This window comes from Streptomyces sp. NPDC016562 (assembly GCF_043076955.1).
Taxonomy (GTDB): domain Bacteria; phylum Actinomycetota; class Actinomycetes; order Streptomycetales; family Streptomycetaceae; genus Streptomyces.
This window is the reverse complement of record NZ_JBIBRZ010000006.1, coordinates 1-230,686: the sequence shown is the minus strand read 5'-3', so window position 1 is coordinate 230,686 and position 230,686 is coordinate 1. Positions and strand designations below refer to the sequence as shown.

The window sequence follows — 230,686 nt, the reverse complement described above, 5'->3', positions numbered from 1 at the left end:
CACGTACGACTTCCTGGGGCGTCAGACGTCGGCCTCCGACCCTGACACGGGTACGAGCCGCACCGCGTACGACGTGAACTCGCGCATCACCTCCACCGTGGACGCGAGGGGCAACACGCTCGCGTACTCCTACGACGTGCTGGGCCGCAAGACCGGTCTCTTCACAGGCAGCGTGGCGCCCGCGAACCAGCTCGCGGGCTGGACGTACGACACGGTCCCGAACGGCAAGGGCCGACCCGCCACCTCTACCCGCTACACCGGAGGCGCCGGGGGTGACGCCTACACGCAAGCCGTCACCGGATACGACGCGATGTACCGGATCCTGGGCACCAAGGTGACCATTCCGGCCAAGGAGGGTGCGCTCGCCGGTACCTACGAGACGAGCAACGTCTACACGCCGGTGCTCGGCTCGCTGGACCACACCGTCCTGCCGGCGATGGGCGGCCTTCCGGCCGAGGAGGTGTACTACCTCTACGGCAACACCGGTCTGCTGCTCGCCTCCAGCGGCAACAGCTCGCTGGTGACGGACGTCCAGTACGACGCCATGGGACGACCCACCCGTACGACGGTGGGCGACTGGGGTACCCAGGTCGTCTCGACCCAGCAGTACGACTGGGCCACCGGACGGCTGGTCAACTCCTTCCTGGACCGGCAGAGCGGCACCACGTCGCTCGACCAGACCGCCTACACCTACAACCCGGCCGGTCAGATCACCTCGGTGAAGGACGTGCAGAACGGTTCCGCGACCGACCTGCAGTGCTTCACCTACGACTACCTCGGCCGGCTCACCAACGCCTGGACCGACACCGCCGGCACCAAGACCAACGCCGCGCCGTCGGTTCCCGGGATCGGTGGCTGCAACAACGCGGGCGGCCCGGCCTGGACGGGCACTCCGGCCAAGCCGACCGTGGGCGGCCCTGCGCCGTACTGGCAGAGCTACGGCTACGACGCTACGGGCAACAGGACCTCACTGGTCCAGCACAACGCCACCGGCGTGACGGCCAACGACATCACGACGACCCAGACCTTCGGCGCGCCGAAGGCGCTCAACACCCCGACCAACGCACCGAACACGGGCGGCGGCACGGGCGGTCCGCACGGCCTGCTGTCCACCTCGACGAAGTCGGCGAGCGGGACCGTCGCGTCCACTTACCAGTACGACGCACAGGGCAACACCACCAGCATCACCGACACGAGCGGCACGACCACACTCACCTGGAACGGCGAGGACAAGCTCGCCTCGGTCTCCAAGACCGGCCAGGCCCAGGCGACCTCGTACCTGTACGACGCCGACGGAAACCAGCTGATCCGTCGCAACCCGGGCAAGACCACGCTCAACCTCGGCAACGACGAGCTCACCCTCGACACCGCCTCGGCCTCGATGACCGACGTGCGCTACTACGGCTCGTCCGGTGGCATCACCATCACCCGGGTCACGGCGCCCACAGGCGGGGGCAAGCTCGTCTACCAGGCGGCCGACCCGCACGGCACGGGCAGCGTCCAGATCGACACCGACGCCGCCCAGACCGTCACCCGGCGCCCGACGGACCCGTTCGGCAACCCGCGCGGCACCCAGCCGGCGCCGGGCAGCTGGGCAGGCGACAAGGGGTTCGTCGGTGGCACGCTGGATCCGGCCACCGGCCTGACCAACCTCGGCGCCCGCGAGTACGACCCCGTCCACGGCAGGTTCCTCAACCCCGACCCGATCATCGCGCCGGGCAACCCCCAGCAGTGGAACGGCTACGCCTACAGCAACAACGACCCTGTCAACAGCAGTGACCCGAGTGGCATGTTCTGTGACAGCTGCTCGATGGACCCGAATTCGGCCTGGGCCGACATGCACCCCGGGTGCGCCGGCCTGACCTGTTACAACAACGACGGTTCCGTCGCCTACACGATCACGCCGAGCAACGGCAACGGGCGTACCAGCACGACGCGCCAGAAGACGGTCGTGGACACGATCCTGGAGTCGGTGCCCAAGGAGCGCCTGGCGCAGTTCAAAGCCAGGTTCGAGCACATCAAGGAGCAGTCGCCGGACTGGAACGTGGAAGGCTCGCACGCCTACAACGCGATCCTGCATTACGCGAAGATCGCGATCTACGGACCGGCGACCCTCAAGGACCTGTGGGACGCCTCCAAGGGGCACCTCGCAGGACTCCTCGTGGGACTCGTGGGTGCGGCGTTGTGCCCGGAGACGGGTGTCACGTGTGCGGTGGCAGTGGGGGCGCTGGCCGGACTCGCCTCGCAATGCGTGACCGACTGCAAGGACGCGGGTGCGATGGCTCTGGCTGCGGCAGTCGGTGCAGCCACCTCGTACGCCGGGATGAAGATGGGCGGACTGGGAGTTGGCTGCAGCTTCTCCGCGGACACCCTGGTCCTGCTCGAAGACGGTGAGTCGAAGCCCATCGGTGAGATCGCCGTCGGCGATCAGGTCCAAGCAGCGGATCCCGCGACCGGTGAGCACATCGGGGGTCGCGACGTCACGGCACTTCACGTCAACCGCGACGACGATCTGATCGACCTCACAGTCACCACCCCGGACGGGAGATCCACCGTCGTGCACACGACGGCGAAGCACCCCTTCTGGGACGACAACCGCAAGGCGTGGGTACCCGCCGGTCAGCTACGCACCGGCGATGCGCTCGCGACCGCAGCGAACACCCGTGCATACGTCTCGGACGTCACGGTCGTGCCGGGAGCGGCCGACATGCTCAACCTCACCGTTGACCGGCTCCACACGTATTACGTGCTGGCAGGGGCCACGCCCGTACTCGTGCACAACACCTGCAACGACCCGATCGCCTTGGGTTTGACGAGGACCGATCGGAACGACTATGCATTGCACGAATTCGCCGAGCTACATGGTGCCAAGTACTACGAGCACTGGGATGACTTCGAGACCGTCGTCAGGAACGCTCTGAAGCCGGAAAGCACCCAAACGATCTACTTCAATCTCGAAGGGATCGATAATCCGGCCCAGTGGGCGAGCACCGCGAACGTGGCCAACCCCTACATGTCCGAGTTGACTGCATGGGAGCTCGCCATGATCAGGGACGCGCCCCCGGAGGTGCAGGCCCGTGTCCAGTGGGTCAATGGCGACAACCCGTTCAAGAAGTGAGCCGGTGAAAGAGAGAAGGACCCCTACATGGCAGAAGAAGAGCAACCGCTACCCTTCCACTCAGATCATCCCTTCCAGTTGTGGTCCTACAGCAAGTCGCATGCGACCCTCGTGCTTCGTGGACGCCCAGGTGAGACGTACGACCGCTACGTGGACCTCGTCTTCACCGAAGTGCTGGGAATGAAGGTCACGACCGGATACCGCGGTCTTTCGGTCGTCAGCGCGGCCGACACATCCGAAATGGACGACTTCTTGCAGAAGCCGGGCCGCTACGAACGCGGCTTTCTGAATCTCGATGTCTCAGACGGCATCCACAAGGGGTTCGTGGTGTGCAAGCGCGTCCGGGTACGGCGCGGGACCGGTTGGCAGGATCCGGCGTAAATAGGGTTGTAGAAGCCGACAGGGGCTGTTGAGATTCCTCAACAGCCCCTGTGGTGTCACTGCCCCGGCGTACCGGTCAGGAATTCGGGGTCAGCCCCCAGTACTGGTTGGTGGGGCTGCCGTTGCAGTCCCACAGCACCACTTGGGTGCCGTTGGTGGTGTTCCCGTTCGGGATGTCCACGCAGCGGCGGGAGACCGGGTTGTAGAGGCTCCCGTCGGCGCGTGGCAGGAACTGCTGGGCGGGGTTGGTCTGGGCGGTGCCCCAGCAGGTGTTCCACTGGATGGGCGTGCCGTTGTCACGGCCCGAGTTGGTGGCGTCCATGCAGCCGCCGAAGGGAAGGCCGACGGTGCCGTCGGCCCTGAAGGTCCACTTCTGGGCAGTGGAGCCGTTGCAGTCCCAGACCTGGACCTTTGCGCCGGGCGTCGCGGCGCCGCCGGACTCGTCGAGGCACTTGGTGGGGCTCATGCCGGAGACGAGCTGCCCCGCGGTGCTGCCCGGCACGGTCGCGAACGGGTAGACCGCGACGTCGGCGACGGCGCCCTTGAACGGGTTGCTGCCCTTGCCGCCGTTGAAGTACCGGCCGACCACCAGCGAGCCCGTCGGTGCCATCGCGGTGGTGTGCACACCGGTCGAGGCCAGCGCCCCGTTCACGTACAGGGCCATCTGCCCGGTGGTCGCGTCGAAGCTGGCGGTCAGTTTCGTCCAGGCGCCCTGCTGCACGCGGGCGGCCGCGTTGGCCTTGCCCTCCACGTTGCCGACCGGGTTGGTGTGGTCGTACTCCCAGCCGGAGTCCGTCCTGGACATGGCGAAGGTCCAGTTGGTGACCCCGGGCGAGAACGTGGCCGGCCAGATCATGAAGTTGCTGGTCGACGTGCCGTCCTGGCTGAGGACCACGCCGTCGGTCAGCTGGTCGGCCCTGGCCCAGGCGCTGACGGTGAACGACTTGCCGGTGTCCACCCTCAGACCGGAGCCGACCTCGCCGTTGTTCTGGGTGCCCGCGGCGGCGTTGAAGACGGCCGCGCTGGTGGCGGCGCCGCCCAGGGAGGCCGGGGCGAAGGTCACGTCGCCCTTGATCGTGGCCGGGTTGCGGCCCGTCAGGTCGGGCGTGTGCGTGGTGTCGGTGGTGCTGGTGGGCCCGGCCAGCGGGAACCGGCCGAGGGGACCTCGCGGATCGCCCACGGTGGTGGAGGCCGCGAGGGCGGTCACCACACCCGGACGGTTCGCCGGGTCGCCGGTGACGCCCGGCTTGACGACGATCCGGCCGTCCGCGGTCTGCGCGTACAGGTCGGCGACGCCGTCGCCGTCGAAATCGCCTACGGATCCGACCACGGGGTACGTCGCCGTGTCGACGCCGGTGGCGAGGACGGCGCCCTTGGTCGGGTCGGCGAGGGCGGTGTAGTCGGTGGCGCCGGTGGTGGCGTTCTTGGTGATCGGGTAGGCCAGGATCTGGCCGGTCTTGCGGTTACGGGCCCACAGGGTCGCCTGCTTGGCCGTGTAGCCGGTCCCGTTCAGGGTCCAGGCACTGGTCCCGTTGGCCGGACCGGGTCCGATCAGGTCGTAGCCGTCCGTGTTGTTCGAGCCGTCCCAGGGGAGGGAGGAGATCTGGGTCTCGGTCTTCTTGAGCAGGACCGCGGCCCCGCTACCCGGCGGGATCAACCACAGCGCGCCGTTGATCACGACCGCGAGCGACGTCTTGCTGAGGGGAGAGGTCGTCTCGCCGTCGGGGGTGCCGATCGCGAGGACCTGGCTCACCTGGGACCAGTCCCATCCCACGCCGGCGGGGCAACTGCCCGGCTGTCCCGCCGCCACCGGCTGTCCGGCGGTGTCGACACAGGTGACCTGCGCCTGCGTGGTGCCGTTCGGGTAGAACGGGGTTCGCTGCGTGTAGTTGCCGCGTCCGTCGTTGGTGTACAGCAGCATCTGCGGGCTGCCGGGTTCGTGCACGATCAGATCGTCGACCGGGACCTGGCCGCGCAGCGAGGCGCGGTGGGTGATCTGCAGGCCGTTCCAGGTGCCGGTGGGCGAGGTGGCGGCGGGGCCGCCGATCCAGCCCGCGTTGGCCGGGTCGCCGGTGTTCTGGACCACGCGCAGGTTGCCGGTGCCGTCCGGGACCGTGATGTCGGGCTTGCCGTCGCCGGTCACGTCGCCGAACATCGGGCTGCTCGCCGGGTTCCAGGGCGCGTAGAAGTTGTACGCGTAGGGCTGGCTGTAGTTGCCGGCGTTGTCCTGGGCCTGCACGTAGAGCGTGTTCGTGCCCCAGGTGCCGGGCGTGTACTTGTACGTGCCCACGCCCGTGGCGGCGTCGGGCAGCACGACCCCCGCGTCGTTACAGCCCCATCCGGTGACCGGGGTCGAGCTGGTGCTGACCTTGAAGCAAGCGAGACCGGAGGCCGCGCCGCCGGCGGGCACGGGGTCGGCGCCGCCGAGGGTGAAGGTGCCCTGCTGGTTGGCATACACCACGGGGGTGGGAGCGGGCGAGCCGGACGGCGGGAACTGGGCGGAGCTGACGCTCACCGTCGGAGCGGTCCGGTCGACACGGAAGTAGCACCAGGAGGAGTCGACGGAGCCGAGTCCGTTCGCGACGGGGTCCGCGTCATAGGCGTTGGCAGTCCAGCCGAACTGGTGGCCGTCCTTGAGCACGGAGGCGGGTACGGCGACCTGGGCGGTGTTGTAGTTCCCCTGCCACGCAGTCCTGCCCGACCAGCCGTTGGCGGACTCGTTGTCGTCCCACATCCGGAAGTTGGTCCACAGGTTCATCCCGGCCGGGGACCAGTTGTTGGCGCTCAGTACGACGTTCTGGTTGGCGCCGATCCAACCCGGGTTGGTCCACGGCTGCGCGCCGCCGCTGGTGCAGTCGTAACTCGCCCGGTTGCCCTTGGTGTCGGCGTTCGCGAAGCCGGAAGCGGGGCTCGTCCGCGGATACCAGATGCTGGGCTGCAAGTCGTAGTTGGTGGTGATGTGCGGGTTGTTGTGGATGTGGTGGCGGTAATACTTGTTGTTCTCGTCGTCGGGTGCGATACCGACGGTCCAGTTGGCCCACTTCTGGGAGGCCGCCTGCTTCATCTGGGCGCTGACGTCAAAGGCGATGGGGCCGATGCCGCTGATCCAGGCCGAGCCGCCCACCTTGCTGCACCCGCCGAAGGTGCCGCCGCCGTTGCAGGGCTGGGTGTACCAGGTGACACCGTTGGAGATCGGGCCGGACCAGTACAGGCCGAGCGGCGTGTTCGTCCCGCTGGACGCGCCGTCCACGCTCGCGTAGAGCGTCGAGCCGTAGACGGTCGGCGGGGCCGGGGCGCCGCTGGGCTGGGTGTAGATCGCCGGGTTGATGTTGATGGTGAAGTACGCGCGCTCGCGGCCGTAGCCGGTGCAGTCGCTGTACCCGCAGTACCCCGTGCCCAGGGAGCTGATCGCGTCGTAGTACGAGGTATTGGGGTGGTACTCCTGCACCTGCGCGGAGTGCGAGGCGCCGCTGTCGGCGCTGATGCTGGGGTCGATGTACCAGGGGCCGGTGCCCTTGCCGAGGACGGCGAGGTCGGGCGTCAGATCGATGCCGTGCTCGTCGGCGCGGACCGCGATCCGCGATTCCTTCGCCCCGGGACCCGGCCGGTCGGCGGTGGAGCCTTCGAGGGCGGGGTCCGGCGCGGTGACGCCGGGTGCGGCGGCCGGAGAAACGCCGCGGGTGAACGTCGATCCGGTCTTGGGCGTGGGGGCCGCCGGCGTCGAGTCCCACTGGAGCGGAGTGGGGGCGTGCATACGGACCTTGCCGTCGGCGTCCTTGAGGCTGATGTTGCCCGCGGAGTCGGTGGAGACGGTGAGCCCGTCGGCCGCGATGGGGAAGTGGAGCGTCCTCAGCCGGGGGTCCGTCGCCGCCTCGGCCGTCTTGACGACGATCACGTCGCGCCATCCGCCGGTCGCCAGCGCGGTGACCTTCAGGTCCACGTCGGGCAGCACGTTCGGGTAGGTGGCGCTCGCGCCGTCCAGAACGGGGGCGGGGAGGGCGAACGGCGCGGAGACGGCGAGCTTCTTGCCGTCCGCCGTAGTGATCGTCGCCATCGGGCCGGAGCCGCCGCCGGAGATCGTGAGCCCGACGGCGCCGACGGCCGGGCTCAGCGTGCCGTCGGAGTTCTTGCGGAGCGTGGCGTCGAGCTGTGCCCAGGCCTTGCCGCGTTTGGTGCGCACCGCGTGGGTGTTGTCGGTGGTGCTGGCCGTGCCGTCCGGGTTGATGACGGTCAGCGAGGTCTCGGTGGTCATGGCATCGACCACCACCGGCTTGCCGGTGGACTTGGCCTTGGCCCGGGCGTCGACGATGCCCTGTTGCAGGGCCGTCAGGGCCGGCTTCACGCCGGCGGGTGACGCGGACGAGGGAGATGAAGGTCCCTGGGCGGCGTGGGAAAGGGGGGCGCTGAGCATTCCGAGGCCCAGCGCGCTGGTGGCGACCAGAGCCGCCAGAGGGACCACACGCCCTCTACCGGCCGACTTCGGCCGTGCGTTGGCCGAAATAGGTCTGAATCTGAACATTGAGGGGCTACTCATCCTCCCGCTGTGTCCGCTGGTCGCGCGGACGTTCGACGGGAACGATGAGGGGGTGGGGGCGGCCAGTCAAGTGCGGATCAGTCCGTGGGAAGATCGCCGGATTCATGGCCCAGGGGAATCCGTAGGTCCTGCACCTTAACGGCCTTTTGCGGCAATGCCGGAGGGTTGCGGCCTTCCCGATCGTTCGCGCCCGCGGGGACGTGACGGCCCCTCCGCGAGCCCCCGGGGGCGGCCCGTGTGGCCGTCCCCGGGGGCGGGCGGTCAGAGCTCGTCGTAGACGCCGAACATGTCGATCACCAGGTCGGTGGGCTGCCAGCTGCGGTTCCAGAAGTCGATGACGCCGTTCTTGCCGGTGCTCGCCTGGACCAGGTTCGGGACGGTCGCGCCCTTCGTCCAGTTCAGGTTCGAGGAGTTCGGCGGGGTCGGCCGGACGGCGGTGCCCTTGTCGTACTGGGACGCGGTGTTGGGGTCCGGGGAGACCGTGAGGTGGCCGTCGCCCTCGGTGTTGGTGACCGTCGTGTTCAGGACGTAGCCCTTGATCGAGAGGTCGCGCGCACCGAGCCCGAGGTGCTCGTAGTCCTGGCCGGGGAGCGCGAGGCCCCAGTCGCGCGTGTCGTACAGGCGCGTCGGCGTCACGGGCAGGTACGCGGCCTTGCTGCCGGGGCTGTAGTAGCCGACGACGTCCACGACCACGTCGGCCCCGCTCCAGGAGCCGTTACGGATGTTGATCTTCCCGTCCGGACCGACCGGCACGATGACCGAGTTGGCGACCGTCTGGCCGGCGGTGAAGTTCACGTTCGACGTGGAGGGGGCCTGCTGTCCGCCCGGGAAGACGGTCAGATGGCCCGAGTTCGACGGGTTGGTGACCGTGACGTTGAGGGCCACTGCGGTGACGCCCTGGTACGGCACCCCGGCGTGGCCGGCGATCGGGACGGCGAACGTGCTCTGGCCCGGGACCTGGCCCGCGGCGGTGCCGAGGCCCTCGCGGCTGTCGACGACGCGGTACGGGTCCAGCGAGGTGTAGCCGCTGGCGACGGCGCGGGTGAAGTACCCCGTGACGTCCGCGATCAGGTCCACGGTCCCCGAGCTGCGGTTGGCCAGCTCGACGTAGCCGTCCGCTCCGACCGGCACGATCGTCATGTTCGGGACGGTCTGCCCCGCGACGAAGTTGACGTTCGAGGTGATCGGCCGGTCCGTGCCCGCCGGGTAGGCCGTGATGTGCCCGCCCGCGGCGGTGTTGGTGGCGGTGAGGTTGAGGGCCACGGCGGTCACGCCGGCCGGTATGCCGCTGTTGCCGCCGACCTTCACGCGGGTCGTGCCGTACGGGGCGACGGCCCCGGCGCCCGCGGCGCCGGTTCCGTCGCGGGTGTCCAGCAGCCGGGTCGGGGCGTGCGGGGTGAACTTCGTGCCGACGGTCGTGACCTCCAAGGTGTTGGTGGCCGTGACGTTGTTGACCAGGTCCTTCACGGTGACCGTGACCGTGCGGGTGCCGAGCTCGCTGTAGACGTGCGTCGTCTCGACGAAGTCGCTGTCGGTGACCAGGTCCGAATCGGTCTTGCCGTCACCCCAGTTGATGTCCACGGTGATCGGAGTGGCGACGCTGGTGTAGACGTAGGACGTCAGCTTGATGCCGTACGTGCTGACGCCCCGGGCGGAGAGGTCGACTCCCAGGCCCGGGTTGTCCGAGACGCTCGCCGCCGCCTGCGGAGTCTTCGCGGACGTGCGGACGGAACGATTCGCCGGGCTGTGGAAGGTGGCGCCCTGCTCCGCCGCGGCCTTGGCGGCGGCCTCGGCCTTCTTCGAGCCGTCCGCCGAGCTGCCCTTCGAGCCGGCGGTACCAGCGCTTACGCCGCGGGCGTGGCCGGCGGGCGCTTCGGCGGCCAGCGCCGCGCTCGGGACGAAACCCATCGCTGCCGCGACGACGGCAGCGGAAATCATGATGCGGTGACGGTGCACCGGCCCCCCCGGGTGATGGAACGTGTCAAGAAACGTGGTCAGGAACGTGGTCGAGATCGCGGTCGAGATCGTGGTCGGACCACACCCCCGTGCGACGCCCGAGACGATCAAGAAGGTTGCGAGCCAGATCGGAGCTGGCTGAAATACGCCAGTGCTGGCTGGATCTAATCCCTTCTCGCCCTCGCGAGGGCGTGTTTCGGCCGGTCGGGGTCATGGTCACGTCAGCTCCGCCGCCCCCTGCCTAGGCTGACCGCGTGATATCAGCGAACTCCCCTTCCACCGCCACCTGGTGGCCGTCGCTGCGCGGCAAGCCGGCAGCCGCGGTCGCCGGCGCACCCCGGGTGCGTCTCCTGGTCTTCCCACACTCCGGGGCCGGCCCCAACATCCTGCTCCCCCTCGTCGAGGCGCTGCCCGCGCACGTGGAGGTGCTCGGGCTGTCGCTGCCCGGCCGGGAACGCCGCTTCGGCGAGACTCCCGGCTGCCGGCTCGACCAGGTGCTGGAGTCCGTCTCCGACGAGGTCCTCGTACGGGACCCGCTCCCCACGGTGGTCTTCGGCCACAGCCTCGGCGCGCTCCTCGCCACCCACGCCGCGCGCCTCCTCGGCCCCCAGTGCCGCGCGGCCGTCGTCAGCGGCCAGATGCCCGGGCGGTCCCGGCGCCTCGCCCACGCGACCACCACCGACGAGGACGCGGTCCGGCTGCTGCGGGACAACGGCGGTACGCCGGACTGGGTCATGCAGGATCCGGCCATGCTGGAGCGCGTCACCCAGGTCCTGCGGGCGGACATCGCCCTCAGCCGCGAAGCCGCCGTCGGGTTCGAGGACGTACGGATCGACGCGCCCCTCCACGTCCTGGGCGGAACGCGCGACCCCCTGGTCCCGCACGAGCCGCTGGACGGCTGGGCGGGTCACACCACCGGCGCGTGCCGGGTGCGCCGTTTCGACGGGGACCACTTCTTCCTCCTGGCCCCCGAACACCGCTCCGAGGTCACGGACGTCCTGCGCCGCGCCCTCGCGGAGGAAGGCTGAGACCCCTATCCACCAGCCGTCCGGCCCCCCAGCCGCCCTCGCCGCCGATCCGGCTCACGGCCTGGTGATCCGGACCTGGAAGCTCCCGTTGCGCAGCTCACCCACCACCGAGACGCTGATCCCCGACTTCTCGTCGGTGAAGGTCTCGCCCGGCCGGAACGGCGCGTCCGACAGCTCGGCGTGCACGTTCGGCCGCCGGGTGCAGCCGCCGCTCGCGTCCGCGCTGTCCGACACCGTCACCGGGCCGTGCCCGGTGTCCACGTCGGAGTCCACCTTGTAGATGAGGACGCCCGGTTTGCAGACGGCCTCGTCGTTCCCCGCCCGGGTCCGCACCTCCACCGCGAACCCGGCGCTCTCCGACAGCGGTACGAAGGCCAGCTTGGTGCCACCCCGCACCGACAGCGGGGACAGGACGTGGTCGCTCGTGCCCGACTTCGACGCGCAGCTGATCTGCGTGCTGTCCAGCCAGCCCAGCTTCCACTTGTGCCAGCCCATCAGGTCGTTGTTGGCGCCCCAGTCCTCGCTCATGATGTCCCAGTGCCCGACCGTGCTCCCGCCGTCGGCGGTGTAGAGGTCGGGCAGTCCGAAGACGTGCCCGTTCTCGTGGGGCAGGACCCGGTAGCCGGTCTCCCGGTAGGTGCCGGAGCCGTCGTCCTGACGGCTGAAGACGAAGGACGTGTTGGCGAGCGGCACCCCGTCGGCCACCGGCGCGTCGGCGTTGCCCGAGAAGGTCACCGACAGGACGGTGTCCAGGGCGGACGGCCCGGCGTTCGGCGTGACCAGGATGTTGATCAGGTCGTACCGGCTGAAGTCCACCTCGGGGTCGGCGGCCTTCGCGATGTGCTCGACGAGCTGCTTGTACCCGGGGTCGTACGGGGACCCGCGGTCGATCCCGTACGCCGCGAACGGCATCGGCATCCGCAGCCACGCCCTTATCGGCGCCTCGGCGCGGTAGGTGAGCCGCCCGTAGGAGCTGGTGCGGAACCAGTCGGCGGTCTGCGGGAAGAACTCCGCCAGCCGGTCCAGCGCCGTGCCCTCGCCCTTGGCGTCGGGGAAGTCGATCATCAGGTTCAGCGCCCGGACCTCGCCGGTCGAGCGCGAGTACCCGGGCGGCGTCGGCAGGCCCTCGGACATCTGGACGCCCATCGTGCCGGCGATCCGGCAGGGCGCGAGCGCCGATTCGACGGGCGTGGCCGCAGGTCCCGCCGCCGAATGCCCGCGGCTGGATATCCCGTCGCTCGCGGTCGCCGTGACGCCGAGGGCCAGCGCGGTGAGCGCGATGAACGCGCTGGTGCGGCGTGGTCTGCGTATCCGGTGGCGGGTCTGCGGCATGGAGATCGCCTTCGGGTCCGCGGCAGCCGGCCCTGCCCGGTCTGCGCTCTGTTCGTCACCCTCCGACGGGCGCGGCGCGGCCGCGCGCCGGGAGAGGCCGAACGGGAACGGGGCGGTGACTCAGGTCACACGGGCGAGTGAAATAACCGGGGACGGGATCCCCGTTTGGATGAGAGTCGCCGCAAGCGGGGACCGGCTCCCCGCTTCGGGCGGCCGTACGGATCTCGGCGCCAGGGAGGCCCCGGAATGAAGCGCCCCACCACCGCTCCGGCGCCGCCGACCGCCCGCGGGGCGGCCGGGGGCCGGACGCGGACGCCCGCGACGACGGCCGGGGCCGCCACCGCGGCCACCGCCACCGCCGCGCCGGGCTCGGGCGCGCCCGGGGCAGCCGCCACCCGCGCCACCGCCACCACCGCCCGCCCTCCGCGCGGCAGCGGGCTCCCGCGCCCGCGCGCCGACGCGGTCCGCAACCGCGAGCGGATCCTGGCGGCGGCCCGCGAGGCCTTCGTCGAATTCGGCTCCACGGCCCCCTTCGACGAGGTCGCCCGCCGGGCCGGCATCGGCAACGCCACGCTCTACCGGCACTTCCCCGACCGCCCCACCCTCGTCCGCCACGTCGTGCTCTTCGTGATGGACCGGGTCACGGCCTCGGCCGAGGCCTCCCTCGCCGAGGAGCCCGACGCCTTCGCCGCGCTGTGCCGCTTCACGCACACCGCGATCGACGAGCGGATCGGCGCCCTGTGCCCCATGCTCTCCGACGGCTTCGACCGTGATCACCCCGAACTCCTCGCGGCGAGCACCGCGTTGGAGTCGGCCGTCGAAACCATGCTGGCCGCCGGGCAGGACTCCGGACTGATCCGCACGGACATCGGGGCCGGCGACCTGATGGTCGCCCTGTCCCAGCTCAGCCGTCCCCTCCCGGGCACCGCCTGCCCCGAGGTCGACCGCTTCGCCCACCGTCACCTTCAGCTCTTCCTCGACGGTCTGCGGGCCCCGGCCCGCTCCGAACTGCCGGGCTCAGCAGCGACGTTGGACGACCTGAGGCGGAAAACCATGTGACCCGACCCATGCGCCCCTCATAGTCTTTTTCAGGATTTTTCACTCCTTCCGCACTCAGCCATTCCGCTTAGCCATTCCGCTCAGTCATTCCGCACAGTGAAGTGGGTACCCCCATGTCAAAAACAGCCGCGATACCGCCGCTGTCCGCCGATCCCAGCCGATGGAAGGCGCTCGTCTTCATCGCCCTGGCGCAGCTGATGGTCGTCCTCGACGCCACCATCGTGAACATCGCCCTGCCCTCCGCCCAGACCGACCTCGGCATCTCGGACGGAAACCGCCAGTGGGTCATCACCGCGTACGCGCTGGCCTTCGGCGGACTCCTCCTCTTCGGCGGCCGCATCGCCGACAAGTGGGGCCGTAAGAACGCCTTCATCGTCGGCCTCATCGGCTTCGCCCTGGCCTCCGCCCTGGGCGGCGCCGCGAACGGCGAGGCCATGATGCTCGGCGCCCGCGCGCTCCAGGGTGCCTTCGGCGCCCTGCTGGCCCCGGCGGCCCTGTCGCTGCTTGCGGTCATGTTCACCGACGCCACCGAGCGCGCCAAGGCCTTCGGCATCTACGGCGCGATCGCGGGCGGCGGCGGCGCCGTCGGTCTGATCCTCGGCGGCTTCCTCACCGAGTACCTCAACTGGCGCTGGACCTTCTTCGTGAACATCCCGTTCGCGATCGTCGCGGCCGTGGGTGCCTGGCTGGTCATCCGCGAGCCCGCCGGCTCCCGCAACCGCGCTCCGCTCGACATCCCCGGCGTGATCCTGTCCACCCTCGGCCTCGTCGCCCTGGTGTACGGCTTCACCCGCGCCGAGTCGGCCGGCTGGTCCGACGAGGTGACGGTCACCATGTTCGTCGCCTCGGTGGCCCTGCTCGCGGCCTTCGTCTTCGTCGAGTCCAAGGTGAAGTCCCCGCTGCTGCCGCTTCGTGTCCTGCTGGAGCGCAACCGCGGCGGTGTCTACCTCTCGCTCGGCCTGGCGATCATCGCCATGTTCGGCCTGTTCCTCTTCCTCACCTACTACCTCCAGGTCGTGAAGGGCTTCTCGCCCGTCAAGACCGGCTTCGCCTTCCTGCCGATGATCGCGGGCATGATCGTGGGCTCCACGCAGATCGGCGCCCGCCTGATGACCCGCGTCCCGCCGCGCCTGCTGATGGGCCCTGGCTTCCTGGTCGCCGCCACCGGCATGCTGATGCTGACCCAGATGGAGGTCGGCTCCTCCTACCCGGCGCTGATCATGCCGGCGCAGCTGCTGCTGGGCCTCGGCATGGGTACGGCGTTCATGCCGGCCATGTCCCTGTCCACGCACGGCGTGAACCCGGCCGACGCCGGCGTCGCCTCCGCCATGGTCAACACCTCGCAGCAGGTCGGCGGCGCCATCGGCACCGCCCTGCTGAACACGATCGCCGCCTCGGCGACCACCGCGTACCTGCGCGACCACGCGGCCGAGGCCGCGGCGGGCGGCCCGGCGGGCCAGCTCGTCCAGGCGCAGGCCATGGTCGAGGGCTACGCCTCCGCCATCTGGTGGGCGGTCGGCATCCTGGTCGCCGCCGCGGCCATCGCCGTGACGCTGATCAACACCGGCCGTCCGAACATGGGCGGTCCGGCGGCCGCCGGCGAGGGCGTCGACGCCGAGCTGAAGGTCCCGGTGATCGCCCACTGATCGCCCGCTGATCGCCCGCTGAGGGCGGTCCCCGCACGGGAATGACTGACCACCCCGCTTGGTTCAAATTTGAACCAAGCGGGGTTAGTCTGTGAGTGGCGACCCCGTCCCGACGACCGAGGAGCGCCCCATGACCCAGGCCCCCGCCCCCGCACCCCTGACCCCCGCGGGCCCCGGCCCGCAGGGCGCCCGCATGCCGGCGCTCTACCTCAGCCACGGGGCCCCGCCGCTCGCCGACGACCCGGTCTGGCCCGGCGAGCTGGCCGCCTGGTCCGCGGACCTGCCCCGCCCCTCGGCGATCCTGATGGTCTCCGCCCACTGGGAGGAGGCCCCGCTCGCCCTCGGCGCCACCGAACGGACGCCGCTGGTCTACGACTTCTGGGGCTTCCCCGAGCACTACTACCGGGTGCGCTACGAGGCCCCCGGCGCCCCGCAGCTGGCCGCCTCGGTCCGAAAACTGCTCCAGGGCCCCGGCACCCCGGTCCAGGACATACCGGACCGCGGCCTGGACCACGGCGCGTACGTCCCCCTCGTCGAGATGTTCCCGCAGGCCGACGTCCCGGTCCTGCAGATCTCCATGCCCACCCTCGATCCGCGCCGCCTGATGGACATCGGCCGCAAGCTCGCGCCGCTGCGCGACGAGGGCGTCCTGATCGTCGGCAGCGGCTTCTTCACCCACAACCTCGCCGCGCTGCGGCACGCGGGCGTGCCCGTCTGGTCGGCGGAGTTCGACGCCTGGGGCCACGAGGCCCTCGCCTCCGGCGACCTGGACTCCCTGCTCGACTTCGAGGCCAAGTCCCCCTCGGGCCGCCTGGCCCACCCCCGTACGGAACACTTCGCGCCGCTCTTCGTCACCCTCGGCGCGGCCGAGGCCTCCGGCGACCTCACGGCCCGCCGCGACCCGGTCACCGGCTTCTGGATGGGCCTGTCCAAGCGCTCCCTCCAGTTCGGCTAGGGAGGTCCCCAGGCAACCAGAAGGCGGCGGGGGCCGTCTTCCGGGGTGGGAGCGCGGCCCCGGCGGCGCTGTTCCGGAGGGGGTCTGACCTGCCTTTCTTCGGGTTCCTGCGGTCCAGGTCCCGCTCGTGGCGGGGCAGGGTACTGCAAGATCTCGAAAAATGGACAACGGTGTGGGAATTCTGTCCCGATTCCAGTCGTTGTTTCCTTCAGAAGCGGGCACTCGGGAGAGTGTCCCGGGACGCACCACCGAGCCACACCGCGACCGAACTCATCGCAAGGGAGCACGCATGGCAACCCGCGCCGTCGCCCGTCGTCAATCCACGAGCAGCGCCCGCGCTGCGGGCGGAGAGATCGCAGACCGCGACCTGGTCGGCATGTACCTGGACGAGATCGCGCGCACGCCGCTGCTCGACGCCGCCAAGGAAGTGGAGCTCTCCCAGATCATAGAGGCGGGGGTCTACGCCCAGCAGATCCTCGACGGTGCGATAGAGCGGGACGGGGACAGCCTGCCGCGCGCGGAGCTGGAGGCGCTGGCCGCCGAGGGCGAGCGCGCCAAGGAGGTCTTCATCCGCTCCAACCTCCGCCTCGTCGTGGCCGTCGCCCGCCGCTACCCGCGCAGCGGTCTGCCCCTCCTCGACCTGATCCAGGAGGGCAACGCCGGCCTGGTCCGCGCGGTGGAGAAGTTCGACTACGCCAAGGGCTTCAAGTTCTCCACGTACGCCACGTGGTGGATCCGCCAGGCGATCACCCGCTCCATCGCGGACCAGTCCCGCACCATCCGCCTGCCCGTCCACCTGGTCGAGGAGCTCGGCCGGATCCGCCGCGTCCAGCGCGAGTTCAACCGCGAGAACGGCCGCGACCCGGAGCACGCCGAGATCGCCGCCGAGCTGGACACGACGGAGAAGCGCGTCGGCGACGTACTGGACTGGGCCCGCGACCCGGTCAGCCTCAACATGTCGGTCGACGACGAGGGTGACACGCAGTTCGGCGACCTGCTGGAGGACACCTCCGCGATCTCCCCGGAGCAGTCCGTCCTCTCCCTGCTGCGCAGCGAGGAGCTGGAGGACCTGCTGGGCAAGCTCGACCAGCGCACCGCGTCGATCATCAAGATGCGGTACGGGATCGAGGACGGCCGCGAGCGGACCCTGACGGAGGTCGGCAAGCAGCACGGTCTGACCCGCGAGCGGATCCGCCAGATCGAGAAGCACGCCCTGCTGGAGCTCAAGCGGATGGCCCGCGACACGGGCTTCGACGCGGTGGCCTGACCAGGCCCGAGCACAGCCCCCAGACGAGCCCCGGTGCCTATCCCCCCAGGCGCCGGGGCTCCCCGCGCGTCCCGGGGGCCGGGGTGTCCGGCGGCTCAGGCCCGCGCCGGCCCCGCGGCCCGCGCCAGCCTCGCGCCCAGCGCCTGCGCCGCCGCGCGCAGCTCCGCCGGCTCCCGCACCGTGAAGGGGACGCCGATCAGCGCCAGCCGCGCCGCCGTCCACTCCGGCGCGTCCCCGCTCTCGAAGCGGACCACCGTCTGCGGCCCCTCACCCGGCAGGGCCGCAGCCCGGAGCCACTGCGGCAGCTCCTCGGCCCCCGCGGTGAAGGCGACCTCCACCACGTACCGCTCCGCGCCCCGCGCGTCGAGCCCCCGCCGCACGAACTCCTGCGCGTCCACCGGCAGTTCGCGCGGCGTGAACCGGGCCCCCGTGGCGAACGGCTCCGTCACCCGGTCCACCCGGAAGGTGCGCCAGTCCTCGCGCTCCAGGTCGTAGGCGACCAGGTACCACCGGCTCCCCGTGCTCACCAGCCGGTACGGCTCCACCAGCCGCCGCGACGGCGCCCCGTCCGCCGCCCGGTACGCGAACCGCAGCCGCTCCGGCCCCGCCACCGCCGACGCCATCGTCGTCAGCGTCTGCGGGTCCACGCGCGCCCCGTCCCCCCGCGTCAGCGCGGTCGTCGCCGACTGCAGCGCGCTCACCCGGTGCCGCAGCCGCGAGGGCAGGACCTGCTCCAGTTTCGCGAGGGCCCGTACGGAGGCCTCCTCCACCCCCTCGATGGCGTGCCCGGCCCCGGCCCGCAGCCCCACCGCGATCGCCACCGCCTCCTCGTCGTCGAGGAGCAGCGGCGGCATCGCCGCCCCCGCGACCAGCCGGTATCCGCCCTCCGCGCCCAGGGTGGCCTCCACCGGGTAGCCGAGGTCCCGCAGTCGTTCGATGTCACGCCGGATGGTCCGCGGGCTCACCCGCAGCCGCTGCGCCAGCTCGCTCCCGGGCCATTCGCGCGGGGTCTGGAGGAGGGACAGCAGGGAGAGCAGCCGTGCCGGGGTATCGGTCATGCGATCCAGGTTGCCAGCGAAAGCGGACACGCCCTGACCTATATCCCGTCTAGGTTTCTCCTCATGAGCACCGAGACGTCGTCCATGACATCGCCCGAAAGAGAGAACGGGCCCGTACACGGCGGGCCCGCCTCGCCCACCGACCGCCGCCGCTGGCTGGCGCTCGCCATCGTGATGACCGCCGCCTTCATGGACCTGGTCGACGTCACGATCGTCAACATAGCCATCCCCAGCATGCGCGAGAACCTCGGCGCCTCCACCAGCGCGATCCAGTGGATCACCGCCGGCTACGCCCTCGCCTTCGCCGCCGGCCTGATCACCGGCGGCCGTCTCGGTGACATCTACGGCCGCAAGCGCCTGTTCCTCGTCGGCATCGCGGGCTTCACGGCCGCCTCGCTGCTCTGCGGCATCGCCGCCAATCCGGGCATGCTCGTCGCCTCCCGCATCCTCCAGGGCGCGATGGCGGCCATGATGGTCCCGCAGGTCCTGGCGATCATCCACGTGACCTTCCCGCCGCACGAGCGCGGCAAGGTCTTCGGCATGTTCGGCGCCATCGTCGGCCTCGGCGCCGTCTCCGGCCCGATGCTCGGCGCGCTGCTCACCGAGTGGAACCTCTTCGGTCTCGAATGGCGCCCGATCTTCCTGATCAACCTGCCGGTCGGCATCGCCGGCGTCATCCTCGGCCGCAAGTTCATCACCGAGTCCAAGGCCCCCAAGGCCCTGCGCCTCGACCTCGTCGGCGTCGTCCTGGCGACCCTCGCCCTAGTCATGCTGATCTTCCCGCTGACCCAGGGCCGCGAGAACGACTGGCCGCTGTGGGGCTTCGTCTGCATGGGCCTGTCGCCGTTCGTCTTCGCCGCGTTCCTCGCCTACGAGCAGTACAAGATCAAGAAGGACGGCTCCCCGCTCGTCGAGCTCTCCCTCTTCAAGGTCAAAAGCTTCGCCGGAGGCATCGCCGTCCAGCTCACCTTCGGCATCGCGACCGGCATCTTCTTCCTGGTCTGGACGCTGTACATGCAGATGGGCCTCGGCTGGAGCGCCCTGCGGGCCGGCTCCACCGGCATCCCCTTCTCGATCGCCGTCTCGGTCGCCGCCGGCCTGTCGGTCCAGAAGCTCGTACCGCGCTTCGGCCGCAAGGTGCTCCAGGCCGGCGCCCTCACCATGGCCGCGGGCCTGCTCCTCTACATCTGGGAGTCGCAGCACTACGGCATGGCGATCGCCTCCTGGCAGATGGCGGCCCCGCTCGTCGTCATGGGCGTCGGCATGGGCCTGATCGTGGCCCCGCTCAACGACACCACGCTGTCGGAGGTGCCGCGCGAGCACGCGGGCTCCGCGTCCGGCCTGATCAACACCACCGGCCAGATGGGCAACGCGCTGGGTCTCGCCCTGACCTCCGTGGTCTTCTTCGGGCTGATCGACGACGACCTGGTCTTCGGCCCGCCGTACGTCGAGGCGTTCCGCGGCGCGCTGTGGTGGGTCGTGGCCGTCCTGGTCGTGATCTTCGCGGTGATGTTCATGCTGCCGCGCAAGGCCATCCCCATGGAGCAGCGCGAGGGCGGCTCCGAGCACGCCGGCTCGGCCGAGCCCACCGCCGAAAAGGTCCCGGTCGGCTAGTCCCGGCCGGCTGGACCCCAGCTGACGGCCATGCCCGCCCTCCATGGGCGGGCATGGCCGTTTTCCACGTCCCGCGCGCTGCCCGGGGCGTCACCTCACCCGGGCGCGCAGCTCCATGGCCTCGCGCGCGGCGCACTCGCTCTCGTACACCTCGCACATGTGCCGCCCGTCGGGCGTCACCGTGTGCTCGACCTCCCACAGGCTGAGCTCGCTGCCGTCCAGCAGGACGAAGGCGTGCTCGTACAGGCTGAAACCGGCGTCCCGGCCGTCGGACAGGCTCTGCCGCCCGCCGAACGCCTGGGTGATCTGGTGCGCGTACGCCGACCGCAGCCGTGTCGCCACCGGCTCACCGGGCCGGTCCGCGTTCTCCGCGCGGCGCAGCACGCGCCGGGCGTGGTCGGCGGACTGCTCCACCGCGTAGTCCCGGTGCCGCTGCACCGGCGCCGAGCCCGCGAACAGCACGCTCAGCGCCGTCATGTCGCTCTCCGGCTCCTCCTCGCCGGGCAGCAGCACCGGATCGGCGGCCGCGCCCACGGTGGCCTCGCCGAAGAGCCGCGCCACGGCCAGGCAGGTCTCCGCCTTGCTCACGAAGACCTCGTGCCGGACCGCCCGGTCGCCCTCCAGCCGGTACGCCAGCTCCCACAGCGAGACCGAACCGCCGTCGGTCAGCAGGTAGGTGTGCCGGTGGGTCTCCCGCCAGATCCCCGTCGCCGGGCTGTGGTGGGTCGTATAGAGCGACGAGCTGTGGGCGAGCGCCGTACCGAGGCGCTCGACCAGCCGGTCCGGCAGGTCGTAGGAGTTGAGGGCGCGGCCGAGGAGTCGGTCGAGGTGCGCCTCGGTTGTCTCGTACGGATCGCTCAAGGTGGGTCTCCAGGCCGTCGCAGCTTGTCACTTCGCGGAAGCTCAACGTAACCCCTGGATCTGACATCACGTCCGGGGTTCGGTAAAACGTCCGGGAAGCATCGGAGGTTCCCGCCACCCCTTCAGGTCAACTTGCGTACGGATGCGCATGGTTCGGCCTGCTCTGTGGTGGAGCGCGGGACTATGGGCCACATGGCAACGAATACAGTGGGCGTCCCCCGGCAACAGGGACGGCCCGGCAGTCGACACGAGGGCGAACCGGCCCCGGCCCCAAGGGGGTTGGCCTGGCTCCTGGTGCTCACCGGGGCGGCCGGGCTCCTGGCCTCCTGGGTGATCACCCTCGACAAGTTCCTCCTGCTGGAGGACCCGAACTTCAAGCCGGCCTGCAGCCTCAACCCGGTCGTCTCCTGCGGCAGCGTCATGAAGAGCGACCAGGCGGCGGTCTTCGGCTTCCCCAACCCCATGCTCGGGCTGGCCGCGTACGCCGTCGTCGTCTGCGTCGGCGCGGGCATCCTGGCCGGTGCCCGCTACCGCGGCTGGTTCTGGCTGGGTCTGAACGCGGGCACGCTGTTCGGCACCGGTTTCTGCGCCTGGCTGATGGTCCAGTCGCTCTACGAGATCAACGCGCTCTGCCTGTGGTGCTGCCTGGCCTGGGTGGCGACCCTGCTGATGTTCTGGGCGGTCACCGCGCACAACGTCCGTACGGGCGCGCTCCCCGCCCCCGGCCCGCTGCGGGGCTTCTTCACCGAGTTCGGCTGGGCCCCGCCCGCCCTGCACATCGGGGTGATCGCCATGCTCGTCCTCACTCGGTGGTGGGACTTCTGGACCTCCTGACGGCCGCACGCACGAGGGCCCCGGCAGCTGGACGCTGCCGGGGCCCTCGTCACATCACCACGGCGTTCGACGCCGGGGAGGAGATCAGCTGCCGGCCGAGAGGTTGCCCGAGAGGACCGGGATGTTGTCCAGGATGTGGGAGAGCGGCTCGTCGCCCTTGGCCTGGGTGGAGTTCTCGGTGCACTGCTGGTTCTGCGGGTTGGAGAGGACGTTGACGTCCTGGACGCCGACGTTGATCAGGCCGACCAGCGACTGGACGTTGACCTTGGAGGGCAGGGCGATGCAGGGCTTGTTCAGGGTGCCCTGGACCAGGCTCAGCTGCGGGCTCATGTCGCCGTGGGTCTTCTGGTTGCCGTAGATCTGCTGGGAACCGTTGCCGTTGACGGTGTTGACGCCGTTGTCGTTGCCGATGGCCATCGCCGGGGCCGCGGCAGCGGCGCCCGCGCCGACCGCAACGGCGGAAACCGCGGCGGCGGTCATGAACTTCTTGAACATCTTGATCCTTTTGTCGCACGAGTGCCCGCTGATGGAGCGCCCTGGTCAACTGCGCCGACACGGGGTTGGTTCCGGTGCTTCACTCAAACGGCCTGTGCGGGGCGAGGTTTTCCCCGGCCCGGGTGAGCGGCCTGCGGACGCGTGCGCGAAGCCCGTACGCAGCCCCCAGCCGCTCACGTCCGGTTGCGGTCCGTGTGAGGTGTTCGCACGGTGGGTGAGGAAGCGGATCGTTCGGGTCCGTTCGCGTGTCCCCATCAGTTCGCGTGTCCCCACCCAAAAGGAAATCTCCATGCACCGCACGAAGCCCTCCCGCGCCCGCCTCCTCGTCCCGTCGGCCCTCGCAGTCGTCATACTGTCCGGCGCGGCCGCCCCCGCGGTCGCCGCGGACGGTGCGGGTGCCGGTGCCGTCAACGACCGCGTGGCGTCCGTCCAGCGGCAGGTCGACAAGATCGAGAAGCGCGCCGCGGCCGCCGGCCCGATCGACGACCTCCTCGCGGGCCTCAGCAAAACGCTCCAGGGCCTCCTCGCGACGGTGGGCGGCCTGCTGCCCGACGGGGTGACGCTGCCACCGATCGAGCTGCCGAAACTCCCGGAGCTGCCCGGCCTGCCCGACCTCTCCGACCTCATCCCCCAGCTGCCGGAGCTCCCGCCGGTCGACGGGGTGGTTCCGGAGCTTCCCGCGACCCCCCTCGTGCCGCCGGTGGACGCCGTGCCCGAGATCCCGGAGATCCCGGACGTCGAGATCCCCGAGATCCCGGACCTTCCCCAGGGCTCCGGGCGGGTGGAACACGCCAAGGGGTGACGCGGATTGGTCCGAATAGGTCTCATCTCGCGGGGACCCGTGTCGTCGTGGGAGGCTGAACCGTTCTGCTCGGTGTGAGCCCCGGATTCGGGGCAGAACGTCGAACAGAAGGTGCACTTCCCATGAACTCTGCCAAGAAGGCAGCCCTGGTCCTGGCCACCGCTGGTATCGCTGCGGCCGGTGCCGCCGGCTCCGCCGCCGCCGACGCGTCGGCCGAGGGCGCGGCCGTGGGTTCCCCCGGCGTCCTCTCCGGCAACCTGCTCCAGGTTCCGGTGCACATCCCGGTCAACGTCTGCGGTAACTCCGTGAACATCGTCGGTCTGCTGAACCCCGCGTTCGGCAACGTCTGCGTCAACGACTGACGTCGACCGCACCACCCAACTGTGGGCGCCCCGGCCTCGCCGGTGGCGCCCACAGTCGTGTGCGGTGCGTGATCAGCTGGGGCGGTCTCAGCCCTGGCCGCCGTTGAGCTTCACGCCGCCGAGCATCGGGGACGCCTGGGTGGCGCCGTTCGCGAGGCCGAGCACCGTGCCGGGCACGTCGTTGCGGATCTTGTTCACCTTCTGGGCCGTGCCCACGACCTTGTTGACGGTCTCGCCCTGCTCGGCCAGCCCGTTGCCGACCGTCTGGGGGAGCGACTCGGTGACGGGTGCGACGGCGTTCAGCGTCTCCGTCACCCCGCCGGTCAGGCTCATGGGCGGCATCGCGGCCTGGGGCTCGGCCGCGAAGGCGGAGGAGGAGGCGCCGAGGGCGGCGACGGAGCCGACGACGACAGCGGCGACCTTCGTGAGCTTCATTATCGAAATCCTTTTCCCGTGGCGACCGTCGCGCCACTTTCGCCCTGGGTAACGATTCCCCACCGCTACGGAAACGCGGACGCACGCACCTGAGGAGCGCGGGCATGACAGCGGCCGGAGAATCCGACGAGGGATTCTCCGGCCGATATTTCTTCTGATTACCGGTATTGCCGGTCAGGCGATACGTGACCGCCGGTACAAAATGGCGCCGCCCAGGATCAGGGCGGTGGCGAGGGCCGCCGCGGCCGCGGACTGGCCCGCTCCGGTCTCGGCCAGCACGGGCGCGCTCACGTGCGCCGGAGCGGGCGCCGGAGCGGGCATCGGCGCAGGCGCCGCGGAGGGGGCCGGGGCCGGTGCCGGGGGCAGGTGGACGGGGACGTCACCGGCCGGTGCGGCCGGCGGCTGGTCGCCCGGACGTACGACCTCGGGCGCCGGGGCCGGGTGCTCCACGGGCTGGCTCCCGTGCGGGGGCCGGGGCGCGGGCGCCTCTTCGACCGGGGCCGGGGCCGGGGCGGGGAGCGGGACGGGAGCCTCCTCGACCGGAGCCTCGGGCGCGGGTGCCTCGTGGACCGGAGCCTCGGGCCCGGGCGCCGGCGCGGGCAGCGGGGCGGGGTGCTCCTCCACCGGCTGCGGCATCGGGTGCGGCCGGTCGGGGGCGGGCGGGGCGTGGTGCTCCGGCGGGGGCGGCGCGGATCCGGGGTGGTCGTCGCACTCCTCCTCCGGGCGCTCCTCCCCGCCGGGGCCGCCGTAGCCGCCCTCGTGGCGCTCCTCCTCGACGCGCGGCTTGGCGTGCCGCGGCCCGTCGCGCCGGGGCTCCTCCTGCCGCTGCTCTTCGAGGCCCGGCGACCCGTGGCGCTGCTCGGGCACCGCGTGCCGCGGCCCCGGACGCTCCTGCGGCTCCTGCTCCTCCTGGCGCTCCTCGTGCTCGTCGAGGTAGCGCTTCAGGGCTTCGGCGTTCTCGGGGCTGAGGTAGCGCTCGTACGCGTGGTCCCCGTCGCCGTGGGTGCCGGTCGTGGTGACGCACGTGTTGCCCATCGTGGGGTTGAGCGCCGCACCGCCGTCCACGCTGTTGCCGCACACGTTCGGGGCGAGGGTGACCGGTACCGAGACGCTGTTACCGGCCAGCACACCCGGTGAGTGCGAGGCCTCCGCGCTCGCTCCGGGGTGCGCGTAGGCCGCGCCGGCCGCGATCGACAGCAGACTCGACGCGGCCGCAGCCGTGAGCATGCCCTTGCCCAGAACCTGTCGGCTCAGTACCTGTCGCATGGATCCTTCCCTGTCTACCGGCGCTCCCGCCGGTGTCGAATCGGAGGCGGCCCCGGAGTGCACCGCCGTGCACTCCGAGGCCACCCCGAGGAGGTGCGCCCGTGGGGGCGCAACCGCTTCGTCAGTCGTTGACGCAGACGTTGCCGAACGCGGGGTTGAGCAGCGCGATGATGTTCACGGTGTTGCCGCAGACGTTGACCGGGATGTGGAGCGGCACCTGGACCACGTTCCCGGAGAGGACGCCCGGGGAGCCCACGGCGGTGCCCGCGGCCTCGGAGTCCGCGAGGGCGGGGGTGGCAGCGCCGGCCGCCATCAGAACCCCGGCGGTCAGCGCCACTGCCTTCTTGTGCATCATTTCTTTTTTCTTCCCTTCATGCAGAGGCGTATCCACTGCGCAATGAACAACGAGTGGTCCGGATAAAAGAAACCGCCACTTTTCCGGCAGTGATCCGGGAATTCGCCACCGCGCGGGTCGAATCGCGGATCGAATTCGGGGACGGGTTTTGGGGCGCTCTTTCCGCGGTGCCGGGGAAGCGCCCCAATGCGGCGAGGCCGCCGCGACCCGAAGGTGCGGCGGCCTCGCGGGCAGGCCTTCGGTCAGCTGCCGCTGGACACGTTGCCGGAGAGGATCGGGATGTTGCTGAGGATGTGCGACAGGGCCTCGTCACCCTTGGCCTGGGTGGAGTTCTCGGTGCACTGCTGGTTCTGCGGGCTGGACAGGAGGTTGAGGTCCTGGACGCCGATGTTGAGGGCGCCGACCAGCGACTGGATGTTGGCCTTGGCCGGCAGGGCGATGCAGGGCTTGTTGAAGGAGCCCTGGATCAGTGCCATCTGCGGGCTCATGTTGCCGTACGTGGCCTGGTTGCCGTAGATCTGCGCGGCGTTGTTGCCGTTGACGGTGTTGATGCCGTTGTCGTTCCCGATGGCCATTGCCTGCGGGGCCATGGCGGCACCCATGCCCACGACGGAGGTCGCAACCGCTGCCGTGGCCATCATCTTCTTGATCATTGTCGTCCCTTTTTTGCAGGATTGCCTGGTACCGGAGCGCCTGGATCAACGGCGCCCCCCCGCCCCGGGTTGCGTGGGTTCACCCGGATGCAGGCGTTTCGGGCATCTGGTTGACGCTCAGGCGTTCACGCCGGTGTGCCGGACACTCCGCATTTCCATTCGGTCGAACAATGGTGCACGTGATAACGACCCGCCCGTTGCCGGGGTGTGTGCCATCGCCCAAAAGGCCGTACGAGCGAGTCCGACGTGATTTCCAGCCCGATTTCTGACAAAGTTCACTCCTGTTTTGTTCCCCTGATCGAAAATGGAGACAGGGTCATGGGTTCCTCCCGAAGAATCCTCGGCACGCTCGGTCTGCTGTCCTGCCTCACGCTTTCCGCCCACGCCCCCGCGGCGTGGGGGGCGGCTCCCGCACCCAGGGAGCTGCCCCGGGTTCCCTTCACCCAGCGTTACCAGGCCGTGCAGCACGGCGGGCTGGTACGGGCCTCCAACTCCGGCATCAGCTGCCGCCGGGAGGAGTCCCCGCAGGCCGAGCCGTGCGCCGAGGTCAAGAAGGGCGCGGCGGGGGTCAACAGCGACTTCGAGATGTTCTACAGCGAGGTCGACAAAGATCCGGACACCTACAACTCCACCCGGGCCGAGCTCAAGGTCCCGCAGGGTGCGAAGGTCTCGTACGCCCGCCTGTACTGGGGCGGGAACCTGCGGGTGGGCGAGCAGAAGCCGCCGGAGGACAACGGCAGGGTGCTGGTCGCCGAGCCGGGCGGCTCGTACAAGGAGGTCCTCGCCGACACGGTCATGGGCCACCGCACCGACGCGGGCAGCGACGCCTACCAGGCGTCCGCCGACGTGACCCCGCTGGTGCGCAAGGGCGGCGCCGGGATGTGGACGGTCGCCCAGCTCAACATCGCCATGGGGCACTCGGACGTCGGCGCCTGGGGCGGCTGGACGCTGGTCGTCGCCTACGAGCACCCGCAGGAGCCGGTGCGCCGGATCTCGCTGTGGGACGGCTTCGAGGGGCTCGCCGCCCGGTCCGGTGACGGGACGGTCCGTATCGAGGGCCTGGACGCGCCGGCCGGGTCCGCGGGCCGGGTCGGGGTGGTCGCGTACGACGGGGACCGGGGCACCCTCGGTGACTCACTCACCGTGACGGCCGACAGCGGTCGCCGGGTGAACCTCAGCGACGGAGAAAATCCTTTTAATGATGTTATGAATTCCACGATCACGGAATTCGGAAATCAGTCGTTCGTGCGACAGCCCGAACACGTGAACAATCTCGGATATGACGCGGACGTCTTCGACCTGAGTCCCGCCCTGTCCGGTGGCGCCCGCAGCCTGGAGTTCAGGTTCACGGGCGAAAGTCAGGGTCATTTCCTCGGCGTGCTCTTCGTTCAGACAGACGCACGCCGCTGAACGTAGGAGACCACTCCACGTGCCCACACATTCTCGGGCAGCACAGCCCACGACCGTCCTGCACCTCGTCCAACCCGTCGACGGCGGCGTGGCCAGGGTCGTCACCGACCTCGTCCGCGCCCAGACCGTCGAGGGCTTCCGCACCGTCGTCGGCTGCCCGAAGGGCGGCACCCTCGCCGACTCCGCACGGGCGGCCGGGGCCGAGGTGCTCACCTGGCGGGCCGGCCGCTCCCCGGGACCCGGGCTGCCCGCCGAGGTCCTCGGCGCCCGCTCGCTGCTGCGCCGGGTCCGGCCCGACCTCCTGCACGCCCACAGCGCCAAGGCCGGACTGGCCGGGCGGCTCGCCGCGCGCGGCGCCGTACCCACCGTCTTCCAGCCCCACGCCTGGTCCTTCGACGCCGTCGACGGGGCCACCGGCGCGCTCGCCCTGCGCTGGGAGCGGTACGGGGCCCGCTGGGCCGACCGGGTGCTCTGCGTCAGCGAGGCCGAACGCCGCGCGGGCGAGAGCGAGGGGATCACCGCCCGCTGGTCGGTGATCCGCAACGGCGTGGACCTGGACCACTTCCGCCCCGGCGCGCCCGACTCCGACCACGACAAGGTCCGGGCCCGCGCCGAACTGTCGCTGCCCGCCGCCTTCCGGGGCACCCCGGCGGACGGCGGACTGCTCGCCGTGTGCGTGGGCCGGATCTGCCAGCAGAAGGGGCAGGACGTCCTGCTGCGGGCCTGGCCCGAGCTGCAGGCCACCGTGCCCGGAGCCCGCCTCGCCCTCGTCGGCGACGGCCCCGACGCCGAGCGGCTGCGCCGCACGGCACCGCCCGGAGTGTTCTTCGCGGGGGCCGCCGCCGACATCCGACCGTGGCTTCGGGCCGCCGATCTCGTTGTACTGCCGTCGCGGTGGGAAGGCATGGCGCTCGCCCCGCTGGAAGCAATGGCCTGTGGCCGCCCGGTCCTGGTCTCCGACGTCAGCGGTGCCCGCGAGAGCCTGCCACCCGGCCAGGGACGCCTGTGCCTGGTGCCGCCGGAGGATCCGACGGCGCTGGCCAAGGCGCTGGGCCGGCTGCTCGCCGAACCGCGGCTCCTCGCCGAACTCGGGGAGCAGGCCCGGCAGCACGCCCGGACCGACTTCGACGTGCGGCGGACCACGGACGCGGTCACCGGCCTGTACCACGAACTGCTGGGCAGGCCCCGGCCCTTGAACCAGGAGCGCATCAGCCGATGACGATGGACAGCGCACCCGCCCGGCACACCGGGCAGGGCGGCACGGGGCCCGCCGGCGGCAGCGCCTTCGCCCCCGCGCCCCACGCGGGGGCCCGCCGCTCCGCGACCGCCATCCACCCCCCGCGCAGGCCCCGGGCGGACCAGGCACGGTCCGCCGTCCGCCCCAAGCGGACGCGTCGCCGCAGCCGGGTGCTCCCGCTGCTCACCGCCGACGCGCTGGCCACCGCCCTCACGGTGGCGACCCTGCCCGCACCGGCGCTGCCCGCCGCGGCGGCGCTGCCGGCCGCCGCCCTGCTCCCCGTCCTGCTCGGCGCGCTGCACGCGCAGGCCGGGCTGTACCGGCCGCGGCTCGCCCCCTCCGCGCTCCTCGAACTGCCCGTACTCGCCGGGCGGTCCGCCGTCCTGTGGTGCACGGCGGCCGCCGTGGTGGCCGCCGTGGACCGGCCCCACGCCCTGGGCTGGAGCGCGCTGCTCACCGCCGTCTGCCTCCAGACCGTACTGGCGTGCGCGGGACGCGGTCTCGCCAACCAGCTCCACCGCCGCGCGGCCGTGCGCAGGCCCGCCTCCACGCTCGTCGTCGGCCCCGGCGCCGGGGCGAGCGCGGTGGCCGCCGCCCTGCACGGCCGCCCCGAGTTCGGGCTGCGGCCCGTCGGGGTCGCCGACCCCGTCAGTGACCGCACCCTCCCGGGCGAAGGGGACACCGGCGCCCTGCCGTTCCTCACCACCCACGAGGACGTCCGGCGCGCGGTCATCCAGAACTCCGTCCGGCACGCGGTCTTCACGCGCCCCCCGGAGGCCGACGAGCGCACCGCCGCCCTGGTCCGGCTCTTCCACGACCACGGCTGCCGGCTGTGGCTCGCCGACCCCGCCGGCACCGCCAAGATCACCGGCATGCGCCTCGCGAACCCGGGCGACCAGCTGTGGGGGTACGCCGTACAGCCCCTGCTGCCCCGTCCGGCGCGGCCGCTGGAGCGCTGGGTCAAGCGGGTCGTCGACGCCGCGCTCGCGCTGCTCGCGCTGATCGCCGCCGCGCCCGTGATGGCCGCCTGCGCGCTGGCCGTGCGGATCGGGGACGGGCCGGGGGTGATCTTCCGGCAGGAGCGGGTCGGGCTCTACGGGCGCCCCTTCACCCTGCTGAAGTTCCGTACCCTGCGCGCCGACGAGCACGAGGCCGCCACCCGCTGGACGGTCGCGGGGGACCGGCGGATGAGCCCGGTCGGCTCCTTCCTGCGCAAGTCCTCGCTGGACGAGCTGCCGCAGCTGTGGAACGTCGTACGCGGTGACATGAGCCTGGTCGGGCCCCGCCCCGAACGGCCGTTCTTCGTGGCCAAGTTCGCCACCGTCCACCCCGGCTACGAGGCCCGCCACCGGATGCCCGTCGGCATCACCGGCCTCGCCCAGATCAACGGCCTGCGCGGGGACACCTCCATCGAGGACCGGGCCCGCTTCGACAACCACTACATCGACACCTGGTCGCTGTGGCAGGACCTGTGGATCCTCGCCCGCACCGCGGCCTCCTTCTTCCGCTTCCGGCTGGGGGGCAGCTGATGAGCCTCGCCGTCACCGGCTACCGGGCCCGGCCCGGCCTCGGCCTGCCGGGGCTGGTGCGCCGGCACTGGCCGCTGCTGCCGCTCGCCGCGACCGTGCTGCTCCTGCTCGCCCCGCTCCCCGCGGGCGACGCGACCACCTCCGGGAAGGTCGGCCCGGCCGACGCCGCCTCGCTGCTGCTGGCGCTCGTCTGCGCGGTGCAGGCGCTGCGCGGCCGGGTGCGGGAACTGACCCCGCTGGGCGTGCTCGTCCTCGGGGCGCCGGGCGTCGGCCTCGCGGTCGCGACGATGACCGCCGGGGACCCGTACGCGGCCCTGCCCGGCTTCGTGCGCTACCTCCAGGTCTTCGTGCTGGTTCCGGCGGCGGTGGTGCTGCTGGTGCGCGACGCCGCGGAATTCCGGCTGGCCGCCGGGTGCTTCGTGGTCCTGGCGCTGGTGCAGGGCGCGGTGGGCGTGGTGCAGTACGCCACCCACACCGGGGCCTCGTACCAGGGCGAGGACGTCCGGGCCGTCGGCACCTTCGGCCCCGGCGACGTCATGGGCATGGCCACGGTGGTGGCCTACGGGCTGGTGGTGGCGACCGCCGCCGCGCTGGCGCCCGGGCTGCCGCAGCGGGTCCGGCGGATCGCCGGGGGCTGCGCGCTGGTGCTGGTGGTGCCGCTGGTGCTGTCGTTCAGCCGGGGCGCGTGGATCGCGACGGTGGGCGCGGCGGTGCTGGTGATGGTGCTGGCCGGGATCCGACGGGCGCTGACGGTGCTCGCCGCGCTGGCCGCCGCCGGGGTGGTGCTGGTGGGCGGGCTCGGGGTCGGCTCCGAGATGGTCGCGGAACGGCTGACCTCGATCACCCAGGTGTCCAGTGCGCCCGACCAGTCGGTGACCGACCGCTACACGATGTGGGCCGCCGCCGAGTCGATGTGGCGGGAGCGGCCCGCGGTGGGGGTGGGGCTCAAGGGCTTCCCCGCGCACCGTGACGGGCACGCCTCGCTGGGGCTCTCCTCCGGCAGCGACACCGCGGGCGCGGGCCAGGCGTACGTCCGCCAGCCGCTGCTCTCCCCGCACAACATGTACCTGCTGATCCTGAGCGAGCAGGGGCTGATCGGGCTGACCGCGCTGGCGGGGGGCTGGGCGGCGCTGCTCGTGGCGGGTCTGCGGCGGCTCGCCTCCGGCGCGGCGGACGTGCGGGACTGCGGGCTGATCGCGACCGGCCTGTTCGTGTGGCAGCTGACGGACTTCCTCTACGCGGACATCGGGGGCCCGTCCACGGTCCTCACCGGGGTGATCATCGGCTTGGCGGCCTGGTGGGCGCTGCCGTCCCGGGGGGCCTTGGGTTCCGGTTCCGGTCCGGCCCTCGGTGGGGGTGCGGGTGTGGGCGCACCGCGCCGGGTCCCGGACCCGGCTGTCGCCTCCGGTGCGGGTTCACGGGGTAGGGCCCCCGGGGTTGCGGCTCGCCCGTGACGGACACCACGCCCTGGCGGCCCGCCGCCGGCCCTCCGGCCGGGGCGGGCCCCGCCCGCGTCCCGGGCGCCCCGGATCCGGGCCCCTCGCGTTTCCCCGGCGCCCCGGAGCACGGTGTCGCCGCACGTGCCCTGGGCGGCGCCCTGCCCGGGCGCGGCGGCCGGGGCGCGGACCTGCCCGGGGGCCGCGCCGTCCCCGGCGTCCCGGCCGCGGCGGATCCCGGGTTCGTCGCCGGGGCGCTGCCCGGGCGGGGCGGGGCCGCGGCGGAGTCACGCCAGGACGGTGCGCCCGCCGTACGGCAGGCCGTCTTCGGCTCGGCCGGGTATCCCGGCCGGGCCTCCGGGAAGCGCAGTGTGCGGCTGGCGGCGCGGGCCGCGAGCCCCTGCGCCGACCAGCTCCGTCCCGCGCGCCGCGCAGGCGGGACCGCCGGCCCCGGCAGCCGGCCCGGCTCCGGTGGAGGCCCGCCGCTGGGGCGGTTCCTGGCGAAGGCCGCCGCCGTCACCGCCGGACTGACCGCCGCCGGGGCGGTGTTCGGGCTGGTGCGCGACCAGACCATCGCGCACCTCTTCGGCGCCGGGCACGACAGCGACGCCTTCCTCATCTCCTGGACCGTTCCCGAGATGGCCTCGACGCTGCTGATCGAGGACGCCATGGCGCTGCTGATGGTGCCCGCCTTCAGCTACGCCCTGACCCGGCGGGCCGCCAGCCGCGCCGGGCTCACCCGCAGCCAGGCCCGCGCGCAGGACCCCGTACGGCTGCTCGTCGGGGCGACCCTGCCGCGGCTCGTCGTGTTCCTGGCCGCCGTCGCCTCCGTGCTGGTCGTGGCCGCGCCGGCCGTCGTCGCGGTGCTCGCGCCCGGCCTGCCCGATCCGGCCCTGGCCGTCGAGTGCACCCGTATGACCGCCCTGACCGTGCTCTCCTTCGGAGTCGCCGGCTACTTCAGCGCGGCGCTGCGGGCCCACCGGTCCTTCGTGCCGCCCGCCGCGATCTACGTCTCGTACAACGTCGGCATCATCGGGACCATGCTGGCCCTGCACCAGCTGTGGGGGGTGCGGGCCGCCGCCGCGGGCGTCGCCGTCGGCGGGCTGCTGATGGTGCTCGTCCAACTGCCCGCCTTCATCCGGAACGTGGGCTTCGGTGCGCGCCGCGCCAAGCGGACCGCCCCGCGCAGCCAGCGCGACCGCGACCGCCCCACCCTCATCGCCTTCGGGGTCATCGCCCCCGTGATCTTCTTCGCCGTCTTCCGCCAGTCACAGGTGCTGGTCGAGCGGTTCCTGGCCGCCTCCCTCCCGCCCGGCGCGATCTCGCACCTGAACTACGCGCAGAAGGTCGCGCAGATGCCGATGGTGCTCTCCCTGATGATCTGCACCGTCACCTTCCCCGTCGTCGCACAGGCCATGGCCGGCGGCGAACGCGAGAAGGCCCGGCGGCGCGTCGAGCAGGACCTCGCGCTGGCCTCGCTCGCCGTGCTCATGGGGACCGCGCTCGTCATCGGGTACGCGCCCCAGATCATCCAGGTCCTCTTCGAGCGCGGCGCCTTCACCCGCCAGGACACCCTCGCCACCGCCTCCGTCATGCGGGTCTACGGGCTCGGACTGCTCGGCCACTGCCTCGTCGGGGCGCTGTCCCGGCCCTTCTTCTCGACCGCCCGGCCCACCTGGTTCCCGGCGCTCGCGATGGGCGCCGGACTCCTCGTCAACATCGTGGCCGGAGCCCTCGCCGTCGGCTGGTGGGGCACCTACGGGATCGCCGCCGCCAACGCCGCGGGCATCACCACGACCGCCGCCCTGCTGCTCACCGGCCTCGGCTCCCGGATCATCGCCATCCAGGTCCGCCAGGTCGCCGTCAGCATCGGACGGCTCGCCGTGGCCGCCGTCGCCGCCTGCGCGACCGGCTGGATCGCCGGGCCGAAGATCCCCGACCCGATGCTCAGCGCCGCCCTGGGCTGCCTGCTGGTCCCCGCCATGTTCGCGGCCACCGGCACGGCCATACGCGCCCTCGAAGTCACCGCCCTGCCCGGTCAGATCTCCCAGCTCACGCAGAGGTTCCGCAATGTCCGCTGACACCGACACGGCCCCCGCCGCCGTGGTGGTCCCACCCCGCCGGAGCGCTTCGCCGTGGGTCCTGATGTACCACTCGGTCGCCGAGTTCACCGAGCCCGACGAGGACCCGTACGGGATCACCGTCACCCCACGCGCCCTGGAGACCCAGCTGCGCTGGCTGCGCTCCCGCGGCCTGCGCGGGGTGTCGGTCGGTGAACTGCTCCGGGCCCGCGCGGCCGGGCGGGGCGCCGGGCTGGTCGGGCTGACCTTCGACGACGGCTACACCGACTTCCTGGAGGCGGCGCTTCCGCTGCTGCGCCGCTACGACTGCACCTCCACCCTCTTCGTCCTGCCCGGGCGGCTCGGCGTGGACAACGTGTGGGACCCGCTGGGGCCCCGCAAGTCCCTGCTCACCGCCGAGGGCATCCGCGAGGTCGCCGCCGCCGGACAGGAGATCGGCTCGCACGGGCTGCTCCACCAGGACCTCACCGCGGCCGCCGACGACGTGCTCCAGCAGGAACTGCGGGGCAGCCGCGACCTGCTGCGCGAGCTCACCGGAACCCTGCCCGAGGGGTTCTGCTACCCGTACGGGCACCTCGACGCCCGCGTCGTCGACGCCACCCGGGCCGCCGGATACGGCTACGCCTGCGCCATCGACCCCGGACGGCTCGCGGGCCCGCACGCGCTGGCGCGTACGCACGTCAGCCAGGCCGACGGCGGCGCGCGGCTGCGGGTCAAGCAGCTGCGCCACCGCGTGCGCGAGCTGCGGCGGGCGGTGCACCGGTGAAGACGGTCAAGGCCCTGCACGTCATCACCGGGCTCGGTGTCGGCGGCGCGGAACAGCAACTGCGGCTGCTGCTGCGGCACCTGCCGATGCGGTGCGACGTCCTCACGCTGACCAACCCCGGGCCGGTGGCCGAGGGGCTGCGCGCCGACGGGGTGCGGGTCGTGCACCTGGGCATGCGCGGCAACCGGGACCTGGGGGCGCTGCCGCGCCTGGTGCGCTTCATCCGGCGCGGGCAGTACGACCTCGTGCACACGCACCTGTACCGGGCCTGCGTGTACGGGCGCCTCGCGGCCCGGATCGCGGGCACCCGGGCGACCGTGGCCACCGAGCACTCCCTCGGCGAGGGCGAGATCGAGGGCCGTCCGCTGTCGGGCGGGGTGCGGGCGCTGTACCTCGCCAGCGAGCGGCTGGGCGCGGCGACCGTGGCCGTGTCGGACACCGTCGCCGCCCGGCTGGAGGGGTGGGGGGTGCCGGCCGCGCGGATCCACGTCGTACCCAACGGGATCGAGGCCGTCCGCTTCCGCTTCGACGAAGGGGTCCGGCGGGCCACCCGGGCCCGGACCGGACTGCCCGAACGGGCCTTCGTGGTCGGCGGGGTCGGGCGGCTGGTCCCGGGCAAGCGCTTCGACGTCCTCGTACGGGCCGTGGCCGCGCTGCCGGGGGCCCACCTGGTGATCGCCGGGGACGGGCCGGAGCGGGCGGGGCTGCGCCGGCTGGCCGCCGAGCTCGGTGCGCAGAGCCGGATCCACCTGCTGGGGGAGCGGGACCCGCTGGGCGACAGCGCGGACGGCCGCACCCCCGGGATCCCGGCGCTGCTGGCCGCCATGGACGTCTTCGTCTCCCCGTCGCGCGAGGAGGCCTTCGGGCTCGCCGTCGTGGAGGCGCTGGCCGCCGGACTGCCCGTCCTGCACGTCACCTGCCCCGCCATCGACGACCTGCCCGCCTCCCAGGCCCCCGGCGCCCGGCGCATCGGCACCGGCACGGAGGAACTGGTCGCGGCGCTGCGCGGCCACATGGAGGCCGGTGCGCGCCGGCTGCCGCCGCCGCCGGTGGTCCGCCGCTACGACATCGCCCGCAGCGCCCGGCACCTGCTGGACATCTACGACCTGGCCCTCTCGGCCGCGCCGGGCCCGGCCGGTCCGCGGGCGGGCGCCGCGCCGCTGCCGGGGGCGCTGCCCGGGGGCCGCCGCACCGGGGCGGCCGGGCTGGAAGTGCCGGGCGCCGGTGGCTGATCCGCATCGCAGAAGGGGTCCCGCCCGGGACCCGAACCCCCTCCCCTCCCTCCAGGAAGCGAGCACGCTCATGGCCGATACCGCCGACCAGCAGAAGCCCGAGGCGAAGTCCCCGGCGAAGTCCACGCCGAAGTCCGGCGCGAAGACCGCGGCGAAGAACGCGGCGAAGACCGAGAGGAAGCCGGACCACCGCTCGGAGAGGAAGCAGCGACGACGGTCGCTCTCGCTGCCCGTGTGGTGGCCGCTGCCCGCCTGCGCCCTGCTGGGGCTGGCCGCGGGCGGGGCGTACGGGGTGCTCAAGGCCCCCGAGTACGCCGCCACCAGCTACGTCGTCGCCGTGCCCGACGACACCACCGAGCCGGCCACCGCCCTCGGCTTCGCGCAGGCGTACGCCCGCATCGCCACCAGCAGCTCCACCCTCGCCTACGCCCAGCCCCGCGCGGGCATCGACGCCCGCACGCTGCGCACCCAGGTGCGGGCCGAGACCTCGCCCGAGTCCCCGATGATCGCCATCACGGGTACCTCGAAGAGCCCCGCCGAGGCCGCCGACATCGCGAACGCGGTCGCCGACGCCCTGTCCCTGAGCAGCAACCAGGCCGCCAAGAACACCGGCGTCCAACTGCTCCTCTTCAACCAGGCCGTGGCCCCCACCGACCCCGCCTCCCCGTCCGCGGCGATCAGCGGAGCCGTCGGGATGTGCGCCGGCGGGCTGCTGGGCGGCCTGTGGCTGCTCGCCCGGCCGGGCCGCGCGCGGCGCCGCGAGGCGGAGGGCGTCGCCGTGACCGACACGACGGCTACGGCCGGGCCGGTCGCCGAACCCGCGGTCGAGGAGTACGCCTCGCTCCCCGCCCAGGGTGAGCACACCGAGACCAAGGAGAAGGAGTCCGTGCGATGAGTCAGGGCTCCGCCGGGGCCCTGTCGGTGACGCTGTGCCGTGACCCCCGGCAGTTCGCCGCGCTGGAGGAGCCGTGGAACCGGCTCGTCCGCGCCTGTCCCACCGCCACCCCCTTCCAGAGCCACGCCTGGCTGCACTCCTGGTGGCTGTCGTACGGGAAGGACGGCCGGCTGCGGATCGTCCTCGTCCGGCGCGGCGAGGAGCTCGTCGGCGCGGCCGCGCTGATGCTCGTACACCGGCCGATGCCGCTGCTGGTGCCGCTCGGCGGCCCGATCACCGACTACTTCGACGTGCTCGTGGCCGCGGAGCACGCCGAGCAGGCCCTCCCGGCACTGGCCCGCGGGCTGCACAAGGCCGCCCGCGGCGCGGTCGTCGACCTGCGGGAGGTCCGCCCCGGGGCCGCCGTCGAACGGCTGGCCGAGCACTGGCCCGGGGCCGGCGCCCGGCTCGCGGACTCCACCTGCATGGAGCTGCCGACGCTGCCGTTCGACGAGCTGGTCAAGCGGATGCCGGCCTCCGGGGCGCAGCGCGTGCGCGCCAAGCTGCGCAAGACCGACGCGGCCGGGATCGAGGAGCACGAGGTCACCGAGCACGAGGTGCCGCGCGCCGTACGGAACCTGCTGCGGCTCCACGAGAAGCAGTGGCGCGGCCGCGGGGTGACCCCCGAGCACCTCAAGCCGCGCTTCGCCGAGCACCTGACCCGGGCCACCCGGCGGATGGTGCGGGCGGGGGAGGGCCGGCTGACGGAGTTCCGGCTGGACGGGAAGGTCGTGGCGGCCAACCTCACCCTGCTGTCGGCGGCGCTCAGCGGCGGCTACCTGTACGGGGCCGACCCGGACCTGCGGGCGCGCAAGGTGGACGTGGCGACGCTGCTGCTGCGCTACGAGGCGGGGCGGGCGCTCGCCGAGGGCCGCCCGGTGGTGAGCTTCCTGCGCGGCAACGAGCCGTACAAGAACCACTGGCGGCCCGAGACGGTCGTCAACCAGCGCTTCCTGCTGTCCACCGGCGCGCTCGCGCCCCTGCTGCGACTGCACGAGTCGCAGCTGACGGGGCGCGAGCGGGCGGTGGACGCGCTGCGGGAGGCGCTGCCGGCCGCCAGGGACTGGCGGGCGCGGCTCAACGAACTGCGGGTTCGATGACCCGTCTAGAAGGGCCAGTAGCCGGAGTCCTTGCTCCAGTCGAGCTTGAGGCAGACCGACTGCTTGCCGACCAGGCCGGAGAGCCACTCGCCGAAGTTGAGCGGCACGCACCACTGCTTGGGGTTGGTGGCCGGAGGCTGCTGCGGCTGCGGCAGGGGCTTCGGCGGGGTGGGCTGGGGCGTCGGGACGACCGGGCTGGGAGTGGCCGGCGCCGGGATCTCCGGGCTCGGGGTGACCGGGCTCGGAGTGACCGGTGCCGGGCTGACCGGTGTCGGGACCAGCGGGCTCGGGGTCGGGAGCGGGACCTCGGGGCTCGGCGGCACGGGCGAGGGCTTCGGGATCTCCGGGCTCGGCGATGCCGGGGAGGGCTTGGGGATCTCGGGCGTCGGGACCTGAGGTGTCGGGACCTGGGGCGTCGGGACCGGGACGTCCGGCGTCGGGGCCACCGGAGTGGGAACGGCCGGCGTGGGCACCACGGGGGTCGGGACCACGGGCGTCGGGACGACCGGCGTGGGCACCACCGGCGTCGGGACCACCGGGCCGGGCACCTCCGGCCGCAGCGCGTCGCGGAAGACCTTCGTGGACCGCGGGTTCTCCTTGCACTGCCACACGCCGTGCGGGCAGTAGTCGGTGATGGTGTGGTAGAGCGGTTTCTGCTGCTCGATCCACTTCAGCATGCGCCGGACGTACTCCGGGTTGTCCCCGCGCCGGAACAGCCCCCACTCCGGGTACGAGATCTGCTTGCCGTGTGCCCTCGCGAAGTCGACGTGCTGCTGGAGCCCGTACGGCTGCTCGATCTGATCGTCGAAGTCCCGGCCGGGTCCCTGGTCGTAGGAGTCCATGCCGATGATGTCCACCACGTCGTCGCCGGGGTAGCACTCGGTCCAGCCGATCGCGTCCTTGCCCCGGTTCGGGGCGAAGTCGAACTTGAACTCCTGCCCGGGCACCGCGCGCATCGCCCTCACGACGCGCTTCCAGTACCTCTTCCAGTTCTCCGGGTCCGGTCCGCAGCGGTGGGTGTAGGTGATGCCGTTCATCTCCCAGCCGAGGACGATCACCGTGTCCGGGACGCCCAGCGACACCAGCCGCTCGGCGAGCCTCGTGAAGTGCCGGTCGTAGTAGCCCCGGGCGCCCGCCCTGATCAGCCGGGCCACCTGGTGGTCGGGCACGCGGCCTTCGTTGCGTTCCTGCATGGGCACGTTGAGGACGAAGATCCGGTCGTCGTCGGCCCGGCGCCATGCGGCCCAGCTCTCCAGGAAGGAGACCTTGCCCTCGATGCCGGCCCACTGGTCGCCGGGGAGGTAGGTGTGGCCGACCCGGATCTCCCTGCCGCCCAGCCAGCGCGACAGGTACGGGATCCGTCCCACCCCGCGCGGCCCGTAGTCGAGATAGGCGCCCATGGCGGTGTCGGAGGCGGTGGAGCCCTCCGACCGGTCCTCCGCGGGCGCCGCGAGGGCGACTCCGGTCGCGAGCAGTCCGGCGGTGACCGTACCGACGCAGGTGCTCGCCAGTCGGCGACGTGGTCTGGGCATGGCGTCTCCCGAGCTTTCCTGAATCGGTGTGCTGTCCAAAGACGTTAGGCATCAGATCTGACGAATGGCCTGTCCGGTGACTGACGCGTAGGCCATTAGCAGGTGCACACCACCCCCGCTTGGTCCGACTAGGTGAAAGACACCGTTGCCATGTACGCGCATACCAGCCACGTGCCCGCCGTTGTGCTCAGACTCGACCGCAATCCGTTCCACCACGGAACCCTCGGCGCCGTCAGATCCCTTGGCCGCAAGGGCGTGGAGGTCCATGCCGTCGTCGAAGCTGGGGGAGGTCCCATGGGGCGTTCGCGGTATCTGCGCGCCGTACACCCCGGGCCGGCCGGCGGGCTGGACCCGGAGGCGCCCGAGGCGTTGCTGGAGTGCCTGACCGGGGTGTCGGAGCGGATCGGCCGCCCGGCCGTGCTCCTGGCGATGGACGATCTGAGCGCCATCGCCGTGTCCCGGGTCGCGCCGATGCTCCACGAACGTTTCCGGATTCCCCGTCAGCCCGACGACCTGCCCGCCCGGGTGGCCGACAAGGCCGAGCTGGCCGGGCTCTGCGCGCGCTGGGACGTACCGCACCCGGAGACCGTGATCCCGGCAAGCGCGGCCGAGGCGGCGGAGGCGGCCCGGCGGCTCGGGCTGCCGGTGGTCGCCAAGTGGAGCCGGCCCTGGCTGCTGCCCGCCGGGGCCGACGGACTGCGGAGCACCACGCTGCTCTACACCGCCGCCGACGCGCGCCGGCTCTACGAGCGCTCCGCCGAGGCCGGGAGCCCGCTGCTGCTCCAGCGGTTCCTGCCGGCCGGGCCCGACACCGACTGGTTCTTCCACGGCGCCTTCGCGCGGGGCGGTCGTCCGCTGCTCGCGGGGTCGGGCCGCAAGGAGCTCTCCTGGCCCGTGCGGACGGGCCTGACGGCGGTGGGGCGCTGGCTGCCGGATCCGGCGGTGGAGGAGGCGGGGCTGCGGCTCGCCGAACGGCTCGGCTACCACGGGATCCTGGACCTGGACTTCCGCCGGGACGAGCAGGGCGTCTTCCGGCTGGTGGACTTCAACCCGCGCCCCGGGGCGCAGTTCCGGCTCTTCACGGACGCGGCCGGGATGGACGTGGTCCAGGCGTTGTACCTGGATCTGACGGGCCAACGGGTCCCGGAGCCCGTCGGCGGCCCGGGGCGGGTGTTCCTCGCGGAGAACTACGCGCTGCTGGCGGCGGTCCGGGGCGGCCGGCTGCCGCGCCGCCGCGCGGGGGACCGGACGCCGGTCCCCACCGGCCCGGCGGTCACCGCCCGGGCCGACGCCGCCGCGGACCCGGCCCCGCCGACGGGCGCCGTGCAGGGGCCCGGCCCCGGCCCGGCGCCGGCGGGTCCGGCGCGTGCGGGTGCGGCGGCGACGGGTTCGGCCGCTACGGCTCCGGCCGCAACGGGCCCGGCCGCGGCGGGTCCCGCGTCGAGCGGCCGGGCCGTGCGGTCGCCGGCGCCGAGGGACCGCGGGCAGGTCGAGCTGGCCTGGTTCGCCGCGGACGACCCGCTGCCGTTCCTGGCGATGCTCGGTGCCCTGCTCGGGCGCGGCTTCGGCAAGGGCGCGCGGGTCCTGCGGGGCGTGCCCGCCCAGGGCCGTCGCACCGCGCTCGCGGCCGTCCGGGCCCCCCGCCAGCGGGGGCGCGACGAGCCGCAGCCGGCCGCGCTCTCCCGCCGGGTCCCGCCGGAGGCTCCGGCCGAGCCGGACGAGCTGGTGACCCGTTGACCCCGCCCGGCGGGGCGGACCTCGCCGGGCCGGCGACCATCGAGCTGGAGGAGCGGCCGTGACGCGGATCGAGGACCTGGTGGTGATCGGGGCGGGCCCGTACGGGCTGTCGGTCGCCGCCCACGCGGCGGGCGCGGGGCTCGACGTACGGCTGCTCGGGCGGCCGATGGCCTCCTGGCGCGACCACATGCCCGAGGGCATGTACCTGAAGTCGGAGCCCTGGTCCTCCAACCTGTCGGCCCCGGACGGGCGCCACACGCTCGCCGAGTACTGCGCCACCCTCGGGCAGGTCGCGGAACACGGCACTCCGCTGCCGATCGACACGTTCAGTGCGTACGGGATGTGGTTCGCCCGGCACGCCGCGCCGGAGGTGGAGGAGGTGACCGTCACGGAGGTGACCCCCGAGGGTGACGGCTTCCGCGTCCACACCGCCGAGGGACCGCCCCTGCTCGCCCGTACGGTCGCGCTCGCGGTGGGGGTGATGCCGTTCGTCCACCAGCCCGACGTCCTGCGGGACCTGCCGCCCGGCCACTGCTCGCACAGCAGCGGCCACCGCGACCTGAGCCGCTTCGCCGGCCGCGAGGTCGCCGTGCTCGGGGCCGGGCAGGCGGCCCTGGAGACCGCCGCCCTGCTGGCCGAGCAGGGCGCCCGGCCGGTCCTGGTCGCCCGTCGCTCCCGGCTGAACTGGAACACGCTCCCGCAGCCCCTGGAGCGCCCCGCGCTGCGGGCCCTGCGCGAGCCCCACAGCGGCCTCGGCACCGGCTGGCGCAGCTGGGTGTGGTCCGAGCTGCCCTGGGCGGTGCGCCGGCTGCCCGCGACCACCCGGGAGCGGATCTCGGCGACCGCGCTGGGCCCGGCCGGCGCCTGGTGGCTGCGGGACCGCTTCGAGGGGCGCGTCCCCGTCCTGCTCGGGCACCGGCTGCACCGGGCGGCGGCGGTCGGCGAGCGGACCCGGCTGGAGCTGAGCACCCGGTCGGGGGAGTCCGTGGTCCTGGACGTCGCGCACGTCATCGCGGCCACCGGCTTCGCCGCGGACCTCGACCGGCTGGAGCTGCTCGACGCGGGCGTGCGGGCCGCGCTGGAGACCGTGGCGGAGGGCAGGGCGCCGGAGCTGAGCGCCGGCTTCGAGTCCTCGTGGCCGGGGCTGTTCTTCGCGGGGCTGCTGACGGCTCCCTCATTCGGCCCTTCCATGCGATTCGTGCACGGTGCGGGCTTCACGGCGGGGAGACTGGTGAGAGGAGTCCTGCGGCGCCTCGGTTCCCGGGGTCCGCGGCCGGGCTCCACCGGTCTCGCCCGGCGCGACCGGGCTGCTTCCCCCGGACATTGTCCGGGGGTACCCCCAGGGCATCCGAAGACGTATCTGCGGTGAGATCCGCGGTGAGAGGGGTCCGTGATGAGCGCGGAGCGAGCAGAGGGCCGCGGCTGGGTGCGCATTCCGGCCAGCCGCACGGAACAGTCCCCGCCGCCCAGGACCGCCGGGTACGACCGCGCCCCGTACCGGGGCGGGTATCCGGGTCCCTACGCCGGCCCGTACGCCGGTCCGCATCCGGGCCCCTACGCGACGGCCTCCGCCGCCGACCACCCCACGATCTACCTCGCCGTCGTCGAGCGCTGGCGGGAGGCCGGACGCACCCTTCCGGGGCATCCTGACGAGGAGTGGGAGCGGCTGATCTCCCAGCCCTGCTGGCCCGGCCGTTAGGGGGAGTGCACGTGGCAGCGGCGGAGCGCGACGGACCCGAGCCCGGCCGGCGGTCCCCCCTGACCGGGCCGGGGGAGCGGCTCGCGCTGAACGGCATGGGCAGTTTCGAGTGGGACCTGGAGACCGGCGCGCTGGCACTGGACGACGCCGGGATGGACGTCCTCGACCTGGGGTCCGGCGAGTTCGACGGCACCCGCGAAGGGGTCGGGCTGCGCATCCGGTCCGAGGACCGGGTCCGGCTGGCCGAGACCATCAGCGGGGTGCTGGAGGCGGGCGGGGACACGTACGGCTCGTACTTCACGGTGCAGCGGCGCGACGGCCGCGAGCAGTGGACGCACACCTCCGGCCGGGTGCTGCGCGACGGTGCGGGGGTCGCGCAGCGGGTCGTCGGGATCGTCCGGGACGCCACGGCGGAGCTCGCGCACGCGACCCTGCTGCGCAAGCTGGAGGCGGCGCGCGCCCAGCAGACGACGATCGTGCAGCGGACCACGGAGGCCCTGTCGCGGGCGGTGACCGTCGACGACGTCACGGCCGCGCTGACCGGGCCGGGCGCGCTGGAGCGGCTCGGCGCGGACGGACTGGCCCTGGGGCTGGTCGAGGGCGGCACCATCAAGATCATCGCGCTGAGCGGGGAGTCACTGGAGATCCTGAGCGAGCGCCAGTTCACCCGGCTGGACGGTTCGCTGCCGCTGTCGCACGCGGTCCTGACCCGCCAGCCGCGTTTCGTCACCTCGCTCGCCGAGCTCGGCGGCGAGTTCCCGCTCCTCGCGGAGTACCTGAACCGGATCCAGTTCGACGCGGCGGCCTACCTGCCGCTGATCGCCCAGGCCAAGGCCATCGGCGGGCTGGTCCTCTTCTACCGGCGGCGCACCGAGTTCAGCCCCGAGGAGAAGAACCTCTGCCTGGGCCTGGCGGGCATCGTGGCCCAGTCGCTCCAGCGCGCGCTCCTCTTCGACCAGGAGCGGGAGTTCGCGACGGGCCTGCAGGCCGCCATGCTGCCGCGCCGGATCCCGGAGATCACGGGCGGGGAGATCGCGGTCCGCTACCACGCCGCCTGGAGCGGGCGGGAGGTCGGCGGGGACTGGTACGACGTGATCTCGCTGCCCCGCGACCGCGTCGGCATCGTCGTGGGCGACGTCCAGGGCCACGACACGCACGCCGCCGCCATCATGGGCCAGTTGCGCATCGCACTGCGCGCGTACGCGGGGGAGGGCCATCCGCCGTCCACCGTCCTGGCCCGGGCCTCGCGCTTCCTCGCCGAGCTGGACACCGAACGCTTCGCCACCTGCATGTACGCGCAGGTGGACCTGGAGACGGGCGGCGTACGGGCGGTCCGCGCGGGCCACCTCGGGCCGCTGATCCGGCACACGGACGGACGTACGGGCTGGCCCAACGTGCGCGGCGGCCTGCCGCTGGGGCTGGCCTCGCTCTTCGAGCAGGAGGAGTTCCCCGAGACCCGGCTCGACCTGGTCCCCGGCGAGACCCTGGTGCTGTGCACGGACGGCCTGGTGGAGCAGCCCGGGACGGCCATCACCGTCGGCATGGACGCGCTCGCCCAGGCGGTGCGCAGCGGCCCGCAGGGCGCCGGGGAGCTCGCCGACCACCTCTCCGACCGGCTGTGGGAACGCTGGGGCTCCGGGGACGACGTGGCCCTGCTGGTGCTGCGCCGGGCCCCCGACCCGGGCACCCGCCGGGCGCCGCGCATCCACCAGTACGTGCACCAGGCCGACCCGGAGGGGCTGTCGGAGGCGCGCTTCGCCCTGCGTCAGGCCCTGCGCGACTGGGGCGTGCCGGAGCTCGCCGACGACGTGGAGCTGGCGGCCGGCGAACTGCTGGTCAACGCCCTGCTGCACACCGACGGCGGGGCGGTGCTGACCATGGAGGTGCTGCCCGAGCCGGTCCGGCGGATCCGGCTGTGGGTCAAGGACCGCTCCAGCGTGTGGCCGCGGCGGCGCACGCCCGGTGAGGCGGCCACGACGGGGCGCGGGCTGCTGCTGGTGGACGCGCTGGCCACGCACTGGGGGGTGGAGTCCCGGGGCGAGGGCAAGGCGGTGTGGTGCGAGTTCGACGTCGGCGGCGGCCCCCGGAGCGCGGGGTGAGCGGCTGCTCACGCCGAGTTGTGGGCGCGGGTGGCCGGGGCGATGATGCGGTTCATGGAACGGACCACGCGATGAGGGGCCTGAGCAAAGGCGCCGTGACGGGCCTCTTGGCCCTGCTCCTGCTGGCGGCCGGGGTGCCGACCGTCGTGGACTGGACGACGGGGCGGCCGCACGCGGACCCCGGGTGCCAGTCGACGGCCTTCATGTCGATGACGGACGTCGCCCCCGAGTGCAGGTGAGCCGAGTGGCGCTGAGCCGACTGCGGTGAAGCCGGACCGCGGGGTCTTCCGGCCGGCCGGTCGGCGGCCGGTGGGAAGACCCCGTGACGGCCCCCGGTCAGCGGGACTCGATCAGCTCGATCTCCTGGGTGTCCTGCGCGACCGTGTCGACGGACCGCGGCAGCAGCCCCGCGAAGTGGACCTCGTTGAGCTGGACCTCGGCCAGCGCCGGGCCGGCGTGGACGCCCGGGGTGAAGCGGAGCGATCCGGTGGCCTCCCATGCGTGCTCCTCCCCGTCGCAGTCCGCCTCCCCGCCGCCGAAGCCGATGCGGGTGCCGTCCTGGACGACGGCCGCCGCGATCTGGAGCTTCGCCCGCATGGGTGACGGGGACGTGCAGTGGTAGGTGCCGAAAAGGGTGACCTTTCCGTCCTCGGCGATATGACCGTACGGCTGTACGGAAATTCCCTGGTCGAAAACAGTGGCGTCGGCGGGCGCGGTGAATACCGCCGTCGCGGCCAGTGCCGAGAGTGCCGCCAGGGCCATGCGGGAGCTGTGAATACCCATCGTTCCTCCGGGTGGTTGCAGGTGGCGGGAATCCCGCCGGAACGAATTGTGCTGGCAGGCGGGCGTACACCGTCGCTCCGTGGACTCGTGTCGGTGTGTGCAATTGCCTGCTCGGGCGCGTGAGACTGACCGAAATACGTCCCCGAAGGGATTTCGCATGCGCCAGTCCGCCGCCGCCCGCCCCGCTCCCCGCCCCGTGTCCCGCCGCGCTCCCCGCCCCGTGCCCGGCCTCGCCCAGGGCCTCGCCGCCGCCCTCCTCCCGCTCCTCCTGTTCGGTGCCACGGCCTGCCAGAGCGCCCCCGAGGGCGCCGCGCTCGCCCCGGCCGCCGCCCCCGCCGTCCCGGTGGACGACGGGGCGCCGGGCGCCGAGGCGGCCCCCGAGCAGGCCCCCGCACGGGCCGCGGGGAAGGCCGCCCATGTGGGTGAGCCCGTACGGGTTCACGGCCGACAGGTCGGCCGCCACCTGCAGATCGTGCTGGCCGCGTACGTGGACCCGGCGGTCAGCGTCGCGAAGAACTTCGCCCCGTCGGCCGGCAAGCGCTGGGTGGCCGCCTCGATGTCCTTCGTCAACGTGGGCGGGGCCTCGTACGGGGCGCTCGGGCGCATGTGGGCGTACGACGGCGCGGGACAGCGCCACCCGGTGGTACCGAGCGGCGAACTGACCACCGGCAAACCGCTCGTCTTCGATTCCCTGGAGGTCGGTGAGCGGGCCGAGGGATGGGTCGTGTTCGAAGTCCCGGAAAACGCCCGCATTACGAGGCTCCAGTACCAGGATGCGAACGTGCAGGCGAATTCCGGAGAGGGATTCTGGGTGGTCTAGCCCGCCCGGGTGACGGGCCGTGAAAGGCTCGGGGGAGAGAGCACTAGGGTGCGCGCATGACTTCTACTCAAGCCGAAATCGACCGGTCCCAGCTCGGCACCCTTTCCGTGCTCGCGTGGATCGGCGACCCCTCCGAGGCGCACGACATTCCGTACCTCCTCGCCTACAGCCTCGGTGACGGCCCGCAGGGCCGGGAGGCCGGTGAGGCGGCGGCCCGCGGGCTGCTGGAGGAGATCGGCCTGCCCATCGGCGACGTCGTCATGGACGGCACCCGCAACCCGGCCAACTTCCCCGTGCAGATCCTGCTCCAGGGCAACCAGATCGCGCTCACCCTGCCCGGGATGAACGCGCAGTGCACCGCCCCCGACGAGTGGGTCGCCGCGGCGGACGAGAGCGGCCAGGCGTACTTCCTCTTCGCCACGCGCGCCTGGCCGGAGGCGGTGCCGGGTCAGCCGGTCTCCCCGGAGACCCTGCAGGCCTTCGCGGGCGACGAGTCGGTGCTCACGGGCAGCGCCCACTGCGTCCTCGCCGTGCGGCGCCTGCAGAAGTAGCGGCGCCGCCCCACGTGTTCCGGCCGCCGGGCTCCCAGCCTGCCCGGTGGCCGGTCCTTTTACCCGACAGTCCTAGGGCCGCTCGAACGCGAACCTGAGCGAGCGGACCCGGTTGTCGAAGTTCGACCCCGCCAGGTCCGGCAGTCCCACCGCGCGCAGCCCGACCGGCCGGGTGAGCAGCTCGCGGAAGAGGGCCTTCATCTCGACCCGGGCCAGGTGCGCGCCCAGACAGAAGTGCGGACCGCCGCCGCCGAACCCGAGGTGCGGATTGGGCGAGCGGGTGATGAGGAAGGCGTCGGGGTCGGGGAAGACCGCCTCGTCGCGGTTGGCGGAGGCGTAGTACAGGACCACCTTGTCGCCCGGGCGGAACACGTGCCCGTCCATGGTGTGTTCGGCGGCCACCGTGCGGCGGAACTGGATGATCGGCGTCGAGTGGCGGATCATCTCGTCCACCGCGCCGTCCGCGTACTTCTCGAAGTCCGAGAGCAGCAGGTCCCGCTGGTCCGGGTGGTCGGTCAGCAGGGTCAGGCCGTGCGTGATCGCGTTGCGGGTGGTCTCCACCCCGGCGACCATCAAGAGCGAGAAGAAGGCGCCGAGTTGGCGTGCCCCCAGCGCCTGTCCGTCGACGTTCGCGCAGACCAGAGCCGAGATCAGGTCGTCGGTGGGGTTCTTGCGCCGCTCCCGCCCGATGCCCGCCACCATCCGCTGCATGCGGGCGAGGGCGCGCAGTCCGCGGCCCGGCATCCGCAGCCGGGAGGCCAGGCCCCGCTGCACGCCGATGTTCTCGGAGGCGTGGTTGACGCGGTCGGCGATCTCGGCGCGGTAGTGCTCCGGGATGCCCATCATGTTGCAGATGACCTCCAGGGGGAGCCGGGAGGCCACCGCGGAGACGAACTCGTCGGGCCGCCCGTCCAGTACGTCGTCCACGATGCGGGTGGCCACGGCGTGGATGTCGGCCTCGGCGGCGGCCAGCAGGCGGGGTGTGAAGGCCCGCTGCACGATCTTGCGCAGCTGGGCGTGGTCGGGCCCGTCGAGATTGACCATCGAGTCCCCGAACAGTGCGCGGACCCAGCGGGCCGGCTCGGGGGTGGTCACGCCGGGCGCGCTGGCGAAGACCTTGGGGAGCCGACTGGCCTCCTGCACCTGGGCGTGGCGTACGAGGGCCCAGTGGCCGGCCCCCTCGGGGACGAAGACCGGGGCCGGGGCCTCGCGGAGGCGGGCGAAGGCGGCGAGGCGGTGGGCGGGGGGCGCCTGCCAGAAACCGGGCTCGGCCAGTTCCCTGCCGAGGTCTTCGCCGGGGCGTTGTGCGGGGAGCGTCATGGCCTGGAAACGGTGCCGGGGGCGCGGGAGTGACGGCTCGCCGCGGCGTCGTTGCCGGGGCCCCGGCGCGGAGCGGCGCCCCACGCGCCGCCGGGGCGCCGTGCGCGGCGCGGGCCGTCACATCCGGGTGGTGCGCAGGGCCAGGGTGAGCCCGACGGCGACCGTGGCCGCGCAGACGAGCCCCGCCCACAGCACCGCGTACGCGCCCGCCCACGTGCACGCCAGCACGGCCAGGGCCGAGACCGGCAGGGTCAGCTGCTGGGCCGGACCGCGCTTGAAGTGGCGCGCGTGCAGGAGCCAGACCATCAGGAGGAACAGCGCGGCCGGGACGGTCACGGCCGCGTTGGCCGCGAGCTGGGAGATGTGCGCCTTGCCCACCGCGTGCTCGACCGCCACCTCGATGCCCGCGCCGATCGCCGCGCCCGAGGCGAAGATCAGCAGGTGGCCGTACCCCCACGGGATCGCCTCGCGGTTCGAGGTCAGGTGTTCGTGCATCGGCGCCGCGAAGTAGATCCACCAGGCGGCGAAGACGATCAGCAGCCCGCCCGCGGCGATGGGCAGCAGCAGGCCGAGCGCCTCGTGTTCGTCGATCGCCGACTTGACCGCCACCGTGGCCGCCGCGATCGTCTCGCCCAGCACGATGATGGTGAACAGGCCGTACCGCTCCACGATGTGGTGGGCGTGCCAGGGCGTCTCGTACCCGCGCTCGGCGAGTGCCGGGACGAGCAGCTCCGCCGCGGCCACCACGAGGAACAGCCACCGCTTGGCGTCGTCCGGGGCGAACAGCAGGGCCACCCAGCCGGCCTGGCAGATGACCAGCCCGACCGCGTACTTCAGCGCCGCCGCACGGGCCGCGCCCTCCTCTCCGGCGGCGGCCCGAAGCCATTGCGCCGTGAGGGCGATGCGCATGATCACATAGCCGATGACCCCGACGGTCCAGTCGTTCTCGTCGAAGGCGCGGCTGACCCCCGCCGCGTAGACGAGCACGCCGACGATCTGCACCAGGGTCGCGATCCGGTACGGCACGTCGTCCACGTCGTAGGCGGAGGCGAACCACGTGAAGTTCATCCACGCCCACCACACGCCGAAGAAGACGAAGAAGTAGCCGACCACACCGGCGGCCGGATGGCCCTCCGCCAGCGCGTGCACGAGCCGGGCACCGGCCTGGGCGATCGCGACGACGAAGCAGAGGTCGAAGAACAGCTCCAGCGGGGTGGCCGCGCGGTGTTCCTCGTCGCGGCTGCGGGCGGTCATCGGGGTGTAGGCCATACCGGCCAGGAGACCAGAGCGAGCGAGATCCCGCAGGTCGGACGCGCTGCCGACGGCGGCGCCGCGGCGGTCGGGCGCGGGGCTTCCGCGAGCGCCGCCCACCGGCCACGACGGGGCCGGAGCCGGGTCCGCCGTACCCTGGGGGCATGAGCAGCGCCCCCGCCCCCGATCCGCAGTCCCCGCAGCCCGCGCCCGGGGCGCACAAGCCCCGGCCCAAGCCCCGGCTGGTCTTCGACGACCCGCTGGACCAGCAGTCCTCGGACGACACCGACCGCGGCTGGGGCGAGCGGCCGCCCGCCGGGGGAAGCGCGGCCGACCTGGCCCGCTTCCTCGACGAGAAGCCCCCGCACCACATCTGACCGGCCGGGGCGGCCGGGGTGACGGCCCCGGCGGCTAGAACGCGTCGCGCGTCGTCGTGGGCGCGACACCGTTGCTGTGGGTGCGCTGGGAGACCAGGGTGTCCCGGATCTCCTTGAGGACCTCCAGCTCGGTGATCTCCATGGTCTCCTGGACGCCCTCGCGGGCCTTGCGGCGCGCCTCCTGCTTGGCCAGGTACTTCGCCATCGGCAGCACCATCAGGAAGTACACGACCGCGGCGGTGATCACGAAGGTCAGCGTGGCGTTCAGCACCGAGCCCCAGAGGATCTCGACACCCGTCGGCTGGCCGTTCGCGCCGATGCCGCACGGGTTCTTGATGCACGTCTTGTAGCCGTCCAGGCTCTGCGTGCCGATCGTGCCCACCACCGGGCTGATGATGCCCTTGACGACCGAGTTCACGATGTTCGTGAACGCGGCGCCGATGACCACGGCCACCGCCAGGTCGACCACGTTGCCGCGCATCAGGAAGGCCTTGAAGCCTGCCAGCACGCTCTCGTTCTTCTTCTCGCTCACCACTGAGCCTTTCTTCACATGTGCCAAACACGGAGCCAACGGTTCCGAAAGCTACGGCAGTCCGGGGCCGGTGTGTCCAATCGGTGCCCAACCCCCAGTGACGCGACCGCTCGTCCGTGCGAATCGGCCGCGTGCGAATCGGCCGCGTGCGCATCGGCTCCGTACGCGTCAGCACAGCGTCACCGCCAGTCGCGTCACGGCGCCCGCCCCCACCAGGGCCCGCGCGGTGTCCCGGGGTACGGACAGGACCACCAACGCCCCGCCGTCCCCGACGTCGGGCTCCCCACGGGGCACTTCGGCGACGCGGGCCCCCGCCGCCACCACCCTCGGCGGGCCGGCGCGCTCCGCCGCGACCACGTCGACCCGGTCCCCGGGCCGCAGCAGCCGCACCGTCGCCGCGTCCGCGATGCGCACCGGGGCCGACACCATGCGCACCGCCGCCGGGGGCGCCGCGGTCCGCGAGGGCCTCGGTCCCGGTGGGGCGAGGCCCCGCGAGGCCTGCGCCTCCGTGCCGCCGACCGCCAGCGCCGCCGCCACGACGGCCAGCGCGGCCGAGGCCGCCCGCCGACGGCGCCGCACGGTCCGGCGCAGCCGGTCCCCGCCCCGCCCCACGCGCAACGGCGGGAACGGCGGGACCGGGCGCGCGGGCGGACAGGCGGAACGGGACGACGAGGAACAGGGCACCGGTGCAACGGACATGACGACCACCACCAAGCGGAGTGAGTGTGTGCCCGGACCCCGCGCCCGGACCCATCCCACGATCCGGCGTCCCGAGGAATCCCGCTCCGGCCTGTGGACGAACCCCCGCCTGTGGATAATCCCGTCACCCCCACGAGTGAGGGTTCCGGATTTCCGGCGCCTACGGCAGCTCGATGCCCAGGTCCCAGCCGTCGTGCGCGTGCGTGCACAGGCAGGCGCGGGACTCCGTGGACGGCAGGGCCGTCACCGCGTCGAAGAGGACCTCGCGCAGCCGGCCGACGTTCTCGCCGAACACCCTCAGGACCTCCGTGTGGGACACGCCCTCGCCGGTCTCGGCGCCCGCGTCCAGGTCCGTGACCAGGGCCATCGAGGTGTAGCAGAGCCCCAGCTCACGGGCGAGCACCGCCTCCGGGTGGCCCGTCATGCCCACGACCGACCAGCCCGCCGCCGCGTGCCAGCGCGACTCGGCGCGCGTCGAGAACCGCGGCCCCTCGACGACGACCATGGTGCCGCCGTCCACCGGCTCCCAGTTCCGCCCCCGGGCCGCGGCCAGCGCCACCTGGCGCCCCACCGGGCAGTACGGGTCCGCGAAGGTGGTGTGCACGACGTTCGGGACGCTCCCGTCAGCCAGCGGCTCCCCGTCGAAGTAGGTCTGGGCCCGGGCCTTGGTGCGGTCCACCAGCTGGTCGGGAACGAGCAGTGTGCCCGGCCCGTACTCGGCCCGCAGCCCGCCGACCGCGCACGGGCCGAGGACCTGGCGGACGCCGACGGAGCGCAGGGCCCAGAGGTTCGCCCGGTAGTTGATCTTGTGAGGCGGGACCGTGTGGCTGCGCCCGTGCCGGGGCAGGAAGGCCACCTGGCGGCCGGCCAGCTCACCCACGTACAGGCTGTCGCTCGGGGGCCCGTACGGGGTCTCCACCTCGATCTCGGAGACGTCCTCAAGGAAGGAGTAGAAGCCCGAGCCGCCGATGACACCGATCTCTGCGTTCACCATGCGGCCACCCTAACGGGGCATGCCGAAGGCCCCGCTGCCCGGTCGGGCGGGCGGGGCCTCGGGGTGCCTCAGGCCGTCTCCGGGGTGGAGGCGGGGCCGGGGCGGAGCGGTCAGGCGGCCGACGTCGAGCTGCTGCTCGTGCTCGACGACGTCGAGGCGGACGAGGCGGCGGGAGCGGCGGCAGGGGTCGACGTCGAGGACGACGAGGAGCCCGAGGACGGCTTCGAGGCAGGGGTGCTGCTCGACGACGCGCCACGGCTGTCGTTCCGGTAGAAACCGGAGCCCTTGAAGACGATGCCGACCGCGGAGAACACCTTCTTCAGGCGTCCGTCGCAGCTCGGGCACACGGTCAGTGCGTCATCGGTGAACTTCTGCACGGCCTCAAGGCCCTCACCGCACTCGGTGCACTGGTACTGGTAGGTCGGCACGAATTTCCTCCTGGCACTCTCACTCAATGAGTGCTAACGACGCTCCATGGTGACGTATTCCGGCGGATCAGTCCACCGTCACCGGCACGCGGTGACCCATCCCACGCTCGTTCACCCGGTTACGGGCACCCGCCGAGGGGACGGCCGGAGCCGCGGCCGGGGCTGCGGCCGGGGCTGCGGGGGCGGCCGAAGGGGCGGCCGAAGGGGCGGCCGAAGGGGCGGCCGAAGGCGCGGACGAGCTGATGATCCGGCTCGCGGCCTTCGAGGCCTTCGGGGCCAGCTTCGCACGCAGCGCCAGCAGGGTGGCCAGCGCCAGCGCGGTGGCCGCCATGGGCACCAGGAAGCCGTACGAGGACCCGTGCGCGTCCGTCAGGCGGCCGGCCAGGATCACGGCGAGGGCCTGCCCGAAGGCGATCGAACCGGTCAGCCAGGTGAAGGCCTCGGTCCGGGCGTTGGCGGGGACCAGCTGCTCGACCATCGTGTAGCCCGTGATCAGCGCCGGGGCGATGAACAGGCCGACGACCAGGCCGAGCGCACCCAGCAGGATCATCGAGTGGGCGGCCCACAGGACGGACGCGGCGGCGGTGAGGCCGATGTAGCCCAGGATCAGCCGGCGGCGCGGGCCGATCTTCCAGGCGACGGCGCCCATGGCGATGCCGGAGACCATGTTGCCCGCGGCGAAGACGCCGTAGAGCAGGCCGTTGGCGCCGGGGTTGCCGATCTCGCTGGAGAAGGCGGCGAGCGAGACCTGCATGCCGCCGAAGACGGCGCCGATCCCGAGGAAGGCGAAGACCAGCACGCGCAGGCCCGGGTAGGACAGGGCGAAGGCGCGCTTCTCACCGGTGGCCGACACGGCGTGCGGCTTGGGCTGGGTGCCCCGCCGGGCCGCGAAGAGCAGGCCGCCGAGCAGGGTCAGCGTGGCCTCGGTGACCAGACCGGCCGCCGGGTGGACGCCGGTGCACAGGGCGGTCGCCAGGACCGGGCCGACGACGAAGGTGAACTCGTCGGTGACGGACTCGAAGGCGGCGGCCGTCGACAGCAGCGGCGAGCCCTCCAGCTTGGCGGCCCAGCGCGCGCGGACCATCGGTCCGACCTGCGGCACCGAGGCGCCCGCGGGCACGGCGGCCAGGGCCAGCGCCCAGACGGGCGCGCCGAGCAGGGCGAGCGCCGCGAGGCCGGTGACGGCGGCGGAGTGTGCGAGGACGACGGGGATGAGGACGGCGCGCTGGCCGAAGCGGTCGGTGAAGATGCCCATCAGCGGCGCGGACAGCGCCATGGAGATGCCGGTGACGGCGGCGACGATGCCGGCGCTGCCGTAGGAACCGGTGGTGTGCTGGACCAGGAGCAGGATGCTGATGGTCAGCATGCCGAAGGGGAGTCGTGCTGCGAAGCCGGGGAGTACGAAGCCGAGGGCGCCGGGTGTGCGCAGGAGCTTTCCGTAGCCGGGGCGGGCGGACGTGTCGGTCGTGACCGCGGATGTCACGGCCTTGCCTTTCCGCTGCCTGGTAGAGCGTCCCCGTCTGCGGACGGTGCTTCGCCTTGTGAGCGGCCGCACCCGTACATGTGGGAGCCCCGAGAGCTGTCCTCTTGCGCAGAACCGAGTGATACCTGGGCGCCCACATCGGGAGTGCCACGGCCGCTTTGCGGTCGCGCCAGCTCTGCGTCAGGCAGAGTTGGTTCGATCTGTTGTGCCTTCATCGTACAGGGGATCCCTTTAACACGCCCTGTGATTACGGTGACAAGCCGTGGGTTCACCTGCGATTAACTGGAATTTCGCATTCCAGGGGCGCGCGAAAGGGGGTCAATCCGCCAGAAGTCCGTCGAAACCGCGTTTTAGAGCGTCGCTCTAAGGCCTTTCGGACCCGGACCCGCGCCCGTGCCGATGCCCGCCGCCGTTCCCGTTGCCCGTGCCCAGCCACCCCGCCAGCTTGCCGCCCCGCGCCACCGCCCGCAGCCGTGCCTCGGCCGCGTCCCGTACCGGGTCCGTGGCCACCACCAGCAGCTCGTCCCCGCGCCGCAGCACGGTCGACGGCGACGGTACGAAGCTCTTCGCGTCCCGGACCACCAGCGTGACCGAGGCCCCCGGCGGCAGCCGCAGCTCGCTCACCTCCACCCCGTGCATCCGAGAGGCGGGCGGGATCGAGAAGGAGAGCAGGTGGCCGCGCAGCTTCTCCAGCGGCGCCGACTCGATGCCGAGGTCGGACGCGGACTCCTGCGTGTCCCCGAGCTTCAGCTTGCGCGCCACCCAGGGCAGGGTCGGCCCCTGCACCAGGGTGTAGACGACGACCAGGACGAAGACGATGTTGAAGACGCGGTCGCTGCCCTCGATCCCGGACACCATCGGGATGGTGGCGAGGATGATGGGCACGGCGCCGCGCAGGCCCGCCCACGACATCAGGGCCTGCTCCTGCCACGGGACGCGGAAGGGCAGCAGGCTGACGAGGACCTCCAGCGGCCGGGCCACCATGGTGAGCACCAGCCCGATGACCACGGCGGGCCAGAAGTCACGGACCAGCTCGTGCGGGGTCACCAGCAGACCCAGCAGCACGAACATGCCGATCTGGGCGATCCAGCCGAGCCCGTCCGCGAAGCCCCGGGTGGCGGGCCAGTGCGGCAGCTTCGCGTTGCCGAGCACCATGGCCGCCAGGTAGACGGCGAGGAAGCCGGAGCCATGCGCCATCGCGCCGGCCGCGTACGCCACGATCGCGATGGCCATCACGGCGATCGGGTAGAGGCCGGAGGCGGGCAGGGCCACGTGCCGCAGGCCGTACGCGCCCAGGAAGCCCACCGTCAGGCCGATCGCGACGCCGATCGCCAGCTCCAACGCGATCTTTCCGAGCAGCACGTACCAGTCGTCGACCGGGCCCACGGTCGCGAAGGCCACCACCAGGATGACCACGGGTGCGTCGTTGAAACCCGACTCGGCTTCCAGGACGCCCGTGATCCTGGAGGGCAGCGGGACCTTGCGCAGCACCGAGAAGACGGCGGCCGCGTCGGTCGAGGAGACGACCGCGCCGATCAGCAGCGACTGGCGCCACTCCAGGCCGACCAGATAGTGCGCCCCCGCCGCCGTGACACCGACGCTGACCGCCACGCCCACCAGTGAGAGCACGATCGCCGCCGGCAGGGCCGGCTTGATCTCTTTCCACTTGGTGCCCAGACCACCCTCGGCGAGGATCACGACGAGCGCCGCATAACCGATGACCTGGGTCAGCTCGGCATTGTCGAAGACGACGTTGCCTATGCCGTCCTGGCCTATCGCGATGCCTATGCCGAGGTAGATGAGCAGACTGGGAAGGCCGCTGCGCGAGGAGAGGCGTACCGCCGCGACCGCGACGAGCAGCACGAGCGAGCAGACCAGCAGAAGCTCATTGAGCGTGTGGACAGTCAGCGGGCGGCCCTCCTCAGTGCGCCCGGCGGAATCGGTCCTCCAGGCGACAAGTTCGGCAAGTAGTTCGTTACTTTACCTAATCTTTGACGCGCCCTTTACGCGATAACCACATTGTGAAACGCCTCTTGCCGCCTGTCCTCAGCACCTGCGGGCCCTGGCGGATCAACGAAGGACGTCCTGCGCCTATGGTTGCTCCCAGTACACCCAGGACCACCCTGCCCCTCTAAGGACAGCGATGCCCGCCAACGAAACCGCTCCTCCCGTCAAGAAGAAGGGGCGACGTGCCCGTCTGATCGTGCTCGTCCTGGTCCTGGCGCTCGTCGCGGGCCTCGGCTACGGGGCGTACTGGAGCGTGGACAGCGTGCGCGCGTCCTTCCCCCAGACGACCGGCTCCCTCAAGGTGCCCGGCCTGACCGGGACCGTCGACGTCAAGCGCGACGAGCACGGCATCCCGCAGCTCTACGCCGACAACGACGCCGACCTCTTCCGCGCGCAGGGCTTCGTCCACGCCCAGGACCGCTTCTGGGAGATGGACGTGCGCCGGCACATGACCTCCGGGCGGCTCTCGGAGATGTTCGGCTCCGGCCAGGTCGAGACCGACGCCTTCCTGCGCACGCTGGGCTGGCGCCAGGTCGCGCAGGCCGAATACGACACCAAGCTGTCGGAGGAGACCAAGAAGTACCTCCAGGCCTACGCCGACGGGGTCAACGCGTACCTGAAGGGGAAGTCCGGCAAGGACCTCTCCGTGGAGCACGCCGCCCTCAAGCTCAGTGACGGCTACCGGCCCGAGCAGTGGTCGCCGGTGGACTCGGTGGCCTGGCTCAAGGCGATGGCCTGGGACCTGCGCGGCAACATGCAGGACGAGATCGACCGGGCGCTGATGGCGAGCAAGCTCTCGCCGGCGCAGATCGACGAGCTCTACCCGCCGTACCCCTTCGACCGGAACAAGCCGATCGTCGAGGGCGGCAAGGTCGAGGGGGGCAAGTACGCACCCCAGGGCTTCAGCGGCGGCTCCGGTTCGGGCGGCGGCAGCGGCTCCGGCTCCGGCAGCGCCGTGGGCTCCCAGCCCTCCACGGCCATGGGCGGCGCCTCCGCCACCGGCCTCGCCGACAACGCCACGGCCCAGGGCGCGGCCGTGGGCCTGCGCACGCAGCTCGGCGCCCTCGCCGACACCCTGGACGAGATCCCCGCGATCCTCGGCCCCAACGGCAGCGGCATCGGCTCGAACTCCTGGGTCATCTCGGGCAAGTACACGACCACCGGCAAGCCGCTGCTCGCGAACGACCCGCACCTGGCCCCGCAGCTGCCCTCGGTCTGGTACCAGATGGGCCTGCACTGCCGTGCGGCCTCGCCCCAGTGCCAGTACGACGTGGCCGGCTACACCTTCTCCGGCATGCCGGGCGTGGTCATCGGCCACAACACCGACATCGCCTGGGGCATGACCAACCTCGGCGCCGACGTCACCGACCTCTACCTGGAGCAGGTCAAGCCCGAGGGCTACGTCTACGACAACAAGGTGCTCCCCTTCACCACCCGTGAAGAGGTCATCAAGGTCGCGGGCGGCGACAGCAAGAAGATCACCGTCCGCACCACCAACAACGGCCCGCTCGTCTCCGACCGCAGCGACGAGCTCGCCACGGTCGGCGCCCGCGCCCCCGTCGCCAGCTCCGCGCCCGACCGCGGCGACGGGTACGCCGTCGCCCTGCGCTGGACCGCGCTGGAGCCGGGCAAGTCGATGGACGCCGTGTTCAAGCTCAACCGCGCCAAGGACTTCGCGGCCTTCCGGGCCGCCGCGGCCGACTTCGAGGTCCCCTCCCAGAACCTGATCTACGCCGACAACAAGGGCGCCAGCGGCAACATCGGCTACCAGGCCCCGGGCCGGATCCCCGTCCGCGGCCAGGGCGACGGCCGGATGCCCGCCCCGGGCTGGGACTCCAAGTACGCCTGGAAGGGCGGCAAGGACGGCGCCGCCGGCTCCATCCCGCAGAGCGAGATGCCCTGGGACCAGAACCCGGCCCGCGGCTACATCGTCACCGCCAACCAGGCGGTCGTGGAGGGCGGGAACGGCGCGGGCAAGTACCCGTACCTGCTGACCACCGACTGGGGTTACGGCGCCCGCAGCCAGCGGATCAACGACCTCATCGAGGCGAAGATCAAGGACGGCGGGAAGATCTCGACCGACGACATGCGCACCATGCAGATGGACAACAGCAGCGAGATCGCCGCGCTGCTGACCCCGATGCTGGCGAAGATCGAGGTGTCGGACCCGGGCGTGCGCGCCGCGCAGAAGCTGCTGGACGGCTGGAACTACACGCAGGAGCCCGACTCGGCGGCCGCGGCCTACTTCAACGCGGTCTGGCGCAACATCCTCAAGCTGTCCTTCGGCGACAAGATGCCCAAGGAGCTGCGGATCGAGGGCAGCTGCATGAACGTCCTCGGCAACGGCACCGGCCCCGCCGACGACCTCGCCAAGACGGTCCGCGAATGCGGCACCCGCGACTCCGACTCCGCGCAGCCGGACGGCGGCGACCGCTGGTTCGAGGTGGTCCGCCGCCTGGTCAAGGACGAGAAGTCGCAGTGGTGGAGCGCGCCCAGGACCCTGACCCAGCCGGCGACCACCACCCGCGACGAGCTCTTCGCCCGGGCCATGACGGACGCCCGCTGGGAGCTGACCGCCAAGCTCGGCAAGGACCAGTCCACCTGGAGCTGGGGCCGGCTGCACCGGCTGACGCTGAAGAACCAGACGATCGGCACCGAGGGCCCCGGCTTCATGCAGTGGCTCCTCAACCGCGGCCCGTGGAACCTGGGCGGCGGCGAGGCCACGGTCAACGCGACCGGTTGGAACGCCTCCAGCGGGTACGGGGTCACCTGGGTGCCGTCCATGCGGATGGTCGTGAACCTCAACGACCTCGACAAGTCCCGCTGGATCAACCTGACGGGCGCCTCGGGGCACGCGTACAGCTCGCACTACACGGACCAGACGACGCTGTGGGCCAAGGGCGAGCTGCTGGACTGGGCCTTCAGCAAGGACGCCGTCGACAAGTCCACGGTGGACACCCTGACGCTCAAGCCCGAGGGCTCATAGGCGGCCGGGCGTCACGAGCCGAAGCGGCGCACCCCTGACGGGGTCGCCACCGCCTGCACGGGGTGGTCGTGCGGTTCCTCCGGGACCCGCGCGACCACCTCGTCGTCGTAGAGGAGCACGACCAGCGCGGGATGGGCCCCGGCGCGCTCCAGCCGCTCCAGCACCCGGTCGTACGAGCCCCCGCCGCGGCCCAGGCGCATGCCGCGCCGGTCCACGGCCAGCCCGGGCAGCAGCACCGCGTCGGCCCCGGTCACCGCGTCGGGGCCGAGCGGCGGGCCGGTCGGCTCCAGCAGGCGCATCTTGCCCGCGTGCGCGGTCTCGGCGAGGCTGCGCGGGCCCTCGTACACCGCCCAGTCGAGGTCGTTGTCGGGCAGCAGCAGGGGGAGCAGTACGCGCTTGCCGGCCGCGCGCAGGGCGTCGAGGAGCTCGCGGGTGCCGGGTTCAGTGCCGACGGAGACGTACGCCGCGACCGTGCGGGCACCGGCCAGTTCGGGCAGTTCGAGGGCCCTGGCGGCGAGTGCGGTGGCCGCCGTGCGGCAGGCGTCCGGGGACAAGGCGCGGCGGGCGGCGAGGAGTTCCCGGCGCAGCGCGGCCTTGGCGGAAACGGGGAGCGGGTTCTTGGCCACGGCGGAATCAAATACCCTTGCGAATCGGGACATAAGCGGATCTACGTACTGCGGTCTGGTCGGGCGTTCGTGGGCACCCACTATCGTTCGGGGCATGACTATGTTGCACCCCGTGATCAAGAAGGCCGTGATTCCGGCCGCTGGCCTCGGTACTCGGTTCCTTCCGGCGACCAAGGCGACCCCCAAGGAAATGCTCCCGGTTGTGGACAAGCCGGCCATCCAGTACGTGGTGGAGGAGGCGGTCGCGGCCGGGCTCGACGATGTACTCATGATCACTGGGCGTAACAAGCGTGCTCTGGAAGACCACTTCGACCGGAACTACGAGCTGGAGTCGGCCCTCATCGCCAAGGGCGACGACGACCGGCTGAAGAAGGTCCAGGAGTCCAGCGACCTCGCCACCATGCACTACGTCCGCCAGGGCGACCCGCGGGGCCTGGGCCACGCCGTGCTCTGCGCCGAGCCGCACGTCGGCCGCGAGCCCTTCGCCGTCCTGCTCGGCGACGACCTCATCGACCCGCGCGACCCGCTGCTGCGTCAGATGGCCGAGATCTACGCCCGCACCGGCGGCACCGTCATCGCCCTCATGGAGGTCGACCCGGCCAGCGTCCACCTCTACGGCTGCGCCGCCGTCGAGCCGACGGACGAGGAGGGCGTGGTCCGCGTCACCGGCCTCGTCGAGAAGCCGGAGCCCGCGGACGCGCCCAGCAACTACGCGGTCATCGGACGCTACGTCCTCAACCCCGCGATCTTCGACATACTGCGGGAGACCGAGCCGGGCCGCGGTGGGGAGATCCAGCTCACCGACGCCCTGCAGAAGCTGGCCGCCGACGAGAGCGTCGGCGGTCCGGTGCACGGCGTGGTCTTCCGAGGCCGCCGCTACGACACCGGGGACCGCGGGGACTACCTGAGGGCCATCGTCCGCCTCGCGTGCGAGCGCGAGGACCTGGGCCCGGAGTTCCGCACCTGGCTTCACCGTTACGTCACGGAGGAGATGTAGCACCTTGAGCAGTTCCGCACCGCAGGACACTGGCCACCGTCTGTGGTCCGTGGACGAGCACCTCGCGGACGTCCTCGCGGCCGTCCGGCCGCTGGAGCCGATCGAGCTCCAGCTGCTGGACGCCCAGGGCTGTGTCCTGGTCGAAGACGTCACCGTGCCCGTCGCGCTCCCTCCCTTCGACAACAGCTCGATGGACGGCTACGCCGTCCGCACGGCCGACGTCCAGGGCGCGAGCGAGGAGTTCCCCGCGGTGCTGACGGTCATCGGGGACGTCGCGGCGGGCAGCGGTGAGCTGCCCACCGTCGGCCCCGGCGAGGCCGCCCGGATCATGACCGGCGCGCCGCTGCCGCCCGGCGCGGAAGCCGTCGTACCGGTGGAGTGGACCGACGGCGGCGCGGGCGGCGGTGCGGCCGCAGGGATGACCCCGGCCAGCGCCGCCCCGGAGCGGGCGGGCGGCGAGGTACGGGTGCACCGCGCCGCCGAGGCGCGGGCGCACGTCCGCGCGCGCGGAAGCGACGTCCAGGCCGGTGACCTGGCCCTGGCGGCCGGTACGGTCCTGGGCCCGCCGCAGATCGCCCTGCTGGCCGCCATCGGACGCGGCACCGTCCGGGTCCGGCCCCGCCCGCGCGTGGTGGTCCTGTCCACGGGCAGCGAGCTGGTCCAGCCCGGCGAGCCGCTGACCAACGGGACGATCTACGACTCCAACAGCTTCGCGCTGGCGGCGGCCGCGCGGGACGCGGGGGCCATCGCCTACCGGGTCGGTGCCGTCGCGGACGACGCCGACACCCTGCGCGCCACCATCGAGGACCAGCTGATCCGGGCCGACCTGCTGGTCACCACGGGCGGGGTCAGCGTCGGCGCGTACGACGTGGTCAAGGAGGCGCTGTCCGGCGTCGGCGCGGGCGAGGACGGCGTGGAGGGCGGCGGCATCGACTTCCGCAAGATCGCCATGCAGCCCGGCAAGCCGCAGGGCTTCGGCTCCATCGGCCCCGACCACACCCCGCTGCTGGCGCTGCCCGGCAACCCGGTGTCCTCCTACGTCTCCTTCGAGCTGTTCGTGCGCCCCGCGATCCGCGCCCTCATGGGGCTGCCGGAGGCGCAGGTCCGCCGGCCCAGCGTGCGGGCGGTCCTGCGGGCCGACAAGGCGCTGGGCTCGCCGGCCGGCCGCCGCCAGTTCCTGCGCGGGACGTACGACGCCGAGAGCGGGACGGTGAGCCCGGTCGGCGGATCGGGCTCCCACCTGATCGCCGCGCTGGCGCACGCCGACTCCCTGATCGTCGTACCGGAGGACGTCACCTCGGTGGAGCCGGGGGCCGAGCTCGAAGTGGTCCTGCTCGGCTGAAGGCGGGCCGGTGCGGGTAGCGTGTGTCGCACCACACAGGCCCTTCGGGGGCCCAGAGCGGAGCGGCACAGCAATGAGTACCCAGAGCAGGCTGACCCACATCGACGAGGCCGGCGCGGCCCGGATGGTCGACGTCTCCGAGAAGGACGTCACCACCCGGACGGCCCGCGCCAGCGGACGGGTCCTCGTCTCCCCCCGGGTGATCGAGCTGCTGCGCGGCGAGGGCGTGCCCAAGGGCGACGCCCTCGCGACCGCGCGGATCGCCGGGATCATGGGGGCGAAGAAGACCCCCGACCTGATCCCGCTGTGCCATCCGCTGGCCGTCTCCGGCGTGAAGGTCGACCTGTTGGTCGCCGACGACGCCGTCGAGATCCTCGCCACCGTGAAGACGACCGACCGCACGGGCGTCGAGATGGAGGCGCTGACCGCCGTCGCGGTCGCCGGGCTCACCGTGATCGACATGGTGAAGGCCGTCGACAAGGGCGCGGTCATCACGGACGTCCGGGTGGAGGAGAAGACCGGCGGCAAGTCCGGCGACTGGGCGCGGTCGTGAACGCCCCGCGCGGCGGCGAGGTCCACAGCCACCTGCCGGTCCCGGAGGCGGGCGCGGCCGGAACCGGAGCGCCCGTACCCGCTTCCAAGGGCAGGGCCCTGGTCGTCACGGCCTCGAACCGGGCCTCCCAGGGCGTGTACGCCGACAAGGGCGGCCCGCTGCTGGCCGAGGCGCTGGAGCGGCTCGGCTTCGCCGTGGACGGCCCCCGGGTGGTCCCCGACGGCGATCCCGTCGAGAAGGCGCTGCGCGAGGGCGTGGCCGCCGGGTACGACGTCATCCTGACCACCGGCGGTACCGGCATCTCGCCCACCGACCGCACCCCGGACGCCACCGCGCGGGTGCTGGACTACGAGGTCCCCGGCATCCCGCAGGCCATCCGCGCCGAAGGCCTGGCGAAGGTGCCGACCGCGGCCCTGTCCCGGGGCCTGGCGGGCGTGGCCGGGCACACCCTCATCGTCAACCTGCCGGGCTCCACCGGAGGGGTGCGCGACGGCCTCGCCGTCCTGTCCCGGATCCTGCCGCACGCGGTGGACCAGATCCGGGGCGGAGACCACCCCAGACCGGCGGACACCTCCGGGAGCGCGAGCTGAACAGCCCCACCTGGCCGGTGGTCCTGCGGGACGGCGACGTCACGCTCCGGCCGATAAAGCTGCGGGACCAGAAGGCCTGGCGCGAGGTCAACCGGCGCAACCGCGACTGGCTGCGGCCGTGGGAGGCGACGATCCCGCCGCCCGCGCCGTGGGGGCCGGTGGTCCAGCGGCCCACGTACCGGCAGATGGTGCGCCACCTGCGGGCGGAGGCGAGCGCGGGCCGAATGCTGCCGTTCGTGATCGAGTACCGGGGACGGCTGGTGGGCCAGCTGACGGTCGCCGGGATCACCTGGGGCTCCATGTGCGCGGCCCACGTCGGCTACTGGGTGGACCGCGAGGTCGCCGGCCGCGGCGTGATGCCGACGGCGGTCGCCCTGGCGGTGGACCACTGCTTCGGGAAGGTGGGACTGCACCGGATCGAGGTCTGCATCCGCCCCGAGAACGGGCCGAGCCGGCGCGTCGTGGAGAAGCTGGGGCTGCGCGAGGAGGGGCTGCGGCCGCGCTACCTGCACATCGACGGGGCCTGGCGCGACCACCTGGTGTACGCGGTCACGGTGGAGGAGGTGCCGGAGGGGCTGCTGCGCCGCTGGCACCGGGCGCGGCAGTCGCAAGCCCCGCAGTCTCCGCAGTCTCCGCCGACGCCGCCGAAATAGCGTAAACGAATATCTGTTCGAATTAATCCGCGGTCTGAACCGATTCGCCCATAACCTGATCCGAAGAATCACAAAAAAAGTCCGTGATATCAGCGAGATCGCGCGACACACCGGCCCAATTGGCCGATCCCCTCGCCCGCACCCCTCTACGGTGTGGGGTGTGAGCAGCAGCGGCCTCATCTACGCAGTCATTGTCGGGGCCTGGGCCGCCTACTTGGTGCCCATGTGGCTCCGGAGGCAGGACGAGCTGAACGAAGCCCGTCCGACGGAACGCTTCTCCACCGCCATTCGGCTGCTTTCCGGCCGGGCGGGAATGGAGCGCCGTTACGCCAAGGGGCTGCGTGAGCGCGGTGGCGAGGAGGCGGGGCCCCAGCCCCACGCGGACCCGGACGCCGCGACGGAAACGGTGAATTCCGTTGACGCCGACGCCCGGGCCGTCGTCGTGCCCCCGACCAGGGCGGAGCCGAGACCGGCCACCGCCGAGCGGGAGCAGCGGGCGGAGCGGGCCCGGCGCGAACAGCGCCTCCAGGTCCTCGCCCGCCGTCGGCGCACCACCGCGCTCCTCTTCCTGGTCTTCACCCTCGGCGCGGTCGTCGCCGCGGTCGGCGGCCTGCGCTTCCTGTGGGCCCCCGCCGTGCCCGCCCTCCTGCTCAGCGCGTACATCGTGCACCTGCGGGTCCAGGAGCGGCGGCGCTACGAGTTCACGATGGACCGCAGGCGCGCCGAGGCGGCCGCGCGGCAGCTGCGGGAGAACCGCCCGCGCCGCCGGCCCGCCGAAGGCGCGGCCGAGACCGGCGTCGCCGAGCCCGACCCCGCGCCGCCCGTCTCGCCGCAGGAGGCGGGGCGGCGGGCGCTGGTCGAGCAGACCGACCACGCCGAGTGGGTCGACCAGCAGCGCGAGCGTGAACGCGGCCCCGCACGCGGCGACAGCTGGGAGCCGGTCCCGGTCCCGCTGCCGACGTACGTGACGGCCCCGGTCGCCCCCCGCGCCACCGGCCCCGCGACCCCGGACGCCTGGAGCGCGACCCGCTCCAGCACCGCCGAGCCGACGGAACCGCGCCTGCGCGCCCAGCCCGAGCCCGCCAAGCCGGACCCGAAGCAGCCGACCACCCCGCGCCCCCGCAGCCAGGGCCGCGGCCGCACGCCGCTGTTCGACCAGTACGAGAGCGACGAGCGCCCCCGCGCCGCGAACGAGTGATCGCTGACCTGCGTGGACGCTCCCCGGTTACCGGTTTTGGAGCACCCGCGCGGGGATGCTAATGTTTCACACGTCGCAAGGGCCTGTGGCGCAGTCTGGTAGCGCACCTCGTTCGCATCGAGGGGGTCTGGGGTTCAAATCCCCACAGGTCCACAGACGACAGTTCGCGGGTTGCTCCCGGGAACGTCAAGAGATCCCGTCCGGTCGTCAGACCGGACGGGATCTTTGTTTGTGCCGGACGCCCCGGACGCCCTCTAGAGGCCGAGGACGGCGGGGTGTTCCGCCAGGGCGCGCAGGTGGCCGCCGGGGTCGGGGACCAGGCTGCGGGCGGACAGGTCCAGGAGTCCCAGCGTGCCCGTCACTTCCGCCGCGAGGGTCCCGTCGGCCTTGCGGATGTCCTGGCGGAGCCGGAAGGTCTTGCCCTCTCCCCAGGTGAAGAGACAGAAGACGTCGACCTCCTCCCCGCCCTGGAGCTCCCGCTTGAACTTCAGCGTGCATTCGAGCTGGGCCGGTCCGACCCCGCTCGCCAGCAGTTTGTCCCCGGGCACCCCCGCGGCCCGGAGAACCTCCCACAGGGCGTGCTCGCAGTACTGGAGGTAGACCGCCTGGTTGAGGTGGCCGCGGGTGTCGAGCTCGTACTCGCGGACACCGATACGGACGCTGAACGGCTGGGGCACGTCGGTGGATCCCTTTCTGGTCGCAGTGCTTCGCAGTACTTCGCCGTGCTGTCGTGCGGGGCCGGAGTCCCGGTCAGGCCGTCCGGTGCGGGCTGTACGGGGACCAGCTCCACTGGCGCCAGTACCCCTCCGAGACACCGAGCCAGGTGCGCAGGGAGTCCGGGCCGTCGAGGAACTCGTGCATGCTCATCAACAGCCAACTGTGCACCGCCTGGCTGTCGCGGCAGTCCCCGCAGTGGCCGGAAGTACAGCAGAACTGCACCGTCTCCAGGTCGGCGCCCCACGCGTTGAACCCCGGCAGCACCGGATTGCCGTTGGCCATCCGCTGCTCGTGCGCCTTGTGGTCGACGCTGATGCTGGGGCAGACGTCGTAACCGAAGCTCTGGCCGTGCGAACGGCCCGTGATCAGGGCCTCGATGTAGTACGGGTCGTTGACCACCGCGTCGGGGAACAGCTGTTGCACCCGCAGGGCCTCGTTGAGGAGTCTGCGGCCCTCCGGCTCCCTCAGGGGATGCTCGCCGCCGTACTCGCTGTAGAAGTTGAAGCTGACCAGATTGCCGTTCTCCGCCATCTTGCGGACGGTCTCCTCGATGTAGCCGGAGCCCTGTTCGGTCAGCGCGTAGACGAAAGTGGCCCGCGGGTCACCGCGGTAGTTCTCCAGCGCCGTGTCGATGAGGCCGGAGAAGCGCCGGCCGTTGGGGTGGATCGCGCGCAGCTGGTCGTCCAGCGGGCCGCCGCCGAAGACGGACACCGCTATCGCCACCTCCTCGAAGCCCTCCATCGGCAGCGCGAGCAGACCGTTGGTGGAGATGGTGACGAAGTCCAGCAGGTCGACGAACGGCCGGATCCGGTCGGGGACGAGCGTCGGCTCCCCGCCGATCAGCAGGGCCGAGGTGACCCCGTCGGCCTTGATGCGCTCCACGAAGGCCCGGACCTTCGTCAGGTCGCGCTCGTCGCGCACCGCCGAGTCGAAGTCGTGGGCGAAGAACCAGCACCCGTCGCACCGGATGTTGCAGGCACCCGTCAGGTGCACCTCCGTGTTGCGGACCTTGCGGCTGAACGAGCGCAACGCGTCGAGCCGGACGCCGAGTTCCGGCTCCTGGCGGACGATGTCGGCGACCCGCTCGCGGATCTCCTCCCGGGAGCGGGGCCGACGGGTGAGGTTGAGCGGTACGGATGACATGGGCGGGCTCCTCTGCCAACAGGTGTTCCGGGCCGGCCGTGCGGGGTCATGACGGGACGCTCAGGCCGAGCTTGCGCACCTTCGCGCCGCCGCGGACCTCCCAGTCATGGCGGGCCTCGGCGTTCGTGCGCGTGCGCAGGCCCCAGCGGACGGCTATCTCCGCCTTCTTGGCCTCGGGGTTGCCGAACACCGCGAGGGAGTGCGGCCACAGCCGGTCCACGGCGGCCTGGACCTGCTTCTTGCCGTCCGGGTCCTTCACCAGGCCGCGGACGATCCGCGCGCCGTGCGCGATGTGGACCCGCTCGTCCTGGATCACGGTCCGGAAGGAGTCCGCCCAGGGGCGGTAGCTGCTGACGGCCATCTCCTTGAGCAGCTCCATGACGGCGTCCTCGATGAGCCAGGACACGACACCGCGCTCGGCCCACGTGGTGCTGTTGTGGAAGTCGGCGGACAGGAAGAGCTTGCGCCGCTCCTCCAGCGACTGGGTCCCCATGTACGCGGTGTCCACCCCGAGGTCCGCGAGGACCGCGCTGGCGACCTTGAAGTGGTTGAACTCCTCGGCGGCCCGTTCGCAGCAGACCTGGCGCTCCTCCGCGTTCGGCGCGAGCGGGTAGAACACCCGGATGTAGTCGTCGGCGCCGGACAGCTCGCCCTCGGTGTGGATGAGCATCTGGCGTTTGGCCATGTCCTGGTACTCGTCGGGCATGTCGAGGAACTCGGCAGGGGTACGCACTACGGTCACTTCGTCGTCCAGCGGCACCTTGGTCACCTTTTCTCTGGTCAGGCGAGGTCTCAGGGCGGCATCACCCTGACACGGGCGCTGTGGGGTGTCTTGTAGAAACCGGCCCTGACGCCCGGCGGCCGGCGGGCGCCCCGGATCAGGCGGTGAGCGCGACGCCGGTGGGCTCCCCGGGTATCCGGTCCAGCGGCTGCGGCCCGGCGGCTCCCCACCTACGGCGGACCAGGAAATCGGCCGGGGTCAGACTGGTCATCGCCTTGAACTCGTGGTGGAAGTGGGCCTGGTCGTGGAATCCGCAGGCCGAAGCCGTCGCGGCGGCCGACTGGCCGCCGGTGAGCATGCGCAGCGCGGAGCGCAGCCGGGCCACCCGCGCGGCCGGTTTCGGCGAGAGGCCGATCTGCTCCTCGAAACGCCGTCTCAGCTGCCGTTCGCTCCAGCCGACCTGCGCGGCCAGCACGCCGAGGTCCGGCGGCCGCGGCCCGGCGGACAGCAGCTGCCAGGCCCGCGCCACCTGCGGGGCGGCCGGGGGCCCCTTCTCCAGGGCGCGGATCAGGACCGAGTCGAGGAGGCCGAAGCGGCCGGCCCAGCCCGGGACGGAGGCGAGCACGGCGGGAAGGGTCCGGCCCCGGACGCCGAGTACGTCCTCCAGCGCGACGACGGTGTTGGCCAGGCCGTGCAGGCCCGTCCCGAGGAGGGTGAAGGCGGTCCACGGGGCGAGCATGATCTGGAGGCCGCTGACGGGACCGTCGTGCTCGACGAGCACCGCGTGCGTGTGCAGACCGGACGCCAGGGAGACGTGGGAGGCGGCCGGACCCGGCGGGTCGCCGTGCAGGTCCGTGACCGTGGCCGGGCCGCCGAATCCGGCGACCAGGGTCACCATTCCGTCGGGGAGCTCCAGCCGCCGGCGCACTCCGGCCGGATCGAGGCGAAAGCCCCGGTAGCCGCAGACCCCCGGGCGTAAGCGCGGGTGCGGCAGGGTCCAGGCGTACTCCCACGTTCCGGACGGGCAGGACCAGACCCTCATGGCAGCTCCTCGTCGTGGCATGACCGGCAGGGCCACGGCGGTCCCGATGGTCGCTTTTGGCAACGTAAGGCGCCGAACCGGTCAGGCGTGAGACCAAGGATCGTCAGTTCTGCCCTTTTTGAGACGGGCTGGATGACGGGCTGTGGGACGGGCTGTCTGACGGGCGGGGAGGGAGGGCGTGCGTCAGCCGTTCAGCGGCTTCGCCATGCAGCGGCTGGAGTCGTAGAAGCGGTAGTAGCCGAACTTGGCGGAGTGGGTGTAGCCGCAGGAGAGGTAGAGGGCGATCGCCTCCGGCTGCCGGTCGCCCGTTTCGAGGACCATGCGCCGGCGGCCCGCCGCACGGGCGTCCTCTTCCAGGGCCGTCAGGATCCGGCGGGCCAGACCCAGGCCGCGGGCCTCGGGGACGACGTACATGCGCTTGAGCTCGGCGTCACCGTCCGAGTACCCCTCGTCGTTCTTCTCCTGCCTGCGCCAGCCACCGCTCGCGACCGGGGCGTCCGTGGCGTCGTACGCCAGGAGGTACAGGCCCTGCGGCGGGGCGAACATCGCCGGGTCCAGGAAGGTGGCGTCGCCCTCGCCGTCGTACCGCTCCTGGTATTCGAGCTGGACCCGGTCGTTGAGCTTGACCGCGTCCGGGTGGTCGTACGGAACGGTGCGCAGCTGTATGCGGTGAGACATCCGAACATCGTACGGAACCGTCCCGCTAAGGTGCTGGGATGCTCACCGTGACCTCCGTGAATGTGAATGGGATCCGCGCCGCCGCCAAGAAGGGCTTCGGGGCGTGGCTCGAGGGATCCGACGCCGATGTGGTCTGCCTTCAGGAGGTACGGGCCGAGGAGGGGCAGATTCCGCAGGAGGTGCGCAGCCCGGAGGGGTGGCACACCGTGTTCGCTCCGGCGGCCGCCAAGGGACGGGCCGGGGTCGCGCTGTACACGCGCCGCGCGCCCGAGCGGGTGCAGGTCGGCTTCGGGAGCGAGGAGTTCGACGCCGGCGGGCGGTACCTGGAGATCGATCTGCCCGGTGTGACCGTGGCCAGCCTCTACCTGCCCTCCGGGGAGGCGGGGACCGAGCGCCAGGAGGAGAAGTACCGGTTCATGGCGGAGTTCCTGATGTACCTGCGCGAGCTGAAGGTGCGGGCGGCCGCCGGCGGGCGGGAGGTCGTCGTGTGCGGTGACTGGAACATCTGCCACCGGGAGGCCGACCTCAAGAACTGGAAGACGAACCGCAAGAACGCCGGCTTCCTGCCCGAGGAGCGGGAGTGGCTGGGCAAGGTGTACGCCGAGGCCGGGTACGTGGACGTCGTGCGCGAGCTGCACCCGGACACCGAGGGGCCGTACTCCTGGTGGTCCTACCGCGGGCGGGCCTTCGACAACGACGCCGGCTGGCGCATCGACCTCCAGGTGGCGACCCCGGGCCTGGCCGCGAGGGCGGTCAAGGGCTTCGTGGAGCGGGCCGAGACGCACCCCGAGCGCTGGTCCGACCACGCGCCGGTGACCGTGGTCTACGAACTGGGCGCCTGATCCGAGGCCGGGGCTGCGGCTACGTCCGCGGCCGGCGCCTGGGTTCCGGCCGCCAGGCGGTCCATCGCCATCGTCAGCTCCGCCTCGACGACGCTCTTGGCCAGCGGGCGCAGGCGCGGCAGGGCCTCGGGCGGCAGGTGCGCGGCGATCAGCTCGGTGAACAGGAGCGCCATCGCGTCGGCGTGCTCGCGCACGCGCCGGCCCGCCTCCAGCACCGCTGACAGCGGGACGCCCTCGCGGACCAGGGCCGAGGAGGCGTCCAGCAGGCGGCGGCTGACGTGCACGATCGTGTCCCCGTCGACGGCCAGGTAGCCCAGGCCCAGGGAGGCCGCCAGGTTCTCCGGGGTGACCTCGCCCTCGAAGTAGTCGGCCAGGGCCTCCGGCGTGAGCCGGACCGGGGTCTCCTCGGACCCGGCCATGCCGAGGAGTTCGCCGAGCTGGCCGACGTCGCGGCCGGACTCGAAGGCGGCGGTCAGCTCGGCGATGCCGCCGAGGGTGTGGCCGCGCTCCAGCAGGGCGGCGATGGTGCGCAGCCGCGCCAGGTGGTGGTCGTCGTACCAGGCGATGCGGCCCTCGCGGCGCGGTGGCGGGAGCAGTTTGCGCTCGCGGTAGAAGCGCAGGGTACGGACCGGGATGCCGGCCGCCTCGGCCAGTTCCTCCGTGCGGTACTCGCGCACCGTCTTCGCTCGCGTCTCTTCCTTCGCCACAGACGCACCTTATGGCGTACCGGCGGTAACTTTCCGGGCGTGACCCCTACCCATGAGTACGGAGCTGCTCTACCCTCCCGATTGTGCCAGTGATTGCTGGCAGTGTTTCGATGGTGTGCGGCGTTGCGTGGCTGGGACTGCGGATGAAGCGGAAGGCGGCGGACATGGGCGGCATGGGTGGCACGGGCACGGCCGGCACGGGCGGCAGGCGCGTCACGGGCGGGCGTGAACACGTGCGGGTGGCGGTGATCGGGTCCGGATTCAGCGGACTGGGCGCCGCGGTACGGCTGCGGCGCGAGGGGATCACCGACTTCGTCGTCCTGGAGCGGGGTGACGCGGTCGGCGGGACCTGGCGCGACAACAGCTATCCGGGGTGCGCCTGCGACGTGCCCTCACACCTCTACTCGTTCTCCTTCGCGCCGCATCCGGACTGGCCCCGGACCTTCTCCGGGCAGCCGGCCATCCGCGCCTACCTGGAGCACGTCGCCGACACCTTCGGCCTGCGGCCCCACATCCGGCTCGCGTCCGAGGTCCGGATGATGCGCTGGGACGCCGAGGAGCTGCACTGGGAGATCGAGACCGCGCGGGGCGAGCTGACGGCCGACGTGGTGGTCTCGGCGACCGGTCCGCTCTCCGAGCCCAAGACGCCCGAGATCCCGGGGCTCGCCCAGTTCCCCGGCAAGGTCTTCCACTCCGCGCGCTGGGACCACGACTACGACCTCACCGGCAAGCGCGTCGCCGTGGTCGGTACGGGCGCCTCCGCCATCCAGATCGTGCCCGCCATCGCCCCCGACGTGCAGCGCCTGACGCTGTTCCAGCGCACCCCGCCGTGGGTCATGCCGCGCACCGACCGGGCCATCACCGCCGTGGAGCGCTGGCTGCACCGCCAGCTGCCCTTCACGCAGGCGGCGCGCCGCGGCCTGCAGTGGGGAATCCGCGACCTCCAGGTCAGCGCCTTCACCAAGCGGCCGAACCAGCTCGGGCTGGTCGAAGCGCTCGCCAAGGCCAACATGGCCCGCTCGATCAAGGACCCAGCGCTGCGCGCCAAGCTGACGCCCTCCTACCGGATCGGCTGCAAGCGGATCCTGCTCTCCAGCACGTACTACCCGGCCCTGGCCCGGCCCAACGTGGACCTGGTCGCCTCCGGGCTGAAGGAGATCCGGGGCTCGGTCCTGGTCGCCGCCGACGGGACGTGCACCGAGGTCGACGCGATCATCTTCGGGACCGGCTTCCACGTGACGGAGCTGCCGATCGCCGAGCGGGTGGTCGGTGCGGAGGGCAAGACCCTCGCGGCCCAGTGGAAGGACGGGATGGCCTCGCTGCGCGGAGCGAGCGCGGCCGGCTTCCCCAACTGGATGACGATCATCGGCCCGAACACCGGGCTCGGGAACAGCTCGATGATCCTGATGATCGAGTCGCAGCTCAACTACATGGCCGACTACCTGCGCCAGCTCGCCGTCCTCGGCGGGAGCAGCCTGGGCGGCAAGGTCGCGCTGTCCGCGCGGCCCTCCGCCGTCAACAAGTGGAACCGGCACGTGCAGGACCGGATGAAGCGGACGGTGTGGAGCACCGGCGGCTGCACCAGCTGGTACCTGGACGCGCAGGGCCGCAACACGACGGTCTGGCCGGGCACGACGGGCGAGTTCCGCCGCGAGACCCGGACCGTGGACCTCGCCGAGTACGAGGTCGTACGGGTCCGCGGCCGGGAGCGCGAGCGGGTCCCCGTGTCCACGGGACCCGAAGCGGAGCCGCAGCCCCAGCCAGGCGCCCCGGCCGCGGAGCTCGCGGAGGGCGCCGCGTGAGCCGGCTGACGCACGTCACCTCCGGGCCGTTCGCGCCGCCCGCCGCGCGGCGCGAGCTCGTCGCCGTCTCGGCCGACGGGGCCCGGCTGCACGTGGAGGTGCACGGGGAGGAAGGGGCGCCGGCCGTGGTGCTCGCGCACGGCTGGACCTGTTCCACCGCGTTCTGGGCCGCGCAGATACGGGAGCTGGCCACGGACCACCGGGTCATCGCCTACGACCAGCGGGGCCACGGCCGCAGCCCCGCCGCCGCGGCGCACAGCACCACCGCCCTGGCGGACGACCTCGTGGCGGTGCTCGGCGCCGCCCTCGCCCCCGGGGAGCGCGCGGTCGTCGCCGGGCACTCCATGGGCGGCATGACGATCATGGCGGCCGCGGGCCGGCCCGAGTTCACCGAGCACGTCGCGGCCGCGGTGCTGTGCAGTACCGGCAGCTCGCGGCTGATCGCGGAGGCGCGGGTGGTGCCGCTGGCCGCCGGGCGGGTACGGGCCCTCATCACCGGCGCCGTCCTCGGGTCCCGCGCCCCGCTCGGGCCGGTCACGCCCGTGGCCCGCACGGTCCTCAAGTACGCCACCATGGCCCCCGGTTCCGCGCCCGACCGGGTCGAGGCGTGCGCCCGTATCGTCCACGCGTGCCCCACGGCGGTGCGCCACGCCTGGTCCCAGGTGCTGGCGGGGCTGGACCTCGACGCGGGCGTGGCCCGGCTCGCCGTGCCGACCGCCGTCGTCGCGGGCACCGCCGACCGGCTCACGCCCGTCGTGCACGCGCGCCGGCTCGCGGCCGCGTTGCCGGACTGCGTGGGCCTCACCGAGCTCCCCGGCATGGGGCACATGACCCCGATCGAGGCCCCCGAGGCCGTCAGCGCCGTCATACGGGGCCTCGTCCGGTCCGCGAACGGCACGAGCGACGCGAGCGATGCGAACGACGCGAGCGACACGAACGACACGAAGGAGACGACGCGATGAGTCCGCGCAGGAGTCTGGAAGGCCAGGTCGCCGTCGTCACGGGCGCCGCCCGCGGGGTCGGTGAGCTGCTCGCGCGCAAGCTCTCCGCCCGCGGCGCGAAGGTCGCCCTCGTCGGTCTGGAGCCGGCGGCGCTCAAGGAGGTGTCCGAGCGGCTGCACACCGACAGCGACCACTGGTACGCCGACGTCACCGACCACGAGGCCATGGCCCGCGTCGCGCGGGAGGTCAAGCAGCGCTTCGGGAAGGTCGACATCGTGGTCGCCAACGCGGGCGTGGCCGCCGGCGGCCCGTTCGCCGAGTCGGACCCCGACGCCTGGCGGCGGGTGATCGAGGTCAACCTCATCGGCGGCGCCGTCACCGCCCGGGCGTTCCTGCCCGTACTCATGGAGAGCCGCGGCTACTTCCTGCAGATCGCCTCGCTCGCCGCGCTCACCCCGGCGCCCATGATGACCGCCTACTGCGCCTCCAAGTCCGGCGTCGAGGCCTTCGCCCACTGCCTGCGCGCCGAGGTCGGCTACAAGGGCGTCAAGGTCGGCGTCGGCTACCTCTCCTGGACCGACACCGACATGGTGCGCGGCGCCGACGAGAACGACGTCATGCGGGAGCTGCGCCAGCGCCTGCCGTGGCCGTCCAACCGCACGTACCCGCTCGGGCCCGCGGTCGACCGCATCGTCGCGGGCATCGAGCGGCGCTCGCCGCACGTGTACGCGCAGTGGTGGCTGCGCGGGATGCAGGGGATGCGCGGCTACCTGCCCGGGATGATCGCGGTGGCCGGACAGCGGGAGATGAAGCGGTTCGAGCCCCGACTGGGCAGCGTGTCCAAGGGGCTTGTGGGGGCCGGCGGAGCCGCCGACGAACAGGAGCGCGCCCAGCACCGCTGATCGAAATGCGAGGTTTGTCCTCCCATGTCACCCTGATCGAGCCCGACCACCACCACCCCTCAGGGAGTGAAAGCATGGGTATCAGGGAGCAGTTCGAGGCCAAGGCGCAGCAGCTCAGGGAGCGGGCCCAGCGGGCCGCGGAGGGCGCCCGCGCCGAGGCGCCGGAGCGCGTCAGCGAGGCCGAGGGCGCGCCGAGGCGCAGGTTCGACGGCATACGCGACGAGGTCGACGACCGGGCCTGAACGCGCGGGAGCACCCGCGGACAGCGCCGAAAGCACCACCGCAGCACAGCGCCGAGGGGCGCGGTCCCGCCGTTCGGGGACCGCGCCCCTCCTGCGTGCCTCACTGCCTGGGCGGCAGCTTGGGCCGGCGCCGGTCCGGTACGTCCGTGTAGCCGGGCGGTACCGCGGCCGGGTCCTGTTCCAGCAGCTCCAGCGCCAGGTGCACGGCGTCGTCCAGCTGCGCGTGCCGCCCCTCCGCCCAGTCCAGCGGGGTGCGCTGGATCTCCAGGTCCGGTTCCACGCCGTGGTTCTCCACCGACCACCCGTACTCGGGGAACCAGGCGGCGTTCATCGGCACCGTGATCACCGTGCCGTCGCCGAGGGTGTGCCGGCCGGTCATGCCGACGACCCCGCCCCAGGTGCGCTGGCCCACCACCGGGCCGAGGCCCAGCAGCTTGAAGGCCGCGGTGATCATGTCCCCGTCCGAGGAGGTCGCCTCGTCGGCCAGCGCCACGATGGGACCGCGGGGCGCGTTGGAGGCGTACGAGACCGGCTGGGCGTCGCGGGTCAGGTCCCAGCCGAGGATGGAGCGGGTCAGCTTCTCCACCACGAGCTCGCTGATGTGCCCGCCCGCGTTGCCGCGCACGTCCACGATCAGCGCGGGCCGCGACATCTCCATCCGCAGGTCGCGGTTGAACTGCGCCCAGCCCGAGCCGCCCATGTCGGGGATGTGTAGGTAGCCGCACCGGCCGCCGCTGATCTCCCGGACCACCGCGCGCCGCTTGGACACCCAGTCCTGGTAGCGCAGCGGCCGCTCGTCGATCAGCGGCACGACGGCGACCCGGCGGGCCCGGCCCTCGCCCTCCGCGGGCTCGAAGGTCAGCTCCACCGTCGTCCCGCCCGCCGCCGCGAGCAGCGGGTAGGGCCCGGTCACCGGGTCCACGGGCCGCCCGTCCACGTGCGTGAGCACCGCGCCCTCCCGGATGCCGGTGCCGGCCAGCGGGGAGCGGGCCTTGGAGTCCGAGGACTCGCCGGGCAGGATCCGCCGGACCACCCATGCCCCGTCCCGGGGGACGAGGTTGGCGCCGAGCAGGCCGATCGCCCGCTGGTAGTGCGGGGGGCCCTCGTTGCGGCGGGCGGGGGAGACGTAGGCGTGCGAGGTGCCGAGCTCGCCGAGGACCTCCCGCAGCAGGTCGGCGAACTCGTCCGGGGAGGCGACCCGTTCGACGAGGGGGCGGTACTGGCTCAGCACCCCGTCCCAGTCGATGCCGCACATCTTGGGTTCCCAGAAGTACGCGCGGATGATCCGCCCGGCCTCCTCGAAGGCCTGGCGCCACTCGGCCGCCGGGTCCACCTCGTGCAGGATGCGCCGCAGGTCCAGGTAGACGGTGGAGTCGCTGTCGCCCGACTCGGTCGCCGGGACCGCGCGCAGCTCCCCGTCGTCGTTGATCACGAGCCGGGTGCCGTCCCCGCTGACCGCGAACCAGTCCAGTCCCGAGGCCAGTTCGGTCTTACGGGCCTTGGTGAGGTCGAAGTGCTCCAGCGTCGGCTTGCCGCTGATGTCGGCCGGGTTGGCGAAGGTCTCGCCGAGCGCGCCCGAGATCGGCCAGCGCAGCCACACCAGGCCGCCGCCGCTGACCGGGTACAGGGCCGAGTACTTGGACGCGGTCACCGGGAAGGGGGTGACCCTGCTCTCCAGCCCCTCCACCTCCACGGTCACGGTGCCGTCGCCCGTGTCGCCCTCGACCGGGTCCAGGCCGCCCGCCGCGGGCCGCCCCTCGGCGGAGAGCGCGAAGGGGGAGGGGGTCGCGGAGGACAGCGGCACCAGGTACGGGCGGCAGCCCAGCGGGAAGGACAGGTCGCCGGTGTGCACGTCGTACACCGGGTCGAAACCGCGCCACGACAGGAAGGCCAGGTAGCGGCCGTCCCGGGTGAAGACCGGGTTTTCGTCCTCGAAGCGGCCGTTGGTGACGTCGACGATCGTGTGCGCGCCGGGGCCGGAGATCCTGGCCATCTTGATCTGCCGCAGCGAGCGGCCGATGCCCGGGTGCGACCACGTCAGCCACGCGCCGTCGGGGGAGAAGGCCAGGTCGGTGACGGGTCCGTTGATGGACCGGATCAGCTCGGTGACCTCGCCGTTGGACTCCTCCGTGCCCGCGGCGTCAGCCGCTTTTTCGGACACAGTGATGAGCAGGAGCCGCCCGTCGTTGGAGGCGATGGCGAGCCGCTCGCCTTCCGGGTCGGAGAGCAGCTCGGTGACGCGTCCCAGCCGGCCCGAGGCGAGCCGGCGCGGCTCCCGCTCGCCCGAGGCCCGCGGCAGGGAGGCGATCTCGATCGCGTCCTCGCCCTCGGCGTCGGTCACGTAGGCGACCTGACCGCCGCTGCCGAGCATCTCCGGCAGCCGCACCCGCACGCCCGGGGTGTCGGCGATGGTCCGGGCGGGTCCGTCGCGGTGGGTCAGCCAGTACAGGCTGCCGCGCACCACGACCGCGCTGGCCCGGCCGGTGGTGTCCACGGAGAGCGAGTCGACGTGGTGGGCGGCCGCGACCTGGTAGGGGCGCCGGCCGGCGCGCGCGCCCCCCAGCCGGACCCGGAGCTTGCGCGGGACGGCGTCGGGGGCCAGGGATTCGACGAGCCAGATGTCCCCGGCGCACTGGTAGACGATGCGGCGGCCGTCGCTGGAGGCGTGCCGGGCGTAGAACTCCTCGTGGTCGGTGTGGCGGCGCAGGTCGGTGCCGTCGGGCAGGCAGGAGTAAAGGTTGCCGATGCCCTCGTGGTCGGAGAGGAAGGCGATGCGCCCGTCGACGAACATGGGGGCGTCGAGGTGGCCCTCGATGTCCTCCAGGAGCCGTTCGCCGTGCAGCCACAGGCGGCCGGTGGCGCCGCCGCGGTAGCGCTTCCAGGCGGCGGGCTCGTGCGGGGGCTTCCCGGTGAGCAGCAGGCTGCGGTGCTCCCCGCCGATGTCGGCGACCTGGATGTCGGAGCAGGGCCCCCAGGGCAGGCGGCCGCCGGGGCTGCCGTCCGTGGGCACCTTGTAGGCCCAGGCGTAGTGCGAGAAGGGCTGCCCGTGCGAGGAGACCGCGAGGACGTTGCCGTCGGGGTCCCAGCCGCAGACGCGGGTGTCGGTGGCGCCCCAGTAGCTGAGCTGGCGGGCGGGGCCGCCGTCGACGGGGACGAGGTGGATCTCCGGGTCGAGGCTGCGCCAGGTGGTGAAGGCGATGTGCCGGCCGTCGGGGGAGAAGCGGGGATGGCTGACCCGGGTGCGGTCGACGGTGATCCGCCAGGCCCGGCCGGGGACTTCGCCGTCGGGGACCAGCGGGGCGACCCAGAGGTCGTCCTCGGTGGCGAAGCACAGGAGGTCGTCGTGCAGGTGCGGGAACCGGAGGTACGCGACGTCGTGACTCACCCCCCAATGCTTTCCGTGCCGGGGGGCCCTGGCAACTCGTACAGGTGATCCAGGTCACCGCCGGAAGCGAAACGGAACGGTTTCGTTTCGCTGGGGGGTCGGGGTATCGTCTTAAGCGTACGAAGTAGTTTCGTTCCCACGCGTGGGGCGTTCGGACGGGAGACACGGAGATGACCGAGGCGATCGCGGCCCGGCGCAGCCGGATCACCCCCGAACGTCAGGCCGAACTGCACGAGGCGGTCCTCGACCTCCTGCGTGACGTCGGCTACGAGGCGCTGACCATGGACGCGGTCGCCGCCCGTACGAAATCCAGCAAGGCCACCCTCTACCGCCAGTGGGGGAGCAAGCCGGAGCTGGTCGCCAAGGCCCTTCGATGTACGCAGCCCGTCTCGCTGCGGGAGATCGACACGGGCAGCCTCCGCGGTGACTTCGCGCTCATGGTGGAGCACTCGGACGACGCGCAGATGGCCAAGGACACCGCGCTGATGCGGGGCCTGGCCCATGCGGTCCACGAGAGCCCCGAGCTCCACCGGGCGCTGCGGGACCTGTTGGTCGACCCGGAGATCACCGGGCTGCAGGTGATGCTGCAGCGCGCGGTCGACCGGGGCGAGATCGCTCCCGGGTGCCCGGCCCTGGATTTCGTACCGCACATGCTCATCGGGACGTTCATCGCGCTCCCGCTGATCGAGGACCGCCCGGTGGACCGGGCGTTCCTCGGTGACTTCATCGACGCCGTGGTCTTCCCCGCCCTCGGCGTCTGATCCGCCCCGTCCCCGTCCCTTCCTCGCTCCTGCTGCTCCTGACACGCCGCTCTCGTCGTCGGGCCGGCTTTTCACGCCCTGATCCACGGGACCCGTCCCGCCGGATCCATCCCACGACCTGAACGGGAGAACCACCGACGTGGCCACCTTCCTCTATCGCATCGGCAAGGGCGCCTTCAGGCGCCGCGGGCTCGTCGCCCTGGCCTGGGTGCTGCTGCTGTTCGCCGCCGTCTTCGGCGCGGCCACGGCGTCCGCGCCCACCTCCGGCTCGTTCTCGATACCCGGCACGGAGGCCCAGAAGGCCTTCGACCTGCTGGATCAGCGCTTCCCGGGCCTGGCCGCCGACGGCGCCACCGCTCGCATCGTGGTCAAGGCGCCCGAGGGCGCCAAGGTCACCGACCCCGGCCCCAAGGCCGAGGTCCAGAAGATCGTCGCCGCGCTGAAGTCCGGCCCGGGCGCGGAGCAGGTCTCCTCGGTCACCGACCCGTACGAGACGCAGGCGGTGAGCCAGGACGGCTCCACCACCTACATCAGCGCCAAGTACGACGTCAGCGGCATGGAGCTCAAGGACGTCACCCGCGACGCGCTCAAGGACTCCGGCACGCAGGCCAAGGCCGCGGGGCTGAACGTCCAGATCGGCGGCGACGCGCTGATGACGGCCCCCGAGACCGGCTCCGGCGAGATCATCGGCATCGCGGTCGCCGCGATCGTCCTGGTGATCACCTTCGGTTCGCTGATCGCGGCCGGTCTGCCGCTGCTGACCGCGCTGATCGGCGTCGGCATCGGCGTCTCCTCCATCACCGCGCTCGCCAACGTGCTGGACCTCGGCACCACCACCTCCACGCTCGCGATGATGATCGGCCTCGCGGTCGGCATCGACTACGCCCTCTTCATCGTCTCCCGCTACCGCGCGGAGCTCGCCGAGGGCCGCGAGCGGGACGAAGCCGCCGGCCGGGCGGCCGGAACCGCTGGTTCCGCCGTCGTCTTCGCCGGTCTGACCGTCGTCATCGCCCTCGTGGGCCTCGCCGTCGTCAACATCCCGATGCTGACCAAGATGGGCTTCGCGGCCGCCGGCACCGTCGTCATCGCCGTGCTCGTCGCCCTCACCCTCGTCCCGGCCATCCTCGGATTCGCCGGCAAGAAGGTCCTGCCCGCCGGCCAGAAGAGCAGGCTCTTCGGCAAGGGCGCCAACAAGGCCGCCGGCGCCGAGGAGAAGCCCAACGGCGGCACCCGCTGGGCCCGCTTCGTCCTGCGCCGCCCGGTCATGGTGCTCCTCGCCGGTGTGATCGGCCTCGGGATCATCGCCGTACCGGCCAGCAAGCTGGAGATGGCGCTGCCGGACGACGGCTCCCTGCCGGTCTCCACCACCCAGCGCCAGGCGTACGAAATGCTGTCCGAGGGCTTCGGTCCGGGCTTCAACGGCCCGCTGATGGTGGTCGTCGACGGCGACAAGGCGCTCGCCGACAAGACCGTCGACCGGATCAAGGGCCTGGACGGCGTGGTCGCGGTCACCCCGCCGAACCTCAACAAGGCCGGCGACGCCGCGGTGATCACCGTCATCCCCAAGGAGCGCGGGATCTCCACGCAGACCAAGGACCTGGTCCAGGAGATCCGCGACGGCAGCGGGGACGACGTCCTCGTCACCGGAGCCACCGCGATGGAGATCGACTTCACGCAGAAGATGAACGACGCGCTGCTGCCCTACCTGGCGCTCGTCGTCGGCCTGGCCTTCCTGCTGCTGATGCTCGTCTTCCGCTCGATCCTGGTCCCGCTCAAGGCGGCCCTCGGCTTCCTGCTCTCGGTCGTCGCCGCCCTCGGCGCGGTCGTCGCGGTCTTCCAGTGGGGCTGGCTCGGCTCGCTCTTCGGGGTGGAGCAGACCGGCCCGATCATGTCGATGATGCCGATCTTCATGGTGGGCGTCGTCTTCGGTCTGGCCATGGACTACGAGGTCTTCCTCGTCACCCGTATGCGTGAGGCGTACGTCCACGGCGAGCGCCCGGGCCAGGCCGTGGTGACCGGCTTCCGCTACAGCGCGCGGGTCGTCGTGGCCGCCGCCGTGATCATGATCGCGGTGTTCGCGGGCTTCCTCGGGGCCACCGACCAGATGATCAAGATGATCGGCTTCGGTCTGGCCGTCGCCGTGTTCTTCGACGCCTTCGTGGTCCGCATGGCCATCGTCCCGGCCGTACTGGCGCTGCTCGGGCACAAGGCCTGGTGGCTGCCGAAGTGGCTGGACCGGCTGCTGCCGAACGTGGACGTGGAGGGCGAGAGCCTGCGCAAGCACCTCGGGGAGTCCCCGAAGGCCACCGAGGGCCCGGGCAAGGACCGCGAGCTGGTCAACGCCTGACCTCCTCCCGGACGGCCGACACCCCGGCCCCGTACCGCCTGATCACCAGGGGGTACGGGGCCGGGGTGCTTTTTTCGCGTTCCGCGGGGGCGCGTTGGGCCTAACGGGTGGCGGGGGCGGCGTAGGTGCGGCGCAGGAAGCGGCGCAGGGCCACGCTGTCGAACTGCACCACGGCGACGCCCTCGGGGGAATGGAACTCCACGACGGCCTGGACGCGGCCGCAGGGCCAGACGCGTACGTCCCCGGTTCCGGTCGGGGCCTGGAGGCCGGCCTCCAGCAGGGCGCGGGGCAGGACCCACACGTTGTCGGTGCCCTCGGGGGACAGGTCCGCGGGGAAGACGATCCGTACGGCCAGCGGCTCGGCCTCGGCGAAGCGCAGGGCCACGGGGACCTTGCGGTAGAGGGGGTCGTCGCTGATCACGCGGGCGGTCACGCGCTCCTCGACGGCCGTCGCGGTCGTCGTCGCGGTCGCGGTCGTGAGGGTGGTTGAGGTCGCGGTCGCCGTCGCGCTCGCGGGGGGATTCTCGGCGGTGGCTGACACGACAAGACTCCTCAATTCGGAACATATGCGTCCGTTTGTCCTCCAGCCTCGCACATTCCGACGAAACCGCACGGAACTTTTTGTGACGCAGACGCTCTTGCCAACGATTTGCAACAGGGCCCTACTCTTGAACGGTTCAAGACTGTGAGAAGCGGAGTCCCTCCATGCATGTGCCCGACGGATTCATCAACACACCCGTCTCGGTGGCCGCCGGAGTGGTCGCCGCCGCCGCGGTGGCCGTGAGCCTGCGCGGCGCCCGACGTGAGCTCGGCGGCCTCTCCTCCCAGGCCGAGGGCATGGGAGGAGAGCGGACCGCACCCCTCGCCGGCCTCGTCGCCGCCTTCATCTTCGCCGTCCAGATGCTGAACTTCCCCGTCGCCGCCGGCACCAGCGGCCACCTGCTGGGCGGGGCGCTCGCCGCCATACTCGTCGGCCCCTACACGGGCGTGCTCTGCGTGTCCGTCGTCCTGCTCATGCAGGGCATCCTCTTCGCCGACGGCGGGCTGACCGCCCTCGGGGTGAACATCACCGTCATGGGCGTCGTCACCGTCGTCATCGCCTACGGCGTCTTCCGCGGGCTGCTCAAGCTGCTGCCGGCCGGCCGCCGCTCGGTGACCGTCGCCGCCTTCGCCGGAGCCCTGCTCTCGGTGCCGGGCGCGGCCGCCGCCTTCACCGCCGTCTACGCCGTCGGCGGCACGACCGACGTGCCCCTCGGCAAGGTGCTCACCGCCATGGTCGGCGTGCACGTGCTCATCGGCATCGGCGAAGCCGCCATCACCGCGGCCACCGTCGGCGCCGTGATCGCCGTACGCCCCGACCTGGTCCACGGGGCCCGCGGGCTGACCACCCGGCTGAAGCTGCGCATCGGCGGCGAGCTGGTCGACGCCCCCGCGCCCGCCGCCTCCCCGGTGGCCGCCCGCTCCACCACGGCGGTCTGGGCCACCGGCCTGGTCACCGCGCTCGTCCTCGCCGGGTTCGTCTCCTTCTACGCCTCCGCCAGCCCCGACGGTCTGGAGAAGGTCGCCGCCGACCAGGGCATCGACCAGAAGGTCGAGGAGCACGCGGCGAAGGACTCCCCGCTCGCCGACTACGCCGTGAAGGACGTCGCCGACGCCCGTCTCTCCGGCGGCCTCGCGGGCGCCCTGGGCGTCGGGGCGACCGTCGCCGTCGGCACCGGCGTCTTCTGGGTCGTGCGCCGTCGCGCCACCGCCACCGGCTCCGACGCCACCGCCGCCGAGCCCTCGGCCGTCTGAGATGGGAGCGGGACACGCCCACAAGCTGTACCGGCACGGCCACTCGCCGGTCCACGAGCTGCCCCCGCACTGCAAGCTCGCCGCGACCTTCGCGTTCGTCCTGATCGTCGTGTCCACACCGCGCGAGGCGGTGTGGGCCTTCGGCCTGTACGCCGTCCTCCTCGCGGGGACCGCGGCCGCGGCCCGGATCCCGGCCGGCTTCCTGCTGCGGCGGCTGCTGATCGAGGTGCCCTTCGTCGCCTTCGCCGTGCTCATGCCCTTCGTGGCGCAGGGCGAGCGTGTGGAGGTGCTCGGCATGTCGCTCAGCGTCTCCGGCCTGTGGGGCGCCTGGAACGTCCTCGCCAAGGGAACCCTCGGCGTGGCCGCCTCCGTCCTGCTCGCCTCCACGACCGAACTGCGGGCCCTGCTCCTCGGCCTGCAACGGCTGCGGCTGCCGCCGCTGCTCGTGCAGATCGCGACCTTCATGATCCGCTACGGCGACGTGATCGGCGACGAGCTGCGCCGCATGTCCATCGCCCGCCGCTCGCGCGGGTTCGAGGCCAGCGGGATCCGGCACTGGGGGGTGCTGGCCAAGACGGCCGGCGCGCTGTTCATCCGCTCCTACGAGCGCGGCGAGCGGGTCTACCTCGCGATGGTCAGCCGCGGCTACGCCGGCTCGATGCCGGTGATCGACGACGTCACGGCCACGCGCGCCCAGTGGGCGTACGCGGCCGTACTCCCGCTGACGGCCCTGGCCGTCTGTCTGATGGGCTGGACCCTGTGAACGCATCCCCCTCCGCCCCGTCCGCCTCCGCCACCCCGCCCCCCTCCCTTGAGGTGACCGGCCTCGCCTACGCCTATCCCGACGGCCACCAGGCCCTCTTCGGGGTCGACCTCACCGTCGGGCGCGGCGAGCGCGTCGCCCTCCTCGGCCCCAACGGCGCCGGCAAGACCACCCTCGTCCTGCACCTCAACGGCATCCTCACCGGCGGCGTCGGCTCGGTGAGCGTGGCCGGGCTGCCGGTGGAGAAGCGGAACTTCGCCGAGGTCCGGCGCCGGGTCGGGATCGTCTTCCAGGACCCCGACGACCAGCTGTTCATGCCGACCGTGCGCGAGGACGTGGCCTTCGGACCGGCGGCGGCCGGCCTGCGGGGCGCGGAGCTGGAGGAGCGGGTACGGGCCGCCCTGGACCAGGTCGGCATGGCGCAGTTCGCCGACCGGCCGCCCCACCACCTGTCCTTCGGGCAGCGCCGCCGCGTCGCGGTGGCGACCGTCCTGGCCATGCGGCCCGAGATCCTGGTCCTCGACGAGCCCTCGTCGAACCTGGACCCGGCCTCGCGCCGCGAGCTCGCGGACATCCTGCGCTCGCTCGACGTGACGGTGCTGATGGTGACGCACGACCTGCCGTACGCGCTGGAGCTGTGCCCGCGCTCGGTGATCCTCAGCGAGGGGGTCATCGCCGCGGACGGCCGCACGCAGGACCTCCTGTGCGACGAGAAGCTGATGCGGGCGCACCGGCTGGAGCTGCCCTTCGGCTTCGACCCCCGCTCGGTGGCGGTGGCATAAGCCGTGGTCGCACAAGCCGTGGTCGCATAAGCCCTGGTGGCATAAGCACCGGCCGTCGGTGGTTGCACTGCTCGTGGACATCCAGGGTGTGGTGGCGGAGGGCTTCGAGCCCGTCAGAGACGCGTTCGTACGCAACTTCGAGGTGCTCGGGGACCGGGGCGCGGCCGTCGCCGTCTACCGGGACGGCCGCAAGGTCGTCGACCTGTGGGGCGGCACCAAGGACGCCGACGGCGCCGAGGCCTGGACCGAGGACACCGCCCAGGTCGTCCGCTCCGCGACCAAGGGCGTGGCCGCCGCCGTACCCCTGCTGCTGCACCAGCGCGGGCTGCTCGACGTGGCCGCGCCGGTGGGCTCGTACTGGCCGGAGTTCGCGACGGGCGGCAAGGACAAGGTCCTGGTCCGGGACCTGCTCGCCCACCGCGCGGGCGTCCCGGCCCTGGACCGGGGGCTGACCGCCGCCGAGGCCGCGGACGGGGTGTCCGGGGCGCGCGCGGTCGCCGCGCAGCGTCCCTTCTGGGAGCCGGGGAGCGAGCACGGCTACCACGCGCAGACCTACAGCTGGCTGCTGTCCGAGCTGGTGCTGCGGGCGACCGGCCGCACGCTGGGCTCGGTCCTGGCGGAGGAGATCGCCGAGCCGCTGGGCCTGGACTTCTGGATCGGCCTGCCGCAGGACCAGGCCCACCGGGTGGGCCGGGTGGCCCCGGTCGACCCGCCCGCCAGCGCGGGCCTGCTCAAGACCCGGCCGCGGCGCAACGTCTCCGAGGCCTACGCCGACCCGCACTCCCTCACCCGCCGCGCGTTCGCGGCCATCGACCCGATGCCCGACGAGAACGCCCCCGCCTACCGGGCCGCCGAGCTCCCCGCTTCGGCGGGCATCGGCACGGCCCGCGCCCTGGCCCGCTTCTACGGGGCCACGATCGGCGTGGTGGAGGACGGCGCGCGGATCTTCACCCCGGAGACCACCGCCCTCGCCGGCCGCGAGCTGTCCGCCGGCCCCGACCGGGTGCTGGTCGTGAACACCCGCTTCGGCCCCGGCTACATGCTGCACGGCCCGGCCTCCCCGCTCCTGTCCCCGGCCTCCTTCGGGCACCCGGGCCGCGGCGGCTCGCTGGCCTTCGCGGACCCGGAGGCGGGCATCGGCTTCGGCTACGTGACCAACGCCCTGGCCAAGTCGGTGACGGCCGACCCCCGCGCTCAGGCGCTCGTACGGGCCCTGCGGTCCGCGCTGGGCTAGGAAGTCTGCGCGGGGTCAGCCCGCGTTCAGGACCTCCGCGACGATCGGGCCCGCCGTCTCGCCGCCGTGGCCGCCGCCCTCGACCATGGCCGCCGCGGCCACGTCGCCGCTGAAGCCGGTGAACCAGCTGTCCGGGCTGCCCGCGCCGTCGACCTCCGCGGAGCCGGTCTTCGCGCCCTTGTCCGAGCCGCCGACCGAGGCCATCGCCTCACGGCCGGTGCCGCTGGTCGCCGTCAGCTTCATCATCTTGACCAGCTGCGCGGACACCCCCGGCTTCAGTGAGCGCGAGGCGGTGGCGAGGGTGCGCCCGTCCAGGGAGGCCTTCACGATCACCGGCTGACGGAACACCCCCGTCCGGGCGGTCGCGGTGATCGAGGCCACGTTCAGCGGGTTCATGGTGATCGTGCCCTGGCCGATGTACGCGGCGGCCGCGCCCGCCCCCGAGACCTCCGGGACCGAACCGTCCACCGAGACCACCCCGGTCTTCCAGTCGAGCCCGATCCCGAAGACCTCCTTCGCCTCCCGCGGCAGCGCGCTGTTGTCCTTCACGTCGTCGATCAGGCTGATGAAGGCGGTGTTGCAGGACTTGGCGAAGCTCGACGCGAAGGGCTCGCCCTCCGACGCGAAGTGGTTCAGGTTGTGGAAGGACTTCCCCTCCCACGTGGCGGTCGCCGGGCAGGCGGCCGGCTTGTCCGCCGACACCAGGCCCTTCTCGATCAGCATGGCCCCCGTCACGATCTTCATCGTCGACCCCGGGGCGCGGGCCCCCTTCATCGCCGCGTTGAAGCCGTCCTTGCGGTGGTTGGCCACGGCCAGGATCTCGCCGGTGCTCGGCTTGACCGCGACCACGGAGGCCTCGGCGTGCTTCGCCACGGCCTTCTCCGCCGCGGCCTGCACCTCCGCGTCCAGTACGGTCTGGATCTCCCCGGGCCGGCCCTCGGCGAGCGTGAGCAGGGTCCGCCGCGGCGCGTCCTGGGCGGCGGGCTCGATCCACACCTCCGCGCCCTTGGCGCCGCCCGCCTTCTCCCCGTACGCCTTGCGCAGGTCGTCCAGGACGGCGCGCAGCGACGGGTACTGCTCGGCCGTCAGCTCCTTGCCGTTGCGGTCGAGCGCCTTGACCGGCGGGTTCGCCGGGGTGCCCGCCCGTAGCCTCTCGTCCTTCTGGAGCTGCGGGTGGATCACCGAGGGCTGCCAGTCGACGAGCGGCTTTCCGCTGGTCAGGCCCCGTACGACGGTCAGCTGGGAGTCGTAGGCGAGCGGCTTGGTCGTGCCCTCGTACGTGATCTCCGCCTCGACCTTGAAGGGCACGGTGGTGCCGTTCGGCGCGCCGGGTGTGATGACGGCCTTCGACACGTACGCCTTGGTCTTGAAATCCCCGACCGCGGCCAGCGCGGCCGCGTTGTTGTTGGTCAGTTCGGCGGCCACCCCCGCCTCCCCGGCCGCCCACGCGGCCAGGAACGCCTTGGCGGTCGCGGCCGTCTCCTTGGCGCTGACCGGCCCACTGCCCTTCTCCGCCCGCGCGGAGCTCTCCCCGTCCTTCGCGTCGCCGTCCGAACCCCCGACCAGGGCGTACACCCCGTACCCGGCACCGCCGAGCATCGCCAGAAACACGCCGCCGATGACGGCGCCCTTCGCTGCCCCGTTCACTTCGTCCCCATCCCCCGGGTCCACGGTCCCTGAACGCGTTCAAAGAACCCTTGGCTCGGACCTTACGCTGCGCAGTGAATCCGTGCGACACCTGTTACCGGACCGGAACATCCGGCGGGGCCCGGTCATGACGAAGGCCGGGACCCGCACGACGCGTCCCGGCCTTCGTCTTCGCGCCTGCTAGACCCAGGTGTCAGCCACATGCGGCCGCGCTAGGAGTCCATCGGCAGGGTCTGGCCCGTGTAGATCGGCCAGAAGTAGATGGAACTTCAACCAGCGAGTGGATTTATAGCCTGACCAGCAGGTTTCGCGTAGATCGAGGGGTGCTAGGGCCCGCTGGGCCGCCTCTGGGCCGTGAGCGTGTGTTCGCCCCCACGCCCGACGTCCCCCTGGCGTCAGGTGGTGCGTGAATAGCACGCCAGAGGGGATCGGTCGAAGCTACACTCACCGGCATGCAGCAGAGTGGGTTTACGGAGCGGGTTTCTGCTGGTTCGGCAGCCGTTTTCACGGGTCTCGTGGCCGATACGGCGGCTGTTGTCGCGTTGCTGGCATCGGACACGTTTCGGAGATGGTGCAAGGACTACTGGATCATTCCGACAGGTCTGTGTCTAGTGTCGGTTTATGTGGTCATTGCACTCGTGGAGTTGAATTCGCGGAAGGCGGGCGAGTTGCGTGCGCTGAGAAGCAGATTGAGGGAGCCGACTCAGCACGACCGTAACCTCTTCTTCGCACTCACTACGTCGCTTCATCCCGATGGGAGGACTGTGGAGTGGCTGAAGCACGGCTTCATCTGTACCAGTTTTGAGCACTCTATGGTTGATCCGCTTGACGCCTTGCAGAGGAGTCGAGATCGAGACCCTCGGGGGTTCGATCACGAGGAAATTGAACCGACATACCGAGAGCTTACTGCTTGCGTCGAGAGATTCATCAGATGTGTGAATGAATACATGTGGATAGATAGTCCAGGAAATCCGAATAGGTTGGCCATTCCTAGGGAGTGGGAATTCGATCAGCCTGAGCGTTATGAGCGTGCGATGCGTGAGCTGAATGCACGCTCGGATGAACTGGTGGAGGCCTACGATGCATTTCTTCTAACGGCACAGCGGCACGGTGTGACGCAGACCGGGGAGCAAGTTAGGGCGCCCTCCTTCATCCTGGGGGCCAGCGAAAACCGTACCGGCTGAGGGAATGCATAGGCTCTTTTGCCTCCAGGGCTCCCGTGGCGTAGAAGTACCAGGTGAGCGTGTAGTGACCCGCGCCGCGGCGTACCGGCCGCCCTCCATTTCGGCCGGAGAATGAGGTGGGGCTGCACATGGCGTCTCGACGCGGGGGGAGCGGCTGGGTCACTCTGCCGTTTCGGGGCCGTGATCATGGTCCGGCGCGGCTCTGAAGAGCCCGTCGATGGCCCTTCGCGTTCGACCCTCACTGCTGGGCATCAGGTGGGTGTACGTCCGCAGCGTGAAGCCTGGATCGGCGTGGCCGAGGTACTGACTCAGAGCCCTGATGTTTTCGCCGGCGTCCAGGAGAACGGATGCGTAGAAGTGCCGCAGCGCGTGCAGTCCGTGCTGGGGCGCTGAGGCGTACCGCTCGTCTGCCTCCACCGGCGGGATGATGCCAGCCACCGCAAGAGCGGGCTTCCACTTGTTGTCGTTGAAGTGGCTGACGCGGACAAAGGTGTCACGCAGGCTGGGGAAGACGAGAGACTTCGTGACGGGCGGGCCGTCCGGAGTCCGCCAAGGCAGGGTGACCGTTACCGGGGGGTGGAGCTTGGAATGTGCGATTAGTGCCGCTGCGACGGACCCGGGCAACGGCACGGAGCGTGCTTTGGCGCCCTTTGGAGGGGCGAAGACGTAGTTTCCCCGGATGCGCTTGAGCTGGTGCTCCACACGCAGCCACTCACCCTCGTAGTCGATCTCGTCCTCGGACAGCCCGAACACCTCCCCCTGTCGAAGGCCGCAGCCACTGGCGACGTCGGCAATGGTCCGTAGATGTCCGGGGAGGGCGGCCCGCACTGCCAGTACCTGCGCGGTGGTCCAGGGCGTGACGCGTGGTGGGGCGGGCTTGGGCACCTGCACCGACCGGGCTCGGCAGGGGTTCTTGTCCGTCGTCCACGGCGGCTGCGAACGCGGCGCTGACCGTTCCGAAGATGATCCGTCGGTGCGAGGATACGGGCACGTTCTTCTTCAGCTCACCCAGCCAGATCCGGATGTGTCCCGGCTGGAACGAGGGCATGGGGCGGGTCCCGATGTAGGGATACGCGTGCAGCCTCAGTCGTCGCTCCGCCGCCTCACGGCTTTGATCTCCGTCGCGTGGGTCTTCACCCACTTTTCGGCGAACTGGCGGAAGGTGATGCGGTTGGAGCGAGGATCCACGTACTGGCCCCGGGACATGTCGGCCGCAGTTTCGTTCAGCCACATGTCAGCGAGGCGCTTCTGCTTGTCCGGGAACGACTTGCTCTTCTCGGTACCGTCGGGGCCGATGTACCGGGCGCGGTAGCGGAGCCCGGTGCCAACAAGCTGACGGTCGCCAGGACGCACGCGGGGCGGGACCTCGGCGGGCGGATGCTCGATTGGGCCGGCGATCGAGCCTGTCGGGCTGGTGCGTCCTGGCTCCGCCTCGACGCGTGGACAACGAACGAGGCACTTCAGCGCTACTACCTGCGCCACGGCTTCGAGCACCTCCGCACAGTCACGGAAGGCGGGGCGGTAAACGGCGGACCGCGAGTCTCAGGATGGCTTGCTCAGCGTGTGGCAAGGCTCGACAGTGGCCATAACCTGGCTGACAGGACGCCCGCTCCGGCATCTATATCGGCCGCGTGACGGCCGTCGGCGGACATCGGCGAGCGGTGAGCCTCCGAGAAGTCTTGCCCCCCCGTGCCCGGTACGAGGGGCAAAACGGATGCTCACGGGCCGTCCAGATGCCTCCCATCCGGCTGCCCATCTCTAGTCCTGGAACGCGCGCGTGTCACGAGCCAATTAGTAGAATATTTCCTCGCGACGCAGAATCGACTGCTAGTAGATCCTGACGGTCATACAAACCCTTGAACGCGTTGATCGCGATTTCGATTGAACGATCCCTGTGGCTGTATGCGTCTTGAATGTTTGGTTCCTTCGCCCCGTGTACAAGTTTGCTGCGGACGGCATACAGGTTCTTGATTTCGGTGAAAAGCTTTTTTCGGGCTACCGGATCCTCTTGTTCCAATAGATGTGCCATAGAGGCGGCCACCCTGAAGCCCACCTCTCCTTGATTCGTTCCGAACATATTCTCCCAGCAGATGACGGCGTCAACGAATGCATCCATAGGGTCAAAGCGGGCTGACACTGCCGATAGTAGGCGACGCATTCCCATATCGAGATTTCCCGGATGGTTCGCTACTCTCTTCGACCAGTATTGAATCTGGCTTTCAATGTCTGCGCTAACGGTGATGGGTGTCACAATGTTCGGCATATAGCTCTGAATTGAGAGTCCAACCGACTTCCCGCTCGCGATGGGATTTAGGGTAGTTGTGGCGACATCTACCGGTGCGGCGGGGCTGCCATCGGAGGCAAACAGGATTGAAAGTCGCGCAAGGTCAATCAGTCTTCGTGTTTCCGCTGCATTTTTCTCGAATGTGGGCCTGAGTTTTTCATACTCGGCAGACACTATTTCGTCGCTAGTGTTGGCTGGCCTGATGCTGAGAAGCTGGAGGGATGACCTGACTTCCAGTACGGAAGTGATTCCCTCCTGGCCCATAAGGTCCGCCAGGTCGCCAGGGGTGGGGTGTCGCAGTTGGCCACCCTGGAAGGTGATTGGCTTCTCGGCGGTCACGGTGACGTTCTTGAGGCCTACCAGCGTGTAAGTCGACGTCGGCTTCTTCTCGGACAAGGTTCGTGCCGTCTTGAGCGCGTCAGCCACCAAGGAAAAATACTCCTCGGGTGATGGGGTAGTGGAAATCCGGCGCGCGGCATACTCCAAGATCCCCGTGATTAGACCGATGAGTTGGAGACTACCGCCGCTGCCGTTCGACCAAATGGCGCCGGAAGTGATGCCTGCTCCGATTTCAATTCCAGGTGATGAGTCGCTATTTGGGATGCCGTCCGGGAATAGCCGACTAAGTGAAGCGTCGGCCAATACTGCACGCACCGCGTCTCGACATGTTGGGTTCTGGTATACGGACGTGCTCACCCCTGAGTGGCCGTAAGCGGCTTTGCTTGATGGTGCCGGCATCAAACAGGCCGGGTACGCGTCGCGTGCAAGTTGAAATATGGCTGATTCGACCGGGTCTACGCTGGACCGGGCGGCAATCTCACCTCCGCATTGCTGGCGAAGGGCGTTGGGTACCGACATTTGAGATGGTGTGTGATATTGGAGAATCGTGGACATTGAGATCCGTTGGATCACCTCGTCGGGATTCTGCTTCAAATTCTGGGCGAATTCTCGCAACTCGGCTACGGTCGAAGATTGGGCTAGGGATAGGATGGTTGCATCTAGCTCGCCCGCTGGGATGTTGAGGCAATAAGAAGCGAACGCGTCTCCGAAAAACCGCCTGACGAGGTCCATGAGGCTGATGGTAATGACTGATCAATGCGGTGTCGCCCGTTTTGCCTGCGCTGCCTTGCTCGGCGCTGGCAACTTGGGAGTGCGTGATCAAGCTCGGGGGAGCGACCACCTACGGAGGCGGTGGATGGCGTCGACAGAGTGGCCCAACATGGGCCGTCTGTGGGCCGTCGAGGGGCGGCCCAGGACGGCCAGCGGCCACCGGCAACAACCACGACGGGCCCGGCACCAGAAGGTGCCGGGCCCGTCTTTGCCCTGCTAGACCCAGGTGTCCAGCCACATGCGGCCGCGCCAGGAGTCCATCGGGAGGGTCTGGCCCGTGTAGATCGGCCAGAAGTAGATGAAGTTCCACACGATCAGCAGGACCAGGACGCCCGCGCCGATCGCGCCCAGGGCGCGTCTGCGTTCCGACGAGCCGGCCGGGCCCAGGAGGGCGCCGATCATCATCGCCACCGCCAGGCACAGGTACGGGACGAAGACCACTGCGTAGAAGTAGAAGATCGTGCGCTCCTGGTAGTTGAACCAGGGCAGCAGACCCGCCGCCAGCGCGCACGCGATCGCGCCCGCCCGCCAGTCGCGGCGGAAGAACCACCGCCACAGCACGTACAGCAGCGCGAAACAGCCCGCCCACCACAGCAGCGGCGTGCCCAGCGCCAGGACCTCGCGGGCGCACTTGCCCGTCTCGGTCGCCGGGCAGCCGTCGGTGCCCGGGGCGGGGGACTCGTAGAAGTAGGAGACGGGCCGGCCCAGGACCAGCCAGCTCCACGGGTTCGACTCGTAGGTGTGGCCCGAGGTCAGACCGACGTGGAACTTGTAGACCTCGGTCTCGTAGTGCCACAGGCTGCGCAGCCACTCCGGCAGGAACGACAGTGCGCTGCCCTGGTCGTGCTTGGCCGCCCAGTCGCGCAGGTAGCCGCCCTTGCCGTTGTCCGGGCTGAGGATCCACCCCGACCACGAGGCCAGGTACGTCACGATCGCGACCGGGACCGTGGACACGAAGGCGGGCAGCGCGTCACGGCGCAGCATCGCCGCGTACGGGGCGCCCGCGCCCGCGGTGCGCCGCGCGGCCGCGTCCCACAGCACGGTGAGGACCCCGAAGAAGGCCAGGACGACGAAGCCGTTCCACTTCGTGCCCGCGGCCAGGCCCAGGCACACGCCCGCCAGGATCCGGTACGGCCGCCAGCCCAGCCGCAGCGTCTCGGCGATCTTCACGTCGGGCCGCGTCCGGCCCTCCTCGTCCACCGGCAGCGCGTCGGCGAGCCGGGCCCGGGTCCGGTCCCGGTCGATGAGCAGCGCCCCGAACGCGGCGAGCACGAAGAACATCAGCACCAGGTCGAGCAGTGCGGTGCGGCTCATCACCAGGTGCAGGCCGTCCACGGCGAGCAACGCCCCCGCCAGGCAGCCGAGGAAGGTCGAGCGGAACAGGCGGCGCCCGATCCGGCACAGCATCAGCACCGACAAGGTGCCGAGCACGGCGGTCATGAACCGCCAGCCGAAGGGCGTGAAACCGAACATCCACTCGCCGAGCCCGATGACCCACTTGCCGACGGGCGGGTGCACGACGTAGCCCGGGTCCACCGGCAGCGGGACCCCGTCCGGGTTGGCGAGGATCGACTTGTCGATGTCCTTGGGCCAGCTCGCCTCGTAGCCCTGCTTGACCGTGGCCCAGGCGTCCTTCGCGTAATACGTCTCGTCGAATATCACCGCCTTCGGGCTGCCCAGGTGCACGAACCGCAGCACACCGGCGACCAGCGCCACCAGCAGCGGCCCCACCCACGACAGGACCGCCTGCCAGACCCCCCACGTCCGCGCGGGCAGACCGAAGGTCATCCACAGCTGCCGGGACGGCTTGGCGTACGGGGGCACCAGGCGGGTGCGCACGTCCGTGCGCGGCGAGGCGCCGGCGCCCGGCACGTAGCCGAAGGCGCGCAGGCGGCGCAGCCAGACGGGCGGCTCATCATCGCGTCCCGCCGGTGAGGCGGGCGGGGCCCCCGCGGGGCTGGGCGGCGGCGTCGCGGTACTGGTCACCGGCACATCGTAGGGAAGAGATCCGGGTGCGCCCCAGACCGGGCCTGACGGGGGGTCCCGGGTCGCGGGGCTGAGAGGATGGGCGGGTGACCACTGACCAGCCCCGCGGTACCGAATCCACGCCGATCGGCGACCCGACCGGCGACCCGACCGGCGACGTGACCGCCGACACGACGGCGGCCCCGGCCCACGCCCCGGCCGCAGCCACCGCCGCGGGCCTGACCGGCACGCTCGTCCTCGCCGGCACGCCCATCGGCGACCTCTCCGACGCCCCGCCGCGCCTCGCGGCGGAGCTGGAGCGGGCCGACGTGGTCGCCGCCGAGGACACCCGGCGGCTGCGCCGGCTGACCCAGGGCCTCGGTGTGCACACCACCGGGCGCGTCGTGTCGTACTTCGAGGGCAACGAGTCCGCGCGCACCCCCGAGCTGGTCGAAGCGCTCCAGGACGGCAAGCGCGTCCTGCTGGTGACCGACGCCGGCATGCCCTCCGTCTCCGACCCCGGCTACCGGCTCGTCGCCGCGGCCGTGGAGCAGGACATCAAGGTCACCGCCGTCCCCGGGCCCTCCGCCGTACTCACCGCGCTCGCGCTGTCCGGGCTGCCCGTGGACCGGTTCTGCTTCGAGGGGTTCCTGCCGCGCAAGGCGGGCGAGCGCCTCGGCCGGCTGCGCGAGGTCGAAGGCGAACGGCGCACGCTCGTCTACTTCGAGGCCCCGCACCGGCTCGACGCCACCCTGGCCGCGATGGCCGAAGTCTTCGGCGCCGACCGTCGCGCCGCGGTCTGCCGCGAACTGACCAAGACCTACGAGGAGGTCAAGCGCGGCGGCCTCGGCGAGCTCGCCGCCTGGGCCGCCGAAGGCGTGCGCGGGGAGATCACCGTCGTCGTGGAGGGCGCGCCCCCCGCCGGGCCCGGCGACGTGGACGACGAGGAGCTCGTGCGCCGCGTACGGGTCCGCGAGGAGGCCGGCGAGCGGCGCAAGGAGGCCATCGCGGCCGTCGCGGCCGAGGCCGGGGTACCCAAGCGCGACGTGTTCGACGCGGTGGTCGCGGCAAAGAATGCGGCACAAAAGGTGCCGTAAGTCGGTAAAGGACTAACCTGAAAGGCAAAGCTCAGACCGCGCACCGGGCGCTTTGGGCATGACTCGCTCAAGGACCGTCCAACACTGGACAGGGCCTGATGCGCTCCCGCCCGAAGAGGCGTCCACTGGCAATGCACCAGTGGAACAAGAGGAGCTGGCATGAGTGAGATCGCAGACACCCCCGCATCCGCAGCCGCGCCCGCCGTGGTCACGCCCGCCGCAGTCCCCACCTCCCGCTACGCGGCCGACGTGCACACCGTGCACGAGGCGTACTCCTTCGCCTGCATGAAGTGCGGGTACGGCTGGGAGCAGGAGTACGCGATAGAGCACCACGTCGACGGCAAGGGCGAGCCGTTCATCATGTACAAGGTCAACGCCGAGCGGGTGCCCTCCCCCCTGTCCAACCCCACCTGCCTGAACTGCGGCGGACACGTCGTCCGCATCATGCGGGCCGGCCAGGTCTCCTCGGTGCGCGGCATGCTCGACCAGCTCTACCACCACCCCGGGATCGCCCCGGGCATCGCCGGACCCGTCCCGGCCACCGGCGCGGGCCACGACAGGGAACACGAGCGCAGGCGGCGGCGCGGGCACACCGGCTCGCTGGCGGCGGGCGCGCCCGGCGAGCCCGGAGCCCTGCCCCACGACGCCCCCGGGCCGGTCCACGTGACGGCGGCCGACGAGCGGCGCGAAGGCCCCCTGGCCCGTCTGTGGGCACGGCTGCGCCGGTCATGAGCACCGGCCATAGGCGCCGGCGTAAGCACCGGTCATAAGATCGGCCGCATGAGCTCTTCCACCGCGTCCAAGGACGCACCGCCGCCGCTGCCCGAGCCCCTCCGGGTGGCGGTGGCGGATTCGCACACCCACCTGGACATGCAGTCCGGCACCGTCGAGGAGGGCCTCGCCAAGGCCGCCTCGGTGGGCGTCACCACCGTCGTCCAGGTGGGCTGCGACGTGAAGGGCTCCCGCTGGGCCGCCGAGACCGCCGCCGCCTACGACAACGTCCACGCGGCCGTCGCCCTCCACCCGAACGAAGCCCCCCGCATCGTGTACGGGGACCCCGACGGATGGTCGCGCCAGGGAGCCCGGACCGGCGGCGGCGAAGCCGCCCTGGACGAGGCGCTGGCCGAGATCGAGGCGCTCGCCGCCCTCGCCCACGTGAAGGCGGTCGGCGAGACCGGGCTGGACTACTTCCGCACCGGGCCGGAGGGAACGGCCGCGCAGGAACGCTCCTTCCGCGCCCACATCGAGATCGCCAAGCGGCAGGACAAGGCCCTGGTCATCCACGACCGCGACGCCCACGCGGACGTCCTGCGGATCCTGCGCGAGGAGGGCGCGCCCGAGCGGACCGTCTTCCACTGCTACTCCGGGGACGCCGACATGGCCCGGGAGTGCGCCGCCGCCGGCTACTACATGTCCTTCGCCGGCACCGTCACCTTCAAGAACGCGGCGCCCCTGCGCGAGGCCCTGGCCGTGGCCCCGCTGGAGCTCGTCCTCGTCGAGACGGACGCCCCCTACCTCACCCCCGCGCCGTACCGCGGACGGCCCAACGCCCCGTACCTCATTCCGCTGACGGTCCGGGCCATGGCGGCCGTGCGCGGCCTCGACGAGGACGCCATGGCCACCGCGCTGGCCGCCAACACCGCCCGCGCCTTCGCCTACTGATCCCGCCTCAGCCGCGCCGCCCCCGCGACGCTGCGTGTTCGAACGGCTTTGGAGAGTGACGATTCCTCCGCTAAGGTGCCGTGGCCCAGCCGGGCCGGTGCCGGATCACCAGTGGAGCGAGCGTCGTGAGCGATACGCAGGGCAGTCACCGCCGTGGTGGTCCCGCCCCGGAGGCGTACGAGGATCCCGGCGCCCCGGAACCGGGGGTACCGGCCCCGCGCCGGGCGGGGCGCCGCCGCGCACGCCGGGGCGGGCAGCCGACGCCGTGGCCCGACCCCCAGGCCCCCACCGTGACCGCCGTGACCGCCGTGCCGGTCGGGGCCGCGGGGGACGCGGCAGCCGTGGGGGTCCCGGGCGCCGGGTCGGGCCGCCGCAGGGCCGCCCCGCCCGCCGCCCCGCTCCCGGCCCCCTCGGCCCCGCCACCGTCGCTCTCGGCAAGCCCCAGCCCTGGCCCCGGCCCCGGCAGCGGCCCCGGCAGACGCCGCCGCGCCGCCCCCGCCCAGGCCCCCGGCGGGACCTGGCGGCGGATCGTGCCCCAAGCCCTGGTCGTCGTCTTCCTCGCCGGCGGCACCACCGCCTTCGTCGCCGCCGACAAGGCGGTCCGCCTCACCGTGGACGGGGTCCCGAGGAACCTCCACACCTTCGCCGACGACATCGACGAACTGCTCGCCTCTGAAGGCCTCGGGGTAGGCCCCCACGACCTCGTAGCCCCCGCCCCCGGCGAACCCCTCGAAGACGGCGAGCAGGTGGTCGTCCACTACGGCCGCCCCCTGCGCCTGACCCTCGACGGACAGCAGCGCCAGGTGTGGACCACCGCCCGCACCGTCGACGGGGCCCTGCGCCAGTTCGGCATCCGCGCCGAGGGCGCCTACCTCTCCGCCCACCGCACAGCCGCCGTACCCCGCGACGGCATGGCCCTGAGCGTCCGCACCGAACGCAGCATCACCTTCATGGCCGACGGCAGCGAACGCACCATCCGCACCAACGCCGCCACCGTCCAGGAGGCCCTCGACCAGGCCGGCATCACCCTGCGGGGCCAGGACACCACCTCCGTGCCCCCCACCGTCTTCCCCCGCGACGGCCAGACCGTCACCGTGCTGCGCATCACCGGCACCCGCGAGGTCCGCGAGGAGCGCATCCCGTACGCGACCGAGCGGGTCGAGGACCCCGGCCTCTTCGCCGGCACCGAGGTCGTCGAACGCGCCGGCCGCCCCGGAGCGCGCAGGGTCACGTACAGCCTGCGCACCGTCAACGGGGTCCGGCAAAAGCCCCGCCAGGTCGCCGAGGAGGTCGTCCGCGAGCCCGTCACCCAGCTCGTCAAGGTCGGCACCAAACCCCTGCCGAACTCCGTCGCGGGCGCCGACGGCCTCAACTGGAGCGCCCTCGCCCAGTGCGAGTCCGGCGGCCGCCCCGCCGCCACCGACCCCTCGGGCACCTACGGCGGCCTCTACCAGTTCGACGTCCGCACCTGGCACGCCCTCGGCGGCACCGGCCGCCCCCAGGACGCGTCGGGCGCGGAACAGACCTACCGGGCGAAGAAGCTCTACGTGCAGCGGGGGGCGAGTCCCTGGCCCCACTGCGGCCGTACGCTTACCCGGTGAGCACCGCAGAGCAGCAGCCCAACGAGACCCCTTCTGACGCCCTACTCGGACCGGCCGAGATCCGGGAGCTGGCCGCCGTACTCGGCGTGAAGCCGACGAAGCAGAAGGGGCAGAACTTCGTCATCGACGCCAACACGGTGCGCCGGATCGTGCGCACCGCGGGGGTGCGGCCCGACGACGTGGTCGTCGAGGTCGGGCCGGGACTGGGCTCGCTGACGCTCGCGCTGCTGGAAGCCGCGGACCGGGTCGTCGCCGTGGAGATCGACGACATCCTGGCGGCCGCGCTGCCCGCCACCATCGAGGCGCGGATGCCCGCGCGCAAGGACCGCTTCGCGCTGGTCCACTCCGACGCGATGCTGGTGACGGAGCTGCCCGGTCCGGCGCCGACCGCGCTCGTCGCGAACCTGCCGTACAACGTGGCCGTTCCCGTCCTGCTGACCATGCTGGACCGCTTCCCCAGCATCGAGCGCACCCTGGTGATGGTGCAGGCGGAGGTCGCCGACCGGCTCGCCGCCGAGCCCGGCAACAAGGTGTACGGGGTGCCCTCGGTCAAGGCCAACTGGTACGCGGACGTCAAGCGCGCCGGGGCCATCGGCCGCAAGGTCTTCTGGCCCGCCCCGAACGTCGACTCCGGCCTCGTCTCGCTGGTGCGCCGCGCAGAGCCGATCAAGACCACCGCCTCGAAGGCCGAGGTGTTCGCGGTCGTGGACGCGGCGTTCGCGCAGCGCCGCAAGACGCTGCGCGCCGCGCTGGCCGGCTGGGCCGGTTCGGCGGCGGGCGCGGAGGCGGCGCTGGTCGCCGCGGGCGTCTCCCCGCAGGCGCGCGGGGAGTCGCTGACGGTGGAGCAGTTCGCCGCGATCGCCGAGAACAAGCCCGCCGCGCAGGAGCCCGCCCTGTGAGCGTGACCGTACGAGTCCCCGCGAAGGTCAACGTGCAGCTGGCGGTGGGCGCGGCCCGCCCCGACGGCTTCCACGACCTCGCCAACGTCTTCCTCGCCGTCTCGCTGTACGACGAGGTCACGGCGACGCCGGCCGACGAGCTGACCGTGACCTGCACGGGCCCCGACGCCGACAAGGTCCCCCTGGACCGGACGAACCTCGCCGCGCGGGCCGCCGAGATCCTGGCCGCACGGGCCGGGCTGGCCCCTGCCGTCCACCTCCACATCGCGAAGAACATCCCGGTGGCGGGCGGTATGGCGGGCGGCAGCGCGGACGGTGCGGCGGCCCTGCTGGCCTGCGACGCCCTGTGGGGGCTGGACACCCCGCGCGCCGAGCTGCTGGAGATCTGCGCGGAGCTCGGCAGCGACGTCCCCTTCAGCCTGGTCGGCGGGGCCGCGCTGGGCACCGGCCGGGGCGAGCTGCTGACCCCGGTCGAGGCGGGCGCCTTCCACTGGGTGTTCGCGGTGGCCGACGGCGGCCTGTCCACGCCGGCGGTGTTCCGCGAGTTCGACCGCCTCACGGCGGACACGACGGTGCCGGCCCCCCAGGCCTCCCCGGAGCTGCTCGCCGCCCTGGCCTCCGGCGACCCGGACCGGCTGGCCGCCCGTCTGGCCAACGACCTCCAGCCGGCCGCCCTGTCCCTGCGCCCGCAGCTGGCGCGGACCCTGGCGGTGGGCACGGACGCCGGGGCGCTGGCCGCGCTGGTCTCCGGCTCGGGGCCGACGACGGCGTTCCTGGTACGGGACGAGGAAGCGGCGCGCAAGGTGGCGGCGGCGCTCGACGCCTCCGGCACGTGCCGGGCCACCCGCGTGGCGGCCGCGCCGGCGCCGGGCGCCACGGTCCTGCCCTCCTGACCCCACGGGCCGCGCCCCCCGGGGCTCGGCCCCGGACCGCGCAGCTCACACGCCCGCCGGGCCGGCTGCGGCGGGCGTCCTCAGGGGCGTACGCGCGGACCCGCGCCCCGCTCGTGAAACGGTCCGGCGCCGCCCGGCGCGTTAGGCTGAGGGGCTGATCCACACCCTCTCCCGGACGCGTGTCCGGGGGTACCCCACCTGGAGCGCGTCTGATGGCGGTCAATCTGGTCAATGTCGAGGCAGTCAGCAAGGTGTACGGCACACGTACCCTGCTGGACGGCATTTCCCTCGGCGTGTCCGAGGGGGACCGCATCGGCGTCGTCGGCCGCAACGGCGACGGCAAGACCACCCTCATCCGAATGCTCGCCAAGCTGGAGGAGCCCGACACCGGCCGCGTCACGCAGTCCGGCGGCCTGCGCATGGGCGTCCTCACCCAGCACGACTCCCTCGATCCCGCGGCGACCATCCGCCACGAGATCATCCGGGACATGGCCGACCACGAGTGGGCCGGCAACGCCAAGATCCGCGACGTCCTGACCGGTCTGTTCGGCGGACTCGACCTGCCCGGCTTCGGTGAGGGCCTCGACACGGTCATCGGCCCGCTCTCCGGCGGCGAGCGCCGCCGCATCGCGCTCGCCAAGCTGCTCATCGCCGACCAGGACCTCCTGGTCCTCGACGAGCCCACCAACCACCTCGACGTCGAGGGCATCTCCTGGCTGGCCGCGCACCTCCAGGAGCGCCGCTCGGCGCTCGTCTGCGTGACCCACGACCGCTGGTTCCTCGACCAGGTCTGCACCCGCATGTGGGACGTGCAGCGCGGTGACGTGCACGAGTACGAGGGCGGCTACAGCGACTACGTCTTCGCCCGCGCCGAGCGCGAGCGGATCGCCGCGACCGAGGAGTCCAAGCGGCAGAACCTGATGCGCAAGGAGCTGGCCTGGCTGCGCCGCGGCGCCCCCGCCCGGACGTCCAAGCCCCGCTACCGCATCGAGGCCGCCAACGAGCTCATCGCGGACGTGCCGCCGCCGCGCGACACGTCCGAGCTGATGCGCTTCGCCAACGCCCGCCTCGGCAAGACCGTCTTCGACCTCGAGGACGTCAGCGTCCACGCCGGTCCCAAGGAACTGCTCAAGCACCTCACCTGGCACCTGGGTCCCGGCGACCGCATCGGTCTCGTCGGGGTCAACGGCGCCGGCAAGACCTCCCTGCTGCGCGCCCTCGCCGAGGCGGCCCGCACCCAGGGCGAGGTGCAGCCCGCGGCCGGCAAGATCACGGTCGGCAAGACCGTCAGGCTGGCCTACCTCTCCCAGGAGGTCGGTGAACTCGACCCCTCGCTGCGGGTCCTGGAGGCCGTCCAGCGGGTCCGCGACCGCGTCGACCTCGGCAAGGGCCGCGAGATGACGGCGGGCCAGCTGTGCGAGCAGTTCGGTTTCACCAAGGAGAAGCAGTGGACGCCGGTCGGCGACCTCTCCGGTGGTGAGCGGCGGCGGTTGCAGATCCTGCGCCTGCTGATGGACGAGCCGAACGTCCTGTTCCTCGACGAGCCCACCAACGACCTCGACATCGAGACGCTGACCCAGCTGGAGGACCTCCTCGACGGCTGGCCGGGCTCGATGATCGTGATCTCCCACGACCGCTTCTTCATCGAGCGCACCACCGACACGGTGATGGCCCTGCTCGGTGACGCGAGCCTGCGGATGCTGCCGCGCGGCCTGGACGAGTACCTGGAGCGCCGTCGGCGGATGATCGAGGCGGCCGCCCCGGCGCCCGCCCCGGCCGCGTCCTCCGCCGGGAAGTCCACGGCCTCCGGGGACTCGCGCGCCGCGAAGAAGGAGCTCCAGAAGATCGAGCGGCAGCTGAACAAGCTGTCCGACCGCGAGGGCAACCTGCACGCCCAGATCGCCGAGAACTCCACCGATTACGACAAGGTGGCCAAGCTCGACGCGGAACTGCGCGAACTCCTCGCGGACCGGGACGATTTGGAAATGCGCTGGCTGGAGCTCGCGGAAGAGGCGTAGCAACTGGCCGGATAACGGCGGCGTCACGGGCCGGTCCTCCCTTGGGAACAGGGGACGGACCGGCCCGATGCATGTACGCCGTCAGTGATAGAAAGGTCATCCTCCACGCCCCCTCCGAAGCCGAAAGTGTGCGCTGATGACCGAGCCGCCCCAGCCGCCGAACCAGCCACCGCCGCCTTCCGGTTACGGGCACCTCCCCGGCCCGCCGCAGCCCGGTTACGGCTTCCCGCCGCAGGGCGAGAACCCGTACGCCCAGCAGCCCGCGGCCCCCTATGGGCAGCAGCCGCAGCAGCCCCCGTACGGCCGGCAGCCCCCGTACGTCCAGCAGCCGCCCACCGTCCAGCAGCAGCCCCCGCTCGGCGCGCCCGGAGGCCTGCCGCCGAAGAGGAAGCGGACCGTCCTGATCGCCGCGTCGGTGGCGGCGGCCGTCCTCGCCGCGGGCGTGGGCTACGTCGCCTTCTTCCGGGACGACGACGCCAAGGAGCCCACCGCGCAGGCGTCCACGCCGCCCGCCCCCTCCGGCTCCCCTTCCGTGGACAAGGGCGACGGCAGCGGCAACGGCAGCGGCGACGGGGGCCAGCTCGGCGACCTCAACGCGGGCCGCAAGCAGGGCGAGGACAAGGTCCTGTGGCTCAAGACCGCCAAGATCGACGGGCCCGGTATGGGCGTCGAGGCGGCCGGCCAGTGGGTCGTCGGCGACACCGTCGTCAAGAGCGTCTGGAAGTCGCTCACCGGCTACGCGGTCACCGACGGCAAGGAGAAGTGGACCCTGCCGTTCCCCGCCGTGATCTGCTCCGTCAGCCGCCAGGCCACCCCCGACGGGAAAGCGGTCGTCATGTACCGCGACGGCGAGGGCGAGAACGCCTCCTGCACCCAACTGCGCGTGGTCGACCTCAAGACGGGCAAGGAGGTCTGGTCGAAGGAGGTGCCCAAGGAAGGCATCTTCGACATCTTCACCAGCCCCACCCTGGCCATGGCGGGCGACACCGTCACCGTCAGCCGCGGCGGCACCGCCAGCGCCTTCAAGATCAGCAACGGCGACAAGCTCTTCGGCCACGCGCTCGGCACGGGCTGCAACCCCGACTCCTACGAGACGGGCAACGGCAAGATGATCGCCCTCGCCACCTGCTCCGACGACGACGCGAGCGCCGAGGTGCAGGGCGTCGACCCGGTCACCGGCAAGAAGAACTGGGCCTTCCGGCTCCCCAAGAAGTTCAAGGTCACCAGCATCTACTCGGTGGACCCGGTCGTCGTGGACGTCGGCAACGAGGCGACCAAGGAGCGTTCCATCCTGGTCCTGGGGCCCGACGGGAAGCAGACCGCCACCCTCGTCGGCGCGGGCAACTTCGCCACGGGCTGCGGCGACACCGGCCTCTTCAAGGCCCTGACGACCTGCCCCTCGGCCGTCGTCGACGGGAACACCCTCTACCTGCCCACCGCGGCCGCCGCCGGCGCCGCCAACGAGATCGTCGCCTTCGACCTGGCCACCGGCAAGGACAAGTGGCGCACCCCGGCAGGGGACAAGCGCACCCTCACCCCGGTCAAGGTCCTCAACGGACAGCTGATCGCCTACCGCAAGGCCGAGTCCGACCAGGGCGGCGAGGTCCTCGCGATCCCCGCCGACGGCGCCGCCCCCACCGCGCTCCTGCGCCACCCGTCGGGCCCCGCCACCCCGATCGAGAGCTCCTTCCGCACCCCGAGGCTCGACTACGCGGACGGACGGTTCTTCCTCTCCGTCTCCCGCCTGAACGCCCAGGGCAAGGACGAGAAGCTCCTCATGGTCTTCGGAAAGTGAACCCGCCCCACGACCGCCCACCGAGAGGCAACAACACCCCATGAGCACCCCGCCGCCCCCCCACCAGCCGCCGTCCGGCGGCTTCGGAGCGCCGCAGGACCCCGGCCCCGCCCCGGCTGCGGGGAATCCCGCACCCGGCGGGTTCGGCGCGCCCACGCCGCCGCCCCCGCAGGCCCCGCCCGGCCCGCCGGCGCCCCCGCAGCAGCCGCCGTCCGGACAGCCCGCGTACGGCTACCCGCAGCCCGGGCCCGGTTACGGGTACCCGCAGCAGCCCGGCAGCCCCCCGCCGTTCGGCGCGCCCGCCGGCCCGGCCGCGCCCGCCGGCCCGCCCGCCACCGGCGGCGGGAACGACAAGCGCACCCAGCTGATGATCGTCGGCGCGGCCCTGCTGGCCATCGTCCTCATCGTCGGAGGCGGCCTCTGGTACGTCTCCGGCGACGGCAGCGGCGGAGACGGCGGGAAGGACGGCGCGCAGAGCGGCCCCAGCGCCTCCACGGACGGCGACAAGCCCGGCACGTTCGTGCCCGGCACGGAGAAGGCGCCCTCCAACCCCAAGTCGAAGGTCCTCTTCAAGCAGCCGAGCCCGGCGCCGGCCGACGTCGTCAACGTCACCGGCTCCTGGATCACCGACGCCACCTACGTCAAGTCCGACGTGGCGAAGGTGGTCGGCTACAACCTCGTCGACGGCGGCAAGAAGTGGGAGCTGCCCTTCCCGGGCGAGCTCTGCGGCGCGACCCACCACATCAGCGAGAACAAGTCGGCGGTCCTCTTCCGGGCGTCCCAGCCCACGCCCGAGAACAAGTACCCGGCCTGCACCGAGGTCGGCGTCTTCGACCTGGAGAGCGGCAAGCTCGTCTGGTCCGGCAATGCCAAGAGCGCCAACGGCGGCGACAAGCCGGTGTCGTTCTCCGAGGTCACCATCAGCGGCAAGACCGTCGCCGCGGCCGGTGTCTCCGCGGGCGGCGCCGCCTGGAGCCTCACCGACGGCAAGGCGCTGTGGCAGCCCAAGGTCGACGGCGAGAGCTGCCGCGACACCGGTTACGCGGGCGGTGAGGCCCTCGGCGTCATCCGCAAGTGCGGCCAGAGCGGCAACTACACCCTGCACGCGCAGATCCTGGACCCGGCCACGGGCGCGCCCACCGCCTCGTACAAGCTCTCCCCGGGCATCGAGTACGCGCACATCGTCTCCACCAAGCCGCTGATCGTGGGGGCCGACGTCGGCGACAACGCGAAGGGCGGCAAGGGCGTCAGCGACCTCTTCGTCGTCGACCCCAAGGGCGAGCTGAAGGCGCGCATCCCGCTCGCCTCCGGCAACTTCGCCGCCAAGTGCGGGGCCACCGAAGTCGAGAGGTGCAGCCACATGGTCGTCGGCAACGGCAGGATCTACGTGCCCTCCCAGGAGCACCAGGGCCAGTCCGGCAGCAGCCGCACCAACGAGCTGCTCTCCTTCGACCTGGAGACCGGCAAGCAGACCACCGACCGCGCCGACGCGGGCGAGCGGTACACGATCTTCCCGCTGCGCATGGACGGGTCGAACATCATCGCCTACAAGAACCCCCCGTACGACAAGGGCGGCCAGATCGTCAGCATCGACGCCAAGACGATGAAGGAAACCCTCCTCATAGAGAACCCGTCCGACAAGGAGACCCAGCGCGCCGAGACGGCCTTCTCGCCGGACTACAGCGAGTTCCGCTACCACAACGGCAAGCTGTTCATCTCCCGCACGAACGTCCGCAAGCCGTACTCGGACAAGGCCGACCCGGAGTTCCTCTTCGTGTCGTTCACCGCGAGCTGACGCGTCCGGCTCCGCCGCGAAGCCCCCGAACGGTACCCACCGATCGGGGGCTTCTGCCTGTATCCCCCTCGCACCGTCGAACAACCGTGTACCTTGCCGGGTCAGAAGGTGGGGGGTGGGTTCCGCAATGGGCGTACGGGTCGTGGTGGTCGACGAGCACCGGCTGCTGGCCGAGGCGCTCGCCTCCGCGCTGAAACTGCGCGGGCACCGGGTGCTGGCCGCCGCCGCCCCGGCCGCGGGCGCCGCCGACCTGGTCATCGGCCGTGCGCCGGAGGTCTGTCTCTTCGGGACCGCGTCGCCCGCCGAGCCCGGGGTCTTCGAGCCCGTCGTCCGCATCAAGCGGGAACGCCCGCAGATCGCCGTGGTCGTCCTGGGCCCGGTGCCGAACCCCCGGGGCATCGCGGCCGCCTTCGCCGCGGGCGCCTGCGGGTACGTACGCCAGGACGAGCGCATCGAGGGCGTGGAGCGGGCGCTGGCCAAGGCGCGTGCCGGGGAGGTGGCGATCGCCCCCCAACTGCTGCAAGGGGCCTTCGCGGAGCTCCTGAACCCCACGGTCCAGCCCGACGACGAGGGCAGCAGGCTGCTGCGGCTGCTCACCCCCCGCGAGGTGGAGGTGCTGGTGCGGGTCGCCGAGGGCGAGGACACCCGGCTGATCGCGGCGGGCATGGAGATCGCGCCGAGCACGGCCCGTACGCACGTGCAGCGGGTGCTGATGAAGCTGGGCGTGGGCTCGCGCCTGGAGGCGGCCGCGCTGGCCGCCCGTACGGGCCTGCTGGACCGGGCCCTGCCGGGCCGTCCGGCGGAGGCCCCGCTGGGCTGACGCGGCCGCTGACGCCCGGTTTCCGCCGGATCCGCCCGCCCGATTTCCCCGGACGCGCCGAATCCGGTAAGCCAGTCTCCTAGCGTGCGCGCACATGGCGCACGGGTCCCCTGGGAGAGGCAGTAGTCGAGTGAGCCAGACGGCGATGCACAAATACCTGGTAACCGGCGGCGCCGGATACGTCGGCAGTGTGGTCGCTGCCCACCTGCTGGAGGCCGGGCACGAGGTCACCGTCCTCGACGACCTCAGCACCGGCTTCCGCGTCGGGGTCCCGGAGGGCGCCGAGTTCATCGAGGGCCGGATCCAGGACGCCTCCCGGTACCTGGACCCCTCCTACGACGCGGTGCTGCACTTCGCGGCCTCCTCGCAGGTCGGCGAGTCCGTGGTGAATCCGGGCAAGTACTGGGAGAACAACGTCGGCGGGACGCTCGCCCTGCTGGCCGCGATGCGCGGGGCCGGGGTGCGCAAGCTGGTGTTCTCCTCCACCGCCGCCACCTACGGGGAGCCGACGGAGGGCCTGCTCACCGAGGCCTCGGTGACCGCGCCGACCAACCCGTACGGGGCCTCGAAGCTGGCCGTGGACCACATGATCGCGGGAGAGTGCGTGGCGCACGGCCTGGCCGCGGTGTCCCTGCGCTACTTCAACGTGGCCGGCGCCTACGGCCGGTTCGGCGAGCGGCACACCCCCGAGACGCACCTGATCCCGCTGGTCCTCCAGGTCGCGCTGGGCGAGCGCGAGGCGATCTCCGTGTACGGGGAGGACTACCCCACCCCGGACGGCACCTGCGTGCGCGACTACATCCACGTCGCCGACCTGGCCGAGGCCCACCTGGCCGCCCTCCGGGCGGCCGCCGCGGGGGAGCACCTGATCTGCAACCTGGGCAACGGGAGCGGCTTCTCGGTCCGGGAGGTCGTCGAGACGGTGCGCAAGGTGACCGGCCGGGACATCCCCGAGGTCGTCGCCCCGCGCCGGGCCGGGGACCCGGCGATGCTGGTCGCCTCCGCCCGCACGGCGCACGAGCGCCTGGGGTGGACCCCGAGCCGTTCGGACCTCACCGGCATCATCACGGACGCCTGGAACTTCGCGCGGACGCACACCTCCTGACCCACCGGTCCGCCCCCGCACCCCTGTTTGCACCCGCGCCCCCCGCACCTTTCCGGTGCGGGGGGCGCGCGTGCGCCGGGCGTGCGCCGAAGGTGGGCGCTGCGCGCGGGCGCGCAGCGTGCACACGCCGGGTGAAATGCCCCCCGTGCAACTGCCCGTGGCACCCCCGGAGGCGTAAACCGTCATCCGGACCGCCGGTGCCGGTGAATTCAAGCCACCGCAATGCCGGTTCAGAAGCATCGGGCGGGAAAATCGCCGGGAAAACTTCTGCTATTCGGCCAACTGCGCACCGCCCCCGGCCCTACGCTGATGCGTGACGCCGGTGGGGGCCGGTGTTGATTCAGGGGTCGAGACAAGTCGGGTACGTCGTCCGGTCCGGGGTAGTGCAGAGGTGTCTCGGCGGCGGCCGGGTCAGCTGCGGATCACCCGGTCCGGGCGCCGTACCCGCCGTTGTCCGTTCCCCTACCCTTGGGGGTTTTGTGGTTCGTATCCGGGTTCTCGTCGTCGACGATCACCGCATCTTCGCCGAATCGCTCGCAGCCGCGCTCGCGGCCGAGCCGGACGTGGACGTGTCCGCGGCCGGCAGCGGCCCCGCCGCGGCGCGCTGCCTCGAACGCGCGGTGGCCGAGGGCCGCCGTTTCGACGTCCTGCTGGTCGACGCCGATCTCGGCACGGTCGCCGGGGCGGTGCCCGCCCAGCGGGAGCCGGGCTCGGGGCCGCAGCCGCCCGGCCCGGACGGGATCGCCCTGGTCGCGGGGGTGCGGGTGAGCCACCCCGGGGTCCGTACGGTGGTCCTCGCCGAGCGCGACGACCCGCGCCGGGCGGCGCTCGCGCTCCAGGCGGGCGCCTCGGGCTGGGTGGCGAAGGACTGCTCGCTGTCGCGGCTGCTGGCCGTCATCCGCGGGGTCCTGCGCGAGGAGACCCACCTGCCGCCCGCCCTGCTCACCGGGGTGCTGCGGGAACTGACCGCGGCGCGCAAGCACCGTACGGACAGCGAGCGGCTCGTGGAGTCGCTCACCCCGCGCGAACACGAGGTGCTGCGCTGCATGGTGGCGGGGCTGGGCCGCAAGGACGTGGCGGCGCGGCTGTTCCTGTCCCCGCACACCGTCCGCACCCACATGCAGAACGTGCTGGGCAAGCTCGGGGTGCACTCCACGCTGGCGGCGGTGGCGCTAGCGCGCCGGGCGGGCGTGCGGCCGGCCGACCTAGCCGGGGATGTTGTCGAACGGAGCGGTCAACTGGCGTAGCAGCCCGGCGAGATCGCCGCGCTGGTTCTGTGAGAGCTGGGCCAGGATGGCCCGTTCCTGGGCCAGCAGTCCGGCGAGGGCCTGGTCGGCGCGGTCCCGGCCCTCGGGGGTGAGCCGCACCAGGACCCCCCGGCGGTCGCTGGGGTCCGGGAGCCGTTCGACCAGGCCTTTCTTGGCGAGCCGGTCGATGCGGTTGGTCATGGTGCCGGAGGTGACCAGGGTCTGGGTCAGGAGCTGGCCGGGGGAGAGCTGGTAGGGCGCGCCGGCCCGCCGCAGCGAGGTCAGGACGTCGAACTCCCAGGGCTCCAGGCCGTGCTCGGAGAAGGCCAGGCGCCGGGCGCGGTCGAGATGGCGCGCGAGCCTGCTGACGCGGCTCAGGACCTCGAGCGGTTCCACGTCGAGGTCAGGGCGCTCCCGCCGCCATGCCGCCACCAGTCGGTCGACCTCGTCCTCCATGCCGATCAGTGTAAGGGGTCTGTCGATGTGAAGTCTCTTCATGTGGAGCATCTTGACCACGAGTATCTTGACGTCGAGATATAAAAAGGCGAGCATGGGGCATGGAGGGGGCCGGAACAGATTCCGCTTCCGACCGCCCCGCCAGCAGGGAGGCTCGAACATGTATTCCGATACCGGGCACGCCGGGACCCCCACGTCCACCGCCCCCTCGGCTCCCACCTGGGACCCACAGCAGTACCTCCGGCACACGGGCCACCGCACGCGGCCCTTCCTGGACCTCCTCACCCGCATACCGGAACTGCCCCGCCAGCGCGCCCGCATCGCCGACCTCGGCTGCGGCCCGGGCAACGTCACCGCGCTGCTCGCGGACCGCTGGCCCGAGGCCCGCATCACGGGCTTCGACCTCTCCCCGGAGATGCTCCAGACCGCCGACCGCAACCACGCCGGCCCTACCCCCGGAGGCGGCAGCCTCGACTTCCGTCCCGGGGACCTCGCCTCCTGGCTCCCCGAGGAGCCCTACGACCTGATCGTCTCCAACGCCGCCCTCCAGTGGGTCCCCAGCCACCCCGGCTCCTTCGGCGCCTGGATCAACGGGCTGCGGCCCGGCGGCACCTTCGCCTTCCAGATCCCCGGCAACTTCAAGGCCCCCAGCCACGCCCTGCTCGCCGAGCTCTGCGACGCCCCGCGCTGGCGGGCCCGGCTCGCCGGACACGGCGCCCGTTACGTCCACCACCTCGAACCCGCCGAATACCTCGCCCGGTTCACCGCACTGGGCTGCACCACGGACGTCTGGGAATCCACCTACCACCAATTGCTCCAGGGTCCCGACCCCGTACTGGAATGGGTCAAGGGCACCGCCCTGCGCCCCGTCCTGACCGCCCTCGGCGACGACCGCGAAGCCGTCGACGCCTTCCTCACCGAATACCGCGACCGGCTGCGCGTGGCCTACCCGAGCGGGCCACGCGGCACGGTCTTCCCGTTCCGCAGGATCTTCGCCGTCGCCCGTAAGGAGGCCTGACCTTGCTCAGCGCAGTCGACCACGTCCAGCTCGCCGCGCCGCCCGGCTCGGAAGAGCGGCTCCGCGCGTACTACACGGACGTCCTCGGCATGACCGAGATCCCCAAGCCGCCCGTCCTCGCCGCGCGCGGCGGCTGCTGGTTCGCCGCCGGACCGGTACAGCTGCACCTCGGCGTCGAGGAGGACTTCCGGCCCGCCCGCAAGGCGCACCCGGGGCTCCGGGTGACCGGCATCCAGGCGTACGCGAGCAGACTGCTGGAGCGGGGGGCCACCGTCGTCTGGGACGACAACCTGCCGGGCCACGACCGCTTCTACTCCGAGGACCCCGTCGGCAACCGGCTCGAATTCCTGGAACCGCGCGACCCGGCGCCGCACGGCGGGGAATCCGGCGCGCCGTAGGAGACGCCCGCCCGGTCCCGCCCGGCGCGCACCGGCCCGGCACGCACCCCACGCGACGGCGCCCCGTCACCGGATCTCCGGTGACGGGGCGCCGTCGGGTACCGTCCGCGGGCGGGCCCGCTGCGGGGGCTCAGCTCTTGCGGCGGCCCACCAGCTGCGGCTTCGACTCCAGCCCGTCCAGCCCGTGCCAGGCCAGGTTCACCAGGTGGGCGGCGACCTCCGCCTTCTTGGGCTTGCGCACGTCCAGCCACCACTGCCCGGTCAGCGCGACCATTCCCACCAGCGCCTGCGCGTAGAGGGGGGCCAGCTTGGGGTCGAAGCCCCGCGCCTTGAACTCCAGGCCCAGGATGTCCTCGACCTGCGTGGCGATATCGCTGATCAGCGAGGCGAACGTGCCGGTCGACTGGGCGACGGGCGAGTCCCGTACGAGGATCCGGAAACCGTCCGTGTAGGACTCGATGTAGTCCAGCAGCGCGAACGCCGCCTGCTCCAGCAGCTCCCGCGGGTGCCCGGCCGTCAACGCTCCCGTCACCCCGTCCAGCAGCTGGCGCATCTCCCGGTCCACGACGACCGCGTACAGCCCCTCCTTGCCGCCGAAGTGCTCGTACACCACCGGCTTGGACACCCCGGCCTTCGCCGCGATCTCCTCCACCGAAGTGCCCTCGAAGCCCTTCTCCGCGAAGAGGGTCCGGCCGATGTCCAGCAGTTGCTGACGTCGCTCCGCGCCCGTCATCCGTACCCGGCGGCCACGCCTGGGCTTGTCGCTGCTGGAATTACCGCCGTCGATCGCCACGCTCCCCATCATGCCGCGTTCGGCTCGTTTTCCCTGCGCCGGGCCTCGATGCGGTCCGCCGACGGCCAGCGCACGTCCGTGGCCCAGCCGAGCTGCTCGCACCAGCGGATCAGCCGCGCGCTGGAGTCGATCTGGCCGCGCAGCACGCCGTGCCGGGCCGAGGTCGGGTCGGCGTGGTGCAGGTTGTGCCAGGACTCGCCGCACGAGAGCACCGCCAGCCACCAGACGTTGCCCGAGCGGTCCCGGGACTTGAACGGGCGCTTGCCCACCGCGTGGCAGATCGAGTTGATCGACCAGGTCACGTGGTGCAGCAGCGCCACGCGCACCAGGGAGCCCCAGAAGAACGCCGTGAACGCGCCCCACCAGGACATCGTCACCAGACCGCCCACCAGCGGCGGGATCGCCAGCGAGACGACCGTCCAGAGGATGAAGTCGCGCGAGATGCGCCGGATCGCCGGGTCCTTGATCAGGTCCGGGGCGTACTTCTGCTGATCGGTCTGCTCCTCGTCGAAGAGCCAGCCGATGTGCGCCCACCACAGGCCCTTCATCAGCGCCGGCAGCGTCTCCCCGAACCGCCACGGCGAGTGCGGGTCACCCTCGTGGTCCGAGAACTTGTGGTGCTTGCGGTGGTCCGCCACCCAGCGCACCAGCGGGCCCTCCACCGCCATCGACCCCATCACGGCGAGGACGATCCGCAGCGGCCGCTTCGCCTTGAAGGAGCCGTGCGTGAAGTAGCGGTGGAAACCGATGGTGATTCCGTGGCAGGCCAGGAAGTACATGAAGACCATGAGGCCGAGATCGAGCCAGCTCACCCCCCACCCCCACGCCAGAGGGACGGCTGCCAGCAGGGCCAGGAAGGGAACGACGATGAACAGCAGGAGGGCGATCTGCTCGATCGAACGCTTGTTCTCGCCGCCCAGCGTCGCGGAGGGCTCAGGTGTGTCGGAGGGCGCTGAGGCACCCTCGATCAGGTCGGGACTGGTGGTCATATGGGTCCTCTGGGGGGTCAGAGTGTCGGCAGGCTCCGGGTTACGAACCCTACGGACCCGTAACCTACGGCATCGTAAGTATGGCAAAGCCGGGTGCCGGGGCAACATGAGCGCGGCCGGGGCACCGGCGTGCGCGGGAGCCGTTCACGCGCCGCCTAATGAGACGTTTGCCCGGGCACGCGGACGGGACACCTATCCTGTTGCCGTCGGACAGCGCGGTCCGCACGGGCAGCCCGGCTGCGCACCAGGTCGCGGCGCCCCCAGAGCCAGTCGTGGGGAGCGTCGCCGCACGGCCGGGAGCCCACCGCCCAGTAGCGCTCGAACACTGCAAGGAGCCGCACCTGTGAGCAGTGCTGACCAGGTCCCCGCCCGCACCACGGACGCCGCGAACGCAGAGCTGCGCGCGGACATCCGCCGTCTCGGTGACCTCCTCGGGGAGACCCTCGTACGCCAGGAGGGCCAGGACCTCCTCGACCTCGTCGAACGCGTCCGCGCCCTCACCCGCACCGACGGCGAGGCCGCCGCCGCCCTGCTCGGCGACATCGACCTGGAGACCGCCGCCAAGCTGGTGCGCGCCTTCTCCATCTACTTCCACCTCGCCAACGTCACCGAGCAGGTACACCGCGGCAAGGAGCTGCGCGCCCACCGCGCCGCCGAGGGCGGGCTCCTCGCCCGCACCGCCGACATGCTGAAGGACGCCGACCCCGAGCACCTGCGGGCGACCGTCAGGAACCTCAACGTCCGCCCCGTCTTCACCGCCCACCCCACCGAGGCGGCCCGCCGCAGCGTCCTCAACAAGCTGCGCCGCATCGCCGCCCTGCTGGAGGAGCCCGTCACCGGCGCCGGCGACCGCCGCCGCCACGACCTGCGCCTCGCGGAGAACATCGACCTCGTCTGGCAGACCGACGAACTGCGCGTGGTCCGCCCCGAGCCCGCCGACGAGGCCCGCAACGCCATCTACTACCTCGACGAGCTGCACGCCGGGGCCGTCGGAGACGTCCTGGAGGACCTCGCCGCCGAGCTCCAGCGCGTCGGCGTCGAGCTGCCCCCCGGCACCCGCCCCCTCACCTTCGGCACCTGGATCGGCGGCGACCGCGACGGCAACCCCAACGTCACCCCCGAGGTCACCCGCGACGTCCTGATCCTCCAGCACGAGCACGGCATCACCGACGCCCTCGAACTCGTCGACTTCCTGCGCGGCCTGCTGTCCAACTCCATCCGCTACACCGGAGCCACCGAGGAACTGCTCGCCTCCCTCCAGGCCGACCTCGAACGCCTCCCCGAGATCAGCCCCCGCTACAAGCGGCTGAACGCCGAGGAGCCGTACCGCCTCAAGGCCACCTGCATCCGGCAGAAGCTCGTCAACACGCGCGAGCGCCTCGCCAAGGGCACCCCCCACGAGGAAGGCCGCGACTACCTCGGCACCGCCGAGCTACTCACCGACCTCACCCTCATCCAGAGCTCCCTGCGCGAGCACCGCGGCGCGCTGTTCGCCGACGGCCACATGGACCGCACCATCCGCACCCTGGCCGCCTTCGGCCTCCAGCTCGCCACCATGGACGTACGCGAGCACGCCGACGCCCACCACCACGCCCTCGGCCAGCTCTTCGACCGGCTCGGCGAGGAGTCCTGGCGCTACGCCGACATGCCGCGCGACTACCGGCGCAAGCTCCTGGCCAAGGAACTGCGCTCGCGCCGCCCGCTGGCCCCCATCCCGGCCCCCCTCGACGCCGCCGGGCACAAGACCCTCGGCGTCTTCTTCGCCATCAAGGACGCCTTCGAGAAGTTCGGCCCCGAGGTCATCGAGTCCTACATCATCTCGATGTGCCAGGGCGCCGACGACGTCTTCGCCGCCGCCGTCCTGGCCCGCGAGGCCGGACTGATCGACCTGCACGGCGGCTGGGCCAAGATCGGCATCGTCCCGCTCCTGGAGACCACCGACGAGCTGCGCGCCGCCGACGTCATCCTCGACGAGATGCTCGCCGACCCCTCCTACCGACGCCTGGTCTCCCTGCGCGGCGACGTCCAGGAGGTCATGCTCGGCTACTCCGACTCCTCCAAGTTCGGCGGCATCACCACCTCCCAGTGGGAGATCCACCGCGCCCAGCGCCGGCTGCGCGACGTCGCCCACCGCTACGGGGTGCGCCTGCGCCTCTTCCACGGCCGCGGCGGCACCGTCGGCCGCGGCGGCGGCCCCTCCCACGACGCCATCCTCGCCCAGCCCTGGGGCACCCTGGAAGGCGAGATCAAGGTCACCGAGCAGGGCGAGGTCATCTCCGACAAGTACCTCGTCCCCTCCCTGGCCCGCGAGAACCTCGAACTGACCGTCGCGGCCACCCTGCAGGCCTCCGCCCTGCACACCGCGCCCCGCCAGTCCGACGAGGCCCTCGCCCGCTGGGACGCGGCCATGGACACCGTCTCCGACGCCGCGCACGCCGCGTACCGCGCGCTCGTCGAAGACCCGGACCTGCCCGCGTACTTCTTCGCCGCGACCCCCGTCGACCAGCTCGCCGACCTCCACCTCGGCTCCCGGCCCTCCCGCCGCCCCGACTCCGGCGCCGGCCTCGACGGCCTGCGCGCCATCCCGTGGGTCTTCGGCTGGACCCAGTCCCGCCAGATCGTCCCCGGCTGGTACGGCGTCGGCTCGGGTCTCAAGGCCCTGCGCGAGTCCGGCCGGCAGGACGTCCTCGCCGAAATGGGCGAGCGCTGGCACTTCTTCCGCAACTTCCTGTCCAACGTCGAGATGACGCTGGCCAAGACCGACCTGCGGATCGCCCGTCACTACGTCGACACCCTCGTGCCCGAGCACCTCAAGCACGTCTTCGCCCGCATCGAGGCCGAGCACGAGCTGACCGTCCGCGAGGTCCTGCGCATCACCGGCGGTGAAAGGCTCCTGGACTCCCACCCGGTGCTCCAGCAGACCTTCGCCGTGCGCGACGCCTACCTGGACCCGATCTCCTACCTCCAGGTGTCCCTGCTGGCCCGTCAGCGCGAGGCCGCCGCACGCGGCGAGGAAGCCGACCCGCTGCTCGCCCGCGCCCTGCTGCTCACGGTCAACGGCGTCGCCGCGGGCCTGCGCAACACCGGCTGAGGCTCCGTACCCGGACACAGGGAAGCCCCCGCACCGACCGACGGTGCGGGGGCTTCCCCGTAGGGCTTGCCCGCTACCTGTCCGCTACTGGGCGCGGCGGCGGCGGACGACCAGGACGCCGCCCGCGGCGATCAGCGCGGCGGCCAGCGTGGACACCAGGGCGATCGGCAGGTCGGACCCGGTCTTGGCCAGGTCACCGCCGGTGGTGCCGCCCGCGACCGGAGCCGGGGAGGTCGCCGAGGAGCTCGGCGTGCCCGACGGCGTGCCGCTGCCGCTGGGAGTCGTCGAACCGGAGGGGGAGACGGACTGCGAGGGCGTCACCGACGAGGACGGGGAGCCCGTCTGCGACGGGGTGCCCGACGGCGTGCCCGACGGGGTGCCCGAAGGGGTGCCGGACGGGGTCCCGCTCGGCGTCGAGGTCGACGGGCAGGTGTGCGACAGGTTGAACCACTCCAGCGAGCCGCCCTTCACCTTGGCGACGGCGGAGGTGAGCTTGGCGCCCGGCGCCGAGGCGACGTAGGCGTGGTTGTCGTTCGGCGGGCCGAAGGTGGTGACCACCTTCTGGCCGCCCGGCTCGAACGTCACCGTCAGCTCGACGAAGGAGACGTCGTTGGGGTTGCCCGGAGCGATGAAGTGCCAGCCGTCCTGGGACGCCGGGATGTCGGCGCAGGTCTTCTCCGTCGAACCGAAACCGGCCGCGGTGATGGGGGTCTGCTGGTGCAGCGGAACGGTGTACACGTCGGTCGCGAGGGCGGGAGTCGCGCCGGCGGCGAGGACGAGCGAGGTCGCGGCGACGGCGAAGGCCGCACGGCGGATCCTGGAAGGTGACATGAGTACCTCTGGCACAGGTGAGGGAAATGGGCCGTGGGGGGTGGCGCCGCTCAGCTTGCTGATGACGCCCCGCACCGGTCAAGGGGTACTCGTGAGTATTTGTATGGATTGTAAGGCGATGTGATGTTATGTCCGAAGTGACGATCGGTCGACTCCCGTCGCCCGCTCAGGAGTTGTACGCCGACTGGGCGCGCTCCAGCCCCTCCGCGATCAGGCACTCGACCGAGTCCGCCGCCCGGTCCACGAACCAGTCCAGCTCCTTGCGCTCCGTGGACGAGAAGTCCTTCAGCACGAAGTCCGCCACCTGCATCCGGCCCGGCGGCCGGCCGATGCCGCAACGCACGCGGTGGTAGTCCGGGCCCATCGACTTGGTCATCGACTTCAGGCCGTTGTGGCCGTTGTCGCCGCCGCCCAGCTTCAGGCGCAGCGTCGGGTAGTCGATGTCCAGCTCGTCGTGGACCGCGACGATCCGCTCCAGCGGCACCTTGTAGAAGTCCCGCAGGGCCGTGACCGGGCCGCCCGAGAGGTTCATGTACGACATCGGCTTGGCCAGCACCACCCGGCGGTTGGCCGGCCCCGGCGGGCCCATGCGGCCCTCGACCACCTGGGCGCGGGCCTTGTGCGCCTTGAACTTCCCGCGCATCCGCTCCGCCAGCAGATCGACCACCATGAACCCGATGTTGTGGCGGTTGCCCGCGTACTCCGGTCCGGGATTGCCGAGGCCGACGATCAGCCAGGGTGCCGCGTCGTCCGACATCAAAAGCTCCTTAGGGCCTGAAGGGGAGGCCTGTTTCCGGGCCGGAATGAAGACGACCGCCGTCCCGCTCCAGTGGAGCCGGACGGCGGTCGGTCAGCAACTGCTGAGAGGGAGGGGTGAGGCTCAGGCCTCGGTGCCCTCGGCCTCGGCGGCCGGCTCCTCGGCCTGCGGGGCGACGACCTGCAGGACGGCGACGTCACCGTCGATGGCCAGCGTGGTGCCGGCCGGCAGGACCAGGTCCTTGGCGTGGATGGTGGCGCCGGCCTCGAGGCCCGCGATCGAGACGGTGACCTCGGTCGGGATGTGGGTGGCCTCGGCCTCGACGGAGACGGTGTTCTGGAGGGTCTCCAGCATGTTGCCGCCGGCGGCCAGCTCGCCCTCGGTGACGATCGCGACGTCGACGGTGACCTTCTCGCCCTTCTGGACGATCAGGAAGTCGACGTGGGAGATCGAGCGCTTCAGCGGGTGCTTCTGCACGGCCTTCGGGATGACCAGCTCGGTGCCCTCGCCCGCGATGTCCAGGGAGATCAGGACGTTCGGGGTGCGCAGCGCCAGCTGAAGGGCGTGGGCGTCGACGTTGACGTGCTTCGGGTCGGTGCCGTGGCCGTAGATGACGGCGGGGGTCAGGGCGTCACGACGCGCCTGGCGGGCAGAGCCCTTACCGAAGGTGTCGCGGACCTTGGCGGCAAGCTTGATCTCGGACATGCTCACTCCTCGTGGGGTGACGGAAACGGACGACAGTCACCCGGCCGAAACGGCCTGCTACGAAGAGCGCGTCGATAACGGAGCATCCGTACCGCGAACGGGTACGGCCTCCCTCGCCGAGCAACTTGAAAAGTGTACCCGGCGGGGGAGGCCGCACCAAAAGGATCTACTGCTACTGCTGCTCTTCGAACAGGCTGGTGACCGAGCCGTCCTCGAAGACCTCACGCACCGCGCGCGCGAGCATCGGGGCGATCGACAGCACCGTGATCTTGTCGAGCTCCAGGTCGGACGGGTCCGGCAGCGTGTTCGTGAAGACGAACTCGCTGACCTTGGAGTTCTTCAGACGGTCCGCGGCCGGGCCCGACAGGATGCCGTGCGTGGCCGTCACGATGACGTCCTCCGCGCCGTGCGCGAAGAGCGCGTCGGCCGCGGCGCAGATCGTGCCACCGGTGTCGATCATGTCGTCGACCAGGACGCAGACGCGGCCCTTGACCTCACCCACGACCTCGTGGACGGTCACCTGGTTGGCGACGTCCTTGTCACGGCGCTTGTGCACGATCGCCAGCGGAGCGTCCAGACGGTCGCACCAGCGGTCGGCCACGCGCACGCGGCCGGCGTCCGGGGAGACGATCGTCAGCTTGGTGCGGTCCACCTTGGCACCCACGTAGTCCGCGAGGACGTTCAGCGCCGAGAGGTGGTCCACCGGGCCGTCGAAGAAGCCCTGGATCTGGTCCGTGTGCAGGTCGACCGTGAGGATGCGGTCTGCACCCGCGGTCTTCAGCAGGTCGGCGACCAGGCGCGCCGAGATCGGCTCGCGGCCCTTGTGCTTCTTGTCCTGACGGGCGTACCCGTAGGACGGGATGATCACGGTGATGGAGCGTGCCGACGCGCGCTTCAGCGCGTCGATCATGATCAGCTGCTCCATGATCCACTTATTGATCGGAGCCGTGTGGCTCTGGATCAGGAAGCAGTCCGCGCCGCGAGCCGACTCCTGGAAACGGACGTAGATCTCGCCGTTCGCGAAGTCGAAAGCCTTGGTCGGCACGAGGCCGACTCCCAGCTGGTGCGCGACCTCCTCGGCCAGCTCGGGGTGGGCGCGGCCGGAGAAGAGCATCAGCTTCTTCTCGCCGGTCGTCTTGATCCCGGTCACAGCACTGTCTCCTCAGACGTGTTGAAGCTGCTCGCCCCCATGTGCGTCCGTCCCGCACACGGTGAGCCAGCCGAATTGCGTGCACTATCACGGTACGCCGTCCCGGGCGCACCTGTTTCCGGTCAGTTCGCCTCAGGGGCGCTCGGAGTCCTCCGAGGCCGCCGACTGGGCCGCCGTCGCCGCGGCACTTCCCGGACGCTTACGGGCCACCCAGCCCTCGATATTCCGCTGCTGGCCACGGGCCACGGCCAGCGCACCGGGCGGCACATCCTTGGTGATCACGGAACCGGCCGCCGTGTAAGCTCCGTCCCCGATCGTGACGGGCGCCACAAACATGTTGTCCGAGCCCGTCTTGCAGTGTGAGCCGACCGTGGTGTGGTGCTTGTGCTCACCGTCGTAGTTCACGAAGACGCTCGCGGCGCCGATGTTCGTGTACTCACCGATCGTCGCGTCACCCACGTACGACAGGTGGGGCACCTTGGTGCCCTCCCCGATCGTCGCGTTCTTCATCTCCACGTACGTACCGGCCTTGGCCTTGGCACCCAGGTCCGTGCCCGGGCGCAGGTACGCGAACGGGCCCACGGTCGCCTGCTCACCGACGACCGCACCCTCCGCGACCGTGTTGTCCACGCGGGCACCCGCGCCCACCCGGGTGTCCTTCAGACGGGTGTTGGGACCCACCTCGGCCCCCTCGGCGATGTGCGTGGCACCGAGCAGCTGCGTGCCCGGGTGGATCAGCGCGTCCTGCCCGAACGTGACGGTCACGTCCACGAAGGTGCTGGCCGGGTCGACGACCGTCACGCCCGCGAGCATGGCCTGCTCCAGCAGGCGCGCGTTCAGCAGGGCGCGGGCCTCGGCGAGCTGCACCCGGTTGTTGATCCCGAGGATCTGGCGGTGGTCGCTGCCGACGGCCGCACCGACGCGGTGGCCGGCCTCGCGCAGGATGCCGAGGACGTCCGTGAGGTACTCCTCGCCCTGGCTGTTGTCGGTACGCACCTTGCCGAGCGCGTCGGCGAGCAGGGCGCCGTCGAAGGCGAAGACGCCCGAGTTGATCTCGCGGATGGCGCGCTGCGCCTCGGTCGCGTCCTTGTGCTCGACGATGGCGGTGACCGCGCCGGTCGCCTCGTCGCGCACGATGCGGCCGTAGCCCGTGGAGTCCGGCACCTCGGCGGTGAGCACGGTGACGGCGTTGCCGTCGGCCTCGTGCGTCGACGCGAGCTCGCGCAGGGTCTGCCCGGTCAGCAGCGGGGTGTCCCCGCAGACGACGATCACGGTGCCGGTGAGCTGGCCGCCGAGCTCTTCGAGGGCCATGCGGACGGCGTGGCCCGTGCCGTTCTGCTCGTACTGGACGGCGGTGCGGACCTCGGCGTCGACGCCGGCCAGGTGCGCGGTGACCTGCTCCCGGGCGTGCCCGACGACCACGACGAGGTGGGCGGGGTCCAGCTCGCGGGAGGCGGCGACGACGTGACCGACGAGCGAGCGCCCGCAGATCTCGTGCAGGACCTTGGGAGTGGCCGACTTCATGCGGGTGCCTTCACCCGCTGCGAGTACGACGACGGCTGCCGGGCGGTTGGCGCTCACGGGGATGCCCTTCGGCTTCGGGGGTGGACCCGTGCAGGATACCGGGGGCGCTGGGGCCCGAAACGAGGCCGGGTCCCGACCGTGGAGGTCAGGACCCGAACGTTGCTTGCTCCCCTGCCAGGACTCGAACCCGGACATAGGACTCCAAAGGTCCCAGTGCTGCCGATTACACCACAGGGGATGGTAAATCAACTCAAACCGGACATTTCTGTCTGGTGATCTAGTTGATGGCACCTACTATGCCGCACCAGGCGCCTTCAATGCGACGGTACAAATCAGAGCCCTTCAGGACGCGCACCCTGAGACAACCGTGATACGTGTCGCCCACGTTCTTGCGGTTCGTGCGCGGGTTGTGCCGCTTGAGCGTGGTCTTCCCGAAGTGGGACGCGTCGAGCCCCACGATGTCGCGCCAGTACTGCTCCGCTTTCGCGATGTCGGCCGTTTCGTGGATCTGGACGGCCAATCTGATGCGGTCATCTGTGACGCCCATGAGGCGCAGCCATGCCAGGAAGGTCCGAATCATTCCTGCGTCGCTGTTCACGAAGGTGATTTGGGGGTGCGGCTGATGGGGCTTGGTCTTCCCGCCCTCGGCCCAGTAGAGGCCGACGCCGATGAGGAACAGTTCCCGCTCCGTGAGTCCGCCGATCTCCTGCTGTGCTGCCTGGCGCTGCGCCTCGTACCCGGCTTTTCGGTGGGTGTAGGCCTCCGCGCGGCCCTGATTTGCGCGCGGCGCGTCCACTCGGGCGGCGGCTCGCCCTTCACCAGCCGGTGGAGGAGGTCGTTGTTGTGGACGCTCAGGCTGTCGCGGATCTGCCGCAGGCTGAGGCCTTCGCGGCGCAAGGCGATGGCCTGTTCGCGGAGGGATTCGAAGGTCGTGGTGACCTGGCGGAGGCCGCCGGTGCCGTCGCCCGGGCGACGTCGGATGTCGGTCATGACGCCAATGTCGTCCGGAATGCAGGATTCGGGTCTCGGTGGGCGGACGTTTCCGTCGTACGTGCGATTACCGGCGGTTCTCGGGATTTTCGTTCGACCGTGTGCTCAGGGCGCTGCGTAGGCTGGACGGCATGACCAGTACGGGGGAAGTGGAAGGCCGCGCTGGGCCGCCCATGGGGTGGACGCGGCGGCGGGATGCCGTGGTGGACGTGACGCTCGCCGGGGTGTCCGCCGTCGAATGTGCATGGGAGGGCGTGTCCTTCGCCGGTGAGGCGGGGGTGCCGGCCGTGGTCGGCTTGCTGTTCGGGCTGGTGGCGGGGGCCACGCTCGTCCTGCGGCGGCGGTGGCCGATCGCCGTGGTGCTCGTGGGGATCGCCGTCGCACCGGCCGCGATGGGGTTCCTCCTCGGGGTGGTGGGGCTGTACACGCTGGCCTCCTCGGAGGTGCCCCGGCGGATCACGGCCACCTTGTTCTCGATGTCGCTGGCTGCGACGTTCGTGGTGATGTACCTGCGCACCCGCGGCGACGTCGAGGCCGACCACACGCTGGTGATCTCGCTCTCCGGGTTCGTGGCGGTGGCGCTGACCGTGCCGCCGGTGCTGTTCGGGCTGTACATGGGGGCCTGGCGCCGGCTGATGGAGAGCCTGCGGGAGCGGGCGGACTCGCTGGAGCGGGAGTTGTCGCTGCTGGCGGACCGGGCGGAGGAGCGGGCCGAATGGGCCCGGACCGAGGAGCGGACCCGGATCGCGCGCGAGATGCACGACGTGGTCGCCCACCGGGTCTCGCTCATGGTGGTGCACGCGGCCGCGCTGGAGGCGGTGGCGCTCAAGGACCCGCCGCGGGCGGCGAAGAACGCCGCGCTGGTGGGGGACATGGGGCGTCAGGCGCTGACGGAGCTGCGGGAGATGCTCGGCGTGTTGAGGGCTGCGCCTAAGCCGGTTCCGGCGGCGGCGGCTGCTGCCGTGGCTGCCACGGCCGCCGCCGCGGCGTCGGCTCCGGCGTCGTTCGTGGCCGTCGCGTCGGTGGGACCGGACGAGGGGCCCTCGCTCGGCGAGCTGGAGGCGCTGGTCGGGCAGTCGCGGGCGGCCGGGATGGTCGTGGAGATGGTGGTCCAGGGCGAGGGGGCGGCGTACGCGGCGGAGGTCGAGCAGACGGCGTACCGCGTGGTGCAGGAGGCGCTGACCAACTGCCACAAGCACGCTCCGGGGGCGCGGGTCGTGGTGCGGCTCGCCCATCGCGAGGGGGAGGTGGCGATGCAGGTGGAGAACGGGCCGTGCGAGGGGCAGGCGGACGGGGTCGGCCTGCCGAGTGGGGGGAACGGGCTGGTCGGGATGCGGGAGCGGGTGCTCGGGCTCGGCGGGGTGTTCGTGTCGGGGCCGACGGAGGTGGGGGGGTTCAGGGTGTCGGCGGTGCTGCCGGTGGGGTAGCGGGTGTGTTTTGCCCCTGCCGGGGCTGGGCCGGTGCCGGTGGCGGTGGCGGTGCTGTGCCGGGTGCGGCGCCGTTGCCGGGGGCGCTGCCCCCGGGCCCCCGCGCCTCAAACGCCGGCGGGGCTGAAAGAGCGCCTCAAACGCCGGCGGGGCTGGAATTGTGCCGGCGGGGCCGGCAAGGCAGGGCTGGAACGGGCTCAGGCCGTCGTCAGGCGGGTGGGTTGGAGGCCGGTCAGGAGGAGGGTGAGGGCTTCGTCCAGGCTGGAGCCGAGGTACCAGTCGCCGGTGTGGTCGATGGCGTAGACGCGGCCCTCGCGGTCGATGGCGAGGTGGGAGCCGCCGTCGGGTTCGACGCCCAGGGGGCAGAGCTGGGTGGACAGGGCGCGGCCCAGGTCGGCGAAGGTGCGGGCGAGGTGGAGGCCGGTCAGGGGGTCGAGCCGGACCGGGGTGGGGGCGATCTGGCGGCCGGGGCCGGAGGTGGTGACGGTGAGGCCGCCGAATTCGGCCCAGGCCTCCACGGCGGCGGGGAACACGCTGTGGCGGTGTCCGGCCGGGGTGGTGTGGTCCCGGAGCGCGTCGGCCCAGTACTCGGCCTGCTTGATGTCCCAGCGGCCCGGTTCCCAGCCGGCGGTGCGCAGGGCGGAGTCCACGGCGACCGGGAAGCGGGTGGCCGAGGAGCGGTCGTATGAGGCTGAGGTGGTGGTCATGGCTACTCGGCTGGGGTGAGGTCGACGGGGCGTACGCCGAAGTGGGCGAGGAGGGCCTCGCAGGAGCGGCAGGGAGGTGCGTAGCTGCCGTGGAGGGGGTCGCCGTCCTCGCGGATGCGGCGGGCGGTGATCTTCGCGTGCTTGAGGGAGCGGCGGGCCTCGCTCGGTGAGAGGGGCTTGCGGGAGGCGCGCCGGGAGCGGGCGCCTTCGACGGCGGTGAGGTGGCGGGAGAGCAGGATCGCCTCGGGGCACCGGCCGGTGAAGCGTTCGCGTTGGCCGCTGGTGAGCGTGTCGAGGAAGTCCTGGACGAGGGGGTGGAGCGCGGGCGGCTGGTCGGCCTTGCCCGCGGTGCCGGTGAGCGTTTCGCCGCGTACGGACAGGGCCGCTGCGACGGTGGGCAGGATGCCGTCCCGGCGGAAGCGCAGGACGGGCACGGCGGAGCGGCCGTCGCTGTTGCTCCAGCGCAGGCGGGGGTCACCGGCGGGGCCGGCCGTCTCGACGGCCGTTCCTGCCGGGCCCGTTGTGTCCGTTGTGTCCGTGGTGCTCGCGGCCGTGGCCGTCGCGTCGCCGCCTGCCGGGCCGGTCCCGCCCGGGTCTGTGCGTGTCGCCGTGTTCTGCATGGTCGTGCTTTCCCTCCCGTGGCGGCGGTCCTGACCCCTGTCGCGCACGCCCCCGTGTCGCGGGGACAGCCTGCCAAATGTCATCTGTCATACGGAAGCGGGGTCGAATATTCGTATCAATTCGGATGTTCCTGGCCCCCGGGCGGGTGCGCCGCTGGCGCGCGGCTGACCCCCTTGCCCCAGCGCATAGGCTGTGGTGAACCAGCCAGATCCAGCAGGGGGCTACCGCCATGACGACAGGTCGGCTCGGGCAGCAGGCCGCGCCACCCAACGCCGCTTACTCGGGGCAGGTCGTGCATTTCCCGGACCCGGTCCGGGCCGCTCGGCATCCCCACGGGGTGCGGATGGGCGGCAACGGTCATCCGGACTTCTCCGCCTACGCGCGTGCGGCGGTGGAGATCGCCGAACCGCCGGAGGGCTTCGGCGTGGACGAACTGCGGCTGACGGACTACGTGTCCGCGAACGCGGCGATGAAGGCCGCCGGGCACGAGCTGTGGGACACGGTCGGTCCGGTGGCGACCCCGCACGGCTGGACCTGGCACCACGTGTCGGGTACGCGCCGCATGGAGCTGGTTCCGGTCGAGGTGAAGGCACTGCTGCGGCACCACGCGGGCCTGGCGACGGCTCCGGTGGACCACGACAAGCGCGGGACGCGGCCGCTGCAGGAGGTGCGCCCGGTGCACCTGGGGCTGCCCAAGACGGTGGTCTCGGTCTCCGAGGAGCAGGTGCAGGGGGTCGAGGAGGACCTCGGCTACCGGCTGCCGGAGGCGTACCGCTCCTTCCTGAAGGCCGCGGGCGGCTGCGCTCCGGTGGGTGCGGGTCTGGACGTGGACCTGGGCCTGCTGGTGGACCAGCCGTTCTTCACCGTGCGTGAGGAGGCGGCGGTCAACGACCTCGTCTACGTCAACAAGTGCCTGCGCGACCACCTGACGAAGGACTACCTGTGCGTGGCCTTCGTGCAGGGCGGGCTGCTCGCGCTGAAGGTCAAGGGCGAGGGCGTCGGGTCGGTGTGGTTCTCCCCGTACGACGACGCACGCGACCGGGACGGCTGGTCGGTGCAGGAGCGCGTGGAGCGGCTGTTGCTGCCGTGCGGCGGTGATTTCGACGCCTTTCTGGAACGGCTGGCGGGTAATCCGCCGGAGCTGGAGACGGTGGCCGGTCTGATGGTGGACGGCGGATTCGCACGCTCGGTTCCCGTGGCGCGTTCCGGTTCGGATGAGGGGTGACGGCGCGATGGTGACGTTTGCGCAGGCGCAGGAGCGCGCCGAGGAGTGGATCAACGGGGACGTGCCCGCGTACCAGCACCGGGAGGTGCGCGTACGGGAGTTCGGGCTCGGGTTCGTGGTGTGGGCGGAGGACCGTCCGGCGGGTCCGGTGTCGGGGGGCGGCCGGCAGCGGCTGGTCATCGCGCGGGACAGCGGGGAGGTCACGTTGTGGCCCGGGCTGCCGGTGGGTGAGGTGATCCGCCGGTACGAGGAGGAGTACGGGGCCGTGGCCGCGGCCGCGGCTTCGGAGGCTTCGGTTCCGCCGCCGCGGATCGACTCGGAGCAGACCTCGTTCATGCTCAGTCCGCCCGAGTGGCTTCAGGAGGCCGCGGACCGGGCGGGGATCCCGCCGGCTCCGGCCCCGGCTCCGGCTGCGGCCCCCGCACAGGCTGTGGACGAGGCGCCCGCTCCGGCTCCCTTCGACGCGGTTCCCCTGCGGCGCGGCGGCGAGATCCCGTACGAGCCGACGGCCAACGACGGGGTTCCGGCGGCGCCCGCGGCCGCTGCGGCACCCGCCGCGGTGCCGACCGGGTCCACGCCGTGGGCGGGGACCGATGTGAACTCCGGCGGGGACGACGCGTCCGTGCCGCTGCCCGCGACCGTGTTCGCGCCCCCGCTGTCGGGGTCGGACCTGGACGACGCGCCGGCGCCCGCGGTGGCCTCGGAGGCGAAGACCGCGCTGATCCCCGGCGGCAGCCGGCTGCCGAAGACCGCGATCGTGCCCGCGCTGGACTCGTCGCCGGGCGACATCGCCGACGCGCCGACGAGCAAGGCCCAGGTCTCCCGCCCGGGCGGCTCCGCCGGGGGCGCGGGGGCCTCGGGTCCGGCCCGGCCGTCGACGCCTCCGGGGCCGCCCGGTGCGCCCGGTGCGCCCGGTGCGCCCGGTGCGCCCGGGGCTCCCGGCGTGCCCGGTCGTGGGCTCGACCATGCCGCGACGATGCTGGCGGGTCCGGCCGTGACGGGTCAGCCGCCCGCGCCTCCCGGCCCGCCCGGGGCTCCGGGTGCGGGCGCGGGTGCCGGTGGTTCGCAGCCTCCGGGTCCGCCGGGGCCTCCTGGTCCGCCCGGCGCTCCCGGGTCCCTCGGTCGTGGGCTCGACCACGCCGCGACGATGCTGGCGGGTCCGGCCGTGACGGGTCAGCCGCCCGCGCCTCCCGGTCCGCCCGGGGCTCCGGGCGCCGGTGCCGGTGGGCCGAAGCCTCCCGGCCCTCCGGGGCCTCCCGGTCCGCCCGGCGCCCCCGGGTCCCTCGGCCGTGGGCTCGACCACGCCGCGACCATGCTGGCCGGTCCCGCCGTGACCGGTCAGCCCCCGGCCCCTCCGGGCCCGCCCGGCGCCCCCGGCGCCCCCGGCGCCCCCGGTGCCCCCGGTGGCGGGGCCCATCACGCCGCGACCATGCTCGCGGGTCCCGGCGTACCGCAGCCGCCCGGGCCGCCCGGGTCGCCCGGTGCTCCCGGCGCGCCCGGGGGCGGGCTCGACCATGCCGCCACGATGCTGGCCGGTCCCGCCATGGGCCAGCCGCCCGCGCCCCCCGGCCCGCCGCCGGGCGGACCGGTGGCGCAGCAGCCTCCGGCCGCCGCGGGTCCGACCGGCGTGCCCACGGTGGGTCCCGGCTACCAGGCCGTGCTCCGCTACCGCGCCCCCGACGGCTCCGAGCAGCAGCTCATCCGCCGCTCGGCGCCCGGCACCCCGCACCCGGAGTGGCAGATCCTGCACGAGCTGCGCGCGATGAACGTGCCGCCGCAGCAGGTGCTGGAGCTGCACACCGAGCTGGAGTCCTGTGAGCTGCCCGGCGGTTACTGCGCCCGGATGATCAGGGAGACCTGGCCGCAGGTGCGGATCACCAGCGTGGCCCCGTACGGCAAGGACCACGCGGGCCGTCAGCAGGGCATGCGGCACCTGCTCACCCATCAGGGTGAGCTGCACCAGGTGGCGGACGGTCCGGCGCGCCCCGCGCCGGTACGGGCGCCCCTGCCGCAGGTCCCGCTCCAGCCGGCGATCCCGCTGGACGCGATCGCGCAGGAACTGGCGGGGGCGTTCGGCCCGCAGGGCGTGTTCCGCTTCGACCAGCGCGCGGTGTCCCGGCAGGGCGTGCCGGAGATCGTCGCGCAGACGCTGATGTGGTCGGGTCTGCCCGTCGATTTCGGGCCGTTCTTCTGGGCGCAGGCGGTGCCGGGGCAACCGGTGCCGACGCTGGCCGAGATGGCCGCGCAGCGGCAGGTGCAGCCCGCCTCCGACGCGGGCTCGTACCTGGTCGTCGGCAGCGACTTCGGCAAGGCGATCTGCGTGCAGTACGGCACCGCGCACATCGTGGCCGTCCCGGTGGAGGGCGGTCCGGGCGGCGCCCCGGTGCCGCCGCAGTTCGTGAATTCGAGCCTGCCGCAGTTCGTACGGTCCCTGGCGATGCTGGGTCACATGTGGCGGCTGCGCCAGCACCTGACGCCCGAGCAGGCCGGGCGCTGGACCGTCGACTTCCAGGCGAACCTGGCGGGGCTCGACAGCGCGGCGCTGGCCTCGCCGGAGAGCTGGTGGTCGGTGCTGCTGGAGCAGATGTGGGACGGGCTGCTCTGACGGCGGCCTGATCGGGTGATCAGTGGCCGGGTCCGGACCCTCGTACGGGGTCCCGGCCCGGCCATTCGGGCTTCTGGGAGCAAATGACGCATCCTTGACGGGAATCCCCGCGAGAGAGGCGCTTCCCGGATGAGTGCACCCTTGGCGACTGTGCGCGGTCGCGGCTACCGCATGGAAGAGGTCGACCGGTACCTCGCCCGGCTGTCCGGGAGCCGTGACGAGGCCTGGGAACGGGTGGCCCGGCTGACGGTCCTGGCCAAGCAGATGGCGGCGGAGGCCGAGCGGCTGCGCGAGGTGGTGGCGGGGCTCGCCCCGCAGACGTACGACGAACTGGGCGAGCGGGCCCGCCGGATCCTGCTGCTGGCCGAGGAGGAGGCCGAGGCCGTACGGGCGGACGCGCGGGCGGACGCCTCCGCGACGCTGGGCGCGGCCGAGGCGAGGGCCGACCGGGCGGCGGAGCTGGCGCGGGGCGACGCGGAGGCGGTGCGCGAGCAGACGGAGGTCCGGGCCCGGCAGGGGCTGCTGCGGGCGCAGCAGGAGGCCGACGAGGTACGGGCGCAGGCCCGGCAGGACGCGGCGGCCTGGCGGGCGCAGGGCGCGGCCGCGGTGGCGGACGCGCGGCGGCGGGCGGATGAGCTGCTGGCGGAGCGCGAGCAGGAGCAGGCGGAGCGGTGGGAGGCGGCCGAGCGGGGGCTGGCTGCGCGGGAGGCCGAACAGGCGGCGCGGGTCGCGGAGTCGGAGCGGCACGCCGAGGCCCGGCTGGCAGAGGCCCGGCGGGACCTGGCCGAGGCGCAGGAGTCGGCCCGGCACGGGCAGGAGGACGCGGAGGCGCGGGCGGCGGAGCTGTTGGCGGAGGCGCGGGTGCGGGAGGAGCGGGTGGGGCGGGAGACGGAGCGGGTGCTGCGGGAGCATGCGCAGGCCGAGGAGGAGATGCGGGCGCACATGGACCATGTGCGTTCCAGTCTGGCGGCCTTGACGGGGCGGGCTCCTGCGGAGGGCTGAGCCGCGGGACACCCCGCCGGGGCTCCGCCCCGGACCCCGCGCCTCAAACGCCGGCGGGGCTGAAAGATCGGGGCTCCGCCCCCGACCCCGCGCCTCAAACGCCGGCGGGGCTGGATGTGTGCGGCGGGGCTGAAAGAGCGCCTCAGGCGGCGGTGAGGCTGGAGAGGAAGTGCTCGATCAGGGGGGCTATCTGCGGCAGGTGGGTTTCCAGGGCGAAGTGGCCCGCGCCCTCGAACACGTGGACGTCGGCGTGCGGGGCGTCGCGGAGGTAGGCCTTCGCGCCCGCCGGGGTGAAGAAGGGGTCGCCCGCGCCCCAGACGACCAGTACCGGCAGGCTCGCCGATCGTAGCCACGCCTGCCAGGCGGGGTAGTGCGCGAAGTTCGAGGCGTAGTCGAAGGCGAGGTCGGTCTGCGCGTCGGCGCGGCCCGGCAGGCCGAGGTAGTGGACGTCGAGGGTCCAGTTGTCCGGGGAGATCAGCGAGGGCTCCGCGACCCCGGTCTCGTACTGGAAGCGGGTGCCCTCCACCGTGAACAGGCCCCGGATCCGCTCCTCGTGGCCCGGCACCTCGCGCCGCAGCCCGGTGAACTCGCGGGCGGCCTCCGACAGGCCTTCCTCGTACGCGTTGCCGTTCTGGACGATCAGGCCGGTCACCCGCTCCGGGTGCCGCGTCGCGAGGCGCAGGCCGACCGGGGCGCCGAAGTCGAAGACGTACAGGGCGAAGCGGTCCAGCCCGAGGGCCTCGGTGAAGCCCTCCACGATGTCCGCGAGCCGGTCGAAGGTGTACGTGAACCCGGCCGGGGCCTCGGTGCGGCCGAAGCCGGGGTAGTCGGGGGCGATGAGGCGGTACGGGGTGTCGCCGAGGGTGTCCATCAGCCGGGCGAATTGGTGCGAGGCGGTGGGGAAGCCGTGCAGGAGGAGCAGGACGGGTCCGTCGGCGGGGCCGCTCTCGCGGTAGGCGACGCGGACGCCGTCGACGTCGACGGTGCGGTGCTGGTGCCGGACAGCGGTCATCACATGCCTCCTGTGGCTTTGTTTCCATTAGTCTTCCCTCATGGTGGCTAATGGGTCAAGGGGGTGACGTAGCATTAGTGGCGTGACAGTGACCTTCCCGCTCACCGGGGAACCCCTCGCCCTGGACCTCCTCAACACCCGCACCGCCGCGGGTGACCTCGTCGCCGAGCCGGCGGGTCTCGCGGACTGGCTGGCCGAGCAGGCCGGACGGCTCACCCCGGTCGAGGCCGTGGGCGCGGCCGAGGTCGCCGCCGTGCGGGCCGTACGGGAGGCCGCGCGCGCGGCGCTCGACGCCGTACGGGTGGGGGAGCGGCCGCCGCCGGACGCGCTGCGCGCGCTCAACGCGGCCCTGGCCGCGGCGCCGGCCCACCGCGAACTGGCCTGGACTGTCGAGGCAGGGCTCACCGCTGTCCCGTGCCGGGATGCGGCCCCCGCCGAGCGGCTCGCGGCCGAACTGGCCGAGGCGGTCGCGGAGCTCCTGACGGACCCCCGCGTGACGTCGGTCCGTGCCTGCGAGGCGCAGGACTGCGTCCTGCTCTTCCTCCCGGCGCACCCGCGCCGCCGCTGGTGCGTGGCATCGGCCTGCGGCAACCGGGCCCGGGTGGCGCGCTACTACGCCCGCCACAAGGAAGAGCACGCCTGACGCACGGTGCTAGCCGACCGTCCCCCGCTGTGCGGGCAGGGTGAGCGGGGGCGTTGCCGGGGAGGCGTAGGGGTACGGGTCGCTGCGCAGGCCGCGGGCCGTGACCGTCACCGTGAAGGGGGCCTTGGTGCCCGCCGGGAGGGGGGCCCGCAGGGTGCCCGTCGCGGGGTCGTAGGAGGCTGCGGCGGTGGCGCCGTCCACGGTGACCTGCGGCTGGGCGAGGGCCGGGGGTCCGGCCGGGTCCGGGGCGAAGCCGCCGCCCTCGACGGTCAGCACGCCGTCGTCGACGGAGACGTTCGTGATCAGCGGGTTCGGCCGGACGGCCATCTTGTTCAGCAGGTACGCGCCCGCCGGGGCGCCCGTCAGGGCCCAGATCTCGGCGGGCAGCCGCGGGAGGCCGCCGCCCGGGTCCGAGAGGAAGAACAGCACCACGTACAGCATCGTGACCGCGCTGAAGGCGACGTACTGGAGGTCGACCAGGTCGGTCCGCCCGCTGTCGTTCGCGACCAGTTCCCGCAGCGGTCGGCGCCCCGACCGCGTCGGTTTCGGGGCCGGCTTGGCCATGCTGCCCTTCTCCACGCGCATGCCGACGACCGTCTTGGCCGCGATCAGGGCCACGTACGGGCCTCCGAGCAGCGGCAGGTACACCGTCGTCAGGGTGGACAGCGGGCCGTCGGCGCCCTGGAAGTAGCGGACGCCGCCGCCCGCGGTGAGCCCGTAGCCGAGGATGGCGAGCAGCAGCCAGACCAGGATCACCGTCCAGGCGAGGGCCAGCGCCGTCGAGGTGGAGAGCCGGCCGTCACGGCCGGTGATGAAGCCCGGCCTGGTGTACAGCCGCCGGCAGATCGGGCCGGCCAGCGCGGCCAGTAACGCCAGCGCGAACAGTGCGGATGCCATGTCGTCGTCCCCCCGGAAACGGTCCTGGGACGAGGGTCACCCACTGGCCCGGGCCATGACAAGTCGGGTGGGCGGTGGGTCCGTTGACTGTGCCGGGCCTGTTACTCGTCCCGCAGTTCGGGCAGGACCGGGAACCGCCGCGGGGCCACCAGCAGCAGGATCAGCAGCGCGGCGAGGGCGGCGGCGGTCGCGCCGAGGAAGATGTGGTCCACGGCGGCGGCGACGGCCTCGCGCAGGTGGTCGGCGGCGGCCCGGGGGAGCAGCTCCGGCCGGTCCAGCGCCTTCGACACGTCGTCCAGGTGGCCGGGGAGCCCGGGTACGGGGGCGCCCGCCAGCCGGGCCGCGAGGGTCGCGTTGGCCACGGCCGCGAGCAGGGCCGCGCCCACGCTCTGGCCGACCTGGCGGCAGAACAGCACCGAGGCCGTGGTGGTGCCCCGCTCGGCCCAGCCCACGGTGGACTGCACGCCGACGATCAGCGGGAGCTGGAAGAGCCCGAGGGCGCCGCCCAGCAGCAGCATGATCAGTGCGGGCTGCCACGGCCGGGCCGGGTAGGGGAGCAGCGTGAACGAGAAGAGGATCACCGCGGCCAGCGCGATCCCGACGACCGCGGTGTCCCGGAAGCCGATGCGCCGGTAGACGTGCTGGCTGAGCGCGGCGGAGACGGGCCAGCTCAGGGTCATCACGGACATGACCAGCCCGGCGCCGACGGGCCCGAGGCCGAGCACGGACTGGGCGTAGGTCGGCATGAACACCACGGGGGCGACCATCAGCAGGCCGAGCGCCCCCATGGCCAGGTTGACGGCGGCGATGGTGCGCCGGCGCCACACCCAGCCGGGCAGGATCGGCTCCTCGGCACGGCGTTCCACCCGGACCACGACCGCGGCCAGCGCCGCGCTGGCGCCCAGTAGCCCCAGCGAGGGCGCGGAGAGCCAGGGCCAGGCCACCCCGCCCTGGACAAGGGCGAACAGCAGCAGTCCGCCGCAGGCGAAGGTGCCCAGCGCCCCCGCCCAGTCGACCGGGCCGCGGCGGCCGGGGGACCGTACGGGCTCGGTCAGGTGGCGGGCGGTCATCCACAGGGCGAGGGCGGCCAGCGGCAGGTTGAGCAGGAAGATCCACCGCCAGTGCGCGTACGAGGCGAGCAGCCCGCCGAGCGCGGGGCCGGCGACGGCCGAGACGGCCCAGACGGTCGACATCCGTGCCTGGATCCTGGGCCGTTCCTTGAGGGGGTACAGGTCGGCGGCCAGGGTCTGGACCGTGCCCTGGAGGGCTCCGCCGCCCAGGCCCTGGACGATCCGGAAGGCGATGAGGGCGGCCATGTTCCACGCGAGCGCGCACAGCACCGAGCCGACGAGGAACAGGCCCATGCCGAAGAGCAGGACGGGCTTGCGGCCGAAGGTGTCGCACAGCTTGCCGTAGACGGGCAGGGTGACGGTGACGGCCAGCAGGTAGCCGGAGAAGAGCCAGGAGAAGACGGAGAAGCCGCCGAGGTCGCCGACGATCTGCGGGACGGCGGTGGCGACGATGGTGCCGTCGAGGGCGACGAGCGCCATGGCGAGCATGAGCGAGGCGACGACGGCGCGGCCCGGGGTGACCGGGGCCTGGGCTCCGGGCGGCACCGCAGCCTTGCCGCCGGGCGGGACCCGGGCCCCGGTGGGTATGCCGTCCGGGGTGCCCTCCGTATTCGCCCCTGAGCCCACCGAGATTCCTTCCCCCTGCACCTAACCGCGGGGAACACCTTCTCACCACTGCCGCATCCCGCGGTATCCCCCAGGTCTCGTCACCCGAAGGGTGGAGAACCCCTAGGGGTCCCTCCACACAAGGGGCCAGGGGCTGTTCCTCCCGGCGGAGGATGAGGACGGAGCCGGTACGTCTTTAACTGGTTCATATGAGCGGGGGGAGCTCGGGGGTGGGGATAACCCCCGGACGGATACGGCGATGGGCACCAGCGCGCCGGACCCCCCTCCCGCCGGAGACTTTCGCTGAGACGCCGCGGGCAATCGCACGCAACCGAACGAGGGGAAACACCGTGACAACGGCTATGACCGAAACCAGGCACGGGGGTACTGGAGGGCATGCAGCCGTCGCGGCCCGGGCGCGGAAGCTCGTCAAGGCCTACGGCTCGGGTGAGACGCGCGTCGTCGCCCTCGACGACGTGGACGTGGACATCATGCGCGGCCAGTTCACCGCGATCATGGGCCCCTCCGGCTCCGGCAAGTCCACGCTGATGCACTGCCTCGCCGGCCTCGACACGGTGACCAGCGGCCACATCCACCTGGACGACACCGAGATCACCGGGCTGAAGGACAAGAAGCTCACCCAGCTGCGCCGCGACCGGATCGGCTTCATCTTCCAGGCCTTCAACCTGCTGCCCACGCTGAACGCGCTGGAGAACATCACGCTCCCCATGGACATCGCGGGCCGCAAGCCCGACGCGGAGTGGCTCAACCGGGTCGTCGAGACCGTCGGCCTCGCCGGCCGCCTCAAGCACCGCCCGACCGAGCTCTCCGGCGGCCAGCAGCAGCGCGTGGCGGTCGCCCGCGCCCTCGCCGCCCGCCCGCAGATCATCTTCGGCGACGAGCCGACCGGAAACCTGGACTCCCGGGCGGGCGCGGAGGTACTGGGCTTCCTGCGCCGCTCGGTGGACGAGCTCGGCCAGACCATCGTCATGGTCACCCACGACCCGGTCGCCGCCTCCTACGCGGACCGCGTCATCTTCCTCGCCGACGGCCGCATCGTCGACGAGATGTACGGACCCTCCGCCGAGCAGGTCCTCGACCGCATGAAGGACTTCGACGCGCGCGGGCGGACGTCATGAGCAACATGGTCCTGAAGACCTCGCGGCGCAACTTCGTCGCGCACAAGGGACGCATGGCGCTCTCCGCCGTCGCCGTCCTGCTCTCCGTCGCCTTCGTCTGCGGCACGCTGGTGTTCACCGACACCATGAACGCCACCTTCGAGAAGCTGTTCGGCGTCACCAGCGCCGATGTGACCGTCAGCCCCAAGGCGGCGAAGGACGCGGAGGAGAACCCGGAGCGCGGCAAGCCCGAGATGCTGGCCGGCTCGGCCGTCGAGCAGGTGAAGAAGGCCGAGGGCGTCAAGGGCGCCGAGGGCGCCGTCATCTCGCTGTCCGTCACGGTCGTCAACTCCAAGAACGAGAACATGGGCTCGACCACCGGTGCCCCGACCATCGCGGGCAACTGGAACGACAACGAGCTCAAGTCGATGAAGATCACCGAGGGCCACGCGCCGCGCGGTCCCACCGAGGTGATGGTCGACAAGGACACCGCGGACAAGCACCAGCTGAAGATCGGTGACGAGCTGCGCACGATCGCCGTCACCGGCGACATCCGCGCCAAGATCACCGGCATCACCGCCTTCACCGTGACCAACCCGGGTGCGGCCATCGTCTACTTCGACACCGCCACCGCCCAGCAGGCGCTGCTCGGCTCCCCCGGCTCCTTCACGCACATCAACGTCACCGCCAAGGACGGGGTGAGCGACGAGCAGCTCAAGCAGAACATCGCGACCGCCGTCGGCGCGGACACGTACAAGCTCCAGACCGCCAAGGAAGCCGCGGACGCCAACCGCAAGGAGGTCGGCTCCTTCCTCAACGTCATGAAGTACGTGATGCTCGGCTTCGCCGGGATCGCCTTCCTCGTCGGCATCTTCCTGATCTTCAACACGTTCTCGATGCTGGTCGCCCAGCGCACCCGTGAGATCGGCCTGATGCGCGCCATCGGCGCGGACAGCGGACAGGTCCTGAAGTCCGTGGTCGTCGAGGCCTTCCTCCTCGGCGTCGTCGGCTCGGCCCTGGGCGTCGGCGCGGGCGTGGGCCTGGCCGTCGGCCTGATGAAGCTCATGGGCCAGCTCGGCATGCACCTGTCCACCGACGACCTGACCATCGCCTGGACCACCCCGGTCGTCGGCGTCGTCCTCGGCGTCGTCGTCACCGTCGTCGCCGCCTTCGTCCCGGCCCGCCGGGCCGGCAAGGTCTCCCCGATGGCCGCCCTGCGCGAGTCCGGCACCCCCGGCGACAAGAAGGCCGGCGTGATCCGCGCCGTCCTCGGCCTGGTCCTCACCGCCATCGGCGGCGCCGGGCTCTACCTGGCCGCCGCCGCCGACAAGGCCGCGCCCGGATCGCTGTGGCTGGGCCTGGGCATCGTCTTCACGCTCATCGGCTTCATCGTGATCGGCCCGCTGCTCGCCGCGGGCGTGGTGCGGGTGCTCTCCGGCCTGGTGCTGCGGCCCTTCGGTTCGGTGGGCCGCCTCGCCGAGCGCAACGCCCTGCGCAACCCGCGGCGCACCGGCGCCACCGCTGCCGCCCTGATGATCGGCCTCGCGCTGGTCGCCTGCCTGTCGGTCGTCGGGTCCTCGATGGTGGCCTCCGCCACCGAGGAGCTCGACCAGTCGGTCGGCGCGGACTTCATCGTCGGCGCCCAGACCGCGCAGCCGGTCATGCCGCAGGCCGAGCAGGCGCTGCGGGCCGTCCCGGGCCTGGACCACGTCACCTCCTACCGGCAGGTGGAGGCGAAGATCACTGCCCCCGACGGCTCCACGGAGACCGACGAACTCGGCGCCACCGAGGCCACGTACGCCAAGGACGTCCGCCGCAAGATGGTCGCCGGCGAGCACGCGGCGGCGTACGGCAAGGACTCCATGTCGGTCGGCTCGCAGTACGCCACCAAGCACGGCATCAAGCTCGGTGACGAGATGACCGTCGCCTTCACCGAAGGCAAGACCGTCAAGCTCAAGGTCGCCGCGATCACCAGCGACGAGGGCAACCTCGACAAGGGCATGAAGTTCGTCAGCACCGAGGTCGCCCGGGCGAACCTGCCGGCCGACCGGTTGCCGCTGCCCTTCATGCTGCTGGCCAGCGCGAAGGACGGGGAGTCGCAAGAGGCCGCGTACAAGGCGGTCAAGGCGTCGCTGGCGGAGTACCCGCAGTACGACGTGCGCAACCGGGCCGACTACAAGAAGACCCTCAAGGACCAGGTCGGCCAGATGCTGAACATGGTCTACGGGCTCCTCGGCCTCGCCATCATCGTCGCGGTCCTGGGCGTCGTGAACACCCTCGCCCTGTCGGTGGTCGAGCGGACCCGCGAGATCGGCCTGATGCGCGCCATCGGCCTCTCCCGCCGCCAGCTGCGCCGCATGATCCGCCTGGAGTCGGTGGTCATCGCCCTCTTCGGCGCCCTGCTCGGCCTCGGGCTGGGCATGGGCTGGGGTGCCACCGCGCAGCAGCTGCTCGCGCTCCAGGGCCTGAAGGTGCTGGAGATCCCGTGGCCGACGATCCTCGGGGTGTTCGCCGCCTCGGCCTTCGTGGGCCTGTTCGCCGCGCTGGTCCCGGCCTTCCGGGCAGGGCGGATGAACGTACTGAACGCGATCGCGAGCGAGTAGACGCGCCGCGGTCGTTCGGGGGAGGGCGCCGGTCCGGGACCTTGGGTCACGGGCCGGCGCCGCCGTTTGCTCCCTACGGGCTACGGCGTCCCGCCGCTCTCTCCCGCTGCTCCGTCCCGCCGCATCAGGACGACTCCGGCGGCCTCGCCCACCAGGGTGTACCGCTGTCCGGGGTGCAGCTGGTGGGCGTAGTCCGTCGGGTCCTCGCCGGCCCACCGCGAGGAGTTGTCCAGGGTGATCCAGTCGGGGACCACGCCCTTGCTGCCCCCGATCCACAGCACGCGGCAGCGCGAGGTCAGCCGGGTCAGCGAGGTGGTGTCCGCCTCCACGGTGGCCCCGTCCGGGATCCGGTCGAGGAGCCGCTCGATGGCCGTGACCCGCGCGGGCTTCTCGTACGTACTGCCCTGCGCGAGCTTGGCGCTGGGCATGCTGGTCGCGCTGAGGGCGAGGGCGGAGGCGAGCACGGCCGTGGGCAGCTGGAGGGCGTACGCGCGCAGCCACGGCCGCTCGCCGCGCCGGACGGTGTCGACGGCGTCGACGAGGGCGAGGGCCACCACCGGCATGAGGACGGCGCTGTAGTGCCAGTCGGTGGACCAGTAGTGGTCGTCCCCGGAGAGGAACCGCCAGCCGAGGGTGGGGGCGGCGACCAGCAGCAGCGGCGAGCGCAGGGCGAGCAGCCCGGAGGTGGGGATGAGCACCCAGCCCAGGGTGGCGAGCTTGGTGCCGGTGCCCGCGAACGGACCGGCGCCGTCGATCTTGTCCCAGTAGCCGTAGCCCGCCGGGGCGAAGGCCGGTATGAGGACGGTGAAGACCAGTACGGCGAAGACGGCGGCCGCGCCGGCGGTGGCGAGCGCGGTCCAGGCGGCCCGCCGGTCGGTGGTGCGGGCCCGCCAGGCCACCACCACGGCCAGGGCGGCCAGCGTGAAGCCGAGGTCCTCCTTGACGAGGACCAGCGGCAGCCCCCACAGCAGGGCGGCCCGCCAGCGCCGGGCGAGCACGGCCTCCAGGGAGAAGGCCAGCAGCGGCATGGCGAAGGCGATCTCGTGGAAGTCGAACTCCACGGCCCGCTGGATGCCCCAGGACAGCCCGTACGCGACGCCGACGGCGAGGCCGCGGGCCCGCCCGAGGAGCCGCCCGGCCGCCCGGGTGACCGGGACGGCGGACAGCGCGAACAGCGCCGCCTGGACGACCAGTAGGGTGACGGGGCCGGGGAAGACCCGGTAGACGGGGGCGGCGAGCGCGATGACCGGGCTGAAGTGGTCCCCGAGGATGTTGGCCCCGGGCCCCTTCAGATCGGCGACGGGCTCCCGCAGGTGGGCGTAGGCGCGGATCGCCTGCTCGAAGATCCCCAGGTCCCAGGAGGCCCAGTCCATCCGCCGGAAGCGAGTGACGGACAGGGCGAGGTACACCAGGAACAGCCCGGCGGCCACCACCCACGGCCCGGCCCACCGGCCTGGCCGCGACCCGGGCCCCGGCCCCGGCCCCGGCGCCGGCCCCGTCCCCGGCTTCGCGGGAGCCGGTGTCACCTGCGCCGCACGGGCCGTCGCATCGCTCGTCACGGACTCGTGCTCCTCGGGCCGGCTGGGGTGAACGCCTGTGGAAGCGGCGCGGCCGGTTCAGCCGCTCCTGACCCGAACATCGTAAAGCGGGAGGAACGCGGCCCGCGGCGACTGGCCCGGCCCGGTGGTGTCACTCCCCCGTGGGGCGGCGCGCAGCGTCTGTGTAAGGGGAGGCGGTCGGGAGACGGGCGGGCGTAGGGTGGGAAACCCCGGCCCGTACGACGTGTCGGGTCCTTCGCGTTGCCCCTACCGGATGGAAAGCCCCCCTTCATGAGCCTGCACGGACTGCTCGACGCCGTCACCCGGGACCCCGCCCTCGCCGAGGCGGTCACCGCGGCCGGAGAAGGCAACCGCATGCACGTGGACCTGGTCGGCCCCGCCGCCGCGCGGCCCTTCGCCGTCGCCGCGCTGGCCCGGCAGACCGGGCGGACCGTGCTCGCGGTCACCGCCACCGGGCGCGAGGCCGAGGACCTGGCCGCGGCACTGCGCTCCCTGCTGCCGCCGGACGAGGTGGTGGACTACCCCTCCTGGGAGACGCTGCCGCACGAACGGCTCAGCCCGCGCAGCGACACGATGGGCCGTCGCCTCGCCGTCCTGCGCCGGCTCGTGCACCCCAGCAAGGACGACCCGGCGGCGGGCCCGGTGAGCGTGATCGTCGCGCCCATCCGGTCCGTGCTCCAGCCGCAGGTCAAGGGGCTCGGGGAGCTCGCCCCGGTCAGCCTGCGCCAGGGCGGCAGCGCCGACCTCGGGGAGATCACCGAGGCCCTGGCCGCAGCGGCGTACGCGCGCGTCGAGCTCGTCGAGAAGCGCGGCGAGTTCGCCGTGCGCGGCGGCATCCTCGACGTGTTCCCGCCCACCGAGGAACACCCGCTGCGCATCGAGTTCTGGGGCGACGAGGTCGAGGAGATCCGCTACTTCAAGGTCGCCGACCAGCGCTCGCTGGAAGTGGCCGAGCACGGGCTGTGGGCCCCGCCCTGCCGGGAGCTGCTGCTGACCGAGGAGGTACGGGAGCGGGCCGCGGCCCTCGCCGAGGCGCACCCGGAGCTCGGCGAGCTGCTGAACAAGATCGCCGAGGGGATCGCCGTAGAGGGCATGGAGTCCCTCGCCCCGGTCCTGGTCGACGACATGGAGCTGCTGATCGACGTCCTGCCGGCCGGGGCGATGGCCGTCGTCTGCGACCCGGAGCGGGTACGGACCCGGGCCGCCGACCTCGTCGCCACCTCCCAGGAGTTCCTCATGGCCTCCTGGGCGGCCACCGCGGGCGGCGGCCAGGCCCCCATCGACGTCGGCGCGGCCTCGCTGCGCGGGATCGCGGACGTCCGCGACCGGGCCCGCGAGCTGGACATGATGTGGTGGTCGGTCTCCCCCTTCGCCGCCGACGAGGAGACGGGCGGGGACACCCTGAAGCTCGGCATGCACGCCCCCGAGGCCTACCGCGGCGACACCGCCCGCGCCCTGGCCGACACCAAGGGCTGGATCGCCGACGGCTGGCGCACCGTCTACCTCACCGAGGGCCACGGCCCGGCCGCCCGCACCGTCGAGGTGCTCGGCGGCGAGGGCATCGCGGCCCGGCTGGAGCCGGAGCTCGGCGTCCTGGAGCCGAGCCTGGTCCACGTCGCCTGCGGCTCCCTCGACAACGGCTTCGTCGACCCGGCGCTGAAGATCGCCGTACTGACCGAGACCGACCTGACCGGGCAGCGCACCGCCACCAAGGACCTCGGCCGGATGCCGACCCGGCGCCGCAAGACGATCGACCCGCTGACCCTGGAGGCCGGGGACTACATCGTCCACGAGCAGCACGGCGTGGGCCGCTACGTCGAGATGGTCCAGCGGACGGTGCAGGGCGCCACCCGCGAGTACCTCCTCGTCGAGTACGCGCCGGCCAAGCGCGGGCAGCCCGGCGACCGGCTCTACATCCCCACCGACCAGCTGGAGCAGGTCACCAAGTACGTCGGCGGCGAGGCCCCGACCCTGCACCGGCTCGGCGGCGCCGACTGGACGAAGACCAAGGCGCGCGCCAAGAAGGCGGTCAAGGAGATCGCAGCCGACCTCATCAAGCTCTACAGCGCGCGCATGGCCGCCCCCGGCCACACCTTCGGCCCCGACACGCCCTGGCAGCGCGAACTGGAGGACGCCTTCCCGTACGCGGAGACGCCCGACCAGCTCACCACGATCGCCGAGGTCAAGGAGGACATGGAGAAGTCGGTTCCGATGGACCGGCTGATCTGCGGCGACGTCGGCTACGGCAAGACGGAGATCGCCGTGCGCGCCGCCTTCAAGGCGGTGCAGGACGGCAAGCAGGTCGCCGTCCTCGTGCCCACGACCCTCCTCGTGCAGCAGCACTTCGGGACCTTCTCCGAGCGCTACAGCCAGTTCCCGGTCAACGTGAAGGCGCTGTCGCGCTTCCAGAGCGACACCGAGTCCAAGGCCACCCTGGAGGGCCTGAGGGAGGGCTCGGTGGACGTGGTCATCGGCACCCACCGGCTGTTCTCGCAGGAGACCCGCTTCAAGGACCTGGGCCTGGTCATCGTCGACGAGGAGCAGCGGTTCGGCGTCGAGCACAAGGAGCAGCTGAAGAAGCTGCGCGCCAACGTCGACGTGCTGACCATGTCCGCGACGCCGATCCCGCGCACCCTGGAGATGGCGGTGACCGGCATCCGCGAGATGTCGACGATCACCACCCCGCCGGAGGAGCGCCACCCGGTCCTGACCTTCGTCGGCCCGTACGAGGAGAAGCAGATCGGCGCGGCCATCCGCCGTGAACTGCTGCGCGAGGGCCAGTGCTTCTACATCCACAACCGGGTCGAGTCCATCGACCGGGCGGCCGCCAAGCTGCGCGAGATCGTGCCCGAGGCGCGGATCGCGACGGCGCACGGCCAGATGTCCGAGCAGGCCCTGGAGCAGGTCGTCGTCGACTTCTGGGAGAAGAAGTTCGACGTGCTCGTGTCGACGACGATCGTCGAGTCGGGCATCGACATCTCCAACGCCAACACCCTGATCGTCGAACGCGGCGACAACTTCGGCCTGTCGCAGCTGCACCAGCTGCGGGGCCGCGTCGGACGAGGCCGCGAGCGCGGGTACGCGTACTTCCTCTACCCGCCGGAGAAGCCGCTCACCGAGACCGCGCACGAGCGGCTCGCCACGATCGCCCAGCACACCGAGATGGGCGCCGGCATGTACGTGGCGATGAAGGACCTGGAGATCCGCGGCGCGGGCAACCTGCTCGGCGGCGAGCAGTCCGGCCACATCGCGGGCGTCGGCTTCGACCTCTACATCCGCATGGTCGGCGAGGCCGTGGCCGATTACCGGGCCGCCGTGGAGGGCGGCGTGGAGGAGGAGCCGCCGCTGGAGGTGAAGATCGAGCTGCCGGTCGACGCGCACGTCCCGCACGACTACGCGCCGGGCGAGCGGCTGCGCCTCCAGGCGTACCGGTCCATCGCCTCCGCCAACTCCGAGGCCGACATCAAGGCCGTGCGGGAGGAACTCACCGACCGCTACGGCAAGCTGCCGGAGCCGGTGGAGAACCTGCTGCTGGTCGCCGGCCTGCGGATGCTCGCGCGTGCCTGCGGGGTGGGTGACATCACCCTCCAGGGCAACAACGTCCGCTTCGGGCCGGTGGAGTTGCGCGAGTCGCAGGAGCTGCGGCTCAAGCGGCTCTACCCGGGAGCGGTCCTGAAGCCCGCCACCGGGCAGGTGCTGATCCCGCGCCCGAAGGCGGGCAAGATCGGCGGGAAGCCGGTGGTGGGCCGCGAACTGCTGGCCTGGACCGGGGAGTTCCTCACCACGATCCTGGGGTCCTGACGATCCTGGGGACCTGACGACCGTGGAGGCCGGGCGCCCGCGCGGGCACCCGGCCTCCCGGATCAGCGCAGCTGGTCCGCGTCGATGACGTCCGGGCCGGTCGGGGCGTCCGCCTTCACCGGCTGGTCGAAGCCGCTGAAGGTGATGTCCCCGGGCTCCTGGCCGGTGTTGGACGCCTTGAGCAGGTACGGCTCGCCGTGGGTGGCCACCAGCAGGGTCTCGGTGCCGTCGGCGGTCTTCGTGGTCAGGGTGAGGGCCTCCTGGCCGTTGACGGTGGTGACGCCGTCCTTCTTGGCGCCCTTGCTCTCGTCGAACTCCTTGAGCAGCTCGTCCAGGTCGCACAGGGCGGAGAGCTCCTTGGAGTCCTCGTCGTCGCCCTTGGACTTCAGCCAGTGGCCGGCCAGCTGCTTGACCGCCGCGTCCGCCTGGTCCTTGGGCAGGTCCTTCAGCTGGGAGCGGTAGAAGGGCTCGTCGGCCTTGACGAACACGAACTCGGCGTTGCGGATGAGCTCGAAGGAGCCCTCGTCGCTGGAGATCGTGCCCTTGCAGTCGCCGGACTTGCTGACCGCCATGTTCAGCTGGATGGCCTTGCCCTCGTCCCAGACCTTGCCGCTGACGGTGAGGGAGGACGCGCCGCGCAGCGCGGTCACGGACTTGTCGGCCACCTGGGAGCCGCTCAGGTCGGGGAACGGGCCGGATGCGGCGCATCCGGCGAGCCCGAGCCCGGCGGCGCAGGCGAGGGCGGTGGTGGCGGTCAGGCGGCGAAGGGTGCGCATGGGGACTCTTTCGGGCAGGAAGAGGAGGCGAGCGGAAAGGGGGGCGCTGGGAAGGGTAAGGGGACGGCCGATGAAGCGGAAGGTGAGGGTCCGCTTAACTCGGGCGGGACTCCTCCGGCTTCTGCGCCGGGCGCCGGTCCCGCAAGATCCGGCCACCCGCGACGGCCTGTCGGGCGCCAGGCCGCCCCCCGGCCGAACGGCCGTGCTGCGACCCTGCAACGGTTGCGCCCATCCCCTCACCCACGGCCGGAAACGCTGTATACCCTCAGACCCGAAAACCTCTTCCGCACGGCCTGTCAGGAGCAGCGATGCACGGCCCCGGCCTCCCGCCGCAGCACGGTCCCCGGCCCACCTCCGGGGGCGTGGTGGTACTGCGCGTGCTGTTCACGCTGCTGCCCATCCTGAGCTGCGGCTTCCTCGCCTGGGGCTCCATGCTGCGGCTCGCGCTGGTCACCCGCAGGCCCCGCGACTGGGTGCTGATGGGCCTCAGCTGCTTCCTCTCCGTCTTCTGGTTCGTGCTGTTCGGCCTCGACCCGACGGCCGAAGTCACCGGCTGGCAGAGCGATGTCGGCGGCTTCGGCACGCTCATCACCGGCTTCGCGGTCTGCGTGTACTTCCTCGTCGCCGACATCCGCCACCACGAGGCCCGCGCCGCCGCGGCCGCGCCCTGGTACCCCGTACAGCCCGCCCCCTACGTCCCGCCCGCGCCCGCCTACGGGTACCCGCCCGCCCAGGCGACGACCCAGGCGACCACCCCGACACCGGTCCCGGCCCCCGCCCCGCCGCAGGTGCCGCCGCAGACCGCGCCGGCCCCGCGCATCGGGCAGGTGCGCGCCGAGCTCGACGAGCTCAGCGAACTGCTGCGCAAGCAGACCCCGCCGCCCGGCGGCCCCGGCCAGGACCCGAACCGCACCGCGATCCAGGACCCCCACCAGTGACCGACCGGCTCATCGGCGACCGCTACCAGCTCGCCACCATCCTGGGCCAGGGCGGCATGGGCCAGGTCTGGACGGCCTACGACCGGCGCCTGGACCGGCGGGTCGCCGTCAAGCTGCTGCGCCCCGACAAGGTGGCCGGCCCCGGCACGGTCGCCGAGGAGCTGCGCCGCCGCTTCGTGCGCGAGTGCCGGGTCACGGCGCAGGTCGACCATCCCGGCCTGGTCACCGTGCACGACGCGGGCAGCGACGGCGACGAGCTCTTCCTCGTCATGGGATACGTCGAGGGCTCCGACCTCGCCGACCACCTCGCCGCGCACGGCCCCTACCCCTGGCCCTGGGCGGTCGCCGTCGCGGCGCAGCTGTGCTCGGTCCTGTCGGCCGTGCACGCGGTGCCGATCGTCCACCGCGACCTGAAGCCGCGCAACGTGATGGTCCGCCCGGACGGGACCGTCCTGGTCCTGGACCTCGGCGTGGCCTCGGTGATGGACACGGACACCACCCGCCTCACCAGCACCGGCTCGCCCATCGGCAGCCCTGCGTACATGGCACCCGAGCAGGCCATGGGCGGCGCGGTGGGCCCGTACACCGACCTGTACGCCCTCGGCGTGGTGCTCTACGAACTCCTCAGCGGGAACGTCCCCTTCGCCGGTTCCACCGCGCTGGGCGTGCTGCACCGCCACCTGTACGAGCCCCCGCTCCCGGTCCGGCCGCTGCGCCCGGAGATCCCGCAGCAGCTGGAGGCGCTCCTGCTGCGCCTGCTCGCCAAGGACCCGCAGGACCGGCCCGCCTCCGCGCAGGAGGTGTACGAGGCCCTCGCCCCGCTGCTGCCCGCCCGCGGCGGCGCGGTCCCGGTCGGCGCGCTCGACCCGACCCGGCCGTTCCTGCGCCCCCAGGCGCCCTGGCCGGACCGGGCCGCGGTCGTACCGCCCCGGCCCAGCGTCCCGCCGACGCTCGTGCCCACACCGACGCCGACGCCGACGCCCGTACCCACGCCGCCGAAGCCGGACGTGCCCGGCGCGGTCGACGAGGCCCGCAAGCTCCTGGACGAGGGCCGGCTCACCCAGGCCGTGGACATCCTCGGCGGCATCCTCCCGGCGGCGGCCGCCGAGCACGGGGAGCACTCCCCGGTGGTCCGCTCCCTGCGCAAGCAGTACGCGGCCACGCTCATGGACGACGGGCAGTACCGCCGCGCCCTGCCGGAACTGCGCCGCCTCGCGGAGGAGTTCCCGGCCGGCGACGCCCAGGCGCTGCGGCTGCGCTACGACGCGGCCCAGTGCCTGGAGCAGCTGGGCGAACCGGCCGCCGCGCTGGCGGAGTACCGCTCGCTGCTCCCGCTCTTCGAGAACCACTACGCCAACCCGGACCCGGGCCTGCCCCTGGAGGTCCGCCGCCGGATCGCGCACCTGCAGCTCTCCCTCGGCGACCGCCAGGCGGCCCACGACACCCTGGCCCGGCTGCTGTTCGACGCGGAACGCCTGCACGGCCCCGCGCACCCCTTCCCCGCCGAGATACGCCGGACCCTGCACTGGCTCGGTCAGGTGCGCTGACGCGGCCTGCCGACGCGGGAGGCAGGGCCGTCCGCGGGGCGCACCCCAACACCCCGGGAATCGTTGGGCGAAGTAGTGGCTCGGATCACCGTGACCTCATACCATCGATCACCGCACGGCCCTTGTGCACCGACGCACAATCTCCCGGCCCTGGAGGCTCCTTTGCACCGTCGCACTGCGCTCTCCGTCTCCACCGCCCTGCTCCTGGCGGCGCCCCTGCTCTCCGCCTGCTCGGGCGAGGCCCGCCCCGGCACCGCGGCCGTCGTCGGCGGCGAACGGATCACCACATCCGCACTCCAGTCGCAGGTCAAGGACGTGCGCGCCGCACAGAACCGGGCCGGGCAGAGCGCTGCCGAGCTCATCGCGAGCACCCCCAACCTGGAGCGGCAGAAGCTCGACGCGATGCTCCAGAGCCGGATCATCGACAAGATGGCCCGCACCGCCGGGCTCACCGCCACCGAGAAGGACATCGAGGACGAGCGCGCGGCGTACGTCACCGAGAACGGCGGGCAGGAGCAGTTCGAGGCCCTGCTCCTCCAGAAGGGCGCCATGGCCCCCGGCCAGGTCGAGCGTTTCCTCAGGGACCGCGTGCTGCTGACCAAGCTGTCCGAGAAGTACGGCAACGGGAAGCTGGAGGAGCCCGCCCGGGCCGCCGTCACGGCGCTGCACATCGAGATCAACCCGCGCTACGGCTCCTGGGACGCCAAGCAGATCAAGCTGGGCGTCGGGGACACCCCCTGGGTCACCCAGCGGACCCGTCCCGAGCAGGCCCCCGCCGGAGCCTGACACCGGCCGCCGGAGGTAGGTTCGGAGGGTGACCGACCACTCCGAGCCCACCGCCGCAGAGCCCGCCGCCGCCGAGCCGACCGCCGCCGAGCCCACCGGCCGTATCGTCCTGCTGACCACCAGCCACCGGGTCGCCCCCGGCGTGCTGTCCTGGCCGGCGTGGCAGACCCTGCACGCCGCGGACCGCGTGCTGTGCGCCGACCCGGGCCACCCGCAGCTGCCCTACCTGCGGGAGGCGGGCATCGAGGTCGCGTACGAGACACCGGACGCGCACGCGCTGGTCGAGGCCTGCGCGGGCGGGCGCACCGTCGTGGTGCTCCCCGGCGGCGAGGGCGACCAGCGGCTCACCGACGGGCTGGCCCGGCTGGCCGGCTCGGGCCGGGTCTCCATGCCGGCCCTGGAGCTGCTGCCCGGCTCGTACGACCTGCCGGGCGCCCGCCTGCTCGACCTGGTCCAGGTGATGGACCGGGTCCGGCGCGAGTGCCCGTGGACCTCGCGGCAGACCCACGAGGGCCTGGCCAAGTACGCGATCGAGGAGGCGTACGAGCTCGTCGAGGCCATCGAGGACGGGAGCCGGGAGGAGCTGCGCGAGGAACTGGGCGACGTCCTGCTCCAGGTGGTCTTCCACGCGCGGATCGCCCAGGAGCACGAGGACCCGGACGCCGCCTTCTCCATCGACGACGTGGCCGGCGCCCTGGTGGAGAAGCTCATCCACCGGCACCCGCACGTCTTCGGCGACGCGCAGGCGCAGACACCGCAGGACGTGCACGAGCACTGGCAGCGCACCAAGGCGATCGAGAAGCAGCGGGAGTCGGTCACCGACGGCATCCCGGTGGGCCAGCCGGGTCTCGCGCTCGCGGCCAAGCTCGCGGGCCGCGTCCGCGCGGGCGGGCTGGCCGTGGAACTGCCCCGCGGCGAGGGCGTCGGGTACGAACTGCTGGAGCTGGCGGCGCGCGCCGAGGAGGCGGGCGTCGACCCGGAGACCGCGCTGCGCGCGGCGGCCCGCGCCTACCGCGACGCGATCCGGGCGGCCGAGGGAGTCGGCCCCACCCCGGAGGACTCCCCGGACGAGTAGGCCGGGATACGGTCGTCACGTGCACGAGCAGACCCCCGCAGCCCCAGCCGACCCCCCTGCCACCGAGGGCCCGACCCTCTTCGACTGGGAGTTCGCGACCGACCCGTACCCGGCCTACGCATGGCTGCGCGAGCACTCCCCGGTGCACCGCACCAAGCTCCCCAGCGGGGTCGAGGCCTGGCTGGTCACCCGCTACGCCGACGCCCGCCAGGCCCTCGCCGACCAGCGGCTCAGCAAGAATCCGGCGCACCACGCGGAGCCCGCGCACGCCAAGGGCAAGACCGGGATCCCGGGGGAGCGCAAGGCCGAGCTGATGACGCACCTGCTCAACATCGACCCGCCGGACCACACCCGGCTGCGGCGGCTGGTGTCGAAGGCGTTCACGCCGCGCAGGGTCGCCGAGTTCACCCCGCGGGTGCAGGCGCTCACCGACCACCTGATCGACCAGTTCGCGGGGAAGGGGGAGGCGGACCTCATCCACGAGTTCGCCTTCCCGCTGCCGATCTACGCCATCTGCGAGATGCTCGGCGTCCCGCGCGAGGACCAGGACGACTTCCGCGACTGGGCGGGGATGATGATCCGCCACGGCGGCGGCCCGCGCGGCGGGGTCGCCCGGTCGGTCAAGCAGATGCGCACCTACCTCGGCGAGCTCATCCACCGCAAAAGGGACGATCTGGGCGACGACCTGATCTCCGACCTGATCCGGGCGAGCGACCACGGCGACCACCTGACGGAGGGCGAGGCCACCGCCATGGCCTTCATCCTGCTCTTCGCCGGCTTCGAGACGACCGTGAACCTCATCGGCAACGGCGTCCACGCCCTCTTCATGAACCCCGGCCAGCGCGAGCGCCTCCAGCTCTCCCTCGCCGCCGGCGAGAGCGGACTGCTGGCCACCGGTGTCGAGGAACTGCTGCGCTACGACGGTCCGGTGGAGCTGGCGACCTGGCGTTTCGCCACCGAGCCGCTGACCCTCGGCGGCCGGGAGATCGCGGTCGGCGATCCGGTCCTGGTCGTCCTCGCGGCCGCCGACCGGGACCCCGAGCGGTTCGCCGATCCGGACACCCTGGACCTCTCCAGGACCGACAACCAGCACCTCGGGTACGGGCACGGAATCCACTACTGCGTGGGCGCCCCGCTCGCACGACTTGAAGGACAGACCGCGCTCGCGACTTTGCTCACGCGTCTGCCCGATCTGGAACTGGCTGTTCCGCCCGAAGACCTGCGCTGGCGCGGCGGACTGATCATGCGTGGCCTGCGCACTCTTCCCGTCCGCTTCACACCTCGAAACACTTGAGCGCGAGCTGACCGCGAGTCAGTTCCCGACCGAACTTGTGACAATCGTTCGAAGGCCGCTAGGTTCTGCCGTTACCCCGCCGTTATGCGAAAGGTGCACCTTCATGCGTTCCGGGAACGGCCGCCACAGACGCCCCCGCCAGGTCCCCGCGCTGGTAGTCACAGCCGGTGTCACTGGCTCCGCGCTGGCCCTGCCGCTGCTAGCCGCCACCCAGGCCTCCGCCGCCGACACGTCGACGTGGGACAAGGTCGCCGAATGCGAGAGCGGGGGCACCTGGAGCGCCAACCTCGGCAACGGCTCGTACGGCGGGCTCCAGTTCACCCAGGAGCAGTGGCAGAACGCCGGCGGGCTCGACTTCGCCGAGCGCGCCGACCTCGCGAGCAGGTCCCAGCAGATCGCCGTGGCCGAGCGGGTGCTCGCCTCGCAGGGGCCGCAGGCGTGGCCGCTGTGCGCCACCTCCGCCGGACTGGACCGGCAGGGCCCCGCCGCGGCGGTGGACCCCGGTCTGCCCGGCACCTCCGGGACGATCGCGCCCTCCCCGTCCCGCCCGGACGACACCGTGCCCTCCCGCGCGGGTGAGCGGCCGGCCATCGACTTCGGGGCGCCGACGGCGACCGGGCCGGTGGTCCCGAGCCCGTCCGGCTCCCCCTCGTACCTCATCCCCGACGCGCCGTCCGTCGGACTGCCCGTCATGCCCGTGCCGGACGCCCCCTCGGCGCCGGTCGTCCCGGCCGACCCGACCGCGCCCCCGGCGACCCCCGGCGACGCGGCCGCGCCCACGACTCCGGTGGCGCCGACGACGCCGGCCGTCCCGGCGGACCCGAGCGCGCCCGCGACCCCCGGTCAGCCTTCCGCGGACCCGACGGTCCCGGCGGCCGGGGATACCCTCCCGGCCGAGGGCAGCGGCAAGCACCGCGGCGAGCCCGCCCCCGAGACGGCCGCGCCCTCTGACGCGCCGTCGGAGCCCACGTACACGGTGCGGGCGGGCGACAGCCTGGCCGCCATCGCGGATGCCAAGGGCGTGAAGGGCGGCTGGAACCAGCTCTACCAGGCCAATGAGCAGGTCATCGGCGGCGACGCCGATCTGATCAAGCCTGGTCAGAATCTGGATCTAACCGTGCAATAAGGGCACTTGAGCGGCCCGAAAAGGCGGGAATGTCGGTTATCGGCAAGTGAGACATGCGTCTCTTCCGGTCAACTGGCGTGTCCCGCCCCGCGGCTGCGGCAAACCCCGTCCTCACCTGCGCAAACACCCCCACGGGGAGCGCAAGTAGGGGTCGTCTCCCCCCGATGTCCCTCGTTGAACATCGGGGGGAGACCTGTCTACCTTCTGAATCGCTCGCCACCGCGAGCTCCTTCGACCGCATCGCCGAATCCTGCCGGCGGACGGGGGGAACAGTCGTCGCGCAAGCGCCGAAGGCAGGAGCGGGGGAACCAAGGTAGGCGCCGGGAGCGGCCGTTGAGAGACGGTCACGCCACCGGCTTGGGGTTAAGCGGTGCGGCTGGTCCGCAGCGCCGGGCACTCATCAGCTCGAACCCGACAGCTCACCTCGTAGGCGTCGGTGAGGAGAAACCTCATGCTGCTTTCCGGCAAGGGCAAGCACCGTCGCGGCTCCAAGGCCGTCCGCATCGTCACGCTCGCCGGTGTCGCCGGTGTGGCCGTGGCCGCCCCGCTGATGGCCGCGGGCACCGCCTCCGCCGCGACCGCCTCCGAGTGGGACAAGGTCGCGCAGTGCGAGTCCGGTGGCAACTGGGCCATCAACACGGGCAACGGCTACTACGGCGGCCTGCAGTTCTCGTCCTCGACGTGGGCCGCGTACGGCGGCAAGGCGTACGCCGCGCAGGCCAACCAGGCCTCGAAGTCCCAGCAGATAGCCATCGCCGAGAAGGTCCTCAAGGGTCAGGGCAAGGGCGCCTGGCCGCACTGCGGCGTGGGCCTGTCGAACTCCTCCTACACCGGCGGCGGGTCCACCGAGACCCCGAAGACCGTCAAGCCGAAGGCCGACTCGAAGAAGACCGAGCAGAAGGCCGCGCCGAAGAAGGACACCACCAAGCGCGCCGAGGCCCCCACCACCCGCTCCGAGCGCGCCGAGGCTCCGGCCGCGCCGAAGACGGGCAACGGCTCGTACGAGGTCAAGTCCGGTGACACCCTGGGCACCATCGCCGACGCCAACGGCGTCCAGGGCGGCTGGGAGAAGCTGTTCGAGCTGAACAAGGACATCGTCTCGGACGCCGACCTGATCTACCCGGGCCAGAAGCTGAAGCTCAGCTGAACACTGCGGCCGTAGCCCGCAGGCGCCCGTAGCCGACCGGGGCCCGATCCGCAGGCCCGAACGGCACGCACGACGTCCCACCGCCCGGCGCGTTTGTCCCCACGCGCCGGGCGGTGGCGTGTGCGCCGCCGCGCCCCGCGCCCCCGAACCCGGTCCGTATGTCCCGGAAGAGGGGTATTCGGTCCCTTTTTCGTCCCAGGACCCGGGCGGTCGGCAGGTCGAGTCCCCGGATCCGGTTAGGCTCTAGGCGGCCAGGCCATCCCACGGCCTGACGCCACCGCACACCCAGCGTCACATCCCAGAAGGAGATGCTCGTGCCGTCCATCGACGTCGTCGTAGCCCGGGAAATCCTGGACTCCCGAGGCAACCCCACGGTCGAGGTCGAGGTGGGCCTCGACGACGGCAGCACCGGCCGTGCTGCCGTTCCGTCCGGCGCCTCCACCGGTGCCTTCGAGGCCATCGAGCTCCGTGACGGTGACCCCAACCGTTACTTCGGCAAGGGTGTCGAGAAGGCCGTCCTCGCCGTCATCGAGCAGATCGGCCCGGAGCTCGTCGGCTACGACGCCACCGAGCAGCGCCTGATCGACCAGGCCATGTTCGACCTGGACGCCACCGACAACAAGGGCTCGCTCGGCGCCAACGCCATCCTCGGCGTCTCCCTCGCCGTCGCGCACGCCGCGTCCGAGGCCTCGGACCTCCCGCTCTTCCGCTACCTCGGCGGCCCGAACGCGCACCTGCTGCCCGTTCCGATGATGAACATCCTCAACGGTGGGTCGCACGCCGACTCCAACGTGGACATCCAGGAGTTCATGATCGCCCCGATCGGCGCGGAGTCCTTCTCCGAGGCGCTGCGCTGGGGTGCCGAGGTCTACCACACCCTCAAGAAGGTCCTGCACACCAAGGGCCTGTCCACCGGTCTCGGTGACGAGGGCGGCTTCGCGCCGAACCTGGAGTCCAACCGCGCCGCGCTCGACCTCATCATCGAGGCCATCAAGCAGGCCGGCTACACCCCGGGCAAGGACATCGCGCTCGCGCTCGACGTCGCCGCGTCCGAGTTCTACAAGGACGGCAAGTACGAGTTCGAGGGCCAGTCCCGCTCGGCCGCCGAGATGACCGACTACTACGCCGAGCTCGTCGACGCGTACCCGCTGGTCTCCATCGAGGACCCGCTGTTCGAGGACGACTGGGCCGGCTGGAAGACCATCACCGACCGCCTGGGCGCCAAGGTCCAGATCGTCGGCGACGACCTCTTCGTCACCAACCCGGAGCGCCTGGCCCGCGGCATCGAGGAGGGCTCCGCGAACGCCCTGCTCGTGAAGGTGAACCAGATCGGTTCCCTCACCGAGACCCTCGACGCCGTCGAGATGGCCCAGCGCAACGGCTTCAAGTGCATGATGTCGCACCGCTCCGGCGAGACCGAGGACGTCACCATCGCCGACCTCGCCGTCGCCGTGAACTGCGGCCAGATCAAGACCGGCGCCCCGGCCCGCTCGGACCGCGTCGCCAAGTACAACCAGCTGCTGCGCATCGAGGAGATCCTCGACGACGCCGCGGTGTACGCGGGCCGCTCCGCCTTCCCGCGCTTCAAGGGCTAATCACGCTCTGCCTCCGTACGTCCCCGCACTCGGTCCCGTACCGTGTGCGGGGACGTATTGCGTAGTGCGCACACAGGGGAGGCGGATCAATGGCCGGGAACCGGGATCGGTTCTCCACCTTCTCCACCGCGACCAGGCTCAAGCAGCTCGGCGAGCGGACCGCCGCTCACGTCTACCGCTCGCAGTCGCGCCGCCAGGTCCGCCGCAGCCGGCTCACCGGCCGCGCCGCGCTCCTGGTGCTCGTCCTCTGTACGCTGGTCGTCGCCCTCGCGTATCCGATGCGCCAGTACGTCTCCCAGCGCTCGGAGATCGCGGCGCAGCAGCGGTCCGCCGCCGCCGCGCGGGACCGCCTGGAGCGGCTGCGCGACGAGAAGGCCCGCTGGCAGGACGACGCGTACGCGGAGCAGCAGGCGCGCAGGCACCTGCACTTCCTGCGCCCGGGGGAGATCGGCTACATCATGAGCGACCCCGGCGCCCAGCCCCCGGAGCCGCACCGGACCGGCCAGGCCGGCTCCGACCGGCCCTGGTACTCCAACGTCTGGGACGGCGTCGACAAGGCCGACCGCCCGGGCGAGTGAGCACCCGCACCCCACCGCAGCACCCATCCACGAGAACGAAGAGACTTCCTCCAGGCATGCAGACGCCCCCGCCCCAGACCGACCGGACCGAGCCGACCGACGCGGACATCGACGCGTTCAAGCAGCAGCTCGGCCGCCCGCCGCGCGGGCTGCGCGCCATCGCGCACCGCTGCCCCTGCGGACAGCCGGACGTGGTGGAGACCGCACCCCGGCTCCCCGACGGCACGCCCTTCCCGACGCTGTACTACCTGACGTGCCCGCGTGCGGCCTCCGCCATCGGCACGCTGGAGGCCAACGGCGTGATGAAGGAGATGCAGGCCCGGCTCGCCGAGGACCCGGAGCTCGCCGCCGCCTACCGGGCCGCGCACGAGGACTACATCCGGCGCCGCGACGCCATCGAGGTGCTCCAGGGCTTCCCGAGCGCCGGCGGGATGCCGGACCGCGTGAAGTGCCTGCACGTGCTGGTGGGCCACTCCCTGGCCGCCGGCCCGGGCGTGAACCCGTTCGGCGACGAGGCCCTGGCGATGCTGCCCGAGTGGTGGGCCAAGGGCCCGTGCGTCACCCCGTGCGGGGCCGACGGGGCCGAGGGGGAGTCCGAGTGACCCGGGTCGCGGCCGTCGACTGCGGTACGAACTCCATCCGGCTCCTGGTCGCGGACTACGACCCGCGGACCGGCGAGCTCGCGGAGCTGGACCGCCGGATGGTCATCGTGCGGCTCGGCCAGGGCGTGGACCGGACCGGGCGCCTGGCGCCGGAGGCGCTGGAGCGCACCTTCGCCGCCTGCCGCCAGTACGCCGAGGTCATCAAGGAGTTCGGCGCCGAGCGGGTGCGCTTCGTGGCGACCTCCGCCTCCCGGGACGCCGAGAACCGCGAGGACTTCGTACGGGGCGTCGTGGACATCCTGGGCGTCGAGCCCGAGGTGATCTCCGGCGAGCAGGAGGCGGAGTTCTCCTTCACCGGCGCCACCAAGGAGCTGGCCGCCCACGAGCACCTGGAGCGGCCCTTCCTGGTGGTGGACATCGGCGGCGGCTCGACCGAGTTCGTGGTCGGCGACGACCACGTGCGGGCCGCCCGCTCCGTGGACGTCGGCTGCGTGCGGATGACCGAGCGCCACCTGGTGGTGGACGGGGCCGTCTCGGACCCGCCGACCCCGGCGCAGATCGCCGCCATACGGGCCGACGTCGAGGCGGCCCTGGACCTGGCGGCCGAGAGCGTCCCGCTGGCGGAGGCGCGCACCCTGGTGGGCCTGGCCGGCTCGGTGACCACGGTCGCCGGGATCGCGCTCGGGCTGCCCGAGTACCTCTCCTCGCGGATCCACCACTCCCGGATCTCCTACGAGCAGGTCCGCGAGATCAGCGAGCGGATGCTGACGGCGACGCACGCCGAGCGCGCGGCGATCCCCGTCATGCACCCGGGCCGGGTGGACGTGATCGGCGCCGGCGCGCTGGTCCTGCTCGCGATCATGGAGCGCATCGGGGCCTCGGAGGTCGTCGTGTCGGAGCACGACATCCTGGACGGCATCGCGATCAAGACCGCGGAAGAGGCCGAGGCCGCCCAGCAGCGCTCCGACCTGCCGCATCACTGAACGACACGGCGCTCCGGTCATCCGACCGGGGCGCCGTCGCCCGTGCGCGTTCACCGTCCGGACGTCGGACGCGGGCTCGCGGAGGGCGCTTCGGGCGGTGATCCAGATGAACTTCGTGAAGTTCTTCACAAGGAAAAGGGGCCGGGTGGGTCAACTGAAGGGGCGTTTCGGCCCCTTCGGAGGCTCGCGGGCCCCTTTCTCCATGCATTCGTGCGATCGACGGACGCCACGGGTTTCGTATCAGAGGTATGGACGAAACCCAGTGGTCCAGTCCGGTGGAAGGCCTGGAGCCCAGTTCAGGACGGGTGAGCAACGATTCCCGCGAGGCCTTGGTTCCCGTTGCGCGCCATGACGTCGGTCACGTGGGCGGCGGAGTGTAGCAGAGGGTCCTCGACTCCTTGTGAAGGGGCTCACGAGCGACACCCCTTTGGGTGCTGGATACTCGTTCCATGAGCACCACGGAGCGTCCCAGGATCCTCGTTGTAGGAGGTGGGTACGTAGGCCTGTACGCAGCCAAGCGCATCATGAAGAAGATGCGCTACGGCGAGGCGACCGTCACGGTCGTCGACCCGCGCTCGTACATGACCTACCAGCCCTTCCTCCCCGAAGTGGCCGCAGGCAGCATCTCGCCTCGGCACGTCGTCGTCCCGCTGCGACGCGTGCTGCCCAAGGCTGAGGTTCTCACCGGCCGGGTCACCAGCATCGACCAGGACCGCAAGGTCGCCGTCGTCACGCCGCTGGTCGGCGAGGCGTACGAGCTGCCCTTCGACTACCTGGTGATCGCGCTCGGCGCCGTCTCCCGCACCTTCCCGATCCCCGGCCTCGCCGAACAGGGCATCGGTATGAAGGGCGTCGAAGAGGGCATCGGCCTGCGCAACCACGTCCTCGAGCAGCTCGACAAGGCCGAGTCCACGACGGACGAGGACGTCCGCCGCAAGGCCCTCACCTTCGTCTTCGTCGGCGGCGGCTTCGCCGGCGCGGAGACCATCGGCGAGGTCGAGGACATGGCCCGCGACGCCGCGAAGTACTACTCCACGATCAAGCGCGAGGACATGCGCTTCATCCTGGTGGACGCGGCCGACAAGATCCTTCCCGAGGTCGGGCCCAAGCTCGGCACCTGGGGCAAGGAGCACCTCGAGTCCCGCGGCATCGAGATCTACCTCAACACCTCCATGGACTCCTGCGTGGACGGCCACGTGGTGCTGAAGAACGGCCTCGAGGTCGACTCCAACACCATCGTCTGGACCGCCGGCGTCAAGCCGAACCCGGTGCTGGCCCGCTACGGCCTGCCGCTGGGCCCGCGCGGCCACGTCGACGCCGAGCCCACCCTCCAGGTCAAGGGCACGGACTACATCTGGACCGCCGGCGACAACGCCCAGGTTCCCGACATGGCCGCCCGCAAGGCCGGCGTCGAGAACGCCTGGTGCCCGCCGAACGCCCAGCACGCGCTGCGCCAGGCCAAGGTCCTCGGCGACAACGTCATCTCGGGCATGCGGGGCTTCCCGCAGTCGGAGTACTCGCACTCCAACAAGGGTGCGGTGGCGGGCCTCGGCCTCCACAAGGGCGTGGCGATGATCGTCATGGGCAAGATGAAGATCAAGCTCAAGGGCCGGCTCGCCTGGTACATGCACCGTGGCTACCACGGCATGGCCATGCCGACCTGGAACCGCAAGATCCGCGTCTTCGCCGACTGGACCCTCGGCATGTTCCTCAAGCGCGAGGTCGTCTCCCTCGGCGCGCTGGAGACCCCGCGCGAGGAGTTCTACGAGGCCGCCAAGCCGGCCCCCGCCGCGGCCGCGCCGGCCCAGAAGGCCAAGGCCTCCTGACCCGCGCCTGACCGCGACACCCCGCACGACCCCGAAGGGGCCGCCCGCCATCCGTGGTGCGGGCGGCCCCTTCGGCGTACCCGGAGCCCGCGCTGGGTAAATGGTTGGGTCGGAGATGTGGAGGTGCGCCATGACCGACGCCGCGCCGCGGCTGGCCGCTGTTGCCGAGACTCTGCTGGGTGCCCCGCTGCCGGTGCGCGTCCGGGCCTGGGACGGCAGTGAGGCGGGCCCGTCCACCGGACCCGTGCTCGTGATCCATGACCGCCGCGCCCTGCGCCGCATGCTGTGGAAGCCCGGCGAACTGGGCCTGGCCCGGGCGTGGGTGGCGGGCGAACTGACGGTGGAGGGCGACCTGTTCGCCCTGCTGGCGCAGGTGGCGGGCCGGCTGTGGGAGCGGCCGCGCACCGGACCGCTGCCGCCGCCGCCCGCGCGGCCCGGGGCCCTCGCGGCCCTGGAGGGCCTCGCGCGGCGGGCGGGCCGCTCCCGGCCGGCCGCCGTGGCGGAGACGGCCCGGCTGCTGCGCGATCCCGGCCACCGGGCCGCCGTACGGGAGCTGATCGCGCTCGCCGGACCGCCGCTGCCGCCCCCGCCCCCCGCCGAGGAGGCCGTCCGGCGCGGCGGCCCGCGGCACAGCAAGGGCCGCGACCGGCAGGCCATCAGCCACCACTACGACGTCGGCAACGCGTTCTACGGGCACGTGCTCGGCCCCTCGATGGTGTACTCCTGCGCCTACTGGAGCCCCGGCGCCACCCTGGAGGAGGCCCAGCGGGACAAACTCGACCTGGTCTGCCGCAAACTCGCCCTGCGGCCCGGGGACCGCCTCCTCGACGTGGGCTGCGGCTGGGGCTCCATGGCGCTGCACGCGGCCCGCGAGTACGGCGCCCGGGTCACCGGCATCACCCTCTCGCGCGAACAGGCCGTGTACGCCCGCAAGCGCGTCGCGGAGGAGGGGCTGGCCGACCTCGTCGAGATCCGGATCCAGGACTACCGCGACGTCAGGGACGGCCCGTACGACGCCCTTTCGTCCATCGGCATGGCCGAACACGTCGGGGCCGACCGCTACCGCGAGTACGCCCGCACCCTGCACGCCCTGCTGCGCCCCGGCGGGCGGTTGCTCAACCACCAGATCGCCCGCCCGCCGGAGCCCGACGAAGAGGCCTACCGGATCGACGAGTTCATCGACGCCTACGTCTTCCCCGACGGGGAGCTGTCCCCGCTCGGCACCACCGTCGGCGAACTGGAGCGGGCCGGCTTCGAGGTCCGCGACGTGGAGGCGCTGCGTGAGCACTACGGGCTGACCCTGCGGGCCTGGGTGGCGCGGCTGGAGGAGCACTGGGAGGAGGCAGTACGCCTGACCTCGCCCGGGCGGGCGCGGGTCTGGCGGCTCTACATGGCGGCCTCCGCGCTCGGCTTCGAGCGCGGCCGGCTCGGCGTCAACCAGGTGCTCGCGGTCAAGCAGGCGGCGGACGGCGCCTCGGGGCTCCCGCTGCGGCTGCGCACCTGGGGCGCGTAGCCGTACGCGACAGGGCCCCGGGGGCGACTGCCCCGGGGCCCTGCGCTGTTCCTCGGCCGCTGCCGCGCCGCTACTCGGTCTTGATGGCCGTCAGCATGTTCAGGCGGGCGGCGCTGCGCGCCGGCCACATGGCGGCCAGGACGCCGACCACGGCGGCCAGCAGGAGGAAGATGCCGATCCGGTCGTACGGGACGACGAGGGCGTAGTCCGGCATGGCCTTGGCCATCGTGGTGCCGACCGCCCAGGCGAGGAAGACGCCGATGGCGACGCCCAGGACCGCGCCGAAGAGCGAGATCACGACGGCCTCCAGGCGGATCATGTTCTTGACCCGGCTGCGGTCGAGCCCGATCGCCCGCAGCATGCCGATCTCCTGGGTCCGCTCGAAGACGGACATCGCCAGCGTGTTGACCACACCGAGCACCGAGATGATCAGCGCCATGCCGAGCAGGCCGTACATGACGTTCAGCATGGTGTTGATCATGCCGCCCATCTCGTTGCGCATGTCCTGCTGGGTGGCGACGGTGATGGCCGGGTTCTTGCCCAGGGCGTCGACGACCTTCTGCTGGCCGGCCTTGGAGGCCCCGCCGTCGACGTTGACGTACACCTCGCGGATGTACGGGTCCTCGCTGTGCTGCGCCAGGACCTTGTCGTCGATGACGTACGGGGAGAGCAGGCCCTCCATGTCCTTGTAGACGGCGCCGACCTTCAGCGTGCCCTTCTGGCCGTCGTCGTACTGGACCTGGAGCGTGGAGCCGACCGCGAGGTCCTTGCTCTTCGCGGTCTTCTCGGCGACCGCGAGCTCGCCCTGGGCGAGGCTGTCCAGCGAACCGCTGAGGACCTCGATGTTCAGCAGCTGGCCGATGGCGGCGGGGTTGACGCCGGAGGCGGAGCGGAAGTCCTCGCCGACCTTGAAGTAGCCGGCCGTCTGCGGGGAGACCGCCTTGATGCCGGGGGACTTGGCCAGGGTCTCGGCCACGGAGGTGTCCAGGCTGCCCATGTCGCCGGACATGGAGACCCGGTAGTCCGCCTTGAGCTTCTCGGTGCTCATGCGGTCGACGACCTTGCCGACGGTGATGCCCAGCACCGACAGGGTGGTGACCAGGGTCAGGCCGATCGCCAGGGAGGCGGCGGTGACGGCGGTGCGGCGCGGGTTGCGGACGGCGTTCTGGGCGGCCAGCTTGCCGGGGATCCCGAACACCTTCTGCAGGGCGGGGCGGACGCTCGCGATGACCGGCTTGGAGAGCAGCGGCAGCAGCACGATCATGCCGATGAGCATGAAGAACGCGCCCGCACCGATGACCATGCGCCCGTCGCTGCCGCCCATGGAGACGCCGAGGACGACGAGGCCGATGCCCAGGAGGCTGATGACGGAGCCGATGACGTTGCGCAGCAGCAGGGACTTGGCGTTGGCCGGCAGGTGGGCGCTGCCCATGGCGGCGACCGGGGCGATCCGGCCGGTGCGCCAGGCCGGGAGCACGGCCGCGACGGTGGTGACCAGGATGCCGATGACCAGGGCCGCGACGACGGTGCCGGGGGCGATGACCAGTGCGCCGCCCGGGAGCTTGGCGCCGAAGGACCCGATCAGGGAACGGATGCCGATCGCCAGGCCGATGCCGCCGATCAGGCCGAGGGCGGCGGACAGCGCGCCGACGACCAGGGCCTCGGCGAGGACCGAGCGCATGACCTGACCGCGGTTGGCGCCGACGGCGCGCAGCAGGGCCAGCTCCTTGGTGCGCTGGGTGACCAGCATGGTGAAGGTGTTGTAGATCAGGAAGACGCCGACGAAGAGCGAGATGCCGGCGAAGACGAGCAGCATGGTGCTCATGTTGCCCATGCCCCGCTCGATGTCCTTGGCCTGCTCCCGGGCGAGCTCCGCACCGGTCTGCGCCTTGGTGTTCTTGTCGTCGAGCAGCGGCTTGATCTCGGCGAGCAGCTGGTCGGCGGAGGCGCCGGCCTTGGCGCCGACCGACAGCTCCTGGAAGTAGCCGGGCTTGAGGTAGAGCTCCTGGGCGACCTTGGTGTCGAAGAGCACCAGGCTGCCGCCGGCCTGGACGGCGCCGTCCTCGGTGGTGAAGACGCCGGCGAGGCCGTACTCCTTCACGGGGCCGTTGGTGGCCACGCGGACCGTGTCGCCGACCTTGTACTTGCCCGCGTCGGCGGTCGCCTTGTCGAGGGCTATCTGGTCGGCCCGGGCCGGGCCGGAGCCCTGGGTGAAGGTGTAGCGCGGGTCCTTGCCGTCCTTGACGGGGCTGTGGTTGGAGCCCTTGTTGGACCAGCCGGAGCCGATCAGCTTGCCGTTCTCGTCGCCCACGCCGGCGAAGCCGGAGACGCGGCCGGAGACGGAGTCGACGCCGCCCAGCGCCTTGACCTTGTCGAGGGTCTGCTGGCTGATGCCGGGCTCGCCCTCCTTCTGGCCGTCGTCGCCCCGGCCCTGGCCGTACGAGGTGACGGAGACGGCCACGCCCTCATAGCTCTTGGCGGACTGGCCGGAGAGGGACTTCTTGAGCGTGTCGGTGAAGACGAGGGTGCCGGAGACGAAGGCGACGCCGAGGGTGACGGCGAGCACCGTCATCAGCAGCCGGGCCTTGTGCGCGAGGACGTTGCGCAGGGCTGTACGGAACATGGATGTCAGTCCTGGGGCTGGAAGTCTGGAGGAGGGCTTCGGGGGCTTCGAGGGCCACGCGGGCTTCGCGGCCTACGGGGCCTTCGGGGGGCGGGAGCGGCCCCGGGTCAGCTGGTGCGGCCCTTGGCGTCGAAGTCCTTCATCCGGTCGAGCACGCCCTCGGCGGTGGGGCGCAGCATCTCGTCGACGATGCGGCCGTCGGCGAGGAAGATGACGCGGTCCGCGTAGGAGGCGGCGACGGGGTCGTGGGTGACCATGACGACGGTCTGGCCGAGCTCGCGGACCGAGTTGCGCAGGAAGCCGAGGACTTCGGCGCCGGAGCGGGAGTCCAGGTTGCCGGTGGGCTCGTCGCCGAAGATGATCTCGGGCCGGGAGGCCAGGGCGCGGGCGACGGCCACGCGCTGCTGCTGGCCGCCGGAGAGCTGGGTCGGGCGGTGGGAGAGGCGCTCCGAGAGGCCGACCATGGCGATCACCGAGTCCAGCCACTGCTTGTCGGGCTTGCGGCCGGCGATGTCCATGGGGAGCGTGATGTTCTCCAGGGCCGTCAGGGTCGGCAGCAGGTTGAAGGCCTGGAAGATGAAGCCGATCTTGTCGCGGCGCAGCTGGGTGAGCTGCTTGTCCTTGAGGGAGCCCAGCTCGGTGTCGCCGATGCGCACGGACCCGGCGGAGAAGGTGTCGAGCCCGGCGACGCAGTGCATCAGCGTGGACTTGCCGGAGCCCGAGGGGCCCATGATCGCGGTGAACTGCCCCTGGGCGAAGTCCACGGAGACGTTGTCGAGGGCGACCACCTGGGTCTCGCCCTGGCCGTACACCTTCGAGAGGCCGGTGGCGCGGGCGGCCACGGCCTGGGCGGTGTGCGGGGCGTAGTTCATGGTGGTCACGGGACGGCTCCTACGTCGGCGGGGCGGGACCCTCCCATCCTCGCCGCGCGGACCCCCGCTCCGGATCAGCCGTCGTGCCGGTTCCCTGGCCCACTGGAGTCTGACGGGCGGAGCGTGCGCCTCCTCCTCTGGTATGACGAGGCCCTGACCGACCGGCGGTGGCCCGGGGTGGCGGGAGGGGTGGCGCACGGGGTGGCGCGGGCCATCGAAATCCCGTCATTCCCACACAGGTGGTGATCGCCTCCAGACCGGGCCGACCGTGCGTTCTTGTGCCTGACGGACCCTCAAGCGCCAATAAAATAAGACAACATCGGATAGACGGCCGGTTGGCAGCAAGACCGATCCGGATAGGCTCGGCACCGCGTTCAAGGCTTTTCTACGGGGGCCGCCACGCACTGCCCGGATGGTGGAATGCAGACACGGCGAGCTTAAACCTCGCTGGCCTTCGGGCCGTGCCGGTTCAAGTCCGGCTCCGGGCACTCCGCAGTCGTGCGAAGTGCCCCTCTTTATGCCCCTGCGCTTCGCCATGCCTTCTCCTAAGATCCTCCTCCAGCAGTAGGGTGCTTTCTTTGCGAGCGCATTACTCTTGAGGCTAAGGCCGCGCTCGGTGGCCACGGAGGAGTGAGATGAGGAGCAGTAACCCGGTCTTCTCGCGACGGGGGTTCAGCCGCGACAACGGTGGCTACGCGGGATTCGACGCGCAGCAGCACCAGCAGGCCGGGACCAACCCGTACGCGACGAACCCGTACGCGACCGACCCGGCGACGGGTATGCCGCAGGCACCGGCGCGCGCCAATGTGATGACCATGGACGACGTCGTGAGCCGTACGGCCATGACGCTCGGCACGCTCATCGTGACGGCGACCCTGTCGTGGATCCTGCTGCCCGTCGACCCGGCGAACCTGGGCAAGTCCTACATGATCGCCGTCGGCGCGGGCCTCGTGGCCTTCGTGCTGGCGATGGTCCAGTCCTTCAAGCGCAAGGCCTCCCCCGCCCTGATCCTGGGGTACGCGGCCCTTGAGGGCGTCTTCCTGGGCGTGGTCAGCGCGGCCACCAGCACCTACCTCGGCCCCGGCGTGGTCATCCAGGCCGTGATGGGCACGATGTGCGTCTTCGCCGCCGTGCTCCTCGCCTACAAGATGGGCTGGATCCGCGTCACCCGCCGCTTCTACGGCTTCGTGATGGCCGCGGCCCTGGGCTTCATCCTGCTCATGGTCGTGAACTCGCTGTTCGCGATCTTCGGTGGCGGCGACGGCCTCGGCTTCCGCAGCGGCGGCCTGGGCCTGCTGTTCGGCGCCATCGGCGTCATCCTCGGGGCGTGCTTCCTCGCCCTGGACTTCAAGCAGGTCGAGGACGGCATCGCCTACGGCGCCCCCCGCGAGGAGGCCTGGCTGGCGGCCTTCGCCCTCACCATGACCCTGGTGTGGATCTACGTCGAGATGCTGCGCATCTTCCAGATCCTCTCGGGCGACGACTAGCCGGACCGGCGGCCACACGGCCGCCCGTCCGACCACAGCACCGGGAAGGCCCCGCGAGCACACCGCTCGCGGGGCCTTCCCGCGTGTGGAACGCGAGGGGGTCGCAGTCGGGGACGGGGGTTCAGCCGAACCGGCGCGCGGCTCTGCGCAGGTCGTACTCGTGGATGATCGCCTTGGCCTGGCCGTACGACAGTTCGTGCGCACCGCGCAGCCAGCTGACCTTCTCCTCGAACCGGACGAGGGAGGGGCCTTCGTCGACGGTGCGGAGCCAGTCGGTGAGCTCACGACCGGTGGTCTGGGGGATTCTGTCGATCATGTTGCGGTGTGTCTGCTCGGAGAACTCTACGGACATGGGCGCCTCCGGAGGTATTGCCGTGCTGTTCTCTTCACGCCACCGTGCCGGACAGTTCGCCCGTTGGCAATGGTGCCCGGACGGCGCGTAAGGTCGGCCGGGTGCTTGATACCTCGCCCCTGACCGCCGTCGTGGAACGTTTCGCGGACCGGCTGCGGGCCGCGCCGCAGAGCCGCCTGCAGCAGGGAGCCGCCGCCGTGGCCCTGGAACTGGCCCGCGAGCTCTCCGTACGGGCGCAGCTGCTGGAAGGGCCCGCCGCGGCCCCCGCGGGGACGCCGCGTCAGATGCCGGACGAGGGGATCTTCGTCGTCGGCGACCAGGTGGCCGTGGCCGGGCTGGACCTCGCCGAGGCGCTGCGGGCCGCCGCGGCGGCCCCGGACGGCGCGAAGGCCCCGTCCGGGATGCTGGACGAGGCCGTGCGGCTGGTGGAACAGGCGGAAGCGCGGGCGCTGCGCTGACGCACCGCGGGGCGAGGGGTCAGAGCGAGGCGATGACCCGGTCCGCGAGGATGTAGACGTTGTTGTCGGGGTTCTCGGCGTCACCGCAGGAGAAGGTCAGCGCGTAGGCGCCGGAGATGCCCGAACCGCCCAGCAGGACCGGCGCGGTGCCCGAGCGCAGGGCCGTGGCCAGACGCTCCGCGGTCTCCCGGTGCCCGGGGGTCATGCACAGCGTGGTGCCGTCGGTGAAGACGTACACGTCGAGCGTGCCCAGCGGGCCGGGGCGGACGTCCGCGAGGGCCGTACGGGCCTCCGCGAGCTCCTCCAGGCGGTTCACGGTGCGCTCGTGGTCGGCGCCGGGGTGCTGCGCCTGGACCGGTACGAAGTCGGGGTGCGAGGGGTGGCGCCGGCGGGCGGCGGCGAGCTCGGCCGAGTCCTCCGGGTAGCCGGGGAGGTCGTCGAGGGAGTCCTCGCCGAGCACGGGCTCCAGACCCACCAGATCGGCCTGCCGGGGCAGGAAGACCGGGCTGTCCTCGCCGAGACCGGGCAGGCCGCCCAGGAGCGAGGTGGGGCTGTCCCCGGCGAAGCGCGGCGAGGAGGCGTCGGCGGCGTCCCGGGCCTCCTGCGCGGCCCAGAAGGCGCGCGCCTCGGCCAGCTCACGCTCGCGCTCCTCGGCGAGGGCCTCGGCGACGGCGGCTCGTATCTCGGCGGCGGGGGACTCCACGGCGCTGCGGGCGTGCGGGACGGCCACACCGCGGGGGTGGACCGGCATCGCGAGCTCGCTGCGCAGCGCGGTGACCTGCTTGCGCAGGGCGTGGACGGCGTGCAGCGCAGCAGCGCCCACGGCGGTGGCAGCGGCCGTGGTCAGCAGCAGGGCAAGAGACATGGCGCTCACTGACTAACTCCTGAGGTGATTCGATCCCCCGACTTCCTACATCAGAGTCTCCCGACCTGGGAATGGCGTGCAGTGCATTACGTCACGAATTGGACAGGTCTTTCGTCACACCCGTCCCCCCTGTACTGCCAGTGACCTGCGGGAATGCCGATCCCCCAGGACATAGGTCACATCCTGGGGGAGATTCGGTCACAGGTAGGCCGCGAAGGGATTAGACCCCGCGTCAGTACGCCGCAAGGGAGCGCGCCGGATCCCTTGCGGCGACTGGGCCGTGCGGGACCTAGCTGAGGCGCTCGATGACCATCGCCATGCCCTGGCCGCCGCCGACGCACATGGTTTCGAGGCCGAACTGCTTGTCGTGGAACTGCAGGCTGTTGATCAGGGTGCCGGTGATGCGGGCACCGGTCATCCCGAACGGGTGACCGACGGCGATGGCCCCGCCGTTGACGTTGAGCTTGTCCAGCGGGATCTCCAGGTCCCGGTACGACGGGATGACCTGGGCCGCGAAGGCCTCGTTGATCTCGAAGAGGTCGATGTCGCCGACCGTCAGCCCGGCGCGCTTCAGGGCCTGCTTCGAGGCCTCGACCGGGCCCAGGCCCATGATCTCGGGGGACAGGCCGGTGACGCCGGTGGAGACGATCCGGGCCAGCGGGGTCAGGCCCAGCTCGCGGGCCTTGGTGTCGCTCATGATGACCAGGGCCGCGGCGCCGTCGTTGAGCGGGCAGCAGTTGGCGGCCGTGACGAGACCGTCGGGGCGGAAGACGGGCTTGAGGCCCTGCACGCCCTCCAGGGTCACGCCGGCGCGCGGGCCGTCGTCGGTGGAGACGACCGTGCCGTCGGGGGTGGTGACCGGGGTGATCTCGCGGGCCCAGAAGCCGTTCTTGATGGCCTCTTCGGCGAGGTTCTGGGAGCGGACGCCGAACTCGTCCATGTCCTGACGGGTCACGCCCTTGAGGCGGGCCAGGTTCTCGGCGGTCTGCCCCATCGCGATGTACGCGTCGGGGATCAGGCCGTCCTCGCGCGGGTCGTGCCAGGACGCGCCCTCGCTCTGCGCGACGGCGGCCGTACGGGCCTCCGCGTCCGCGAAGAGCGGGTTGTGGGTGTCCGGCAGGCCGTCGGAGGAGCCCTTCACCGAGCGGGAGACCATCTCGACGCCCGCGGAGATGAAGACGTCGCCCTCGCCCGCCTTGATGGCGTGCAGGGCCATGCGGGAGGTCTGGAGCGAGGAGGAGCAGTACCGGGTGATGGTGGCGCCCGGCAGGTAGTCCATGCCCATCTGCACCGCGACGATGCGGGCGAGGTTGTGGCCCTGCTCGCCGCCGGGCAGGCCGCAGCCGAGCATCAGGTCGTCGATCTCGCGGGGGTCCAGCTCGGGGACCTTGGCGAGGGCGGCCTGGATGATCGTCGCGGTCAGGTCGTCCGGGCGGACGTCCTTGAGGGACCCCTTGAAGGCCCGCCCGATGGGGGAGCGGGCGGTGGAAACGATGACGGCTTCGGGCATCGGGACTCCAAGGGTGTGTTGCGGCTCTAAGCGGGACCGCAAGCGAAGTTACCGCCCCGTACGGTCCAGGTCACCGGGGGTGCGGTGTGATGCCGGTCGCTCCCGCGGGGGTGGCGGGTCCCGTGGCGGTGCCCGCGGCTTCCAGTCTGCCGCTGGTGCGGCGCCGTTGCGGGGGCTCCGCCCCCGCGCCCCCGCGCCTCAAACGCCGGCGGGGCTGGATGTGGGGGCTGCGGCGCTGGGCCCCGCGCCTCAAGCGCCGGCGGGGCTGGATGTGGGGGCTCCGGCCCCTGACCCCCGCGTCTCAAACGCCGGCGGGGCTGGAGCCTGTTGAGGCCGTGTCCGGGCCCGGGTGGGGTGGGGTGGGGAGGTCTTCGGCCTGGACGCGGCGGCGGCGGCGGTGTTTGAGGAGGACCCACGGGCCGCGGGCGGCCGTGACCTCCGTGCCCGCCTGGCCCGCGGCGGCCGAGGCGGCCTTGGCCACCGGGAGGATGTCCTCGTCGCGGGACACGTCCAGCCGGTCGGACTCCGGCCACAGGCCCAGGGCCGCGCACAGCGTCGGCAGCACGGCCATGGCGGCGGTCGCGTACCCCTCCGCCGACGGGTGGTAGGAGTCCGGGCCGAACATCTCGCGGGGGTTCGCGGCGAACTCCGGGCCCAGCAGGTCCCCCATCGAGACCGTACGGGCGCCCAGCGCGACCACTCCTATGGTCTGGGCGGCGGCCAGCTGGCGCGAGACCCGGCGGGCCAGCCACCGCAGCGGCTGGTACACCGGCTCGATCGTGCCCAGGTCCGGGCAGGTGCCCACGACGACCTCGGAGCCGGCCAGCCGCAGCCGCCGTACGGCCGAGGTCAGCAGCCGCACGGACTGGGTGGGCGGCATCCGGCGCGTCACGTCGTTCGCGCCGATCATGATCACGCACACGTGCGGAGCGGGCGCGCCGTCATCCAGCAGCAGCCCCACCTGCCGGTCGAGATCGTCGGACATGGCCCCCGACAGGGCCACGTTGCGCAGTTGCACCGGCCGCTCGGCCACCGCCGCCAGCCCCGAGGCCAGCAGGGCCGCCGGAGTCTGCCGGGCCCGCCGCACCCCCAGCCCCGCGGCCGTCGAGTCGCCCAGCATGCCCAGGTGCAGCGGGCCCGGGCTCTGCTCCGGTCCGCCGAACTCGCTCCCGTACAGCCCGTCCGCGCGCGGCGGGTCCGGCAGGCCCGTGCCCACCGTCCGCTTGGCGAACTGCATCTCCGCCAGCACCAGTCCCACCGCGGCGGCCCCGACCAGTCCGAGTCCGCCCCCGCCGTACGCTGCCCCCGCCGCGATCCGGCGGGCCGTTCTCGCCCTGGACACCCTTCAGGCCACCTCCTCGGTCCTCGTTGATCCCTAGGGGGTGTCCGGCGGATCACGGCCGGGCCCGGGTCGCCTGGCACCGCGCCTCGCCGCGTTCTCGTCGGTCGCCGATGCTCCGCATCGACTCCCTCCTCCGCCTTGCGATCCACGGCGCCAGGCGACCCGGGCCTTTCGGCCCTGATCCGCCGGACACCCCCTACCTGCCCCGTACGCACGGTCGGCCAATCCCTTTCCGCATACTCTGGCCGGACCTCCCGGAGAACCCGTGGAGTCCCCTCCTTGGAGAACATGGTGCAATTCCACGACTCGATGATCAGCCTCGTCGGCAACACCCCGCTGGTGAAGCTCAACCGTGTGACCGAAGGCCTCCAGGCCACCGTCCTTGCGAAGGTCGAATACTTCAATCCCGGTGGATCCGTCAAGGACCGGATCGCCGTACGGATGATCGAGGCCGCCGAGCAGAGCGGAGCCCTCAAGCCCGGTGGCACCATCGTGGAGCCGACCAGCGGCAACACGGGTGTAGGACTCGCCATCGTGGCCCAGCAGAAGGGCTACAAGTGCATCTTCGTCTGCCCTGACAAGGTGTCGATGGACAAGATCAACGTCATGCGCGCGTACGGCGCCGAGGTCGTGGTCTGCCCGACCGCCGTCGACCCCGAGCACCCGGACTCGTACTACAACGTGTCCGACCGCCTCGCGCGCGAGCCCGGCGCCTGGAAGCCCGACCAGTACAGCAACCCGAACAACCCCCGTTCGCACTACGAGACCACGGGCCCCGAGCTCTGGGAGCAGACGGACGGGAAGATCACCCACTTCGTCGCGGGCGTGGGCACGGGCGGCACGATCTCCGGTACCGGCAACTACCTCAAGGAGGTCAGCGGCGGCAAGGTCAAGGTCATCGGCGCCGACCCGGAGGGCTCGGTCTACTCGGGCGGCTCGGGCCGTCCCTACCTCGTCGAGGGCGTCGGCGAGGACTTCTGGCCGACCGCCTACGACCCCAACGTCACCGACGAGATCATCGCGGTGTCCGACAAGGACTCCTTCCAGATGACCCGCCGGCTGGCGAAGGAGGAGGGCCTCCTCGTCGGCGGCTCCTGCGGCATGGCCGTCGTGGCCGCGCTCAAGGCCGCCGAGGGCCTGGGCCCGGACGACGTGGTCGTCGTCCTGCTCCCGGACAGCGGCCGCGGCTACCTCAGCAAGATCTTCAGCGACGAGTGGATGGCGAGCCACGGCTTCCTGGAGGAGGCCGGCCCGTCCGCGCGCATCGGTGACGTGCTCGCCGACAAGGAGGGCGGCATCCCCTCCCTCGTCCACATGCACCCCGAGGAGACCGTGGGCGAGGCGATCGAGGTCCTGCGCGAGTACGGCGTCTCGCAGATGCCGATCGTCAAGCCGGGCGCCGGTCACCCCGACGTGATGGCGGCCGAGGTCATCGGCTCGGTGGTCGAGAAGGAGCTGCTGTCGGCGCTGTTCGCGCAGCGGGCCTCCCTGAACGACCCGCTGGAGAAGCACATGAGCGCGCCGCTGCCGCAGGTCGGCTCCGGCGAGCCGGTGTCCGAGCTGATGTCGGTGCTCGGCGAGGCGGACGCGGCGATCGTGCTGGTCGAGGGCAAGCCGACCGGCGTGGTGAGCCGTCAGGACCTGCTGGCGTTCCTGGCGAAGTCCGCCAAGTAGCCGGTACGGGGCGCGTAGCCGTTACGGGGCCGCACGCGGGCGACGCGCAATCGGTACGGGCCCGTCACGTGACGGCAGCACCCGCTTAACACGGCTCCGGCACAGTGGTGGTTGTCGGCAGGGAGGCCCGGGAGACCGGACTCCGGCCGACACCACCGAACGGCGTTCGCGCACCTCCGGAGCGGCTCCCGGAGCGTGCGGACGCCACGGACGCGGACGGCCCTGACCCGGCCGTGTCCTTCGCGGGGACCGCCGTCGTCCCGCCCCTCGGGCGACCGAGGGTGCGGCGGTCCCCGCGCCAAACCTCCGCGTGTTCCGGGCCCGCCGCGGCGGGCCTACTCGGCGGACCCCCGCCGGAGGCGGCCGGCGTGGATGAGGTTCACGCCCACGATCCCGGCCCAGGCCACCACCAGCCCCGACAGGTGGGCCTGCGCGGCGGCGATGGCCGACAGCGGGATCGCCAGCACCAGCGTGACGATGGCGAAGCCGAAGCGTTCGCCGAAGTTCCCCTCCGCCGCGGCGGGACCGGCCGCGCCGCGCGCGGCGGCCAGGCGTTGCTCCGCGAGCCGGCGCCGGACCTGGGTGTCGACCTTCTCGACGAACGAGTCCACCAGCGCGGCCTCGTACTCCGGCCCCAGCTCCCGCCGGGCGTCCATCGTGGCGTCGAGTTCCTTCTTCAGCTCTTGGGCGTGGGCGTCCATGCCCCCACGGTAGGAACCGCCCGACGGCCGGGCACGGGGGCTAGCCCCCGTATTCGGATCGCGGGCGCGGCTTGCCCCCGCTGCATAACCGCATGCAGAGTGCTCCGTGACTGAATAATTCACCGGGACGGAGGGGCGCCATGAGTGACAGCCCGGCAGCGCGGCTGCAGAAGCTGTTCGAGGGGCACCGGCTGACGCCGACCCAGCGGCGGATCGCGCACTGCATGGTGCGCGGGGCGGCGGACGTGCCCTTCCTGTCGAGCGTGGAGCTCGCCGAGCTGGCCGGGGTGAGCCAGCCTTCCGTGACCCGGTTCGCCGTGGCGCTGGGCTTCGACGGGTACCCCGCGCTGCGCCGCCACCTGCGCGAGGTCGCTCCCGCCGAGCGGGCGGGCGGCGGGCACGAGGACGCGTACAACGAGTACCAGCAGGCGGTCCAGGGGGAGATCGAGAACCTGCGCCGGCTGTCCGTGATGCTCGCCGATCCCGCGCCGGTCCAGGAGGCGGGGCGGCTGCTCGCGGCGTCGAGCCCGCTGCCGGTGCTGGGACTGCGGGCGGCGTCCTCGCAGGCGCGCGGGTTCGCGTACTTCGCCGCCAAGGTGCATCCGGACGTACGCCTGCTCGACGAGGGCGGCTCCATGATGGAGGACCGGATCGACGCCGCCCTGTACGAGGGGGCCACGGCGCTCCTGTGCTTCGCGCTGCCGCGCTACCCCCGCGAGCTCGTGGAGACCCTGGAGCGCTCGCGTGGGGCCGGGCTGACCGTGGTGACGGTCGCGGACTCGGCCTTCGCGCCGGTGGCCCGCCACTCGGACCTGCTGATTCCGGCGCCGGTCGGGACCGGGCTGGCCTTCGACACGGCGTGCGCGCCGATGCTGCTGGGGCGGGTGCTGTTGGAGGCGATGGCGGACGCCCTGCCGGACGCGCAGGCCCGGCTGGAGGCCTTCGACGCGCGGGCCGCCGCGCGCGGGCTGTTCGTGGAGTAGGCCGCTCAGCGGTAGTCGAGCTCGGCCAGCTCGGTGGCCAGGCGGGTGCGCAGGGCCGGGACGCGGGACGAGCGGGCCGAGCGGGTGGCCGGCCTGGTCTCCGCCCAGCTGCTGGGGCTGGCCCTGGCCCGCTATCTGCTGCGCCTGCCGGGGGTCGTCTCGCTGACCCCGGACGACCTCGTGCAGGGCCTGGCCCCGGCCCTGGCGGCCACGGTGTCGGCCCCCTGAGGCCGCCGCCCGCCCGCGGGCCCGCTTCCTGGGGCTCGGCCCCGGACCCCGCGCCTCAAGCGCCGGCGGGGCTGGGTTGAGGGGCGAAGGGCTCCGCGCGGCGGTGGGCTACAGCAAGGCGTCGCGGAACGCGCCGCCCGCCTCCGCGACGATCGCGGACGTGTCCTGTGCCGGCCGCACCAGGCTGAAGCGCACCCCCGCCGAACTCACGGTGAAGCCGTACACCGCCGGGCGCGGCAGGCTGTTGTAGCCGTAGTGGGCGGTGAAGAAGTACGCGCCCGTGTCCGGCACACCGATCAGGTCGCCGGGAACGAGTCGCGGCAGCTCCCGGGCCGTCGCGAGGAGGTCCCCCGCGAAGCAGGCCGGGCCCGCGACGTCCTGGGCCACCGGGTCGCCGGTCTTCGGGGCGCCCTTCGCGTCGTACGGCAGGATCCGCACCGGCCAGGCCGCCGGGGCGTAGGCGGTGCGGGTCGCCAGTTGGACCCCGGCGTGGGTCAGGGCGATCGGGCGGCCCCCGCTGGTCTTGGTGTACTCGACCCGCGCCAGGACCAGGCCGTTCTTGGCGAGCAGGGACCGGCCGAACTCCGTGACGATCCCGTACGAGCCGTCGAGGAGCCCGGGGGCCGCCTCGCGCAGCGCGGCCACGTACTGCGCGTACGTCGGGGTCTGCTCGTCCGAGGTGAAGTTCACCGGCAGGCCGCCGCCGATGTCGAGGGTGTCGACCTGGCGGCGCCCGGCCGCCGCGTTGATCTCCTCGGCCAGTGCGTGCAGCTCCCGTACGCCTTCCGCGATGAGGGGCAGCGGCAGGCCCTGGGAGCCCGAGTGGACGTGCAGGCGGGTGAGCCAGGGCCGCTCCCGGTAGGCCCGCACGAGCCACTCGCGCGCGCCCGGATCGCGCAGGGCCACGCCGAACTTCGAGGTGGCCGTGGCCGTGGACAGGGCGCCGATGGTCCCCGCGCCCGTCTGCGGGTTGATCCGGATCCCGATCGGGGCCGGCGCGGGGCCCGAGCCGACGAGCGCGTCGAGGCGGGCCAGCTCCTGCGCGTTGTCGGCGTTGAGGGCGATGCCCAGGGCCAGGGCCTCCCGCAGCTCGGCCGCCGTCTTCGCGGGGGAGTCCAGGACCGTCCGCGCGGCGGGGACGCCCGCGGCCCGGGCCAGCGCCAGCTCGCCGGGGCTGGCCACCTCGCAGCCGAGCCCGGCGTCGGCGAGCAGCCGCAGCACCGGCACGAGGGGGGCCGCCTTGACCGCGAAGGCGTGCAGGACGGGGGTGCCCGGTGCCACGGCGTCCGCGAAAGCGCTGGTCAGGGCGGCGGCGGAGGCCCGGATCCCGGCGACGTCCAACAGGCAGGCCAGCGGGTCGGCGTCCAGCAGCCCCTGCTCGACGGCGGCGCGTACGGCCAGGTCCCGGCGCGCGGCGGCGCCCCCTCCCGCGCGCCCTCCCTCGTGCTCTCCCGCGTGCGTGGTGGCAGCCATGTCCGCCATCCCATCATCCGACGGGGCCGCGCGCAGGTGTTGACTGAATCTATTCAGGACGCGAGGATGTGAATAGATTGACCAACATCGGAGGAGGCACCGCCATGTCAGGACCCCGCCCCGTACGTGCCGCGCGAGGCACCGAGCTCAGCACCCTGGGATGGCAGCAGGAGGCCGCGCTGCGGATGCTCCAGAACAACCTCGACCCCGAGGTCGCCGAGCACCCCGACAAGCTCGTCGTCTACGGCGGCACCGGCAAGGCCGCGCGCGACTGGCGCTCGTACGACGCGATGGTCCGCACCCTCCAGACCCTCAAGCAGGACGAGACGATGCTCGTCCAGTCCGGCCGCCCGGTGGGCGTGATGCAGACCCACGAGTGGGCGCCGCGCGTCCTGCTCGCCAACTCCAACCTCGTCGGCGACTGGGCCAACTGGGAGGAGTTCCGCCGCCTGGAGAACCTCGGCCTGACCATGTACGGCCAGATGACGGCCGGTTCGTGGATCTACATCGGCACCCAGGGCATCCTCCAGGGCACCTACGAGACCTTCGCCGCCGTCGCCGCCAAGAAGTTCGGCGGCACCCTGGCCGGCACGATCACCCTCACCGCCGGCCTCGGCGGCATGGGCGGCGCCCAGCCGCTGGCCGTGACGATGAACGACGGCGTCGCGATCTGCATCGACGTCGACCCGCGCGCCATCGAGCGCCGCATCGAGCACCGCTACCTGGACGTCAAGGCGAACGACCTGCGCCACGCGCTCCAGCTCGCCGTCGAGGCCCGCGACGCCCGCAAGCCGCTCTCCATCGGCCTCCTCGGCAACGCCGCCGACCTGCTCCCGCAGATGCTGGCCGAGGGCGCGCCGATCGACATCGTGACGGACCAGACCTCCGCCCACGACCCGCTGGCCTACCTGCCGACCGGCGTCGACTTCGAGGACATGGCCTCCTACGCCGCCAAGGACCCGGCCGGCTTCACCACCCGCGCCCGCGAGTCCATGGCCAAGCACGTCGAGGCCATGGTCGGCTTCATGGACGCCGGCGCCGAGGTCTTCGACTACGGCAACTCCATCCGCGGCGAGGCCCAGCTGGCCGGCTACGACCGCGCCTTCGCCTTCCCCGGCTTCGTCCCCGCCTACATCCGCCCGCTCTTCTGCGAGGGCAAGGGCCCCTTCCGCTGGGCGGCGCTCTCGGGCGAGGCCTCGGACATCCACAAGACCGACAAGGCGATGCTGGAGCTCTTCCCGGAGAACGAGTCCCTGCACCGCTGGATCAAGATGGCCGGCGAGCGGGTCCACTTCCAGGGCCTGCCCGCGCGCATCTGCTGGCTCGGCTACGGCGAGCGCGACAAGGCCGGCGAGCGCTTCAACGAGATGGTGGCCGACGGCACCCTCGCCGCGCCGCTCGTCATCGGCCGCGACCACCTCGACTGCGGCTCGGTGGCCTCCCCGTACCGCGAGACCGAGGCCATGCTCGACGGCTCCGACGCCATCGCCGACTGGCCGCTGCTCAACGCCATGGTCAACGTGGCCTCCGGCGCCTCCTGGGTCTCCATCCACCACGGCGGCGGCGTCGGCATGGGCCGCTCCATCCACGCGGGCCAGGTCACCGTCGCCGACGGCACCCCGCTGGCCGGCGAGAAGATCCGCCGCGTCCTGACCAACGACCCGGGCATGGGCGTCATCCGCCACGTCGACGCCGGATACGACATCGCCGAGTCGGTCGCCGACGAGCGCGGCGTCCGCGTCCCCATGCGCGAGGGCGACTCCGCGTGACCTTCCACGACATGTGGGCCGAGCTCGCACCCATCGGCAAGGACGCGGGCAGCGGCGGCTACCGCCGCTACGCCTGGAGCGGCGCCGACGCCGACTGCCGGACCTGGTTCCAGGCACAGGCCGAGGCCCGCGGGCTGACGTACGAGACCGACCGCAACGGCAACCAGTGGGCCTGGCTCGGCGACCCCCTCGCGGGGGACGCCGTGGTCACCGGCTCGCACCTGGACTCCGTCCCCGACGGCGGGGCCTTCGACGGCCCCCTCGGCGTGGTGTCCTCCTTCGCGGCCCTGGACGAACTCCGCAGGAGGGGCGCGGAGTTCTCCAGGCCGCTGGCCATCACCAACTTCGGTGACGAGGAAGGCGCCCGCTTCGGCCTCGCCTGCGTCGGCTCCCGGCTCGCCGCCGGGCAGCTGACCAAGGAGAAGGCGTACGAGCTGCGCGACGCCGACGGCATCAGCCTGCCCCAGGCCATGGAGGCCGCCGGCTACGACCCGGACGCCATCGGGGCCGACCCCGAACGCCTGGGCCGCATCGGCGCCTTCGTCGAGCTGCACGTGGAACAGGGCCGTGCCCTGGACCTGTCCGGGGACCGGGTCGGCATCGCCTCCGCTATCTGGCCGCACGGCCGCTGGCGGTTCGACTTCCACGGCGAGGCCAACCACGCGGGCACCACCCGTCTGGTCGACCGCCGCGACCCGATGCTCACGTACGCGGCGACCGTCCTGGCCGCCCGTACGGAGGCGGCCCTCGCCGGTGCCGTCGCCACCTTCGGGAAGATCTCCGTCGAGCCCAACGGGGTCAACGCCATCCCGTCCCTGGTGCGCGGCTGGCTCGACTCCCGCGCCGCCGACCAGGCCACCCTCGACACGGTCGTCACCGCCATCGAGAAGGCCGCGCGCGAGCGCGCCGACCAGGACGGCATCGACCTCGCGATCGTCCGGGAGTCCTTCACCCCGGTCGTCGAGTTCGAGCACGCCCTGCGCGACGAGCTCAACCGGATCCTGGGCGGGGCCGTCCCCGTCCTGGGCACCGGGGCGGGACACGACGCCGGAATCCTCTCCGCGGCCGTCCCGACCGCGATGCTGTTCGTACGGAACCCGACCGGCGTCTCCCACTCCCCGCGGGAGTTCGCCGCCGAGGACGACTGCGTGGCCGGCGTCCTCGCCCTCGCCGACGTACTGGAAGGACTCGCGTGCCGGTGACGACGACGTACTGGCTGGAGCACGCCTGGCTCGACACGCACGTCGAGCCGGGCGTCGCCCTGGAGGTGTCCGCCGACGGGCGGATCGCCTCGCTCGCGACCGGGACCGCGGGCCCGCCGCCGGGCGCCGAGGTGCTGCGCGGGCTGACGCTCCCCGGCCTGGCCAACGCGCACTCCCACGCCTTCCACCGGGCCCTGCGCGGCACGGTCCAGGTGGGCTCCGGCACCTTCTGGACCTGGCGCGAGGTCATGTACTCCGTCGCCCAGAACCTCACCCCGGACGCGTACTTCGCGCTCGCCCGGGCCGTGTACGCGGAGATGGCGCTGGCCGGCATCACGGCCGTCGGCGAGTTCCACTACGTGCACCACGCCCCCGGCGGCGCCCCCTACGCGGACCCCAACGCCATGGGCGAGGCCCTGATCGCGGCCGCCGCCGAAGCCGGCATCCGCATCACCCTCCTGGACACGGCCTACCTCTCGGCCGGTTTCGGAGAGCCCCCCAACCACCACCAGCTGCGCTTCAGCGACGGCACCGCCGAGGCCTGGGCCGAGCGGGTCTCCGCGCTCAAGGGGCGCGAGCACGCCCGGATCGGCGCCGCGATCCACTCCGTACGGGCCGTCCCCGCGGACCAGCTCGCCACCGTCGCGCAGTGGGCCCACGACCGCAGGGCCCCCCTGCACGTCCACCTCTCCGAGCAGACCGCGGAGAACGACGCCTGCCGGGCTGCGCACGGCCGCACCCCGACCGAGCTCCTGGCCGACCACGGGGTGCTCGGCCCTCGCACCACCGGCGTCCACAACACGCACCTCACGGACACCGACATCGCCCTCCTGGGCGGCGCCGCGACCGGCACCTGCATGTGCCCCACCACCGAACGCGACCTCGCCGACGGGATCGGCCCGGCCGTGCGGCTCCAGCGGGCCGGCAGCCCGCTGTCGCTGGGCAGCGACAGCCACGCGGTGATCGACCTGCTCGAAGAGGCCCGCGCGATGGAGCTCAACGAGCGCCTGGCCAGCCGTACGCGGGGCCACTGGACGGCCGCGGCGCTGCTGCGGGCGGCCACCGCCGACGGACACGCGGCGCTGGGCTGGGACGAGGCGGGCCGCCTGGAGGCGGGCGCGCTCGCGGACTTCACCACGATCGCCCTGGACTCCGTCCGCACGGCGGGGCCGGTGGCGCGGCTGGGCGCGGAGACGGCGGTCTTCGCCGCCTCCGCCGCCGACGTCCGCCACACGGTGGTCGGCGGCCGCCACGTCGTCCGCGACGGCGCCCACACCCTGGTCCCCGACGTCCCGTCGGCCCTGGCCGAGACCATCGCGGCCCTCCGCGCCTGACGGGCGCCTGCGGCGGGCCCTTCCACCCCGAGGGCTCCGCCCCCGGACCCCCGCGCCTCCATCGCCGGCGAGGCTGCAAGTTCAGCCCCTCCGGCGTTTGAAGAGCGGGGTCTGGGGCGGAGCCCCAGGAACTCGACGATCGCGAGGAACCATGACCACCACCGCAATCACCAACATCGGCAGCCTCGTCACCAACGACCCCGCCCTGGGTGAGGGCCCCCTCGGCCTCCTCCAGAACGCGGCGATCGTCATCGAGGACGACAAGATCGCCTGGGTCGGCCCCGCCGCCAAGGCCCCGGGCGCGGACGAGACCTTCGACGCCGACGGCCGCGCCGTCATCCCCGGCTTCGTCGACTCCCACTCGCACCTCGTCTTCGCCGGCGACCGCACCGCCGAGTTCAACGCCCGCATGTCCGGCCGCAGCTACTCCGCCGGAGGCATCCGCACCACCGTCGCCGCCACCCGCGCCGCCACCGACGCCGAGCTCGAAGCCAACCTGCTGCGCCACCTCCACGAGGCCCGCCGCCAGGGCACCACCACCTTCGAGACCAAGTCCGGCTACGGCCTCACCGTCGCCGACGAGGCCCGCGCCCTGCGCATCGCCGCCGCGCACACCGAGGAGGTCACCTACCTCGGCGCGCACATCGTCTCCCCGGACTACGCCGACGACCCGGCCGGCTACGTCGACCTCGTCACCGGCGAGATGCTGGAGGCCTGCGCCCCGTACGCCCGCTGGGTCGACGTCTTCTGCGAGAAGGGCGCCTTCGACGGCGACCAGGCCCGTACGATCCTCACCGCGGGCGCCGCCGCCGGGCTGATCCCGCGCGTCCACGCCAACCAGCTCTCCCACGGCCCCGGCGTGCAGCTCGCCGTCGAGCTCGAAGCCGCTTCCGCCGACCACTGCACCCACCTCACCGACGCCGACGTGGACGCCCTGGCCCAGGCGGCCGCGACCACGGTGGCGACCCTGCTGCCCGGCGCCGAGTTCTCCACCCGCGCCCAGTGGCCCGACGCCCGGCGCCTGATCGACGCGGGTGCGACCGTCGCCCTGTCCACGGACTGCAACCCCGGCTCCTCCTACACCAGTTCCATGCCGTTCTGCATCGCGCTCGCCGTCCGCGACATGGGGATGACCCCCGACGAGGCCCTCTGGTCGGCCACCGCCGGTGGGGCCCGAGCCCTGCGCCGCACCGACGTCGGCGTCGTCACCCCCGGCGCCCGCGCCGACCTGGCCCTGCTGGACGCCCCGAGCCACGTCCACCTGGCCTACCGCCCCGGCGTCCCGCTCGTTTCCGCCGTGTGGCAGAAGGGTCTGCGCGTCCACTGACGAACGGGCGATCCCGGCCCGTCCTTTGTCTTCCCTCCGTAAGGGCCCGGGCGTACCTTGAGCCACTCATCTGATGTGTCGTCAGTTATCTGTGGTCCGAGGGGAAGACGAAGGTGTCCGACCGGAAACGCTCCACCGCGCTCGCGCTGGCCTCCGCGCTGGCGGCCGGACCGGCGGTCCTGCTGGCCGCGCCCGCGGCCCAGGCCGCCGTCGTCGACGTCGCCTACGACTGCAAGACCCCGATCGGGGACAAGTCGGCGGTCTCGCCCATCGACATCAAGGCCGTCAAGGACGGCGACGCCTACAAGCTCACGATGTCCTTCCAGAAGGGCGTCTCCTCCAGCCCCATCGAGCTCGGCAAGGGCGCGATGAGCCCCAGCGCCGTGATCCTCGTCGGCGGCGCCGAGAAGGTGTCGGTGCCGGTCTCCGGTCCGCCCAACCCCGAGGCCGCGCCCGCCGACACGCCCATCAAGATCACCGACCTCTCGGGCACCTACACGCCCAAGAAGAGCGGCAAGGTCACCTTCACCGCCGGGGTGCTCACCATCAAGGCGATGGGCACCACGACCACCTGCACCCCCGGCAACAGCCCCGGTCCGTCCCTCGAACTGGACGTGACGGCCGCCGGCGGCGGCGGTACGCAGTCCGGGGGCGCCACTCAGGGCGGCGCCGGGGGCGACACCCTCCCGCAGACCGGACCGGCCGACTCCGCCCTCGCCCTCGGCACCCTCGGCGGCACCGTGCTGCTCTCCGGCGCCGCCGGCGTGCTCTGGCTGACCCGGCGCGGCCAGCGGGCCCGGTCCTGAACGGAGCGCCCCCGGCCATGCACGTGCTGCTCCCCGCCCTCAAGCGCGCCGGTGTCCTCCTGCTGACCACCGCCGCGCTGTACGCGACCCCGGCGGCCCCCGCGTACGGCGCGTACGGCGCGGCCGCCGACGAGCCGGGCTGGACCGCCGAGCCCGTGGCCGGATCCGGGGCCGCCCGCCCGTACTTCTACCTCGCGGGCGACGCGGGCACCGTACTGGAGGACCGCCTGGCCCTCGCCAACACCAGCGACCGGGCGCACACCGTCACCCTGCGCGGCGCCGACGCCTACAACACCGCCGACGGCGCCTTCGCGGTGCGGCCGGGGCGGCCCCCGGTCACAAGCGACGCGGACACCGCCGAGGGCCCCGGCGCCGGCGCCTGGATCAGCTTCGGCGCGGGCGCCACCGTGACGGTCCCGCCCCGCACCCGCGCGGTGGTCCCCTTCACGGTCACCGTGCCGCCCTCCTCCCCGCCCGGAGACCACCCCGCCGCCGTGGTCGCCACCGAGGCGGGCCGAGAGGTGGGCGTACGGGTCCACCTGCGGGTCAGCGGCCCCACGCTGGCCGCGCTCACCGTCGAGGACGTCGCCGTGCACGGCCGGGGCGCCGCCGCGCGGGTCGCGTACACCCTGGTCAACCGGGGCAACGTGGCGCTCGCCCCCGAGCTCGCGGTCAGGGCCGAGGGGACCTTCGGCCGGGAGCGGGCAGGCGCCCCCCGGCCCCTGCCCGTCGAGCTGCTCCCGGGCCGGCGGGTCCGGCTGACCGAACCCTGGCCCGCGGCCCCCGCCCTGGACCGGGTCGCCTTCACCCTCACGGTCACCGCCCCGGGCGCGGCCCCGGCCACGGGCTCCGCCGCGGCCTGGTTCACGCCCCGGCCGGGCGCCGGGTGGGCGGGGGCCGGCCTGCTCCTGCTCGGCGGCGGCGCGGTGGCCGCACTGTTCCTCGTACGGCGACGGCGGCTCCGGGGCGGCGGCGCGCCCGGGCCCGGACCGGGTGACGGGGAGCGGCCCGATCCGGGGAGCGAAGCCGCGGCGGACCACGAACTGACGGGAGCAGCCAGGTGAGCGGCAGGATCGAGCGGTTCGCCGCGACGGCGCTGGCGGTACTGGTGGTACTGGCGGCCGCGGCCCTCGCGCTGCTGCCCGCGGCCCCGGCCGCCGCCGACGAGGGCAAGCCCACCGCGGCGCTCTCGCTCCAGGAGGCCGGCCCCGGCACCGAGATCACCGTCACCGGAACCGGCTGGCGCCCCAAGACCCTGGTGATGCTGCTGGTCTGCGGGCAGAACATGATCGGCGGCACCAACAGCTGCGCCAACGCCGACGGCGCGGCCGTCTCGGTCGGCGACGACGGGCACTTCACCGGCTCCCTGGCGGTGGTGGCACCGCCCAAGCCCTGCCCCTGCGTCGTCAACGTGACCTCCGTCAACGGCGACCAGTCCACCGTCTCCGCACCCCTGAAGATCACCGGCCACCCGGTGGCCGAGCTGCCCGCCGCCTCCGGCACGGCCCGCCTCGCCCTGCTCACCGGGGTCCGGCTGGAGGGCGAGGACGGGGTGCTGACCTGGTTCGGCGCGCCGCCCGGCCGCAGGTTCAAGGTCACCGTCGGCAACCTCGGCTCGGCCCCGGTCAAGGACCCGGTCTTCCAGCTCGGCACCGCCCACGGGGTGTTCGCCCCGCTGTGGGAGGAGGTCCGCTGGAAGGGCACCATCCCGCCGGGGGGCAAGGCGGAGATCGCGCTCGACGTCAGCCTCGCCGCGGGCGCGTACGGGGACTACACGATCTCCCTCAAGTACGGCGAGACCGTCATGGCCACCCAGCCCTGGGGAGTGGACCGGCCGTACGGAGTGTTGCTCTTCTGGGGTCTGCTCCTGCTGGTGATCCCGGCCGCGCTCTTCCGTATCGGCATGGCCGTCGTCGACCGGGTCCGGCCCCGCCGGGTGCCCGCGGCGGGCCGCCACCGCGGAGCCCGGCCCGCCGAGGAGGCATCGGCCGTCACTGCCCGGCTGCCCCGGCTGTCCGCCCTGCGGGCCGGCGCGCCCGCCCGCCCGGAGCAGGCGGCCGGGCCCCCTGAGACCCCCACGGCGGTCCTGCCGTGGTTCACCCCGGACAGCGCGCCGGAGACAGCACCACAGACGTCCGCACCGTCTGAGAACCGTTCGACGACGAAGGGACACCAGTGAAGACCCAACGGAGGGTGAGCGCGGCCGTGGTCGCGCTGCTGCTCGGCGGCGCGGGCCTTGCCACAGCGGCTTCTCCCGCTCAGGCCGCGGACGCCACGTACAAGGTCAAGTGCGTGCCGCCGGCCGGCGGCGGCGACCCGGTGGAGGGCGAGACCACCGCCAAGGTGACGGCCCCGGCCACGGCCAAGGTCGGTGACGAGGTCGACGTGTCCTGGGAGACGGTCAAACCGGCCTCGAACAACACGGACCTGATGGACATCCCGAAGGACTCGGTGCAGCCCACCGGCTGGATCACGGTGGGCGGCGGGGGCGGCGAGCTGAAGGTCGTCGGGGAGAAGAAGAACCCGCCGATCCCCAAGAAGGCCCCCATGCAGATGTCGACCATGAAGGGAAAGCTGAAGCTCACCAAGGCCGGCAAGATCACCCTGACGCCCGGCAAGTACGAGGTCGCCGTCACCTTCTCCTTCGGCACCTTCGTCACCAAGTGCGCGCCGACGGGTGAGGTGAAGGGCGGGGCCACCATCGACGTGTCCGCCGGCTCCACCGGCGGGACGACGAACGGCGGCACCACCACCGGCGGTACGACCTCGGGCGGCACCACGACCGGCGGCACGACCTCGGGCGGTACGACCACCGGCGGTACGACCTCCGGCGGGACAACCGGAGGCACCACCGGCGGAGGCGGCGGCCAGACCGACTTCCCGGGCAAGGCCGTCGAGGTGGCCTTCGACTGCGGGCCGGTCGTGCCGGGCGGCATCAAGACCCCGGTCACGATCAACGCCAAGAAGAACGGCGGCAGCTACGACCTGACGGTCAAGACCGCCAAGGGCGCGATGGCCGCGCCCATGGCCCTGCCCGCGGGAGCCCTCAAGCCCTCGATGGCCGTCAAGCTCGGCGGGGCGGACAGCGGCACGGTCAAGGTCGCCGGCCCGGCCAACGCGGAGCCGATCCCCGACAAGGCCCCGGTCAGCCTCAGCGACATGACCGGCACCTACAAGCCGGGCAAGACCGGCAAGGTCACGCTGAGCCCGGACCAGCTGACGATCGACGTCACGATGGCCCCGGGCGCCACACCGATCAACGTCCCCTGCAAGGCGACCAGCAGCGGCGTCTCGCTGGAGCTGGACACCACCGCGCAGGCGGGCGGCTCCGGCTCCTCGACCTCCACCACCGGCAGCACCACCTCGGGCGGCCTCGCCGAGACCGGGGCGCAGGACGAGGGCGGCATCAAGGCCCTGGCCCTGGTCGCCGGCACGGTGATCCTGCTCGGCGGCGCGGTGTTCACCTTCACCCCGTGGCGCCGCCTGCGCGGCACCCGGTAGCGGCACCAGGCAGCGGCGCCCGGAGCGGCACCTCCCGTACGCGGGAAAACGGGACGGCCCGGCACGCCTTTCGGTGTGCCGGGCCGTCCCGCGTGAAGGGGGTGCGTCAGTGGACGTCGCCCATCATCGTCTGGACCTTCTTGCGGTACATGTAGATCGCGAAGCCCGCGAGCGCCGCCAGCGCGGCCTGCGCCGCGATGATCGTGGTGCCGTTCAGGTCGACACCGGCGATCGACAGGAGGCTGGTGGTGCAGTCACCCGCGGTGACCGCGAGGAACCAGACACCCATCATCTGGCTCGCGTACTTCTGCGGAGCCATCTTCGTGGTGACGGACAGACCCACCGGGGACAGGCACAGCTCGGCGATCGTCTGGATCATGTAGATCGAGACGAGCCACATCGGGCTGACCTTGCCGCCGTCGCCCGCCATGCCCATCGGCACGACGAAGACGAAGAACGAGCCGCCGACCAGGACCAGGGCCATCGCGAACTTCACGATGGTCGTCGGCTCCTGGTTCTTGCGCGCCAGCCAGATCCACAGCCAGGCGAAGACCGGGGCCAGGGACATCACGAAGAGCGGGTTCAGCGACTGGAACCAGGTCGACGGGAAGTCGAAGCCGAAGAGCGTGTTCGCGGACTTGGTCTCGGCGAACGCGGCCAGCGTGGAACCACCCTGGTCGTAGATCATCCAGAAGACGGCGGCGGCGACGAAGAACCAGATGTAGCCGGTCATCTTCGACTGCTCGGGCGCCGAGAGGTCCTTGTCGCGCTTGATGCGGGCCAGCACGCCGATCGGGATCAGCAGACCCGCGATCGTCAGCGGGATCATGGCCCAGTTCAGCGTGAACATGCCCGCGAAGGCCACGACCGCGTAGAAGACGGCGATGATGCCGACGGCCGCCGCCAGCCGGACGATGACCGCGTTGCGCTCCTGGACGGAGAGCGGGTTCGGGACCAGGCTGCTCGTGGCGCTCAGGTGCTTGGTGCCCATGAGGAACTGGCCCAGACCCAGCGCCATGCCCAGACCGGCCATGGCGAAGCCCAGGTGCCAGTTGACGGTCTGGCCGACCGTGCCGATGGCGAGCGGGGCCACGAAGGCGCCGAGGTTGATGCCCACGTAGAAGAGCGTGAAGCCACTGTCACGGCGGGGGTCCTGCGGACCGTCGTAGAGGTGGCCGACCATCGTGGAGATGTTGGCCTTCAGGAGGCCGGAACCGACCGCCACCAGCGCGAGGCCGACGAAGAACATCGCCTGGCCCGGAACGGCGAGCGCGAAGTGGCCCGCCATGATCACGCCGCCCGCGATGGTGACCGTCTTGCGGGCACCCCAGACGCGGTCGCCGAACCAGCCGCCGGGCAGGGCCATGAGGTACACCATGGCCACGTAGACGGAGTAGATCGCCGTCGCGACGGCGGTCCGCATGGCGAGGCCGCCGGCCTGGCTGCCCGCCTCGGCGTCGGGGCCGCCGGACAGGATGTAGACGACGAGAAGTGCGCGCATGCCGTAGTAGGAGAAGCGCTCCCACATCTCGGTCATGAACAGAGTGGCCAGGCCACGGGGGTGTCCGAAGAAGGTCTTCTCGGCGGAGGAATCCGCCGGGTCCTTCGTCAGGCTGGAAGCCATGGTCGATCCTTGCTTGCTCGGGACGCTACGCCTTGTGAGCTCATTCGCGCCCGGTGGGGGGTGGCCGGCACCGGCGACGGACCTCCCACCCCACGCCCAGGGGTCTCGCCCCCGTGGGGTGGGAGCGAAGGAACATCCGTACCCGGGATCCACGCCGCTCGCGCGGGATGCGCGAGGGGCCCGGCCCATAGGTCATTCACTGTCATCAAGCCCGGACAGGTCAGTCCGACGGGACTGCGTGGCCGGTCAGGACAGAAAGGGAGACCCTTGGCTCGCTTTTCGGCACAAAGGTCCCCGAGGTAGTGCATCAGGCGTCTCGCCACCATACGACACGACACAGTGGCATTTGAACGTACTTGAGAGATGGATCACAGGCGAGCAGGGAACCGTTCGACCATATTCGAAGGCGCTTAGTAGTTCATAAGCCCAGATCGAGAGGGTCTTGACGGCAGGCCTATCGATCCGGTCACCGCGGACTACCATCACCCACATGACGCGTGTACTGCTCGCCGAGGACGACGCATCCATCTCGGAACCCCTGGCCCGCGCACTGCGCCGGGAGGGGTACGAGGTCGAGGTACGGGAGGACGGCCCCACCGCGCTGGACGCGGGACTGCAGGGCGGCGTCGACCTCGTCGTCCTGGACCTGGGCCTGCCGGGCATGGACGGGCTGGAGGTCGCCCGGCGGCTGCGCGCGGAGGGCCACGGCTTCCCGATCCTGGTCCTCACCGCACGCGCGGACGAGGTCGACACGGTCGTCGGCCTGGACGCCGGCGCCGACGACTACGTGACCAAGCCCTTCCGGCTGGCCGAGCTGCTCGCCCGGGTCCGGGCCCTGCTCCGGCGCGGCGCCGCCGACAACGCCCAGGCCCCCGCCACCCACGGCGTGCGGATCGACGTCGAATCGCACCGCGCCTGGATGGGGGAGGAGGAGCTCCAGCTCACGGCCAAGGAGTTCGACCTCCTGCGGGTCCTGGTGCGCGACGCGGGCCGGGTCGTCACCCGCGACCAGCTCATGCGCGAGGTCTGGGACACCACCTGGTGGTCCTCCACCAAGACCCTCGACATGCACATCTCCTGGCTGCGCAAGAAGCTCGGCGACGACGCCGCCAACCCCCGCTACATCGCCACCGTCCGGGGCGTCGGCTTCCGCTTCGAGAAGAGCTGAGCCCCCTCCCTAAGGCATCCTCAGAGCCATGCGCCGCCGCCTGATCAACTCCACGCTCGCCGTGGTGCTCGTCGTGATCGCCGTCTTCGGGGTCTCCCTCGTCATCGTGGAGACCCGGACGATCACCAGCAGCGCCCAGGACCGGATCGAGTCCGAGGCGCTGCGGCTGGTGGGCATCGTCGAGGCGAACGTGCTGGAGAAGAAGCCCGTCGACCCCGTCCGCCTCGCCGAACAGCTGGACGCCGGCCACTACGCGCGGATCACGATCCCCGGCCAGCCGGCCGTCGAGGTGGGCGCCGCGATCCCCGACAGCGTCATCCGGGGCACCGCCCGCGGCGAACAGGGCGAGGTCGTGACCGTCGAGGAATCCCGCTCGACCGTCACCAAGGAGGTCGGCCGGACCCTGGCCGTGGTCGGCGCGGTGGCGCTGCTGGCCGTCGTGGCGGCCGTACTGCTCGCCGTACGCCAGGCGAACCGGCTGGCCTCGCCCCTCACCGACCTGGCCGAGACGGCCGAGCGGCTCGGATCGGGCGACCCGCGCCCCCGGCACCGGCGCTACGGGGTCCCCGAGCTCGACCGCGTCGCGGACGTACTGGACTCCAGCGCCGAGCGGATCGGCCGGATGCTCACGGCCGAGCGGCGCCTGGCCGCCGACGCCTCCCACCAGCTGCGCACCCCGCTGACGGCGCTGTCCATGCGCCTGGAGGAGATCACGGTCACCGACGACCTGGACACCGTGCGGGAGGAGGCCACGATCGCGCTCACCCAGGTGGAGCGGCTCACTGACGTGGTGCAGCGGCTGCTCACGAACTCGCGGGACCCCCGGACGGGCTCGGCGGTCCCCTTCGACCTGGACGAGGTCGTCAAACAGCAGGTGGAGGAGTGGCGGCCGGCCTACCGCAGCGCCGGCCGGGCCATCGTGCGCTCCGGCAAGCAGGGCGTACGGGCGGTGGGCACCCCGGGAGCGGTCTCCCAGGTCCTGGCCACCCTCGTGGAGAACGCCCTGATGCACGGGGGCGGCACGGTCGCGATCCGCACCCGGGTGATCGGCAACCAGGCGGTGCTGGAGGTGACGGACGAGGGCCCCGGGGTCCCGCCGGACCTCGGCAACCGGATCTTCGAGCGGGCCATCAGCGGCCGCAACTCCACCGGGATCGGACTCGCGGTCGCCCGGGACCTCGCGGAGGCGGACGGCGGGCGCCTGGAGCTGCTCCAGACGAAGCCCCCGGTGTTCGCGCTGTTCCTCAGCCGGACGGCGCCGCAACGCTCGGAGCCGCAGACCACCGTGCGCTAGGCCCGCGGACCCGCTAGTTGCCGGCGGGCGCAGGCTCCGGCTCGGGCACCGGCTCGGGCGTGCGCTCCGGCTTGGGCAGCGGCGCCGGCTCGGGCATCGGCTCGGCGGGCGACGAGGCCACGGCGGCCGAACCGGCCACGGCGACCGGTACGGGCACCGGCACGGGCAGGGCCTTGAAGACCCAGGTCCGGTACGACCAGAAGCGGAAGACGGTGGCGACGCCGATGCCGATGAACTTGAAGACGTTGCTCGCGACCGGGCCGTCCCAGCCGAAGCCGTAGGTGGCCGTGTAGAGCACGCCGTTCTCGATGACCAGCCCCACCACGCTGAAGGCCACGAACAGGCTCAGCTCGCGGGTGCGGCCGCTCTGCGCGCGGTCCCGGTAGGCGAAGTAGCGGAAGCCCAGGTAGTTGGTGGCGATGGCCACGACGGTGGCTATCACGCTCGCGCGGACCACCTGGAGCTCGGTCGTGTTGCGGATCAGGTTGAAGACACCCAGGTTGACCAGCACACCCAGACCGCCGACCGCCCCGAACTTGGCGACCTCCCGCACGAGGCCGCGTACGCGTTCGAGGACAGATCCGTTCCCCGGCGTGCTCATCAGTAGGCCAGTCCTGTCGGTCACCGCCCCTGCACGGGGCGTCCGGTCTCTCGGTCAACCCACCCATGTTAAGTGTCCCCCCTGTGAGCCGTCTGTGCCTTCGGACACCGTGCGACGCACGGCACACCGGCAGATCCGGGCCAGGGTCACGTCCGGATGGCGCAATACCGGCGGATACCCTGGAGGAGTGACGTTCCCGGTAGTCGGCATGGTCGGCGGCGGTCAGCTCGCCCGCATGACCCACGAGGCGGGTATCCCCCTCGGCATCAGATTCAAGCTCCTCAGTGACACCCCGCAGGACTCGGCGGCCCAGGTGGTGAGCGACGTCGTCATCGGCGACTATCGCGACCTGGAGACGCTGCGTGCCTTCGCGCGCGGCTGCGACGTGATCACTTTCGACCACGAGCATGTACCCACGGAGCACCTGCGGGCCCTGGAAGCGGACGGCATCCCCGTCCGCCCGGGGCCCGACGCCTTGGTACATGCCCAGGACAAGGGGGTGATGCGCGCCAAGCTCGACGAGATCGGCGCACCCAGCCCCCGCCACCGGATCGTGAGCGATCCGGCCGACGTATCCGCCTTCGCGGACGAGGTGGGCGGGTTCCCCGTCATCCTCAAGACCGTGCGCGGCGGCTACGACGGCAAGGGCGTGTGGTTCGTCCGCAGCCCGCAGGACGCGGAGGCCCCCTTCAAGGCGGGCGTCCCGGTCCTCGCGGAGGAGAAGGTCGATTTCGTCCGCGAGCTCGCGGCCAACATCGTCCGCTCCCCGCACGGCCAGGCCGTGGCCTATCCCGTCGTGGAGTCCGTCCAGGTGGACGGGGTCTGCGACACGGTCATCGCCCCCGCCCCCCACCTCTCCGAGGCCCTCGCGGGCGAGGCCCAGGCCCTGGCCCTGCGCATCGCCGGGGAGCTGGGCGTGACCGGCCACCTGGCGGTGGAGCTGTTCGAGACCGCCGACGGCCGGATCCTGGTCAACGAGCTGGCCATGCGCCCGCACAACAGCGGCCACTGGACCCAGGACGGGGCCGTGACCTCGCAGTTCGCCAACCACGTACGGGCGGTCCTGGACCTCCCGCTGGGCGACCCGCGCCCCCGCGCCAAGTGGACGGTCATGGCGAACGTACTGGGCGGGGACTACCCCGACATGTACGCGGCGTACCTGCACTGCATGGCCCACGACCCGCAGCTCAAGATCCACATGTACGGCAAGGACGTGAAACCCGGCCGCAAGGTCGGCCACGTCAACACCTACGGCGACGATCTGGACGATGTGCTGGAGCGCGCACGTCACGCAGCCGGCTACCTCAGAGGAACGATCACCGAATGAGCACCGCTACCGCAGCCCCCCTCGTCGGCATCGTCATGGGCTCGGACTCGGACTGGCCCGTCATGGAGGCCGCCGCCCAGGCCCTCGACGAGTTCGAGATCCCCTACGAGGTCGACGTCGTCTCCGCCCACCGGATGCCGCGCGAGATGGTGGCGTACGGGGAGCAGGCCGCCGAGCGCGGGCTGAAGGCGATCATCGCCGGCGCCGGCGGGGCCGCCCACCTGCCCGGCATGCTCGCCTCGGTGACCCCGCTGCCCGTCATCGGCGTCCCGGTGCCGCTGAAGTACCTCGACGGCATGGACTCCCTGCTGTCGATCGTCCAGATGCCCGCCGGGGTTCCCGTCGCCACGGTCTCCGTCGCCGGGGCGCGCAACGCCGGCCTGCTCGCCGTACGGATGCTGGCCGCGCACGACAAGGAGCTGCTGGCCCGGATGCGCGACTTCCAGCAGGAGCTCAACGACCAGGCCACCGAGAAGGGCAAGCGGCTGCGGACGAAGGTCGCGAACGCGGAGTCCTTCGGATTCGGCAAGTGAGCGCCGCGCAGCGCCTGGACGAGGCGCGCGCCCTGCTGGCCGAGCACCCCGTCGTGGACGGCCACAACGACCTGCCCTGGGCGCTGCGCGAGCAGGTGCGCTACGACCTGGCGCGCCGGGACATCGGCGGCGACCAGTCCGCCCACCTGCACACCGACATCCCCCGGCTGCGCGCCGGCGGGGTCGGCGCGCAGTTCTGGTCCGTCTATGTCCGCTCCGACTACGCCGGTGACGAGGCGGTCAGCGCCACCCTGGAGCAGATCGACGTCGTCGCGCAGCTGATCGACCGCTACCCCCGCGACCTCGTCCGGGCGCTGACGGCGGACGACATGGAGGCGGCCCGCGCCGAGGGCCGGATCGCCTCGCTGATGGGCGCCGAGGGCGGCCACTCCATCAACAACTCGCTCGCCACGCTGCGCGCCCTGCACCAGCTGGGCGTGCGGTACATGACGCTCACGCACAACGACACGATCGACTGGGCGGACTCGGCGACCGACGAGCCCCGGCACGGCGGCCTGAGCGACTTCGGGCGCGAGGTCGTCCGCGAGATGAACCGCGTCGGCATGCTGGTGGACCTCTCGCACGTGGCGGCGACGACGATGCGCGACGCGCTCGCCGTCTCGGACGCGCCGGTGGTCTTCTCGCACTCCTCGGCGCGGGCGGTGTGCGACCACCCGCGCAACATCCCCGACGACGTGCTGGCGATGCTGCCGGCCAACGGCGGCGTCGCGATGGCCACCTTCGTCCCCAAGTTCATCCTCCCGGCCGCCGTCGAGTGGACCCTGGCCGCGGACGAGAACCTGCGGGCGCACGGCTTCCACCACCTGGACACCACGCCCGAGGCGATGGCCCTGCACCGGGCCTTCGAGGCGCGGCGTCCGCGCCCGGTGGCGACGGCCGCCACGGTGGCCGACCACCTGGACCACATGCGCGAGGTGGCCGGGATCGACCACATCGGCATCGGCGGGGACTACGACGGCACGGCCTTCACCCCGTCCGGCCTGGACGACGTGGCCGGCTACCCGAACCTCGTCGCCGAGCTGCTGGCCCGCAGCTGGTCCAGGGCCGACCTGGCGAAGCTGACCTGGTCCAACGCGGTACGGGTGCTGCGCGACGCGGAAGCGGTGGCCTGCGAGCTGTCGGCGACCCGGGGGCCGTCGAACGCGGTGATCGCGCTCCAGCCGTAGTTCGGACAGGATCCGGCCGGTGCGGGCGGGCCCCGCAGGTCCCACGAGATCTGCGGGGCCTGCGGGTTCACCCGAATGCCACATCCGCCGGGCGGCTCCCGAGTCCCCCGTGTCACGGTGGCTGCATCTCTCCCTGCTGCCGCCGAGACCGGAGCCAAAGCCATGGCCGACCTGCAGGATGAACCCCAGTCCGTGGGCATCGGAGCCGAGGACCTCCCCGCAGCCGCACACGCGGCGGCCGGCGCCCTCGACCGGGCCGCCGCACTGCTGTCCGTCCACCCCGTCGTGGACGGGTGCAACACCCTCGTCTGGACCTTGCGCCAGAGTCCGTACCACGACATCGACACCCCCGACACCGGTGTCGACACCGACATCCCGCGGCTGCGCGCCGGGGGAGTGGGGGCCCAGTTCTGGTCCCTGCTCGTCCCGTCGAGCGACGACCAGGTGGTCTCCGACACCCTGGAACAGATCGACGTGGCCCGGGCCCTGATCCGCCGCTATCGCGACACCCTGTCCCTGGCGCTGAGCGCCGACGACATGGCCGACGCCCGCAACCGGGGCCGGATCGCCTCGTTCCTCGGCCCCGTGCCCGGCCGCACGCTGACGGACTCCCTGAGCCCGTTGCGCGCCTTCCACACGCTGGGCGTACGGATCCTCGCGCCCGCGGGAGCGTCCTGGGCGCGGGAGGAGCTGACGCCCTTCGGCCACGAGGTGGTCCGCGAGGCGAACCGGCTGGCGGTGCTGCTGGACCTCACCGGCTGCACGCCCGAGGTCGCCTGCCAGCTCGCGGGGGCCTCCAAGGCCCCGGTGGTCATCTCGAACACGGCCGCGGCCGCGCTCACCCCGCACCCCGGCAACGTCCCCGACGAGGTCCTGCTCGCCCTGCGCGAGGCCCACGGCCTGGTGATGGTCGCGTTCGACATCGCGCGCACCGGGGACTCCCTGCACGCGGTCGCGGACCACCTCGACCACGTACGGGCCGTCGCGGGCCCGCACAGCGTCGGCCTCGGCGCCGCCTTCGGCATCGAGCCCCGCGCGCCGCGCCCCACCGGCCTGACCGACCCGTCGGGCTACCCCCGGCTGATCGCCGAGCTGCTGGAACGCGGCTGGTCGGAGGCCGACCTGGCCCTGCTGACCTGGGGCAACGCCCAGCGGGTCCTGCGCGACGCGGAATTCACCGCCCGCGCCGCCCACCACAAGCAGCCGGCCCCGTAACGCCTCCCGCACCGCCACGCGCACACCGCCGCCCCGTCCCGCCTCCCGCGGGACGGGGCGCGGCCCGTGCGTCGCAAGCGTGCGTCAGAAGCGCGGGCGGCCCATCGCGCGGTAGGCCCAGCCCGCCGCGCGCCAGCGGTCGGCGTCCAGCGCGTTGCGGCCGTCCAGGACGAGGCGGTCCGTGACCACCGCGGCCAGCTCCGCCGGGTCGAGCTCGCGGAACTCGCGCCACTCGGTGAGGTGGAGGACGACGTCCGCGCCCCGGGCCGCCGCCAGCGCGGAGTCCGCGTAACCCAGGGTCGGGAAGACGCGCCGGGCGTTGTCCATGCCCTTGGGGTCGTAGACGGTGACCTGTCCGCCCTGGAGGTGGATCTGCCCGGCCACGTTCAGCGCGGGCGAGTCCCGTACGTCGTCGGAGTCCGGCTTGAAGGTGGCGCCGAGCACGGCGACCCGCTTGCCGAGGAAGGAGCCGCCGACGGCGTCGCGGGCGAGCTCGACCATGTGTCCGCGCCGCCGCATGTTGATGGAGTCGACCTCGCGCAGGAAGGTCAGCGCCTGGTCGGCCCCCAGCTCACCGGCGCGCGCCATGAAGGCCCGGATGTCCTTGGGCAGGCAGCCGCCGCCGAAGCCGATCCCGGCCCGCAGGAACTTCGCGCCGATGCGCTCGTCGTAGCCGATGGCCTCGGCCAGCTTGACCACGTCACCGCCGGCGGCCTCGCACACCTCCGCCATCGCGTTGATGAAGGAGATCTTCGTCGCGAGGAAGGAGTTGGCGGCGGTCTTGACCAGCTCCGCCGTCGGGAAGTCCGTGACGACCAGCGGGGTCCCCTCCGACATCGGCGTCTCGTACACCTCCCGCAGCAGCTTCTCGCCGCGCTCGCCCTGCACGCCGATCACGATCCGGTCGGGGTGCAGGGTGTCCTGCACGGCGAAGCCCTCCCGCAGGAACTCCGGGTTCCAGGCCAGCTCCACGTCCGCGCCCGCCGGGGACAGCTCCGCCAGCTTCGCCGCGAGCCGCTCCGCCGAGCCCACCGGCACCGTCGACTTGCCCACGACCAGGACCGGCCGGGTCAGGTAGGGGGCCAGCGAGGCCAGCGCCGCGTCCACGTAGGACATGTCGCACGCGTACTCGCCGTGCTTCTGCGGAGTGTTCACGCACACGAAGTGGACGTCGCCGAACGCGCCGACCTCCTCCCAGGAGGTCGTGAACCGCAGCCGCCCCGTCGACCCGGGCAGCCCGGCCACGTGCTGGGCCAGCAGCTCCTCCAGCCCGGGCTCGTACATCGGCACCCGGCCCGCCGCCAGCATCTCGATCTTCTCCGGGACCACGTCCAGCCCCAGCACCTCGAACCCCAGCTCCGCCATCGCCGCGGCGTGGGTCGCGCCGAGGTATCCGGTGCCGATCACAGTGATCCTGAGGGGGGCCATGGGTGCTCCAGAGGTGCGGGGCCGTTTGCGGCCACTGAGCATAGTCGGGCCCACCGGCGGGGACGTTCCACAGGACACAGGACACAGGACACGACAGGACCACGGCTCTCGCCCCATCTGTCACGCAACTCACGTGGGCCGTCCATATCGCCATCCGTGACCGGCCCACTAAGCTTGGGTTACTTAACGGTAGTTAGCACACGCATCACCCTTGGGGAGTGAGAGATCTTGGCGGGTTCTGCCGACTTCGACCTGTACCGCCCGGCCGAGGAGCACGACATGCTCCGCGAGTCCGTCCGCTCGCTCGCCGAGGCGAAGATCCTGCCGTTCGCGGCCGCGGTCGACGAGGAGGCCCGCTTCCCGCAGGAGGCCCTCGACGCCCTGGTCGCCAACGACCTGCACGCCGTCCACGTCCCGGAGAGCTACGGCGGCGCCGGCGCCGACGCGCTCGCCACCGTGATCGTGATCGAGGAAGTGGCCCGCGTCTGCGCGTCCTCCTCCCTCATCCCGGCCGTGAACAAGCTCGGCTCCCTCCCGGTGATCCTCTCCGGCTCCGAGGAGCTGAAGGCCAAGTACCTCGGCCCCCTGGCCAAGGGCGACGCGATGTTCTCGTACGCGCTCTCCGAGCCGGACGCGGGCTCCGACGCCGCCGGCATGAAGACCCGCGCCGTGCGCGACGGGGACTTCTGGGTCCTCAACGGCGTCAAGCGCTGGATCACCAACGCGGGCGTCTCCGAGTACTACACGGTCATGGCCGTGACCGACCCCGAGAAGCGCTCCAAGGGCATCAGCGCCTTCGTCGTCGAGAAGAGCGACGAGGGCGTCTCCTTCGGCGCCCCGGAGAAGAAGCTCGGCATCAAGGGCTCCCCGACGTGCGAGGTCTACCTCGACAACGTCCGCATCCCCGCCGACCGCATGATCGGCGCCGAGGGCACCGGCTTCGCCACCGCCATGAAGACCCTGGACCACACCCGCATCACCATCGCGGCCCAGGCGCTCGGCATCGCGCAGGGCGCCCTGGACTACGCCAAGGGCTACGTCCAGGAGCGCAAGCAGTTCGGCAAGCCGATCGGCGACTTCCAGGGCGTGCAGTTCATGCTCGCGGACATGGCCATGAAGATCGAGGCCGCCCGCCAGCTGACGTACGCGGCCGCCGCCAAGTCCGAGCGCGTCGACGCCGACCTCACCTTCTTCGGCGCCGCGGCCAAGTGCTTCGCCTCCGACGTGGCCATGGAGGTCACCACGGACGCCGTCCAGCTGCTCGGCGGCTACGGCTACACCCGTGACTACCCGGTGGAGCGCATGATGCGCGACGCCAAGATCACGCAGATCTACGAAGGCACCAACCAGGTCCAGCGCATCGTCATGGCGCGCAACCTGCCGTAGGGGCCCGACCCAGGACATGAGGTCTCCCGGTCCGCGACCGGGGGACCGCGTGTGTTCCGGCCGGCGCCACCGCCTAGGCTGTGCGCCGGTCGGCCCCGGGCGCGGGGCCCCAGGGGGCGGGAACAGGATGTCCAGAGCTGATCGTCACATAGCGGGGATGCTCGGGCAGATCGCCCGTCGGCAGGACGTCGTCCACATCGCCCCCCAGGGCTCCAGGGCGAAGGCGGCCGCCCTGGCGTACGCGGCGGAGCAGTACGGCTACACGTACGGCGCGGCCTACCGGACGGGGTACAAGAACTCGCTCGTCCAGGTCCTGATGTACCGCGACCCGCGGCCCGAGGCGCGCGTCCGCGAGGCGGCCACCCTCACCGCCCATCCGCAGGCCGGCAACGGCGGGACGGTGCCGGGGCTGAGGCCGGGGTCGCTGAAGCCGCTGGCCGGGGCGGCCGGCGCGGTGGCCGTGCTGAACGACCTCATCACCTTCGACGTCATGGCCCTGTACGTCGCCGACCGGCGCCAGACGGTGATCGGCTACCTCGCCTGCGTGGCCCTGACCGCCCTCCTGCTCGTCGACAAGTCGCCGGCCGAAGCGCTGGCCTCCGGCGGGGCGGCCGCGCTCCTGCTCACCGCGGCGCTCAGGACGGGCTCGATCCGCCGCGCGAGGTGCGCACAGCGTCTGACGCACGCCGGGTTCTTCGCGGTGCGCGACGAGCAGGGCCGGCAGCGGTTCCTGCGCCCGGGGCAGCAGTTGCCCGGTCACGCGAACCCGTTCGCGTCCTGAGGCTCTGGCCTGCGGCGCAGGCCGACGCACGCATCACGCCGCGCGCGCCCATGGGGGGCACTCGCATGGGCTAAATTTGGACCTTCGTACGCCGGAATCGGTTGGGGAGAACGCAATGACGGAAGCGATCCTGCTGGTCGGCGGACAGGGCACACGGTTGCGTCCCGTGACGGTGAACACGCCCAAGCCGATGGTCCCCACGGCAGGCGTCCCGTTCCTCGCCCACCAGATAGCCAGGGCCGCCGCCGCCGGTGTCACGCACATCGTGATGGCGACCTGCTACCTCGCCGAGGTCTTCGAGCCGTACTTCGGCGACGGGTCCGACTTCGGCCTCAGCCTCGAATACGTGGTCGAGGACGAGCCGCTGGGGACCGGCGGCGCCATCCGCAACGCCGGGCGGCTCCTGACCGGCGGCCCGGACTCCTCCGTCCTCGTCTTCAACGGCGACATCCTCACCGGCCTGGACATCGCCGGCCTCGTCGAATCCCACGAGGCGGCCGACGCGGACGTCTCCCTGCACCTGGTCCGGGTCGAGGACCCGCGCGCCTTCGGCCTGGTCCCCACCGACTCCGAGGGGCGGGTGCTGGCCTTCACCGAGAAGCCGCAGACCCCCGAGGAGATCATCACCGACCAGATCAACGCCGGCTGCTACGTCTTTCGCCGCAGCGTGATCGACGCCATCCCGGCCGGCCGCCCGGTCTCCGTGGAGCGTGAGACGTTCCCCGGCCTGCTCGCCTCCGGGGCCACGCTGCACGGGGTCACCGAGAACACCTACTGGATGGACCTCGGCAAGCCGGAGTCGATCATCCAGGCCTCCGCCGACCTGGTCCGCGGAGTCGTCTCCTCCCCGGCGGTCCCCGGCCGCCGCGGCGAGTCGCTGGTCCTGCCGGGCGCGCAGGTGGCGCCCGGGGCCAAGCTCTCCGGCGGCACCGTCGTCGGCGCCGGCGCCCGCATCGAGGCCGGCGCGGTCGTCCAGGGCTGCATCGTCCTCGACGACGCCGTGATCGGCCCGGACGCGCAGCTGAACGCCAGCCTGATCGGCGCGCGCGCCGAGGTGGGCGCGCGGACCGTGCTCGACGGCGCGGTCATCGGTGACGGGGCGCTCGTGGGGGCCGACAACGAACTGCGCGGCGGCGCCCGCGTGTGGTGCGGGGCGCAGCTGCCCGCCGCCGCCATCCGCTTCTCCCCGGACGCCTGAGGAACGGCCCTCCCGGCTCCGGTCAGGGGCCAGGAGGGCGAGCCCGTCAGTTCCCGCGGACGGTGACCTTCTCGTCGTTCTGGATCTGCTTGACCAGCTGCTGCACCTTCGCCTTGTCCCAGACGAGGTTTCCGCCGCGCTGCCCGGAGATCGGCATGTTCATCGAGACGCCGTCCCCTCCGTTGACGCCCTTCATCGCGAAGAACATCTGGCCCATGTCGTACAGGCCCATGTCCTTGTCCACGATCAGGGTGTCCAGGCCGGCGCCCAGCAGCGGGTAGAGCTCGAACGGGTTGAGCACGGTGGACGGGGTGGCCGCCTGGCTCGCGAGCGCCGACAGGAACTTCTGCTGGTTCTTCGTCCGCTGGAGGTCCGACTCGGCGAAGGCGTACCGGGTGCGCACGAAGGCCAGGGACTGCTCGCCGTTGAGCGTCTGCTTGCCCGCCTTGAAGTCGGCGCCCGACTTCTCGTCCTTGAAGCCCTCCTCGATGTCGAGCTCCACACCGCCCAGCGCGTCCACGATGTTCGCGAAGCCGGCGAAGCCGATCTCCGCGTAGTGGTCGATGCGCAGGCCCGTGTTGTGCTCCACCGTCCGCACCAGCAGCTCGGGGCCGTCCTCCGCGTACGCGGCGTTGAGCTTGACCCGCCGCCCCTGCGCGGGGAACTTCTTGCCGGACTGCGAGCCGACGAAGGACGGGATCTCCACGTCCGAGTCGCGCGGCAGCGAGATCATGGTGTTCCCGCTGGAGCACTTCGCCAGGATCATCATCGAGTCGGTCCGCTTGCCCTCGGCCGAGCCGGTGTGGAGCTTCTTCTTCTCCTCGTCGGACATGCCCTCGCGGCTGTCGGAGCCCACGATCAGGTACGTCGTGCAGTCGCCCTCCTTGGGGCGCTCGATGACCTTGGAGAGGTCCACCTCTCGGCGCACCTTGGAGTCGGCCCAGAAGTAGGTGGTGACCGAGGTCACGAGCAGCGCGGAGACCAGCACGATCGAGCCGACCTTGATCCGCTTGCGCCAGTCCGGGGCGGAGCCGGGCACCCGGCCGGGGCGGCCGGGGCCGGACGGCCCGCCGGGGCCCGCCGGGCCGCCCGGGGCGCCCGCGGGCGATCCGTAGACCTGGCCGGTGTTGTAACCGCTGTCGTAACCGCCGTACGCGCCGGGGCCCTGTTGGGCGGGCACCGACGGGCGCGACGGCTGCGCGGGGCGCGGGGGCTGCGGGGGCCGCTGCGGCTGGGGCTGCTGCCGCTGGACGTGCCGCATCCGCTGCGCCCCCTCGGGCTGCGGCTGTGCGCTGCCGCGTCCGTACCCGCCTTCACGACCTTCTGGCCAGTCATTCATGTGCCAAGGATGCCTGCCCGCGAGCCGCGTCCGACAGCCCGGGGACCGATCCGTTCCGGGGCTGTTGCGAAGCTGATGCCTCTGGTACGGCTCTAAGGTATCTGTATGACTCAGATACCGGGCGAGCTGCCCGGGAAGCCGACCGCGGCCTCCCGTACGACCCTCAGCCACATCATGACCGCGAACGACACCAACCTCCTCGGCACGGTGCACGGTGGCGTGATCATGAAGCTGGTGGACGACGCGGCCGGCGCGGTGGCGGGCCGTCACTCCGGCGGCCCCGCCGTGACCGCCTCCATGGACGAGATGGTCTTCCTCGCGCCGGTGCGCGTGGGCGACCTCGTCCACGTGAAGGCCCAGTGCAACTGGACCGGCCGCTCCTCCATGGAGATCGGCGTACGGGTCCTGGCGGAGCGGTGGAACGAGTCCACCCCCGCGACCCAGGTCGGCACCGCCTACCTCGTCTTCGCCGCGGTGGACGCAGAGGGCAAGCCCCGCACGGTCCCGCCCGTCCTGCCGGAGACGGAACAGGACGAGCGGCGCTACCAGGAGGCCCAGATCCGCCGCACCCACCGCCTCGCCCGCCGCCAGGCGATCAAGGCGCTGCGCGAGGAGCGCGCCGCCCAGGGCTTCGACGACTAGGGCTCAGACGCGCAGGGCTTCGCCGCCAAGGCTTCGACGACGGGCAGGGTTCCGGCGCCGTCAGGTCCCGCACACCACCTGGTCGCCCGAGACCACCTGGACGGCGCCGCCCTGGTAGGGGTCCTCCGCGCGCACCGGCACCACCTTGCGGTAGTCCGTGCCCGCGATGACCTGGACCGTGCGCCCCTGGCCCGGCACCGCCCGCAGCTCGCTGCCCGGCAGCGCGGTCGCCACCGACCGGGCCGAGCGGTCCCAGCGCGGGTCGTACGTGATCACCGTGCGCTTGACGTCGCGGCCGGCGCCGTTACCCGGGGCCCGCGTCGTGTCGAAGCCGGTGGCGCGCAGCGCCGCGTCCACGCGGCCGCCCAGCCCGTCGATCCGGGTCCCGTTCTCCACCTGGACCCGGACCTGCTGCGGCGGCACGTCCACCGGCACGGCCACGGGCCGGGCGGCGCTCTTGCCGGGCGGCGGCGGCGCGAGCGGCCGGTCCTGGCGCACGGCCTCGAACAGCTTGGCCGCCTTGGCCTCGTCCCACTTCACGGTGGATCCGATGCCCTTGACCGGGAAGGAGGAGCTGCCGATGGGCACCGAGGCGAACTCCGACGACGAGGGGGTGAAGTCGCGCATCGCCTGGCCGAGGGCCAGCATCTGCTCGGAGCCGAAGCCCCGGTCGGCCCGGACCGAGCCGAGCAGCGTGGAGCTGACCTCCTTGAACTTCACCGGGTTCAGCAGCACCCCGCTGCCGGTCGCCTGTTTGATCAGCGCGGCGAGGAACCGCTGCTGGCGCTGCATCCGGCCCAGGTCGGAGGCCCCGTCGACATGGCGCGAGCGCACGTACTGCAGGGCCTGCCCGCCGCTGAGGCGGTGGTTGCCGGGCAGCAGATCGAGGCCGGTGTTCGGGTCGCGCATGGTCTTGGCCGTGCAGATGTCCACGCCGCCCATCGCGTCGACCGTCTTCATGAAGCTGGTGAAGTCGACCTCCAGGTAGTGGTCGATCTTCACCCGGGTCATGTTCTCGACGGTCCGCACGGTCAGGTGCGGCCCGCCCTCCGCGTACGCGGCGTTCAGCTTCACGGGATGCGGCTTGTGCTCCTTGCCGGTGACCAGGTCCCGGTGCGCGGGCACCTCGGCGTAGCTGTCGCGGGGCAGGCTGATCACGCTCGCCCGCTCCTTGTCCGCCGACAGGTGCACCAGCATGATCGTGTCCGTGCAGTGGCAGGGCGCCCCGCCCAGGCGGTACTCGCGCTTCTCCTCGGGGCTGATCTTCTCCCGGCCGTCGGTGCCGACGAGCAGGAAGTTGAGGCCGTGCCCGGCCTGCGGGCGGTTCTTCATGTCCTTGAAGGGGTCCACCCGCTCGATCCCGGTGTCCAGACCGGTCATCACGGCGTGCCCGATGGCGCCGGAGCCCAGCACCACGACCGCGACCCCCGCGGAGATCCGCACCCCCCACCGGGGGCGCTCGCCCCGGCGCTGCGCTGGGCGAGCCCTGGCGGGACGGGGGGGACGGTGCGGCTGGGGCACGGTGGACACCTCCGCGGGGCAGCAGGGGACGGTCGGCGGATCAGCTGATGGGTCCGCACAGTAGGCCCATACGATCAGCGTCTGTCCTTACTGCTCACTCGGCGCGCACCCGGTTCCCCCGTACGCGGTAACGTGACACCGATACCCGACCTTGAAGGACCACATGCCCGCCCAGCAGCCCGCAGTCTCGGTGATCATGCCGGTGCTCAATGAGGAGCACTACCTCCGCGATTCCGTCCGCCACATCCTGCAACAGGAGTACGCGGGCGAGATGGAGGTGGTGATCGCACTCGGGCCCTCCACGGACCGCACCGACGAGATCGCCGCCGAACTCGTCGCCGAGGATCCCCGAGTCCACACCGTCCCGAACCCCACCGGCCGGACCCCGGCGGCGCTCAACGCCGCCATCAAGGCCTCGCGTCACCCGATCGTGGTACGCGTGGACGGCCACGGCATGCTCTCGCCGAGCTACATCGCCACCGCCGTCCGCCTCCTGGAGGAGACCGGCGCGCAGAACGTCGGCGGCATCATGCACGCCGAGGGCGAGAACGCCTGGGAGGAGGCCGTCGCCGCCGCGATGACCTCGCGGATCGGCGTCGGCAACGCGCCCTTCCACACCGGAGGCCAGGCGGGACCGGCCGAGACCGTCTACCTCGGTGTCTTCCGCCGCGAGGCGCTGGAGCAGCAGGGCGGTTACAACGAGGAGTTCATCCGCGCCCAGGACTGGGAGCTGAACTTCCGCATCCGCGAGGCCGGCGGCCTGATCTGGTTCTCGCCGGAGCTGAAGGTCCAGTACCGCCCGCGGCGCTCCGTACGGGCCCTGGCCAAGCAGTACAAGGACTACGGCCGCTGGCGCCACGTGGTGGCGCGCTACCACGCGGGCTCCATCAACCCGCGCTACCTGGCCCCCCCGACCCTCGTCTGCGCCCTCGCGGCGGGCGTGGTGGTGGGCGCGAGCGTCAGCCCGCTGGGCTTCGCCGTCCCGGCCGGCTATCTCGCGGCGATCGCCGTGGGCTCGGTCCCGGCGGGCCGGGGCCTGCCGCTGAAGGCCCGGGCGCAGATTCCCGTGGCCCTGGCCACCATGCACCTGTGCTGGGGCTTCGGCTTCCTGACGAGCCCGCGCGCCCTCGCGAACAAGCTCATCGCGAGCCGCCGCCCGGCCGTGCAGCAGGGCGCCGCGCAGGTCTGACCCGTACGACCCGTACGAAGGGGCCCGGTGCGGTGGCTGCGATTTCCGCAGCCTCCGCACCGGGCCCCTTTCGCGTACGTGCTTCCAGGCAGGCGCCTGCTACCAGGTGAATCCCGGCTGGATGGCCATGCACGCCTTGTCGTTGTCGCCGTTGAGCGCGTGGGCCGACGTCGGGGCCACGGTCGGGGCCGGCGGCGGCGCGGCCGGCGCGGCGCCGGTCCGCCAGTCCTTGCCGACGAACAGGACGATCCCGCTGACCTCGTCGGTCTTCTGCACGGCGCCGGCCGGCAGACCGAGCGCGGTGGCCACGGCCGCGGCGTCGGCCGCCTGGGCGTCGGTGGCGAAGCGGACCACCGTGGTGTCCTCGGCGCCCGTCTGGGTCTCGGCGACGGCCTTGGTGAAGCCCTTGCCGGCCAGCAGGGCCGCGACGTCGTTCGCCCGGTTCTTGACCCTGGCCTCGGCGCCGGCCTTGCCGCCGGTGGCGTTGCGGACGGAGACCGCGATCTTGGCGGGCGGCGCGGCCGGTGCCAGGCTCGGCTGGGCCGGAGCGCTCGGGGCGGCCGGGCTCGCGGAGGCGCCCGGCGAGGGGGCGGCGCCGTCCGCCGGGGCCCCGGAGCCCTTGCCGTCCAGCGCGATGTCCTCGCGGACCATCCGGAACAGGTCCTCGGCCTCGCCCGGCAGCGGCTCGACGCGTCCGTCCATGCCGGGGCGCGTGCTGTAGAACCACGGCATCGTGGTCATGGTGATCCGGCCCGGCGGGACCTTCTTGAGCTCCATGCTGAGGTCGTACAGCTTGTCGATCTTGTTCAGGCCGTTGTCCACGACCATGGCCTTGATGGCGGCCTGCGCCAGGCTGTTGAGCTTGCCCGGGTTGGTGAGCTTGGCGTTCTTGCGGAACTCACGGGCCATCGAGGTCATGTACTGGTGCTGGGCGTGGGTGCGGCCGATGTCGGTGCCGTCCTCGAAGCCGTAGCGGGTGCGCAGCCACTGCAGGGCCTGCTCGCCCTGGATGACGTTGTCGCCCTTGGGCAGCTTCAGGCCGGAGCCCTTGCCGTCGCGGGTGCGCGACTCCACGTTCTCCTGGACGCAGACCGGGACACCGCCGATGGCGTCCGCCATCGCGACCACGCCCTTGAAGTCGATCATCATGAAGTGATCGATGGGGATCTTGGTCAGCTCGGTCCAGGCGGCGACCGTGCAGCCCGGTCCGCCGCGCTGGAGCGACTCGTTCGTCTGCACCAGGCCCTTGCTGGCGGGGTGCACCTTGCCGCCCGGCTCGGTGCACTTGGGCATCATCAGGATCGTGTCGCGGGGCATGGACACCACGGACATGTTGCTGCGGTCCGCCGACAGGTGCAGCAGCATCTGCACGTCCGCCAGCGGCTCGCCGTCGAAGGTGTCGCGGCCGCCGCCGAGGGCCTGGTTCGCCTCGTCGTCGCGGGCGTCGGAGCCGATGAGCAGGATGTTCAGCGGGGTCTGCCCGAAGGCGTTGGGCTTGGAGCCGCCCAGCTTGGTCTCGCCGAGGTTCAGCGCGTCCGTCTTGATGCTGCCGTTCAGATGGCGGTAGTACAGGTAACCGGCCGCCCCGGTGCCGAGTATGAGCAGGGACAGTACGGAGGCCACCCAGCGCAGCACGCGCCGCCGGCCCCGTCTGTTGCGCCCGCCCCCGCCGGCCGCCGCCGCCCGGCGGGCGGCCCGGGAGCCGGCCCGTGGTGCGGGCACCGAGCCGGGCGCGTCCGCGCCGCCGCCGGAGGTGTCCCCGGCGGCCTGGGCGGCCGCCCCCTCCCCTCGCACGCTGCTGTGCCTCACACGTCCCCCTCAAGATCCTTCTTGGTCGATGATGCGCCGGCGGACCGGCAGTCCCCGTGGTGCGGTGATTACTTGGCGCAGACGGCCTTGTCGGCCTGAGCCTGCTGGACGTCCGCGGGCAGCTCCTGCGGCACCGGAGGCGCCAGCGGGGCGCCCGGCTGCTGGAAGTCCGGACCCAGCGTCAGCTTCATCGGGGTCTTCGCCCCCGCGTCCGCCGCCCCCATCTTCAGCGCCGTGACCGGCAGCCCCAGCGCGTCCGCCAGCGCCCGGGCCTGGTCGGCCTGGTTGGGCGCGTACTCCAGCTGCGTGGCGCCGACCTTCGCGGGCGCGTTGCCCCGGTTGCTGGCCTTGTTCATGCCCTTGGTGTTCTGGAGCCAGTTCAGTGTGGTGGAGGCGGCGCCCTTGGGGCCGCCGCCGTTGTAGACGTCCACGCGTACGTCCGCGGCGGGAGCCCGGTTGCCCTGGAGCAGCGCGTCCTGCCGGGCCTTCGCCTCGGCGTCGGCCGCCTCCTTCTGCGCCTGCTCCTTCTTCTCGACCTCGGTGAGCGAGACGTCCCCGCGGATCATCTGGAGCAGCGGGTCGGCGAGGGCCTGGTTGACCACGACCGTCGCCTTGACCTTCTCGGCCGGGTTGTCGAGCACCGGCAGGGTCGTGAAGGTGATGTTCTTGAGGTCGATGTCCTTCAACTCGCCCGCCAGATCGGTGAGCTTGTTGATGGATCCCAGCCCCTGGTCCACGGTCAGCGACTTGGTGGCCGCCTCCGCGAGCGAGAAGAACTTCTTCGGACTGGTCAGCGTCTCCTTCGACTTCATCTCGCGCATCATCGAACCGAGGAACTGCTGCTGGGTCTTGATCCGGTCCAGGTCGCTCTCGTTGCCGAAGGCGTGCCGGGTCCGTACGAAGGCGAGTGCCTGCTCGCCCGACAGCCTGTGCTCGCCCTTGGTCAGCTTGAGCTTGGAGTCCTCGTCGTCGACGTCCTTGTCCAGGCAGACGGGCACGCCGCCGACCGCGGTGCTCAGGGTCTTCACCGCGTTGAAGTCGACCATCATGAAGTTGTCGATCTCGATGCCGGTGATGCCCTTGACCGTGCGCATCGTGCAGCCCGCGTCGCGCCCCTCCTGGCCCAGGCTGGTGTTGAAGCGCGTGTCCTTCGTGCCGCGGATCTCCTTCGTCGATCCGTCGGGCTGCTTTGTCGGGCAGGACGGGATGTCGGTGATCAGGTCGCGCGGAATGGACAGCGCGGTGGCGTTGCTGCGGTCCTTGGCGATGTGGAACAGGATCGTGGTGTCGGCGTGGCCGACGCTGTCCTTGTCCCCGTAGCCCTCGTTGCCGGCGCCGCTGCGCTTGTCGGTGCCGATGACCAGGATGTTGATGGCCTGGTCCTTCTTGAACCCGCCGGTGCCCGCGCCCGCGACGTCGGTGACGCTGAGGTTGCCGTTCAGGTGGTCGTAGTAGAGGTACGCGGCGGTCGCGCCGCCGACCAGCAGGAACGCCAGCGTCACGCTGGTGACGACCAGCGCCTTCTTGCGGCGTCCGCCGCCCCCGCCCCCGCCCTTGCGGCCACCGCGCCGCCCTCCGGGCGGGCCGTCGCCGCGCCGGGGCTTGGGTACGGCAGGGGAGGGGCTGGTGGGGGCGGTGGGGGCCGACGTGGATCTGCGCGGCGCGGCGACCTTGGGCCGCTGCTGCGCTGCGGGGTCGCCCAGTCGCAGTTCGTAGTGGCCGGTGCGGGGGTTGAGGACCCACTGGTCTGCGGGGTCGATTTCGTCTGCCCGCCCACGGCTGTGCGCATCCACGGTTGCTCGAGTCCTCCGTCGGGTGCCTCGCGACGCGCCTCCCCCGGGCGCACGGTCAACGATCCGGCTGCTGGCGCCCGGTCTCTGGTCCGGCCGGGCACCGGATCGCTCACCTTATCCGCCCTGTTCGGCCCCAAACCATGCTGGTGACAAATTCCACTCCCCTTATAACGGGTCGAAGCGCCCATCCCACTCGGTTCGGGCACCGCCTTTTGGGATTGCTTTACCGGCAGTCGGCGTTGCCCGCGGTGGTTCCGGTGAAGGTGGGGACGGGTGCGGGGGGCTCGGAACCGGTGGGTGCGGAACCGGTCGGCGTGGGAGTGGCCGAGGGCCGGGACTCGGGCCGGGCCGAGGCCGCGGCCTCGGGCTTCGGCGGGGCGACGGTCACCGGCTTGTCCATCCGCAGCTGGCCGAAGAGCCGCGCCGCGTCCGGCTCCACCAGCTCGTCCCGGTTCGGGTCGCCGGTGTACGGCTGCCGGGGCACGGTCAGGAACTTGACCTGCTCGGTCGGTATATCCCTCATGTCCCGTACGAGTTCGTACAGGTCCCGCAGCGAGGCCAGCCCCGGGTCCGTGGTCACCGAGGAGGTCGCCGCGTCCAGCAGCGGGTACAGCCGGCCGGGATTGAGCAGGACCCCGTTGCTCTTGACCTTGTCGACGAGCGAACCGAGGAACTGCTGCTGGCGCTCCATCCGTTCGGTGTCGCTGCCGTCGCCCAGGCTGTAGCGGGCCCGCACGAAGCCGAGGGCCTGCTCGCCCCGCAGGGTCTGGCGTCCGGCGGCCAGCTTGAGCTTGGCCTCGGGGTCGTTCATCGGCTCCTTCAGGCACACCTCCACCCCGCCGATGGCGTCGACCATCTTCTTGAACCCGCCGAAGTCGATCACCATGTGGTGGTCGACCCGGATCCCCGTGAGCGTCTCGACCGTACGGATCGTGCAGGCGGCCCCGCCCCACTGGAACGCCCAGTTGAACTGCGCGAACCGCTCGCCGGTGCGGCTCCCGTCCGCCGTCAGGCAGGCGGGGATCCGCGTCATCAGGTCCCGGGGTATCGACACGGCCGTCGCACTCCTGCGGTCCCGCGGCAGGTGCAGCAGGATCGCGGTGTCCGAGCGCTGGGTGCCCTGGTCCTGCCCGTAGCGGGCGTTGTCCTTGCCGGAGCGCGAGTCCGAGCCGATCAGCAGGATGTTCTGGGCGCCGGTGGCCAGGTGCGCCGGGCGCTCGCGCTCGTAGCGCTCCAGCTCGGCCGCCGCCGAGGTGTCCTCGGTGATGTTCCCGTCGAGCTTGCTGTAGAGCCACCAGCCGGTGGCGGCCCCCGCCAGCACCAGGAGGACCGCACCGAGGCCGGTCCAGCGCAGCAGCCGACGCCTGCGGCCGGACGGAGGCCGCCGAGGGCCTCCGGCCGCCTGGGTGTCGCCCGGTATGCCTGCGCTGTCCCTCACCGGCGTCCGTCCCCTCGTCGCTAAGACTTCAGGTCGCCTCTACTCGGATCGGCAGCCGTACGGGTGGCACGGCCACTGCCGATCATGCCCCCGGGCCGCCGCGGCAGCCCGGGGGCAGGGGCATGTCTAGGGCCATGCGGGTGACAAATCGCCGGTTTCCCGCAATGGAGCAGTGCGGGGGGAGGGGGGCGCAGCGCGGGTCATGGCGCCGCCGGGACCTCACACCGTGTGGGTGACCCGCTCGCTCTCGATCCGCTGCGCCAGCGCCTCCGCCGAGAGCCGGTCCAGGTTCCGGCACAGCGCCACGGACCCGCCCGCGGCCAGCGGACCGTACAGCCCGGCGCAGAGCCCCTCCCAGGTGTCGTAGCCGAGCCCCGTCAGCACCCGGGAGCCCGGGCCGATGCCGAGCTTCGCCGCGTCCTCGCGGGCGCGGGCCGTCAGCTGCGCGTACGAGAGCTCCTCGCCCCCGACGACCAGCCCGGGGCCGTCCGCGTCGACCGGGACGAAGGGCGCGAACCGGTCGCCCTGCCCGGGCACCTCCACCGCGTAGTCCGCGTACCCGGCCGGAGGCTGCGGGAAGCGCCCGCCCAGCGGCCGCAGCGCGAGCGCCACCCGCTCGCCGCCGCACGCCAGGCCCCGCTCCAGCGCGTCCGGCCCGGCGACCACGAGGTCCGCGCCGGCCGGATCGCCGTCCACCTCGGCGACGACCCCCACCGAGGCGCAGGCCAGCAGCCAGACGGCGCTCTGCCAGTGCGCCGGGAGCAGCAGCGCGAGCCGGTCCCCGGGCTCGGCGCCCAGGTCGCCCTGGAGCAGATTGGCGGTCTTGGCCACCCAATTGGCGAAGGTCGCGACGGACAATTCGACGCGCTCGCCGGTGGCGTCGTCGTAGAAGGTGACGAGCGGGCGGCCCGGATCGGCGGCGAGCGCGGATCGCAGCAGGTCGGCAGGGGTGCGGTCAGTGGCGTTCACCCGGCACAGGGTACGCGGGCCCGTCCCCCGTACGGGGGCCGCCGGCTCGCCCGTACGGGGGAGGGGTACCGGCGGGCCAGCGGACGGGGCGTCAGTTCTCGGATGGCGGCCCGTGCCGCACGTGCCCACCATCCTTTTCATGCGTGGATTCCTTGCTTCCTCGATCGGCGTCGCGACGGCTGCCGCACTGGCCCTGCCCGTCGCGCTCCCCACTTCGGCCCTGGCCGCTCCCGCTCCGGGTGCGGCCGCCCCCGTCACCCCGGCCGGGTCCACCCAGTCCCTGCCCCTGGTCCCCCTGGGACCCGTGGCGGACCGCACACCCGGCGTCCCCGGCATGAGCGCTGCGCCCCGCGTCCCCGAGACGCAGGGCCTGCCCGCCCGCGAGGTCAAGACGTTCTCGCTGGTCGGCGTCATCTGGGACGACGTCACCACCGAGCTGCACGGCCGGGTCCAGGTCCGTACGCGCTCGACGCGGACCGCGACGTGGTCCGACTGGCAGGACGTCGAGATCCACAACAGCGAGCACGCGGCCGACCTCGACGCGGCGGAACGCGCCTCGGGCCGCGTCCGCGGTGCCACCGCCCCGCTGTGGGTCGGCGAGTCCGACGGGGTGGAGGTCCGCGTCCAGGCGGAACCGGGCGCCCCGGACACCCCCGGCACCCCGGACACCCACGCGCCGGCCCGGCTGCCCTCGGGCCTGCGGATCGAGCTCGTCGACCCGGGCGTGGAACGGCCCGCCGCACCGGCCGACGGCAAGAACAGCGGCCCGGACGACGACGACAAGGGCGAGGTGCTGCCGCCCGGCATGACCATGGAGATGGCGGAGTCCTCCGCCGCGAACCTGCCGCACGCCCCGCTCGGCGCGGACGAGATCACCGAGCTGAACAAGGCCGACTCCACCGCCGACGCGATCTACGCGAGCGAGGGAGAGCTGACCCAGGCGGCCGCGCCCTACATCGGCCCGCGCCCGCGGATCGTCACCCGCAAGGGGTGGGGCGCGGACGAGTCGCTGCGCGAGAAGGGCTTCGTCTACACGAACACGGTGAAGGCGGCCTTCGTCCACCACAGCGCCTCGGGCAACAACTACGCCTGCAAGGACGCCCCGGCGGTGATCCGCAGCCTGTACCGCTACCACGTGCTCAGCAGCGGCTGGCGCGACATCGGCTACAACTTCGCCGTCGACAAGTGCGGCACGGTCTACGAGGGCCGCGCGGGCGGGGTCTCCAAGGCGGTGCTCGGCGCGCACACCATGGGCTTCAACACGGACAGCATGGGCATCGCCGTGCTCGGCACCTACACGTCCACAGCCCCACCGGCGGTGGCGGTCGACGCCGTGGCCCGCCTCACGGCCTGGAAGCTCGGCCTCTTCGGGCGTGACCCGCGCGCGAAGACGACCCTGAAGTCGGGCGGCGGCAACCTCTACGCCAAGGGCACGAACGTCAAGATGAACGTCATCTCGGGCCACCGCGACGGCTTCGCGACGGAATGCCCCGGCAAGCGGCTGTACGCCAAACTGCCCCCGACCCGCACGGCGTCGGCGAAGCTCCAGGGCCGTCCGTAGCGCCGTTGCCGGGGGCGCTGCCCCCGGACCCCCGCGCCTCAAACGCCGGCGAGGCTGAAATAGACGCCGGCGTTTGAGGCGCGGGTCCGGGCGGAGCCCGGCGGGGGACGGGGGCGGAGCCCCGGGCGTGCGGGGATACGCTCGACGCATGGCCGGCCGCTTCAATCCCCCCCTCACCCCCACCGCCGTGCGCGGCGGGCGCACCGACGTGCCCGCGGGGACCGGGGCCGCAGCCGAGTGCGGAGCCAAAGCCAGGGAGTGGGCGCCGGGAGGGCCCGTGGACCTCGGCCTCATCCTCGGCCCCCTCAGGCGAGGCTCCGCCGATCCCACCTTCCGCACCACCCCCGACGGGTCGGTCTGGAAGGCCAGCCAGACCCCCCTCGGCCCCGCCACCCTCCGGGTCCGCCACCCCGGCACGCAGGTGCGCGCCGAAGCCTGGGGCCCCGGCGCCGACTGGCTCCTCGAACGGCTGCCCGCACTGCTCGGCGCCGACGACGACCCCGCCGCCTTCGTCCCCCGCCACCGCCTCCTGCACGCCAGCCACCGCCGCCGCCCCGGCCTGCGCCTGACCCGTACCGGCCTGGTCATGGAGTCCCTGATCCCGACCGTCCTGGAACAGAAGGTCACCGCCGACGAGGCCTACCGCGCCTGGCGCCGCCTCGTACGGCAGTACGGCGAGCCCGCCCCCGGCCCGCGCACGGTGGACCTCTACGTCATGCCCACCCCCCGCACCTGGGCCATGATCCCGTCCTGGGACTGGCACAAGGCCGGCGTCGACGCCAAGCGCTCCGCCACCATCGTGCGGGCCGCCCGCGTGGCGAACCGCCTGGAAGAGGCCGCCGCCATGGAGCTGGCGCAGGCCACCGCCCGGCTGGAGGCCGTCCCCGGCATCGGCCCGTGGACCTCCGCCGAAACCCTCCAGCGCAGCAACGGCGCCCCGGACGCCGTCACCACCGGCGACCTCCACCTGCCCGGCATCATCGGCTACGCGCTCGCCGGCGACCGCGACGCCGACGACGCCGTCATGCTGGAGCTCCTCGCCCCGTACGCCGGCCAGCGGCACCGCGCCGCCCGCCTGATCCTCCTCGCGGGCCACGCCCCGCCCCGCCGCACGCCCCGCATGCCCCGCACCGACATCGGCCTGCTCTGAGCCGGCGCGGCCAGCGGGGTCTCAGCGGACCTCGATGAAGTCCTCCGGGTCCCGCCCCGCCCGCTCCGACGGAGCCGACGCGGCGCGTCCCACCGCCACCGCGCCCATCGGGTCCCAGTCCCGCGGCAGCCCCAGCACCTCGCGCACCACGTCCCGGCAGAACATCGTCGAGGACACCCACGCCGAGCCCAGCCGCTCCGCGGCCAGCGCGACCAGCAGGTTCTGCACGCCCGCGCCCATCGCGACCACGAACATCTCCCGCTCCGCCGCGTCCCGGCGGGCGTGCCCGTAGTGGTGCGCGCCGTCCGTCACCAGGCACGGCACCACGAGGTACCGGGCGTTGCGCAGCACGTCCCCGCGCCGCACCCGCTTCGCGATGGACTCCTCGGACTTCCCGTCGGCCCGCAGGTCCGCGATCCAGGCGTCGCGCATCGCGTCCAGCAGCTCCCGCCGGGCCGACGCCGACTCCAGCAGCACGAACCGCCACGGCGTCGTGTGGTGCGGGGCCGGGGCCGTGACGGCCGCCGCCACCGCGCGCCGTACCGCGCCCGGGTCGACCGGGTCGTCGGTGAAGGCCCGTACCGTACGGCGCTGCGTCACGGCCTCCCGTACCGCCTCCGAGGTGCCCAGGCGGAACATGTCGTCGGCCGGGGCCCGGACCAGGTCGCGCGCCGACGAGCCCTCGCCCACCAGGTGCGCCAGCCCGCGCACGACGGCCACCGGCATCCCGGACGCCTTGCCCTTGACCAGGTCGCCCGCCGCGGCCAGCTCGTCGGCGACGGCCACGACCGTCGCGCTCAGCGGGTTGCCGTGCGCGTCGGTGTTCCCGCGCAGGTCGTCCAGGACCCGTACGCCGGCCGCGCCGATCGCGACGTCGGTGAGCCCGGAGCGCCAGGGCCGCCCGAAGGTGTCCGTCACGACCACGCCGACGTCCACCGACAGGACGTCGCGCACCCCGGCGCGCAGGGCCGCGGCCGAGGCGTCCGGGTCCTCGGGCAGCAGCAGCACCGTGCCCGGGGCGGTGTTGGAGGCGTCGACCCCGGCGGCGGCCATCACGAGGCCCTGCCGGTTCTCGACGATCCGCAGCGCACCCCGCCGCGCGACCACCCGTACGGTCTCCGCGTCTATGGCCTCCTCGCGCGAGTCCGCCTCCACGATCCGGCCCTCGGCCTTGGAGACGATCTTCGAGGTGACGAGCAGGACGTCCCCGTCCCGCAGCTCGGGCGCGGCCGCGGTGATCAGCTTCACCAGGTCGTCGCCCGGCCTGACCTCGGGTATCCCCTCCACGGCCCACACCTCGTACGAGGGACCGTGCCCGCGGGGATCCCGCTCGGGCGCTGCCGGTGCCGGTGCCGGTGCCGGCGCCTCTGCCGGTGCCGCCTCGGGTGCCGGTACCGGTGCCGCCGCCGGGGCCGAGGCCGCCGCCGTCGGCGCCGTCACCGGGACGCCTCCGCCAGTTCCAGCGCGGCCCGCGCCATCTGCGCCGTGGCGGCCAGGTCGGTCATCATCAGCGGCACCGCGCGGCAGGCGATCCCGGCGGCCTCCACCTCGGCGACGGCGTCCGCGTCGGCGGTGTCCACCAGCCAGCCGTCGAGCAGCCCGGTCCCGTAGTGCAGGGCGACGGCCGCCGCCGTGGACTCGACGCCCACCGCGGCCAGCACCTTGTCGGCCATGCCGCGCACCGGCGCGCCCCCGACGATGGGGGAGAGGCCCACGACCGGCGCCCCGGCGGCGGCCACTGCCTCCCGGATGCCGGGCACGGCGAGGATCGTCCCCACCGAGACCACCGGGTTGGACGGCGGGAAGAGGATCACGTCGGCGGCGGCGATGGCCTCCAGCACGCCGGGCGCGGGCTTGGCCTGCTCGGCCCCGACGGGTACGACGGCCTCCGCGTCCACTGCGGCGCGCAGCCGGACCCAGTACTCCTGGAAGTGGATGACGCGGCGCTCGCCGGTCCCGGCCTCGGTGATCGCGACGTGGGTCTCGACCCGGTCGTCGGTCATGGGCAGCAGCCGCACCCCGGGCTGCCAGCGGTCGCACAGGGCCTCGGTGACGGCGCTGAGCGGGTAGCCCGCGCCGAGCATCTGCGTACGGACGATGTGGGTGGCGAAGTCGCGGTCGCCGAGGCCGAACCAGGTGGGTCCGACCCCGTACGCCGCGAGCTCCTCCTTGACGGTGAAGGACTCGTCGGCGCGGCCCCAGCCCTGGTCCTCGTTGATGCCCCCGCCGAGGGTGTACATCACCGTGTCCAGATCGGGGCACACCTTGAGCCCGAACAGGTGGATGTCGTCACCGGTGTTGCCGATGACCGTGATGTCCGCGTCGGGCACCGCCGACTTGAGTCCGGACAGGAACCGGGCGCCGCCTATACCGCCGGCCAGAACAACAATGCGCATGCGGACAGTCTGTCAGCCGCGGGCCGGCGTGGAGGGTGCGGCCGGGTCGACGGTCAGGCCGGTACGGACGCCGCTTCGGCCGGGGAGCAGGTGCGCATCGGCATCTCGGTCAGGCCGGGGAAGTAGACGTGCAGGCTGACGGCGCCTTCGAGGGTGTCGTTGACGACCTCGTGGGCGTAGCCCGGGGTGAAGACGCGCTGGGAGCCGGGACGGTGGGCGAGCGGCCCGCGGGCGGTGTGCTCGGTCAGCTCGCCTTCGAGCACGGTCAGGACGCCGGAGGAGGCGCCGTGGTCGTGCAGGCCGCTGCCCTGCCCCGGGACCCAGCTGAGCAGCCAGACCTCGTAGCCGGGGCCGGTGCGCAGCCGGTGGTACCAGCGGGTGGTGGCGTCGTACCGGACGAGGTGCTCCCAGGAGGCGCGGTCCTCGGCGATGGAGCGGGCGAGGCCGACGAACTCGGCGACGGTGGCCGGGTGTTCGCGGGCGGGCTGGAGGAGGTGCTGGACGGCGAGGATGTCGCCGGCGATCTGGAGGTCGCTGTCCTGGTTCATCGGGGTGTTCCTCGACGGGTGTCAGTCACTCAGGGCGGTTGCTGGGGGAGTGGCCGGAGCTCACGGGAGCCGGGACTCCACGGGCATCAACAGCAACAACAGCAACAGCGAACCTGGGCAGCGCACAGGAACCCACGAATGGGGGTCCGGGTGGCGGCTGCGGGCGCTGACATGCGAACAAGGAGAACGGCTCGCAGGCCGGACTGTCAACCCAATGTCCGGTTTGGTGGAAAAGTTTCACCTCATCCGGTTACTGCGCGCGGAGAAAGGTTTGTGCAGGCCGAGCCGGGGCACATGGCGCTCCACCAGGGTCGGACCGCATGTGATCTAAACCAGGACCGCCATCTCGTAACCGGAATGTGATCTGCGCCGCTTCTCCGGCGGAATCGCAACCCCGTCCGAAAGTGGCGCGTCGATTGCTGGTGAGGCGGGCATCTCGCGACGCCCGTTGCATGTGTCACGATTTTTGGCGATATGAACACTTTCTGCTTACGCTTGGTTCCGCAGAGTGAATAAGGCGCCCAATAGCAGACCTCGGCTTGACTGCGCCGGAGCCACGCACTTGTAATTTCACTCGTGTCGTTACGTAGCGATCAGTGACGACATGACCACGGGGACGCACAGACAGAGCGAGGGGCGCACATGACCGAGCTGTTTCAGGAACTGCTGGTCGAGGAGGCGGACGAGGAGCTCGGATGGCAGGAGCGCGCACTGTGCGCCCAGACCGACCCCGAATCCTTCTTTCCCGAGAAGGGCGGCTCCACCCGCGAGGCCAAGAAGGTCTGCCTCGCCTGCGAAGTCCGCTCCGAATGCCTTGAGTACGCCCTCGCCAACGACGAGCGATTCGGCATCTGGGGCGGTCTGTCCGAGCGCGAGCGCCGCCGCCTGAAAAAGGCAGCGGTCTGAGCCGGCCGAAGCTCCACCGGCCGCGTAACCACCGCACACCGCACGACATACCGAGCCGCACGGCACGTACCCACAGAGCACCGCACACGGTCCGCCTCCTGCACCTTCCCCGCAGGAGGCGGACCGCTGTCTTGCCAGCCGTTAGGGTGGGGCGCTGTCCAGCAGCCTCCGGGGGAACACCACCCCCGGACCCTCCCCCCGACCGCTCCCCCGGCCCCGCCGGGAGGGGCTCCCAGGGGGACTCCCCAGGCCGGAGGGCCAGTAGCGCGATGTCCCTGCACAGCCAGTCGACGGCCTCCCACCAGGCCCCCGCCACACCACAGTTCCCCCGGCACGTCGTCACCGCGGTCCTCGTCGCCCACGACGGCGCCCGCTGGCTGCCCCGGACACTCGCCGGCCTCCTCGGCCAGGAACGCCCCGCGCAGAACCACATCGCCGCCGACACCGGCAGCGCCGACGAATCGGCGCGCCTGCTCACCGAGGCCCTCGGCGACGACCGCGTCCTGCACCTCGCCCGCCGCACCGGATTCGGTACGGCCGTCGAGGAATGCAGCCGCGCCGCGGGCACCCTCACCCCCGAGGACCTCCCGTACCTCAAGCGCCCCAGCGGCTGGGACCCCGTCAGCCGCACCTGGCGCGACGACGCCTACGACCTCCCCGACCTCCCGCACGGCGAGCCCGTGCAGTGGCTCTGGCTGCTCCACGACGACAGCGCCCCCGAGCCCGACGCCCTCGCCGAACTGCTCCGCGTCGCCGAGGAGAACCCCGACGCCGCCGTCATCGGGCCCAAACTGCGCGGCTGGTACGACAAGAAGCAGCTCCTCGAAGCCGGCGTCACCATCGCCCGCAGCGGCCGCCGCTGGACCGGCCTCGACCGCCGCGAACAGGACCAGGGCCAGCACGACCAGATCCGCCCCGTCCTGTCCGTCTCCACCGCCGGCATGCTGGTGCGCCGCGACGTCTACGAGGACCTCGGCGGCTTCGACCGGCGCCTGCCCCTGATGCGCGACGACGTCGACCTGTGCTGGCGCGCCCAGAGCGCCGGCCACACCGTCCTCGTCGCCCCCGACGCCGTCCTGCGCCACGCCGAGGCCTCCGCCCGCGAACGCCGCACCGTCGACTGCGCCGGACGCACCAGCGCCAGCCCGCACCGCGTGGACAAGGCCGGCGCCGTCTACACGATCCTCGCCAACAGCTCCGGCCGCGCCCTGCCCTACGTCCTGCTGCGCGTCCTGCTCGGCACCGTGCTGCGCACCCTCGCCTACCTCGTCGGCAAGGCCCCCGGCCAGGCCGTGGACGAGCTCACCGGCCTGCTCGCCACCCTGCTGCGCCCCGGCCGCATCCTCGCCGCCCGCAAGGCCCGGCGCCGCCCCGCCGTCCCCGCCGCCGAACTGCGCCCCCTGTTCCCCCCGCCCGGCGCCTCCCTGCGGGCCAACGCGGAACAGCTCGCGGGCTACTTCGGCGACGCCCGCGACACCGACGCCGCCCCCGCGGGCCGCCACGGCGGCGGCAGCATCCTCAACGCCCCCGGTGAAGACGGCGACCACCAGGAAATCGAGCGCTTCGCCCGGCTCAAGCGGATCGCCGCCAATCCCGCGCCCCTCCTCTTCGCCGTCCTCCTGCTGGTCTCCCTCGCCGCCTGCCGCAGCCTCATCGGCGGCGGCTCCCTCATGGGCGGCGCCCTGCTGCCCGCACCCGACGGCGGCCCCGACCTGTGGCGCGCCTACACCGACGGCTGGCAGCCCGTCGGCACCGGCTCCACCGCCGCCGCACCCCCCTACCTCGCCGTCCTCGGCGCCTTCGCCACCCTGCTGTTCGGCTCCACCCAGGCCGCCCTGACCCTGCTCCTCGTCGGGTCCGTCCCGCTCGCCGGCCTCACCGCGTACTTCGCCTCCCGGCCGCTCGTCACCTCCCGGCTCCTGCGCGCCTGGGGCGCCGTCGCCTACGCCTTCCTGCCCGCCGTGACCGGCGCCCTCGCCGGCGGCCGCCTCGGCACCGCCGTCCTCGCCGTCGTCCTGCCGCTCATCGCCCGCTCCGCCGTCGCCGCCTTCGCCCTCGGCGAGAGCGAGACGGGCCCGGGCAAGCGGGGCGGCTGGCGCGCGGTGTGGACGTACACGCTCCTGCTGACCCTGACCACCGCCTTCACGCCCGTCCTCTGGCCGCTCGCCGCCGCCCTCGGCGCCGCCGCGCTGTTCCTGCGACGCGCGCAGTGGAAGGCGTACGGGGCGCGGCTGCTCGCCACCCTCGCCGTCCCGCTCCTCGTGCTCGCCCCCTGGTCGCTCGGCCTCCTCACGCACCCGGGCCGCTTCCTGCACGAGGCCGGACTGCCCTACGGGACCGGCTCCGCGGGCGCCCTCGACCTGCTCGCCCTGAGCCCCGGCGGCCCCGGCACCGCCGCCGGACTCCTGCTCATCGGCGTCGTCCTGGCCGCCCTGGCCGCACTGCTGCGCACCGACCGCCGGTTCGCCGTCCGCACCGCCTGGGCCGTCGCCCTGGCCGCCCTGCTCCTCGCCGTGGTCCTCAACCGGACCGGCTGGGCCGGACCCGCCACCCTCGTCTACGGCCTCGCCCTCCTCGCCGCCGCCGCGGTCGGCGCGGAAGGCGCCAAGGACCGGGTCGCCGCCCGCAGCTTCGGCTGGCGTCAGCCGCTCGCCGCGCTCATCGCCCTGGCCGCCGCCGCGGGCCCGCTGCTCGCCGCGGCCGCCTGGCTGGTCGCCGGCGCCGACGGCCCGCTGGAGCGCCGCGACCCGGTGCAGGTCCCGGCCTTCGTCGCCGACGCGGGCGGGGACGACAACCAGACCCGCACCCTGATCCTCGACCTGGACGGCCCCGCCACCGTCTCCTACAGCCTCGTCCGCGGCTCCGGCGGCCGCCTCGGCGACGCCGAGATCGCCGCCCGCACGGGCGGCGACCCCCGCCTCGACAAGGTCGTCTCCAACCTCGTCGCCGGCTCCGGCGCCGACCAGTCCAGCCAGCTCAGCGCCTACGCCGTCCGCTTCGTGATGTTCCGCCCCGGCGGCCCCGAGGAGATCCGGCGGGTCCTCGACGCCACCCCGGGCCTGAGCCGGCGCCACCAGCAGGACGGCACCGCGCTGTGGGGCGTCGAGCCCTGGCTGCCACGGGCCGTCGTCGTCTCCGGCAAGCAGGGCGAGGCCCCCATCCCGGTCGCCGCCGGCCCCGTCGAGGCCCACGGCAAGGTCCCCGCAGGTGAGGCGGGCCGCGTCCTGCGCCTCGCCGACCGGGCCGACGAGGGCTGGCAGGCCACCCTCGACGGCAAGCCCCTCAAGCCCAAGACCGTGGACGGCTGGGCGCAGGGCTTCGAACTGCCCGCCGACGGCGGCCGCCTCGACCTCGTCCACGAGGACCCGCTCCTGCTCACCGCCTGGCACTGGGCCCAGGGCCTGCTCGCCCTGGTCCTGCTGGTGATGGCCCTGCCCGGCCGCCGCGCCCGGCTCGACGACGACCTGCCCGAGGAGGAGGCCGTCCTGCCCTCCCAGCCCGGCCCGGGCGAGGCCGGCGAGGGCCGCCGCGCCCGCCGCCTGCGCGCCGAGGCCGCCCCCGCACCGGCGGAGGCCGCGGCGGCCGCCGACCCGTACGCGCAGATCCCGGCGCAGCCGGTGTACGGGGAGGAGGCGTACGCCTACCAGGCCTACGGCGAGCAGGACGGCTACGCGTACGAACAGCAGCAGCCGGGCCGGCCCGAACAGCCCGCGCAGCCCGGCCCGTACGAGCAGTACGAGCCGTACGAGCAGTACCCGGCGTACGACGAGCAGGGCGGGCACGCCCAGCACGGCCAGGATCAGCACGGCCAGGACCAGCAGGGCCACGGCCAGCACGGCCAGCAGGCCTACGAGGCCCCGTACCCGTACCCGGACCAGCAGCAGTACCCCTACCCGTACGAGCCCTACGACCCGTACGACCCCCACGCACCGCACGACCCGCGTCCCGACGGGAGCCCCCAGCAGTGAAGCAGCGCGCACCCCTGACGCTGGCCGCCGTGACCGCGGCGCTGGCCGCCCTCACCGGCGTCGCCGCCCTCACCGCGCCCGCCGCCGACGGCGAGGCGGCCGACGGCAAGGCGGCGGCCGGCGCCCGGATGCCCGTCGAGCGGTCCCTGCTCGTGTGCCCGGGACCCAGCTCCTCGGACATCGCGGAGACCACCTACACGGCCTTCACCCCCGGCGCCCCCGCCGGAGAGGGCAAGGGCTCGGCCCGGCTGCTCGGCGCCACCAAGGACGCCAAGCCCGTCCTGGAGCCCAAGGAGCCCGGCAAGCCCGTCGGAGCCACCGCCAGCGGCGCCGACGCCCCCGCGCTCACCGGCAGCGCGGACGGGGTCCTCGCCCCCGGCTGGACGGCCCAGCTGACCACCAAGGTCTCGGTCGGCCGGGCCCGCGGCCTGCTCGGCGTCGGCTGCACCGCGCCCGGCACCGACTTCTGGTTCCCGGCCGTCAGCACGGCCAAGGGCCGCGAGGACTACGTCCACCTGACCAACCCCGACGACGCCGCGGCCGTCGTCGACATCAAGCTCTACGGCCCCGACGGCATCGCCAAGCCCGACGCGAACGCCGGCGAGGGCATCAGGGTCGACCCCCGGTCCACCAAGACCGTGCTGCTCTCCTCCCTCCTCCCCGCGACCCAGCTCGCGGACGCCACCGCCCACGTCACGACCCGCGCGGGCCGCGTCGGAGCCTCGGTGCAGGCCGGCGAGGAGGGCGTGGGAGCCGACTGGCTGCCCGCCTCCACGGACCCGGCGGGCTCCCTGGTGCTCCCGGGCATCCCGGCCGACGCCGCCTCCGTACGGCTCGTCGTCTTCGTCCCCGGCGAGGAGGACGCGGACCTCAAGCTGCGCCTCGCCGGACCGGGCGGCGCGATCAGCCCGGCGGGCAACGAACAGCTGCACGTCAAGGCCGGTATGACGGCGAGCGTCGACCTCAAGGACGTGACCCGCGGCGAGCCCGGCTCGCTGCTGCTGACCCCGACGGACCCCAAGAAGGCCGCCCCGGTGGTCGCGGCGGTGCGGGTGGTCCGCGGCAGCGGCGCCAAGCAGGAGCTGGGCTTCGTCCCGGCCACCGGGCCCGTCGGCGTACGGGCGACCGTGGCCGACAACCGGCCCGAGGAGAACACCACCCTGCTGTCGCTGACGGCCCCGGGCGCGGACGCGAAGGTCAAGGTGACGGCGTCGCCGGGCACCGGCGGAGGCGAGCCGGCCAGCCAGGAGGTCACCGTCAAGGCGGGCACCACGCAGACGCTGACCCTGGCCCCGGCAGGCGGCAAGGGCTCCTACGCCCTCACCGTCGAGACCCTCTCGGGCGGCCCGGTGCACGCGGCCCGCACCCTGACCCTCCCCCACGAGGGCATCACGATGTTCACGGTGCAGGGCTTCTCGGACGACCGCTCGACCGTCGCGGTCCCCAAGGCCGTCGAGGACCTCTCGGTCCTGACCAGGTGATCGGCGCGGCCGCACACAACAGCCCCTCCGGCGTTTGAGAAGCGGGGTTCGGGGCGGAGCCCCGAATCCCTCAGCCTCGCCGGCGACCGAGGCGCGGGGGCTCGGGGGCAGCGCCCCGCGACGGCGCCGTCACCAGGCCTCCGCTCAGTCCTGCCCGTACCGCGGATCCACGGTCTCCGGCGACAGCCCCAGCAGCTCCGCCACCTGCTCCACCACGATCTCGTGGACCAGCATCGCCTTCTCGTCCCGCGTCTTGGTACGGATCTCCACCGGCCGCCGGAACACCACGATCCGGGCGGGCCGCCCGTCGCGGGACTCCGACACCGCGCCCAGCGGCACCGCCTCGTCGTTCCAGCCGCCGTCCGGTCCGCCGGGCGGCGGCGGCACGTCCCCGACCAGGAACTCCACCTCGGCGAGCTGCGGCCAGCGCCGCTCCAGCCGCTCCACGGAATCCCGTACGAGGTCCCCGAACAGCTCCGCCCGGCTCGCGGCGAGGGGCACCTGCGGAGGCGCCACCGGACCGCGCATCCCGCGCCCGTGCCGGTCCCGACGACGCGGACGCGGCTCGGCGGGGGCCCCGGCGGGGGGCTCGGCGGGACGCGGAGGAAGGGGGCTGTCCATCACCCCCGCAGGGTAGCCCCGACCACGACACGGGGGAGTGAGGGGCGGTGGAGTCGTCGCGGCCCGGTCAAGAGTGCGGTACCGTCCAACGTCGTGAGCCTTGTACGTCGCTGTTCGCGCACCGCGTGCGGCCGCCCTGCCGTCGCGACACTGACGTACGTCTACGCCGATTCGACCGCAGTTCTCGGCCCGCTCGCCACCTACGCCGAACCACACTGCTACGACCTGTGCGCCGAGCACTCGGAGCGCCTGACCGCCCCCCGGGGTTGGGACGTCGTGCGCCTGTCCGACGGCTCCGGGCCGCCGCGCCCCAGCGGCGACGACCTCGAAGCCCTCGCCAACGCCGTCCGCGAAGCCGCCCGCCCGCCCGGCCGCGCCGCCGAGGCCGGGAGATCCGGCCAAGGTGGCCCCGCCACCGGCGAAACGCGGCGCGGACACCTGCGCGTCCTGAGATCGCCGGATTCCTGACGCCTCGATCGTCCGAAAAGCCCCTCCGGGTTCAGGGTAGGTTTGCGGAATCGCACGGAACCCTCAGGAGGGCAGGCAGTGGCCGCAGATCTTTCGAACATCGTCAAGGCGTACGACGTGCGCGGCGTCGTACCGGACGAGTGGGACGAGCCCCTGGCGGAGCTGTTCGGTGCCGCGTTCGTCGAGGTCACGGACGCTTCGGCGATCGTCATCGGCCACGACATGCGTCCCTCCTCGCCGGGCCTGTCCGCCGCCTTCGCGCGCGGCGCGGCGGCCCGCGGCGTGGACGTCACGCTGATCGGGCTGTGCTCCACCGACCAGCTGTACTACGCCTCCGGGTCCCTGGACCTGCCCGGCGCCATGTTCACGGCCTCGCACAACCCGGCCCAGTACAACGGCATCAAGCTCTGCCGCGCCGGCGCCGCCCCCGTCGGCCAGGACACCGGCCTCGGACAGATCCGCGCGCTGGTGGAGAAGTGGTCGGACGACGGCGCGCCCGCCGTCCCCGCCGGCACCGTCCCGGGCACGATCACCGAGCAGGACACCCTGACCGGCTACGCGGCCCACCTGCGCGGCCTGGTCGACCTGTCGGCGATCCGCCCGCTCAAGGTCGTCGTCGACGCGGGCAACGGCATGGGCGGCCACACCGTCCCCACGGTCTTCGACGGCCTCCCGCTGGAGCTCGTCCCGATGTACTTCGAGCTGGACGGCACGTTCCCGAACCACGAGGCGAACCCGCTGGACCCGAAGAACATCGTGGACCTCCAGGCCCGCGTGCTGGCCGAGGGCGCCGACCTCGGCATCGCCTTCGACGGCGACGCGGACCGCTGCTTCATCGTCGACGAGCGCGGCGAGGGCGTCTCCCCGTCCGCGATCACGGCCCTGGTCGCGGCCCGCGAACTGGCCCGCAACGGCGGCGCCGGCACGGTGATCCACAACCTGATCACCTCCTGGTCGGTGCCCGAGGTCGTCCGCGAGCACGGCGGCACGCCCGTGCGCACCCGCGTGGGCCACTCCTTCATCAAGGAGGAGATGGCCAAGACCGGCGCGATCTTCGGCGGCGAGCACTCGGCGCACTACTACTTCAAGGACTTCTGGAACGCGGACACGGGCATGCTCGCCGCGCTCCACGTCCTGGCGGCCCTGGGCGGCCAGGACGGCCCGCTGTCGGCCCTGGTGGCCTCCTACGACCGCTACGAGGGCTCCGGGGAGATCAACTCCACTGTCGCCGACCAGGCGGGCCGCCTGGCCGCCGTCAAGGAGACCTACGGCGCCCGCGAGGGCGTGACCCTGGACGAGCTCGACGGCCTGACCGTCACGGGCCCGGACTGGTGGTTCAACGTCCGCGCCTCCAACACCGAGCCCCTCCTCCGCCTGAACGTCGAAGCCCGCGACGCGAAAACCCTCACGGAAATCCGCGACGAGGCCCTGTCCCTCATCCGCGCCTGACCAACCCAGCCACGCCCCCGCCCCCACTTCCAGCCCCGCCGGGCCGTTCCAGCCCCGCCGGCGTTTGAGGCGCGGGGGCCGGGGCAGAGCCCCGGCACCCGCGCCACCCCGGCCAGGGAAGCGACCGAGCCCGACCCCGCCCGGGCACAAACCCCCCGCCACGCCCCGGCACGGAAACGGCAGACCGCAACGGAGTTGACTCGGCGGTACGCTAACCACGCCATCCGCATCCCGAAGGGAACCGCCATGCCGCTCGAAGCCGGACTCCTGCAGATCCTCGCGTGCCCCGCCTGCCACTCGCCCCTCCAGGACAAGTCGGCGGACGAGACGGCCCCCGAGCTGATCTGCACCGGCCAGGACTGCGGCCTCGCGTACCCGGTACGTGACGGCATCCCCGTGCTCCTCGTGGACGAGGCCCGCCGCCCCGCCTGAGCCACCGCACGCCACGAGACGCGCAGACTGGTTCCGTCACCCAACAGCCGGAGGCCGCCATGCTCGACGAGTCGCTCCTCGACGCCCCTGACGATCTCGCCCGCATCGACCGCCGGGGCCTGCTCCGCGGTGCGGCCGAGGCCGGGGCCCGGGTCCGTACCGCGGCCCGGCACTCCACCGAGGCGGGCCTCGCCGACCTGCGCCCCGACGGCCGGCCGCGCGCCGTCCTGATCGCCGGGCCCGGCACCGCCGCCACCGGCGTCGCCGACCTGCTGGGCGCCCTCGCCGGCGCCTCCGCGCCCGTCATCCGGCTCGACCCCACCGGCGTCGCCCACGCCGCCGGCGCGCTGCGCTGGGCCCTGCCCGGCTGGGCCGGCCCCGTCGACCTGCTGCTCATCGCCACCACCGACGGCACCGAGCCCGGTCTCGGCGTCCTCGCCGAGCAGGCCTACCGGCGCGGCTGCACCGTCGTCGCCGTCGCCCCCGAGCGCTCACCCCTGAGCGAGGCGGTGGACGGCGCGCACGGACTCCTCGTACCGATGGCCAAGGCTCCGTACCAGGAGTACGACGAATCCGCCGCGGCCGGACCCGGAGCCCTCTGGGCCCTGCTGACGCCGCTCCTGCTGCTCCTGGACAAGGTCGGCCTGATCACGGCCGCGCCCGACACCCTGCAGCTCGTCGCCGACCGGCTCGACCGCACCGCCGAGCGCTGCGGGCCCGCCATCGCCACCTACTCCAACCCGGCGAAGACCCTCGCCGCCGAGCTCGCCGACTCCCTCCCGCTCATCTGGAGCGAGGGCACCGGCGCCGCACCGGCCGGCCGCCGCTTCGCCGCCACCCTCGCCGAGCTCGCCGGGCGCCCCGCGCTGTCCGCCGTACTCCCCGAGGCGCTGCCCGCCCACGGCGTCCTGCTCTCCGGCGCCTTCGCCGCCGGAGCCGACCCCGAGGACTTCTTCCGCGACCGGGTCGACGAACCCCAGGCCCTGCGCGCCCGCGTCGTCCTGCTGCGTGACCGGCCCACCGGAGGCCTCACCGCCGCCCCCGCCGCGCGCGAGCTCGCCCTCAGCCACGACACGGCCATCAGCGAGCTCGAACCGGAGGAGGGCGTGGAGCTGGAGCAGCTCGCCGAACTCCTCGCCGTCACGGACTTCGCCACCGCCTACCTGGCGCTGGCCTCCGGGGGACACAGCTGAGGCGGACGCACGCTGCCCGGCTCTATCCAGGAAGACGACGATGGACCGCCTGACCAACACGATCCGCCCCTACGCCTGGGGTTCCACCACGGCGCTCCCCACCCTGCTCGGTGTCGAACCCACCGGTGAGCCCCAGGCCGAGCTGTGGATGGGAGCCCACCCGAGCGCCCCTTCCCGCCTCGACCGAGGTACCGGTGAGAGGGCGCTCTCCGAGGTCATCGCCGCCGACCCCGAACGGGAGTTGGGCGCCGCGACCGTCGCCCGGTTCGGCCCCGGGCTGCCCTTCCTCCTCAAGATCCTCGCCGCGGGCGCCCCCCTCTCCCTCCAGGTCCACCCCGATCTCGCCCAGGCCAAGGCGGGGTTCGAGGACGAGGAGCGCCGCGGCGTCCCGATCGACGCGGGCCACCGCAACTACAAGGACCCCAACCACAAGCCCGAAATGCTCTGCGCCCTCACCCCGTTCGAGGGGCTGTGCGGCTTCCGCCCGCCGCAGCAGGCCGCCGAGCTGATCGAAGGCCTCGGCGTCGACTCGCTCAAGCCCTACGCGGACCTGCTGCGGGCCCACCCCGAAGACGCCGCGCTGCGCGAGGTGCTGACCGCCGTACTGACCGCGGACCGCACCGAGATGGCCCACTCGGTGACCGAGGCCGCGGCCGCCGCCGACCGCCTCGGCGGCCCGTACGTCCCGTACGCCTCCCTGGTCCACCACCACCCGGGCGACCCGGGAGTGATCGCGGCCATGCTCCTGAACCACTTCCGACTCCAGCCAGGCGAGGCCGTGTTCCTCGGCGCGGGCGTCCCGCACGCCTACATCGACGGCCTCGGCGTCGAACTGCTCGCCAACTCCGACAACGTGCTGCGCGCCGGGCTGACCCCCAAACACGTGGACGTGCCCGAGCTGCTGAAGATCACCAACTTCGAGTCGGGGGACCCGCACGTGCTGCGCCCGGAGGGCGACGGCGAGGAGGTCTACGAGACCCCCATCGACGAATTCCGGCTCTCCCGCTTCCTCCTGGCACCCGGCGGCGCCCCCCGCGTCCTGCCGCAGGGCACCCCGCAGATCCTGCTCTGCACGGAAGGTTCGCCCCGCGCGGACGAACTGACCCTGAAGCCGGGCGAGTCGGTCTTCGTACCGGCGCACGAAAGGGTCGAACTGTCCGGAACGGGCACCGTCTACCGCGCCACCGTCGTCGTCTGACGCCGCGCCTGCCCGTCGCCTGCCCGCGCGCGCCCGCGCACTGCGGTGAACTTCCGCAGCTGCAACAATGTGCGGCCGGGACGTCAGCGGCTAGGAAGGACACTCAGCACCCATGAGCGCGTCGGGCGGTACCAGGGCGATCGTGGCGGCACTCGCCGCCAACCTCGCCATCGCTGTGGCCAAATTCGTGGCATTCCTCTTCAGCGGCTCCTCGTCGATGCTCGCGGAAAGCGTCCACTCGCTGGCCGACTCCGGGAACCAGGGGCTGCTGCTCCTCGGCGGGAAGAAGGCCCAGCGCGAGGCCACGCCGCAGCACCCCTTCGGTTACGGGCGCGAGCGCTACATCTACGCCTTCCTCGTCTCCATCGTGCTGTTCTCCGTCGGTGGCATGTTCGCCATCTACGAGGGCTACGAGAAGATCAAGCACCCGCACGCGATCGAGGCCTGGTACTGGCCGGTCGGCGTGCTGGTCTTCGCGATCATCGCCGAGTCCTTCTCCTTCCGGACGGCCATCAAGGAGTCGAACGAGACCCGGGGCAAGCAGTCCTGGAAGGACTTCATCCGCACCGCCAAGGCCCCCGAGCTGCCCGTCGTCCTGCTGGAGGACCTCGGCGCGCTCGTCGGCCTGGTGCTGGCCCTCGCGGGCGTCGGCATCGCCCTCATCACCGACAACGGGGTCTGGGACGGCATCGGCACCCTGTGCATCGGCGTCCTGCTCATCGTGATCGCGATCATCCTGGCCGGGGAGACCAAGTCCCTGCTGCTCGGCGAGGCGGCCGGGACCGCCGAGGTCGAGAAGATCAAGGCGGCCGTCGTCGACGGCGAGACCGTCACCGGCCTGATCCACATGCGCACCCTGCACCTGGGCCCGGAGGAACTGCTGGTCGCCGCCAAGATCGCCGTCCAGCACGACGACACCGCGGCCGAGGTGGCCCGCGCCATCAACGAGGCCGAGGCCCGGATCCGCGCGGCCGTCCCGATCGCCCGCGTGATCTACCTGGAGCCCGACATCTACCAGCCGGCGGCCGCGGACACCCGCTGAGACGGACATCCGCCGGGACGGCCACACGCGAAGGCCCCGCGACTCGACCGAGCCGCGGGGCCTTCGCGCACCCGCACCGCACCCGCACCGCACCCGCACCGCACCCGCACCCGCGCCCGGACGCGCGTCCGGCCGGCCGGATCTCCCGCGGAACGGCCGGGATTGCCCGTCCGGCTGGGGCAGGCTCCGCCGATCGGTGTAGATTCGTGGTCAGTGTCAGGCGTCGCTGCTGATGGCGGGTCGGGCGGTCCTTGCGACCGGCCGAGGGGAGAGAGGACCCCCGACGGACTGTGCTCGGTGTCCCGTCCCCAGGACGGCGCACGGACCAGCCGTACCCACCCTCTCGAACCATGAGGAGCAGCACCCATGGACTTCAAGGTCGCAGACCTCTCCCTTGCCGCGTTCGGCCGTAAGGAGATCACCCTGGCCGAGCACGAGATGCCGGGTCTAATGTCGATCCGCGCCGAGTACGCGGCGGCGCAGCCCCTGGCCGGCGCCCGCATCACCGGCTCGCTGCACATGACCGTGCAGACGGCCGTCCTCATCGAGACCCTCGTCGCCCTCGGCGCCGACGTCCGCTGGGCCTCCTGCAACATCTTCTCCACGCAGGACCACGCGGCCGCCGCCATCGCGGTCGGCCCGAACGGCACCCCGGAGAACCCGCAGGGCGTCCCCGTCTTCGCCTGGAAGGGCGAGACGCTGGAGGAGTACTGGTGGTGCACGGAGCAGGCGCTGACCTGGCCGAACACCCCCACCGGCGGCCCGAACATGATCCTCGACGACGGTGGTGACGCCACCCTCCTCGTCCACAAGGGCGTCGAGTTCGAGAAGGCCGGCGCGGCCCCGGACCCGTCCACGGCGGACTCCGAGGAGTACGCGTACATCCTCACCCTGCTCAACCGCACCCTCGGCGAGAACCCGCAGAAGTGGACGCAGCTCGCGTCCGAGATCCGCGGCGTCACCGAGGAGACCACCACCGGTGTGCACCGCCTCTACGAGATGATGCAGTCCGGCGACCTGCTCTTCCCGGCGATCAACGTGAACGACGCCGTCACCAAGTCGAAGTTCGACAACAAGTACGGCTGCCGCCACTCCCTGATCGACGGCATCAACCGCGCCACCGACGTCCTCATCGGCGGCAAGGTCGCGGTCGTCTGCGGCTACGGCGACGTCGGCAAGGGCTGCGCCGAGTCCCTCCGCGGCCAGGGCGCGCGCGTCATCGTCACCGAGATCGACCCGATCTGCGCCCTCCAGGCGGCCATGGACGGCTACCAGGTGGCGACCCTGGACGACGTCGTCGAGACGGCCGACATCTTCATCACGACCACCGGCAACAAGGACATCATCATGGCCTCCGACATGGCCAAGATGAAGCACCAGGCCATCGTGGGCAACATCGGCCACTTCGACAACGAGATCGACATGGCCGGCCTGGCCAAGGTCGAGGGCATCGTCAAGGACGAGGTCAAGCCCCAGGTCCACACCTGGAAGTTCCCCGACGGCAAGGTCCTGATCGTCCTCTCCGAGGGCCGTCTGCTGAACCTCGGCAACGCGACCGGTCACCCGTCCTTCGTCATGTCGAACTCCTTCGCGGACCAGACCCTGGCCCAGATCGAGCTCTTCACGAAGCCCGAGGAGTACCCGACCGACGTCTACGTGCTGCCCAAGCACCTCGACGAGAAGGTCGCGCGCCTCCACCTCGACGCCCTCGGCGTCAAGCTCACCACCCTGCGCCCGGAGCAGGCCGACTACATCGGCGTCAAGGTCGAGGGCCCGTACAAGCCGGACCACTACCGCTACTGATCCGGCCGACGGCACACCAGCCGTAGCAGAATGTGAAGCAGGCCCCCGGCACGTGTGCCGGGGGCCTGCCCCGTACGCCGGGCGCCGCAGCCCGGCTCCCGCCCTGGCCCCAGCCTCGCCCCAGCCCTCGATCCCAAGAAGTGTGCGCACATGCCCCGCGGCCGCTACTCGCTCCACGACCCGCACGACCACACCCCGCTCGGCGAGGAGCACTTCCACTGCGCCCCCGGCCCCTCCGGCTGGCGCTACGTCTCCCAGCTCACCGGCCCGGGCGGCGACCACCGCGGTTCCGTCGACCTCGCGATCGACGCGCTCGGCCGCCCCATCCGCCTGGAGGTCAACGCCGCGAGCTGGCAGGTCCGCGGCGCGGCCATCGACGGCGTCACCTGGGTCCGTACCGATCCCACCGGCACCGAGGCCACCGAGGGCAACATCGCCGCCCCCGGCTTCACCGGCACCTCCCCGGCCTTCCTCGTCGCCACGTCCCGCCTGCTGCGCCTGACCCCCGGCGCCCCCGCCACTCGCGTCCGCCTCCTCGCCCTCACGGACCCGGTCCTGGCCCCGCGTACGGTCGACCAGGCCTGGGCGCTGGTGGCCCGCGCTGAGCACGCCACGGACAGCGGCCCGCTGGTGGTGGACGAGTACCAGGTCAGCGCCCTGGACACGGGCGAGGTCCATACGGTCCACATCGCCGGGGACGTGGTCCTCTCGGCCCCCGGCATCGAACTGGAACACCTGGAGACCCCGCCCTCCGCCTTCGAGGAGCAGTGACCCCTCAGGCCGGCGGCGCGAACCCGCCGGCGCGCGGAGCCTCGGCGGGCGGTACGGGCGCGGGCGCGACGGGCGCGGGCGGCGCGGCGTAGGCCCCGGGGACCGGCGCCTGGCCCGCCCCGGGCATCGCTCCCGGCACCGGTACCGGCCCCGGCACTGGCACCGGCCCGGGAACCGGCCCCGGCCCGGGGCCCGTCGACGGCGCCGGAGCGGCAGGCCGGAAGGCCCGGGCGGCGTCGCGCGACTGCCGTTCGTGCACCACGGCCATCAGGAACGCGGCGGCCGGTACGCCCACCGGCGGCGGCGCCCCCGTACGCAGCACCAGATCGTCCGCGAGCCGCGCCGCCATCGCGGCACCCACCTGCGGGTCCAGCTGGTTCATCCGCGTGAGGTACTGCCGTATCGCCAGCCACAGCCCGTCCGGCACCGCCGACAGATCCAGCCCCGTGAACCTCCCGGCCAGCCACGGCGGCGGCGGGGGCACCGGCATCACCCGGGCGCCCGGCACCCGCTCGCGGACCACCAGCGTCCCCGCGAACACGTCCCCGAGCCGCCGCCCGCGCGCCGACACCAGCGAGGCGATGCACGCCACCGACCCGAAGGTCATCAGCAGCTCCACGACCCCCATGGCCCCGCGCACCAGCGCGTGCCGGAACCGGATCGGGCCGCCGTCGTCCCGCACCACCCGCAGCCCGCAGGCCAGCTTCCCCAGCGAACGCCCGTGGGACAGCGTCTCCACCGCGATCGGCACGCCCACCAGCAACAGCAGGAAGCTCGCCACCGCCACGGCGGCCTGCGCGGCGTCGTCGAGCGAGGCCGTCGCCACGGTCAGCCCGATCGAGACGAGCACGTACCCGGTGACGTACACCGCCAGGTCCAGGACGATCGCCAGCGCGCGGCTCGGCAGCCTCGCGGGCCGCAGCCCCAGGACGACGGCGTCCCCCGTCACCAGATCGCTCACCACAGCACCTCTCATGTGACCTGCCCCCGCCCTTACGGCAACCAGTCTGCCAAGCTGACCACACGAGGAATAGGCAGTAGCAGGGGACCTGGGCAGGGGAGCGGCAACCGGATGGATCTCGACGTCTTCGTGACGGCACATCGCGCGGAATGGGACCGCCTGGAGCAACTCCTGGGCCGCGGCCGCAGGCTCACGGGCGCGGAGGCCGACGAACTCGTCGCGCTCTACCAGCGCACCTCCACCCACCTGTCCCTGATCCAGTCCAGCGCCCCCGACCCGATGCTCACCGGCCGGCTGACCCAGCTGGTCGCCCGCGCCCGCGCCACGGTGACGGGCACCCGCCGCGCCGGCTGGCGCGACGCCGCGCTCTTCTTCACCGCGGGCTTCCCGGCCGCCGTCTACCGCAGCCGCCGCTGGTGGATACCGACCGCGCTGCTCTCCACGGCGCTCGGCGTGCTCATCGGCTGGTGGATAGCCACGCACCCCGAGGTCCAGGGGGCGATCGCCGCCCCGGAGGACCTGAAGGCGCTCACGCAGCCGGGCGGCCAGTACGAGACGTACTACTCCAGCCACCCGGCGGGCTCCTTCGCCGCCCAGGTGTGGACGAACAACGCCCAGGCCGCGGCGATCTGCCTGGTCCTAGGCGCCTTCCTCGGCCTGCCCGTGCTGTGGATCCTCTTCCTGAACATGGCCAACCTGGGCGTCGGTCTCGGCCTGATGGCCGCCGCGGGCCGCCTCGACGTCTTCCTCGGCCTGATCCTCCCGCACGGCCTGCTCGAACTGACGGCGGTGTTCGTCGCCGCCGGCACGGGCCTGCGCCTGGGCTGGACGGTCATCGACCCGGGCCCCCGCACCCGCCGGACGGCCCTCGCCGAACAGGGCCGCGCCGCGCTGGGCATGGCCATCGGCCTGGCCGTGGTCCTGTTCGTGTCGGGCCTGATCGAGGGCTTCGTGACCCCGTCGGGCCTGCCCACCTGGGCGCGCATCACCATCGGCGTCGTGGCCGAGGCGGCCTTCCTGCTGTACGTCTACGTCCTGGGCGGCCGGGCGTCGCGCGCGGGCGAGGTGGGCGACGTCGAGGCCGCCGACCAGACGGCTTCCCTGCCGACCGCGGCCTGATGTGCGTACGGGGCGGGTGAGCTGCTAGTCTCCTCGTCGTCCCGGAACGACTGTTGACACCGTCGCGTCGGGGAGGTAGATTCAAACGGTTGCCTCGAACTGGACAAGTTCGGCAGCGATGGTTTAAACTCTCTCTCGCCCCATACGGATCGCATTCCGCGGGGTACATCCGATTCATCATTCAGGAATTCGAACCGGGAAATCCGGTGGAAAACCTCTGATAGAGTCGGGACCGCCGGAAAGGGAAACGCGAAAGCGGGAACCTGGAAAGCGCCGAGGAAATCGGACACGAAAGAGTCTGATAGAGTCGGAAACGCAAGAACAGAACGAAAGCCCGGAGGAAAGCCCGAGAGGGTGAGTACAAAGGA

The 230,686-nt window shown here is 72.3% G+C and carries 191 protein-coding genes, 3 tRNA genes, 2 pseudogenes and 1 riboswitch (1 of these 197 cut by a window edge); of the genes and pseudogenes, 124 read left to right on the top strand and 72 right to left on the bottom strand.

Going from position 1 to position 230,686, the window contains the following annotated elements; translation table 11 throughout:
* Together ACF059_RS24625 and ACF059_RS24620 are read left to right on the top strand one after the other, a co-directional pair.
* On the top strand, positions 1 to 3,118 hold the final stretch of the coding sequence (locus ACF059_RS24625; RefSeq protein WP_392060783.1) for a polymorphic toxin-type HINT domain-containing protein. 3,701 nt of this gene lie to the left of the window's left edge; 3,118 of the gene's 6,819 nt are visible here — the last part of the coding sequence; the start codon falls outside the window, past its left edge; it ends in the stop codon at positions 3,116 to 3,118.
* Positions 3,119 to 3,145: 27 nt separating this feature from the next.
* Positions 3,146 to 3,499, top strand: coding sequence for a hypothetical protein (locus ACF059_RS24620; RefSeq protein ID WP_392060780.1), 354 nt, complete (start codon positions 3,146 to 3,148; stop codon positions 3,497 to 3,499).
* Positions 3,500 to 3,575: 76 nt separating this feature from the next.
* Here ACF059_RS24620 and ACF059_RS24615 read toward each other — a convergent pair whose 3' ends face one another.
* A complete protein-coding gene (locus tag ACF059_RS24615) occupies positions 3,576 to 7,841 on the bottom strand; it encodes a ricin-type beta-trefoil lectin domain protein (protein ID WP_392060778.1) in 4,266 nt (1,421 codons plus the stop codon).
* Positions 7,842 to 8,294: 453 nt separating this feature from the next.
* Positions 8,295 to 9,971 carry a hypothetical protein gene (locus ACF059_RS24610; protein ID WP_392060775.1) on the bottom strand — a complete coding sequence of 559 codons (1,677 nt, stop codon included), beginning with the start codon at positions 9,969 to 9,971 and terminating at the stop codon, positions 8,295 to 8,297.
* A 272-nt stretch (positions 9,972 to 10,243) separates the two neighbouring features.
* Between ACF059_RS24610 and ACF059_RS24605 the strand changes: the two genes are divergently transcribed.
* The gene (locus ACF059_RS24605; RefSeq protein ID WP_392060772.1) at positions 10,244 to 11,017 is read left to right on the top strand and encodes a thioesterase II family protein; all 774 of its coding nucleotides are present in this window, start codon (positions 10,244 to 10,246) and stop codon (positions 11,015 to 11,017) included.
* Between the two features lie 54 nt (positions 11,018 to 11,071).
* On the opposite strand, the gene ACF059_RS24600 is transcribed toward ACF059_RS24605, so the two are convergent.
* Positions 11,072 to 12,349 carry a M6 family metalloprotease domain-containing protein gene (locus ACF059_RS24600; RefSeq protein ID WP_392060769.1) on the bottom strand — a complete coding sequence of 426 codons (1,278 nt, stop codon included), beginning with the start codon at positions 12,347 to 12,349 and terminating at the stop codon, positions 11,072 to 11,074.
* Between the two features lie 246 nt (positions 12,350 to 12,595).
* Between ACF059_RS24600 and ACF059_RS24595 the strand changes: the two genes are divergently transcribed.
* The 4 genes from ACF059_RS24595 to ACF059_RS24580 all read left to right on the top strand — a co-directional run bounded on the left by ACF059_RS24595 (position 12,596) and on the right by ACF059_RS24580 (position 17,276).
* Positions 12,596 to 13,408, top strand: a complete 813-nt coding sequence (locus ACF059_RS24595) for a TetR/AcrR family transcriptional regulator (protein WP_392060766.1) — start codon at positions 12,596 to 12,598, stop codon at positions 13,406 to 13,408.
* Positions 13,409 to 13,521: 113 nt separating this feature from the next.
* On the top strand, positions 13,522 to 15,054 hold the full coding sequence (locus ACF059_RS24590) for an MFS transporter (RefSeq protein ID WP_392060764.1): 1,533 nt from the start codon (positions 13,522 to 13,524) through the stop codon (positions 15,052 to 15,054).
* A 130-nt stretch (positions 15,055 to 15,184) separates the two neighbouring features.
* Complete coding sequence (locus ACF059_RS24585; RefSeq protein ID WP_392060761.1) at positions 15,185 to 16,009, top strand: dioxygenase; 825 nt, start codon at positions 15,185 to 15,187, stop codon at positions 16,007 to 16,009.
* Positions 16,010 to 16,298: 289 nt separating this feature from the next.
* The gene (locus ACF059_RS24580) at positions 16,299 to 17,276 is read left to right on the top strand and encodes a sigma-70 family RNA polymerase sigma factor (protein WP_360891239.1); all 978 of its coding nucleotides are present in this window, start codon (positions 16,299 to 16,301) and stop codon (positions 17,274 to 17,276) included.
* A 95-nt stretch (positions 17,277 to 17,371) separates the two neighbouring features.
* On the opposite strand, the gene ACF059_RS24575 is transcribed toward ACF059_RS24580, so the two are convergent.
* The gene (locus ACF059_RS24575; protein ID WP_392060758.1) at positions 17,372 to 18,334 is read right to left on the bottom strand and encodes a helix-turn-helix transcriptional regulator; all 963 of its coding nucleotides are present in this window, start codon (positions 18,332 to 18,334) and stop codon (positions 17,372 to 17,374) included.
* Between the two features lie 84 nt (positions 18,335 to 18,418).
* On the opposite strand from ACF059_RS24575, the gene ACF059_RS24570 reads away from it, so the two are divergent.
* Positions 18,419 to 19,948 carry an MFS transporter gene (locus tag ACF059_RS24570; protein WP_392061219.1) on the top strand — a complete coding sequence of 510 codons (1,530 nt, stop codon included), beginning with the start codon at positions 18,419 to 18,421 and terminating at the stop codon, positions 19,946 to 19,948.
* Between the two features lie 90 nt (positions 19,949 to 20,038).
* Here the strand turns inward: ACF059_RS24570 and ACF059_RS24565 are convergent, their stop codons facing one another.
* Positions 20,039 to 20,809, bottom strand: a complete 771-nt coding sequence (locus ACF059_RS24565; protein ID WP_392060755.1) for a DUF6227 family protein — start codon at positions 20,807 to 20,809, stop codon at positions 20,039 to 20,041.
* A 192-nt stretch (positions 20,810 to 21,001) separates the two neighbouring features.
* Here ACF059_RS24565 and ACF059_RS24560 point away from each other — a divergent pair, with 192 nt between their 5' ends.
* Positions 21,002 to 21,643: a vitamin K epoxide reductase family protein gene (locus ACF059_RS24560; protein ID WP_392060753.1), complete on the top strand. Its 642-nt coding sequence runs from the start codon at positions 21,002 to 21,004 to the stop codon at positions 21,641 to 21,643.
* Positions 21,644 to 21,727: 84 nt separating this feature from the next.
* Here the strand turns inward: ACF059_RS24560 and ACF059_RS24555 are convergent, their stop codons facing one another.
* Positions 21,728 to 22,138, bottom strand: coding sequence for a rodlin (locus ACF059_RS24555; RefSeq protein ID WP_392060750.1), 411 nt, complete (start codon positions 22,136 to 22,138; stop codon positions 21,728 to 21,730).
* 289 nt (positions 22,139 to 22,427) lie between these two features.
* On the opposite strand from ACF059_RS24555, the gene ACF059_RS24550 reads away from it, so the two are divergent.
* A complete protein-coding gene (locus tag ACF059_RS24550) occupies positions 22,428 to 22,940 on the top strand; it encodes a hypothetical protein (protein ID WP_392060747.1) in 513 nt (170 codons plus the stop codon).
* Between the two features lie 122 nt (positions 22,941 to 23,062).
* Complete coding sequence (locus tag ACF059_RS24545; protein ID WP_361939157.1) at positions 23,063 to 23,302, top strand: chaplin; 240 nt, start codon at positions 23,063 to 23,065, stop codon at positions 23,300 to 23,302.
* 87 nt (positions 23,303 to 23,389) lie between these two features.
* Here ACF059_RS24545 and ACF059_RS24540 read toward each other — a convergent pair whose 3' ends face one another.
* The 4 genes from ACF059_RS24540 to ACF059_RS24525 form a co-directional block, all read right to left on the bottom strand.
* Positions 23,390 to 23,737, bottom strand: coding sequence for a hypothetical protein (locus ACF059_RS24540; RefSeq protein ID WP_361939154.1), 348 nt, complete (start codon positions 23,735 to 23,737; stop codon positions 23,390 to 23,392).
* 174 nt (positions 23,738 to 23,911) lie between these two features.
* Positions 23,912 to 25,003, bottom strand: coding sequence for a chaplin (locus ACF059_RS24535; RefSeq protein WP_392060743.1), 1,092 nt, complete (start codon positions 25,001 to 25,003; stop codon positions 23,912 to 23,914).
* Positions 25,004 to 25,124: 121 nt separating this feature from the next.
* Positions 25,125 to 25,358, bottom strand: a complete 234-nt coding sequence (locus ACF059_RS24530; protein WP_392060740.1) for a chaplin — start codon at positions 25,356 to 25,358, stop codon at positions 25,125 to 25,127.
* Between the two features lie 242 nt (positions 25,359 to 25,600).
* Entirely contained in the window at positions 25,601 to 26,011 is a 411-nt protein-coding gene (locus tag ACF059_RS24525; protein WP_392060737.1) for a rodlin, read from the bottom strand.
* 318 nt (positions 26,012 to 26,329) lie between these two features.
* On the opposite strand from ACF059_RS24525, the gene ACF059_RS24520 reads away from it, so the two are divergent.
* The 9 genes from ACF059_RS24520 to ACF059_RS24480 all read left to right on the top strand — a co-directional run bounded on the left by ACF059_RS24520 (position 26,330) and on the right by ACF059_RS24480 (position 37,736).
* Positions 26,330 to 27,421 (top strand): DUF3344 domain-containing protein, encoded by a 1,092-nt coding sequence (locus ACF059_RS24520; protein ID WP_392060734.1) that lies wholly within the window; start codon positions 26,330 to 26,332, stop codon positions 27,419 to 27,421.
* Between the two features lie 19 nt (positions 27,422 to 27,440).
* The gene (locus tag ACF059_RS24515; RefSeq protein ID WP_392060731.1) at positions 27,441 to 28,640 is read left to right on the top strand and encodes a glycosyltransferase; all 1,200 of its coding nucleotides are present in this window, start codon (positions 27,441 to 27,443) and stop codon (positions 28,638 to 28,640) included.
* Positions 28,637 to 30,187, top strand: a complete 1,551-nt coding sequence (locus tag ACF059_RS24510) for an exopolysaccharide biosynthesis polyprenyl glycosylphosphotransferase (RefSeq protein WP_392060728.1) — start codon at positions 28,637 to 28,639, stop codon at positions 30,185 to 30,187. The genes ACF059_RS24515 and ACF059_RS24510 overlap by 4 nt, the downstream gene beginning before the upstream one ends.
* The gene (locus ACF059_RS24505; protein WP_392060725.1) at positions 30,187 to 31,641 is read left to right on the top strand and encodes an O-antigen ligase family protein; all 1,455 of its coding nucleotides are present in this window, start codon (positions 30,187 to 30,189) and stop codon (positions 31,639 to 31,641) included. Before ACF059_RS24510 ends, ACF059_RS24505 begins: the two co-directional genes overlap by 1 nt.
* The gene (locus ACF059_RS24500) at positions 31,638 to 33,704 is read left to right on the top strand and encodes a lipid II flippase MurJ (RefSeq protein WP_392060722.1); all 2,067 of its coding nucleotides are present in this window, start codon (positions 31,638 to 31,640) and stop codon (positions 33,702 to 33,704) included. Before ACF059_RS24505 ends, ACF059_RS24500 begins: the two co-directional genes overlap by 4 nt.
* On the top strand, positions 33,694 to 34,470 hold the full coding sequence (locus tag ACF059_RS24495) for a polysaccharide deacetylase family protein (protein ID WP_392060719.1): 777 nt from the start codon (positions 33,694 to 33,696) through the stop codon (positions 34,468 to 34,470). The genes ACF059_RS24500 and ACF059_RS24495 overlap by 11 nt, the downstream gene beginning before the upstream one ends.
* Positions 34,467 to 35,702, top strand: coding sequence for a glycosyltransferase (locus ACF059_RS24490; protein WP_392060716.1), 1,236 nt, complete (start codon positions 34,467 to 34,469; stop codon positions 35,700 to 35,702). The genes ACF059_RS24495 and ACF059_RS24490 overlap by 4 nt, the downstream gene beginning before the upstream one ends.
* A gap of 70 nt (positions 35,703 to 35,772) precedes the next feature.
* Positions 35,773 to 36,597 carry a lipopolysaccharide biosynthesis protein gene (locus ACF059_RS24485; RefSeq protein ID WP_392060714.1) on the top strand — a complete coding sequence of 275 codons (825 nt, stop codon included), beginning with the start codon at positions 35,773 to 35,775 and terminating at the stop codon, positions 36,595 to 36,597.
* Entirely contained in the window at positions 36,594 to 37,736 is a 1,143-nt protein-coding gene (locus ACF059_RS24480) for a GNAT family N-acetyltransferase (protein ID WP_392060711.1), read from the top strand. The genes ACF059_RS24485 and ACF059_RS24480 overlap by 4 nt, the downstream gene beginning before the upstream one ends.
* Positions 37,737 to 37,741: 5 nt before the next feature.
* On the opposite strand, the gene ACF059_RS24475 is transcribed toward ACF059_RS24480, so the two are convergent.
* Positions 37,742 to 39,268, bottom strand: a complete 1,527-nt coding sequence (locus tag ACF059_RS24475; protein ID WP_392060708.1) for a glycosyl hydrolase — start codon at positions 39,266 to 39,268, stop codon at positions 37,742 to 37,744.
* A gap of 294 nt (positions 39,269 to 39,562) precedes the next feature.
* Between ACF059_RS24475 and ACF059_RS24470 the strand changes: the two genes are divergently transcribed.
* The 5 genes from ACF059_RS24470 to ACF059_RS24450 all read left to right on the top strand — a co-directional run bounded on the left by ACF059_RS24470 (position 39,563) and on the right by ACF059_RS24450 (position 45,042).
* Positions 39,563 to 41,005, top strand: a complete 1,443-nt coding sequence (locus ACF059_RS24470; protein ID WP_392060705.1) for an ATP-grasp domain-containing protein — start codon at positions 39,563 to 39,565, stop codon at positions 41,003 to 41,005.
* Positions 41,006 to 41,072: 67 nt separating this feature from the next.
* Entirely contained in the window at positions 41,073 to 42,374 is a 1,302-nt protein-coding gene (locus ACF059_RS24465; RefSeq protein ID WP_392061216.1) for an NAD(P)-binding domain-containing protein, read from the top strand.
* Between the two features lie 24 nt (positions 42,375 to 42,398).
* Complete coding sequence (locus ACF059_RS24460) at positions 42,399 to 42,704, top strand: hypothetical protein (RefSeq protein ID WP_392060702.1); 306 nt, start codon at positions 42,399 to 42,401, stop codon at positions 42,702 to 42,704.
* 11 nt (positions 42,705 to 42,715) lie between these two features.
* Positions 42,716 to 44,803, top strand: coding sequence for a SpoIIE family protein phosphatase (locus tag ACF059_RS24455; RefSeq protein WP_392060699.1), 2,088 nt, complete (start codon positions 42,716 to 42,718; stop codon positions 44,801 to 44,803).
* Positions 44,804 to 44,898: 95 nt separating this feature from the next.
* The gene (locus tag ACF059_RS24450) at positions 44,899 to 45,042 is read left to right on the top strand and encodes a hypothetical protein (protein ID WP_392060696.1); all 144 of its coding nucleotides are present in this window, start codon (positions 44,899 to 44,901) and stop codon (positions 45,040 to 45,042) included.
* 97 nt (positions 45,043 to 45,139) lie between these two features.
* Here ACF059_RS24450 and ACF059_RS24445 read toward each other — a convergent pair whose 3' ends face one another.
* The gene (locus ACF059_RS24445) at positions 45,140 to 45,586 is read right to left on the bottom strand and encodes a DUF6299 family protein (RefSeq protein ID WP_392060693.1); all 447 of its coding nucleotides are present in this window, start codon (positions 45,584 to 45,586) and stop codon (positions 45,140 to 45,142) included.
* A 157-nt stretch (positions 45,587 to 45,743) separates the two neighbouring features.
* Here ACF059_RS24445 and ACF059_RS24440 point away from each other — a divergent pair, with 157 nt between their 5' ends.
* Both ACF059_RS24440 and ACF059_RS24435 read left to right on the top strand, forming a co-directional pair.
* Positions 45,744 to 46,406 carry a DUF4352 domain-containing protein gene (locus tag ACF059_RS24440; RefSeq protein ID WP_392060690.1) on the top strand — a complete coding sequence of 221 codons (663 nt, stop codon included), beginning with the start codon at positions 45,744 to 45,746 and terminating at the stop codon, positions 46,404 to 46,406.
* 56 nt (positions 46,407 to 46,462) lie between these two features.
* A complete protein-coding gene (locus ACF059_RS24435) occupies positions 46,463 to 46,957 on the top strand; it encodes a DUF5949 family protein (protein WP_392060688.1) in 495 nt (164 codons plus the stop codon).
* Positions 46,958 to 47,029: 72 nt separating this feature from the next.
* Here ACF059_RS24435 and ACF059_RS24430 read toward each other — a convergent pair whose 3' ends face one another.
* Positions 47,030 to 48,277: a cytochrome P450 gene (locus tag ACF059_RS24430; protein WP_392060686.1), complete on the bottom strand. Its 1,248-nt coding sequence runs from the start codon at positions 48,275 to 48,277 to the stop codon at positions 47,030 to 47,032.
* Positions 48,278 to 48,394: 117 nt separating this feature from the next.
* The gene (locus ACF059_RS24425) at positions 48,395 to 49,546 is read right to left on the bottom strand and encodes a low temperature requirement protein A (RefSeq protein WP_392060683.1); all 1,152 of its coding nucleotides are present in this window, start codon (positions 49,544 to 49,546) and stop codon (positions 48,395 to 48,397) included.
* A 146-nt stretch (positions 49,547 to 49,692) separates the two neighbouring features.
* Between ACF059_RS24425 and ACF059_RS24420 the strand changes: the two genes are divergently transcribed.
* Positions 49,693 to 49,905, top strand: a complete 213-nt coding sequence (locus ACF059_RS24420; protein ID WP_361939094.1) for a hypothetical protein — start codon at positions 49,693 to 49,695, stop codon at positions 49,903 to 49,905.
* 34 nt (positions 49,906 to 49,939) lie between these two features.
* On the opposite strand, the gene mscL is transcribed toward ACF059_RS24420, so the two are convergent.
* From mscL to ACF059_RS24390, 6 genes are all read right to left on the bottom strand, one after another.
* A complete protein-coding gene (gene mscL / locus ACF059_RS24415; protein WP_361939091.1) occupies positions 49,940 to 50,437 on the bottom strand; it encodes a large conductance mechanosensitive channel protein MscL in 498 nt (165 codons plus the stop codon).
* A gap of 168 nt (positions 50,438 to 50,605) precedes the next feature.
* On the bottom strand, positions 50,606 to 51,136 hold the full coding sequence (locus tag ACF059_RS24410) for a hypothetical protein (protein WP_392060680.1): 531 nt from the start codon (positions 51,134 to 51,136) through the stop codon (positions 50,606 to 50,608).
* Positions 51,137 to 51,296: 160 nt separating this feature from the next.
* Positions 51,297 to 52,130 (bottom strand): S-methyl-5'-thioadenosine phosphorylase, encoded by an 834-nt coding sequence (locus ACF059_RS24405; RefSeq protein WP_392060677.1) that lies wholly within the window; start codon positions 52,128 to 52,130, stop codon positions 51,297 to 51,299.
* Positions 52,131 to 52,240: 110 nt separating this feature from the next.
* Positions 52,241 to 52,558 (bottom strand): FmdB family zinc ribbon protein, encoded by a 318-nt coding sequence (locus tag ACF059_RS24400; protein ID WP_392060675.1) that lies wholly within the window; start codon positions 52,556 to 52,558, stop codon positions 52,241 to 52,243.
* Between the two features lie 67 nt (positions 52,559 to 52,625).
* A complete protein-coding gene (locus ACF059_RS24395) occupies positions 52,626 to 54,041 on the bottom strand; it encodes an MFS transporter (RefSeq protein WP_392060672.1) in 1,416 nt (471 codons plus the stop codon).
* Positions 54,042 to 54,404: 363 nt separating this feature from the next.
* Positions 54,405 to 55,904, bottom strand: a complete 1,500-nt coding sequence (locus ACF059_RS24390; RefSeq protein ID WP_392060669.1) for a potassium/proton antiporter — start codon at positions 55,902 to 55,904, stop codon at positions 54,405 to 54,407.
* 280 nt (positions 55,905 to 56,184) lie between these two features.
* Between ACF059_RS24390 and ACF059_RS24385 the strand changes: the two genes are divergently transcribed.
* Positions 56,185 to 59,034, top strand: a complete 2,850-nt coding sequence (locus tag ACF059_RS24385; RefSeq protein ID WP_392060666.1) for a penicillin acylase family protein — start codon at positions 56,185 to 56,187, stop codon at positions 59,032 to 59,034.
* A gap of 11 nt (positions 59,035 to 59,045) precedes the next feature.
* Here ACF059_RS24385 and ACF059_RS24380 read toward each other — a convergent pair whose 3' ends face one another.
* On the bottom strand, positions 59,046 to 59,660 hold the full coding sequence (locus ACF059_RS24380) for a 5-formyltetrahydrofolate cyclo-ligase (RefSeq protein ID WP_392060663.1): 615 nt from the start codon (positions 59,658 to 59,660) through the stop codon (positions 59,046 to 59,048).
* A 94-nt stretch (positions 59,661 to 59,754) separates the two neighbouring features.
* On the opposite strand from ACF059_RS24380, the gene galU reads away from it, so the two are divergent.
* The 7 genes from galU to ACF059_RS24345 all read left to right on the top strand — a co-directional run bounded on the left by galU (position 59,755) and on the right by ACF059_RS24345 (position 65,146).
* Entirely contained in the window at positions 59,755 to 60,657 is a 903-nt protein-coding gene (galU, locus tag ACF059_RS24375; RefSeq protein WP_360891349.1) for a UTP--glucose-1-phosphate uridylyltransferase GalU, read from the top strand.
* A 4-nt stretch (positions 60,658 to 60,661) separates the two neighbouring features.
* The gene (gene glp, locus ACF059_RS24370) at positions 60,662 to 61,999 is read left to right on the top strand and encodes a gephyrin-like molybdotransferase Glp (RefSeq protein WP_392060660.1); all 1,338 of its coding nucleotides are present in this window, start codon (positions 60,662 to 60,664) and stop codon (positions 61,997 to 61,999) included.
* Between the two features lie 73 nt (positions 62,000 to 62,072).
* A complete protein-coding gene (gene moaC, locus ACF059_RS24365; protein ID WP_362855888.1) occupies positions 62,073 to 62,552 on the top strand; it encodes a cyclic pyranopterin monophosphate synthase MoaC in 480 nt (159 codons plus the stop codon).
* Positions 62,553 to 62,584: 32 nt separating this feature from the next.
* The gene (locus ACF059_RS24360; RefSeq protein ID WP_392061213.1) at positions 62,585 to 63,142 is read left to right on the top strand and encodes a molybdenum cofactor biosynthesis protein B; all 558 of its coding nucleotides are present in this window, start codon (positions 62,585 to 62,587) and stop codon (positions 63,140 to 63,142) included.
* A gap of 17 nt (positions 63,143 to 63,159) precedes the next feature.
* Positions 63,160 to 63,795 carry a GNAT family N-acetyltransferase gene (locus ACF059_RS24355; protein ID WP_392060657.1) on the top strand — a complete coding sequence of 212 codons (636 nt, stop codon included), beginning with the start codon at positions 63,160 to 63,162 and terminating at the stop codon, positions 63,793 to 63,795.
* A gap of 160 nt (positions 63,796 to 63,955) precedes the next feature.
* Positions 63,956 to 64,993 carry a hypothetical protein gene (locus tag ACF059_RS24350; protein ID WP_392060654.1) on the top strand — a complete coding sequence of 346 codons (1,038 nt, stop codon included), beginning with the start codon at positions 63,956 to 63,958 and terminating at the stop codon, positions 64,991 to 64,993.
* 79 nt (positions 64,994 to 65,072) lie between these two features.
* A tRNA-Ala gene (locus tag ACF059_RS24345) sits at positions 65,073 to 65,146 on the top strand.
* A gap of 101 nt (positions 65,147 to 65,247) precedes the next feature.
* Here ACF059_RS24345 and ACF059_RS24340 read toward each other — a convergent pair.
* The 5 genes from ACF059_RS24340 to ACF059_RS24320 form a co-directional block, all read right to left on the bottom strand.
* Complete coding sequence (locus ACF059_RS24340) at positions 65,248 to 65,670, bottom strand: acyl-CoA thioesterase (protein WP_392060652.1); 423 nt, start codon at positions 65,668 to 65,670, stop codon at positions 65,248 to 65,250.
* Positions 65,671 to 65,743: 73 nt separating this feature from the next.
* Positions 65,744 to 66,853: a radical SAM protein gene (locus tag ACF059_RS24335; RefSeq protein ID WP_361939056.1), complete on the bottom strand. Its 1,110-nt coding sequence runs from the start codon at positions 66,851 to 66,853 to the stop codon at positions 65,744 to 65,746.
* A 46-nt stretch (positions 66,854 to 66,899) separates the two neighbouring features.
* A complete protein-coding gene (locus ACF059_RS24330; RefSeq protein WP_392060648.1) occupies positions 66,900 to 67,595 on the bottom strand; it encodes a Phenylacetic acid catabolic protein in 696 nt (231 codons plus the stop codon).
* Between the two features lie 136 nt (positions 67,596 to 67,731).
* Positions 67,732 to 68,616 carry a helix-turn-helix domain-containing protein gene (locus ACF059_RS24325; protein WP_392060645.1) on the bottom strand — a complete coding sequence of 295 codons (885 nt, stop codon included), beginning with the start codon at positions 68,614 to 68,616 and terminating at the stop codon, positions 67,732 to 67,734.
* 183 nt (positions 68,617 to 68,799) lie between these two features.
* Positions 68,800 to 69,294, bottom strand: a complete 495-nt coding sequence (locus tag ACF059_RS24320; protein ID WP_392060642.1) for a GNAT family N-acetyltransferase — start codon at positions 69,292 to 69,294, stop codon at positions 68,800 to 68,802.
* A 38-nt stretch (positions 69,295 to 69,332) separates the two neighbouring features.
* Here ACF059_RS24320 and ACF059_RS24315 point away from each other — a divergent pair, with 38 nt between their 5' ends.
* Positions 69,333 to 70,136: an exodeoxyribonuclease III gene (locus tag ACF059_RS24315; RefSeq protein WP_392060639.1), complete on the top strand. Its 804-nt coding sequence runs from the start codon at positions 69,333 to 69,335 to the stop codon at positions 70,134 to 70,136.
* Here the strand turns inward: ACF059_RS24315 and ACF059_RS24310 are convergent.
* Positions 70,118 to 70,843: a MerR family transcriptional regulator gene (locus ACF059_RS24310; protein WP_392060635.1), complete on the bottom strand. Its 726-nt coding sequence runs from the start codon at positions 70,841 to 70,843 to the stop codon at positions 70,118 to 70,120. The two genes, ACF059_RS24315 and ACF059_RS24310, sit on opposite strands and share 19 nt — an antisense overlap.
* A gap of 173 nt (positions 70,844 to 71,016) precedes the next feature.
* Here ACF059_RS24310 and ACF059_RS24305 point away from each other — a divergent pair, with 173 nt between their 5' ends.
* From ACF059_RS24305 to ACF059_RS24290, 4 genes are all read left to right on the top strand, one after another.
* Positions 71,017 to 72,645, top strand: coding sequence for a flavin-containing monooxygenase (locus tag ACF059_RS24305; protein WP_392061211.1), 1,629 nt, complete (start codon positions 71,017 to 71,019; stop codon positions 72,643 to 72,645).
* On the top strand, positions 72,642 to 73,607 hold the full coding sequence (locus ACF059_RS24300; protein ID WP_392060632.1) for an alpha/beta fold hydrolase: 966 nt from the start codon (positions 72,642 to 72,644) through the stop codon (positions 73,605 to 73,607). The genes ACF059_RS24305 and ACF059_RS24300 overlap by 4 nt, the downstream gene beginning before the upstream one ends.
* Complete coding sequence (locus ACF059_RS24295) at positions 73,604 to 74,488, top strand: SDR family oxidoreductase (protein WP_361939038.1); 885 nt, start codon at positions 73,604 to 73,606, stop codon at positions 74,486 to 74,488. Before ACF059_RS24300 ends, ACF059_RS24295 begins: the two co-directional genes overlap by 4 nt.
* A 74-nt stretch (positions 74,489 to 74,562) precedes the next feature.
* Positions 74,563 to 74,730, top strand: a complete 168-nt coding sequence (locus ACF059_RS24290) for a hypothetical protein (RefSeq protein WP_392060629.1) — start codon at positions 74,563 to 74,565, stop codon at positions 74,728 to 74,730.
* Positions 74,731 to 74,830: 100 nt separating this feature from the next.
* On the opposite strand, the gene ACF059_RS24285 is transcribed toward ACF059_RS24290, so the two are convergent.
* The gene (locus tag ACF059_RS24285; RefSeq protein WP_392060626.1) at positions 74,831 to 78,115 is read right to left on the bottom strand and encodes a S41 family peptidase; all 3,285 of its coding nucleotides are present in this window, start codon (positions 78,113 to 78,115) and stop codon (positions 74,831 to 74,833) included.
* Positions 78,116 to 78,285: 170 nt separating this feature from the next.
* Here ACF059_RS24285 and ACF059_RS24280 point away from each other — a divergent pair, with 170 nt between their 5' ends.
* Both ACF059_RS24280 and ACF059_RS24275 read left to right on the top strand, forming a co-directional pair.
* Complete coding sequence (locus tag ACF059_RS24280; RefSeq protein WP_392060623.1) at positions 78,286 to 78,876, top strand: TetR/AcrR family transcriptional regulator; 591 nt, start codon at positions 78,286 to 78,288, stop codon at positions 78,874 to 78,876.
* 139 nt (positions 78,877 to 79,015) lie between these two features.
* Positions 79,016 to 81,223: an MMPL family transporter gene (locus ACF059_RS24275; protein WP_392060620.1), complete on the top strand. Its 2,208-nt coding sequence runs from the start codon at positions 79,016 to 79,018 to the stop codon at positions 81,221 to 81,223.
* Positions 81,224 to 81,323: 100 nt separating this feature from the next.
* Here the strand turns inward: ACF059_RS24275 and ACF059_RS24270 are convergent, their stop codons facing one another.
* Entirely contained in the window at positions 81,324 to 81,764 is a 441-nt protein-coding gene (locus ACF059_RS24270; RefSeq protein WP_392060617.1) for an SsgA family sporulation/cell division regulator, read from the bottom strand.
* A 164-nt stretch (positions 81,765 to 81,928) separates the two neighbouring features.
* Here ACF059_RS24270 and ACF059_RS24265 point away from each other — a divergent pair, with 164 nt between their 5' ends.
* The 4 genes from ACF059_RS24265 (at position 81,929) to ACF059_RS24250 (ending at position 85,796) form a co-directional block, all read left to right on the top strand.
* Positions 81,929 to 83,017 carry an energy-coupling factor ABC transporter permease gene (locus ACF059_RS24265; protein WP_392060614.1) on the top strand — a complete coding sequence of 363 codons (1,089 nt, stop codon included), beginning with the start codon at positions 81,929 to 81,931 and terminating at the stop codon, positions 83,015 to 83,017.
* A gap of 1 nt (position 83,018) precedes the next feature.
* The gene (cbiQ, locus tag ACF059_RS24260; protein WP_392060611.1) at positions 83,019 to 83,780 is read left to right on the top strand and encodes a cobalt ECF transporter T component CbiQ; all 762 of its coding nucleotides are present in this window, start codon (positions 83,019 to 83,021) and stop codon (positions 83,778 to 83,780) included.
* Positions 83,777 to 84,562, top strand: a complete 786-nt coding sequence (locus ACF059_RS24255) for an energy-coupling factor ABC transporter ATP-binding protein (RefSeq protein WP_392060608.1) — start codon at positions 83,777 to 83,779, stop codon at positions 84,560 to 84,562. Before cbiQ ends, ACF059_RS24255 begins: the two co-directional genes overlap by 4 nt.
* Before the next feature lie 67 nt (positions 84,563 to 84,629).
* Positions 84,630 to 85,796, top strand: a complete 1,167-nt coding sequence (locus ACF059_RS24250; protein WP_392061209.1) for a serine hydrolase domain-containing protein — start codon at positions 84,630 to 84,632, stop codon at positions 85,794 to 85,796.
* A gap of 15 nt (positions 85,797 to 85,811) precedes the next feature.
* On the opposite strand, the gene ACF059_RS24245 is transcribed toward ACF059_RS24250, so the two are convergent.
* A complete protein-coding gene (locus tag ACF059_RS24245) occupies positions 85,812 to 87,443 on the bottom strand; it encodes a penicillin-binding transpeptidase domain-containing protein (protein WP_392060605.1) in 1,632 nt (543 codons plus the stop codon).
* Positions 87,444 to 87,895: 452 nt separating this feature from the next.
* Between ACF059_RS24245 and ACF059_RS24240 the strand changes: the two genes are divergently transcribed.
* Positions 87,896 to 88,627 (top strand): hypothetical protein, encoded by a 732-nt coding sequence (locus ACF059_RS24240; protein WP_392060602.1) that lies wholly within the window; start codon positions 87,896 to 87,898, stop codon positions 88,625 to 88,627.
* 159 nt (positions 88,628 to 88,786) lie between these two features.
* On the opposite strand, the gene ACF059_RS24235 is transcribed toward ACF059_RS24240, so the two are convergent.
* The gene (locus ACF059_RS24235; RefSeq protein WP_392060599.1) at positions 88,787 to 89,455 is read right to left on the bottom strand and encodes a tyrosine-type recombinase/integrase; all 669 of its coding nucleotides are present in this window, start codon (positions 89,453 to 89,455) and stop codon (positions 88,787 to 88,789) included.
* Positions 89,456 to 89,953: 498 nt separating this feature from the next.
* Here ACF059_RS24235 and ACF059_RS24230 point away from each other — a divergent pair.
* Positions 89,954 to 90,262, top strand: a pseudogene (locus ACF059_RS24230) (GNAT family N-acetyltransferase); the annotation flags it as partial.
* A 145-nt stretch (positions 90,263 to 90,407) separates the two neighbouring features.
* Here the strand turns inward: ACF059_RS24230 and ACF059_RS24225 are convergent.
* On the bottom strand, positions 90,408 to 91,982 hold the full coding sequence (locus ACF059_RS24225; protein ID WP_392060596.1) for a hypothetical protein: 1,575 nt from the start codon (positions 91,980 to 91,982) through the stop codon (positions 90,408 to 90,410).
* Positions 91,983 to 92,237: 255 nt separating this feature from the next.
* Positions 92,238 to 94,007, bottom strand: coding sequence for a dolichyl-phosphate-mannose--protein mannosyltransferase (locus ACF059_RS24220; protein WP_392060593.1), 1,770 nt, complete (start codon positions 94,005 to 94,007; stop codon positions 92,238 to 92,240).
* A gap of 218 nt (positions 94,008 to 94,225) precedes the next feature.
* Between ACF059_RS24220 and rsmI the strand changes: the two genes are divergently transcribed.
* The 12 genes from rsmI (at position 94,226) to ACF059_RS24160 (ending at position 108,918) form a co-directional block, all read left to right on the top strand.
* Positions 94,226 to 95,083 (top strand): 16S rRNA (cytidine(1402)-2'-O)-methyltransferase, encoded by an 858-nt coding sequence (gene rsmI / locus ACF059_RS24215; RefSeq protein WP_360891638.1) that lies wholly within the window; start codon positions 94,226 to 94,228, stop codon positions 95,081 to 95,083.
* A 159-nt stretch (positions 95,084 to 95,242) separates the two neighbouring features.
* Entirely contained in the window at positions 95,243 to 95,815 is a 573-nt protein-coding gene (locus tag ACF059_RS24210) for a hypothetical protein (protein WP_392060590.1), read from the top strand.
* Between the two features lie 48 nt (positions 95,816 to 95,863).
* Positions 95,864 to 96,745 carry a TatD family hydrolase gene (locus ACF059_RS24205; RefSeq protein WP_392060586.1) on the top strand — a complete coding sequence of 294 codons (882 nt, stop codon included), beginning with the start codon at positions 95,864 to 95,866 and terminating at the stop codon, positions 96,743 to 96,745.
* A 125-nt stretch (positions 96,746 to 96,870) separates the two neighbouring features.
* Complete coding sequence (locus ACF059_RS24200; RefSeq protein WP_392060583.1) at positions 96,871 to 98,346, top strand: ubiquitin-like domain-containing protein; 1,476 nt, start codon at positions 96,871 to 96,873, stop codon at positions 98,344 to 98,346.
* A complete protein-coding gene (gene rsmA, locus ACF059_RS24195) occupies positions 98,343 to 99,245 on the top strand; it encodes a 16S rRNA (adenine(1518)-N(6)/adenine(1519)-N(6))-dimethyltransferase RsmA (protein WP_360891430.1) in 903 nt (300 codons plus the stop codon). The genes ACF059_RS24200 and rsmA overlap by 4 nt, the downstream gene beginning before the upstream one ends.
* A gap of 2 nt (positions 99,246 to 99,247) precedes the next feature.
* Complete coding sequence (locus tag ACF059_RS24190) at positions 99,248 to 100,138, top strand: 4-(cytidine 5'-diphospho)-2-C-methyl-D-erythritol kinase (protein ID WP_392060580.1); 891 nt, start codon at positions 99,248 to 99,250, stop codon at positions 100,136 to 100,138.
* A 212-nt stretch (positions 100,139 to 100,350) separates the two neighbouring features.
* Positions 100,351 to 102,156, top strand: a complete 1,806-nt coding sequence (locus tag ACF059_RS24185) for an ABC-F family ATP-binding cassette domain-containing protein (protein WP_392060577.1) — start codon at positions 100,351 to 100,353, stop codon at positions 102,154 to 102,156.
* 136 nt (positions 102,157 to 102,292) lie between these two features.
* Entirely contained in the window at positions 102,293 to 103,951 is a 1,659-nt protein-coding gene (locus ACF059_RS24180) for a PQQ-binding-like beta-propeller repeat protein (protein WP_392060574.1), read from the top strand.
* A gap of 40 nt (positions 103,952 to 103,991) precedes the next feature.
* A complete protein-coding gene (locus ACF059_RS24175; RefSeq protein WP_392060571.1) occupies positions 103,992 to 105,746 on the top strand; it encodes a PQQ-binding-like beta-propeller repeat protein in 1,755 nt (584 codons plus the stop codon).
* Positions 105,747 to 105,873: 127 nt separating this feature from the next.
* Positions 105,874 to 106,566 carry a response regulator transcription factor gene (locus tag ACF059_RS24170; RefSeq protein WP_392061206.1) on the top strand — a complete coding sequence of 231 codons (693 nt, stop codon included), beginning with the start codon at positions 105,874 to 105,876 and terminating at the stop codon, positions 106,564 to 106,566.
* Positions 106,567 to 106,711: 145 nt separating this feature from the next.
* Positions 106,712 to 107,671, top strand: a complete 960-nt coding sequence (gene galE / locus ACF059_RS24165) for a UDP-glucose 4-epimerase GalE (protein WP_392061203.1) — start codon at positions 106,712 to 106,714, stop codon at positions 107,669 to 107,671.
* Between the two features lie 479 nt (positions 107,672 to 108,150).
* Positions 108,151 to 108,918: a response regulator transcription factor gene (locus ACF059_RS24160; protein ID WP_366865588.1), complete on the top strand. Its 768-nt coding sequence runs from the start codon at positions 108,151 to 108,153 to the stop codon at positions 108,916 to 108,918.
* Here ACF059_RS24160 and ACF059_RS24155 read toward each other — a convergent pair.
* Positions 108,877 to 109,374: a MarR family winged helix-turn-helix transcriptional regulator gene (locus tag ACF059_RS24155; RefSeq protein ID WP_030386194.1), complete on the bottom strand. Its 498-nt coding sequence runs from the start codon at positions 109,372 to 109,374 to the stop codon at positions 108,877 to 108,879. The genes ACF059_RS24160 and ACF059_RS24155 overlap by 42 nt on opposite strands.
* A gap of 160 nt (positions 109,375 to 109,534) precedes the next feature.
* Between ACF059_RS24155 and ACF059_RS24150 the strand changes: the two genes are divergently transcribed.
* Both ACF059_RS24150 and ACF059_RS24145 read left to right on the top strand, forming a co-directional pair.
* Entirely contained in the window at positions 109,535 to 110,392 is an 858-nt protein-coding gene (locus ACF059_RS24150; RefSeq protein WP_392060568.1) for a trans-aconitate 2-methyltransferase, read from the top strand.
* Between the two features lie 2 nt (positions 110,393 to 110,394).
* A complete protein-coding gene (locus ACF059_RS24145) occupies positions 110,395 to 110,790 on the top strand; it encodes a VOC family protein (protein WP_392060565.1) in 396 nt (131 codons plus the stop codon).
* 130 nt (positions 110,791 to 110,920) lie between these two features.
* On the opposite strand, the gene ACF059_RS24140 is transcribed toward ACF059_RS24145, so the two are convergent.
* Positions 110,921 to 111,592 (bottom strand): TetR/AcrR family transcriptional regulator, encoded by a 672-nt coding sequence (locus tag ACF059_RS24140; RefSeq protein ID WP_361939287.1) that lies wholly within the window; start codon positions 111,590 to 111,592, stop codon positions 110,921 to 110,923.
* Positions 111,592 to 112,572, bottom strand: a complete 981-nt coding sequence (locus tag ACF059_RS24135) for an acyl-CoA desaturase (RefSeq protein WP_392060562.1) — start codon at positions 112,570 to 112,572, stop codon at positions 111,592 to 111,594. Before ACF059_RS24135 ends, ACF059_RS24140 begins: the two co-directional genes overlap by 1 nt.
* A gap of 343 nt (positions 112,573 to 112,915) precedes the next feature.
* On the opposite strand from ACF059_RS24135, the gene ppc reads away from it, so the two are divergent.
* Positions 112,916 to 115,663, top strand: coding sequence for a phosphoenolpyruvate carboxylase (gene ppc, locus ACF059_RS24130; RefSeq protein ID WP_366865584.1), 2,748 nt, complete (start codon positions 112,916 to 112,918; stop codon positions 115,661 to 115,663).
* Between the two features lie 84 nt (positions 115,664 to 115,747).
* Here the strand turns inward: ppc and ACF059_RS24125 are convergent, their stop codons facing one another.
* From ACF059_RS24125 to ACF059_RS24095, 7 genes and pseudogenes are all read right to left on the bottom strand, one after another.
* Positions 115,748 to 116,494 carry an LPXTG cell wall anchor domain-containing protein gene (locus ACF059_RS24125; protein WP_392060558.1) on the bottom strand — a complete coding sequence of 249 codons (747 nt, stop codon included), beginning with the start codon at positions 116,492 to 116,494 and terminating at the stop codon, positions 115,748 to 115,750.
* Between the two features lie 166 nt (positions 116,495 to 116,660).
* Complete coding sequence (gene pth, locus ACF059_RS24120; RefSeq protein ID WP_366865583.1) at positions 116,661 to 117,251, bottom strand: aminoacyl-tRNA hydrolase; 591 nt, start codon at positions 117,249 to 117,251, stop codon at positions 116,661 to 116,663.
* A gap of 123 nt (positions 117,252 to 117,374) precedes the next feature.
* Complete coding sequence (locus ACF059_RS24115) at positions 117,375 to 117,956, bottom strand: 50S ribosomal protein L25/general stress protein Ctc (protein WP_360891461.1); 582 nt, start codon at positions 117,954 to 117,956, stop codon at positions 117,375 to 117,377.
* 172 nt (positions 117,957 to 118,128) lie between these two features.
* On the bottom strand, positions 118,129 to 119,106 hold the full coding sequence (locus tag ACF059_RS24110; protein ID WP_360891464.1) for a ribose-phosphate diphosphokinase: 978 nt from the start codon (positions 119,104 to 119,106) through the stop codon (positions 118,129 to 118,131).
* A 132-nt stretch (positions 119,107 to 119,238) separates the two neighbouring features.
* Positions 119,239 to 120,687 carry a bifunctional UDP-N-acetylglucosamine diphosphorylase/glucosamine-1-phosphate N-acetyltransferase GlmU gene (gene glmU, locus ACF059_RS24105; RefSeq protein WP_392060554.1) on the bottom strand — a complete coding sequence of 483 codons (1,449 nt, stop codon included), beginning with the start codon at positions 120,685 to 120,687 and terminating at the stop codon, positions 119,239 to 119,241.
* Positions 120,688 to 120,796: 109 nt separating this feature from the next.
* Positions 120,797 to 120,868 (bottom strand) — tRNA-Gln (locus tag ACF059_RS24100).
* 39 nt (positions 120,869 to 120,907) lie between these two features.
* A pseudogene (locus ACF059_RS24095) lies at positions 120,908 to 121,620 on the bottom strand (hypothetical protein).
* Positions 121,621 to 121,751: 131 nt separating this feature from the next.
* Between ACF059_RS24095 and ACF059_RS24090 the strand changes: the two are divergent.
* A complete protein-coding gene (locus tag ACF059_RS24090) occupies positions 121,752 to 123,047 on the top strand; it encodes a sensor histidine kinase (protein WP_392060552.1) in 1,296 nt (431 codons plus the stop codon).
* A 197-nt stretch (positions 123,048 to 123,244) separates the two neighbouring features.
* Here ACF059_RS24090 and ACF059_RS24085 read toward each other — a convergent pair whose 3' ends face one another.
* Both ACF059_RS24085 and ACF059_RS24080 read right to left on the bottom strand, forming a co-directional pair.
* Positions 123,245 to 123,754, bottom strand: coding sequence for an SUKH-3 domain-containing protein (locus tag ACF059_RS24085; protein ID WP_392060549.1), 510 nt, complete (start codon positions 123,752 to 123,754; stop codon positions 123,245 to 123,247).
* Between the two features lie 2 nt (positions 123,755 to 123,756).
* Entirely contained in the window at positions 123,757 to 124,374 is a 618-nt protein-coding gene (locus ACF059_RS24080) for a YwqJ-related putative deaminase (RefSeq protein ID WP_392060546.1), read from the bottom strand.
* Between the two features lie 230 nt (positions 124,375 to 124,604).
* On the opposite strand from ACF059_RS24080, the gene ACF059_RS24075 reads away from it, so the two are divergent.
* The 3 genes from ACF059_RS24075 (at position 124,605) to ACF059_RS24065 (ending at position 129,207) form a co-directional block, all read left to right on the top strand.
* Positions 124,605 to 125,600 (top strand): SMI1/KNR4 family protein, encoded by a 996-nt coding sequence (locus ACF059_RS24075; RefSeq protein WP_392060543.1) that lies wholly within the window; start codon positions 124,605 to 124,607, stop codon positions 125,598 to 125,600.
* Positions 125,601 to 125,607: 7 nt separating this feature from the next.
* Positions 125,608 to 128,205 (top strand): SUKH-4 family immunity protein, encoded by a 2,598-nt coding sequence (locus tag ACF059_RS24070; RefSeq protein ID WP_392060540.1) that lies wholly within the window; start codon positions 125,608 to 125,610, stop codon positions 128,203 to 128,205.
* Between the two features lie 129 nt (positions 128,206 to 128,334).
* Entirely contained in the window at positions 128,335 to 129,207 is an 873-nt protein-coding gene (locus tag ACF059_RS24065) for a cellulose-binding protein (RefSeq protein WP_392060536.1), read from the top strand.
* A 142-nt stretch (positions 129,208 to 129,349) separates the two neighbouring features.
* Here ACF059_RS24065 and ACF059_RS24060 read toward each other — a convergent pair whose 3' ends face one another.
* Positions 129,350 to 130,219, bottom strand: a complete 870-nt coding sequence (locus ACF059_RS24060) for an alpha/beta fold hydrolase (RefSeq protein ID WP_392060533.1) — start codon at positions 130,217 to 130,219, stop codon at positions 129,350 to 129,352.
* Positions 130,220 to 130,301: 82 nt separating this feature from the next.
* Here ACF059_RS24060 and ACF059_RS24055 point away from each other — a divergent pair, with 82 nt between their 5' ends.
* Positions 130,302 to 130,862: an ABATE domain-containing protein gene (locus tag ACF059_RS24055; RefSeq protein WP_392060531.1), complete on the top strand. Its 561-nt coding sequence runs from the start codon at positions 130,302 to 130,304 to the stop codon at positions 130,860 to 130,862.
* Positions 130,863 to 130,871: 9 nt separating this feature from the next.
* Here the strand turns inward: ACF059_RS24055 and ACF059_RS24050 are convergent, their stop codons facing one another.
* Together ACF059_RS24050 and ACF059_RS24045 are read right to left on the bottom strand one after the other, a co-directional pair.
* On the bottom strand, positions 130,872 to 131,759 hold the full coding sequence (locus tag ACF059_RS24050; RefSeq protein WP_392060528.1) for a hypothetical protein: 888 nt from the start codon (positions 131,757 to 131,759) through the stop codon (positions 130,872 to 130,874).
* A gap of 101 nt (positions 131,760 to 131,860) precedes the next feature.
* Positions 131,861 to 133,456 (bottom strand): MFS transporter, encoded by a 1,596-nt coding sequence (locus tag ACF059_RS24045; RefSeq protein WP_392060525.1) that lies wholly within the window; start codon positions 133,454 to 133,456, stop codon positions 131,861 to 131,863.
* Between the two features lie 341 nt (positions 133,457 to 133,797).
* Between ACF059_RS24045 and ACF059_RS24040 the strand changes: the two genes are divergently transcribed.
* Both ACF059_RS24040 and ACF059_RS24035 read left to right on the top strand, forming a co-directional pair.
* Positions 133,798 to 134,574 carry an ABC transporter ATP-binding protein gene (locus tag ACF059_RS24040; RefSeq protein ID WP_392060522.1) on the top strand — a complete coding sequence of 259 codons (777 nt, stop codon included), beginning with the start codon at positions 133,798 to 133,800 and terminating at the stop codon, positions 134,572 to 134,574.
* Positions 134,571 to 137,156 carry an ABC transporter permease gene (locus ACF059_RS24035; protein ID WP_392060520.1) on the top strand — a complete coding sequence of 862 codons (2,586 nt, stop codon included), beginning with the start codon at positions 134,571 to 134,573 and terminating at the stop codon, positions 137,154 to 137,156. The genes ACF059_RS24040 and ACF059_RS24035 overlap by 4 nt, the downstream gene beginning before the upstream one ends.
* An 80-nt stretch (positions 137,157 to 137,236) precedes the next feature.
* Here the strand turns inward: ACF059_RS24035 and ACF059_RS24030 are convergent, their stop codons facing one another.
* Positions 137,237 to 138,529, bottom strand: a complete 1,293-nt coding sequence (locus ACF059_RS24030; RefSeq protein ID WP_392061200.1) for a DUF2079 domain-containing protein — start codon at positions 138,527 to 138,529, stop codon at positions 137,237 to 137,239.
* 456 nt (positions 138,530 to 138,985) lie between these two features.
* Between ACF059_RS24030 and mfd the strand changes: the two genes are divergently transcribed.
* A complete protein-coding gene (gene mfd / locus ACF059_RS24025) occupies positions 138,986 to 142,516 on the top strand; it encodes a transcription-repair coupling factor (protein WP_392060517.1) in 3,531 nt (1,176 codons plus the stop codon).
* 62 nt (positions 142,517 to 142,578) lie between these two features.
* Here the strand turns inward: mfd and ACF059_RS24020 are convergent, their stop codons facing one another.
* Complete coding sequence (locus tag ACF059_RS24020) at positions 142,579 to 143,292, bottom strand: hypothetical protein (protein ID WP_392060513.1); 714 nt, start codon at positions 143,290 to 143,292, stop codon at positions 142,579 to 142,581.
* 308 nt (positions 143,293 to 143,600) lie between these two features.
* Here ACF059_RS24020 and ACF059_RS24015 point away from each other — a divergent pair, with 308 nt between their 5' ends.
* From ACF059_RS24015 to ACF059_RS23955, 13 genes are all read left to right on the top strand, one after another.
* Entirely contained in the window at positions 143,601 to 144,230 is a 630-nt protein-coding gene (locus ACF059_RS24015; RefSeq protein WP_392060510.1) for a hypothetical protein, read from the top strand.
* 56 nt (positions 144,231 to 144,286) lie between these two features.
* On the top strand, positions 144,287 to 145,777 hold the full coding sequence (locus ACF059_RS24010; protein WP_392061197.1) for a protein kinase: 1,491 nt from the start codon (positions 144,287 to 144,289) through the stop codon (positions 145,775 to 145,777).
* A 162-nt stretch (positions 145,778 to 145,939) separates the two neighbouring features.
* Positions 145,940 to 146,563 carry a SurA N-terminal domain-containing protein gene (locus ACF059_RS24005; RefSeq protein ID WP_392060507.1) on the top strand — a complete coding sequence of 208 codons (624 nt, stop codon included), beginning with the start codon at positions 145,940 to 145,942 and terminating at the stop codon, positions 146,561 to 146,563.
* Between the two features lie 28 nt (positions 146,564 to 146,591).
* Positions 146,592 to 147,638: a nucleoside triphosphate pyrophosphohydrolase gene (locus tag ACF059_RS24000; protein WP_392060504.1), complete on the top strand. Its 1,047-nt coding sequence runs from the start codon at positions 146,592 to 146,594 to the stop codon at positions 147,636 to 147,638.
* Positions 147,639 to 147,657: 19 nt separating this feature from the next.
* Positions 147,658 to 148,932, top strand: coding sequence for a cytochrome P450 (locus ACF059_RS23995; RefSeq protein ID WP_392060501.1), 1,275 nt, complete (start codon positions 147,658 to 147,660; stop codon positions 148,930 to 148,932).
* Between the two features lie 103 nt (positions 148,933 to 149,035).
* Positions 149,036 to 150,058: a transglycosylase family protein gene (locus tag ACF059_RS23990; protein ID WP_392060498.1), complete on the top strand. Its 1,023-nt coding sequence runs from the start codon at positions 149,036 to 149,038 to the stop codon at positions 150,056 to 150,058.
* Between the two features lie 275 nt (positions 150,059 to 150,333).
* A riboswitch (cyclic di-AMP (ydaO/yuaA leader) is annotated at positions 150,334 to 150,506 on the top strand.
* A 3-nt stretch (positions 150,507 to 150,509) separates the two neighbouring features.
* The gene (locus tag ACF059_RS23985; RefSeq protein WP_392060495.1) at positions 150,510 to 151,205 is read left to right on the top strand and encodes a transglycosylase family protein; all 696 of its coding nucleotides are present in this window, start codon (positions 150,510 to 150,512) and stop codon (positions 151,203 to 151,205) included.
* A 308-nt stretch (positions 151,206 to 151,513) separates the two neighbouring features.
* Positions 151,514 to 152,800, top strand: a complete 1,287-nt coding sequence (eno, locus tag ACF059_RS23980) for a phosphopyruvate hydratase (protein WP_392060492.1) — start codon at positions 151,514 to 151,516, stop codon at positions 152,798 to 152,800.
* Between the two features lie 89 nt (positions 152,801 to 152,889).
* Positions 152,890 to 153,378, top strand: coding sequence for a septum formation initiator family protein (locus tag ACF059_RS23975; protein WP_392060489.1), 489 nt, complete (start codon positions 152,890 to 152,892; stop codon positions 153,376 to 153,378).
* Between the two features lie 56 nt (positions 153,379 to 153,434).
* Positions 153,435 to 153,980 (top strand): DUF501 domain-containing protein, encoded by a 546-nt coding sequence (locus ACF059_RS23970; RefSeq protein ID WP_392060486.1) that lies wholly within the window; start codon positions 153,435 to 153,437, stop codon positions 153,978 to 153,980.
* Entirely contained in the window at positions 153,977 to 154,963 is a 987-nt protein-coding gene (locus tag ACF059_RS23965; protein WP_392060483.1) for an exopolyphosphatase, read from the top strand. Before ACF059_RS23970 ends, ACF059_RS23965 begins: the two co-directional genes overlap by 4 nt.
* A gap of 449 nt (positions 154,964 to 155,412) precedes the next feature.
* Positions 155,413 to 156,789 (top strand): NAD(P)/FAD-dependent oxidoreductase, encoded by a 1,377-nt coding sequence (locus tag ACF059_RS23960; RefSeq protein ID WP_360891547.1) that lies wholly within the window; start codon positions 155,413 to 155,415, stop codon positions 156,787 to 156,789.
* Positions 156,790 to 156,919: 130 nt separating this feature from the next.
* On the top strand, positions 156,920 to 158,302 hold the full coding sequence (locus tag ACF059_RS23955; RefSeq protein ID WP_392060480.1) for a class I SAM-dependent methyltransferase: 1,383 nt from the start codon (positions 156,920 to 156,922) through the stop codon (positions 158,300 to 158,302).
* 70 nt (positions 158,303 to 158,372) lie between these two features.
* Here ACF059_RS23955 and ACF059_RS23950 read toward each other — a convergent pair whose 3' ends face one another.
* The gene (locus tag ACF059_RS23950; RefSeq protein WP_392060477.1) at positions 158,373 to 160,925 is read right to left on the bottom strand and encodes an ABC transporter permease; all 2,553 of its coding nucleotides are present in this window, start codon (positions 160,923 to 160,925) and stop codon (positions 158,373 to 158,375) included.
* Positions 160,926 to 161,032: 107 nt separating this feature from the next.
* On the bottom strand, positions 161,033 to 161,797 hold the full coding sequence (locus tag ACF059_RS23945) for an ABC transporter ATP-binding protein (RefSeq protein WP_361944065.1): 765 nt from the start codon (positions 161,795 to 161,797) through the stop codon (positions 161,033 to 161,035).
* 406 nt (positions 161,798 to 162,203) lie between these two features.
* Here ACF059_RS23945 and ACF059_RS23940 point away from each other — a divergent pair.
* Together ACF059_RS23940 and ACF059_RS23935 are read left to right on the top strand one after the other, a co-directional pair.
* Positions 162,204 to 162,285: transfer RNA gene (locus tag ACF059_RS23940), tRNA-Leu, on the top strand.
* A gap of 147 nt (positions 162,286 to 162,432) precedes the next feature.
* Positions 162,433 to 163,284: a Bax inhibitor-1/YccA family protein gene (locus ACF059_RS23935; RefSeq protein ID WP_392060473.1), complete on the top strand. Its 852-nt coding sequence runs from the start codon at positions 162,433 to 162,435 to the stop codon at positions 163,282 to 163,284.
* Between the two features lie 121 nt (positions 163,285 to 163,405).
* Here ACF059_RS23935 and ACF059_RS23930 read toward each other — a convergent pair whose 3' ends face one another.
* The gene (locus tag ACF059_RS23930; RefSeq protein ID WP_360891558.1) at positions 163,406 to 163,636 is read right to left on the bottom strand and encodes a DUF4287 domain-containing protein; all 231 of its coding nucleotides are present in this window, start codon (positions 163,634 to 163,636) and stop codon (positions 163,406 to 163,408) included.
* Positions 163,637 to 163,737: 101 nt separating this feature from the next.
* Between ACF059_RS23930 and ACF059_RS23925 the strand changes: the two genes are divergently transcribed.
* Positions 163,738 to 164,094 (top strand): hypothetical protein, encoded by a 357-nt coding sequence (locus ACF059_RS23925; RefSeq protein WP_392060469.1) that lies wholly within the window; start codon positions 163,738 to 163,740, stop codon positions 164,092 to 164,094.
* Positions 164,095 to 164,113: 19 nt separating this feature from the next.
* On the opposite strand, the gene ACF059_RS23920 is transcribed toward ACF059_RS23925, so the two are convergent.
* The 3 genes from ACF059_RS23920 to ACF059_RS23910 all read right to left on the bottom strand — a co-directional run bounded on the left by ACF059_RS23920 (position 164,114) and on the right by ACF059_RS23910 (position 167,811).
* Positions 164,114 to 164,959, bottom strand: coding sequence for a hypothetical protein (locus ACF059_RS23920; protein ID WP_392061194.1), 846 nt, complete (start codon positions 164,957 to 164,959; stop codon positions 164,114 to 164,116).
* 289 nt (positions 164,960 to 165,248) lie between these two features.
* The gene (locus ACF059_RS23915) at positions 165,249 to 166,469 is read right to left on the bottom strand and encodes an acetyl-CoA C-acetyltransferase (RefSeq protein WP_361944035.1); all 1,221 of its coding nucleotides are present in this window, start codon (positions 166,467 to 166,469) and stop codon (positions 165,249 to 165,251) included.
* Positions 166,470 to 166,770: 301 nt separating this feature from the next.
* Positions 166,771 to 167,811, bottom strand: a complete 1,041-nt coding sequence (locus tag ACF059_RS23910; protein ID WP_392060467.1) for an SGNH/GDSL hydrolase family protein — start codon at positions 167,809 to 167,811, stop codon at positions 166,771 to 166,773.
* A 291-nt stretch (positions 167,812 to 168,102) separates the two neighbouring features.
* On the opposite strand from ACF059_RS23910, the gene ACF059_RS23905 reads away from it, so the two are divergent.
* Positions 168,103 to 169,485, top strand: coding sequence for a cystathionine beta-synthase (locus tag ACF059_RS23905; protein WP_361944071.1), 1,383 nt, complete (start codon positions 168,103 to 168,105; stop codon positions 169,483 to 169,485).
* 335 nt (positions 169,486 to 169,820) lie between these two features.
* Here the strand turns inward: ACF059_RS23905 and ACF059_RS23900 are convergent, their stop codons facing one another.
* On the bottom strand, positions 169,821 to 170,186 hold the full coding sequence (locus ACF059_RS23900) for a hypothetical protein (protein WP_366865547.1): 366 nt from the start codon (positions 170,184 to 170,186) through the stop codon (positions 169,821 to 169,823).
* A gap of 140 nt (positions 170,187 to 170,326) precedes the next feature.
* On the opposite strand from ACF059_RS23900, the gene ACF059_RS23895 reads away from it, so the two are divergent.
* A complete protein-coding gene (locus ACF059_RS23895) occupies positions 170,327 to 171,169 on the top strand; it encodes a MurR/RpiR family transcriptional regulator (protein ID WP_366865546.1) in 843 nt (280 codons plus the stop codon).
* A 33-nt stretch (positions 171,170 to 171,202) separates the two neighbouring features.
* Positions 171,203 to 171,397 carry a hypothetical protein gene (locus ACF059_RS23890; protein WP_392060464.1) on the top strand — a complete coding sequence of 65 codons (195 nt, stop codon included), beginning with the start codon at positions 171,203 to 171,205 and terminating at the stop codon, positions 171,395 to 171,397.
* Between the two features lie 108 nt (positions 171,398 to 171,505).
* Here ACF059_RS23890 and ACF059_RS23885 read toward each other — a convergent pair whose 3' ends face one another.
* Complete coding sequence (locus ACF059_RS23885; RefSeq protein WP_392060460.1) at positions 171,506 to 172,870, bottom strand: diaminopimelate decarboxylase; 1,365 nt, start codon at positions 172,868 to 172,870, stop codon at positions 171,506 to 171,508.
* A 104-nt stretch (positions 172,871 to 172,974) separates the two neighbouring features.
* Between ACF059_RS23885 and hutU the strand changes: the two genes are divergently transcribed.
* From hutU to ACF059_RS23845, 8 genes are all read left to right on the top strand, one after another.
* Positions 172,975 to 174,639, top strand: a complete 1,665-nt coding sequence (gene hutU, locus ACF059_RS23880) for a urocanate hydratase (protein ID WP_392060457.1) — start codon at positions 172,975 to 172,977, stop codon at positions 174,637 to 174,639.
* An 11-nt stretch (positions 174,640 to 174,650) separates the two neighbouring features.
* Positions 174,651 to 175,841, top strand: coding sequence for an allantoate amidohydrolase (locus tag ACF059_RS23875; protein WP_366865778.1), 1,191 nt, complete (start codon positions 174,651 to 174,653; stop codon positions 175,839 to 175,841).
* The gene (locus ACF059_RS23870) at positions 175,838 to 177,175 is read left to right on the top strand and encodes a formimidoylglutamate deiminase (RefSeq protein WP_392060454.1); all 1,338 of its coding nucleotides are present in this window, start codon (positions 175,838 to 175,840) and stop codon (positions 177,173 to 177,175) included. Before ACF059_RS23875 ends, ACF059_RS23870 begins: the two co-directional genes overlap by 4 nt.
* A gap of 151 nt (positions 177,176 to 177,326) precedes the next feature.
* On the top strand, positions 177,327 to 178,502 hold the full coding sequence (gene hutI / locus ACF059_RS23865) for an imidazolonepropionase (RefSeq protein ID WP_392060451.1): 1,176 nt from the start codon (positions 177,327 to 177,329) through the stop codon (positions 178,500 to 178,502).
* 113 nt (positions 178,503 to 178,615) lie between these two features.
* Entirely contained in the window at positions 178,616 to 179,308 is a 693-nt protein-coding gene (locus ACF059_RS23860; RefSeq protein ID WP_392060448.1) for an LPXTG cell wall anchor domain-containing protein, read from the top strand.
* Positions 179,309 to 179,325: 17 nt separating this feature from the next.
* On the top strand, positions 179,326 to 180,372 hold the full coding sequence (locus ACF059_RS23855) for a hypothetical protein (RefSeq protein ID WP_392060445.1): 1,047 nt from the start codon (positions 179,326 to 179,328) through the stop codon (positions 180,370 to 180,372).
* On the top strand, positions 180,369 to 181,487 hold the full coding sequence (locus ACF059_RS23850; RefSeq protein WP_392060441.1) for a hypothetical protein: 1,119 nt from the start codon (positions 180,369 to 180,371) through the stop codon (positions 181,485 to 181,487). Before ACF059_RS23855 ends, ACF059_RS23850 begins: the two co-directional genes overlap by 4 nt.
* Positions 181,484 to 182,809: a hypothetical protein gene (locus tag ACF059_RS23845; RefSeq protein ID WP_392060438.1), complete on the top strand. Its 1,326-nt coding sequence runs from the start codon at positions 181,484 to 181,486 to the stop codon at positions 182,807 to 182,809. The genes ACF059_RS23850 and ACF059_RS23845 overlap by 4 nt, the downstream gene beginning before the upstream one ends.
* Before the next feature lie 106 nt (positions 182,810 to 182,915).
* On the opposite strand, the gene ACF059_RS23840 is transcribed toward ACF059_RS23845, so the two are convergent.
* Positions 182,916 to 184,433: an oligopeptide:H+ symporter gene (locus ACF059_RS23840; protein ID WP_366865539.1), complete on the bottom strand. Its 1,518-nt coding sequence runs from the start codon at positions 184,431 to 184,433 to the stop codon at positions 182,916 to 182,918.
* 490 nt (positions 184,434 to 184,923) lie between these two features.
* Between ACF059_RS23840 and ACF059_RS23835 the strand changes: the two genes are divergently transcribed.
* Both ACF059_RS23835 and ACF059_RS23830 read left to right on the top strand, forming a co-directional pair.
* Positions 184,924 to 185,601, top strand: a complete 678-nt coding sequence (locus tag ACF059_RS23835; protein WP_360891605.1) for a response regulator transcription factor — start codon at positions 184,924 to 184,926, stop codon at positions 185,599 to 185,601.
* Between the two features lie 28 nt (positions 185,602 to 185,629).
* The gene (locus ACF059_RS23830) at positions 185,630 to 186,895 is read left to right on the top strand and encodes an ATP-binding protein (RefSeq protein WP_392060435.1); all 1,266 of its coding nucleotides are present in this window, start codon (positions 185,630 to 185,632) and stop codon (positions 186,893 to 186,895) included.
* A gap of 13 nt (positions 186,896 to 186,908) precedes the next feature.
* On the opposite strand, the gene ACF059_RS23825 is transcribed toward ACF059_RS23830, so the two are convergent.
* Positions 186,909 to 187,496, bottom strand: a complete 588-nt coding sequence (locus ACF059_RS23825; RefSeq protein WP_392060431.1) for a GtrA family protein — start codon at positions 187,494 to 187,496, stop codon at positions 186,909 to 186,911.
* A 208-nt stretch (positions 187,497 to 187,704) separates the two neighbouring features.
* Between ACF059_RS23825 and ACF059_RS23820 the strand changes: the two genes are divergently transcribed.
* The 4 genes from ACF059_RS23820 to ACF059_RS23805 all read left to right on the top strand — a co-directional run bounded on the left by ACF059_RS23820 (position 187,705) and on the right by ACF059_RS23805 (position 191,758).
* The gene (locus tag ACF059_RS23820) at positions 187,705 to 188,823 is read left to right on the top strand and encodes a 5-(carboxyamino)imidazole ribonucleotide synthase (protein WP_366865776.1); all 1,119 of its coding nucleotides are present in this window, start codon (positions 187,705 to 187,707) and stop codon (positions 188,821 to 188,823) included.
* Positions 188,820 to 189,356 carry a 5-(carboxyamino)imidazole ribonucleotide mutase gene (gene purE, locus ACF059_RS23815; RefSeq protein ID WP_360901229.1) on the top strand — a complete coding sequence of 179 codons (537 nt, stop codon included), beginning with the start codon at positions 188,820 to 188,822 and terminating at the stop codon, positions 189,354 to 189,356. The genes ACF059_RS23820 and purE overlap by 4 nt, the downstream gene beginning before the upstream one ends.
* Positions 189,353 to 190,543, top strand: a complete 1,191-nt coding sequence (locus tag ACF059_RS23810; protein ID WP_392060429.1) for a dipeptidase — start codon at positions 189,353 to 189,355, stop codon at positions 190,541 to 190,543. Before purE ends, ACF059_RS23810 begins: the two co-directional genes overlap by 4 nt.
* Positions 190,544 to 190,705: 162 nt before the next feature.
* Positions 190,706 to 191,758, top strand: coding sequence for a membrane dipeptidase (locus ACF059_RS23805; RefSeq protein ID WP_392060426.1), 1,053 nt, complete (start codon positions 190,706 to 190,708; stop codon positions 191,756 to 191,758).
* An 84-nt stretch (positions 191,759 to 191,842) separates the two neighbouring features.
* Here ACF059_RS23805 and ACF059_RS23800 read toward each other — a convergent pair whose 3' ends face one another.
* A complete protein-coding gene (locus ACF059_RS23800) occupies positions 191,843 to 193,186 on the bottom strand; it encodes a UDP-glucose/GDP-mannose dehydrogenase family protein (protein ID WP_361950535.1) in 1,344 nt (447 codons plus the stop codon).
* Between the two features lie 228 nt (positions 193,187 to 193,414).
* Here ACF059_RS23800 and ACF059_RS23795 point away from each other — a divergent pair, with 228 nt between their 5' ends.
* From ACF059_RS23795 to ACF059_RS23785, 3 genes are all read left to right on the top strand, one after another.
* Positions 193,415 to 194,572, top strand: a complete 1,158-nt coding sequence (locus ACF059_RS23795) for an acyl-CoA dehydrogenase family protein (RefSeq protein ID WP_360901216.1) — start codon at positions 193,415 to 193,417, stop codon at positions 194,570 to 194,572.
* Between the two features lie 157 nt (positions 194,573 to 194,729).
* Positions 194,730 to 195,353: a hypothetical protein gene (locus ACF059_RS23790; protein ID WP_392060423.1), complete on the top strand. Its 624-nt coding sequence runs from the start codon at positions 194,730 to 194,732 to the stop codon at positions 195,351 to 195,353.
* 115 nt (positions 195,354 to 195,468) lie between these two features.
* On the top strand, positions 195,469 to 196,551 hold the full coding sequence (locus ACF059_RS23785) for a sugar phosphate nucleotidyltransferase (protein WP_392060420.1): 1,083 nt from the start codon (positions 195,469 to 195,471) through the stop codon (positions 196,549 to 196,551).
* Positions 196,552 to 196,597: 46 nt separating this feature from the next.
* On the opposite strand, the gene ACF059_RS23780 is transcribed toward ACF059_RS23785, so the two are convergent.
* Positions 196,598 to 197,890: an LCP family protein gene (locus ACF059_RS23780; RefSeq protein WP_392060417.1), complete on the bottom strand. Its 1,293-nt coding sequence runs from the start codon at positions 197,888 to 197,890 to the stop codon at positions 196,598 to 196,600.
* Positions 197,891 to 197,995: 105 nt separating this feature from the next.
* Between ACF059_RS23780 and ACF059_RS23775 the strand changes: the two genes are divergently transcribed.
* Positions 197,996 to 198,532: an acyl-CoA thioesterase gene (locus tag ACF059_RS23775; RefSeq protein WP_360901207.1), complete on the top strand. Its 537-nt coding sequence runs from the start codon at positions 197,996 to 197,998 to the stop codon at positions 198,530 to 198,532.
* 60 nt (positions 198,533 to 198,592) lie between these two features.
* Here the strand turns inward: ACF059_RS23775 and ACF059_RS23770 are convergent, their stop codons facing one another.
* On the bottom strand, positions 198,593 to 199,975 hold the full coding sequence (locus tag ACF059_RS23770) for an LCP family protein (RefSeq protein ID WP_366865528.1): 1,383 nt from the start codon (positions 199,973 to 199,975) through the stop codon (positions 198,593 to 198,595).
* A gap of 241 nt (positions 199,976 to 200,216) precedes the next feature.
* Between ACF059_RS23770 and ACF059_RS23765 the strand changes: the two genes are divergently transcribed.
* Positions 200,217 to 201,242, top strand: coding sequence for a glycosyltransferase family 2 protein (locus tag ACF059_RS23765; RefSeq protein WP_392060412.1), 1,026 nt, complete (start codon positions 200,217 to 200,219; stop codon positions 201,240 to 201,242).
* A 99-nt stretch (positions 201,243 to 201,341) separates the two neighbouring features.
* Here ACF059_RS23765 and ACF059_RS23760 read toward each other — a convergent pair whose 3' ends face one another.
* The 4 genes from ACF059_RS23760 to ACF059_RS23745 all read right to left on the bottom strand — a co-directional run bounded on the left by ACF059_RS23760 (position 201,342) and on the right by ACF059_RS23745 (position 207,251).
* Entirely contained in the window at positions 201,342 to 203,051 is a 1,710-nt protein-coding gene (locus ACF059_RS23760; RefSeq protein ID WP_392060409.1) for an LCP family protein, read from the bottom strand.
* 68 nt (positions 203,052 to 203,119) lie between these two features.
* Complete coding sequence (locus ACF059_RS23755; protein WP_392060405.1) at positions 203,120 to 204,844, bottom strand: LCP family protein; 1,725 nt, start codon at positions 204,842 to 204,844, stop codon at positions 203,120 to 203,122.
* A 223-nt stretch (positions 204,845 to 205,067) separates the two neighbouring features.
* A complete protein-coding gene (locus ACF059_RS23750) occupies positions 205,068 to 206,282 on the bottom strand; it encodes an LCP family protein (RefSeq protein ID WP_392060402.1) in 1,215 nt (404 codons plus the stop codon).
* Positions 206,283 to 206,501: 219 nt separating this feature from the next.
* Positions 206,502 to 207,251 carry a TIGR03089 family protein gene (locus tag ACF059_RS23745; RefSeq protein WP_392060399.1) on the bottom strand — a complete coding sequence of 250 codons (750 nt, stop codon included), beginning with the start codon at positions 207,249 to 207,251 and terminating at the stop codon, positions 206,502 to 206,504.
* A gap of 139 nt (positions 207,252 to 207,390) precedes the next feature.
* Here ACF059_RS23745 and ACF059_RS23740 point away from each other — a divergent pair, with 139 nt between their 5' ends.
* Positions 207,391 to 208,812 (top strand): N-acetylmuramoyl-L-alanine amidase, encoded by a 1,422-nt coding sequence (locus ACF059_RS23740; protein WP_392060396.1) that lies wholly within the window; start codon positions 207,391 to 207,393, stop codon positions 208,810 to 208,812.
* A 148-nt stretch (positions 208,813 to 208,960) separates the two neighbouring features.
* Positions 208,961 to 209,962, top strand: coding sequence for a DNA-3-methyladenine glycosylase family protein (locus ACF059_RS23735; RefSeq protein WP_392060393.1), 1,002 nt, complete (start codon positions 208,961 to 208,963; stop codon positions 209,960 to 209,962).
* Positions 209,963 to 209,983: 21 nt separating this feature from the next.
* Here the strand turns inward: ACF059_RS23735 and ACF059_RS23730 are convergent, their stop codons facing one another.
* The 3 genes from ACF059_RS23730 to ACF059_RS23720 all read right to left on the bottom strand — a co-directional run bounded on the left by ACF059_RS23730 (position 209,984) and on the right by ACF059_RS23720 (position 212,906).
* Complete coding sequence (locus ACF059_RS23730; RefSeq protein WP_392061190.1) at positions 209,984 to 211,258, bottom strand: coenzyme F420-0:L-glutamate ligase; 1,275 nt, start codon at positions 211,256 to 211,258, stop codon at positions 209,984 to 209,986.
* A 140-nt stretch (positions 211,259 to 211,398) separates the two neighbouring features.
* Positions 211,399 to 212,358, bottom strand: coding sequence for a 2-phospho-L-lactate transferase (gene cofD, locus ACF059_RS23725; RefSeq protein WP_392060390.1), 960 nt, complete (start codon positions 212,356 to 212,358; stop codon positions 211,399 to 211,401).
* A 53-nt stretch (positions 212,359 to 212,411) separates the two neighbouring features.
* On the bottom strand, positions 212,412 to 212,906 hold the full coding sequence (locus ACF059_RS23720; RefSeq protein ID WP_392060387.1) for a cysteine dioxygenase: 495 nt from the start codon (positions 212,904 to 212,906) through the stop codon (positions 212,412 to 212,414).
* Positions 212,907 to 213,548: 642 nt separating this feature from the next.
* Here ACF059_RS23720 and ACF059_RS23715 point away from each other — a divergent pair.
* The 3 genes from ACF059_RS23715 to ACF059_RS23705 all read left to right on the top strand — a co-directional run bounded on the left by ACF059_RS23715 (position 213,549) and on the right by ACF059_RS23705 (position 219,261).
* A complete protein-coding gene (locus ACF059_RS23715) occupies positions 213,549 to 213,812 on the top strand; it encodes a WhiB family transcriptional regulator (protein ID WP_003983763.1) in 264 nt (87 codons plus the stop codon).
* Positions 213,813 to 214,081: 269 nt separating this feature from the next.
* Positions 214,082 to 217,780, top strand: coding sequence for a glycosyltransferase (locus ACF059_RS23710; protein WP_392060384.1), 3,699 nt, complete (start codon positions 214,082 to 214,084; stop codon positions 217,778 to 217,780).
* Complete coding sequence (locus ACF059_RS23705; RefSeq protein WP_392060381.1) at positions 217,777 to 219,261, top strand: DUF5719 family protein; 1,485 nt, start codon at positions 217,777 to 217,779, stop codon at positions 219,259 to 219,261. Before ACF059_RS23710 ends, ACF059_RS23705 begins: the two co-directional genes overlap by 4 nt.
* Positions 219,262 to 219,405: 144 nt before the next feature.
* Here the strand turns inward: ACF059_RS23705 and ACF059_RS23700 are convergent, their stop codons facing one another.
* Entirely contained in the window at positions 219,406 to 219,882 is a 477-nt protein-coding gene (locus ACF059_RS23700; RefSeq protein ID WP_361953642.1) for a metallopeptidase family protein, read from the bottom strand.
* A gap of 93 nt (positions 219,883 to 219,975) precedes the next feature.
* On the opposite strand from ACF059_RS23700, the gene ACF059_RS23695 reads away from it, so the two are divergent.
* From ACF059_RS23695 to ACF059_RS23660, 8 genes are all read left to right on the top strand, one after another.
* Positions 219,976 to 220,350, top strand: a complete 375-nt coding sequence (locus ACF059_RS23695; RefSeq protein ID WP_360901163.1) for a DUF3499 domain-containing protein — start codon at positions 219,976 to 219,978, stop codon at positions 220,348 to 220,350.
* A gap of 78 nt (positions 220,351 to 220,428) precedes the next feature.
* Positions 220,429 to 221,799: a phosphomannomutase/phosphoglucomutase gene (locus ACF059_RS23690; RefSeq protein WP_392060378.1), complete on the top strand. Its 1,371-nt coding sequence runs from the start codon at positions 220,429 to 220,431 to the stop codon at positions 221,797 to 221,799.
* A gap of 246 nt (positions 221,800 to 222,045) precedes the next feature.
* Positions 222,046 to 222,231 (top strand): Trm112 family protein, encoded by a 186-nt coding sequence (locus ACF059_RS23685; protein WP_030724745.1) that lies wholly within the window; start codon positions 222,046 to 222,048, stop codon positions 222,229 to 222,231.
* A gap of 59 nt (positions 222,232 to 222,290) precedes the next feature.
* Positions 222,291 to 223,424, top strand: coding sequence for an SIS domain-containing protein (locus ACF059_RS23680; RefSeq protein WP_366865516.1), 1,134 nt, complete (start codon positions 222,291 to 222,293; stop codon positions 223,422 to 223,424).
* Between the two features lie 40 nt (positions 223,425 to 223,464).
* Entirely contained in the window at positions 223,465 to 224,622 is a 1,158-nt protein-coding gene (gene manA, locus ACF059_RS23675) for a mannose-6-phosphate isomerase, class I (RefSeq protein ID WP_392060374.1), read from the top strand.
* Positions 224,623 to 224,734: 112 nt separating this feature from the next.
* The gene (locus tag ACF059_RS23670) at positions 224,735 to 225,664 is read left to right on the top strand and encodes a cation diffusion facilitator family transporter (RefSeq protein ID WP_366865514.1); all 930 of its coding nucleotides are present in this window, start codon (positions 224,735 to 224,737) and stop codon (positions 225,662 to 225,664) included.
* Positions 225,665 to 226,030: 366 nt separating this feature from the next.
* The gene (gene ahcY / locus ACF059_RS23665) at positions 226,031 to 227,467 is read left to right on the top strand and encodes an adenosylhomocysteinase (RefSeq protein WP_361954214.1); all 1,437 of its coding nucleotides are present in this window, start codon (positions 226,031 to 226,033) and stop codon (positions 227,465 to 227,467) included.
* A 150-nt stretch (positions 227,468 to 227,617) separates the two neighbouring features.
* Positions 227,618 to 228,238 carry a hypothetical protein gene (locus tag ACF059_RS23660; protein WP_366865513.1) on the top strand — a complete coding sequence of 207 codons (621 nt, stop codon included), beginning with the start codon at positions 227,618 to 227,620 and terminating at the stop codon, positions 228,236 to 228,238.
* Between the two features lie 4 nt (positions 228,239 to 228,242).
* Here ACF059_RS23660 and ACF059_RS23655 read toward each other — a convergent pair whose 3' ends face one another.
* The gene (locus ACF059_RS23655; protein WP_392060371.1) at positions 228,243 to 229,199 is read right to left on the bottom strand and encodes an RDD family protein; all 957 of its coding nucleotides are present in this window, start codon (positions 229,197 to 229,199) and stop codon (positions 228,243 to 228,245) included.
* Positions 229,200 to 229,310: 111 nt separating this feature from the next.
* On the opposite strand from ACF059_RS23655, the gene ACF059_RS23650 reads away from it, so the two are divergent.
* Positions 229,311 to 230,318 (top strand): stage II sporulation protein M, encoded by a 1,008-nt coding sequence (locus ACF059_RS23650; protein WP_392060368.1) that lies wholly within the window; start codon positions 229,311 to 229,313, stop codon positions 230,316 to 230,318.
* Positions 230,319 to 230,686: the final 368 nt, after the last annotated feature.

Bases quoted from the DNA above. Each gene is read 5' to 3' on its own strand.
- ACF059_RS24585 (WP_392060761.1), top strand. From the start codon at position 15,185: ATGACCCAGGCCCCCGCCCCCGCACCCCTGACCCCCGCGGGCCCCGGC.
- ACF059_RS24070 (WP_392060540.1), top strand. From the start codon at position 125,608: ATGGTGACGTTTGCGCAGGCGCAGGAGCGCGCCGAGGAGTGGATCAAC.
- ACF059_RS24430 (WP_392060686.1), bottom strand. From the start codon at position 48,277: ATGACGCTCCCCGCACAACGCCCCGGCGAAGACCTCGGCAGGGAACTG.
- ACF059_RS23715 (WP_003983763.1), top strand. From the start codon at position 213,549: ATGACCGAGCTGTTTCAGGAACTGCTGGTCGAGGAGGCGGACGAGGAG.
- ACF059_RS24475 (WP_392060708.1), bottom strand. From the start codon at position 39,268: ATGCCCAGACCACGTCGCCGACTGGCGAGCACCTGCGTCGGTACGGTC.
- ahcY (WP_361954214.1), top strand. From the start codon at position 226,031: ATGGACTTCAAGGTCGCAGACCTCTCCCTTGCCGCGTTCGGCCGTAAG.
- ACF059_RS24535 (WP_392060743.1), bottom strand. From the start codon at position 25,003: ATGCGACAGGTACTGAGCCGACAGGTTCTGGGCAAGGGCATGCTCACG.
- ACF059_RS23840 (WP_366865539.1), bottom strand. From the start codon at position 184,433: ATGGCTTCCAGCCTGACGAAGGACCCGGCGGATTCCTCCGCCGAGAAG.
- ACF059_RS23920 (WP_392061194.1), bottom strand. From the start codon at position 164,959: ATGTCTCTTGCCCTGCTGCTGACCACGGCCGCTGCCACCGCCGTGGGC.
- ACF059_RS24525 (WP_392060737.1), bottom strand. From the start codon at position 26,011: ATGATCAAGAAGATGATGGCCACGGCAGCGGTTGCGACCTCCGTCGTG.
- ACF059_RS24030 (WP_392061200.1), bottom strand. From the start codon at position 138,529: ATGGACTGGGCCTCCTGGGACCTGGGGATCTTCGAGCAGGCGATCCGC.
- ACF059_RS23970 (WP_392060486.1), top strand. From the start codon at position 153,435: ATGCAGACGCCCCCGCCCCAGACCGACCGGACCGAGCCGACCGACGCG.
- ACF059_RS24295 (WP_361939038.1), top strand. From the start codon at position 73,604: ATGAGTCCGCGCAGGAGTCTGGAAGGCCAGGTCGCCGTCGTCACGGGC.
- ACF059_RS23765 (WP_392060412.1), top strand. From the start codon at position 200,217: ATGCCCGCCCAGCAGCCCGCAGTCTCGGTGATCATGCCGGTGCTCAAT.
- ACF059_RS24085 (WP_392060549.1), bottom strand. From the start codon at position 123,754: ATGACCACCACCTCAGCCTCATACGACCGCTCCTCGGCCACCCGCTTC.
- ACF059_RS23960 (WP_360891547.1), top strand. From the start codon at position 155,413: ATGAGCACCACGGAGCGTCCCAGGATCCTCGTTGTAGGAGGTGGGTAC.
- ACF059_RS24580 (WP_360891239.1), top strand. From the start codon at position 16,299: ATGGCAACCCGCGCCGTCGCCCGTCGTCAATCCACGAGCAGCGCCCGC.
- hutI (WP_392060451.1), top strand. From the start codon at position 177,327: ATGACCACCACCGCAATCACCAACATCGGCAGCCTCGTCACCAACGAC.
- ACF059_RS24140 (WP_361939287.1), bottom strand. From the start codon at position 111,592: ATGGGGAGCGTGGCGATCGACGGCGGTAATTCCAGCAGCGACAAGCCC.
- ACF059_RS24440 (WP_392060690.1), top strand. From the start codon at position 45,744: ATGCGCCAGTCCGCCGCCGCCCGCCCCGCTCCCCGCCCCGTGTCCCGC.
- ACF059_RS24325 (WP_392060645.1), bottom strand. From the start codon at position 68,616: ATGAGGGTCTGGTCCTGCCCGTCCGGAACGTGGGAGTACGCCTGGACC.
- ACF059_RS24510 (WP_392060728.1), top strand. From the start codon at position 28,637: ATGACGATGGACAGCGCACCCGCCCGGCACACCGGGCAGGGCGGCACG.
- ACF059_RS24560 (WP_392060753.1), top strand. From the start codon at position 21,002: ATGGCAACGAATACAGTGGGCGTCCCCCGGCAACAGGGACGGCCCGGC.
- ACF059_RS24265 (WP_392060614.1), top strand. From the start codon at position 81,929: ATGCATGTGCCCGACGGATTCATCAACACACCCGTCTCGGTGGCCGCC.
- ACF059_RS24610 (WP_392060775.1), bottom strand. From the start codon at position 9,971: ATGATTTCCGCTGCCGTCGTCGCGGCAGCGATGGGTTTCGTCCCGAGC.
- ACF059_RS24590 (WP_392060764.1), top strand. From the start codon at position 13,522: ATGTCAAAAACAGCCGCGATACCGCCGCTGTCCGCCGATCCCAGCCGA.
- ACF059_RS23650 (WP_392060368.1), top strand. From the start codon at position 229,311: ATGGATCTCGACGTCTTCGTGACGGCACATCGCGCGGAATGGGACCGC.
- ACF059_RS23710 (WP_392060384.1), top strand. From the start codon at position 214,082: ATGTCCCTGCACAGCCAGTCGACGGCCTCCCACCAGGCCCCCGCCACA.
- ACF059_RS24280 (WP_392060623.1), top strand. From the start codon at position 78,286: ATGACCGAGGCGATCGCGGCCCGGCGCAGCCGGATCACCCCCGAACGT.
- ACF059_RS24020 (WP_392060513.1), bottom strand. From the start codon at position 143,292: ATGCGCACCCTTCGCCGCCTGACCGCCACCACCGCCCTCGCCTGCGCC.
- ACF059_RS24540 (WP_361939154.1), bottom strand. From the start codon at position 23,737: ATGAAGCTCACGAAGGTCGCCGCTGTCGTCGTCGGCTCCGTCGCCGCC.
- ACF059_RS24480 (WP_392060711.1), top strand. From the start codon at position 36,594: ATGAGTCAGGGCTCCGCCGGGGCCCTGTCGGTGACGCTGTGCCGTGAC.
- ACF059_RS23990 (WP_392060498.1), top strand. From the start codon at position 149,036: ATGCGTTCCGGGAACGGCCGCCACAGACGCCCCCGCCAGGTCCCCGCG.
- ACF059_RS24520 (WP_392060734.1), top strand. From the start codon at position 26,330: ATGGGTTCCTCCCGAAGAATCCTCGGCACGCTCGGTCTGCTGTCCTGC.
- ACF059_RS24035 (WP_392060520.1), top strand. From the start codon at position 134,571: ATGAGCAACATGGTCCTGAAGACCTCGCGGCGCAACTTCGTCGCGCAC.
- ACF059_RS24155 (WP_030386194.1), bottom strand. From the start codon at position 109,374: ATGGAGGACGAGGTCGACCGACTGGTGGCGGCATGGCGGCGGGAGCGC.
- ACF059_RS23805 (WP_392060426.1), top strand. From the start codon at position 190,706: ATGGCCGACCTGCAGGATGAACCCCAGTCCGTGGGCATCGGAGCCGAG.
- ACF059_RS24550 (WP_392060747.1), top strand. From the start codon at position 22,428: ATGCACCGCACGAAGCCCTCCCGCGCCCGCCTCCTCGTCCCGTCGGCC.
- galU (WP_360891349.1), top strand. From the start codon at position 59,755: ATGACTATGTTGCACCCCGTGATCAAGAAGGCCGTGATTCCGGCCGCT.
- ACF059_RS24425 (WP_392060683.1), bottom strand. From the start codon at position 49,546: ATGGCCTACACCCCGATGACCGCCCGCAGCCGCGACGAGGAACACCGC.
- ACF059_RS24225 (WP_392060596.1), bottom strand. From the start codon at position 91,982: ATGGACCTCGTCAGGCGGTTTTTCGGAGACGCGTTCGCTTCTTATTGC.
- ACF059_RS24575 (WP_392060758.1), bottom strand. From the start codon at position 18,334: ATGACCGATACCCCGGCACGGCTGCTCTCCCTGCTGTCCCTCCTCCAG.
- ACF059_RS23895 (WP_366865546.1), top strand. From the start codon at position 170,327: ATGAGTGACAGCCCGGCAGCGCGGCTGCAGAAGCTGTTCGAGGGGCAC.
- ACF059_RS23720 (WP_392060387.1), bottom strand. From the start codon at position 212,906: ATGAACCAGGACAGCGACCTCCAGATCGCCGGCGACATCCTCGCCGTC.
- ACF059_RS24175 (WP_392060571.1), top strand. From the start codon at position 103,992: ATGAGCACCCCGCCGCCCCCCCACCAGCCGCCGTCCGGCGGCTTCGGA.
- ACF059_RS24545 (WP_361939157.1), top strand. From the start codon at position 23,063: ATGAACTCTGCCAAGAAGGCAGCCCTGGTCCTGGCCACCGCTGGTATC.
- ACF059_RS23835 (WP_360891605.1), top strand. From the start codon at position 184,924: ATGACGCGTGTACTGCTCGCCGAGGACGACGCATCCATCTCGGAACCC.
- ACF059_RS24495 (WP_392060719.1), top strand. From the start codon at position 33,694: ATGTCCGCTGACACCGACACGGCCCCCGCCGCCGTGGTGGTCCCACCC.
- ACF059_RS24090 (WP_392060552.1), top strand. From the start codon at position 121,752: ATGACCAGTACGGGGGAAGTGGAAGGCCGCGCTGGGCCGCCCATGGGG.
- ACF059_RS24305 (WP_392061211.1), top strand. From the start codon at position 71,017: ATGGGTGGCACGGGCACGGCCGGCACGGGCGGCAGGCGCGTCACGGGC.
- ACF059_RS23885 (WP_392060460.1), bottom strand. From the start codon at position 172,870: ATGGCTGCCACCACGCACGCGGGAGAGCACGAGGGAGGGCGCGCGGGA.
- ACF059_RS23975 (WP_392060489.1), top strand. From the start codon at position 152,890: ATGGCCGGGAACCGGGATCGGTTCTCCACCTTCTCCACCGCGACCAGG.
- ACF059_RS23790 (WP_392060423.1), top strand. From the start codon at position 194,730: ATGCTCGGGCAGATCGCCCGTCGGCAGGACGTCGTCCACATCGCCCCC.
- ACF059_RS24595 (WP_392060766.1), top strand. From the start codon at position 12,596: ATGAAGCGCCCCACCACCGCTCCGGCGCCGCCGACCGCCCGCGGGGCG.
- purE (WP_360901229.1), top strand. From the start codon at position 188,820: ATGAGCACCGCTACCGCAGCCCCCCTCGTCGGCATCGTCATGGGCTCG.
- ACF059_RS23735 (WP_392060393.1), top strand. From the start codon at position 208,961: ATGGCCGGCCGCTTCAATCCCCCCCTCACCCCCACCGCCGTGCGCGGC.
- ACF059_RS23785 (WP_392060420.1), top strand. From the start codon at position 195,469: ATGACGGAAGCGATCCTGCTGGTCGGCGGACAGGGCACACGGTTGCGT.
- ACF059_RS24485 (WP_392060714.1), top strand. From the start codon at position 35,773: ATGGCCGATACCGCCGACCAGCAGAAGCCCGAGGCGAAGTCCCCGGCG.
- ACF059_RS24050 (WP_392060528.1), bottom strand. From the start codon at position 131,759: ATGGCATCCGCACTGTTCGCGCTGGCGTTACTGGCCGCGCTGGCCGGC.
- pth (WP_366865583.1), bottom strand. From the start codon at position 117,251: ATGTCGGACGACGCGGCACCCTGGCTGATCGTCGGCCTCGGCAATCCC.
- ACF059_RS24460 (WP_392060702.1), top strand. From the start codon at position 42,399: ATGAGCGCGGAGCGAGCAGAGGGCCGCGGCTGGGTGCGCATTCCGGCC.
- cofD (WP_392060390.1), bottom strand. From the start codon at position 212,358: ATGCGCATTGTTGTTCTGGCCGGCGGTATAGGCGGCGCCCGGTTCCTG.
- mfd (WP_392060517.1), top strand. From the start codon at position 138,986: ATGAGCCTGCACGGACTGCTCGACGCCGTCACCCGGGACCCCGCCCTC.
- ACF059_RS23775 (WP_360901207.1), top strand. From the start codon at position 197,996: ATGACTCAGATACCGGGCGAGCTGCCCGGGAAGCCGACCGCGGCCTCC.
- ACF059_RS24435 (WP_392060688.1), top strand. From the start codon at position 46,463: ATGACTTCTACTCAAGCCGAAATCGACCGGTCCCAGCTCGGCACCCTT.
- cbiQ (WP_392060611.1), top strand. From the start codon at position 83,019: ATGGGAGCGGGACACGCCCACAAGCTGTACCGGCACGGCCACTCGCCG.
- ACF059_RS23950 (WP_392060477.1), bottom strand. From the start codon at position 160,925: ATGTTCCGTACAGCCCTGCGCAACGTCCTCGCGCACAAGGCCCGGCTG.
- ACF059_RS24470 (WP_392060705.1), top strand. From the start codon at position 39,563: ATGGGGCGTTCGCGGTATCTGCGCGCCGTACACCCCGGGCCGGCCGGC.
- ACF059_RS23700 (WP_361953642.1), bottom strand. From the start codon at position 219,882: ATGGACAGCCCCCTTCCTCCGCGTCCCGCCGAGCCCCCCGCCGGGGCC.
- ACF059_RS24410 (WP_392060680.1), bottom strand. From the start codon at position 51,136: ATGTCCGTTGCACCGGTGCCCTGTTCCTCGTCGTCCCGTTCCGCCTGT.
- ACF059_RS23875 (WP_366865778.1), top strand. From the start codon at position 174,651: ATGTGGGCCGAGCTCGCACCCATCGGCAAGGACGCGGGCAGCGGCGGC.
- ACF059_RS24505 (WP_392060725.1), top strand. From the start codon at position 30,187: ATGAGCCTCGCCGTCACCGGCTACCGGGCCCGGCCCGGCCTCGGCCTG.
- ACF059_RS24205 (WP_392060586.1), top strand. From the start codon at position 95,864: ATGAGCTCTTCCACCGCGTCCAAGGACGCACCGCCGCCGCTGCCCGAG.
- ACF059_RS24210 (WP_392060590.1), top strand. From the start codon at position 95,243: ATGAGTGAGATCGCAGACACCCCCGCATCCGCAGCCGCGCCCGCCGTG.
- ACF059_RS23935 (WP_392060473.1), top strand. From the start codon at position 162,433: ATGAGGAGCAGTAACCCGGTCTTCTCGCGACGGGGGTTCAGCCGCGAC.
- ACF059_RS24015 (WP_392060510.1), top strand. From the start codon at position 143,601: ATGCACGGCCCCGGCCTCCCGCCGCAGCACGGTCCCCGGCCCACCTCC.
- ACF059_RS24150 (WP_392060568.1), top strand. From the start codon at position 109,535: ATGTATTCCGATACCGGGCACGCCGGGACCCCCACGTCCACCGCCCCC.
- ACF059_RS23820 (WP_366865776.1), top strand. From the start codon at position 187,705: ATGGTCGGCGGCGGTCAGCTCGCCCGCATGACCCACGAGGCGGGTATC.
- hutU (WP_392060457.1), top strand. From the start codon at position 172,975: ATGTCAGGACCCCGCCCCGTACGTGCCGCGCGAGGCACCGAGCTCAGC.
- ACF059_RS23830 (WP_392060435.1), top strand. From the start codon at position 185,630: ATGCGCCGCCGCCTGATCAACTCCACGCTCGCCGTGGTGCTCGTCGTG.
- ACF059_RS24555 (WP_392060750.1), bottom strand. From the start codon at position 22,138: ATGTTCAAGAAGTTCATGACCGCCGCCGCGGTTTCCGCCGTTGCGGTC.
- ACF059_RS24620 (WP_392060780.1), top strand. From the start codon at position 3,146: ATGGCAGAAGAAGAGCAACCGCTACCCTTCCACTCAGATCATCCCTTC.
- ACF059_RS24065 (WP_392060536.1), top strand. From the start codon at position 128,335: ATGAGTGCACCCTTGGCGACTGTGCGCGGTCGCGGCTACCGCATGGAA.
- ACF059_RS24240 (WP_392060602.1), top strand. From the start codon at position 87,896: ATGCAGCAGAGTGGGTTTACGGAGCGGGTTTCTGCTGGTTCGGCAGCC.
- ACF059_RS24115 (WP_360891461.1), bottom strand. From the start codon at position 117,956: ATGTCCGAGATCAAGCTTGCCGCCAAGGTCCGCGACACCTTCGGTAAG.
- moaC (WP_362855888.1), top strand. From the start codon at position 62,073: ATGAGTACCCAGAGCAGGCTGACCCACATCGACGAGGCCGGCGCGGCC.
- ACF059_RS23900 (WP_366865547.1), bottom strand. From the start codon at position 170,186: ATGGACGCCCACGCCCAAGAGCTGAAGAAGGAACTCGACGCCACGATG.
- ACF059_RS24040 (WP_392060522.1), top strand. From the start codon at position 133,798: ATGACCGAAACCAGGCACGGGGGTACTGGAGGGCATGCAGCCGTCGCG.
- ACF059_RS24170 (WP_392061206.1), top strand. From the start codon at position 105,874: ATGGGCGTACGGGTCGTGGTGGTCGACGAGCACCGGCTGCTGGCCGAG.
- galE (WP_392061203.1), top strand. From the start codon at position 106,712: ATGCACAAATACCTGGTAACCGGCGGCGCCGGATACGTCGGCAGTGTG.
- ACF059_RS24010 (WP_392061197.1), top strand. From the start codon at position 144,287: ATGGGCCAGGTCTGGACGGCCTACGACCGGCGCCTGGACCGGCGGGTC.
- ACF059_RS24315 (WP_392060639.1), top strand. From the start codon at position 69,333: ATGCTCACCGTGACCTCCGTGAATGTGAATGGGATCCGCGCCGCCGCC.
- ACF059_RS24075 (WP_392060543.1), top strand. From the start codon at position 124,605: ATGACGACAGGTCGGCTCGGGCAGCAGGCCGCGCCACCCAACGCCGCT.
- eno (WP_392060492.1), top strand. From the start codon at position 151,514: ATGCTCGTGCCGTCCATCGACGTCGTCGTAGCCCGGGAAATCCTGGAC.
- ACF059_RS24125 (WP_392060558.1), bottom strand. From the start codon at position 116,494: ATGTCACCTTCCAGGATCCGCCGTGCGGCCTTCGCCGTCGCCGCGACC.
- ACF059_RS23855 (WP_392060445.1), top strand. From the start codon at position 179,326: ATGCACGTGCTGCTCCCCGCCCTCAAGCGCGCCGGTGTCCTCCTGCTG.
- ACF059_RS24080 (WP_392060546.1), bottom strand. From the start codon at position 124,374: ATGCAGAACACGGCGACACGCACAGACCCGGGCGGGACCGGCCCGGCA.
- ACF059_RS24135 (WP_392060562.1), bottom strand. From the start codon at position 112,572: ATGACCACCAGTCCCGACCTGATCGAGGGTGCCTCAGCGCCCTCCGAC.
- ACF059_RS23945 (WP_361944065.1), bottom strand. From the start codon at position 161,797: ATGAACTACGCCCCGCACACCGCCCAGGCCGTGGCCGCCCGCGCCACC.
- ACF059_RS24185 (WP_392060577.1), top strand. From the start codon at position 100,351: ATGGCGGTCAATCTGGTCAATGTCGAGGCAGTCAGCAAGGTGTACGGC.
- manA (WP_392060374.1), top strand. From the start codon at position 223,465: ATGGACCGCCTGACCAACACGATCCGCCCCTACGCCTGGGGTTCCACC.
- ACF059_RS24320 (WP_392060642.1), bottom strand. From the start codon at position 69,294: ATGTCTCACCGCATACAGCTGCGCACCGTTCCGTACGACCACCCGGAC.
- ACF059_RS24290 (WP_392060629.1), top strand. From the start codon at position 74,563: ATGGGTATCAGGGAGCAGTTCGAGGCCAAGGCGCAGCAGCTCAGGGAG.
- ACF059_RS23680 (WP_366865516.1), top strand. From the start codon at position 222,291: ATGCTCGACGAGTCGCTCCTCGACGCCCCTGACGATCTCGCCCGCATC.
- ACF059_RS23740 (WP_392060396.1), top strand. From the start codon at position 207,391: ATGCGTGGATTCCTTGCTTCCTCGATCGGCGTCGCGACGGCTGCCGCA.
- ACF059_RS23825 (WP_392060431.1), bottom strand. From the start codon at position 187,496: ATGAGCACGCCGGGGAACGGATCTGTCCTCGAACGCGTACGCGGCCTC.
- ACF059_RS24405 (WP_392060677.1), bottom strand. From the start codon at position 52,130: ATGGTGAACGCAGAGATCGGTGTCATCGGCGGCTCGGGCTTCTACTCC.
- ACF059_RS24530 (WP_392060740.1), bottom strand. From the start codon at position 25,358: ATGATGCACAAGAAGGCAGTGGCGCTGACCGCCGGGGTTCTGATGGCG.
- ACF059_RS23915 (WP_361944035.1), bottom strand. From the start codon at position 166,469: ATGCCCGAAGCCGTCATCGTTTCCACCGCCCGCTCCCCCATCGGGCGG.
- ACF059_RS23955 (WP_392060480.1), top strand. From the start codon at position 156,920: ATGACCGACGCCGCGCCGCGGCTGGCCGCTGTTGCCGAGACTCTGCTG.
- ACF059_RS24445 (WP_392060693.1), bottom strand. From the start codon at position 45,586: ATGGGTATTCACAGCTCCCGCATGGCCCTGGCGGCACTCTCGGCACTG.
- ACF059_RS23685 (WP_030724745.1), top strand. From the start codon at position 222,046: ATGCCGCTCGAAGCCGGACTCCTGCAGATCCTCGCGTGCCCCGCCTGC.
- ACF059_RS23670 (WP_366865514.1), top strand. From the start codon at position 224,735: ATGAGCGCGTCGGGCGGTACCAGGGCGATCGTGGCGGCACTCGCCGCC.
- ACF059_RS24420 (WP_361939094.1), top strand. From the start codon at position 49,693: ATGAGCAGCGCCCCCGCCCCCGATCCGCAGTCCCCGCAGCCCGCGCCC.
- ACF059_RS23985 (WP_392060495.1), top strand. From the start codon at position 150,510: ATGCTGCTTTCCGGCAAGGGCAAGCACCGTCGCGGCTCCAAGGCCGTC.
- ACF059_RS24335 (WP_361939056.1), bottom strand. From the start codon at position 66,853: ATGTCATCCGTACCGCTCAACCTCACCCGTCGGCCCCGCTCCCGGGAG.
- ACF059_RS23800 (WP_361950535.1), bottom strand. From the start codon at position 193,186: ATGGCCCCCCTCAGGATCACTGTGATCGGCACCGGATACCTCGGCGCG.
- ACF059_RS24385 (WP_392060666.1), top strand. From the start codon at position 56,185: ATGCCCGCCAACGAAACCGCTCCTCCCGTCAAGAAGAAGGGGCGACGT.
- ACF059_RS23660 (WP_366865513.1), top strand. From the start codon at position 227,618: ATGCCCCGCGGCCGCTACTCGCTCCACGACCCGCACGACCACACCCCG.
- ACF059_RS24600 (WP_392060769.1), bottom strand. From the start codon at position 12,349: ATGCCGCAGACCCGCCACCGGATACGCAGACCACGCCGCACCAGCGCG.
- ACF059_RS24570 (WP_392061219.1), top strand. From the start codon at position 18,419: ATGACATCGCCCGAAAGAGAGAACGGGCCCGTACACGGCGGGCCCGCC.
- ACF059_RS23780 (WP_392060417.1), bottom strand. From the start codon at position 197,890: ATGAATGACTGGCCAGAAGGTCGTGAAGGCGGGTACGGACGCGGCAGC.
- ACF059_RS23930 (WP_360891558.1), bottom strand. From the start codon at position 163,636: ATGTCCGTAGAGTTCTCCGAGCAGACACACCGCAACATGATCGACAGA.
- ACF059_RS24060 (WP_392060533.1), bottom strand. From the start codon at position 130,219: ATGACCGCTGTCCGGCACCAGCACCGCACCGTCGACGTCGACGGCGTC.
- ACF059_RS24180 (WP_392060574.1), top strand. From the start codon at position 102,293: ATGACCGAGCCGCCCCAGCCGCCGAACCAGCCACCGCCGCCTTCCGGT.